Origin of the sequence: Herminiimonas glaciei (assembly GCF_042664955.1) — a bacterium.
Classification (GTDB): domain Bacteria; phylum Pseudomonadota; class Gammaproteobacteria; order Burkholderiales; family Burkholderiaceae_D; genus Oxalicibacterium; species Oxalicibacterium glaciei.
In genome coordinates, this window is the sequence record NZ_JBHTBU010000001.1 from 137958 (window position 1) to 368643 (window position 230686).

Here is a 230686-nt window from a genome sequence, read left to right on the forward strand (position 1 = left end):
CAGCCTGGGGCCATTACCTGGTGAGGCAAGTTTGGAGTCATCTGGAAGTCCGGTGTCATACGTGGTGGCCATAATTTGTCTCCAATCATGTTGATCAACGCGCTGACGCTGCCCCACACCACAAGTCCCTTACCCGTAGGGTGGGACAAAACGTCCAATCGGCAACGCGCGCTGTTTGTATTACATTAGCACGATCTCCCAACCTCCGTAATGCATTGAATGACTTCTTTGATAACTCGTCGCGGATTAATGCTATTACCACTCACATTGCTGGCCGGATGTGACTGGGTAGTATTGAATCCATCAGGTGACATTGCCGCCCAGCAGGGACAACTGATCGTTGTTTCCACGCTACTTATGTTGTTGATTATTGTTCCTGTCATCGCCCTGACGATCTTGTTCGCCTGGCGCTATCGCAAGGGCAACACCGAAGCCAAATACGACCCGGACTGGGATCACTCGACCCAACTCGAACTGGTGATCTGGGGCGCTCCGCTGCTCATCATTATCGCATTGGGCCTGATTACCTGGATCAGCACCCATAAGCTGGACCCATACCGTCCGCTCGACCGCCTGGATGCGAATCGTCCGATTTCGGCCGCTGCCGAGCCGTTGACGATTGAAGTTGTGGCGCTGGACTGGAAGTGGTTGTTCATCTATCCGGAACAAGGTATTGCGACTATCAATGAATTGGCGACACCTGTTGACGTGCCTATCCGCTTCAAGATCACGGCATCGACAGTCATGAACTCCTTCTACATCCCTGCACTGGCTGGCCAGATCTATGCAATGCCGGGTATGGAAACCCAGCTCAATGCAGTTATCAATGAGCCGGGCACTTTCGACGGTTTCTCCGCGAACTTCAGTGGTGCAGGCTTCTCGCACATGCGCTTCAAGTATCACGGCATGGATGTGGCTGACTTTGACCAATGGGTCAAGGATGCGAAGAAAAACGGCTCGACCCTGGACCGTGCGGTATATACCCAGCTGGAACAGCCTAGCGAACGTGAGCCGGTACGTCACTTCGGCAAAGTAGCGCCGGATCTGTATCACGCCGTGTTGAATCGCTGCGTGGCCGAAGGCACCGTCTGCATGAACAAAATCATGCACGAAGATGCGAATCGCATGAAGGTTCAGGCTGCAGCCCGGAATTTCCTCAGAGACGAAAAGACAGTACTGGCTGAAATCGATGCAGCGGTATGCACTCCGTCCACCAATTTATTGAAGAGTAACTAATGCAAGACCATACTGATCTGACGAAGCTTATCTTCGGCCGTCTGAGCTGGGACGCGATTCCATTCCATGAGCCTATCCTGCTGGTAACCTTTGCAATGGTTATCCTCGGTGGCATCGCTGTTCTCGGTGGCATCACTTACTTCCGCCTGTGGGGCACTTTGTGGCGTGACTGGATCACCAGCATTGACCACAAGAAAATCGGCATCATGTACATGATCCTCGGTTTGATCATGCTGATGCGCGGCTTTGCCGATGCATTGATGATGCGTGCCCAGCAAGCGATTGCTTTTGGCGACAATCCGGGCTTCCTGCCACCCCATCACTACGACCAGATTTTCACCGCGCACGGCGTGATCATGATTTTCTTCGTGGCGATGCCGCTGGTGACCGGTTTGATGAACTACGTAGTGCCACTGCAAATCGGTGCGCGTGACGTGGCTTTCCCATTCCTGAATAACTTCAGCTTCTGGATGACCACCTTCGGTGCCGTCCTGGTGATGGCTTCGCTGTTCGTTGGTGAATTCGCGAAAACCGGCTGGCTGGCATATCCGCCGCTGTCGGGTATTTTGGCGAGTCCGGATGTCGGGGTTGATTACTACATCTGGTCATTACAGATTGCCGGGGTCGGGACGCTGCTGTCGGGCGTCAACCTGATCGTCACCATCGTCAAGATGCGTGCGCCTGGCATGGACATGATGAAGATGCCGGTGTTCACCTGGACTGCCCTGTGCACCAACGTTTTGATCGTTGCAGCTTTCCCTGTGCTGACCGCAGTACTCGGTATGCTGACACTGGATCGCGTGCTCGACACCAACTTCTTCACGAACGATCTGGGCGGCAACGCGATGATGTATGTCAACCTGATCTGGATCTGGGGACATCCTGAAGTTTACATTCTGATCCTGCCATTGTTCGGCGTGTTCTCGGAAGTGGTATCGACCTTCTCGGCCAAGCGTCTGTTCGGTTACACCTCGATGGTGTACGCGACCGTGGTTATTACCATCCTGTCTTACCTGGTGTGGCTGCATCACTTCTTCACCATGGGTTCAGGGGCCAGCGTCAACTCCTTCTTCGGTATCACCACGATGATTATCTCGATCCCTACCGGCGCGAAGATTTTCAACTGGTTGTTCACGATGTATCGTGGCCGTATCCGTTTCGAACTGCCTATGATGTGGACCATCGGCTTCATGATCACCTTCGTGATCGGCGGTATGACCGGCGTCTTGCTGGCAGTACCACCAGCTGACTTTGTATTGCATAATAGCCTGTTCCTGATCGCCCACTTCCATAACGTGATTATCGGTGGTGTGTTGTTCGGCCTGTTTGCAGGTATCAACTACTGGTTCCCGAAAGCATTCGGCTACAAGCTCGACGTGTTCTGGGGTAAGTGCTCGTTCTGGTTCTGGATCGTCGGTTTCTGGATGGCCTTCATGCCGCTGTACATTTTGGGCCTGATGGGTGTCACCCGTCGTATGAGCCAATTCCAGGATCCATCGCTGCAAATCTGGTTCCAGGTTGCCGCGTTCGGTGCAGTCCTGATTGCACTGGGTATCGCTTCGATGCTGATCCAGTTCTACGTCAGCTTCCGCCGTCGTCATGAATTGCGCGATGTGACTGGTGATCCATGGGATGGACGTACGCTGGAATGGTCGACTTCGTCGCCACCACCAGACTACAACTTCGCGTTCACACCTAAGGTTCACGATAACGATACCTGGGCTGACATGAAGAAGAATGGTTACAAGCGTCCGCTGGAAGGCTTCACAGCGATCCATATGCCGAAGAACACCGGCGCAGGCTTCATCATTTCGGCGATCAGCGCAGCGATTGGTTTCTGCCTGATCTGGCAAATGTGGCTGTTGGCTGGCGTGACCTTTGTTGTCTTGCTGGCAGCGATCATCATCCATACCTTTAATTACAAACGCGATTATTACATCCCGGCGGAAGAAGTAGCCCGTACCGAAAATCTTCGCACTCGCTTGTTGGAAAGCCATGTCTGAAATTACCGCAAATTCGAGCGCTCTGAGCGCTGACCCGAGCGCGCGTTATTACGTGCAAGAGCATCATCCGGAAAACGGCACTTTGCTGGGTTTCTGGCTCTACCTGATGAGCGACTGCCTGATTTTCGCGTGTCTGTTCGCAACCTATGCAGTATTGGGTCGCAACTACGCAGGCGGTCCTACCGGTGCTGAACTGTTTGACTTGCCACTAGTCGCGGCGAATACAGCATTCCTGCTGTTGTCGTCGATCACCTACGGCTTCGCAATGCTGGAAGCACAACGCAAACGCCTGAAGGCCACCATGATCTGGCTGGCTGTCACCGGTTTGCTGGGCGCAGCCTTTCTGGCGCTGGAACTGTATGAATTCAGCCACCTGATCCATGAAGGTGCAGGCCCGCAACGCAGCGCGTTCCTGACTTCCTTCTTTGCGCTGGTTGCTACCCACGGTTTGCACGTGACCTTCGGTATCGTCTGGCTGATCACCCTGATGTTCCAGTTGAAACGCCACGGTTTGATTCCTGAAAACGGTCGTCGCCTGATGTGCCTGTCGATGTTCTGGCACTTCCTGGATGTGATCTGGATCGGTGTATTTACCTTTGTTTATCTGATGGGAGTGTTGCCATGAGCGATCATCACGCACACGGCGCACATGGCGCCGACCACGGCCATGGTCATGGCCACGACGACGGTCATGCCCACGGCAGCCTGAAAAGCTACACCATCGGTTTCATCCTGTCGGTCATTTTGACGGCGATTCCGTTCTGGCTGGTCATGGGCAAGGTATTTGACAGCTCCAGCACGACTGCATTCGTCATCCTCGGTTTTGCCGCAGTTCAGATCGTTGTGCACATGGTTTACTTCCTGCACATGAACACCAAGTCGGAAGGTGGCTGGTCGATGTTGGGCCTGATCTTCACGATCATGGTTGTCGTGATCATGCTGGCTGGTTCGATCTGGGTCATGTACCACATGAACCACAACATGATGCCGCACCTGAGCGATCCTACACATGAGTTGCACACCTCATCGACCACGATGCCGGAAGCAACCCATCAGATGAATCATCGGTAATGACTGATAAGTCTGTACAGACAAGCGGCTCGGTTTCGAAGGAAGCCGGGCCGCTTTTTCGTTCACGTACCTTCCTGGCAGTGCTGGCCGTGATCGCGCTCGTCCTGTTCACCGGGCTGGTCGCGTTGGGAACCTGGCAGGTGTATCGCCTGCAATGGAAGCTGGCGCTGATCGAGCGTGTCGAACAGCGGGTGCATGCTGCGGCCACACCGGCACCGGGACCTGAACAATGGCCGCAAATCAGTGCGGCCAATGATGAGTACCGGCATGTCAGCGTCAGTGGCAACTATCTGTATGAGCAGTCGGTCAAGGTGCAGGCCGTCACTGAATTGGGTGCCGGTTTTTGGGTGTTAACACCCTTGCGTACGAGCGATGGCAATATCGTCCTGATCAACCGCGGTTATATCCCCGAACGCGCTACGCCATCAGTCGGCACACCGGATGAGGTGCAGACGGTAAATGGCTTGTTGCGGATCAGCGAACCGGGTGGTGGCTTCCTGCGGCATAACGACCCAGCGGCCAATCGCTGGTATTCGCGTGACGTGCAAGCCATCGCAACGCAGCTCAAGCTGGCACCGGTCGCGCCGTATTTCATTGATGCGGAAGCGAGCAAGGCAGTTGTTGCCAAGCCTGCCACAGACCCGGCGCTAGCAGAGCCGGTTGGTGGTTTAACGGTCATCTCATTTCACAATAACCATCTCGTCTATGCACTTACTTGGTATGCTCTTGCCTTGATGGTGGCAGGCGCGGCTTTTTGGCTCCGGCGTGAAGAGCGCAAAGTGCGCGCCACCAGTGCCGACCGTATAGACCGAGAAACTGAAGATGTTGGGAAAAACCGAAGCTCCAGCGAGTAAAGATGCGTTAAAAGAACGCTGGGCGACCACGGATGGCGAAAACTCCGTCGGTCACAAGAATATGCAGCAGTTGATACAACTGCGCTGGATCGCCGTCGTCGGACAAATTACAACGATAGCGGTGGTCACCCTGGGCTTCGGCATCGAGTTGCCGGTACGGCATATGCTGGAAGTGCTGGTGTGCCTGGTGGCCTTCAATATTGCCAGCCACCTGCGCTGGCATGAGCGTCCCAGTGTTTCCAACAGTGAATTATTCCTCGCCTTGCTGGTTGACGTCGCCATCCTCACGGCTCAGCTTTACCTGAGCGGCGGTACTACCAATCCTTTCATCTTCCTGTACCTGTTGCAGGTCATCCTCAGCGCGGTGCTGCTGGAAGCATGGTCAACCTGGATCATCGTCGCGATTACCAGTGCCTGCCTGGTTGCATTGTCCATCCTGTCCAGTCCGTTGACACTGCCTTACGATCACGAATACCGTTTCTTCAGCATGTATGTGCAAGGCATGCTGATTTGCTTTGCGTTGAATGCGATCCTGCTGGCCTTCTTCATCACGCGGATCAACCGCAATCTGCGCGCCGGCGATGCGCAACTGGCGGACTTGCGCAAGCGTGCGGCGGAAGAGGAAAACATCGTCCGCATGGGTTTGCTGGCTTCCGGTGCTGCCCATGAACTGGGGACGCCGCTGGCGACCTTGTCGGTGATTCTCGGTGACTGGCGTCGCATGCCGGAGTTCAGTAATAATCCCGAATTACAGGATGAAATCATCGAGATGGAAACACAGCTGCAACGCTGCAAGGCCATCGTCAGCAGCATCCTGTTATCAGCTGGTGAAGCGCGTGGCGAGTCGTCGGTAAAAACCACGCTCAGCACCTTCCTCAATGATTTGGCCGAAGAGTGGCGCAGTAGTCGTGCGATTGCCAGCTTTGAATACAAGAACCGGATAGAGCAGGATATTCCGGTGGTGTTTGATTCCGTCCTCAAGCAAATGATTTGCAATGTATTGGATAATGCGGTCGAGGCATCGCCGCACTGGTTGAGCCTCGAGGTATCGCGCAAGGAGGATTTGCTGACCTTGCTGATTACGGATGCCGGCCCCGGCTTCGCGCCTGGCATGTTGTCGCAGATAGGCAAGCCTTATCAATCGACCAAGGGACGGCCCGGCAGCGGCCTCGGTTTATTCCTGGTCGTGAATGTCGCACGCAAATTGGGCGGCACCGTTGCCGCCCGTAACCGAGCAGAGGGCGGGGCGGTAGTAGAGCTGACCTTGCCACTCTCTGCTATCAGTCTCGACGAGGATGATGAAGATGTCGGCTGATAACCGTTTACTACTGATCATTGAAGATGACGCGGCTTTCGCCCGCACGCTGGGCCGTTCCTTTGAGCGGCGCGGCTATACCGTGCTGTTGGCCGCCAACCTGGAGGCCGCCAGCGCATTGCTGCGTGAGCATAATCCCGGTTATGCAGTGGTCGATCTCAAGCTGGAAGGTAATACCTCCGGCCTGGCTTGTGTACAGATGTTGCACAAGCATGATCCGGCGATGCTGATCGTGGTGCTGACCGGTTTTGCCAGCCTCAACACGGCGGTAGAAGCGATCAAACTGGGTGCTTGCCAGTACCTTGCCAAGCCTTCAAATACGGATGATATTGAAGCGGCGTTCGGTCACGTGGCAGGCGTCGTCGAGATTGAAGTAAGCAATCGTTCGACCTCAATTAAGACGCTGGAATGGGAACGCATACACGAAGTATTGGTTGAAACCGACTTCAATATTTCAGAAGCGGCACGGCGCCTCGGCATGCATAGACGGACGCTGGCGCGCAAGCTGGAAAAGCAGCGTATCAAATAGCATCCAGGCTATTGGGCGAATAACCTAGACCGTTGAGGTCGTACTCGCACGCAGATTGATCTCAGCTTGCAATCCAGTTATCTCGATTTTTTCAGATCTACATCATTAATTGCTTCTAATCCCCAGAATATGGGATATGGATAGGCTGGCGGGATGGTTAGAATGCGCGCTGAAGTAAAATTCTTACAAAAGAAGCCAGAAAAATAAAAAGACTACGCGTAGTCAGGGAACGTATTCGACAAGCGGCATAAGCAAGTTACATCATCTGTATTTGTAATAGGAGAGCACCACATGCATCACTCATTGACAGGCGCAGCCATGCTGCGCCTGCTTGCACTCGTCCTGTTCACAGGAAATGCCTTTGCCCAAACGGGGATGACGACCCTAGGTCAATTCAGCGTCAATGAGAGCGGTGCCGCGACCTACACCATCCCTATTACTATTCCGCCCGGTATTGGCGGTATCGAACCCAAATTAGCTTTGAGCTACAACAGCCAGGCAGGCAATGGCTTGCTGGGTGTGGGCTGGAGCTTGTCCGGCTTATCGGCGATAGGCCGTTGTCCACAAACGATGGCGCAGGACGGCAAGCGAGGTGGAGTCAAACTCGACAATGACGATCGTTACTGCCTGGATGCTCAAAGGCTGAGGGCATCACCACGGACCGTGGTTACACCAATCATGAGCATCTGGATGAGTTGGGCTTAATCCACATGAATGGTCGTATCTATTCCGGCGATCGGCCGCTTCATGAGTGCGGACCCGTACATCCGGGCACCGGACAATCTGCAGAGCTACAACCGCTATAGCTATGTGCTCAACAATCCGCTGATGTTCACGGATCCTAGTGGATATTTCAGCTTGAAGAAGTTGATTAGGGGAGTTGTGGCAATTGCGGTTGCTGTATATGCGCCTTAGATTAGTGCTTATCTTGGATGGACCGGGCCTGTTACTGCGGGTGGTCTTGCGGGAGCAGCTCAAGGTTCTTTGGCACATGGGATTACAAGTGGCTCTGTAGCGAGCGGCATGCTCGGTGGCGCTTTAGCCGGTGGCATTATGGGCGGAAGTTTCAAAAGTATGTTGGTCGGCGGCTTAACCGGTGCGATGTTCGGCGCGGTCGGTGATGCTTGGGGTGCAGGTACTTTTGGGAATATTGCTGGGCATGCTGCAGTTGGATGTGCATCTTCCTCATTGTCAGGCGGCGATTGTGGCAGTGGAGCATTGGCTGCTGGTGTTGCTGCATATGGATCTGCCAATATGCCTTCAGCATTAAAGGGAAATCTTGCATATGAAATTGCTTTTGCCTCTGCTTTTGGAGGAATTGCCTCTGTCGCTGGCGGTGGAAATTTTGCAAATGGTACTGTGACAGCAGCATTTGGGTATCTCTTTAATGAACTCCAACACCAAAATCCGGCCAAAGCCGCTGCGCAAAAAAGCTTTAGGCGACGGACGTTTGACGCTTTTCGAAGCTAATGAAATCTGGCCGGCCAACAATGATCCCAACTTCGAGTTGACGATTGATGCGAGCCAGTTAACGGCCAAGCAAACCGGGAAATTCGGAAAAAACGGAACAGCGTTAGGAGTAGTGCAAGGTAGTGATTGGCTTGCTCATGGTTCGGTTACTTTGGAACGGGCAAATGGAGTAATTTTTATCCGGCCCGGTCGGTACGACTTTGAACAACATGGTTCGTTTCTGGATCATCCGGTTCGAAATTTTGAGACTTATGGGGGGTTCTATGTCGGATCGCGTGCGGGGACATCAGTTGGAACCGATTATTTAATTCGATATTCAGGGCAACCCAATGTGGCCAAGTAAAGTTGTAAAATCCGTTTTTGTAGGCGTTGCATTGTTTGCGGCACTGTATTTTGTGGCCATGCAGTTTCTTGGCCCAGGTATTCGTGATTTCTCAAATCCAATCATTAACGGGTATGAATACAGCGACGCGGGTGGGTACGAAAAAACGATTATTTATACCGGGAATGAACGACCGCGACAAATCATCATCGATTCGAGAGTAGATGAGTATCGGGTGGATGGCAACAGGCTGCTGGTGGCGCGTAGGCCTGTCGAAAGTCATCTTGCGAAAGACAACGCCTTGAGTAGTCGACTACTGCCGCTCTGCGAATATTGGCTGATTAATGTCAAGACTCATCAGGTGCAAAGGACAGCTGATTCTGGTGGTTTGCGCTGCAATTAACTTATGCGCGCCACCGTTTATATGTTTAACCAGATGGCGCATGAGTCACGAGATCGACGCATTTATGCTGCTGAGGATGGATTGCTTCACCAGAGGTTTGAGAATGATGGTTTCATAGACGTCACCAGTCATTTTGGCTATGGCTTGAATACTGTTAAACATGTGCATCGAGGCTTATGAATATTCAAAATAAATATAAAAAATGGATATTGCTGGAGGCGATACTTTGTACATTGATACCGGTGGCTTTGCTTGTTTCTGCACTACCTTTTTTCGTTCTAACCTCCGTTCAAATATTTAATCCCCTAGATAGCCGTACCTTGTTGGAACGCATTTTATTGTTTCTTGGCTCCTGGGCCGGGATAGTTGGCCTGTTGGCTATCTGGTATTGCGTAATTAAATTATTACGCAGTGAGAGGTTTTCTGTTGCTTATCTTATAGTCGGAGCAATTGGCGGGGCGTGGGCGTCTTGGGATATAACTGTGTCAACCAATCCCTTGTCGTCTTTAATCATATGTTTACCTGTGTGGATACTGGTCCTACATGTTGTTTACATGCGATTAGGCTCTAAAAGAAAATTTGAAGATGGTGCTGTGATTTGGCCATCTGGTAGAGAGTGCATGAGTTACCTAAAACCGTCAGGCGATAGGATAGGTTTCACTATCTTTAGGACTAAAGAAGGGGGAAGAATGCAGAACATCCTGGTGACATCTTCGATCCAATATGTTGACGGAACACCGGTTTCCGGGGATTTAAAACGCGAAATCATCGCTAGGTGTAAGATCTACTTTGAAGAAGAAGACGAGGACGTTTACACCGAGTAATGTCGCGTCTCTAAGGTCATGACATCTCAAAATCCCCCTCCTATCAGAGAAGTAGCAGTTTCTGCACCCAAATATTTAAACACTTCGGCCTTGCTCCTGATGGCATTGGCTTCCGGCCTGTGCGCGGGTGGCAACTACTTCAATCAACCGCTATTGCATTCGATTGCACTCAGCCTTGATGTCAGTGAAACCACTGCAGCGCTGACCGTAACCATGGCGCAGGTTTCGTATGCGTTGGGACTGGTCCTGCTGGTTCCCCTCGGTGACAAGCTGGAGCGACGTGGCCTGGCGGTCACGCTGATGTTGCTGGCGGCGGCGGGTCAATTCATTAGCGGTTTTTCTTTTAATGTCACGATGCTGTCCACCGGCATCATCATGGCCGGCTTGTTCTCGGTGGCGGCGCAAATCATGGTGCCGATGGCGGCGACCTTGTCCGATCCGGCGCGTAGTGGTCGTGCGGTTGGCCTGGTGATGAGCGGTTTGCTGATTGGTATCCTGACTGCCCGCAGCGTAGCTGGATTATTGTCGGAACTCGGTGGTTGGACGACGGTGTATCGGGTGGCGGGTGTCGTCATGCTGCTGGTGGCGTTGGCGCTGTGGCATCTGTTACCGCCATCGCGCAATCCGGCGCAGGTCAGCTATCTGCAAGTCTTGCGTTCGATGACGGCATTGATAGGGTGTTACCCGCGCTTGCGCAGCCGTTCGCTGATGGGTGCTTTGACTTTCGCATCCGTGAGTGTGTTGTTTTCAACGATGGCTTTATTGCTATCCGGTCCGAATCACGGTTTGAGCGATGCCAGTATCGGCCTCGTTGGTTTGGTCGGGATTGCCGGTGCGTTGATGGCGAGTGTGGCCGGACGCCTGGCGGATAAAGGTTGGGGGCAAGTGACGAGTATCGCCTGCCTGTTCCTGTTATTGGTGGCGTGGGCTTGTTTCTGGTTTGGCAGCACCAGCCTGATGTGGTTCCTGGCCGGTATGCTGGTGATTGATCTTGCGTTGCAGGGATTGCACATCACGAATCAAAGCGTGGTCTTGCAACTGGAGCCGCAAGCGCGTTCACGACTGAATGCCGTGTATATGACGAGTTACTTTATCGGTGCTGCATCAGGTTCGGCGCTGGGTTCCCTGGCCTGGCGTTTGGGTGGCTGGCATGCGATTTGTATCGTCGGTGTGTTATTGACTTTATTGGCAGCGATGGTGTTCCTGTACGACAGGAAGCTGGCGCGCGCAAATCTGGCATGAACAAAAATATTTCAAAAGTTGATAGCAGCGAGTTCGTACTGCTGACCGAGATCTGGGAGCAGTCGGTACGAGCAACGCATGACTTCCTGGCTGAAGCAGATATCCAGGACCTCAAGCCCAAGGTGTTGAACGACTATTTACCCTTGATGGCCTTGCGCGCCTACCGTGATGAGCGCGGTACGATACTCGGATTCATAGGTGCATTAAACGGCAAGATTGAAATGCTGTTCATCGCACCCGACAGTCGGGGCAAGGGCGCAGGCAAGGCACTCATCAAGTATGCGGTCGATATCATGGCCGCGCATGAACTGGATGTGAATGAGCAAAACCCACAAGCGCTCGGTTTTTATCAACACATGGGATTCCAGGTCACAGGCCGTTCTGCCGTCGACGGGCAGGGCAATCCGTTTCCTTTGCTACATATGAAATTTGCCGGCACCGCCACTTAATGTTGTTGCCATGTCGTTGACTTGTGCAAACACTATATTTCAATTATCATTGAAATATGGAAAATAAAGACGTCGTTCTCGCTCTCGCCGCCCTGGCGCAAGAAACCAGGCTCGCCATATTTCGCGCTTTGGTGCAGGCCGGTCCTGCGGGTATGTCGGCAGGTGACATTGCAAAGCACCTGGATGTCGCGCCCTCATTACTCACTTTCCACCTCAAGGAATTGATCCATGCCCGCCTCATCAGGCAAGAGCGTTCGGGGCGTTCGCTTATCTCCTCCGCCAATTTTGACGTCATGAACGGTGTGCTTGCCTACCTGACAGAAAACTGTTGTGGCGGCAATCCTTGCACACCCGTTGGCAAATCCGTCTGCACCGAGCAAGGCAACTGTTAACTGTTTTTATTGAAAGGCTGGAGAGAGTTCCATGCTTGCGGCCGTACTGATTTTCCTCATCACGTTGACACTTGTTATATGGCAGCCGCGCGGGCTGGGTATAGGCTGGAGCGCGATGGGTGGCGCATTGGCAGCGCTATTGCTGGGCGTGATCCATCCCTCGGATATCCCGCTGGTATGGCATATCGTCTGGAACGCCAGTGCCACCTTCATCGCCGTCATCATCATTAGCCTGTTGCTCGACAAGGCAGGATTCTTTGCGTGGGCGGCACTACACGTTGCGCGTTGGGGCGGGGGTAGTGGTCGCAAGTTATTCATATTGCTGATCTTGCTCGGTGCAGTAGTCGCGGCCCTGTTTGCCAATGATGGCGCGGCATTGATACTGACGCCTATCGTGATCGCGATGCTGCTGGCATTGAAGTTTCCAGCCCGCGCCACACTGGCATTTGTGATGGCGGCAGGCTTTATTGCAGATACCGCCAGCCTGCCTTTGGTCGTTTCCAACCTGGTCAATATTGTTTCGGCCGATTATTTCAAACTCGGCTTTGCAGGGTATGCCGCCGTCATGTTGCCGGTGAACCTTGTGTCTGTCGGCATGAGTTTGCTGGTCTTGCTGTACTACTTCAAACGCGATATCCCGGCCAGCTATGCGCTGGATGATGTAGCTGAACCGCGCAGTGCCATTCACGATGCTGCGATCTTCACCGCAGGCTGGTGGGTCTTGGCTTTGTTGCTGGTCGGCTTCTTCTGGCTGGAGGGCAAGGGCGTGCCGATTAGTGTGGTGGCCGCGGCAGGTGCATTGATACTGCTGGTGGTGGCGGGCAGGGGGCATCTCATTTCGACGCGAGCAGTGGTCCGCGATGCACCATGGCAGATTGTCTTCTTTTCCCTGGGCATGTATCTGCTCGTCTACGGTTTGCGCAATGCCGGACTGACAGATTATCTGGTTGACGTACTCAATGTATTTGCGCGCTATGGCGTATGGGGTGCGGCCCTGGGTACCGGCTTCCTGAGTGCACTGCTTTCCTCGGTCATGAACAATATGCCGACGGTGCTGGTCGCAGCACTCTCCATCGATGCCAGCAATGCCGACGGCCTGGTGCGGGAAGCCATGATTTATGCCAACGTGATCGGCAGTGACCTCGGCCCCAAGTTCACGCCTATCGGTAGCCTCGCAACGCTGCTGTGGTTGCATGTGCTGGCCAGCAAGGATATCAAAATCAGCTGGGGCTATTACTTCCGTATCGGCGCAATCCTGACCTTGCCGGTATTGCTGGTAACACTGTGTGCCTTGGCTTTGCGACTGGGCATGTGATGAAGCTTGCAAAGCACGCCTACCCCTTACTTTCCCGACAGAGATATGAATATGCACGTCAAAATCTTTCATAACCCGGACTGCGGTACCTCACGCAACACACTCGCACTGATCAGACATCTTGATATTGAGCCGGAAATTGTCGAATACCTGCGCACACCGCTTGCGCGCGACGAGTTAAGCCGGATGATTAAAAGCGCCGGACTTACGGTGCGGGATGCGCTGCGCAAAAAAGGCACTCCATACGCGGAGCTCGGACTTGATGATCCGACACTGGATGACGATGCACTGCTGGATGCGATGATCGCGCATCCGATTTTGATAAACCGGCCATTCGTCATTACACCGGTAGGTACGCGCCTGTGCCGTCCTTCCGAACTGGTATTGGACCTGTTGCCACCGTCTCCAGCCAAAGCCTTTATCAAGGAAGACGGAGGGCTCGTGATTGATGAATACGGACAACGTGCTTCTTATCTGGCCGATGGCCTGCCTGGTATTGTCGAGGAATTGTTTCACCAGCCAAGCGCTGCCGACTTCGCAGTAGCAAGTCGTTTGCAACATCGCCCGCGCTTTTTGCTCTTGTATGGTTCGGTTCGTGAACGCTCGTATAGTCGCCTGGTGACGCTGGAAGCAGCACGCCTGCTCGAAACAATGGGCGGCGAGGTCAAGGTTTTTGATCCGCGTGGTTTGCCATTGCCGGACGGTGCTGACGAGTCGCATCCCAAGGTACGGGAGTTGCGCGAGCTGGCGCAATGGGCGGAAGGCATGGCCTGGTGTTCGCCTGAACGGCATGGTGCAATGTCCGCCATCCTCAAGGCGCAAATAGACTGGATCCCGCTCGCGATAGGTGCCGTCAGGCCGACGCAGGGCAAGACACTCGCAGTCATGCAAGTGTCCGGCGGATCGCAGTCCTTCAATGCGGTCAACCAGATGCGTATCCTGGGACGCTGGATGCGCATGATCACGATCCCCAATCAATCGTCGGTGGCCAAGGCCTTCCTGGAGTTTGATGATGCGGGCCGGATGAAGCCCTCGGCTTACTACGATCGCATCGTGGACGTGATGGAAGAGCTATTTAAATTCACTTTGATGACGCGTGATGTCGCCGGCTATCTGGTCGACCGTTACAGTGAACGTAAGGAAAGCGCGCAGGACTTAAGCAAGCGTGTTAATCAAAAGTCGATCTAGTCGCTCAAAAGCTTTGGCTCATCAATGTGCCTCTGCCCAGACACCGGTGCGCTCGGTGGTCGGGGCCATCTCGCGCAAGGTCCAGCGTAGCGGGATCGCATTGCTTTTGTACCAGCCATTTTCAATGTGAAAGCGCCATAGGCGTTCCGCGCCAGTCAATGCCATCGCTTCCCTTGATTGCCACAGGATTTCAGTGCGCCCTTGCAGGTGCAGCAGGTCGCCGCTGGCAAAGTCAATGAACAACAATGCTGCACGCGGTTCCTGCACCATATTGCCGAGGGTATTGAAATAGCGATTGCCATTGAAATCCGGAATCGTCAGCGTGTTGCCATCGATACGAACAAAACCCGGCATGCCGCCCCGGTGCGAAATATCCGGCCCGCCCCTGTCGCCTTCCTGCGCACCCGAAGTGGTCGCGACGAAGAGCGTATCTGCCCGTTTGATCAGGTCGCGCGCTGCAGCGTCCAGTGCCGTGAACTTGCGTGGGGCGGATAGTGCCGGGCTGTTGTCCACTTCATGCACATCACGCAGCTGTATATACCTCGGACAATTGCCGAACGACTGCGTCACACTGATGCGCAAACCTGCATCATCGATAGCCTGCACCACACCGTTGACCCGATTGCGGCGGCGGGTGCTGAAGTCTATGCCCAGCATGCCTATTTTTTTGCCGGGAATAAATTGCTGGCGGCCTTCGTTTTGCCAATAAGCGTCGGGCGCGAACTGCAAGTGTTCCGCATCCGGTGTGGAGAGAAAGCCGCGCGCTCCTGTCACGATCGTGGCGATCGGCCAGCCCTGCTCATCCGTGCTGGCCAGCAGCATATACGGCAATAGCGCAAAGAATTGCCGGTGCTGGTCCGGCATGAAGTTGCGTATCGCAGCAGCCGGCGTACCGGTGCCGGCCAGCGCATGCGCTTGCAACTCGCCTGCATGGAAGAGTTCGGGCTGGATGTTCATGCTGCTTCCGGTATCGCTGAGCGTGGCATCGCAACAAAGCCAGGCAATTGTTCTATCCGCGCCAACCATGCACGCACGGCTGGATATGCATCAAGCGAGATGCCGCCTTCCGGTGCATGTGCGACATACGAGTGACAAGCCAGGTCGGCAATAGTCGGATATGCGCTTGCGAGGTAATCATGGCTTGCCAGGTGCTGGTTCATGAAGCCCAGCAAATCACGCCCGATTTCGGCCGCACGGACCGGATCATCCTTGCCCATTTTCCATAAAGCATGGATGCGCGCATTGGCCGGACCGAAACGCAATTCTCCTGCAGCGATCGAGAGCCAGCGCTGGACCTGGGCGGCACCCACGGCGTCTTGTGGCAGCCATTTGCTGTCGGCGGCATAACGTTTGGCCAGGTAAACCAGGATTGCATTGCTGTCGGATAGCACCACATCGCCGTCGACCAGTACCGGGATTTGTCCGAGCGGATTGAGCTTGCGGAAATCGGCAGTGGCGCGGACGTCAGCACCGGCTTCAATTTGCTCGTACTGAATGTCGAGCAAGTGCAGGAAAAGTTTGACGCGATGGCAGTGACCGGAGAGGGCAACGCCATACAGTTTGATTTGCGGCTGGTTCATACGATGTTCCTTAGTCAGGGTAGAGACTAGATGGTATGTATTCCTTAAATTGATGTAAATTATGTGAAATTGAAATTTACTATTTCAAAATAAGGAATAATAAAAATGGACCGCCTGGATGAACTGGAAATTTTCATCGCGATACTCGACAGTGGCAGCCTGGTTGCCGCCAGCCGCAAACTCAGGCGTTCGCCGCCGGCTATTACGCGGGCTTTGGGGACGCTGGAAGAGCGTATAGGAACGCGCCTGATAGAACGTACTACGCGGCACCTGGTAGCAACCGAGGCGGGTTTGCGCCTGGCGCAGCAGGCGCGGCGTGTCTTGGCTGACTATGAACAGACGGTGCAGGAAGACAGCTCTGCACCGCTACGCGGCACATTGAGGGTGACGGCACCGGTGGTGTTTGGGCGACGCCATGTTGCGCCCATCGTGAATAGTTACCTCGACCAGTATCCGGAAATGCGTGTGGAGCTCTTTACCAATGACCGCAACCTGGATTTGATAGAAGAGGGGATAGATGTCGGGCTGCGCATAGGGACGCTGGCGGATACCAGCATGGTGGCGCGTCGGGTCGGACAGGTGCAAAGCCTGCTGGTAGCGAGTCCCGACTATATAGCGCGTCGCGGCGAGCCGATGTCGATTGCGGATATTGCGCGTCACGATGTGATTTTTACGGCGATCCGCGAGAAAGCACCGGAGTGGCGCTTCCGGCATAACGGCCGTGAACAAATCGTGACTTTGACGCCGCGCCTGATCGTGAATGAAATCGATGCGGTATTGCTGGCGGCCAAAGCCGGACGCGGCCTGGCACGTGTATTGTCTTACCAGGTGGCGGATGAATTAAAGGCCGGTACCTTGCTGCGGGTCTTGCCGAAACTGGATGCGCCTGATCTGCCGGTTCAATTGATTGTGCCGAGTGCACGCCTGATGGCACCGAAATCGCGTGCCTTCCTTGATCTTGCCATTCATAAACTCAGTACGCTGAATGTCTTGCATGCGCGCTGAGCAAAGCCTATTGCGAGAGTAAGTACTCCTGCGCGTGCTTGTTCCTCGTCCGTGCATCCCTCCCGACATGCGTACGGAATGTCTTGAATCCATTTATTTGCTTGCTGCGTATAAATTTTTGTAACGAATACGTTTCGATTTGGTCAACGCTTGTTACAGCGCAGACGTTTCAATAAATGCATTGATAAAGTTGACATATGTAAATTAATTGATATTTAATCTATAACTCATGTTATAAATATTGATATCAGGCCATACGTCTGAAAGTATCGTTTCCGCATGAAAACGGGGAACCGTACTGAGTCTCAAGCGCTGCAAATCTAAGAACCAATCAATAAATTGCTGTTAGCAAATGGCAATTTTTAGAAAGGATAGTTGCGCATGAAAGTACTCTCAATTTTCGGTACCCGCCCCGAAGCCATCAAAATGGCACCGCTGATGCGGGCACTCGAACAAGCCGCCGGTATCGATTCGGTTGTCTGCATTACCGGACAGCACAGGACCATGCTGGAACAGGTAATGAGCCTGTTCGATATCAAGGCTGATCACGACCTTGATGTGATGGTGCCAAACCAATCACTGAATTCATTGTGTTCGCGCATCTTTGCCAAGCTTGATCCCATCCTCGAAAGTGAACAGCCGGATCGTGTGCTGGTGCACGGTGATACGAGCACGGCCATGGTGGCCGCGACGGCTGCATTCCATCGTCGCATCCCGGTCGGGCATGTAGAAGCCGGCTTGCGCACCGGTGATTTGACCCAGCCCTGGCCGGAAGAGATGAACCGGCGTGTGATCGATGTCATGAGTGATTTCCTGTTCGCACCGACCCTCAGTTCCCGTGACAATCTCTTGCGTGAAAATCTGGCTGGTCGCATCGTCGTGACCGGTAACACCGTGATCGATGCCTTGCAGTTGACTGCGCAACGCCTGGAAAAGGACGCGCAGCTGCGTACCAGGCTGGATGCAAAATTCCCCTTCATTTCATCGCAGCGCCGTATCTTGCTGGTCACCGGCCACCGCCGCGAAAATTTCGGCGACGGTTTTGCACATATCTGCGAAGCACTGGCCGAGCTGGCGGAACGCCCTGATATCGACATTGTCTATCCGGTGCATCTCAATCCCAATGTACGCGGTCCGGTATTGCAATTGCTGTCGAACCTGCCGCGCGTACATTTGATTGAACCGCTGGATTACCTGGAGTTTGTGCGCTTGATGCAGTTGTCGCATGTCGTGTTGACGGATTCGGGCGGCGTGCAGGAAGAAGCACCTTCGCTCGGCAAGCCGGTATTGGTCATGCGTGATGTGACCGAGCGTCCGGAAGCGGTTGCAGCCGGTACCGTGCAACTGATAGGGACCAGCAAGAAGCGCATTGTCGATGCAGTCAATCTCTTGTTCGACGATGACAAAAAATACAATCAGTTTTCCAATGTCGTGAATCCTTATGGCGATGGGCATGCGTCCTCACGCATCGTGCGTGCCTTGTTGGGCCAGTCTTTTGAAGAATTTAATGCTGACGGTAATGCATCCCTAAGCGAATTTTTATCCCGAGGAAATTATGCGCGTACCTAATCGCATCTCTAATCAATCAAATATTCGGGCGACATCCATGTTCTTGCCCTTGCTGGCTGTGCTGGCCTTGTCTGCGCTGCCACACAAGGCGTGGTCGGCGGACGGCATAGGACGTTATTTTCAGCAGGCATCGGCCGACCAGTCAGTCACGCGCCATGTGACCCTGAGGGAGTTGGGCATTTCCGCACCGATCATTTTTGATGGCACTGATAGCCGACGCGAGTTATTTTTGCCGGTACCGGCCGGTGTACCGATTACGAATGCTGCCTTGCAATTCGACGGCAGTTATTTGCGCGCGGATGGTGGTCGGACATCGCTGGCTCTGTCGGTCGACGGTTACCCCGTCGTTGCGCGCAGATTAGCGGAAGAGCAAGGGGATGTGAGCCAGGCTATCGCCATTCCCGGTGTGCCGCGCGCTGACGGTTTCGTCCGCTTTGGTGTACGCTGGTCTTCGATTATTTCGGAAACGGTATGTAGCGATCAGCGTGCCCCCGGTAATGCCTTGCGGCTGGAACCCAGTTCGCGTTTCACCTACAGCTATGATCTGGGCGCGATCAAATCAATTTCGACCGCGTGGAGTGCCTTGCCGCCATACCCTGTTGTGCTGATGTCGAGCAAGGCATTGACGCCGGATGCGTACGATACAGCCTGGCGCATGGGCCTGACCCTGAAGCGGGCAGGTAAGCGTCCGCGCTGGCTGACCGTACCTGCCGTAGGTGATACGGTTGATGTGTCTTCCCTCAGTGTGCCACCGGAGTTGCGCGTGATTCCCGCCTTTGCTGCACTGGTGAATGGCGGTGGGCAATTCAAGATCAAGAGTAATGCAGAAGTAGCCGCCTTGTTTGTGCTCGGCGCCGATAGTGCTTTCCGTGCTGACCTGGTGGTAGCCGATCCGGCATTGACTACCGTCCTGCGCAATGCAATGAATGCATTGGGTGCAGAGATCCAGGCGAGTTCTCCCGAATCCGCGGGGATTTATCAGGCCTGGCTCAAGAGTGATATGAGCATACTGGATCAGGCAAATGGCCCGGACCAGGTGCGTCTGGTCACCTTTATGGGTAACCCTGTCATTACGACGCCGGTCGGTGCCGGTGCGGCGTCCAAGACTTCTGCCTTGTTTGATACCTTGTGGCGTCCGATTGCGGCTTCCAAGGAGCTGTCAGTCGAGACGGCCGAAGCCTTGCGCGCCAAAGCGTCTACCGTTTTGCTCAGCCAGTTTGGCAGCATCAATGGCGCGATAGATGTCGCTGATAAAAGCGAACGGGCAGTGACATTTGAAATCGGTGAATTGGTTGGGAGCGGTCGCCTGCCTAGCCAGGTCGTGTTCGATCTTTCGGCAGCACCGGGTACCAATGGTGAAGCACCGGTGGTATCGATTTTCATGAATGATTATTTGCTCGGTGCAAATGTGATGACGGCAGATGGCCAGCCACATCGGATTGCCGTGGATATCCCGTATTACACACTGGCGGCACGCAACACCATACGCATTTCTTTCATACGCCAGTCGTCCAAACTGCAGTGCCATGACGTTGCGCAATCCTTCCCTGTGTCGATTTTCCCCGGCAGTCACTTGAAACTGAAACAAATGGCACCGGGCAATAACTTTGTCGGCATGGCGGCACGCTATGCGAAAGACAGCACCCTGATTGTCAAGGATGCGTGGCTGAAGGATGCCGGTGCCATGCTGCCGATGACGGTACGGATCGCAGATGCCGCCGGTTTGTCGTCGATACATACCAAATTCTCCGTGTTGAAGGAAGGCGAAGTGCTGAAGCCTACCAGTTCCTTCCTCGCGCTGGATGTGCCGATGGAAGGCAAAGCCGGGGTAGAAGCCCGCGACGGCGTGCTGGTGCTGAATGGTGCGGAGAAGACGCCTATCCTGCAATTGAAAGGGCTGGACCGGGTCGGTGTCGCCGAAGTAACTGAAGTCAATGGGCAGACCGGTATACGCTATTACACCGTGGGCAAGAACATGCCCGCACTGACGGGTGCCTTCCGCCTGGCGCATGGCAACCTGGCGGTGATGACAGATGCCGGAACGGTGGTGCAGATCGACAAGAATGACCCGACCGATAGCCGCTTCGCCAAAGAAGACAATCCGCAATCCTTGTGGCAACGTCATATGGAATGGTGGCTGGCGGCGATAGCCGTCATTATCTTTATCCTGATCTCTGCGCGCGTGGCACAAGTTCGTCGCAACAAGCGTAAAGCAATGGAAGCTCAACAGGGTCTGTGATTTGAGTGCTGATTCTTTATTCTGGCCGATTTTCTTTGCGCAGTATTACAGCGCACTGGAGAGTATCGCCGTCGTAGTGGCGATACTCATCATGATCTCCAGCTTCGATGATTTGTTCATTGATAGCTGGTACTGGACCCGCGAGATCATACGCAAGTTCCGTTTCCGCAATAACAGCAGTTATCGTCCGTTGACGCCGGAGCAGATCAAGGAGCGCGAAGAACAACATCTGGCGATCATGGTGCCGGCCTGGCTCGAATACGATGTGATCGCGCAGATGATAGAAAGCATGGTGGCGACGCTCGACTATCGCAACTACACCGTGTTCGTCGGTACCTACGTCAATGACCACCGGACGATAGAAGAAGTGGAACGCATGCGGCGGCGCTACAAGCAATTGCGCCGGGTGGAAGTGCCACACGATGGCCCGACCTGCAAGGCTGATTGCCTGAACTGGGTGATACAGGCGATTTTCCTGCACGAGCAGCAAGCGGGCATCGAGTTCGCCGGTGTCATCCTGCACGATAGTGAAGACGTGTTGCATCCGCTGGAATTGAAATTCTTCAATTATCTGTTACCGCGTAAAGACATGATCCAGTTGCCGGTCGCTTCGCTGGAGCGGGAATGGTATGAGCTGGTGGCAGGTGTATACATGGATGAATTCGCTGAATGGCATGCGAAGGACCTGGTGGTGCGGGAGAGTGTCACCGGTACCGTGCCATCGGCCGGTGTCGGCACCTGCTTTTCGCGTCGTGCCTTGCTGGCACTGGCGGCCACTACCAATAACCAGCCCTTCAATACCGAGAGCCTGACTGAAGATTACGATGTTGGTAATCGCCTGGCGGCGATGGGCATGAAATCCATCTTTGCCGTGTTCCCGGTCGATTTCGTCACACGCGGGCGACGCTGGTTCGGCCTCGGCCCGGACCGGGAACGTATCATCCGCATGCCCTTGTGTGTACGTGAATTTTTCCCGGATACATTCCGCACGTCGTATCGGCAAAAAGCACGCTGGGTGTTGGGCATCAGTATGCAGAACTGGGAACAAATGGGTTGGCGCGGTTCCTTTGCGCATAAATACCTGTTGTTCCGTGACCGTAAAGGCATCGTGACGTCCATCGTCAGCGTGGTTGCTTATGTCTTGTTCTTCCAGTTCATCTTGTTTTACCTCGCGCATCTGGCCGGTATCTGGACGCTGGAATTTCCCAGCCGCTTTGTAGAAGGTAGCTGGTTGCAATGGGTCGCGCAGTTCATCCTGTTTGCGCTCACTTTACGTGTGATCCAGCGCTTCTATTTTGTCGCGCGACTGTACGGCTGGGAACATGGCTTGATGTCCATCCCGCGCATGGTGGTCGGCAACGTCATCAATTTCATGGCCGTGTGTCGTGCGTGGAAATTATTTTCCGGTCATATGCTGATGGGGAAAAAGATGGTGTGGGACAAAACCATGCACGATTTCCCGACGACTTCGCAATTGGTACAGAAGCGTCAATTGCTGGGTGAAGTGTTGACGGCATGGCAGGCGGTCGATGCCGACAAGATGAGCAATGCACTGGAAGAGCGCGCAAAAACGCACAGGCCGCTGGGCCGCATCCTGATTTCAAATGGCTGGCTGGATGAAGAGACGCTGGCCGAAGCGATTGCTTTCCAGTCCGACTTGCCGCGTGCGAATATAGATGCCGAGCTGATAGAGAAATATGCCGGTTATGTGCCGCTGGAACTGTGTGTACGCCTGCGTATGCTGTATATCGGCAATGATATGCACCAGCGTCCGCTGGTGGTGGTGGCGGCACCGCTCACACCGGAGGAAATGCAGGAAGTGTCCATCGTATTTGGCCAGGACCCGGCACAGCGTATCGCACGCGATAGCGAGATCGCCGCCGGCCTGCGTTACTTGCGTGGTGAAACGGATGCCTTCAAGCCCTTGCAGGAAGGCGCTACCGGTGTACCCCTGCTGGGTGATTTGCTGATCGAACATGGACTGGTACAAAAAGATGCATTCGATGCCGCGATGGATGCATACCGGCCGGAAGAACATGGACGCATCGGTGATTATCTGGTCGCCAGCGGTGTGATTGAACGTCATGTCATCGAACAGGTAGTGGAAGAACAACGTCGCCTGCGTGCAGCACAAGAGAGCCAACCATAATGAAAAAAACAAATCTTCTTTTATTGCTGCTGATAAACGCAGGCATGTTGACGCATGTCGCTGCGGAAGAAACCGATTTACCACTGAGCGGGCCTGCTTATGAAATGGCGGATGCTGCTTACAAGTCATATGCAAAGGGCGACTATGTGAAAGCGGCCGAACAGGCGAAGGAAGCCGTGCGCCTGCGTCCGGATGTGGCGCGCCTGAAGCAATTACAGGCGCAGGCGGAAGCAGCGCAAAAGAGCAAGCAACAAGCGGCCGCCGCGGCGCGGGCACCCAAGACAGCAGCACCCGCCAGTAATCCGGCATATGCAGCCGCTGATAAAGCCTATAAAGCGTATGACAAAAAGGATTACGCAACAGCAATCAGTCATGCACAAAATGCAGTGCGACTGGCACCGTCCAATGCTGCGTATTGGACCTTGCTGATTAATTCCCAATTGGCGGCGCAACGATTTAATGATGCAGACACGAGCGTGACGGAAGCCTTGCAACGCTTTGGTGCGAACTCTTCTTTTGCCCGCCAGCGACTAGTGGTGAATCAGAATCTCGCCGGTGAGGCAGGCGCGCAGATTTACCAGGCGCTGGATCAACGGGACTATGCGCAGGCAGTGATTGCAGCACAAGGCGCGGTGAAGTATGCGCCGGAACGGCGCGTCTATCGTTTATTGCTGGTGCAATCGCTATTGGGTGCCGATAGGCTGGATGAAGCATCGCAGGCACTGGAGCCTTTGCTGCAAAAGGGTAACGACCCCGTGGCCCTGGTCTGGCGCGGCTACATCAGGCAACGCCAGGGCCAGCGGCCGTCCGCGATAGCAGATTTTACGCAAGCCTTGTCATTGCGCGGCAATATGACAAGCGAGGATATGGTCAACCTGCGCCTCATCATTGCGGATGCGGGTTTGAGTGCGGGTGATCCGGATGCGACCTTACAGGTACTGGAGTCGCTGGATGGTAATTCAGCCGTTGCCGCCCGCAAACGCAGCGCCGCCGAGTTACGCTTGCGCCAGGCCGGCCGGCAAAATATCGCCAGCACCCAGCCCATGCCGCCACCTGCCTTGCGTTGCCGTGGTGACGCCAATGCCGAAGTGTGCGGCCTGGTACCGGGTAGCGCGCCGCCCGATCCGGCTTACGCCAGTGCTGATGCTGCGTATAAAGCATTGGCCGCCAATGATTATCCGCAAGCGCTGAGCAAGACACGTGAGGCTTTGCAAAAGTCACCGGGCAATCCTGCATATCAATTATTGCTGGTGAATATCCTGACCCGCGACAAGCAACTGGAAGCCGCCGAACGCGAGGCGACGCTGGCGATAGATAGTGGTAATCGTGACCCCGAGATGCTGGCGCAACGCGGTCGTGTGCGTGAAGCCCTGGGTAAAAAGGAACTGGCCGAGCAAGACTATAAGGATGTGCTGCAATTAGGTACTGCATCGGTGCCGCTACAAATCAATATGCTGTCCCGCCTGCATGAGCGCAAGGAAGCAAGTCGTCGCTTCAACGCCGCTGAAGAAGCCGGTGTGTTCGATGGCATGCCTAAGGTCGAACATGCTTATGTCGCGTCGTCAGCCGGTGAGAGTACGCGTGCTTATACCCTGTTTGACCAGGCTTACCAGGAAGGCAGCCTGCCGCCGGCAGCGATACCGGATACTGCTTATACCGCGCTGAATGCGCGCCGAGATCCGGATGCCTCGACTTATTTCAGGCGTACCGTGGATGCAGTGGATAAGGGTGACATCTCGCTGACGCCGCAGCAGTTGTTCGAAACCCGTCGCGCGATTGCCGATATTGAACGTACCTGGGGCGCGACGGTATCGCTGAACTATCGTGGTGCCAGCCTGCAACCCGGTTCCGGGATTGCGCCGAGCGGTACCAATAACAGTGCGCAGATTGGTGGTGAAGTGTATTGGCGTCCATTCGGTTATCGTAGCGGCCGCCCGATAGAGGTGTATGCCAGTGTGTTTGAGACGGTGTACAACAAGGATAATTCGATTACCGGTGCACCGACCGCACAAGGCGGTATCGGTGTGCGCTGGAAGCCGTTCAGCGAAACCAATTTGATTGTGGCCTTGCAACGCCAGATCAAGATCGGCTCGGCCTCGGGCGAGGGTGACTGGCTGGCACGCCTCGCATACTCGAATTCCTTCGGTACCGATTTGCGTGTCGACCAGCCGAGCTGGTGGACCGGGCAGATATTCGGCGAAGTCGGACGCTATATCGATCAACAGCAAACCTATTCAATTTTTGAAGGGCAGCTGGGACGTACTTATCGCCTCGATGACATCAATCCGAAACTGACCATCACACCGCATGTGGTTATTGGTTCGGATTTCAATTCGACCTTGAAGCAACCTGCCGAAAAAACTGCGATCGGCATGGGACCGGGGGTGAATATGCGTTACTGGTTCCGCGAAGACCACTACAAGGCACCGCAATCCTATGTCGATTTTTCCCTGCAGTATCGTTTCAAGCTATCGGGTGACGACAGAGCGGAAGGCGTAGTCTTCCGCACCACTTTCTCTTACTGATATCGCTCATCTATTGCCACGCGGATATGGATGGCGTGCGCATTTCCCCCTGACGCTTAAAGAGTGCACAATGGACTCCTTTATCGTCAGGGATAGCCATGTCGTCGGCAGCTGAATTTCGCTTACGTTTTTACGCGCGTACTTTCCTCGTTCGTGGCCTGCTGGCAGCGCTCTTGGCCGGGGCCGGAGTGGGGACAAGCTTTGCCGCTTCCATCAGTGGTGTCGTATGGCAACCGGAGAACGCCCTCATTGACCCGAAAGGGAAATGGGAAGAAATAGGTGCGCGTCAATTGTTGATCCAGTGGACAGCTGTCGACAATCTGGCATTTGTCAGTGGCGCGGGGATCCCGGAAGCGCCTAAATTGCCGGACTGGAAACGTATCGCCGGCGAACCGTGGGCAAAGGAAGTCATACTCGGCCTGGCCGGCTATTTCGATGAAACCAAGGCACGTACCAATCTGGAAGAGCTGGGTACTGTATCGGCGCGCCTGGCGAAGCTGCCGACTCCCTTGAATGTCGTCGGCTGGTATTTCCCGGTAGAGATAGATCCGACCTGGAATAATGCCGCGCAGCTGATTCCTGTACTGGCGAAGTTACCTAGACCGTTATGGATCAGCGTTTACGATAGCGCGAATGTCGGGCCGGATGACCTGGCGAAATGGCTGGCGTCCTGGTTACCGAAGGATGTCGGCGTGTTCTTCCAGGATGGTGTCGGTGTGCATGCGCGTGAAGCTGCGGTCGCGCAGGAATACCTGATGGCACTGGAAAACCGTTTGGGAAAAAATCGCGTACGCGTCATTGTCGAAGCTTTTCGGCCACAAGTCGGTGGCGGTTTCCGTGCCGCCACTGCGGCCGAGCTAATGCCGCAGCTCAATACCTATGGTACGCGCAAAGCATACTTATTTGATGGTCCGCATTATGTGCCGGACAGCCTGGTGAATGAACTCAAGGCCGGTTTAAGCAAGGATAAACCGCAACCCTGAGTATCAGGTCTTAGAAATTCATGAGTAGATCGATGGTGTTGGTACTTCGCCAGTCAGGACCCACTGACCGACATCCTTGAGTTTGTAGTCCAGCGAATCGTGCAAGGTGTGCACCCGCACGTTGCGCCAAAAGCGATCGAAACCGTATTTGGCCGCTGTCGCACGTGCTCCCATCACTTCAAAAATCTTCGCGGTAATGTCCAGCGCGGCACGTGCCGCGGCAATCTTGGTTTCATAGATTGCTACCGCCAGTTCACCGCGTTCCGCCGCAGTCAAGGCATCGCCACGCGCCCACGCTTGTTGCAATCTGGCGGCAGCATCTTCCGCCAGTGCGATGGCGCCACGCAAAGCAATGCGCAAATCGCCGTAATGTTGTTGCGCGAAAGGATCATCTATCGCGCGCGCTACGCCGGAGGTGAACCAGGGACGGCCTTGCTCATGCGTGTACTTCCAGGCATTCAACAAAGCACCTTGTGCATTGCCGATGTAGATTTCAATCAGGATCAATTGCGATACGAGGGTGCGCAAGGTTGCGCGCGGTGTGCCCGAGGTACCTGGTGGCCCGAGTACTTCATGCGCTTCCACCCGGACTTTGTCAAAAGTGACGGAACCGCTATCGGTCTGGCGCTGGCCGAGGTTATCCCAGTCATCGAGTACCTTGACACCGTTTCTGTCGGTTGGGATAGACAGGAAGACGCGATCAGCCGGATCGGCCGAGCGTGGCGCGGTGATGTTGAGCATATCGGAGCCGGTGGCACCGGAGCAAAACGATTTGATGCCATTCAATTCGTAATGGCCGTCACTACCGTCCTTGCCATCGCGCCAGACCAGGGTGGCGCGTGTATCGAGGCCATTGGTGGCATTGCCCCAAAACCAGTTTTCACTGACGGTCTTGCCGAGGTAGAAGGCCTTTTGCTCAGGATTAGCAAAGAGGGTAACGCTGGCAACCTGCAAATGCTGGAAGCCGAACAGATGCGCGAGCGAGCTGTCGACTTCGGCAAAGCGCCGGATGATTTTGTAAATAAGCGGCCATGGGGTTTCCGGTCCGCCAAAGGCGGCCGGCACTGCCAGCTTCAGCAAGCCGCTGTCGCGCAAGACCTGGCGCTCGGTCCAGGCGGTGCCGCCACTGCGATCACGTTCGGTCGCAGTGAGCGCCAAAGCCGCCGCAGTTTGTTCTACTGCTTCGGTCAACGCGCCAAAGTCACGTGCGACCAGGTGCTCCGGTGTATAGCTTGCTGCGGCTTGCTCATCGAGCTTCAGTAATTGACCCATGGTTTGTTATTCCAATACGTGTAATGCGTGGATGTAAATTAGAAGACCGGTACGGCGGTGGCATTGACCTTTTTCGGCAACAAGCCTTCGGCCAGGAATGCATCAGCGATCTTTTGCTGTTCGCCCAGGCGTTCCGGCAATACCGCACGGACTTCGTAGCTGCGGCGTGCATTTGCCTGTTCTACCGTAGGGACGTCCAGGCCCCATACCGGTGCCAGCAAGGTGGCTGCATCTTTTGGTGATTGCTTGACCCATTTACCGGTTTCCTGCAGCGCTTCAACGATCACTTTCACGACATCGGGACGTGCTTTGGCGAACGGGGTCGAAGACAGGTAGTAGCGCTGGTAGTCAGCCAGGCCGCGACCATCGGTCAGCACGCGTACTTGCGACTGGCGTTGTACGGCAGCGAGGAAGGGATCCCAGATGACCCATGCATCAATCGCTTCACGCTCGAAAGCGGCACGGCCATCGGCCGGTGCCAGGTAGGCGAGCTGGATATCCTTGAGTGAGAGGCCGGCTTTTTCCAGTGCTGCAATCAGCAGGTAGTGGGCGCCGGCAGCCTTGGCGAAACCGACGCGTTTGCCACGCAGGTCAGCCAGGGTTTTGATATTGGAATCCGCCTTGACCACGATTGCTTGTGCACTAGGTGATGGTGATTCCTGTGCGATGTAAGTCAGTTGCGCGCCGGCGGCCTGGGCAAACACCGGGACCGTATCGGCGACATCGGCGGAGACATCGATCGCGCCGACATTCAATGCTTCCAGCAAAGGCAGGCCGCTGGCAAATTCGTGCCATGTAACTTTTACGCCCAATGCACCGAGGCGCTGTTCCAGCGTACCGCGGGTTTTCAGTACCGTGATCAGTGTGGATGATTTTTGATAACCGATGCGTACCGTATCGCCGGCTTTTTGTGCGTGTGCCGGCAGTGCAAACAAAGGCGTGAATGCGAGCAGTGTCAGCAGCTTGCGGCGCAGGTTGGAATTGTTTTTCATTATTTACTCCCGATGTTGAATAGTGGTGCCGTTTAAATGGCGTGGATTTCTTCCAAAACTTTGAGGATGTCGTCGCGTGCAGTAGCCAGGTCCAACGAATGCCGGTTGCGCGGGCGCGGCAATTTGACTGTGGTGTCTTCGATGATGTCGCCTTGCCCCATCGTCAGTACGCGGTCGCTGAGGTAGGCCGCTTCATCAATATCGTGGGTTACCAGCAATACGGAAAAACCGTGCTCCGCCGCCAGTGCCAGTAACAGATCTTGCAGGCGCATGCGGGTGAATGCATCGACTGCAGAGAAAGGTTCATCCAGCAGCAAGAGGCGCGGCTGGTTGAACAAGCCGCGTGCAATCGCAGCGCGTTGCGCCATGCCACCGGATAATTGCTTGGGCAGATAATCGATGGCATCGCTCAGGCCGACTTCATGCAGCAAGGCTTGTACCTGTGGATTGGCATTGGCGCGCGATCGGTCTTGATCGGGCCGATTAAAACCAACGTTTTCCGCCACGCTGAGCCAGGGCAAGAGGCGTGGTTCCTGGAAGATCAGGCCGATATCCGGCGTCACGCCTTTGAGCTTGATGCCATCGAGGAAGATATCTCCGTTGTAGTGCTTGTCGAGACCGGCAATCAGGCGCAGCAGCGTACTTTTACCGCAGCCTGATTTGCCGACCAGGCTGACGATTTCACCTGCGGCCAGGGTCAGCGATACATTCTGCAAGACCTTGCGGTCGCCGAAATTCTTTTCGCGCACATCCAGCCTGAGTAAAGTGCTCATTAGTCCAACCTCAGGCCGTGCGGGTCGCGAGTGAGTCGGACCATGCGAGCTGGCGTGTTTCCAGCCATTTCAACAAACCATCAGTCAGCTTGCCGAGTATGGCCAGCAGGAAGATCGCGGCCAGTACGACATCCGGGCGACTGGTTTCACGACCGTCCGTCAGCAGATAACCTATGCCCTTGGTAGCGGCAATCAATTCGGCTGCAACCAGGAACATCCATGCCAGCGACAAGCCGTTACGCAAGCCGGTGAAGAGGCTGGGCAGGGCGGCCGGCAGCACGATGCGACGCGCCAGCGCCGGTGCCGACAAGCCATAAATTTCGCCGAGTTCGATCAGCTTGCGATCCACATTGCGGATGCCGGAGACCAGGCCGAGATAGATAGGGAAGAAAGCGCCGATGGCGATCAGCGTGATCTTCGGGGTTTCATCGATGCCGAACCAGAGCAGGAGCAGCGGCACCCAGGCCAGGCTGGGGATGGCGCGCAAGGCCTGGAAAGTCGGTTCGAAAAAGGCTTCCGCATGTTTGCTGAGGCCGACGAACAAACCAAACAGGACTGCCAGTGCCGCGCCTATCGCATAACCGGAAAAGACACGCGCGACGCTGGCGCTGATATGCACCAGCAAACCTTGCTCCAGCAATGCCGACAGGGTTTGTACGATTTCGGACGGCGGCGGCAGCAGGCGTGCCTGTATCCAGCCCAGCTGCGCCGCTACTTCGACAAAGCCGAGTACCGCCAGCGGCAAGATCCAGCCGAGCCAGCCCAGCTTGCGTGCTGCCGTCGCATCCTTGACGGCGGCTTGCTTGTTCACGGTCGCATGCGATGATCGTATGGGACTGGTGTTGACAGGTATAAAGCTGGCGCTGCGGCTGTTATCCATGATGCTTGCTTTCCCTTATGCGATCAGGCCACAGGTTTCTTCGGTGCCAGCGATTGCACGAAACTCGGGTCGATCAGGTCGTTGATGACTTTGTTCAGGTCTGTGCCTTTCTTGACCAGGTCTTCCTGCAGCAAGATAGGTGCGGCGGCCTGCAAGGCTTCACGATGTTCGCGGCCGATATAAGGATTGGAGAAGTCAGTACGGTTCAACTGCACCTTCGCCACCGCCAGCGAAATCTTCGCTTCGTCTGCCTGGATTTGTGATGCTTCACGCGGATTCGCAAGGATCCACAAACGTGCGCGTTCGTATGCTTGCAGCACTTGCTTGACTTGCTCCGGGTACTTCTTCGCAAAATCTTCCGTCACGTTCAGGAAACCGTAGGTATTGAATGCGACATTGCGATACAGCAGGCGCGAACCTGCCTGCAGTTCGCTGGAAGCCATATGCGGATCGAGGCCGGCCCATGCATCAATGCGACCGCTCTCGAGTGCGGCACGGCCATCGGCATGTTGCAAGTGGACGATTTCGACATCCGATTTTTTCAGGCCATTCGCTTTCAGGGTGCGCAACAGGAAGAGGTAAGGATCGGTGCCTTTGGTGGCGGCGATCTTTTTGCCTTTCAGGTCGGCCACGGTTTTGATAGGAGAATCTTTCGGTACCAACAAGGCGGTCCATTCCGGACGCGAGTAAACATAGACGCTCTTGATCGGGTTGCCATTGGCGCGCGACAGTACTGCGGCGAGGCCGGCGGTGCTGCCGAAGTCGATGCTGTTGGCACTCAGGTATTCGAGTGCACGGTTGCTGCCTTGCGATAAGGTCCATTTGACTTTGATGCCACTGGATTTGACTTGTTCTTCGAGCCAGCCAAAGTGCTTCAGTACCAGGCTGGTGGGCGAGTAGTAGGCATAGTCGAGGCGGATTTCTTCAGGTACTGCGGCGGCGTGTGCGGAGAGCGAAACACCCGTGCTCAGGCCGGCCAGGGTCAGTAATGCGGTATTTTTAATAAAAAATCTGCGATCCATGTTCTACCTTGAATAGTGAAGCAGGCACTTGATTGATGCCCGGTTTATCGAGTCGTATCGGATGTGAGATTGCCGGAAGGCTGCTGGATTGGGTGACTGCGTTTGTGCCGCAATCGGATTGCCAAATCAGTGTTCACTCAATCGTTATCGTTGTCAGGAATAAGATTAACGACAGCTGTAAATTAACGGAACGAATCTCTTCGTTGATGCATCATCGGTTTTCGCATAAGCCGTTTTTGGCATAAGGACATGCAAAAAATGCGCGGGATATTGATGCTGTTTTTGCCGGATTCGACAGGGCGATCAGTACTTAGGCGACCAGTACCGTGCTGCTTTCATTCAGCAAGAGCGTTTCAATCTGGTCTGACGGCAAGGGCTTGCAAAAGTAATAGCCTTGCATTTCATCGCAGCCCTGTGCGCGCAGGAGATCCATCTGGCTTGCAGTCTCTACGCCTTCGGCAATCACGTTCAGCTTCAGGTTATGCGCGAGCGAGATAATGGAGGAAACGATGGAAGCATCATCCTGGTTGATGGCGATATCGCGCACGAAGGAGCGATCTATCTTCAGGGTATCGATGGGGAAGCGTTTCAGATAGGCGAGGCTGGAGTGACCTGTGCCGAAATCATCCACCGACAATTGCACACCCAGCGACTTCAGGTCGCGCAAGGTCAGGATGTTGCGTTCTATATCGGCCATGACCGAGCTTTCGGTCAATTCGATTTCCAGGAAACGTGCTTCGAGCCCGGTTTCCTGCAAGGTATCTTTAATGGACTCGAGCAGGCTCGCTTGCGTGAATTGGCGCGCTGACAGATTGACCGCGATGCGCAACTGGGTAAAGCCCATCTCTTGCCAGGCCTTGGCCTGGCGGCAAGCGGTTTGCAAGACCCAGGCACCGATAGGAATGATGAGGCCGGTTTCTTCAGCCAGGCTGATGAAGCTGCCCGGTTGCACCATGCCGAGTATCGGGTGGTTCCAGCGTACCAGTGCTTCCAGTCCGACGATGGCACCGGTATGCAAGTCTACTTGCGGTTGATAGTGCAGTACCAGTTCATTGAGCTCGACCGCATGGCGCAGTTCGCCTTCTATGCGCAGGCGTTCCAGCGCCTGGTCGTTCATGGCCGGCGTGTAGAACTGGAAGTTATTGCGCCCCAGTTCTTTCGAGCGGTACATCGCGACGTCGGCATGTGCCAACAGCGTGGTCGGGTCTGCGCCGTCATTTGGATACACCGCGATACCCATGCTGCAACTGAGGAAGAATTCGCTGCCTTGTATGTTCAATGGCTTGACCACTGCTTCCATGATGCGCTGGATTACATCGGATGAGTAACCGGACGGACCATCGCCGCATTCCGGCAGGACCAATACGAATTCATCACCACCGAGGCGTGCCACGGTATCGGATTCACGTACCGACGCCTGTAAACGGTCCGAGATGATTTTCAGCAAGACGTCGCCGGCCTGGTGCCCCATCGTATCGTTGACGAACTTGAAGCGGTCGAGGTCGACCAGCACCACCCATACTGCATGACCGTTGCGCGCCGAATAGGCGATGGCGTTTTCCAGCCTGTCCTGCAGAAGTGCTCGATTCGGCAAGCCGGTCAGTACATCGTGGCTGGCCAGTCGGTGCAAGGTGGTTTCATATTGCTTCATCGGCGTGATATCACTCATCGCCGCGACGAAATGCGTGGTCTTGCCTTCGTCATCCTTGACCGGTGCGATGTAAAGGTCGTTCCAGAACAAGGAACCATTTTTGCGATAGTTGCGCAGCACCGCCTTGCCTTCACGTTTTTCTGTCAATGCGGCGCGTATTTCATACAGGCCGACTTGCTCATGGTCATTGCGCAGCAGGAAGCTGCTGCTGCGACCGACGGCTTCGGCGGCGGTATAGCCGGTGATGCGTTCAAATGCCGGATTCACATATTCGATGGCGAACTCCGGAGCTTTTGCACTGGAGATGATGACGGCATTGGCGCTGCATTCAATCGCACGCTCGCGCAAGCGCAGGGCTGCTTCCGCCGCTTGCCGGCCGTTGCGGTCGCGATGCGCGCGTATCTCTACCGTGACCCTTTGCGCCAGGCTGACCAGCAGCGCGACTTCCTGCGCATCGAAGGCGTCCGGCTCGGAAGCGTAGACGTTGAAAACGCCGATGACCGCTTTATCATCACCCATAGGCAGCACCAGCTTGGAATAAAAGCCGCGCCGCATTGCTTCTTCCCGCCATGGCGTGGGACTCACATCATTGGCGAAGTAATTCGCGACTGCCGGTCGCCGTGTTTGCAGCGCGGTATTGATCGCACGGGTGCCGACGCCGCCGGCCTGCAGCGGGACTTTCAGCGCGTCGAGGTAACCCTGGTGCTCCTGGGTCAGGCCGACCGGGATAATCGCACCATCTGTAGCCAGGATGCCGGCCCATGCCATGCGGTAACCGGTGGCGGTAACGACATCGCAGATACCTTGCAGCAGCGCGTTTTCATCTGCGGCTTCCGATATGATGTCTTCGCAATCATGGATCGCGCGCAAGGCACGATTGCTGCGCGCCAGTGCAATTTCCAGATGGTGGCGGGTCGTGATATCCGTGCCTATCAGTTTGATATGGCCGCTGCGACCATCGGTATCCGGAATAAAGCGGGCATGGTATTCAATCCAGCGCGGGCTGCCGTCGCTGCGATTGATGCGCAAGCGCAGGGTTTGTTCCGGTTCGTGCAGGATGCTGGTCAGGATGGTCCGCGCGGCTTCCCTGTCCGCCGGTGCAATGTTTTCCAGCCATAGTCGGGAGTTGGCATAGAAGCGCTCGGGCGAACTGCCGTACAGCGCTTCCACCGTTTTGCTGGCGTAGATCACTTGACCATCCGGTATGCGCAAGACCCACACTATTTTATCCGCCGCCAACAGGCTTTCCGTCGCCGGATCGGCCAAGTATCCATCCTGCCTGCGTATGGTATAGCGACGCCAGCCGTTCAGCAAAGGCGAGGCGAGCGCATGGATGCCGGCTTGCAGCAGGTTCAGGTTGGCGCCATGGGCTTTGCGGATAATACGTTCCATACTCAAGTCGTTTCGATCTATGCCGGAGGCGGGCAGGATGTGTTGCGTGTGTTTGCGGGACAGGTGGAAAGTTGATTTCCTGCAACACGATTCTAAGATAAGTAAAAATGAATTCAGTCTAATTTTTCTGAATATCAATATACGTTTGCTGACGTCTGCTATGGTATTGACTGGCTGGCAGAAGAGGTCTGTCCACAAGCATTTTCAAGAGGGGAATATGGGTTTTATCGATACTGACGTCATCGCCTTATGCGGCAGCGGAGTGCTATTGCTGGCTTACTATCTGTACCTTGCGCTGCGGGTCAGGCGCGATCCTGACTTCACCGTACATTCGGTCAATCATCGCGCGCGTGCGCTGTGGGTGAAAGATGTGATGGCCGCGCAGGGCAAGAAAGATGTGATGGCGGTACAGACCTTGCGCAACTTCGGCATGACCGCGACCTTCAAGGCTTCGTCATCGATCTTGCTGATCCTCGGCACGCTGACTTTATCGGGACAAGCCGAGAGCCTGGCGCGTACCTGGCATGTACTGGACTTCGCCGGCGGTTCGCGGGCGGCCGAGTGGTGGGTGATCAAAATCATTTGCCTGCTGACGGTATTGCTGGTGGCCTTCTTTGCCTTTGCGATGGCCTTGCGCCTGCTGAACCATGTGGTGTTTATGGTGAACCTGTCGCAAACCGATGCACAAGGTTCACTGTCGCCGGAACGAGTCGGGCAGCGCCTGAATAGTGCCGGTGTCTTTTACACGCTGGGTATGCGTGCCTTCTTTGTCGCGGTGCCGTTGACCTTTTGGTTGTTCGGTCCGCTCTTCCTGTTTTTGTCGACGGCGGGTTTGATCGTCGCCTTATATCATTTGGATCGCAGTCCCTTGGCAGAGAACTCCTAGCAGGCGGCCGCTGCAAGCGCATGCACTTTGCAGTAGTCTTTAGTTCTTTCCAGTTAAATCAGGATCAGCCCATGACGACACGTATAGAACGCGATACCTTCGGCCCGATAGAGGTGGATAGCCAACGCTTGTGGGGCGCGCAAACGCAGCGCTCGCTCGAGCATTTCAAGATATCCACTGAAAAGATGCCACAGGAATTGATCATTGCCCTGGCCGAGGTCAAACGTGCGGCGGCGATTGTGAACCTGGATTTGGGCAAGCTGGCCAAGGATAAGGCGCAGGCGATTGCGCAGGCGGCGGAAGAAGTCATCGATGGGCGTCATCCGCATGAATTCCCGCTGGCGGTATGGCAAACCGGCTCCGGTACGCAGAGCAATATGAATATGAATGAGGTACTGGCTAATCGCGCGTCTGAATTACTCGGTGGTGAACGCGGTGAGAAGCGCCTGGTGCATCCGAATGACGATGTGAACCTTGGCCAGTCTTCCAACGATATCTTTCCGACCGCGATGTATGTCGCAGCCGGCGTGGCGGTCGGAAAAACCTTATTGCCGGCAGTTGCAGCCTTGCAGGCTACTTTGCATGGCAAGGCGGAAGAATTCGCCGATATTGTCAAAATAGGGCGTACCCATTTGCAGGATGCGACGCCGCTGACGCTGGGGCAGGAGTTCTCCGGCTATGTCGCGCAACTCGCGCAGTCTGCCGCCACGATCGATGCCTTGCTGCCACCGCTGCAGGATTTGGCAGTCGGCGGTACCGCGGTCGGCACCGGCCTGAATACCCACCCGGAGTTTGGTGTGCGCGTAGCAGCTGAATTGACGCGACGTACCGGTGTGACTTTTAAAAGCGCGCCAAACAAATTCGCGGCATTGGCCGCGCATGATGCGATGGTCAGTGTGCATGGCGGCCTCAAGACGCTGGCGGCCAGCATGATGAAGATCGCCAACGATGTGCGCTGGCTGGCCTCCGGTCCGCGTTCCGGCCTCGGTGAAATCAGCATCCCGGAAAACGAGCCGGGCAGTTCCATCATGCCGGGCAAGGTTAATCCGACGCAGAGCGAAGCGGTGACCATGCTGTGTTGCCAGGTCTTTGGCAATGATGTGGCGCTCAATTTCGGTGGCGCATCAGGCAATTTCGAATTGAATGTATTCAAGCCGCTGATGGCGCATAACTTCCTACAGAGCGTACGCCTGCTGGCGGATGGTATCCATAGCTTTGATGAGCATTGTGCACATGGCATCGTCGCCAATCGTGAGCGTATCGCCGACCTGATGGAGCGTTCACTGATGCTGGTGACGGCATTGGCGCCGCATATCGGTTACGACAAGGCCGCCAAGATTGCGAAGCAGGCGCATCAGCAAGGAACAAATCTGAAGGAAACTGCGCTGGCGCTGGGCTATGTGACGAATGAAGAATTCGATTTGTGGGTCCAGCCGCAGGACATGATACGGCCGGGCTGAACACGCGCAGATGGCAGGAATATAAAAACGGCCCCGGTAGCAATACCGGGGCCGTTGTCTTGGCAGTGGTCGACAAGGCTATGCAGCCTTATCTGCCATCAGCGCTTATTTGCCAGCGTTGGCAGCAGCGATACAACGTGATTTTTCGTCACCAGCCAATGCATCACATTTCTCTTTTTTCACTGCAATGTTGGCGTCGGCTTTTTCGTCACGTGCATCTTTACGTGCATCTGTCACTTCTTTCGATGCCTTGGCATCGGCAATTGCCGAAGTGTGAACAGCTTTCGCTTCTTTTACGCAGACATCTTTTTTGTTGCCGCTAAAGTCATCGCATTTTTCTTTCGCGACTTTGTAGTTGGCATCAGCGATGTCGGTGCGTGCTTTCTTGTGGGCTGCAGGTGTGCCTTTATAGGCTGCTTCAGCTTCGGCTTTGGCTTTTACTTCACCAGCCTTGGCTTCTTCCTGGCAGACGTCTTTGGCATTGCCTTTCAGGTTGTCGCAACCTGCGCGTGCGACTTTGTAATCGGCTTCTGCGCGCGTTTTTGCCGCATCGTAGTTAGCCTTGGCTTCGTTTGGTGCTGCATGGGAAGCGCTCATGAATCCGAAGCTGGCTGCAGCCATGACTATCATAGAGAGGGATTTTTTCATTTTGTATCCTTATGTTTTATTTAGAAGGTCTTGCTGCTGGCGAGCTCTAAGCCCGCACTGCTCAGAAAGCGTTTACAGATAACGCTTGTCGTTGCGGTTGCGGTCTTCGAAAGCCTTGATCTGTTTCTCGGCTTCATCTTTATTGACGCCGTAGGCTTCCTGAATTTTGCCTGCCAGCTGGTCGCGCTTGCCGGCGATGGTATCGAGATGATCGTCGGTGAGCTTGCCCCATTGCTCTTTGATATTGCCTTTGAGTTGTTTCCAGTTACCTTCAATAACGTCCCAATTCATAGCATTCTCCTTTTACAAATTGCTTGCGAATAATTCGCTGAAAGGCAAAAGTGCCTGCCTTACATAACGCAAGTCGCAGGCCAGCTCGCAGGCCTATATGAATCAAGGACTTATGTTTATTTTTTGATATTTTTGTAAATCTTCCCGGGTAACTTGAAAACACTACATGTGGGAAAAGCGGAGTTTATTTTCCGTGTGGAAAGCCGGATGGCGATGATATGTTCCTTATAATTTGTTGGCTTTTTGGAACTATTTTCTTTGGGCAGTATCTGAACAGGCGATTTGCCGCCATGCACAAAATAAAGAACATGTTTTCAGATGTTTGCAGTGTCCGTGCTTGCTGCTATCCTGATTTGCATCACACATATACTCATGCAGGAACATTGATTGTTACTGTGGATATAGCTTCCAGCGACGGTGTCGCTGCGATCAGGGCAGGCTGGAACATCGGCCGCAAGCATTGCAAGCAGTTCTATTTATTCACACAGGAAACCTTATGCTGACCAGCCCGCGCGCTCGTACTATCTACACGCCCCTGTGGGCACCACTATTGGCAGCGTTGCTAATGGCAGGGGTAGGTACGCTTGCGATGGTCAATGTGCGGCAGGACCTGTGGGTATTGAATTACCGCCTGTTCGATCTGGTCCCTATCCTGGCGAATACCGCCATGGCTTTCGTCCTGGCCGGACTGGCACTGGCTTTGCGCTCCATCAAGGTATCAACACCGCGGGCGCAGACCGTATTTGCAGTACTGGCGGTGATTGTTTCGCTGTGCGTCGCCTTGCTCGGATTATCGACCTTGCTGCAGTTCATGTTCGGCGTCAATGTTGGTATAGAGCGTGTCATCCCCGCCCTTGCGACCAATGAGTACAAGGCGTACTTCGAGCGTATGGCACCCTTGCCGGCGCTGGGCTTCACCCTGGCCGGCCTGAGCCTGCTGTTGCTCGATTACCGTACTGCACGCGATCACTATCCATCCGAGTACGGCGCCTTTGTGCTGGCCGGCGTGATGGGTATCCCCTTGATTGGCCATCTGTATAACGTGATGTCGGTCGATGAATTGAATGCGGCGCATACCGTTACGCCGTTTATTTCCATCATCTTCTTTATCCTGGCGCTCGGCATACTCTCGGCACGTCCGGAACATCGCCTGATGAGCCTGTGGAACAGTACTTCGCCTGGCGGTCCTTTGCTGCGACGCCTGTTGCCGAATAGTTTGATCCTGCTGGTGATCCTTGATTTCGCGATTAAGTGGGGCGTGCAAAATCGCTTCTATGATGCCGACAAGGCTTCCCCTTTACTGATCCTGCTGAGTAGTTCGCTGCTCTTCATTATGTTTTGTCGTACCGCTGCCTTGCTCAACCGCGAGTACGAGGGGCGGCAACAGGGTGAAGCGGCACTGGCGGAAAGTAATGCATTGTTGCGTGCTGTGAGTGATAACACACCGGATGCTATTTTCGTCAAGGACACCACCGGTCGCATGGTGTTTGCGAACCCGGCCAAGTTGCGTTTGTTGGGCAAGCAAAGGGAAGAGGTAATCGGTTTCCGCAGCATCGATCTCTATCCGCTCAGGGAAGATGCAGAAAAGGTCAAGCTGGAAGACCAGAGTGTGCTCGATGGCGGTGTGCCGAAAGTGTTTGAAACGACGATACGTTTTGCCAGCGGCGTGCATACGATGCACTCGACCAAGGCGCCATGGCTGAATGCGCAAGGCCAGACCATGGGACTGGTTGGTATCAGTACCGATATTACCGAGCGCAAGCGGATGGAAGATTCGCTGAAGGCACATGAAACGCAATTGGAAGCATTGGTGGCAGCACGTACCTTCGAAGTCAGCGAATTGATCGGCCATCTGGAAACCACGCGTGAAGAAGAGAAGCGTTCAATCGCGCGGGAGTTGCACGATGACCTTGGCTCGGCGCTGACGGCATTGAATATGCATTTATCGCTGTTGTTCCAGCAAATGCCGCCGGAACCGAAATTTACTGAACGTTCGTTAAAGATCAAAGCCTTGCTGAGTTCGATTACCGATGCCACCAGGCGTATCCAGAACGGCTTGCGGCCCGACAAACTGGATGTCTTCGGTATCAAGATTGCGATTGCCGAGACGGCTGCCGAATTTGAAAAATACACTGGCGTAACTTGTAACGCAAACCTGCCGGACGACAGGTTGATTTACGCGCCGCGCGTGGATATCGCCTTGTTCCGCATGGTGCAGGAATCATTGAATAATATTGCCAAACATGCGCAGGCTACACATGTGGATGTGGTACTGGACGATACCGATGATGAAATCTTGCTGACCATACGTGATAACGGTGTCGGCATGCCGACTACCCAGTCTGGTGTAGTGACACATGGCTTGCGCGGCATGCGTGAAAGGGCCGGTTACCTCGGTGGATCGGTGCAGGTTAATAGCGTGGTAGGGCGGGGGACGACTATCGCTATTTCCATTCCTAAAACAGCGGTGAATATGCAGATTGAAGTCGACGAAGACAGCGAAGAAAATACCGTAGAAAATAACGAGACCGAGAAGTCGCGCTAGTGCCAGTCAGTGCGGTAAAGGAGCTGGCAGGGGTTTAGCCGGGGCCGTTGCATTCCAGCCTGGCGCAGCTCAGGTTTTTCACCAATTCAAACAATTGGGGAAATTCAGAAGTCTTGTCAAAGAAGTGGTTGACGCCGTATTGGCGACCAACGCGACGGAACACTTCAGTCGCGTTATTGCTGCAAATGATTTTCAGCGTATTCGATATTTTCGTTTTTTCGGAAATCTGGCGCAGCAAGTTGATGCCATTTCCTTTTTTGAGCTGTATATCAACGATCAGCACATCGCAGGGCGAGGCGTTCAATTGATTCAGTGCATCCCCTTCCGATTCCGACACGCCGGTCACGACGACGCCCGGGATCATCGCCAGGTTTTCTATCATCAGCTCACGTACATCCAGGGAATCTTCGACCAGGAAGATACGTAAAGGATGACCCACTGAGTTTTCAAAAGTCGTTGCTTGGCTCATATTTCAACCACGGTTAAGGATTACTGACTGCTGTATCGGGCACATCTTTACATTCTTTTTCACTATCCCGTTCGGCTCTTCAGTCGATCAGGTTTTGCTTGATTGCGTAGTAAATAATGCCGGCGTTATTTTCCATATTCATTTTTTGCAGGACACGGGCGCGGTAAGTGCTGACGGTTTTCACACTCAGGCAAAGTTCGTCAGCAATTTTCGTGACGCCATGGCCCTGGCACAGCTTGTAGAAAATCTCATACTCGCGTTTCGACAAGGTTTCATGCAAAGGCTTTTCGGTACTTGTATCGAGTTCTGTTGTCAGTAATTCCGCGACTGTATGGCTAATGTATTTGTGGCCGCGCAGGATGGTCTGGATCGCATTCACCAGTTCTTCTGCCAATGCTTCTTTTTGCACGTATCCACTGGCGCCACTACGCAGGATTTGCACTGCATAACGGCTCTCCGGATGCATGCTCAAAATCAGTACTGGCAGTTCAGGCTTTTCGCGTTTAATTTGTTTTAATACTTCGACGCCGCTTTTGTCCGGCATATTAATGTCGAGCAAAACGATGTCCCAATCCTGGGCGCGAACCAGACGGATGGCTTCTTGCGCAGTAGCGGCTTCGCCTTCAATTTTCATGTCCGGCACTTGTGCGATGAAATACTGCACACCGGCCCTGACTACTGCATGATCATCGACTACCAGAATTTTTATCATTATAAGTATGTGCGTTTAACTGATATCCAGCCGATTACTGATTCCTGCTTTGCGTACCATATGGCCGCGCATGCGGAATAACATCACCCAGGAACAACTTGGCCTGGTATTCATTCAGTCGATTGTAAAGCGTTTTCAGGCTCACACCTAACACCTCGGCGGTCAGAGTCTTATTGCCGCCACAGTGGCCTAGGGTGGCATAAATCAGGCGTTGTTCGGCATCGGCCAGCTTGCTGCCCAGCTGCACGGTGACGCAATCACCGATTTGCTCGCTGACCATGGATCGGTTCGGGTTCACTGCCGGCAACAGATCCAGCTCATGGTCGGCCATGATATAGGCGCGGTGCACGACGTTTTTCAGCTCACGCACGTTGCCGGGCCAATTGTATTCATTCAACAGGCGCCACGAAGCCTTCGAAAAGACCCGGTTGCGGCCATCTTCTTCATTTAACTGGTCGAGGAAGAGGCCGGCCAGCAGGCGTATATCTTCGCCGCGCTCGCGCAGCGGTGGCAAATCGAGTGGGAAAACCGAGAGGCGATAAAACAGGTCGCTACGCAGGATGCCGCTTTTCATCGCTTCCACCGGGTCGCGATTGGTGGCCGCGATGACGCGTACTTTGACTTCGGTTTCTTCTTCGGCACCGATACGGCAGAAGCGGCTGGTTTCGAGGACACGCAAGAGCTTGACTTGCATATCCAGCGACATTTCGGTTACTTCGTCGAGGAACAGGGTGCCGCCGTCGGCTCGTTCAAAACAGCCTTTTTGCATACGCACTGCACCGGTAAAGCTACCGCGTTCATGGCCGAACAATTCGGCTTCGATCAGTTGTGGTGATACGGCGCTGCAGTTGAGCGCGACGAAGGGTTGTTCCTGCTCGCGACTCAATTGATGGATGGCTTGTGCCACCAATTCCTTACCCGTGCCGCTTTCGCCGGCGATCAGGACGTTGGCGCTGGTAGGCGCTACCTTTCCTATCATTTGGAATAACTGCTGCATGGGTGCCGAAGCACCATACAAATCGCCGCAACGCGCAAGTTTATTGAGCGAAATAGTGTGGGAGCTATCCTGAGCTTGCAATACGGCCATGTGATGGGTATTTGAAATCGGCAAATCGACGACTTCACCACAACCATTCAATCCGTTCGACATTCACTTCTCCTCTGTTAGACGGCTACGACTTTTACAGGGTAGATTGTGAGGTAGTTGATAACATCGCAGAATCGGTGGTTTTCCGATTCTGTTGTGGGAAAGCGCTTACAAAACTGTGCAATGCAGCAGGGAGCTGCCGGCTTAGCGCGCCATCCAGACTGCACTTTGTTGACGTACGACATCACTCAGCGAGCCGGATTTTTCGTAGCTGGCACGTAACCAGTCAGCATCGGATTGCCCGGCCTGTATGCGCTGGCGCAATAACTCTATCGCTTCCGTGGTGCCGAGTTCCTGCGCAATATCCGCCAGCATGTCGAAGGTTTGCAGGATGTCTTCCTTGATCGAAGTCTGGGTGCCGTTGATCGGATTGATCAGTGCGCCATTGAGGCCGAAGCGACAAGCCTGGAAACGGTTATAGGAATAGGTCAGGTAAGTATCCTGCGCCGGTTTCAATTCTTGTTGTGCGAAGAAGAATTTGCTCAGGGTTTGCGCATAGCCGGCCAGTGCTACCGCGACTTCAATCGATAGTGGTGTGTCGCAGACGCGGATCTCGACCGTGCCGTATTCCGGTTTAGGGCGGATATCCCAATAAAAATCCTTCATGCTGGCGACAATGCCGAGGCTGGACATCTTGTCGAAGTAAGCGTTGAAGGAATCCCAGTCAGTAACGAAAGGCATATAGCCGCTCAAAGGGAATGCATTGATGCTGGTCAGGCGCGACGACTGGAAGGTGGTATCCACACCCTGGTAAAACGGCGACGAAGCCGACATCGTGATGAAGTGTGGAATGTAGCGCGCCAGCATGTGTGCGAGACGTATCGCTTCATCACCGGTGGCACAACCGATATGGATATGCTGGCCATACACGGTGAATTGCTTGGCCAGGTAACCGTACAGTTCGGAGACCAGGCGATAGCGATCGGTCGGGTAGATGCGCTGGTCTTCCCAGTGCTGGAAGGGATGCGCACCGCCGCCGGCCAGGCCGAGGTTGAGTTTGTCCGCAGCGCTGATGAGGAGGGTGCGCATGGCCGTCAGTTCGGCCAGCATTTCCTTGTGATCGGTATGTACCGAGGTCGCAATCTCGATCATGCTTTCGGTGATTTCCGGCTTGATATCGTAGCCGTGCTCGGTCTTGTCTATCACTACCAGCAAATCACTGGAACCGCGTGTGAGGTTGTAATCGCGTCGATTGACGATCTGCAGTTCCAGTTCCACGCCCATCGTCAGCGGGGTTGAATTATTGAATTCCAGCATAGGGTTTCCTTGTTCGCTTATTGCTTGGCTTCACCGGATGCCACGAGTGCATAACGGGTGCAGACCGGGCCTATGATTTCCAGGATGACGAGTATAGATACCACCAGTGCCGCGAGTTGTGAGCCAAACTGCGGGTAGTAGCCGACCGCATGCTGCACCATGATGATGTTGAAGCCGGATAAAGGCATCAGGCCGATCCCGAGCAAAGCGCCTTTGCGCAAGGTAACACCGTTGATGCGCGCCATCGCAGTGGTGGTGGTCATCGCGATGGCGAGGCGCAATGCAATGAAAGCCAATACTGCCGGCCATAATGTCAACAGGTGTGACAACTCCAGTTTGGCGCCGGCAAAGACAAACAATGCGACATAGAACAAACCGCTGAACTGGCTCAGGTCCGGTTCTACAATCGCGTGCCTTGCATCGTAGCTACGACTGGCAATACCAAACACCAGCAAGGCGATCAATGCTGAAAGATTGAACATGACGGAGATGCCGACGGTCGCGGCAATCAGTGCCAGCACCAGTATCAGCTGTGCCTGGCTATCGCGTCCCAGCCACTGGCCTATCCATACCAGCAGGCGGCTGATGATCCAGCCGAGTGCGGCCGAACCCAGCAACAGGTAGAGCGGGTGCAGGATATAGCTTTCCCAGCCGGCCGAGTATTCGACATGGACTGCTGCCAGTCCCATGGAAAAAATAATGAAGGCCAGCGCATTACCGATGACGACGATGTTGAGCATGCGCTCGGTTAGTTGCCCTTCCGCCTTGACTTCACGCACCACGTTCAGGATGACAGCAGGTGAAGTTGCCATGCCGAGCGCCGCCACCATGCTGGCGACCAGTTTGCTGACACCGAATTGCGTCAACAGCAGGAAGAGTGCGAAGAAGGTGACCAGGCTCAACAGGATACCGGTGATCAACAAGCCCCGTTCGCGCAGCAGCCATTTGTAATCGACGCGCCGGCCAAGCTCAAACAACACCAGGCCCAGCGCGAGGTCTACCATGATGCTGATTTCTTCAAGCATAGCCGCATCGATCAGGTTCAATACCGAAGGGCCGATCAGCAAGCCGGTCAGCACGTAACAGGTGATGGCCGGGATTTGCGGGAAAAAGCGGCGCAGGAAATGCGCGCCCAGTACACCGGCGATCAGGATCAGGCCGGTTGCAGTCAGCACATTTAAAGCGTGCGGCATGGTCGGAAAAAAACTATGTGATGTCATGTTGTTCCCGGCAATTTAAAGTAAGTGTTCCATGCAAAATGAAACTACTTGTGTAGCAGGACGCCTTGTCTATTCCGCAGACAGTACAGCGGCGACCATGTGTTTAGGTCGAGCAACTTTACTCACAGATTGTTTTCGGATGCTACTGCCTGCACTCATTGCAGGTGTCACCCGGTTTGTTGTGTCGTGATACTAACGACACATAAGCGAATAAGACTGTTAGGTTCTTAACGGAGATACCGTTTTATTAATTTGACTGCCGAAAGTGTAGCAGCAGTTTTAGCAAAAAGTCGTATACATTTTTTTGCGGGGCATATTACGAAAAATGCGCCGCATGCCTGATACACAGGCAGCGGCGCATTATAGAGCAATTTTTTTTACCCTACATCCATGCGAGTTTAAGATGTGTTTAGTGCAATTTTACGCGTGGTGATGTTTTGCGTCGCAACCAGTGGGCCACAGTATCGGCGCAAGTACGTATCACCCCGTGCAATGCGACCAGATGCATGCGATACAAAGAGATATAAAGCAGGCGTGCCAGCACACCTTCAATGAACATCGCACGACCGAGCAAAGGTCCCATCAGGTTACCCACCGCATCAAAACGGCCGAGTGATACCAATGAACCAAGATCACGATACTGGAACAGTGGCAGTTCCTGATTGCCCAGACGTTTCTTGATGGCATTGAACAGGAAGCTGGCTTGCTGATGTGCCGCTTGTGCCCGTGGCGGCACCGTACTGTTTTTCTCCGGCCATGGACAGGCAGCACAATCACCGAAGGCAAAAATATTCGGATCGATTTCAGTTTGCAGGCTTTGCGTCACCACCACCTGCCCGAGGCGATTGACCGGCAAGCCGAGTTCGCCGAGGATTTGCGGCGCGCGTATGCCTGCCGCCCATACCGTCAGATCGGCCGGCACACTGTCGCCGTTGGCAAGCAAGACCGCATGTTCCTGTACTTCGGAAACCTTGGCATTGATCAGCACATCGATTTCCATGTGATTGAGCAGTTCCGTCGTCTTACTCGACACACGTTCCGGCAACGCCGACAGGATGCGCGGTGCCGCTTCAATCACGCTGATGCGGATATCGCGGTGCGGATCAAGGTGATGCAAGCCATAGGCGCCCAGTATCTCTGCCGTATTGCGTAACTCGGCCGATAACTCGACGCCGGTTGCGCCACCACCGATGATTGCAATATTCAGTTTGCTTTGGGCCTGGTCGGCACGCACGCACAGTCCTATCATGCGACGCCGGAAGTGCTCTGCCTGGTGCATGGTGTCGATCGAGATCGCATTCTTTTCCGCACCCGGCACATTAAAGAAATTGGTCACGCTGCCTATCGACAAGACCAGGGTGTCGTAAGGAATGTCGCGACGTGGCAATAACTCGACGCCGTCATCGTCGTTCACGCTACCTATCGTAATGGTCCTGCGTGCACGATCCAGCCCTTGCAGTTCGCCCGGTTGATAGACGAAGCGGTGCCAGCGTGCTTGTGCCGCGTATTCGAGCTGGTGTGAATTTGCATCCATGCTGCCGGCTGCAACTTCATGCAGCAAGGGCTTCCAGATGTGGGTAGACGAGCGGTCGACCAGTACCACACTGATGCGTCCGCTCTTGACGAGCTTGTCACCGAGCGCGGTGGCCAATTCAAGGCCACCGGCACCGCCACCGACGATGACGATGCGGTGTACTGCCGCAGCGTTGTCGGTTAAGGTTTGTATTTCAGTGTTGGTCTGGCTACTCTGGTTTACTTCCCCATCAAGGTTGTTAGACATACCTACTCTCCAATTGTTGAAAATCGTGAGCGGCGGGACCATCAGCCCCGCGATGCATGCCTTTCCTGGAAACGGCGGGTATTCAGCACGGTTTCAACAAGAAAACATGCGCAATAGTGTTGTTATATCAGGTTCGGGCGGCTTATGCATAGTCAGTCGAACGCAAAGTTGTAGAACACAGATAACGCACTGCTGGTACCGGCTTCACCTTCCAGCGTGATACGTGGTGTCAGCGTGTAGCGCAGCAGCAGGACGCTGCCGACTGTATCCAGGCTTTGTTTGAAGCTGAGGTAGAGGCGCGATGAGATGCGTTTACCCAGCGTGATAATGCGATCCTGCAAATCAGTGCCGCCTTTGCCTATGCTGACGTCGTCAAAGCCGAAGGCACTGGCGATTTGCGACTGCAAACCTGCGCCCGCGGCACCGGACAGCAGTGACGTGGCGGCACTTTGCAGTGCATCGCGGTCGGCGTCACCGGTGCCGGACAGGCCGCGCCCCAGGACCAGCCACGATAGTTTTTCCGCATCGCTGACGGTCGGTTCCGACACCAGCGTGATGCGTGGTGCAAGGGCGGTGCCGCGTATCGAGACACCGGCTTCCACTTCCTGCCCGCGTCGCATCGCGCGGATATCCAGTGCCGGATTGTTGAGCGGACCGCTGAACAGGACCGAGCCTTGTTCGATTTTCAATTCACGTTGATAAGCCTTGAAGGTACCGGATGAAACGCGCAGTGTCCCTTGCGCGCGCAAGGTATCGCCGGCATTTGCTTGCAGCCGCACCTGGCCGACCAGCGTTGCATCCAGGCCGCGGCCTTGCAGTTTGATGCCGTCGCCGAGGCTGATGCTGACATCAAGTGCGATCGCTGTTTTCTTGCCGGTGTCTTCACCCTGGCCGACGATGATGACGTCATCCGATAGTTCCGGCGTGCCGGAGACGCCGATATCGACCAGGCCGGAGTTGACTTCGAATTGTCCATTCGCCTTGGCTACACCTGCTTGCCAACCGACCACGGCATCGCCGCTGATGACCAGTTTGCGGTCGCTGCGATCTATTAATTTATAACGCGTTACTTTGACTTTCAGTTCCAGTGCCAATTGTTCACGCAGCAAGCTGATCGGGCCGGAGATCAGCAGGTCACCATCGTTTTTGAAACTGAGCTGGGTAATCATCAGTTGGTCGGTCTGGAAGCTGCTGCGCAATACACCTTGCCTGAGGTCTATGCCGGTATCGGTAAACAACAGGCGTAAACCATCCGCATTGACCGGGCCCTGCAGGCGCGGTTTGGCGAAGCTGCCATCAAGTACCACATCGGCCTGCACATTGCCTTCCATTACCAGTGATGGCGAAATCAGGGGACCCAGCCAGGCGAGGGTGGGCGTATTCATCTTGAGGTTGCCCGACAGTGGCGCATTCGGTGCGATCGAGAAGCGTCCATTGCCGCCTATGGTGGTGGCCAGCCTGCCTTCGATGCGGCCGGTACGTTTGCCGTCAGCCAGCAGTTGCGCGGTGAGCTGGCCTTTATTGGCGGTCGCGTTCACTTCGAATGTGTTCAGGCCCAGTGCAGTGGAGGCGCTGCCGTGTATCGCGATATCGCCGCTTTCACGCCGTATGCTGAGATTGCCATCGAGTTTGTCCGCCATTACCAGGTTCCATTCACCGCCCAGTGTCAGATCACCGGTGGCGATAGGTGCCTGGTTAAGTGCATGCAAAATCTCGCCCGGCCGCACGCGTTTGAAATTACCGCGCGTGCTGATGCTGCGTTCGGTACGCAGGAATTGTTCGATCTGGATGCTGGCATTGTTGGCGCTTATTTTGAACTGATCCAATTGCACCTGCTTTTGCGAAATCAGCAAAGGTGCGGGTGCTTCCAGTTTGGCGTTGAAGCGACCGGTGGTGTCCAGGGCGTTGATGCTGCCTTCCCAGCGTGCGGCGCGTGCCAGGTTTTTCAATCCGCCTGTCGCGCTCAATTTCCATTTTTGTTCGCGTTCGTTGAGACTGCCGGTCAAGGTGTGTTGTCCTGTGCTGCCACTGACCTTGAGGTCGAAGGTGTCCGCACGCAGTTGTCCGCTCAGGTTTTCTGCATGCACGAGGATGGCGAGGGGCGCATTGTCCTGCGCGGCAAACTGCGCCTGCGCATCCAGTTTGGCGAATTGCTGGCCGCTGGACTGTACTGCCGTGGCATTGGTGTTCAGTGTGACATTGCTGAGCAGGAAAGCGTTGTCATTCAGGTTCAGGCTCAGGTCGGCTTTGCCCGTTACAGTGCCGATCCGGGTCTGGCCGGGTACACGTACCTGATTGCCTTTCCAGTCAGCGATGATGCGGGGTTGCTGCAACTTGCCGCGTACTTCACCGTTGACTTGCAGTTCACCTGCGAACTCGGATCCCAATTGCGCCAATGCTGGTGCCTGTACATCGAAACTCAGGCGCGAGTTGTTTTCATCCAGCCTGCCGTTGGCTGTCAGGCGGTTTTTACCCGCGATCAGCAGCAGTTTGGGAATGTCCAGTGTTTGCGCACGTAAATGCACTTCACCTTCGCCACTTAATGGATTGCCTGCGAGCTGGCTGTCATGGATGCGGAAGCTGAGATCACTTTCCAGGCGCGGTTGCCGCGCACCGCTGACGGAAAAATTACCGTTCAGATTCAGCGTTGGCAATTGCGCGAAGTCACCGAGTACGCGTGGATTGAATTGACGGATCACGCCTTTCGCGCTGAAGGCCTGTTTGCCACTGAAAGCGATATGTGCGCTGGCATCAATCGCACTGGCATCGGCACGCAGTTCCAGCTTGTCTACGGTCAGTGCTTCATCCGCAACGACGCCACGTGCGTTCAGGCTGAGCTTGGATTTCTTTAATGCTTCAGTGGCGGCCAGCGTGATGACTTGCTTGCCTTCGCTGTGTGCGACGTCCAGCTTGATCGCCAGTTTGGTGGCACGCATGCGCTGGTCCAGCTTCTTTAGGTCCAGCGCATCGGTCTTCAGTGTGATGTTCAATGCGCCATCGGCATATTTTCCCGTACCGCTGATGCTGCCGGCAGGACGCTGTGCGCTGCCGAGCTTGATGAGCAGCGGGTTCAGCAGGAAAGCTTCATCTTTTTGCGTAAAGCTGAGTGACAGGTCGGTCAACGGAATCCGGCCTGCATCATAGGTGCCGGCGGCAGCGTTGTTGACGTTCAGTGTGCCGGCACCGTTTTCAGTGGCATGTAGTTGCAGGTTGATATTGGTCTGCGGTAAATCCTTGCCCAGTTCACTCAGGTTGAGTGCGGTCGCAGACAGATCGGCCGCACCGAGCATGCTGTCGGAAAATGGTTTGACGACAACCTTGCCTTTGATGATGGCTTTGTTCACTTGTGCATCGATGGAACTCACGATTTCTGCCAGTGAACCATCCAGGTCTATGCGTGCGTTGGCACCCAGGTGTTGTTCGTCGAGCATGGCTTCGGTACTGCTGACCAGGCTCGCCTGCAGGGGGTAGGGCTTGGTGGTGGATAGCGAAGCATGGCCATTGATCTTGCCGCTGTAGCTATTGTTGCCGGATGACGAGCGTGCGGCCAGCTGATCGAGATCGAGCAGGTAGCGCTTGCCATCGAAATCCAGCTTGACGGCGAATGCACCCAGCGTCACGACATCAAGCGGGCCCCAGGCGACACTGCCACCATTGACTTGTAGCTGGTCTACCTTCAGTTTGACGGGCAAGCCTATGCTGTCCGGCAGTTTGGACGGTTCCTTGCTCTGGTCGATTTTGCTGATGATGCCCAGCTTGCCTACCTGCAGCAGCGGGATGTGCACTTGCCCGGCCAGCAAGGCTGAGAGCCGGGTTTCGATCAGTACATCATCCAGTGTGATGGTTTGATTTTCCAGCTTGATATTGAGTTGCCTGATTTGCAGGGGGCCACTCAGTCGTCCGCTGACTTCACGACTTTGCACCACGCCACCACTCAGCTTGTCGACCAGGCCGAGGGCAAACTGCGCACCGCTTTCGCTTTTCAGCAGCCAGCCACCAGCTACGAGTACGGCAGCGACGAGCGCAAGCAGGCAGAACAGCCAGATGCGCAATCTGTGCTTGCGTGGTGGAGCGGAAGTTTTTTGATCGTCAGAAGCCATAACCGATAGAGAAGTGTAGACGCAGGTCTTTCGTGTCGTGACCGTAAGCGAGATCGAGGTTGACCGGGCCGATAGGACTGCGCCAGCGTGCACCTACGCCACTACCTTGCGCGAGGCGGAAACCTTTCCATGAGTCGGCGGCGTTACCGGCATCGGTAAATACGGCGGCGCCCCATTCCGGAGTAACGCTGTAAATGACTTCTGCACTCACGACTGCCGTGACAGTGCCACCGACGATCGCGCCATCTTGCGCCACACCCAGCGTGTTGTAGCCATAGCCGCGTACCGTCTGGTCACCACCGGTGCGGAACAGCAAGTCACTAGGCACGGTGTCGGAATTGGCACCGAACACCTGGCCGACCTGGCCGCGCAGTACCGCCTGGAAGCGACCATAGCTGGGTGAGAGCCAGGTGGCACGGCCGACGGTACGCACCAGTCCTTTTTTGTTGACCACTCCGCCCGGACCCACGCCCAGCTCGAGCGAAGCGTAGTAACCACGCGTCGGTGAAATCAGATTGTTCACGCGGCGCATGGTGTAGGTGTACGAAGCAATCAGTGCTTCACGATTGTTGCTGTAGACATCGCCGATGCGCTGGCGATCAGTGAGGAAGGCGACACCGACTATGCTTTCATTGCGTTTGTCCGGACTGATCAGGCGCGCACCGGTACGGAATTTATCGTTCGCTTCGCCCGAGCTATTGGTGTATTCGTAGTTGGCACCGACGCTGGGACGCCAGTCATTTTCCAGTGTCGGCAGGTATACATCGCCACCCAGCAGGCGGTTGTCACGATCTGCACGCAGTTGTGATTCGAGACGCCAGTCCTTGCCAAGGAAGTGGCGATCGGTCCATTTCATTTGCGCACGTGCACCGTTGTCGGTGGAGAAGCCCAAGCCCAGTGACAGGCGGCGGCGTTCATTCTCGGTCAGGTCGAGTTTGATGGGGACGTTATGTGGATGTTCGGGATTGACTTCGATGGTGGCAAAGGCCGAGCGGAAATAGCCGGTGTCTTGTACGCGCGCCTGCAACTCGTTGAGTTTTTCCTGTGAGTAGCGCTCACCCGGCTTGATCGGATTGAGTTTCTCCACCATGGTGCGCGAGTAACGATTCAGGCCGACGATCTCAAGCTCACCGAAGGTAAAGGCCGGGCCGGAGTTGACTTGCACTACCAGCGCCGCGGTGTTGGTGGCCGGGTCTATGCGCGCTTCGCTGTGGGCCACGGTGGCGGCCGGGTAGTCGCGATTGAGCATAGCTTTGAGCAAATCGCCCTTGGCGCTGTCCCATGCACTTTGACGAAAGGTGGCGCCATTTTTCAGGCTCCAGTTTTCGCGCAACTGTTCGATGCGGCGCGGGTTTTTCTGCTCGATGTCACCGCTGAAGCTAATGTCGACCGACTCGATTTTGATGGGTGCGCCCAGTTCTATATTGAGGCGTGCTGTCCACGGTGTGCTTTGCTGGTCCAGCGTGGCATTCACGACAGGGGAGAAATAACCTTCGGTAGCCAGCAAGGAGCGCACCTGGGTCGGGGCGACGGCAACCAGCCTTTGCACTTCTTCTTCGCTGATGTCTTCGGACTTGCTGCGTTTGGCAAGGTCCAGGTGTTCATTAAGCAGTGAGGTGTAACTATCCGCACCGCTGATGGAGACAGTGTAGGAAGGGGCGGCTTCGCTAGTGAAAGGCAGGTACAGCGCAATCAGTAAGGAGCAAAGCAGGAAGCGCCACGCTGAATGTTTGTAAATGGTAACTCTTGGCACGTTGTTGGTAATGAAGGGTAATTGGAAAAGCGGCATGACAAGACAAGCATGTCGATTTTGCAAATTCGCTGACAGCCACGAGTTGACCAATCTTATCAGTATTATCAGTATTTGCTTGGTGTATGGTCGTTTTGACAGCGGAAAAGACATGGATCACCTGCATGTAGCCGGTCTGTGCTTGCCGCACAGGAGCAAAATCCCTATAGTGGGCGCACCCCAAGATCACGGAAATCCGCCAGATGAGCAACACGCATGAAATACGTCCCGGCCAGTCGATAGAGCTGCTCAAAGAGCTGCACATCCTGACACGTGACGGCAAGCTGAACCAGGATAGCCGTCGCAAGCTCAAGCAGGTCTATCACTTATATCAGTTTATCGAGCCATTGCTGCAGGAAATCCAGAATGAGCATCCTGATATTACGCTGGCCGACCATGGTGCCGGTAAATCCTATCTGGGCTTTATCCTCTACGATTTATTCTTCAAGGAGCGCAAGGATAATTCGCGCATCTACGGCATAGAAACACGTGACGAGCTGGTGCAAAAGTCCGAGGCACTGGCGCAGAAGCTGGGCTTCCCGGGCATGTCTTTCCTTAACCTGTCAGTCGCGGAATCGATTACTTCGGATTTGTTGCCGGAAAAAATTGATGTTGTCACCGCTCTGCATGCCTGCAATACGGCTACCGACGATGCGATACATTTTGCCTTGAAGAAGCAGGCGAAGTTCATCGTACTGGTACCGTGCTGCCAGGCGGAAGTCGCCTCGGTACTGAAGAAGAACAAGGGCAAGACGCTGGCGAAAAGCGCATTGACCGAGATCTGGCGCCATCCTTTGCATACGCGCGAATTCGGTAGCCAGGTGACGAATGTGCTGCGCTGTTTGCAGCTGGAAGCACACGGCTACCAGGTCAATGTGACGGAACTGGTGGGCTGGGAGCATTCAATGAAGAATGAATTGATCATCGCCAGCTACAAGGATTTGCCACGCCGCCGTCCGACCGAGCGTTTGCAGGAAGTCTTGCAGACCCTGGGACTGGAAGAAATGCAGCCGCGTTTCTTTACAGACGAGACGCCTGTCAATTAATCATTTCACTTCTGCAGTGCCATCTGGCGCAGGTAGGCCAGCAAATCATCCATCTGTGCTTCACTCATGACGCCGTCGGCAAAGCCCGGCATCGTCATGCCGGGCCAGCTGCGTACCGCTGCCGGATCGCGCAGGTATTTCCTTAAATATGTATCGTGAAAATACTCAGTCGGGTTGGCCGGACGATTCAGGTCAGGGCCGACCGCTGCATCACCACCGCCATTGATCCGATGGCAGCTCGCGCATTGCGTCGCATAGACTTGCATGCCGCGCCACGCAGCACTGTCGACAGCGGCATTCGGCTTGATTTGCGGATAACGGCTGTGCAATGGTGTGACATCGCTGATGACGGCGATTTGATATGGCCATTGCTCTTGCGTGATATGACTTTTTTCCGGCGCCAGCCACACCAGGTAAAACGGACCGGCACTGGGGCCGCCTTCTTTTAATGCCGGCCACGGTGTTTGCGGTACTTCGATTGCCAGCCATGCTTCTGCACCGCCACGGAAGGATAGTGCCGGGATGTTCGCCACGAAACCATCCGCCGCCTTGAATTGCAGGGTATCGACCTGGCTGATATCGCGCAGTATCGACAGTAAAGGCAGCGCGCGATATTGCATCGGCTTTTTGTAGCTGACGTCAGCCGGGATGGAAATGGTGCGCAGCGCCGGATGTTTCAGCAAATCGGTCAGGGCCAGGGTTTGCTGCTGTTTACCGACGCGTACTTCCAGTACTGCATCTGCCGCCTGTGCCAGATGCAGCTGCGTGCATAGCAGGACGACGACCAGGGTCATGAAGCGAGAGATGGAAATGGCTGGCATAGGGGTGTCAGATGCAGTGTCGGGTTTGTGTCAGTATAACCAGGCTGTGTCGCGCCGCCGCGCGGTGGGCATAAAAGCTCTCTATACTATCGCCCATGACTTGGTTTCTATATCTCCTCGAATGCAGGAACGGCAGTATCTATACCGGTATTGCGGTTGATGTGCAGGCGCGTTACAACGCACATGTGACAGGCAAGGGCGCGCGTTATACACGCTCGAATCCACCGCGGCGCTTGCTGGCGGTGCTGGAATATCCGGACCGTTCCAGTGCCTCGAAGGCAGAGTATGCAATGAAGCGTCTGAGTGCCGCCGAGAAGCGTGGATTCTGCCTGCAGCGTGACGCGCTGTGGAGTATCACGGTAGCAGGCCATGTATCACAGCTGGCTAATCCCTTTTCAGATTGAGATATGAGCAAACAATTTTCCAGTGCCAGTGAACGCAATCGTGAGCCTATCCTTGCGGTACTGCGGGAAGAACTGGTCAACAGCCGCACAGTGCTTGAGGTCGGTAGTGGTAGCGGCCAGCATGCGGTGTACTTTGCCGCACACATGCCGCATTTGATCTGGCAATGCAGCGACTTGCAAATGAACCATGCCAGCATTAATGCGTGGATGCAGGAAGCGGCTTTGCCGAATGTATTGCCACCGCTGGTGCTGGATATGGAGCAGCCGCACTGGCCGACGCAGACTTACGATGCTGTGTTTACGGCCAACACCTGTCACATCATGGCCTGGCACCAGGTACAGAATATGTTTTCCGGTGCGGCGCAACGCTTGAATGCGGGCGGCAAGCTGTGTGTCTATGGACCGTTCAATTACGACGGGAAATTTACCAGTGACGGCAATTTTCAGTTTGATGCCGCGTTGCGTGAAAAAGCAGCGCATATGGGTATACGCGATAGCGAGGCGGTAGATGCGCTGGCACAAGCGCAGGGTTTGCACTTGTTGGCGGATCACGCGATGCCGGCCAATAACCGGCTATTGGTCTGGCAACGCGTGTAAGGGCAGGGTTTATTTGCCTTTGGCTTGCGGCGAAGGTGCCGGAGCGGCTGGCGGTGCAGGTAGCGGATCTGTTTTGCAACCCTTGTAGCTGACGCCATTCATTTCGAACAGTGCTTCATTGCCTTTGTTCCAGAAGGTGGTGGAGCCGTCGGAATAGCGTGCGCCGGAACCGGAAATGACGTGCGGCAGGATGACAGTGCGTCCGGCCAGCATGATCTCTACCTTGTCATTGTTTGGAAACTTGGCGATGAATTCGATCTCGTCGCACTTGAAGGCGGCGATATTGCTTTTCGGCGCTTCGGCCGCGACCGGATTGGCGACACGTTGCAACATGATGTTGAACGGCTTGTCGGGCTCACTGAAATTGACCGGGTAGGATTCCGTCGACGTCCACATCAGCTCATCCCGATTGTCGAGGATTACCGCGCGCAAGCTGTAGCGATGGCGCAAGTCGATGGCGGACGGGATGTAACGCAAGTCAAACGGTATGGGGACCTGGCCGCTCGGGCGCAGTGTTTGTTGCGCGATGAAGATACTGCTGGCGTCGGCGCGGCTGACGTCTTCCAGGCTGACTATGATTTTGGCATCCGGCGGCAGTGCGATGCGTTCGCGATAGACGACTGTGCCGCTGACGCGTCCGGACAAGCTTGGTTTGCTTTCTGATTTGAACCATTTGGCACAGCCGCTGGCTGCCACCGTGAGGGCCAGCAGGGCGAGGATGGTGCGCAGGGTATGTAACTTTTTCATTTTGTCTATCCTGAAAATGACATGCGATGAAGCAGTGTAGCGTTTGCCATCGTAAAGTCCAGTGTTGCTGTTTGGCTTGCCTGTGGAGCGCCACAGCTTGACGCATGCAAGGGTGGCAAGTAGTCTTTGCTTTCCTGCCAGGCAGGTGGTGATGGACAGCATTATCCGATCTGCGTTCCCGCCGGCACGCGTTAAACATTTCTTTAACCTTTAATTTAATGCATATAGACCGTCACTCCCGTCCGCTTTGTTCCCGTATCGTTGTCGCCGCATTATTCGCTTTTTCTTCCGGTGCGGTATGGGCTGATGATGCCTTGGCCGACAATGAAGTGTGTACTTCCAAGCCCGGCGTCCGGGCTCTCAAAAATTATCCGGATGTGTACAACTTCTACTATGAAAACGATCTGTTCGCGGGGACGGATAATAATTACACCAGCGGTGCAAAGTTTTCATGGATCTCGGCCAACCTGGAAGATTACATCCACGATCCCTGCCTGCCTAAATGGGTGCGGCAGCTAAACCGGATTTCAGAAATGGTGCAGCCGGGTGTATTCGACTCACGCAATATGGTGGTCAGCATCGGACAGGAAATGTACACGCCCACCGATAAGACGCGCCGCGACTTGATCACCAATGACCGGCCGTATGCCGGCTGGCTCTATCTTGGCCTGGCCTACAACGCGCGTAACGATACCGATATGGAAGTGACCGAAATCGATATCGGTATGGTGGGGCCGGCCTCACTGGCGCGCCAGTCGCAAAACTTTATCCATCGCATACGCGGCATAGACCGTTTCCAGGGCTGGGACAATCAACTCAATAATGAGTTGGGCATCCAGTTCGTCAAGGAAAGAAAAACCAAAATTTTTAACTGGGCGAGTTCAGGTTGGCCGAAAGTGGATGCGATCAGCCATTACGGTTTTGCCCTCGGTAATGTGAATACGTATTTGAATGGTGGACTGGAAGTTCGCTTCGGCAGCTTCCTGCCCAACGATTTTGGTACCGCGCCTATCCGCCCGGCCAGTGACAGCAATGCCCCATTACCGGCGAATGCATCGCGTCGCATGGGCGATGGCGGCGTACATTTCTTCGCGTCGGTGGATGGCCGTGCGGTCGCACGCAATATCTTCCTCGATGGGAATACTTTCTCGGACAGCCATAGTGTATCCAAGCGTTACTTCGTTGGCGCGGTCGCAGCGGGTGTGGCCTGGCAATGGGTAGGTGGCAAGATCACGTATGCGCAATACCTGCGCAGCAAGGAATTCCGTGAGCAGGACAAGGCACAAAGCTATGGCTCGATTACGCTCAGCCTCGAATACTGACAGATGGTGTTGGAATCATGCGCAGGCCGGGATGACTATCCTGCACATGACTTGTCGCGACATTAGTCCTGGAAGTCAGGCGGGAGTCCGTCAAAGAATTCCACTTCGCCGGTTTCCAGCGAGTACTCGGCACCGACTACCAGCAAACCTTCATTTTGAATCAGGGTTTCCAATATTTCCGAACCGTGGCGCAAGTGGTTGACGGAGGCGCGGATGTTGGCGCGTACCGATTGGTGTACCAGCGCATCATGATCGTGCTTCAATTCGGTTTCCATCAGGGTTTCAATGGAAGGGCGAATGCGATCGACGATGGATTTCAGGTTGCGTGACTGGTTTTCGCTAGGACGCTTGAGCTCGTCCAGCGTCGCCAGGATGGCGCCGCATTGCGAGTGGCCGAGCACTACCACCAGCTTGGTGCGATAGCGATCAGCGGCGAATTCCACGCTGCCTACCTGTGATGGCGCCACGATATTGCCGGCGACGCGGATCACGAATAAATCACCCAGGCCCTGATCGAATACCAGTTCGGCCGGTACGCGCGAATCGGAGCAGCCAAGGATGATGGCGAACGGTTCCTGGCCGGCGGCGATTTCGCTGCGGCGGGCGTGGGAGGATGCATTGTCGGGGTTACGGACATCTGCGACGAAGCGGCGGTTACCGTCGCGCAGACGCTTTAGTGCGGCTTTTGCTGTATCCATAAATTCTTTCTTTCGATTGCTGTTCTGTCGCCTGCGTGAGGGATGCATTTGCTTGGGGAGGCACGCAGGCGCGCAGTGGCGCTGGCGTGTGCAAAGGCAGGCGTCCGCTACTTTAAAGCATTCTTAATCGGCTTGCTTAGCAAATTTTCCGAGCCGGGAGTCGGCGTAGTGGTCACTCTGCGCAGGTGTTGCCTATGCAAGATAAGCGCTTTTGGCAGTACTTGAAGGGAGAAGTGCGGGGAAGTGCGGCGGATGTCGCGAAGATAATACAAAATCGATGGCAGCTTTGCCATCGATCCATACAGATTATTCAAAAATCGAATAATTCGCCGATCAAGTCTTTTTTGCGTTTTTGTCCGTAACCTTCCTTGTTATAACCGTGCTGGACGGTACGCACAGGGCTGCTGCGTTCACCGCGATAGCGCGGCAGCGGTGGCGCTTCCGGCGGCAGCGCATTGGCGGAACGATCGATCAGTTTGTCGAGCTCGCCCCGATCCAGCCACACGCCGCGGCAGTTTGGGCAGTAATCAATTTCAATTCCGTGGCGATCTGATGTGATCAAATGCATTTCATTGCAGGCCGGACATTTCATCTTGATATCCTCGTCGTTAAGTCGTGCTGTACTTAGTCGCATTGCTAGCGATGAATTGCACTCTAGGCCGTCTTTAACCATTTGAAAATTCGAATATAATCAACTTTTCGTTCGAAAAAACAGAAGAGAGATCTTGCATGAGTGGAATAAATTACAAGCATTTGCACTATTTCTGGGTGGTCGCCAAGTCTGGCGGCATCGGACGCGCCAGTGAGCGCCTGCATTTGACGCCGCAAACCATCAGCGGCCAGATCAGCCAGTTTGAGGATGTACTTGGTTATAAATTATTCAACAGGGTCGGGCGTCGGCTGGAATTGAACGATGCCGGTCGCGTGGTGCTCGGCTACGCGGATGAGATTTTCACGCTGGGCGAAGAATTGCAGGAAGTGCTGCGTTTCCGCCCGGGTGGCTGGCCCTTGCAGTTCCGCGTCGGCGTGGCCGATGCGGTGCCGAAGGCAATTGCCTACCTGCTGCTGGAACCGGCGATGGAATTGCCGGAATCGCTACGTATCGTATGCCGCGAAGGCAAGCTGACGAATCTGCTGGCAGACCTGGCGGTACACCGGCTGGATATCGTGATTGCCGATAGCCCGATGCCGGCGAATATCGACGTGCGCGGCTATAACCATTTACTTGGTGAATGCGGGATGACTTTCTTTGCCACCGACGCGCTGGCGAAAACATATCAAAAGGATTTCCCGAAGAGCCTGGATGCAGCACCTTTCCTGATGCCGGGTGAAGATGCGGCGGTGCGTCCGCGCCTGATCCGCTGGTTCGAAAAAGAAAAAGTCCGGCCGCGCATCGTCGGCGAGTTTGACGATGGCGCATTGCTGCAAGCGTTTGGTGAGGCGGGTAAAGGTATTTTCGCCGCGCCGTCGGCGGTGGCAGAACAAATCAAAAAGCAATATGGCGTGACCGAGATCGGTCGTACCAATGCTGTGTCCGAACAGTTTTATGCGATTTCAGTAGAACGACAATTGTCGCACCCGGCAGTGGTCGCCATCAGTTCGGCGGCCCGTGAAAGCCTGATCCGCTAATCGACGGCAGTGCGGTCGGCTTGTCTGGCGGTGGCAGGGGAGTAGACATGTTCCGGTCGCACGCCGACGCCGACTGCATACGCGGGTATCCCGCGTAATAGCGGTATCAGGTTCAGCAGGCGTAAAGGCCAGGGCACGGACAGCGGCTTGTCTTGCGTGCGATTGACGACCGGTACCAGGATGCGATCCTGGATCGTGACCTGTGCTGCTTGCGTCACGCGGGTGGGGAACAGGCGGCGGGTTTGTACCTTGGCCAGGAAGGGCGTCAACGCGAGCGGATCTATCGCCGGATTGGCCAGTGACAGCGCGAGAATGTTGGCGGTTGCCACCGCATCCTGTATCGCCAGGTTGATGCCGATACCGCCGACCGGTGACATCGCATGTGCGGCATCACCTATGCAGAGCAAGCCCGGCTTCCACCACTGTTCGAGTCGGTCAACTGACACACTCAGCAATTTAATATCGTCCCAGCTTTGCAGGCTGCTGACGCGATCCGCAAACATCGGCGCAATCCTGCTTAATTCGGCGTGGAAGGCAGGCAAGCCGGCCGCATGGATTTTTTCTATCCCGCCTTTTGCAATCACATACGCGCATTGCCAGTACGTGCCCCTGTGCAGCATGACGAAGAATTGTCCGGCATCGAGACGCGCACCGGTACTGCTCGGATCACCCGCCGCAGTTGGCAGGCGTAACCACAGGACATCAATAGGCGCACCGAGATTATGTACCTGCAGTCCGGCTGCTTCACGCACGGTGGAGTGGCGGCCATCGGCACCTATCACCAGGTCGGCATGCACCAGCAATGTTCCGTCAGGCGTCGTCACATGGACGCCGGTGACGCGTTCGCTGTCTTCCAGCAGGGCATCCACTTTGGCATTCTGGATCAGGCGGAAATTCGGATACAGCACCGCTTCATCGCGCAGGAAATCGAGGAAGTCCCATTGCGGCATCATTGCGATGAATTTGCATTGCGTTTTCAGGCGGGAAAAGTTGGCCACCTTGACCACCCGATCTGAAATATTCACGCTCAGTTCACGCACTTCATCATGTGGTCTTTGCAGGAAGGATTCCAGCAAGCCGAGTTCATGCATGATTTCAAGTGTTGACGGATGGACGGTATCGCCGCGGAAGTCACGCAGGAAATCGCCATGCTTTTCCAGCACGATGACATTGACACCGGCACGGGCCAGCAGCAGTCCCAGCATCATGCCGGCCGGACCGCCACCGGCTATGCAACAGCGTGTATGGATTGCTTCCGGCATGGAAATACTCCTCGCTAGCGGCACATTGCAAATGCAGCGGCCTGAAATGATTATGGCGATTGTTATGCTAGCAGGCAAAGGGATTTACGATTGCCGCCATATACAAGCAGCGCACATGGCTACGCGCCTGCCGACAAATGTATCGTGGGCAAGGCGGGTAGCTTTAATCGGAGAAGTGTTGCTGGGCGATCAGCCGCGCGCAGCGCGAATCTGATCGAACGAGGAGGTCTTACTGGAACGAACCGGTTTGAGTCGTGTTGAACGGCACGACGATGGTCGTAGAGTTTTCCGACTTGTCTTGCAAGTCCGCCGATTGCTCATCAGCCTGATCCTGCTCTTTACCGACATGGCTATGATCCTTGTCGGAGATATGCTTGCCAGCGTGGATAGATTTAGCCGAATGGTTGGCGTTGTCGTAGTTTTTGTACATGGTCGATATCCTTATTGATCACAGCGATCAAATTTCGAAAGCTGCTGATTGTTGTGATGGCATGTCGCACTGCCCGCGCCGCTGTGTTGCCTCTGGCGCGACCTGAGTTGCGAGAATAAAGGAGCCGTCCGTAGATGGCGATCAGAGATCATCCTAAAGTTTTGTAGGAAGACGCTGACTTGATTGTGCAAATGGCATGCTTGCTTGCCATGTTGCCGACTATGGGTGGAAACAAGAGGCACAAAAAAATTTGTGCCGGCGAACGATACTGGATTGGATGCCTCCGCAAAACGAGGACGATTGCTGCGGGCAGATGAGCCGCAGCGACGTAATGATAGTTGATTTTGCCGCGGGATGGGAAATGATGCGGAGTGTTGCCTTGTTGCCTAGTTTTCCTGTCCCGCTGCTAAATGCTGCTTGCTGAAGGTGTGTGCGGGAATTAACCCATATGCACTTCTTCAGGTTCCGCTTCGCGTCTTTCCTGGCGCCACTCCATCAGGGTCTTCAAGACCAGCGTCAGCAATGCCATACACGCCAGCAATGCGGCTGCGGTGAAGGCGGCTGCAGTTTTGTAATCGTTATTCAATTGCTCAACGAGTAAAGGCAGCGTCAGGGTTTGATTCATGATGGTGCCGGATACGACGGCTACTGCACCGAACTCACCGACTGCGCGTGCATTGGTAATGACGGCACCGTAGAGCAGCGCCCATTTGATATTCGGCAGTGTCACGCGCCAGAAAATCTGCCAGCCGCTGGCACCCAGTGAGAGCGCGGCGATTTCTTCTTCGGTGCCTTGTTTTTGCATCAATGGCATCAGGATGCGTGCGATGTAAGGTGCAGTGACGAAGACCGTGACCATGATGATGCCGGGCCACGCGAACATCAATTGCACATCGTTGGCATACAACCATTTACCGATCGTGCCTTCGAGACCATACACCACCAGATAGCAGAAGCCGGCGACCACAGGCGAAGTCGCATAGGGGATCTCGACCAACGTCACCAGCAGGCGGCGGCCAAAGAAGTCGTAATGCGTGACGCACCATGCGAGCAGGATGCCGAACACCAGGTTGATCGGTACCGTCAACACGGCGGCCGTCAAGGTCAGGCCGAGCGCGTGTTTCATGAAATCTTCATTCAGGTTGGCCCACAGGAGTTCGAGGCCACCACTGAAGGCTTGCGTGAAAATCAGGACCAGTGGCAGGACCAGCAACAGTATCGTCATGATGATACCGAGGCCGATCAAAATCCATTGATGGGTTTCGTTGGGATGCTTGATTGCTTTTGCCATGTCGGTCCCCTTATGCTTTCTTGAAGAATCGTCCCTGCACAACCTGCAGCAGGAACAAGAGGATGAGCGAGGCCAGCAGCACGACCGACGCGATGGCGGCAGCGGCAGGGTAGTTGTACTCCTGCAGGCGCACGAACAGCATCAGCGAAGTCACTTCGGTTTCGAACGGGATATTGCCGGCGATCATAATGACCGCACCAAATTCACCGAGGCTGCGGATGAAAGCTTGTGAGGAACCGGTGATCAGTGCCGGGATCAGTGTCGGTAAAATCACGCGCCAGAAAATTTGCCACTTATTGGCACCCAGCATCAGTGCGGCTTCTTCCAGTTCCTTTTCCATATCTTCCAGTACTGGTTGTACCGAGCGTACGATGAAAGGCAGGCTGGTGAAGGTCATCGCGACGACGATGCCGGGGAAGGCATAGGAAATCTTGATGCCGAAAATTTCAAACCATTGCCCGAGCCAGCCGGTCGGGATGAACAATGCGGACAGGGTAATGCCTGCGACCGAGGTCGGCAGTGCAAACGGCAGGTCGACCAGTGAATCGATCAGGCGACGGCCGGGAAAATCGTAACGGGTAATGATCCACGCCAGCAGGAAACCGATGAAGGTCACGATGATGGTGGAGTAAAACGCGCCCTGTATCGTGATCTTGTAACTTTGCAGCACGCGCGCATCGGTGATCGCAAACCAGTATTGGTCCCAGCTCATGCCGCTGACGTACAGCAACAGCGCCGAAATCGGCAACAGGATCACCAGGCTGATATACAGCGTCGAAAAGCCAAAGCTCATCGAAAAGCCCGGCAGGATAGGCGTACTACGGAAAAAGCGAAGAGACAGGTTCACGGTATGTGCGGGTCAGGGCAGTGCGGCGTCACTGCAAAACGGTATCTGTAAAAACAAACGACCATCCAGTAACGGATGGTCGTGTGGATGGCGGCATTGTAAACCACCATCATCCTGTATGACAAAGGTGCTGCCGGCGTAGTGTCAAATTCACGTCGCCGGCCCTCTATCAACGACGTTGCGACAGCAACTGGTCGAGTACGGCACCACCGGCAAAATGCTTGGCCTGGATATCATCCCACGAACCGAGTACTTTGGTCGGATCGATCAGGCGGACTTTTGCGTAACGGTCAGCCACCACTTTGGCGACGTCCGGGTGATGGACGCGGTAGTTGAAGGTGGTCAGCAAGAGCTGGATTTCACGCGAGTATTCATAGTTCAGGTAAGCCGTTGCGACTTTACGAGTGCCTTTTTCATCGACAACTTTGTCAACGACAGCAACCGGGAACTCAGCCAGTACCGAGACTGGTGGTACGACGATTTCATATGCGCCGGACTTGAATTCATCACTCTTCGCGATGTTGATCACTTCCGATTCAAAGGTCAGCAATGCATCGCCCTGGTTATTCTGTGCGAACGCTACGGTTGCGCCACGGCCACCGGTAGGGAAGTTCACAACGTTGTGCAGCAGTTTGCCGACGAATTGCTTGGTTTGTGCTTCGTCACCCTTGAACTTCTCGTTCGCGTACAGCCATGCGCCGAGGTAGGTGTAGCGTGCGTTACCGGAAGTTTTCGGGTTAGGGAAAACGACTTTTACGTCATCACGTACCAGGTCATCCCAGGTTTTGATATTTTTCGGATTGCCTTTGCGCACCAGGAAAGCGATGGTGCTGTAGTAAGGCGAGCTATTGTTAGGGAAGGCTTTTTGCCAGTCCTTACGCACCAGGCCGCGTTGCGCCAGGATGTCGATGTCGGTGACCTGGTTGAAAGTAACGGTATCTACCTTTTTACCCTGGATGATGTCTTGTGCCTGACGTGAGGTACCGGCAAACGATTGATCGATCTTCAGGTCCTGGCCGGTTTCGGCTTTCCATTTAGCCTGGAATTTAGGATTGATCGCAGCGAACACTTCGCGAGCCACGTCATATGACGCGTTGAGCAAAGGTTTTTCCTGCGCCTGGGCGGCGCCGGACAGCAAAGTGGCGGTTGCCGCTGTCAGTAAAACAACTTTCTTAAACATGAACATTCTCCATATTTTGGTAAAAAGGGGTGGTAAGGGGATTGCCGACGATACGGTTTCCGCGGCGAAAACCGCCTGATCCCATCGATGCAATCGGGTAACTTACCGAATGGAAATGAATATAACAAATTTGCTTATTCGTTCAAACTATAGTTTTTGCATGTCTTCATGCTAAAAACGCATAAGGGAGCGGTTTTGTTATTTATTTAGGGTGGGATGCTGTTTTTTCTCCACGAAGAGGGAACAGCATCGTCTACACGCAAACTAAACAAACAATAAAAAACGCCCCGATTTCTCGAGGCGTTTTCTGCAATCCGGTTTAATGCATCGGCTAGCCAATGCATTTAAACATAATTAAGCCAGGTTCTTCGCAACGAAGTCCCAGTTAACCAATGCCCAGAACGATTCAACGTACTTAGGACGCGCATTGCGGTAGTCGATGTAGTAAGCGTGTTCCCAAACGTCGCAGGTCAGCAATGGTTTGTCAGCGCCTGTCAATGGGCAGCCGGCGTTCGAGGTGTTAGCCAGGTCGAGCGAGCCGTCAGCTTTTTTCACCAACCATGTCCAGCCGGAGCCGAAGTTGGTTACGCAAGACTTGGTGAACTCTTCCTTGAACTTGTCGAAGGAACCCCATTTTGCATTGATCGCATCAGCAACTGCACCAGTTGGAGCGCCGCCGCCGTTTGGCTTCAGGCCGTTCCAGTAGAAGGTGTGGTTCCATACTTGGGCTGCATTGTTGAAAACACCGCCGGAGGATTTCTTGATGATTTCTTCGAGCGATGCGTTTTCGAATTCGGTACCTTTGATCAGGTTATTCAAATTCGTTACGTATGTCTGGTGATGTTTACCGTAATGGAATTCGAGCGTCTCTTTCGAGATGTGTGGAGCAAGTGCATCCAACGCATAGGGCAGTGCCGGCAGGGTATGTTCCATGGTCGTCCTTCTATATGGGGTTGAAAATGAAGATGTTCTTTTTGAAAGGCGTTCATTGTAAAGCGGTTACGCCTTGCTTGCACACGACGCAGATCAATTTCCGGCAAGGTGAAAAATCACGCATGGAAAATGATAAAAAATTCAGTCGGAAAATTTTCTGTGATGCTGTGCAAAGCCAATAAACATAAGGCTTTGTACGATTTACAGTGCGTTAGTTTTCACTCATTAATTGAGAATAATTCTCGTTATTATTTGAGTTGAATTGGCTGTGATTTTTGTGTTTTGCGCTCGATTGCGATACTTGCGACGGGAATCATCATGCCTGGATTTTTTGTTTTAAGGTGTTCGCGCGTGCAAGCAGACAGGTTTTATTCCAAGGTTTCCTGCACGCTGGCGATACCCACCTGCGCCGTGCCATCGGCCAGTCGCACGGTCACATTTTGGCGCGCTTGCAGTTCTTTCGGAGCGCGTACTATCTTGCCTTTTTCATCGGTGATCATTGCGTAACCACGCTCCAGTGTGCGTTGCGGGTTCAGCATCTCCAGTTGCGCGGAAAGGGCGGCCAGGCTTTGTTTTTGGCTGGCGATATTGTTGCTGATCTGATTGCTCATGCGACGCGCGTGATTGATCACATGTAAACGTTGCGCTTGCGTATCCGGTAATTGCGAGAGCCAGCGATTGCGTAATTGCGCCAGCGCGAACTGCGCCTTGCTGAGCGGGATGCGGGTTGCATGGCCGAGGCGTGCCTGCAGGTTTTGCAGCTTCATTCTTTCATGCGCAATATACGCGGCCGGGCTGATCAGGCGGCGTGACAGCCAGTCCAGTGTTTGTGCGGTATCGGATAACTGTCTCTTCAACACGTAACGCATGTCATCAGCTTGTGCTTCCAGCCGGGCTAACCAGTCGGCGCGCGGAGTCGCTGCGAGTTCGGCCGCGGCGGTCGGGGTCGGTGCGCGCAAGTCGGCAGCAAAGTCGGCGATGGTGAAATCGGTTTCATGGCCGACGCCAACGATGACCGGGATGTCGCAACCGACGATGGTGCGTGCCACCAGTTCATGGTTGAACGACCACAGATCTTCAATACTGCCGCCACCACGACACACCAGCAGCACATCGCATTCGGCCCGGGCGGAAGCGGTCGCTATCGCTTGTGCGATCTTGTTGGCCGAGCCTTCGCCTTGTACCGGCGTCGGATACAGGATCACGCGTACATGCGGTGCGCGGCGTTGCAGTGTCGTCAGGATGTCGCGCAAGGCGGCAGCCTGGGGGCTGGTGACTATGCCTATGGTGCGGGCAAAGCTTGGGATAGCACGCTTGCGCGCCGGATCGAACAAGCCTTCGGCATTCAGCTTTTCCTTCAATTGCAGAAATGCTTCATACAAATTGCCGACTCCGGCACGTCGTATCGCTTCCACGCTCAATTGGTAATCGCCGCGCGGCGCATACAGGGTGACCAGTGCGCGCACTTCCACTTTGTCACCTTCGCGTGGCATGAAATCTGCATATTGAGCTCGACCACGGAACATCACGGCACGCACCTGGGCAGCACTGTCCTTGAGCGTGAAGTACCAGTGTCCGGAGGCGGCACAAGTGAAATTGGAAATCTCACCGGAAACCCAGGACAGCGGGAAATTACGCTCCAGCATGCGCGAGACGGCCTGGTTCAGCGCGGACACGCTGAGTACGGCCGGAGCGGAAGATGGCGGAGACGGGGAGCGGTCAGAAATCATAAATGTTCGTGCTTGGGGCAATTCGCGGACGCAATGCGCTGCTTCACGCACGAAATTAGTGCAATAGGGCAACTTTTGCGGGTGGCGATGCTGACAATAAAAACAGATGGTAATGGAATTTGATCCATGAAATGAGTTCTAGTACAGGGAAAATAAAAATGAATATCTTGAATGTAAGGATAGGCGCCCGGCTAGCCATGGGCTTCGGGGCGATATTCATCCTGATGGCGACGCTGATTGTATTGGCCTTGCTCCGTTTTAACAGCATAGGAGAGATCAACCATCAACTGGTCGACAGTGACTGGATCAAGGCCGAGGCGGCGGCAACCATAGACGTGACCACGCGTGCCAATGCCCGTCGCAATATGGAACTATTGATGGAAACCGAGCCGACCAGGGTCGCTGCGCTGTTTGCCGATATTGCGAAAAACAAAAAGACGATAGATGAAGCGGTCGTCGTGCTGGACAAGCTGATTTACACCGACAAGGGCAAGGCCTTGATGCAGGAATTCAAGGAAGCGCGTGGCAAGTATGTGGCTTCGTTTGGCAAGGTCGGCAAACTGGTGGCCGACAATCACAGGGATGAAGCCAGGCACTTGCTCCTGTCTGAAACCCTGCCTGCGCTGGACGTTGTGCAAGGCATCGTCGCGCAATTGGCCGCCATGCAAAAGATGATGGTAGAAGAACGCGGTGCAACTGCCGCCGGCCATATCGATGCAGCGATCCAGATGATGATGGTGCTGGGCGCGCTGGCAGCTGTTGGTGGTATTGCGCTGGCTTACTGGATCACGCATTCGATTACCAAGCCGCTGCATGAGGCGGTGAAGATTGCGCAAACCGTCGCGGCAGGTGACCTGACCAGCGTGATCGAAGCCAAGTACAAGGATGAAACCGGCCAGTTACTGCGGGCGCTGAAGGATATGAACACCAGCCTGATACGCATCGTCGGCGAAGTGCGTCACAGCACCGAAGCGATTGCAATTGCCTCGACCCAGATCGCCAGTGGCAATATGGATTTATCGTCGCGTACCGAAGAACAGGCGAGTTCACTGGAAGAAACCGCCTCGTCGATGGAAGAGCTGACCGGTACCGTGCGGCAAAATGCAGACAATGCGCGCCAGGCGAATCAACTGGCCTTGACTGCTTCGTCGGTGGCGAGCAAGGGTGGCGACGTGGTGTCGCAGGTGGTCGATACGATGGGTTCCATCAATGATTCGGCAAAAAAAATCGCCGACATCATAGGTGTTATCGACGGTATCGCTTTCCAGACCAATATCCTCGCCCTGAATGCTGCGGTGGAAGCGGCGCGAGCAGGTGAGCAAGGCCGCGGCTTTGCCGTGGTGGCGGGCGAGGTACGCAGCCTGGCGCAGCGTTCTGCAGCGGCGGCAAAGGAAATCAAAACCTTGATCGGTGACTCGGTACAGAAGGTAAATGCCGGTTCGCGCCTGGTCGACGATGCCGGCAGCACGATGCAGGAAGTGGTGGCCAGTGTGCGTCGTGTCACCGATATCATGGGTGAAATCACCGCTGCCAGCCAGGAACAAACCACGGGGATAGAACAGATCAACCAGGCCGTGATCCAGATGGATAGCGTGACCCAGCAAAATGCCGCGCTGGTTGAGCAGGCTGCCGCTGCAGCTGCATCACTGCAGCATCAAGCCGGTAGCCTGGCGCAGGTGGTGGGAGTCTTTAAACTGCATCACAGCGAAGCGCTGCATGTGTTGCCGGCAACGCCGAAAGCAACGGTATCGGTATTGCCGCAAAAGGCTGCTGCGGTGCAGATAGCGAACAAGGCTGCGCCGCCGCCAAAGGAAGACAAGCGTTCCGAACTGGCCGTGGTCGGTGATGAATGGGAGCAGTTTTAAGGGAGGAGGAAGGCCGGGAAGTCTCCGGCCTTTTTTAAATCTTCAGGTTGTGACGCGTGTAAACGTTCTTCACACCTTCGACAATCAGCAGCAGGACGGCAATCCAGATCGGGATATAAGTCAGCCATTCCGCACCATCTATGGTTTCACCCAGCAGCAGGGCGACTACCACCAACAAGACCGGTTCCACATAACCGAGCAAACCGAACAGGCTGAGGCTGAGGGTTTGGCTGGCGATCATGTAAAACAGCAGCGCAAACGCGCTGAGGACGCCGAGCACGGGGATCAGTACATACAGTCGCGGGAAATCACTCAGTGACGCTATGCCGACATCTCCGGTGTAGACAAACCACACACCAGCCGGGATCAGGAACACCATGTCAAACCACAGTCCGCCAATATTGTTTGAACCGAGGCGACGACGCAGCACGAAGTAAACCGGATAGCCGAGCGCGACCAGCATGGTTTCCCATGACAGACTGCCGATTTGCAGCAGCTCATTCGCAACGCCGACGGCGGCACACATGGCAGCCAGGTTTTGCAGGCGCGACAAGCGTTCCTTGTAAATAATGCGACCGGTCATCAGCATCGTCAGCGGCAGCAGGAAGTAACCGAGCGACACATTCAGCGCGCGGCCATGCAGAGGTGCCCACATGAAGAGCCACAGCTGCACACCGAGGAAGGCGGAAGTGGCCAGTGCGCCCAGGATAAGCGCCGGGTTTTGTCGCATCCGGTGCAGCAGGTTCAGGATCAGGCCTTGTTGCCGCCGCGACCAGATGAACAAGGTAAGGAAAGGGAAGGTCAGCAGCGTGCGCCAGCCAAAAATTTCCTCGCCATTCAACGGTGCCAGCAGGGTGGAGTAATAATAAAGGACCGCAAACAGGACGGAGCTGGTGACGGAAAACGTAATACCTTTGGACACTGAGACTCCGCGATGAATTGATACAATTTTGTGCGCTAGTATATGGTTTTTTTGTCTATTCAGCGTTGTCGTGTGTCCAAAATTAGAACGCTGGTTCGAATACCCCGGATCACTTTGATCCTTAAAATTTAACTTCTGTCAGGAATCATGAAAAAGCTACTTATCTGTTTGATAGCGATATTTGTCTCGGGCTGTGCGGCTAAAAAATTGAGTGAAACTGATGAACAAAGGATCAGGAACGTTGGAGTTGTATCCATCATTCCAGAAGATGCTACTTTCCAGAAAATCGGACTTACGGTGTTCAACAACGAGAAAACCGTTATCGACATGAATGGACAACTGACTGCAACGATTACTTCAACAGTCAATTCAAGGTTGGCGCAGTCACGACCACAATGGAAGGTGAAAGATATCGGCTTTGAGCAGAGCGCTCTATTGGAAAAATACAAGACCTCCGACGGGAAAATCCCGTCTGATCCGGGGAAAATCAAAAAAGATTTGGCCCAACTGGCAAAAAATAATGGTCTTGATGCAATCATCGTTTTTTTCCCTATGAGCTATGAGCACGCCATACCTGGAAAAGGTGTGGGCGTAATATTACGGACCATGAGTCTGTCATCGATAGGGAGAGGGTATGCGCATGCGGCTATTGGCATGACTTTCGTTGACCAGCAAGGTGAGACCATGGTGTATGAGCATATCGGTGCCGAAAAGTTTTCCAAGGCAATCGATGTCGATGGATACGGGATGAAGTACTCCCTGGAAGCCAATATGACACCTGAGATGACGGATAGGCTAAAGGCGGATATGAAGAACTTATTACAGCAAAACATTACCACTACCCTGATTTCAATTGGTATGTGAGGATGTGGTGTCGGCTACCTATGAATCGGAAAGCAGGACATCCCGTTTGCTGCGGATTACATAGGTGCCGATGGCTAATGGCCGGATATGCACGCTGTTTGGCTCGATATCGTCTATGCCCCGTCCGTTACCGGCCAGCCCCCGGCTTCACATGCCCAACTTAATGCTTTATGATGAGCGAGGCAATGCGGGAAGGATATGTTCCCAGAGACATACAGTAGCGCACTGAAGACGGGAAGACATGACAGAGGTGGGCTGCTGAATATCGTTTCCGGCAACCGGCATCACACATACAGAAGGCTTCCAGATATGGAAGCCGTTTTATTTTGTAATGTTGCATTGCACACTGAATATCTGTTTTCCAGGTTTCTGCCTTGATCACGCCCGAAGTTTTGGGCATTTACCTGTGCCGAGCACGAAATTAGCAGGGAGTTGTGATGGATTTTGAAATACCGGAATCGATGGTGAGTGTACTGTTGGAGATGATTGAGTCCGAATCTCCACTGGCCAAGCGTCTTTCCGAACATGGCGTCTGCCATGGCCGCATGATAGTCAATAGCAAGCTGTTCGACGCGAAAGCGATGAACACGCTATACAGCCTGTGCAAGGCACAGGATGACCGTGCGTTGATGTTCCAGATGCTGGCTCTGGATAACATCCTGGGCGCGCCACAGGCACGCAAGATTCCCGACCTCGACAAGCTGGTCCCCGGCCTCGCCGCGTATTTCTCCCGCGATGTGATCGACGGCTGGCTGTACAAACGCAATAAGGATGGCGTCCTCTTGCCATGGCTGATCCATCGCCTGCGCCATGTGGTGCCGGACCAGGGCGCGCCTTACGTCGTGATCGACCTGATCGCCAATACCATGCAGGCTGCCGGTCGCGAAGAGTCGTCCGACTTGCGCATGCGCCGCGCCGGCATGACGAATGCGATCGTCATCAATTCACACGACATCGCCAACCGCACGATTCCGGAATTGCTGACCGAGCTCGGCTATTTCAAGGAATGCCCGGAATTCAAGCAAGAGTACGAAGTACAGGCGAAACGCTTCCTCAAATACCAGCGCCAGTTCGGCAAGCAATTCATCGCGCGCAATGCCGCGTTCACGATGGATGAAAAATTCCGCATCGGCATGCTGCCTTTCAAGGCGGGCACGACGGCGAAATGCGTGAACGATGAAGAAATCCTGGATCGTCGCTTCGAAATGATGACGGACGCAGAATTCTGGCGCCAGAACGGTTTCGAGCAGGGCTTTGAAAAGATACCGCTGCATTGCTATGTACATTTGTTCCATCTGGAACTGCACCAGAATATCTGGGTACACGTACAGAATCTGACTTCCTACGAATACAAGCCGGAGTTGCGCGAAAAGCTGATCCTGCCAGTGCAGCACCGCGAGCTGATCGATATCCTGACTGCCGATATGAATGTCTTGATGGAAGATATCGTTGAAGGCAAATCGGGTGGTACGACTATCCTGTGTAAAGGTGCGCCTGGTCTCGGTAAAACCCTGACCGCCGAAGTGTATTCGGAAGTGGTTGGCAAGCCGCTGTACCGGGTGCACTCGGGCCAGTTGGGTATTACCGCCGCTTCGGTGGAGCAAAACCTGTCCGAGATCCTGCGTCGCGCCGCCCGTTGGGATGCGATCCTCTTGCTGGATGAAGCCGACGTTTACATCCGTTGCCGCGACAATGATTTGCAGCACAATGCCATCGTTGCCGAATTCCTGCGTACGCTGGAATACTTCAAGGGTTTGTTGTTCATGACCACCAACCGTGTTGGTGACGTTGATGATGCAATCCTGTCGCGCTGTATTGCAACGATCAAGTATGAAGTGCCGCCGAAGGAAGATGCGATGCGTTTGTGGAAATCGCTGGCGACACAATTCCATGCGGATCTGTCGGATGAGTTGATCGACTCGCTGAGCAATATTTACGCGAAGTGCAGCGGCCGTGATATCAAGGAATTGCTGAAACTGACTTCCAAGTATTGCAAGAGCAAGCAGATACCATACTCTGAAGACGCTTTCAGACAATGTGCGGTGTTCCGCGGTATTCAATAAATTACACGCTTTAAATAAAAAACGCCCGGCATCCATAACAGGTGCCGGGCGTTTTTATTTGTGCCTTGTTTCCATGCGCCGGTCCCGGTACGGAAACCCGGTGTCAGACACACAAGTCGCCGGATATGCACCGCCTCATTTCTATGCAGCAGAAATTTTTTCTTTTAAATCAAGGGCTTCGGCCGCTCGTGTACAGTTACACACAATGTTATCCACAGAAAATGTGCACAAGCTGAATAAGTGGTTCAATGCCTGATAAAAGAATTTCCTGTAGCGTCACGGATGCCGGTTAACATGGCGGTATCGGTCCTTATGCAATGTGGGCAAGCCCTTGCGGGAAACTTGCTCTCCCGGCGTCAAACCGTTACATTCTCCATCCATATTTAACAAATCCCACAAAAGGAGCTTATTTTGCTCGCCATTATTCATGCAGCAGGCTGGCCGATCTGGCTGTTGCTGATCGCTTCCGTTATTGCATTGACCCTGATTATCGAACGCAGCATGTATTTGCGCCGCCGCCGGATTTTGCCGCCGAGCTTGCTGGAAGAAGTGGTACGGGTTTATCGCAGCGGCCGGATTGATGACAATGTGGTCAATACGCTGGAACAGAATTCACCTTTGGGTCGTGTACTCGCCGCCGGCCTGCGCAACGTCGATGCGCCGCGCGACGTCATGAAGGAGTCGATTGAAGAAGCAGGGCGCGGCACCGCACATACGCTGGAACGTTTCCTCACGACCTTGGGTACGATTGCGACGCTGGCACCTTTGATGGGTTTGTTCGGGACCGTGGTCGGCATGATTGAAATCTTCGGTTCGCAAAATGCGACCGGCACCGGCGCCAATCCGGCGCAACTTGCACATGGTATTTCGATTGCCTTGTACAACACCGGTTTCGGCCTCGCGATTGCGATGCCTTCGCTGGTGTTCTACCGCCACTTCCGTGCGCTGGTCGATAGCTTCATCATCGATATGGAGCAGCAGGCGGTGAAGTTTGTCGACATCGTGCACGGCGCACGCAAGTAAGAGCCTGGAAAGAGACGCCTGATGAATTTCCGCAAAGGACAAGGCCGCGAAGATCCGGAAATCAATTTGATCGCCTTCATAGACGTATTGCTGGTGATATTGATTTTCCTGATGGTTTCGACCAGCTACAGTAAATTTACCGCCTTGCAGATTACACTGCCGACGGCCGATGCCGAGAAGGCGATGGACCGGCCGTTTGAAATCAATGTCGGCGTGGATACGCAAGGTCGCTATTCGATCAATAACACGCGCATCGCCGTGCAAAATCCGGAAGCGCTGGCGGCGGAACTGACTGCAGCGGTTGCCGCATCCGGCAAGACCAACACCGATCCTGTCATCATCATTGCAGCCGATGCGACCGCGACGCACCAGACCGTGATCAATGTACTGGAAGCCGCACGCATTGCCGGCTATCCTAAAGTCACGTTTGCCGCACAAACCAGCGGCAAGAAATAAGTTAGCTCACGCACTGGTGCCGACTGTGTCGGCACCAGTGCCTTCATATGGAATCCATCCTTGGCTCTTCAGCGCTCCAACCTTGAAGAATTCCTGACGCAGACCTGGTCCCAGCGTGGGCTGGCGGCCTGCATGCTGTTGCCGGTATCGGCCGTGTTCGGCGGGTTGTCGGCCTTGCGCCGCGCGGCGTATCGCCTTGGTTTGTCAAAAAGCGAACGCCTGCCGGTGCCGGTCGTAGTGGTCGGCAATATCTTTGTCGGTGGTACCGGCAAGACGCCACTGACGATCTGGCTGGTGCATGCCTTGCGCGCTGCCGGTTATACGCCTGCTGTGATTTCCCGTGGTTATGGTGTGCATAACGATGTGCCGCAGGCGGTAACGTCGCAATCGCTGGCGCAGGAAGTTGGCGATGAACCTTTATTGATTGCCTACCGTGCCGAGTGTCCGGTGATGGTCGGGCGTGACCGGGTGGCAGTGGCGACTGCCTTGCTCGCCGTGCATCCGGAAGTCGATGTGTTGATATCGGATGACGGCTTGCAGCATTACCGGATGGCACGCGATGTGGAAATCGTCCTGTTCGACGGGCGCGGTGCGGGGAATGGCTGGCTCTTGCCGGCCGGCCCTTTGCGGGAACCGGTTTCGCGTCGCCGCGATTTCACCGTGCTGAACGGGGCCGCAAATGCACCCGGGTTACCGCCTGATGCAATCCGTATGCAACTGGTCGGCATGACTGCGGAAAAACTGAATGATCGTTCTCAAATCAGTGCGCTGAGCTCCTTTGCCGCGAGCGGCGACAAGCATGCGCCGACTATCCTGGCGGCCGCCGGGATCGGCAATCCGGGACGTTTTTTCGGTTTGCTGCGTAGTGCCGGTTTGCAATTTGAAGAAATGGCTTTGCCCGACCATTACGATTTTGCCGACAATCCCTTTGTCCATGTCAAAGCGGATGTGATCCTGATTACCGAGAAGGATGCAGTAAAATGTCGGCAAAACGAAGGTTTGAGAAACGACACCCGTTTGTGGGTCGTGCCTGTAACAGCGCAGCTTGACGGCGCGCTTGCTGAAAAAATTGTGGAGAAACTCCGTGGACGCTCGATTGCTTGATATTTTGGTTTGCCCGATCTGCAAAGGTCCGCTTGAGCATGACAAAAAAGCGCAAGAACTGATTTGCAAGGCGGATAAGCTCGCCTACCCGATACGCGACGGTATTCCTATCATGTGGGCCGACCAGGCGCGCGACCTGCAAGTCGCACCTGGTACAAACTGAGCCGGCGCTTGCGTCGTCCTACCGGAAACCGCTGATGTCCTTTACCGTCATTATTCCTGCCCGCCTGGCTTCCACCCGCTTGCCGAACAAGCCGCTGGCTGATCTCGGCGGCAAGCCGATGATCGTCCGTGTCGCCGAACGTGCGATGCAATCCGGTGCGGCGCAAGTCATCGTCGCGACCGACCATGCCGATATCTTTGCCGCTTGCGCACAGCACAAGGTGGCAGTGCAAATGACGCGTGCCGATCATCCGTCAGGTACCGATCGGATTGCCGAAGTAGCGGCACTGATAGGTTTGCCGGATGATGCGGTGGTGGTGAACGTGCAGGGTGATGAACCCTTGATCGATCCTTCCTTGATTGCCGCGACCGCGACATTGATTTCGCGTGACGTGCCAATGGCGACTGCTGCGCATGCGATCAGCGAAATCGACGAAGTATTCAATCCGAATGTAGTGAAAGTGGTGCTGGATAAGTCCGGACGTGCACTGTACTTCTCGCGTGCGACCATACCCTGGCATCGCGACGGCTTTGCCATGAGCAAGGATGTGCTCCCGGCCGGCTATGCGCCTTTGCGCCATATCGGCCTGTACGCCTACCGCAATGCTTTTTTGCAGGAATACCCACAGCTCAGCGTTTCGCCGCTGGAGCAACTGGAAGCGCTGGAACAATTACGGGTGTTATGGCACGGTGTGCCGATCGCCGTGCACGTGACGCCACATGCTCCAGTGACAGGCGTGGACACGCCGGAAGACCTGGCACGCGTAAGGCAATTTTTCGCTCAATGATGCGCTGCAGCACGAGCAAAACTGCGCCAAAACAGCGGTTTGATATAATTTTGTGGTAAGTTTCGTGCAAAGTTCATAGGTCAAATCTATAAATCACGACTATCCTCCGGTGCCGCATTAGCGCCCTTCGGTAATAGAATTCAAAAACTCGTTTTAGGGAAATTTCATGCGCCTCATCCTTTTAGGAGCGCCTGGTGCCGGTAAGGGCACGCAAGCTGGTTTCATCAAAGATAAATTCAATATCCCGCAAATTTCGACCGGCGACATGTTGCGCGCTGCGGTCAAGGCCGGCACGCCGCTCGGTATCGCTGCGAAAAAAATCATGGACGAAGGCGGCCTGGTGTCGGATGACATCATCATCGGCCTGGTCAAGGATAGGCTGAAAGAAGCGGATTGCGCGAAAGGTTATTTGTTTGACGGTTTCCCACGCACCATCCCGCAAGCGGATGCAATGAAGGAAGCCGGCGTGGCCATCGATTACGTCTTGGAAATCGACGTCCCTGACGAAGCCATCGTCGAGCGCATGAGCGGTCGTCGTGTGCATCCGGCATCGGGTCGTACATACCACGTGAAATTCAATCCACCGAAAGTGCCAGGCAAGGATGACCTGACCGGTGAAGAATTGATCCAACGCGATGACGACAAGGAAGAAACGGTCAAAAAGCGTTTGTCCGTGTACCACGAGCAGACCGAAGTGTTGGTTGGTTACTACAACCAATGGGCAGCTTCCGGTCAGCCGGGCGCGCCGAAGTATCGCAAGATCGCCGGCGTCGGCCCGGTCGATCAAATACGTGACAGCGCGTTTGCAGCGTTGGCAGGTTAAACAAGGAAAGCGGACACTATGTCCGCTTTTTTCTTATTTGCTCAAATTGCCTTATCGCTATAGCATCGGTATTGTATTGATGCAGTACTAACAGAATCAGGGAAGCAATCCCGCAACAGACTCAGGTAACAAATTCAGCCAGCCCTGGCAGACCCTACCCAATAATAAAAAGGGCGACAGAAAGTTTTGCAGTACGCAGTTAGCACGGAACATCTTTATGTCTGTTGCATTGTCGTAGTGGTCAACTTAGTCGTGAAAAAACAGGAGGAGTCGATATGGCATTAAGTCTATGGTTCGCCATTGCGTGCGGCATTATTGCCGTCGTCTATGGCCTGATCTCACGTAGCTGGATCCTCAAGCAAGACGCCGGCAATGAACGCATGCAGGAAATTGCCGCCGCCATACAACAGGGTGCTGCCGCCTATCTGGCGCGCCAGTACCGCACGATTGCCATCGTCGGCGTCGTCTTGTTCATCATCATTGCATTGGTGCCGGGCCTCGGCCTGATAACCGCGATAGGCTTCCTGACCGGCGCGGTATTGTCCGGTGCCTGCGGTTTCATCGGCATGAATGTCTCGGTACGGGCCAATGTGCGTACCGCACAGGCGGCAACCAAGGGTATGAACGAAGCACTCGACGTAGCGTTCAAGGGTGGTGCGATTACCGGCATGCTGGTGGTCGGCCTGGGTTTGCTCGGCGTCGCGATTTTCTTCCTGATCCTGACCGCAATTGCGAGCGGCGCCGGGGCGTATCACCTGACCTTGCATGATGTGATTACACCGTTGATCGGCCTCGCGTTCGGCGCTTCGCTGATTTCGATTTTTGCCCGGCTCGGTGGCGGTATTTTCACCAAGGGTGCAGACGTCGGTGCCGATTTGGTCGGCAAGGTGGAAGCGGGCATTCCTGAAGACGATCCGCGTAATCCTGCGGTGATTGCAGATAATGTCGGCGACAACGTCGGTGATTGCGCCGGGATGGCCGCCGATCTGTTTGAAACGTATGTGGTGACGCTGATCGCAACCATGTTGCTGGGTACGCTGGTGATGCAGGGCATGGAATTACAGGCGGCGATTTATCCGCTCTTGCTAGGTGGTGTGTCCATCCTGGCTTCCATCGTCGGCTGTGCTATGGTCAAGGCCAAGCCGGGCAAGAAAATCATGTCGGCGCTGTACACCGGTTTATGGTGGGCCGCCGGTTTGTCGCTGATCGGTTTCGCTGTCGTGACCTGGCTGGTGATCCCGCCGGAATTCCAGCTTGCGATGATGGGTTCGGCAGTCGTTGGTATCGTCCTGACCGGTTTGATGGTCTACATCACCGAGTACTACACCGGCACCGATTTCAAGCCGGTACAACATGTGGCGCAAGCCTCGACCACCGGTCATGGTACTAACATCATCGCCGGTCTCGGTGTTTCGATGCGTTCCACCGCATGGCCGGTAGTATCGGTCTGCGCCGCCATCCTGGCTTCCTACTGGCTCGGTGGTTTGTACGGGATCGCGATTGCTGCGACCGCAATGCTGTCGATGGCAGGCATCATCGTGGCGCTCGATGCATATGGTCCGATTACCGATAACGCCGGCGGTATCGCCGAAATGTCCGGCATGCCGGAATCAGTGCGTGCGATTACCGATCCGCTGGATGCAGTCGGCAATACCACCAAGGCCGTGACCAAGGGTTACGCGATTGGCTCTGCCGGCCTGGCCGCATTGGTGCTGTTTGCCGACTACACGCATGCACTGGATTCGGTTGGCAAGAGTACTTCCTTTGATCTCTCCAATCCGATGGTGATTGTCGGCCTCTTCATCGGCGGCCTGATTCCTTATCTGTTTGGTGCGATGGCGATGGAAGCGGTGGGGCGCGCCGCCGGTGCGGTGGTGGTGGAAGTGCGACGCCAGTTCCGCGACATCAAGGGCATCATGGATGGCAGCGGCAAACCGGAATATGACAAGGCGGTCGATATGCTGACCACCGCCGCCATCAAGGAAATGATCATTCCATCGTTGCTGCCGGTGGTGGTGCCTATCCTGGTTGGCCTGATCCTCGGACCGGCCGCGCTTGGCGGTTTGCTGATGGGTGCGATCGTCACCGGTATCTTCGTTGCGATTTCGATGACCACCGGCGGTGGTGCATGGGATAACGCGAAGAAGTACATTGAAGACGGCAATCACGGCGGCAAAGGTTCGGAAGCGCACAAGGCTGCGGTGACCGGTGATACGGTTGGTGATCCCTACAAGGATACCGCCGGTCCTGCCGTCAATCCGCTGATCAAGATCATCAATATCGTCGCCTTGCTGATCGTGCCTTTGTTGCCTGCCACCGGTTTGCAAGTGGTCGACAGTGTGACGAATGTCACTATCGTGACGCCGGCTGCAACCATCGTGGTACCGGTTGATTCGGCACCGGTGACACCGACCCGGCCTTAAACGACTGGCGATATGTGTTGAGGAAAAGCAGCCCCGGCTGCTTTTTCTTTATCCATATGCATATATACATGCCTTATATTTTTGATCGGAAGTGCAAAACGCCTGTTTAACAAACTGACAGTCAGGCGCAAGCGGTTTACACTGGGAGCGCAGCTTTCGCCTTCCTCTTTGCTTCTCCGGGATTTTGCATGATTAAAACGACCGTTCTTGCCGCCGTATTGTCTGCCTTGCTTGCCGGGTGCGGCAGCGCCCCTGTAGTCAAGCCTTACATCCCGATTGAACCGGAAGGCAGCAGCGGTTACACCGAAAAGAGCGGTTGGGTTGCGAAGAAGTATATGGTGGCGGCTGCCAACCCATTGGCGGTGGATGCCGGCTACCAAATGTTGAAGGCGGGTGGTTCCGCAGTCGATGCCGCGATCGCCACACAAATGGTGCTGGGCCTGGTCGAGCCGCAATCATCGGGCTTGGGTGGTGGTGCTTTCATGTTGCATTTTGATGGCGCGCGCGTACTGGCTTTTGACGGTAGGGAAACTGCTCCGAAGAATGTGACCGGTAAATTATTCCAGGCCGCTGATGGCAAGGCCATGCCTTTCCATGAAGCGGTGGTAGGCGGGCGTGCGGTTGGTGTACCCGGCGTGTTACGCATGCTGGAAATGGCGCACAAGCAGTACGGCAAATTGCCATGGGCGACTTTATTCAATCCCGCGATCAAGCTGGCGACCGATGGCTTCGCCGTCAGTCCGCGCCTGGCCATCTTGCTGCAATCAGAAACCTATCTGAAACAAGATCCGGTAGCTGCCGCTTACTTTTACGACGCGCAGGGCAAGCCGCGGCCGGTCGGTTATTTGCTGAAGAATCCGGCACTGGCCGCCACTTTGAAAACAATTGCGCGCGACGGTGCCGATGCTTTTTACAAAGGTGAGATTGCGCGCGATATCGCAAGCAAGGTAGCGCTGCATCCGACTAATCCGGGTGACATGAGCCTGCACGATATTGCCCACTACAAAGCCAGGGTGCGCGAACCTATTTGCAGCGATTACAAAGCCTGGACGGTGTGTGGCATGCCGCCACCTTCTTCGGGTGGGATAGCGATTGCGCAAATACTCGGCATCCTGGAAAAGAAAAACATCGGAGCTTTCCCGCCGGTCAATGGCGAATGGAATGCGAATGCGGTGCATCTGTTTTCGGAAGCGGGACGCCTCGCTTATGCGGACCGGGATCGCTATATTGCCGACCCCGACTTCATCCCATTGCCCGGCGGTAGCGCCTTGCCCATGCTGGATAAAAAATACCTGGCGCGCCGCGCCGCCCTGATCAGCGATACTTCGATGGGCAAGGCGCAGCCGGGTGATCCTTTCAATACCCGCCTGGCCTGGGGTACGACCACTTCACCGGAACTGCCATCGACTTCGCATATCTCGGTAGTCGATGGCCAAGGCAATGCGGTATCGATGACCACTACGATAGAAAACGGTTTTGGTTCGCGCCAGATGGTCGACGGTTTCCTGTTGAATAATGAATTGACGGATTTTTCCTTTGACCCCAGCGATGCGAATGGTTTGATTGCGAACCGCGTGCAGCCGGGCAAGCGGCCACGCAGCTCGATGGCGCCGACCTTCGTGTTTGAAAAGGGCACGAAGAAACTGGTACTGGCCGTTGGTTCGCCGGGTGGTGCTTACATCATTAACTATGTCGGAAAAGTGTTGGTTGGCATGATGGATTGGGGCCTCACGGTGCAGCAGGCGATCGATTTGCCGAACGTCGGCAGTCGCAACGGTCCGACCGAACTGGAACGCGGTCGCGTGCCGCGGTCACTGTTCAATGCCCTGATCGAGAAAAAACATGAAATACAAGTGGTCGAGCAAACTTCCGGCTTGCAAGGCATTATGCGTTTGAATGTGCACGGTGAAGAAGTCTGGTTTGGCGGCGCAGATCCGCGTCGCGAAGGAATTGCAAAGGGAGACTGATGCTAAGTATCGCGCCTGCTTGTCCGACATCCGAAAGGCCTGAATAATTGGTGGCTATGCGAGATCAAAAGAAAATTGGCCTGGTATTGACCGGAGGCGGTGCGCGCGCGGCTTATCAGGTTGGCGTGCTGGAAGCGGTATCGACCATCTTGTGCGAAGCCGGTTGGGCACCGGAGAAAAATCCTTACGACATTATTTGCGGCACTTCTGCCGGTGCCATCAATGCGACCGCGCTGGCCTGCCATGCCGATGATTTTTTCCCCGGCCTGAAACGGGTCGTGCATGTGTGGGAAAACTTTACTGCGGAACAGGTCTATCGCGCTGACTCGCTGGGCGTCCTGCGTTCCGGCGCGAAGTGGTTGTCGCTGCTGTCCTTTGGCTGGTTGTTGCGCACCTGGAAAGCCAACCCGCCGAATTCCCTGCTCGACAATACCCCATTGGTCAGCCTGCTGAACCGCATGCTGAACCTGCCGCGCCTGGATGCGGCGCTGGCGGATGGAAAACTGCATGCACTGGCGGTGACAGCCTCTTCATATACCGCCGGCAAGCATATGACCTTTTATCAGAGTGAAGTCGATATTGAACCCTGGGTGCGAACGCAGCGCGTGGCGATACGCAGCCAGATCGGGGTCGAGCATTTGCTGGCTTCGTCAGCGATTCCATTGATCTTCCCGGCCACGCCGATTTTTTGTGAAGGGCGACGCGAGTATTTTGGCGATGGTTCGATGCGCCAACTGGCACCGATTTCACCGGCTATCCATCTGGGGGCCGACAAGGTACTGGTGATCGGAGCCGGACGTTTGATGGAGCCGGCGCTGGACCAGTCGCTGAATGCGCAATACCCGAGCCTGGCGCAAATTGCCGGTCATGCACTATCCAGCATTTTTCTCGATAGTATCGCCGGCGATATTGAGCGCATGAATCGCATCAATCAAACCTTGTCGGTATTGACCGATGAGCAAAGAAGCAAGACGCCCTTGCGGCCGATAGAGATGCTAACCATTGCCCCATCGGAAAGACTTGACACAATTGCAAGTCGTCACATCAGCAGCCTGCCACGTCCGGTGCGCATGCTCTTATCCGGTATAGGTGGTGCCGAAGTGCGCGGTGCGGCATTGGCTTCCTACCTGTTGTTTGAAAAAAGCTACACCTGCGAGCTGATCAATCTCGGGCGCAAGGATGCGCTCGCGCACAAGACCGAAATCCTGTCATTTTTCTCTACCCAGGACACTGGCCAGGCCGAAAACGCTGTCGTCTAGACTCTTGGGAATTCCCGGCTTGTCAAGCAATTACGTGTTGATTCGGACAACACAACACGTTACTCTCGGGTATTGGACGCCTCAATTTGATAGAGTGCGTCAATAGGATGCGTCAATTATTAAGTGAAGGAATTTCGGTGAAAGTTAAATTCATCACACGTTTTTTCCTGTTTTTCGCTACATTCTTACTTTCTTACAACGCTTTTGCTTTCGATTCCGGTGCGCTGGGTGTTGTTTCAGTTAATGATTTGCCGCGGGAAGCGCAGCAAACCATCGCCATGATTCGCCAGGGCGGGCCTTTCCCTTACGACAAGGATGGTTCGGTATTTGGCAATTATGAAAAGGTTTTGCCGCAGCAAAAGCGTGGTTATTACCGTGAATACACTGTAAAAACGCCGCGCGCCCGCAATCGCGGTGCGAGACGCATCATTACCGGGGGCGAGAAGAGCAAGCCGCGCGAATATTATTACACCGCCGATCACTATAGAAGCTTCAAAAGAGTCATAGAGTGAGCGGGGTGTGTTCTGTTAATAATAAATTGCTGGAGATGAGGGATAAATGAGTTTGTTTAAAACCGTGCCGCTCAATGTAGTGCAGTCGATCCGAGCGTTCCGTGTCGCCGATTTGCAGGCTGAAGCTGCGCATCTTGGACAGCACTTCCTGTATGCACATTGTGCGCATGCGACTACCAAGCAGCAGGTATTGGCCGCGATAGCGGAGGCATTCCAGTTTCCCAAGCATTTTGGCAAGAATTTCGATGCCTTGTCCGACTGCCTGACCAGCCTGGCGCATAAAGCCGGACCGCAGCCGGGTTTCCTGGTGGTGCTGGAACAATTGCCAAATACACCAAAGTTCGACAAGGAAGCACGCGAAACCCTGCTTGACGTGTTCCGCGATGCAGCCGATTTCTGGGCTGACAAAAAAATCGCCTTCCGCGTGTTTTATTCCTTCCAGTAAGCAAAATCTACGCAGCCGCTGGTGCCTGGCGGCTCGCTACTTCGCCTGAATTCAGGGCAAATTCGCTCCTTTTTCCCTAGTCGCAAGCGTTGTTTGGCCAGCAAATCCGGCATGTATAGTTGCGCACGCTGCTTTCCGGCTTCGGTCCGATAGGCCCGCGGTACGGTACAATGCGCGCCATGAGAAGAATCGTCATTTTGATTTCGGGGCGCGGCAGTAATATGCGGGCCATCATCCGCGCTGCGCAAAATGAAGAATGGCCGGCACGGATTGCGGCCGTCATCAGCAATAAGGCGGATGCATCGGGTTTGGCCTACGCCGCCGAACACGGGATTCCTACCCTGGTAGTCGCCAATAAAGACTATCCGAGCCGAGAGGCCTTTGATGCGGCCTTGCAAAGCAAGATCGACTCTTTTGCGCCGGATTTGGTGGTTTTGGCTGGCTTTATGCGGGTGTTGACGACACCTTTCGTCGCGCATTATGCCGATCGCATGCTGAATATCCACCCGTCGCTGTTACCAAGTTTTGTTGGTTTGGCAACGCACAGACAGGCGCTGGCGGCCGGGGTCAAATTGCATGGCGCGACCGTGCATTTTGTAACTGCAGAGCTGGACCATGGTCCTATCGTGGCGCAGGCGGCGGTGCCGGTGCTGGCCGACGATACCGAAGAAAGCCTGGCCGCACGTGTGCTGGAACAGGAACACATTATTTATCCCCGCGCGATACGCTGCTTCCTGGATGGACGTTTGTCCGTGCATGACGGTGTAGTGCGTATTGGTCCGGACGCAAGCGAAGCGCAAGCTGGCTAATCAATAGCTTGCCTGGTCGGCGTTTGCTGAATGTCCTGACAGACAAAATATTTTATGAAGGAAAGTGCATGAGATTGCCTCCCGCGATCATTAATAACACCGAAGAAGTATTACGCGAGATCCTGCGTTTTACCGGCCCGGCTGACGGTACCTTATCGCGTTATTTCCGCGACCATCCAAAACTGGGTTCACGCGAACGCGGCGTGGTGGCCGAAGCGGTTTACGGTTTGTTGCGTAATAAAGCTGTGTACACCAGCTTTGCCGAATCCGGAAACGGTCCGACCATGCGTCGAATGACCTTGCTCGGCCTGGCCGATGCAGTCGGCGTTGAAGCATTGGGTGGGCTGACCGAAGAAGAAACCGAATGGCTGAACCATGTGATGCAAATCGATCGCACCTTGTTGCCATCGCTCCTGCGTTCGAATATGCCGGAATGGCTGTTTGAAAAACTGGTTGCACGTGACGGTGAAGCCACTGCGCTTGAACTGGCGCATGCAGTGAACCAGCCGGCACCACTGGATTTGCGTGTGAATGCAATCAAGGCGACACGTGAAGACGTGATCACGGCTTTGGCTGAAGCGCCTATCCTGTGTGAGCCTACGCCATATGCTCCTTTGGGCATCCGCATTATCAAGAAACCGGCTTTGCAAAACCTGCCGCTGTTCAAGAACGGTTCCATTGAAGTGCAGGACGAAGGCAGCCAGTTGCTGTCGCAAATCGTCGGTGCGAAACGCGGTGAAATGGTGGTCGATTTCTGCGCCGGTGCCGGTGGCAAGACTTTGTCGCTGGGTGCGGCAATGCGCAATACCGGTCGCCTGTACGCTTTTGATATCTCGGAAAAACGCCTGGCCAAGCTGAAGCCGCGCCTGGCACGCAGTGGCCTGTCGAACGTACATCCGGTGCAAATCGCGCATGAAAACGATGCCAAGGTGAAACGCCTGGCCGGCAAAATTGATCGCGTACTGGTCGATGCGCCATGTAGCGGCCTCGGTACCTTGCGTCGTAATCCGGATGTGAAATGGCGTCAGACCCCGCAATCGCTGGTAGAGTTAAATGAAAAGCAGGCTTCCATCCTCGCCGGTGCGGCACGTCTGGTCAAAGCCGGTGGTCGCCTGGTGTATGCAACCTGCAGTATTCTGGATGAAGAAAACGAAGCGATCGTCGCCGGCTTCCTCGCATCACGCGACGATTTCGTTTTGATTCCTATGAGTGAAGTGCTGGCCGAGCAAAAGATAGATTTGAAGATGGATGATTATCTGAAGCTGTCGCCGGCCTTGCATCACACCGATGGTTTTTTTGCGGCGGTACTCGAACGTAAAAAATAAATGAAACAAAACCTGCTCTCTACGCTCTGGACTGATTTGTGGACCGACCTGGGTATCCCGGGTTTGCGCTGGCAACTGATTGCCATGGTGTTGTGTTTTGCACTGGCTTGGGGGATCGCCCGCATCGTACGTAATTTGCTGGCGACCAAGGAGCCGCAACAGAATGCACTGCGGCGTCTCGGAGTAGAAAGTTTTACGCGGGTTTTGTGGCCTTTGCTGACCTGGTTATTGCTGGCGATTGCGAAAGCCATCCTCGAACGCCTGGATGGTGTCGACGGGGTCGATGTCCTGCGCGTGGTGATGCCGCTGGTCGCCTCGTTTGCGCTGATACGGCTGGCTTTCTATGTCATGCGGCGCGTGTTTGCGCGTGGCGGCAAGACCAGTGCCTTCGTCCTGCTATTCGAAAGAAGCTTCGCGACACTGGTCTGGATCGTGGTGGCCTTGCACATCACCGGTGTGCTGCCGGACATCGTCGAATTCCTCGACGACACCTTTGTCCCGCTCGGTAAACATAAAGTCTCGATGATGACGATGCTGCAGGCCGTCGTCTCGGTCGGCGTGACGCTGATCATCGCCTTGTGGGCTTCCGCCATGATCGAAGAGCGCCTGATGCGCCTCGACGGCATGCATTCGTCGATGCGTGCTGTGCTGTCGCGCATGAGCCGTGCGGTACTGATCCTGATTGCCTTGCTGGTCAGCCTGTCGATGGTGGGTATCGACCTGACCGTGCTGTCGGTATTCGGCGGTGCGCTGGGCGTCGGTCTTGGTCTCGGCTTGCAAAAGATCGCCAGCAGCTATGTCTCCGGCTTCATCATCCTGCTCGAGCGCAGCATGACCATAGGCGATACCGTCACGATGGATAAATTCACCGGCCGTGTGGCCCAGATCAATACCCGCTATACCGTGCTGCGCGGCGGCGATGGCAGCGACACCATTTTGCCGAATGACTTGTTTGTCTCAAATGCGGTACAGAATCTGTCGCTGAGCGACACTGTGGTGCAATTGACAACCCGCATTTCAGTGGATTATCGGACTGATATCGATTTGGCATTGCGTTTGCTGGAAGAGGCCGCACTTGGCGTAGAGAAAGTGCGCAAGGGGCCGGACCGCGTACCGGGAGCCACCATGGTGGCCTTTGGTGCCGACGGGATCGACTTGCAACTGGGCTTTTGGGTAAATGAGCTGGACGGGCGAGGCACTGTCTTGTCTGATGTCAATCGTGCAATCTGGCGATCATTTCAGGCAAACGAGATCAATGTTCCGTTCCCGCAACGTGAAATAAGGTTGATTGACGAGCAATACGGACCGATAAAAGAACGTTTAAATACTGCGAAAAACCCCGCAAAATCGGATATAGGCTCTTAAAAAGGCTATAATTCGTCTCGAAAATTTGCCAGATAGCCCTAGCTTTTCCATAAAGCGCTACCATCTAGGGGAGACCATATATCTATGGCATTCATATTGGAGCCACAATGATTGACGCAGTACTCGATTTTTTAGCTAACGGCCTGACCCGCGCCAGCGGTTGGGAAGTGTTTTTCTACGCGCTTGCCGTGACTCACATCACGATTGCAGCCGTCACGATCTATTTGCATCGCAGCGCCACGCACCGTGGACTGGACTTGCATCCGATCCCTAGTCATTTCTTCCGTTTCTGGTTGTGGCTGACCACCGGTATGGTTACCAAAGAGTGGGTTGCGATCCATCGCAAGCACCACGCCAAATGCGAAACCGAAGAAGATCCGCACAGCCCGGTCACCCGCGGTATCAAGAAAGTATTTTTCGAAGGCGCCGAGTTGTACCGCGCCGAGTCGAAAAATATGGAAACCATGGAAAAGTATGGTTACGGTACGCCTGACGACTGGGTCGAACGTCATATTTACACTGGCCGCAGCGCGACCGGTATCGTGCTGATGTTGTTCATCAACGTCGCATTGTTTGGTGTGATCGGTGTGTCGGTATGGGCCTTGCAGATGGCATGGATTCCTATCACCGCAGCCGGCATCATCAACGGTATTGGCCACTACTGGGGTTACCGCAACTACGAATGCAATGATGCGGCAACCAACATCTTCCCGATCGGTATCCTGATCGGTGGTGAAGAGCTGCACAATAACCATCATACCTTTGGTACCTCGGCCAAGCTGTCGGCCAAATGGTATGAGTTCGATATCGGCTGGATGTATATCCGCATGCTGGAAACAGTCGGCCTGGCCAAGGTCAAGAAAGTTGCACCGCAACCGAAGTTCGATCCGGCCAAATTGCATCTGGATTTCGACACCCTGCAATCCGTCATCGCGAATCGTTATGATGTGACTGCAAAATATGCGAAATCGCTGAAGCAGACCTGGCACGATGAAGTCGAACACCTGAAAGAAAAAGCACAGCTGGAATCAGGTTTCCTGCGTTCGACGAAGAAGCTCTTGCATCGCGAACCAAATAAACTGGAAGCGCCGCATAAAGAACAATTGACGACATTGTTCGCACACAGCAAGCCACTCAAAACGATGCATGAAATGCGTGTTGAGTTGGGTGCGATCTGGGAGCGTTCACACGCCAGCCGTGATCAGTTGCTGCATCAGTTGCAAGACTGGTGTGCACGCGCTGAAGCGTCGGGCATTACTGCTTTGCGTGATTTCTCCTTGCGCCTGCGCAGCTACGCTTAAGTAAGTTGATGTATTGAATAAAAAAGCCCGCTTATGCGGGCTTTTTTATTGTCTGTTTTATTTAGTGATTTGTTGTTGATGTTGTTCTTTCTCCGTGGAGAGTTGGTATGCCGGGGGTAGCCCGGCGGCTACTCACTTTCTTTGCTTCGCCAAAGAAAGTAAGCAAAGAAAGGCGACCGCAGGAGTCGTTGCCCGCTGCGCGGGTCCCCAAGGCAAGCGATTGCCAGCCGGCGTCGCAAACCAACTCGCTACGCTAAAGCTTCGCTCAGACATGTTTGCGCCGTTGGACCCGTCTGACAACCGCTTGCCTTGGCAACGCCAGATGCGGGAACGTCAAAAGCAGCAGCCTTGTTGAAGGAAAGTATGTGCGTTGCTAGTAAAGAGGCTGTGGTTGTTAGTCCACTGTGACGATGCCGTTTGTGCGGGGCAGAAAATGGAAAAAGAAGTGGACGTTGTCTGAGCGCAGCGAGTTTCGTCCGCTTCCCATTTTTTGTCTTGCACAAACGGGGCCCCCGTAGGGGCAGCGGCGCCGTGGTCGCTTTCTTTTGCTTACTTTTCTTGGCGAGACAAGAAAAGTGAGTGGCCGCCGGGCCACCCCCGGCAACGCACTTCTCCACGGAGAGTGAACAGCATCAGCAGAACAAAAGTTACCAGCACGCTGTAATGTGCATAACTAATAAAGTTATCCCCGTTTTGTGTGCACATGCTTGTGGATAACCCCAGGGCAAGTGACCTATGTTATTGATAGGTAAGGAATTTCATTTCATGCTCAAATGTGGGCATGCACTGCTTTGAGCGGTGGTTTTATTTGTTGCCGGCTTGCGGCTTGACCCATTCAATGAGCCAGCCGCTGGGCGCGACCCAGTCCGGCAGGCGCGCATCCTTGCTGGCGATCATGCTGGCGCGCAGGACGATCTTCAGCGTGTACATATCGATGATCTCGCCTATTGCCGGATTGCTGAGCGAGGTCACGAAGGTTTGGAAAGTCTTTTGGCATTCATCGACAGAGCCCATCGTCAGCAGGTCACCTATGCCGCCTTTTTGTTGTCCTGTTTCCCATGCGAATAATGCGTACATAGTGTGCTTTCTGTTTTAGCGCTCTTCACCAAATTGCGTTTGCATGATGATGGCGTCCGCATCATGCGTTGCAATCGATGCGAAGAAATCCTTCAGGCGCGCGATTTCGGTGTAACCGCTGTCCTGGTAAATCTTGTGTGCGCCTGTCCATTCGGCACTGAGCAAGAGGATGGAACCGCGTACATGCGTCAATTGTGTGCGTAGCATATGCACCGATTGCTGGAAGAATTTCTTGCCCAGTCCGCTGCCACGATATTCGCGGGCGACAGTCATGGATGAAATGTAGAGCTGGCTGCCATCTGCCCTATGGGTGTCCTTGATGTCGTGGCCCAGTGCAAATGCTGCTTCATGCAAAGTACCATCGTTGTCCCAGAGTTCCGAACACAGATAGCCAGTAGCCATATCGCTGTCATTCGCCAATACAAGGAAGCCTGCAGGAAAATGGTACATGCGTTCCAGCATCACGCTTTTATCTTCCTGGATGCGCTGGTGGAAGCCGCCGTCTTCCAGGTCCATGATGCGCTCTATATCGTCAGCCCGGGCGCAGCGTATATTCAAGTTATGCATTGGTCGTTGCGTTGGCTTGCAGCATGGCGATCAGGTTTTCCGGCCATACCTGTTCGGTGGTTTGTTCCAGCTCGGCTTGTGACCACCAGTGATGCGCTGTCATGCATTCAACTTCTGCCGCAGTCCAGCCGCTACGCGATAACTGCGTGTCGCTGACGCGAATGCGGAAGTAACGTTCGTCTTCATTGACGTATTCGCCATTTGGTAATTGCAGTATCAACTGGCGCTGCGCAATCTCGGGACCGACTTCGGTGACCTGTATTCCTGTCTCTTCCCACAACTCGCGGATGGCCGCCTCTTCAAAGCTTTCATCACCTTCGACGCCACCACCGGGTGTGGCCCAGTAGCTTTGTCCGGCCAAAGCACCATTGCGATGTTCGAAATAAAACAGCAGGACCCGGTCTGCAGGGTCGGTAATCAGCAAGCGAGAGGCGGGGCGTAGGCGCACGGTTTCCCTGGTCCTTGAAATTTTGAAAGTGGAGATGCAGCAGGCAGCGTGTTGAACACTGATCCGGACGCATATTGTATATGCGCCCGGCGTAACGGGTATCAGGCTTCGCTGGCCAGCGCGGAGAGTGATGCAACCAGATCGCTGAAACGCTGGCCCTGGATCATGATGTGCTGGCGTAACAGTTCGGCTGCAAGATCGCCTTTGCCTTCAATGATGGCATCGACCACGGCACCATGTTCTTCAAACGATGCCGTGACGCGATTGCGTACCCGCAGTTGCAGGCGGCGGTAAGGACGCAGGCGGCGCTGCAGCGCACGTGCCTGTTCTTCGAGAAAGGTGTTTTTGCTACCAATATAGATTTGCTGGTGGAATTCTTCGTTCTTGTAAAAGTAGGCGTCTGAGTCAGCGTCATCACGTGCCTGTTTGCAAGCCAGGTGGGTCGCCATCAATACCGCGTGTTCCACCGGACTCATGCGGCGCGCCGCCAGTCGGGCGCACATGGCTTCCAGTTCCGCCATCACTTCAAACATTTCTATCAATTGCTGCGGACCAATCTCGGCCACGATGGCACCACGGCGCGGACGTATCACCACGATGCCCATCGACGCCAGCTGGATCAGCGCTTCCCGGATCGGTGTGCGCGAGACGCCGAAGCGTTCGGCCAATACCGTTTCATCGAGATGCTGCCCGGGTTTGAGTGTCCCAACGGCAATCATTTCTTCGATTTGCTCACGCAAGGTTTCTGATCGCGTTTGAGTGTTGTCCGTCATGTTTTCTGTGTATCTCACAATCTAATCTTGTGGTTTTGATTACGATTTTATGCTTGACAATGTATGCATATAATAAGATCTTGTATACAAGGATAAACCATAAAAACATTTAGTTGAAAAATATATCCATTGTAACTACGGGAAAGGCATGACATCACATCACAGACACGTAGAACTATTTTGAGTGCATTTGCTGGTACACCGTTGTTGGGCGTGACTCCGTCTTAATGGGCGCAAAAAGTAGAAATGGCTGCTGCTGCGATGATCCTGCTATGCCTGTTCCCTGAAGTAGCAACAGCGTTGCCTGATATGTTAATGGGAGAAAAGTAAATGCAAGGTAGTAAGCGCGAGTGGGATCATCGCCAGAAGAACCGCGATGCGCGACTGGTGCGGGCGGCTGGCAAACTGGGAGCCGCGCTCAGCGGCAAGCTGGTGCAGGCCGAACGTATGGTCGAGTTGTTGCATAGCGTGATCGAATCAGGTGACCGCGTCTGCCTCGAAGGCAATAACCAGAAGCAGGCCGATTTCCTTGCTGCCGCCTTGTGCCAGCTGGATCCGGCGCAGGTGCATGATCTGCACATGCTGCAGTCGGTGCTGGCTTTACCCGAACATCTGGACTTGTTCGAGAAGGGCATCGCCTCCAGGCTGGATTTTTCTTTTTCCGGTCCGCAAGGCGCGCAGCTCGCGCGCCTGGTGGCCGCCGGGAAAATCAATATAGGCGCGATCCATACTTATCTTGAATTATTCGGCCGTTATTTCATCGACCTGACACCACGCGTCGCCTTGATTGCAGCGCAGGCGGCAGACCGGCACGGCAATTTATACACCGGTCCGAATACCGAAGACACACCGGCCATTGTGGAAGCGACCGCCTTCAAGAACGGCATCGTGATTGCGCAAGTCAATGAAATCGTCGATGTGTTGCCACGTGTTGACGTACCTGCAGACTGGGTTGATTTCGTGGTGCAGGCACCGACCCCGCATTACATCGAACCTTTATTTACACGCGATCCTGCATTGATTTCCGAAGTACAGGTCTTGATGGCGATGATGGCGATCAAGGGCATCTATGCCGAGTACGGTGTGGAGCGTATCAATCACGGCATTGGTTTTGATACTGCGGCAATTGAATTGATCCTGCCGACCTATGCCGAGTCGCTGGGATTGCGCGGAAAGATAGGGCGGCACTGGGCGTTGAATCCGCATCCGGCGCTGATCCCTGCGATTGAAGCCGGCTTCGTTGAATCCGTGCATTCCTTTGGTTCCGAATTGGGCATGGAGCGCTACATCGAGTCACGCCCGGATGTATTTTTTGTCGGGCGTGATGGCTCTATGCGCAGCAACCGCGCGATGTGCCAGGTCGCCGGGCACTACGCTTGCGATATGTTTATCGGCTCGACCTTGCAAATCGATTTGCAGGGGAATTCTTCTACGGCGACCCTTGGACGCATTGCCGGTTTTGGTGGTGCGCCCAACATGGGTTCGGATGCGCGTGGCCGACGACACTCGAGCCCGGCTTGGCTCAAGGCCGGCCAGCAGGCGCAGCAAGGCAAGAAAAAAATTCCGCGCGGCCAGAAGCTGGTGGTGCAGATGGTCGAAACCTTCCGCGAGCATATGCAGCCGGCCTTCGTTGAAGAACTCGATGCATGGCAGTTGGCGGAGCAGGCCAAGCTGGATATCCCGCCGGTCATGATTTATGGCGACGACGTTACACATATCCTGACTGAAGAAGGGATTGCCAATCTGTTGCTGTGCCGTACCGAAGAAGAACGCGAGCAGGCGATACGCGGTGTCGCCGGTTATACCGCGGTCGGCATGGCGCGCGACCGCAAGATGGTGGAAAACCTGCGCGACCGCGGCATCATCCTGCGCGCCGAAGATATGGGCATAGACAAGCGCATGGCAACCCGCGATTTGCTGGCGGCCAAGAATATGAAGGACCTGGTACGTGCTTCCGGCGGTTTATATGCACCACCTAAACGTTTCAGGAATTGGTAGGACTGGATATGGAAACTTTGAATTTTCGTTTTGAAAAAGGCGACAGGCGCCTGGCCTCGCAAGCCAATATGGTCGGCGTAGTCAGTTCCGGCAACCTGGAAGTCTTGATCGAATCGATCGACCTGAACGGTGGCTGTGAAGTTGAAATCAAAACTGCAGCAGTCGGTTTCGGTGCGATCTGGCAAGCGGTGGTCGCGGACTTCCATGCGCGCTGGTCCTTGCAGGATGTACGCATCCTGATCAACGACGCAGGCGCAACGCCGGCGGTAGTCAGCCTGCGCCTGGATCAGGCGGTGGAATCAGTGATGGGAGCGACAGCATGATCAGCTATCTGGAAGCGAATGCACGCCAGCGCATCCATGCCTTGCTGGATGCCGGCTCGTTTGAAGAATTCCTGCCGCCCAGCCTGCAAATTGTCAGTCCGCACCTGGCGCAACTGGATACGCCGGCTTCATTTGATGATGGCATCGTGATCGGACGCGGCACCCTGCAAGGACGCACGGTGCTGGCAGCCGCGCAGGAAGGTGGCTTTATGGGCGGTGCGGTTGGCGAGGTGCATGGCGCGAAGCTGGTCGGCCTCTTGAAGCGCGCGGTCAGCGAGGGTGTGGATGGTGTGATCCTGCTGTTGGAAACCGGTGGCGTGCGTTTGCATGAAGCCAATGCCGGTTTGATCGCGGTGTCGGAAGTCATGCGCGCGGTACTCGATACACGTGCTGCAAACATTCCTGTGATCGTACTGGTCGGTGGTGCCAACGGTTGTTTCGGCGGCATGGGCATAGTCGCCTGCTGTGCGAACGACATCCTGATGTCGGAAGAGGGCAGGCTGGCGATGTCGGGACCGGAAGTAATCGAAACCACGCATGGCGTGGAAGAATTCGATTCGCGTGATCGTGCACTGGTATGGCGGACCACCGGTGGCAAACACCGTTATCTGCTGGGTGATTGCAGTGCGGTGTTGCCGGATGATATTGCCGCTTTCCGCCAGGCTGCATTCGATACGCTGATGCGCTATCAACAAAATTCGGCACAACTGACGCTGGAAGACTTGGAGTCAGAACACGCACTATTGAACCGACGCCTGCAGGATTTCGGCAATTACTCTGAACCGATGGATATCTGGTCGCGCCTGGGAGTGGCGAATCCTGAAATCCTGCCTATGCTGGAAGCAGAGGCTTTCATGCAAAAGGTTGCCGGCAAGCGGGCGGGAGAACAGCGATGAAATGGCAAACCCTTGCTACACAGTTATTTCCACAAGGACATGACATTGTGGAGCATGACTACTTCTTGCGTGGCAGCGCCAAGGTCGACCAGCAAACGGTGGCGGTTATCGGTACCACCGGCCACACGCCGATAGGCGTGGAAATCGCGCTGGCACAGGCGAATGCGATCATCGATACGATGCACAATTTCCCCGGCCGCCCATTGGTGATCCTGGTGGATACGCAAGGCCAGCGTTTGCGTTATCGCGACGAGATGCTCGGCATCAATCGCTATATGGCGCACCTCGGCAAGTGCATCGACGTCGCACGGCGTCGCGGCCACAAAGTGATAGGGCTGGTATATGACCAGGCCTTGTCCGGTGGCTTCATCACCAGCGGTTTGATGGCGGATGCCTGCTATGCATTACCGGAAGCGGAAATCCGCGTGATGGGCCTGGCCGCGATGGCACGTATTACCAAGGTGCCGCTGGAGCGACTGACCGAGTTGGCGCAGGCCAATCCGGTATTTGCGCCCGGTGCGGAAAATTACCTGAACATGGGCGGTGTCGAAGCAATCTGGCAGGGTGACCTGGAATCCTGCCTGGCGCGCGCCTTGCAGCAGGCAGACAGTATTGACCACCGTAGTGCGCGCGGCTTGGAACGGGGCGGGCGCAAGATGTCATTGCCGGTGACGCAGCTCGTACTGGGAACGCGTGATGTTGTACCGACATAACCGGATCTGGCTGAGCAAACGGGGCTGGCAGCGTGCATGTGCGTCGGCCGATAAAGCGCAGCTGCCGGAGATTGAACGCTGGGCGGCGCATGACTGGCCGCTGGTGGTACGTCGTAGTGATGTAGGTTTTGAGGTGGCAACTGTGGCTGTCGGCCTGGCGCTGCCGCCGGATGCGGATAGTGGTAGGAAGGTCAGGATTCCGCTCTCCGTGCATCCGGACGATATTGCCCGGCATGAGGCACCGCTGGCATGCGCGCACGCCGCAAGTGCATTGCCGCTCGCGTGGCAGCCGGCGTTTGCCGATTTGTTGCATGAACTGACTGCAGCGCAACTGGAGTGTCGTGTGTATGGCTCCGTTGCTTTACAGGCGATAACAGGTTTGCCTTATGTGAAGGCAACTTCCGATATTGATGTTTTGTTCTATCCGTCTACGCATGCACAACTGCAGCAAGGCCTGCATCTGCTGCAGCAATATGTGCAAAGTTTGCCGCTGGATGGAGAAATAGTTTTCCCCTCCGGGCATGCAGTGGCCTGGAAAGAGTGGGCGGAAGCCGTTAAAAGTCCGGACAAGGTAAAGGTCTTGGTGAAAAGCATGCGCACCGTGAACCTGATGGATGTCACTGATTTATTGTCTGAACTGGAAGAGCTATCGTGAAACGAGCAGACAGGGTGTTGAAAGCATCGTCCGGCGTTGTAAGGGAAACTGAGCCTGCCAGTTCATCCCTGCGCAGCGCCTGCCTGCATACCGCGGTATGCGCCATTCGCAGCTTGCATGCGGAACTGATGCTGTATCCGAAACCGGGTCTGGTTTCACCTGTCGACAATGGCAGTCATAGCGATATGGATGCGGACTTGTTCATGCGTAGCCTGTTCGCCTTGCGCCACTACTTTAAGCATATGGCGCAGGCCGGTACGCAAGCGCTGCCCTTTGATGTCCTGAAAGAGCTGGGGCTGCAGGCCGAGCGCCGCATGTTGGCAGCTACCGGCGGCATCAATACGCATCGCGGCGCTATCTTTTCGCTGGGTATATTGTGTGCGGCAGCCGGTTATTGCCATGCGCAGTCTTTACCCCTCACTCCGGATAATTTGCGTACAGTGATTCGCCGCCAGTGGGGAACGGCCTTAACTGATCATGCGCGTCCTTCCGTTGCCAAATTGTCGAATGGTATCCGTGTCTCCCACCTGTATGCAGTCCATGGTGCGCGGGCGGAAGGTGCACAGGCGTTTCCGGCCGTGTTCGAGATTGGTTTGCCGCGATTACTGCAATCGTTTGCTGCGGGCCGCGATACCAGTAGTGCGCAGATCGATACCTTATTCAGCCTGATGGCACAGATGAGTGATACGAATATTTATCATCGGGGTGGGGCGGATGGTGCAGCGCTGGTCAGGCTGGCCGCACAAGACTTCATGCAGATGGGCGGCAGTGCGTATCCAGACTGGCGTGCGACAGCGCTGGCTTGCCATCACTTATTTGTCAGCCGGGATTTGTCACCGGGCGGTGCAGCGGATATGCTGTCTGCCAGTTGGCTGGTGTATCAACTCGCACCCGCCATTGCATAAACCGTCCCGGCTTGCAGGTTGAATTTTGATGATGAATCGCGTTGCTATTTTGTGTTCCGGCCAGGCCGACCAGCATGCCGGCATGTTTGACCTGGCGCGCGAAGATGCGCGTGCTGCCCAGTTGTTGCAAGCGTGGCCGCTGGAAGAATTATGCGGTCACCCGCTGCAGGATATCCTGAGCGATGACAAACTCCTGTTTGCCAATCCGATTGCACAACCGCTGGTGGTCGCCTCCATCCTTGCTACCTGGGAAGCAGTCAAAACTATTATTCCCAAGCCTGTCGTCGTGGCCGGTTACAGCATAGGCGAATTGGCATCATGGGCGGTCGCGGGTGCCTTGACGGCGGAAGAGGCGATCAGGCTCGCAGCTTTGCGGGCCAGATTGCTGCAAGCATGTATCGCTGACGGTCAGCCGCAAGTGATGCTGGCCATTTCACTCTCACAATCCCTGGTCCGGATGTCAGAGATCCAGCCTTTGTTGCAGGCACATGGTTTTTACATGGCAATTGAAGTCGATGAAGACTCCATCATCGCCGGTGGTTTGCTGCAACAAGCTGACGCACTGGAGACAGCGATTGCGCATGCCGGCGGCAAGGTCACGCGCCTGCCGATAGAGATTGCTTCGCATACGCCATGGATGCAGGCAGCGGTCGTACCATTCGCAGAAGCACTGACATCCAGCGCGATCAAAGCGCCGGCCTTCCCGGTACTGGCAGGAATATCCGGTGCGCGTTTGCTGGACAAAGATGCAGCGGCAGGCCATCTGTCGCGCCAGTTGGCCGAGCCGATACGCTGGCAGGCAGTAATGGACAGCCTGGATGAAGCGGGCGTGACCATGGCGCTGGAGCTTGGGCCGGGTGCAGCCCTGGCGCGCATGCTCAAGACACGTCATCCACATATCCAGTGCCGTTCCATCGCAGAATTCCGCTCGTTGGCAGGGATAAGGAAATGGATAGCGCAGTATGTGGATGTGTGAAAAAGTGATGTGATTGCGCTGCGGCTTGATCAGTCAGTGCGAGGTGATGGCGTGTTCCAGGAATTCTCGTAAACGATTTCATCGAGCGCCTTACGCTTATCCCAGGCTTCCATTTCCAGCATCGGTGCCGGATAAAATTCCTGCACATGACCCAGGCATAGAATCGCAACCGGCCGGCTACCCTCGGGCATGCAGCACAGCTTGCGCAAGCTTTCGGGATCGAATAGGGAGACCCAGCCGAGACCGATGCCTTCGGCGCGCGCCGCCAGCCACATGTTCTGGATCGCACAGCTCACCGATGCGAGATCCATTTCCGGCATCGTGCGGCGACCAAAGATGTATTTTTCGCGCTGATTCGTTAAGCCGACCACCAGTACTTCGGCGCAAGAGAGTATGCCTTCCACTTTCAGGCGCATGAATTCATCCGAACGTTGTGCCAGTGCGTCGGCGGTGGCGATGCGCTCTTCTTCCACATGTTGCCGTATGGTCTTGCGCAGGCCGGTATCGGTGATGCGTATGAAACGCCACGGTTGCATCAGGCCGACGCTGGGTGCCATGTGTGCGGCACGGATGAAGCGCTCCAGCTGGCCGTCTGCCAACGGGGTGGGCAGGAAGTGACGCATATCGCGGCGCTCGCCGATGGTCTTGTAGACGGCGGCGATTTCTTCATCGGAGAATTTGTTTGGATTCATATTTCCTGCGGATGCCCGGTTTTTTGCTAGTGCCTAGTTTACAGGTTGGCGTGGCCAGGGCGCTTAAACATCAGGAATAAAAAAAGCCGCTTCAAGGAAGCGGCTTCTCTGCGAAACAAAAGATCGATTACTTGATCTTGGTTTCTTTGTATTCAACATGCTTACGGACTTTAGGATCGAATTTCATGATCGCCATTTTTTCCGGAGTCGTACGCTTGTTTTTAGTCGTGGTGTAGAAGTGACCCGTGCCTGCGGTCGATTCCAGCTTGATTTTGTCGCGGCCTGATTTCGCCATGATTATTCCTTTATTCTGCTAGTTAGACTTTTTCGCCACGAGCGCGCATATCAGCCAAAACAGCATCAATGCCGATTTTGTCGATTACACGCAAACCGGCGTTGGACAGACGCAGGGAAACCCAGCGATTCTCGGACTCAACGAAAATGCGGCGATTTTGCAAGTTAGGCAAAAAACGACGTTTCGTTTTGTTGTTTGCATGGGAAACATTGTTGCCGACCATCGGCCCCTTCCCAGTGACTTGGCAGACACGTGCCATATTTGTGCTCCTAAAGATTTCCGGAATTGGAAAAAAAGTGAGTATAGCCAAAAATTCGAGTTTATTCAATGACTTGCGTGAAATAATTGTGTCTTTGTGCGTTATCAATATTTAACAATTTGAGAGGCACTGTGTAACAAGTGAGCGATACCCCGGTAAGGGCGGTTTACAGAGCGGGCGCCAGGCCCGGCGCTGCTGCTGGCTCATCGGACCGGCAGGAATTCATAAATGTCCGTGTTCGGCAAAAGAATAGACATTTTTACCACCAACCACGAAATGATCGAGCACCCGCACATCAATCAGTGCCAGCGCCTGCTTCAGGGCTTGCGTCAGGCTGTGGTCGGCGGCGCTGGGCTCGGATGAGCCGGACGGGTGGTTGTGTGCGAGGATGACGCTGGCCGCATTGTGTGTCAGTGCTTCCTTGACGATTTCGCGCGGATAGACGCTGGTATGGGTGAGGGTGCTGCGGAATAATTCTTCGCAGGCGATCAGGCGATTCTTGACGTCCAGGAAGAGTACGGCAAAAGCTTCGTACTGCTTGCCGCCTAATAGTAATTGCAGGTACTTTTTTACCGCCTGTGGTGAATTCAGCGAAATGCCGATTTGCAATTCCTCGCCCAGGGAGCGTCGCGTCAACTCCAGTACCGCCTGCAATTGCGCGTATTTGGCCGGGCCAAGGCCATTCAGTTGGGAAAAGTCATCAAGGCTGGCGGAAAACAAGGCATGCAGTGAGCCAAAGTGATTCAGCATGTCGCGCGCCAGGTCGACCGCACTTTTACCCGCAACACCCAGTCGCAGGAATATCGCCAAGAGTTCTGCATCGGTCAAAACGGCCGGGCCATACTTGATTAGGCGTTCGCGCGGGCGGTCTTGCTCCGGCCAGTCTGTGATTGCCAAGATTACCTCCTGCCAGCAAAGAATTATCGGTTTGTTATGTCCTTTCAATTATGGGAGGGCTGGAATGCGCAAGGTGGCTTAAAATAGCGCTAGTCGTGCAACTCGGAATTTTCCCATGTCAAATGAACTACAGCCCGTCGTTACGGAAACCGCTTACCTGACGCTGCATTACCGCCTCGCATCCAGCGCAGGGGAAGATATCGTCAGCACCTTTGCGGAAAATCCGGCCACTTTACAATTGGGACAGGGGCAGTTGGCACCATTCCTTGAGGCTTGCCTGCTGGGTTTGCCGGAAGGGACACACCAGACATTTGATTTGCCGCCGGAACGGGCTTTCGGTCCGCGTAATCCGGAATTGTTGCAGCGCCTGTCGCGCAATGTGCTGGATAAGAATTCGGTGCCGGGCGACGATTATGTGATCGGCGACCTGGTTGAGTTTGCCGCGCCCAGCGGTGGCAAGTTTGCCGGCGTGCTGCGCGAGATCGATGAAGAAACCGCCTTGTTCGATTTCAATCATCCGCTGGCCGGTCAGTCGCTGCAGTTTGAAGTGAAGATCATTGGTATTTTGTAAGCAGTGCTGGTTTGCTTGCAGGTGTTTGCAACACAATATTTAGCCGGCCCTGGCGTCGCGAGGGCCGGGGCATCAAAGGATAAAGATGGACACTGAAATTTTACTGGCCCAGCCGCGTGGTTTTTGCGCCGGTGTGGATCGTGCGATTGAAATCGTGGAACGTGCACTGACCGAGTTCGGTGCGCCGATTTACGTTCGTCACGAGATCGTGCATAACGCCTATGTGGTGACCGATTTGCGCAACAAGGGCGCGATCTTTATTGAAGAGCTGGATGATGTGCCGGCCGGCAATACGGTCGTGTTTTCCGCGCATGGCGTGTCCAAGGCGGTGCAGGCCGAAGCCGAGAAGCGTGGCTTGCGTGTCTTCGACGCGACATGCCCGCTGGTTACCAAGGTCCATATCGAAGTGGAAAAAATGCGCCGCGACGGTCGCGAGATCATCATGATTGGTCACGATGGCCATCCTGAAGTCGAAGGCACGATGGGCCAGATTGAAGACGGCATGCATTTGGTCGAAACGGTCGACGATGTGGAAAAATTGCAGGTACGCAATCCGGACATGATTTCCTATGTCACGCAAACCACCTTGTCGATAGATGACACCGCGGACGTGATCGCCGCATTGAAGAGCCGCTTCCCGAATATCTCCGAGCCGAAAAAAGCCGACATTTGCTACGCCACCACCAATCGCCAGGAAGCCGTTAAATTCATGGCGCCGCAGGTGGACCTGGTGATCGTGGTCGGCAGCCCGAACAGCTCCAATTCCAACCGTTTGCGTGAAGTCGCCGAGAAGCGCGGCGTACCGGCCTATATGGTCGACAATGCATCGCAAATCAATCCTGACTGGTTGCGCGGCAAGCGTCGTATCGGCCTCACCGCCGGTGCTTCCGCCCCAGAGGTTTTGGTGCAGGCTGTGATTGACCGCCTGAAAGAGTGCGGCGCGCAAAGCGTGCGTACACTGGAAGGCGTGGAAGAAAACGTTATCTTCCCGTTGCCCAAGGGCCTGAAGCGTTAATTACTGCGGCGCTAATTACCGATTTGTCTTTAGCATCTACGGATAAATTGAATGGCGGCGGCGGTGCATTCGGTATAATCGCCGCCAGCTTCCAAGCTTATCTAGAGACGAACTGGAGACAATAATATGATGATTCCTTCCCGAATTTCCCCGATTCAGGCGACCGTTATTCGTCCTTCCGCCTGCGCACTCCCGACTGCAGATGTATATCGTGCGGCACCTTTGAATTGATCAGGGTGCCGTTTTTGTTTTATCTGGAATGATTTTTGCGACGTATTTGCATCAATCGGTCGGCTGCACTCGCGCCCTGCGACCAGGCACGACCGGATAGCATTCTTTAAGAGAGTAGCCAAAACATGGATATATTCATCCAGCAAATCATTAATGGCCTGGTGCTGGGCAGCATGTACGCACTGGTCGCACTCGGCTATACCATGGTGTACGGCGTGCTCAACCTGATTAATTTTGCGCATGGCGATGTGCTGATGATAGGTGCGATGGCCGGCCTCACCATCCTCAAAATGCTCAATACGGTGGCCCCCGATTTGCCCGGCATCGTGAAACTCATCATTGCCATCCTTGGTGCGATCCCGGTATGCGTTGCGGTGAACGTGCTGATCGAACGGGTTGCTTACAGGCGTCTGCGTAATGCGCCGCGCCTCGCACCCCTGATTACCGCCATCGGCGTTTCCATCCTGTTGCAGACTTTGGCGATGATGATCTGGGGTCGCAGCCCGATTCCATTCCCGCAAGAAATGCCGACCGAGCCTTTGCACATCATGGGCGCCTTGATTTCTCCGACGCAGGTGATGTTGCTGATCCTGGCTGCGGTAGCGATGGGCTTGCTGGTCTTGCTGATTGAAAAAACCAGGATGGGTCGTGCGATGCGCGCCACTTCCGAAAATCCGCGTGTCGCCGGTTTGATGGGAGTCGATTCGAATCGCGTGATTGTCATGACCTTTGCCATTGGTGCGATATTGGCGGCGATTGCCGGCGTGATGTGGGCAGCCAATTATTCATCGGCACAATTTGCGATGGGCTTTGTGCCCGGCCTGAAAGCTTTCTCCGCTGCCGTGCTGGGTGGTATCGGCAATATCTATGGTGCGATGCTGGGCGGTATTTTGCTCGGCCTGATCGAAAGCCTGGGGGCCGGTTATATCGGTGACCTGACCGGCGGTTTCCTCGGCAGCCACTATCAGGATATCTTTGCCTTCGTGGTCCTGATCATCGTGTTGACGCTGCGACCGTCCGGCATCATGGGCGAACGTGTGCCTGACCGCGCGTAAGGAGGACATATGGCAAATTATTTCGATACCAAAAATAATCCGCGCAAAGCCTATACCGGTTTGCTGGTGATATTGGCGATTGCGCTGGTCTTCCCCTTCATAGCGCAAAACTTTGGTAACTCATGGGTGCGCATCATGGACTTTGCGCTGCTCTACATCATGCTGGCGCTGGGTTTGAATGTGGTGGTCGGTTTTGCCGGTTTGCTTGATCTCGGTTACATCGCCTTTTACGCGATCGGTGCCTACCTGACGGCTTTGCTGGCGTCGCCGCAGTTCGCGGTGGTGCTGGAATCCTTCGTCAATCAATATCCGCCTATAGGTGAGGCCTTGCTGTGGGTGTTCGGGCCCGAGATCGCGCAGAACGGTATCCATCTGTCCTTGTGGGCCATCGTGCCGCTGGCCGCGCTGGTCGCCGGTTTCTTCGGTGCCTTGCTGGGTGCGCCTACGCTCAAGCTGCGTGGTGATTACCTGGCGATCGTAACGCTGGGCTTTGGTGAAATCATCCGTATCTTCATGAACAACCTGAACGGTCCGGTCAATATCACCAACGGGCCGCAAGGCATCAATATGATCGACCCGATCCGCATCTTCGGTGTTTCGCTCAACGGTGAAGCCGGTTCGCGCGCGACGGTGATGATAGGTGACTACGCGATGCCGTCGGTGAACGCCTATTATTTCCTGTTCCTGTTTTTGTGTATCGCGATTATCTTCATCTCGGTGCGTTTGCAGAATTCACGTCTCGGTCGTGCCTTTGTGGCGATCCGTGAAGATGAAATTGCCGCGAAGGCGATGGGCATCAACACGCGTAATGTCAAATTGCTGGCTTTCGCGATGGGTGCTTCCTTCGGTGGCATCGCCGGGGCGATGTTCGCTTCCTTCCAGGGTTTTGTTTCGCCTGAATCCTTCTCGTTGACGGAATCGATAGCGGTACTGGCGATGGTCGTGCTCGGTGGCATGGGGCATATTCCGGGCGTGGTGTTGGGCGGCATTATTCTCGCCGCCTTGCCGGAAGTGTTGCGGCATGTGGTGGAACCCTTGCAGCAGAGCCTGTTCGGCGAAGTGCTGATCGATGCCGAAGTCTTGCGTCAGTTGCTGTACGGGCTGGCGATGGTATTGATCATGTTGTACCGCCCGGCCGGTTTGTGGCCGTCGCCGAAGAGCGAAGACCGGCCGACCGCGGATAACGATACCGCGAAAAAATCCACTGATGTCGTGGCGGTGTAAGAGGATCCCATGAGCGAGCAAATCATTCTCAATATCGCGGGTGTCAGCAAGCGCTTCGGCGGCTTGCAGGCTTTGTCGGATGTCAACATCAAGATCATGCAAGGCCAGATCTATGGCCTGATCGGTCCCAACGGCGCCGGCAAAACCACTTTCTTCAATGTGATCACCGGCTTGTACCAGGCCGATACCGGTAGTTTCGAACTGGCCGGCAAACCTTATTCACCGTCGGCACCGCACAAGGTGGCGAAGGCCGGTATCGCACGGACATTCCAAAACATTCGTTTGTTCGGCGAAATGACGGCGCTGGAGAACGTCATGATAGGACGCCATGTGCGCACCCATCAGGGCTTGTTCGGCGCAGTATTCCATCACAAGGCGGCACGGCGTGAAGAAGCGGAAATCCGCCAGCGTGCGATGGAGTTGCTGGAGTTTGTCGGCATTGCGAAATTCGCCGAGCGCACCGCGCGCCATTTGTCATATGGCGACCAGCGTCGCCTCGAAATCGCACGCGCACTGGCTACTGATCCGCAATTGCTGGCGCTGGATGAACCGGCGGCCGGCATGAACGCAACGGAGAAGCTGGGTCTGCGCGAATTGCTGGTCAAGATCAAGGCGGAAGGTAAAACCATTTTGTTGATTGAACATGACGTCAAACTGATGATGGGTCTGTGCGACCGCATCACCGTGCTCGATTACGGCAAGCCGATTGCGGAAGGTGTGCCGGCCGATGTGCAAAAGGATCCGGCCGTGATTGAAGCCTATCTCGGAGGTTCGCACTGATGGCTGATACCGTGCTGAAAATTTCCGGACTGAAGGTCGCTTACGGCGGCATTGAAGCAGTCAAAGGGGTGGACCTGGAAGTCCATAAGGGTGAACTGATTACGCTGATCGGTGCGAATGGTGCAGGCAAGACCACGACCCTCAAGGCGATTACCGGCACCTTGCCGAATTGCCGGGTGGAAGGGCATATCGAATATGCGGGTCAGCCGATCAAGGGTTTGCATTCCTTTGAACTGGTGCGCAGGAAGCTGGCGATGGTACCGGAAGGGCGTGGCGTATTCACCCGCATGTCGATCCAGGAAAACCTGCTCATGGGTGCGTTCACACGTGACGACAAGGATGGGATCGCGGCTGATATCGATAAGTGGTTCGGCGTCTTCCCGCGCCTGAAAGAACGCGCGGCGCAGATGGCCGGCACCCTGTCCGGCGGCGAACAGCAAATGCTGGCGATGGCGCGGGCACTGATGAGTCATCCTGAGTTGCTATTGCTGGATGAACCTTCGATGGGTTTGTCACCGATCATGGTGGAGAAAATCTTTGAGGTGATACGCACCGTATCGGCACAGGGCATCACCATCCTGCTGGTCGAGCAAAACGCCAAACTGGCCTTGCAGGCCGCCAATCGTGCTTACGTGATGGAATCCGGCCTGGTAACCATGCACGGCGATGCACAGCAAATGTTGAGCGATCCCAAGGTCAGGGAAGCCTATCTCGGTGAAGGTTGATTCAGGCCTTTCGCTTTCCGTTTTTTCTCCGTAGTATTAGGCGCAGTCGGTTCGTGTTAACACGTGCCGACTGTGTTTGCGCAGTGGCTGTCCGGCTACAAAAATCACAATTGCTTAGAAATCGAAAATCATAAACATGTTTAAATTTCCTGCTGAGAAATCAATGATTTGATCAGGCGGAACAAGGCCGCACTGGTCTCATCGATCCCTTTACCAAGGAGTTGTCATGAAACAATACGGTGCGGAGTTCTTCGGAACCTTTTGGCTGGTGCTGGGCGGCTGTGGCAGTGCGGTACTGGCTGCTGCCTTTCCTCATGTTGGTATCGGTTTGCTGGGCGTGGCTGCCGCGTTTGGCCTGACGGTATTGACGATGGCATTTGCGATCGGGCACATTTCCGGTTGCCATCTTAATCCGGCAGTTTCAATCGGACTCTGGGCCGGCGGACGCTTCCCGGCAAAGCAATTACTTCCCTATATCGTGGCGCAAGTACTCGGCGGTATCGTCGCCGGTGGCGTGCTGTACGTCATTGCCAGCGGTGCGGCCGGCTTTGACGTGGCGCAGGGCTTTGCATCGAATGGTTACGGCGAGCATTCACCGGGCGGCTATTCCCTGCTGGCGGCGCTGGTCTGTGAAGTGGTGATGACCATGTTCTTCCTGCTGGTGATCCTCGGCGCAACCGACAAGCGCGCACCGGCCGGCTTTGCTCCTATTCCTATCGGCCTGGCGCTGACGCTGATTCACCTGATCTCGATCCCGGTTACCAATACATCCGTCAATCCGGCGCGCAGCACCGGCGTCGCGGTCTATGTTGGTGACTGGGCGATAGGCCAACTCTGGCTGTTCTGGCTGGCACCTATCGTCGGCGCTTTATTGGGAGCTGTGATTTATCGCTGGATAGGCGGACAGCAGGAAGCCTGAAGATTACCCGGCCGCCTGCGGCCTGAATTGAAGCCCCGCTTAAGGCCGGGCGGTACAGATTGCCATTTCGGAGCGCTTTGTCTAAGAGCGCTCTTTTTTTGTGCGTTCTACTGCCGCGCTGAATATTGCACGCACGGAAAAGATGCATATCGTGCCTGGTGCGATGGCCTGCTGCAAACGACGGCTTTTTGCCTGTTGCTCAATAAGTGACATGGCACTAATCGCTTACTGCTTCTTTTTCGATATTTTCCCGAACTGGCACCAAGATTGCTTAAAGAGGGTAGATCAGTATTTTATGCAGGTTTCAGCCGAAGCCGTTTGATCGCAATTTTTCAACCCTTGACAAATGTTTTTATGGGGCTTACCTTACGCCTGAATCTGACATGTCAGTGATAGACATGCATATTTGAAGGACAAGAAGTTCTATAACTACATCGGAGATATTTATGAATCGCATCAGCACAACCAGCTCGCGTTTGTCGAGCAGCACCAGGTGGTGGCAGCTTTGCTTTGGCGTGGTCGCCATGATGGCCATTTCGAGTCCGCAATATGTATGGGCTTTGTTTACGACTGAATTGACGACTTTGCTCAATGCGTCGCTGACTGAAGTGCAGGTCACTTTCGCGATCCTGATCGTGGCGCAGACATTCCTGTCGCCATTCCAGGGTTTTCTGATCGACAAGTTCGGTCCGCGCATGTTGCTGTCGGCTGGCGCGATTTTGACGGCTTTGAGTTGGGTGCTGGCTGCTTCGGCCACCAGCGTCTGGGGTTTGTACTTTAGTTATGGCCTGTTGGGCGGCGTCGGTACCGGCATTATTTATGTCGGCGTCATCGGCCTGATGGTGCAGTGGTTCCCTGAGAAACGGGGGTTTGCGGTTGGTATGGTGGCAGCGGGTTATGGCTTTGGCGCGATCATGACGACCTTTGCGATTTCCAGCAGCATCAAGAGTGCCGGTGTGTCCAGCACCCTGATGACCTTTGGCTTGATCATCGGTGTAGTGGGCTTCCTCGCAGCGCAAGGCATGCGTCGTCCGAAAGCGGATGAAGTTGTCGAGCTGGCTGTACGCCACAAGGCGAGCGATGCGAACAAGGAGTCGAAGTACAGCTATAAATCGAGCGAGATGCTGAAGAAGCCGGTGTTCTGGCTGATGTTCATCATGATGACCATGATGTCGACTTCGGGCCTGATGGTGATCTCGCAAATGGGTGCGTTTGCCAAAGACTTCGGCGTGCACGATGCGATGGTATTTGGCATGGCGGCCTTGCCGCTGGCATTGACGATCGACCGCTTTGCGAATGGTTTGACCCGTCCGTTTTTCGGTTGGGTATCGGATCGCATCGGTCGTGAAAATACCATGTTCATCGCCTTCGGTATGGAAGGTGTGGCGATGACCTTGTGGTTGATGACAACGGATAACCCGGTGTTGTTTGTCTTGCTGTCGGGTGTTGTATTTTTTGGCTGGGGTGAAATTTTCTCGCTCTTCCCATCTATCCTGACGGACACATTTGGTACCAAACATGCGACCACCAACTATGGTTTCCTGTACATGGCACAAGGCGTGGGTTCGGTGCTCGGTGGTCCGCTGGCTGCGATGATGCATGAAGCAACCGGTTCGTGGACACCTGTGTTCATGACGGTGATAGGTATGGATTTCATGACTGCGTTCCTGGCCTTGATTATCCTCAAGCCTATGCGTCGCAAATTCCTGGCGAATACGCCGCAGGAAATGGAAATGAAAATGAATAGCGCAGTTGCTCCTGCGGCCGCGCTTAAGTAATACCGTTGTTCCGGAACCGGTGCGGTATCGGTTCCGGAAAAGCGTTTAGGGATTGCCCGGAGTTCGCCGGGCAATGCTGTTTTTATTTATCGATCCAAAAGGTTTTTATGCTGAATACTACCAACGCAACACGTGGCATGGCAGTTGCGCCGCACTCACTGGCTGCACAGGCGGCTTTGTCGGTTCTGCAGGATGGCGGCAACGCCATTGAGGCGATGGTCGCCGCTGCATCGACAATTGCAGTTGTCTACCCCCATATGAACGGCATTGGTGGTGACGGTTTCTGGGTGGTGTCGGAACCGGGCAAGCCGGTAGTCGCGATTGAAGCCTGCGGCGTGGTTGGCGCCGGCGTCTCGCTTGATTACTATAAAGAACGCAAGCTGGACACGATTCCGATGCGTGGTCCGGTGGCCGCCAACACGATGGCAGGTACCGTCGGTGGCTGGCAGGAAGCATTGAACATCAGCGCCGGCTGGGGCGGACAATTGGCATTGAACCGTTTGCTGGGCGATGCGATTCATTATGCGGAACAAGGTATACCGGTAACGCCATCGCAGTATGCGAGCACATCCGCCAAGCTCGCCGAGCTGGTGAATCAGCCAGGCTTTGCCGATACCTTCCTGGTCGATGGCAAGGCACCTGCAGCAGGTAGCCGTTTCGTGCAAAAACGCATGGGCAAGACCTTGCGCACCCTGGCTGAACAAGGCCTGGATAGTTTCTATCGTGGTGATCTGGCGAAAGAAATCGCCGCAGACCTGGCTGAAGTCGGTTGCCCGATCACCTTGCAGGATTTGAATGATTACCACGCACGTACCGGCGTGCCTATGCACCTGAAGCACAGCCTGGGTGATGTGTACAACACGGCACCACCGACGCAAGGTGTGATTTCGCTGGCCATCATCGGCATCCTGGATCGCCTGAATATCGGCCAGTACAAGGAAGACAGCCTGGAATACATCCACCTGGTAGTGGAAGCGACCAAGCAGGCTTTCGCGATCCGCGATCGTTATGTGATCGATCCGGCGTATATGTCGATTGATCCGCAAAGCATCCTGACCGATGAATTCCTCGCACCTTACGTCGCCAAGATCCGTGTCGACAAGGCTTTGCCTTGGGGCCAGGGCAAAGGACCTGGCGACACCATCTGGATGGGCGTGATCGACGGCGAAGGACGTGCGGTTTCCTTCATCCAAAGTATTTATCACGAGTTCGGCAGCGGCGTGGTCTTGCCCCGCACGGGCATCAACTGGCAAAACCGTGGTTGCTCCTTCTCGCTGGATCCGCAGCACCTGAACGTGCTGGTGCCGGGCAAGAAGCCTTTCCATACGCTCAATCCTGCACTCGCACGTTTCAAGGATGGCCGCACCATGGTGTACGGCACCATGGGTGGCGACGGCCAGCCGCAAACGCAGGCGGCGGTGTTCACACGCTATGCGGTATTCGGGCAGCAAGTGCAGCAGGCGATTACCGCGCCGCGCTGGTTGCTGGGCCGCACCTGGGGCCAGAGTTCCGATTCACTCAAACTGGAAAGCCGCTTCGCACCGGAAATCATCGATGGCTTGCGCAAGCTCGGTCATGAAGTGGATGTGATCGGCGAGTTCGATGAAATGGTGGGTCATGCCGCTGCCATCGTGCGCGATGCGGATGGCATCTTCGCCGGTGGTTTCGATCCGCGTAGTAACGGTATCGCTGCCGGTTTCTAAGCCAGGCTGCAAATGTAAAAAAAGCGCAGGCTGATTGCTCAGCCTGCGCTTTTTTCATGTGTGCTGCCCTTACAGGCCGCCCATGAATTGCAGGGTTTTACGCGTGTACTCTTCCACGTAATCGATCAGCTTGTCCGATGCATCACGGGCGCCGGCTTCATCGTTGGCGGCAATCGCACGGGCGATACCGGCGTGCAGTTGCGATACGCGTTGCAAGTCGCCGAAGCGTTTGAAATGCAAATACCAGAAGCGGCGCGTCTGTGCTTCTATCGGTCCTATCGCATAGGACACGTATTTGTTTTGCGCAGTCTCTATGCACAGCGAGTTAAATTCCCGGTCTGTTTCGATAAAAATATTGCCATCGTTTTGCAACGCGGCCCTATCGAATTCGCTTGCCAGTTTCAGGAAGATCTCGCGCTGGTCTTCCATCGCCAGGCGTGCGGCACGACCCGCAATGATTTTTTCCAGTTCGCGACGGACTTCTATCATGTTCAACTGATCGGCCAGGTCGATATCGGAAACGATCACGCCGGAGCGCGGCAGGATCTTGACGTTGCCTTCGATCGCCAGCCGTTGCAAAGCTTCACGCAAAGGAGTGCGACCGAAACCGAGTGAGCGGTTCAGGGCTTTTTCGGAAATCTTGCTACCGGGTGGCAGCTTCAATGTAACGATCATTTCTTCCAGGATACGATAAGCCATCTGCGCCTGGTTTTCCCCGTTCCCCTCCATCTCGGACTGTAAGGCTTTTACTTGTTCTTCCGTGATCATTGCTCTACCTTTGAAATAGCGAATATTCGAAATCAGTCAGTATTCTAAAGCGCGCCGCAAAGGCTTATTCCATGCCGCTCGAACGGGGCAAAGGAAGCATTTTGCATGCCGGGTTGCGCAAATTATACGATTCGGCCTGCCTTGTCATCCAATTATCTTTATACCAGGCACCATCGACGAAGCAAAAATGCCACGTCCATGCAAAAAGCCCGCTTCATTTACATGAAACGGGCTTGGCGATGAGAAGAGGACTGCTTAGTAGCGATAAATCTGGTTGTTTTCGACACGGACACGTTCGCCGACTTGCAGGCCGTTCGGATTTTGCAGATTGAAGGATTGGAAACCGCCGTTATTGAGGCGGACATTCACCTGAAAGTACTGTTGCCCCGGCGAGGCGTTTCTTTCGATCTGGTTACCGAGCAGTGCGCCGCCGATCAAGCCGGCTGCGGTAGCGACTGCACGGCCGCCACCTTTACCGACCTGGTTGCCCAATACGCCGCCGACCACACCACCGGCCAATGCACCACCACCGCTGCCTTCGTTACGTATTTGCATAGGCTGGATCGAATCGACGATACCGTCGCCAGCGTAGTTGCCCTGGTTATAGCCCTGGTTATGTGTTGGGTATTGCTGTTGCGGGTAGCTGGCAGCCGGGTAACCCTGCGCCGGATAGGTTGCTTGCGGATAAGCGGGATATTGGCGCACGTTGTCGTTCGGGTAGTAGGTCGTACAGCCGCCCAATACGGCAGCGGCGAGAAGAACGACGACGATGGCTGTTTTATTTGTTTTCATGATGACTCCGAAGGTAATCCTGTACTAAAGGACAATATTAGTCGGTAATTTGATGTTGCGCTGATCCGGCGTGAGCGGTGCGACCGACTGGCAAATCCCGATTGCTTCAGTAGACATCATTACAGGGTGAAAGTGCTACTGAAACTGTGTAAATGGATACGCTCATTTGTAACAAATGATGAATATCTGCTGCCTGTAGACAGTTGTCATCCTTTTTCTTCAGCGCTGGATCCAGTCAAATCACTCCAGCGAAATTCTCATAATCAAGCGCGTTTTTATTCGTTTGTCGCGTATTTGCTTTCTTATATTCTGATTGCACGAATTCAGGCGCGGTCATCAATGATGGCTGTGAGCAGTCAAGCAAAGGAAAGCGAAATGAGTGCATCACTTCAGGCTGCAGTGGCAGCCGACACCTACGAAGCAGCGGCGGTATCTGTATCAGATTCCGGGCTGTTGCCTAAAGACGGCGTCACGCCGCAACTGGCATGGCAGCTTTTTTCCAGCGGCACGGCCGTGCTGGTGGATGTGCGTACGGCGGAAGAGCGTGCCTTTGTCGGTTACGTGCCGGACAGCATCCATGTGGCCTGGGCTACCGGTACCAGCCTGACACGCAATCCACGTTTTGTGCGCGAACTGGAAGCCAAGACCGGCAAGGATAAAACCATACTGCTCTTGTGCCGCAGCGGCAAGCGCTCGGCGCTGGCAGCAGAGGCTGCACTGAAAGCCGGCTTCACCCAGGTCTTCAATGTACTCGAAGGTTTTGAAGGTGAGCTGGATGAGCAGCAGCATCGTGGTGGCAGTGATGGCTGGCGCTATCACCAGCTGCCCTGGGTGCAAGCCTGAGCGCCTGATCGGATACGCGATGAGCAAGCTATGTGTTTCTTTGGGTTTGGCGGTGCGGCAATTGCGTGAAGCGCAGGGCTGGTCGCAGGAAGCCCTGGCGGAAAAGGCGCAATTGAATCGCTCCTATGTCGGCGAAGTCGAGCGCGGCAAGACGATCCCGTCGCTGATCACTTTGGACAAACTGGCCAGTGCCCTCGGCTTGAAAATCTCGGACTTGTTACTGCATTGCGAGCGGATCAGCGGCTTGCAGGCTGTCTACAAACTCAACTTGGCGGCTATAGCATGTTGAGGCCTGGACCGATCCCGCTGACACTCAGCTCCTGAAATATGCATTTGTTATCACCCGCTTTGTTCACTCACTAACACCCTCTCATTTACGGAAATTTTCATGGCAGATACTTCTTCATCGCAAGTGGCCTTGGGCGACAACGCAGCACGCCAGTTAGCCAATGCAACCAAAACCGTTCCACAGTTATCGATTATTTCGCCGCGCTGGCTGACGCATCTCTTGCAATGGGTGCCGGTTGAAGCAGGTATCTACCGTGTGAACCAGGTTAAAAATCCTGAATCCATCAAAGTTACATGCACATCGCGTGAAGAAGAAAACCAATTGCCGCGTACCTTCGTCGATTACGAAGAAAACCCGCGTGAACATTACCTGAATGCCGTCAGCACCATCCTCGACGTGCACACCCGTGTTTCCGATCTGTACAGCAGCCCGCATGACCAGATCAAGGAACAACTGCGCCTGACGATAGAAACCATCAAGGAAAACCAGGAAAGCGAACTCATCAACAATCCGGACTACGGCCTGCTGGCGCAAGTCACGGATGAGCAGCGCATTTTCCCGTTGACCGGTGCACCGACACCGGACGACCTCGATGAATTGCTGACCAAAGTCTGGAAAGAACCTGCCTTCTTCCTCGCGCACCCATTGACGATCGCCGCCTTCGGCCGGGAAGCGACACGTCGTGGTACACCGCCACCGACTGTCAGCCTGTTCGGTTCACAGTTCATCACATGGCGCGGCGTGCCATTGATCCCGTCGGATAAAGTGCCGGTCGCGGATGGCAAGAGCAAGATCATCCTGCTGCGCGTAGGCGATAAACGTCAGGGTGTGGTCGGTTTGTTCCAGCCTGGTTTGCCGGGGGAACAAAGTCCGGGCTTGTCGGTACGCTTCATGGGCATCAACGGCCAGGCCATCGCTTCTTATTTGATCTCGCTGTATTGCTCGCTGGCGGTGTTGACACCTGATGCACTGGCTGTACTGGACGATGTGGAAATTAATAAATACCACGACTATCCGGACACCTACCGCTAAGTCGCAACTATGAGTAACACATCCTATCCTGTGCAAGTTCCGCCGAGCGGCGAAGCGCCTATCGATCCGGCCGTGCTGGCACGCATGGCCAGTGCCTTTTTTTCGGCATTGCCGAATCAGGGCGCGCCGTCCTTACCCGGCATACAGGCGCCGGTCAATCTGGCGCCGCCGGGTTCGCCGCTGGCCAGTCCGGCCGGCTTCGGGCCATCAGTACCGGGTACACCTATCCCGCAAGGGCAAATCCCCGGTAGTAATTTATTGCCGGCTTCGCCTGCGCAATTGCCATCACTGGCAAATCGTGCACCTGCCCTGTTACCGCATGCGAGCGCACCCAACGGCGTGCCGGATACAGTGATCAGTACCTTGCCGGCATACGAGCCGCGTCTTGGTGGCACGGTACTCGGTGTGCCGCAAGCGACAGCTCCGTCACCTCAGCTTGCAAGTGAAAGCACTTCGCCTTATTACTTCCTTCAGCAAGGGCCAGCTTCGGCAACCGGGCGCGATACTGGTCCGGTGACGGCGAATATCCTGGATCAGCTGGCGCATCAACCATTTGCGCCTCAGGCAGACATACAGAAGCCACAAGCACCTGCGGCTGCACCGCAGCCATCGACGGAGCCGAAGTATTACTTCGTCGATTCAGTTGTATTGCCTAACGGTTATGTAACACCGGCCAAAGCGCATCCGCACGGCGATGCGCAAACCACTGATATCCCGCAAGCGGATCAAAGCCGTCATCCGGCCTTTGATGTGCATGCGGTGCGGCGTGACTTTCCTATCCTGCAGGAGCGGGTCAACGGCCGGCAACTGGTCTGGTTTGATAATGCGGCGACGACACACAAGCCGCAATCTGTCATAGACCGCATTGCTTACTTTTACGAACACGAAAATTCAAACATCCATCGCGCCGCGCATGAACTGGCGGCACGCGCAACCGATGCATATGAAGGTGCACGACAACGGGTAAAAAACTTCATCAATGCACCGGATGTGAATGAAGTCATTTTCGTGCGCGGAACGACGGAAGCGATCAACCTGGTGGCAAAGAGCTGGGGCGGCCAACACGTAGGCGAGGGCGATGAGATCATCGTCAGCAATCTCGAACACCACGCCAACATCGTGCCGTGGCAACAACTGGCAGCAGCCAAAGGTGCGAAGCTGCGCGTGATCCCGGTCGATGACAGCGGGCAGGTCATCCTGTCTGAATACCAGAAACTGCTGAATGACAAGACCAAGATAGTCGCCGTCACACAAGTCTCGAACGCATTGGGCACGGTAGTACCGGTCAAGGAAATTGTCGCGTTGGCACACCGGGCGGGAGCCAAGGCCCTGGTCGACGGTGCGCAATCGATCTCGCATATGCGGGTTGATGTGCAGGATATAGGCGCAGACTTTTTCGTCTTTTCCGGCCACAAGGTATTCGGTCCGACCGGTATCGGCGTGGTCTGGGGCAAGCGTGAAATCCTGGAAGACATGCCGCCATGGCAGGGCGGCGGCAATATGATTGCCGACGTGACGTTTGAAAAAACGGTATTCCAGCCTATCCCTAACAAGTTTGAAGCCGGTACCGGCAACATTGCGGATGCAGTTGGCCTGGGCGCGGCGATCGATTACGTCAACAAGATAGGCATAGAAAACATAGCGCGCTACGAACACGAGTTGCTGGTCTATGGCATGCAAAAACTGGGAGCGATTCCAGGTGTGCGCCTGATAGGTACGGCGGCAGATAAAGCCAGCGTCATGTCATTTGTGCTGCAAGGCTATACGACGGAAGAAGTCGGTCATGCACTTAACGATGAAGGCATCGCAGTACGCACCGGCCATCATTGTGCACAGCCTATCTTGCGTCGCTTCGGTGTGGAAACGACAGTGCGGCCGTCACTGGCTTTCTACAATACCTTCGACGAAATTGATCGTTTGGTCGCAGTAGTCACGCGACTGGCATCGCAGCGCAAATTGACATCCGGCTGAGTATTCCCTCCGGGTGGTAAATGGCAGGAAAGCGGCCGGCCGATAGATGCTTATCTCGCCGGTGCTTTACCTGCCATTTTTTATGCGTGCCTGCTTTACCGGCCCGGCATCACTATGTTTGCAGATTTTCGCTATCATTTGTCCATGGCTCGCGTCCCAAAGCGACGCAGCTTCAAGCCATTCTTCCTACTACAGCGAACTCTTCAGGAGCCTATCCTTGGACGGACTAAGCAAGCCTTATCAAATCTCCGACATCGAGGCGCTGGAGCGCATCTACGGCAAGCCCATGGCCGCTTCGATACGCAAGGAGATCAACTACATCCATCCGCACTACCGGGCCTTCATCGAAGCTGCGCCGTTTGCCGTGCTGGCGACCAGCGGACCGGATGGCCTGGATGCATCGCCTCGGGGTGATCCGGCCGGTTTCGTGCAGGTACAGGATGAGAAGACTTTATTGCTACCGGACCGCCGCGGCAACAATCGCATAGACAGCTTGCGCAACATCATCAGCGATCCACGTGTCGCACTGATCTTCCTGATTCCCGGCATAGGTGAAACGGTAAGGGTCAACGGCCGCGCCAGCATCCACAACGATCCTGCATTACTTGAACGCTTTGCGATAGATGGCAAATTGCCGCACACGGTATTGCAGATAGATGTGGAAGCAGTCTTTTTCCAATGCTCGCGCGCGATCCTGCGTTCGGGTTTGTGGCAGGCGGATCAACAGTTAGAGCGCAGTGCTTTGCCTAGTCTTGGAGCTATCTTGCAGGATTTGAGCGAGTCCGAGATTGATGGGGCCAAGTACGATGCAGACTTGCCGCAGCGCTTGAAGACATCTATCTATTAATTGTTAATGCGACTACAGAAAGCTTGGTCCGAGTATTTAGGTACTGGATCAGGGGAGGGTTATGGTCCCGCCGACAGGAATCGAACCTGTATCTAGCGCTTAGGAGGCACTCGTTCTATCCATTGAACTACGGCGAGACGCTTGAAAGCGGGCAACACTTTGCCACTTCCGACCGCGATTATAGCTGACGATATGGCAAAGAATAGCGGGAAAGCTGCCGCTATCGGTACAATGCGGTCTTCATTCTTTTAATTGGTCGTCCGCAATCGCGCACGAACCCTACACCTTCAGGCATTTATGGCAGTCATTTCCCTCTCGAACGCGCAGCTCGCGTTCGGTCACGTCCCTTTGCTCGATCACGCGGAATTCTCCCTGGAAACCACGGAGCGCGTAGGTTTAATCGGTCGCAACGGTACCGGCAAGTCCTCGCTGCTGAAAATCATCGCCGGGCGTTCCAAGCTGGATGATGGCTTGTTTGTCATGCAACAAGGCATCAAGATCGCCTACGTCGAGCAGGAGCCGCACTTTTCGCCCGAGATGTCGGTGTTCGATGCGGTGGCGTCCGGTATGGGCGATATGCAGGCTTTGCTGGCTGAATACGATGCCCTGACCGGCCAGTTCGGTGGCGACAATGACGATGCGCTGATGGAACGCATGCATGAGATCCAGCTGAAGCTGGATGCGGCGGATGCGTGGAACCTGACGAATAAGGTCGAAGCCACGCTGGATCGCCTGAATCTGGTGAAAGATGCCCTGATGGGCACGCTGTCCGGCGGTATGCAAAAGCGCGTGGCCCTGGCCTGTGCGCTGGTGAGTGCGCCTGATGTGCTGCTGCTGGATGAGCCGACCAACCATCTGGATTTCACTTCCATCCTGTGGCTCGAAGGTTTGTTGCGCGACTACAAGGGCAGTGTGCTCTTCATTACCCATGATCGTAGTTTCCTGGATAACGTTGCGACCCGCATCATTGAACTGGATCGCGGCCGCTTGCTGTCCTTCCCGGGCAACTTCAGCGCCTACCAGGTACGCAAGGCGGAGCAACTGGAAATTGAAGAAGTCGAGAATGCCAAATTCGATAAATTCCTGGCGCAGGAAGAAGTCTGGATCCGCAAGGGCGTGCAAGCCCGTCGTACCCGTGACGAAGGCCGTGTACGTCGCCTGGAAGCTTTGCGCCTGACGCGCAGCGCACGGCGCGAACAACAAGGCCAGGTCAAGCTGGACGTCTCCTCCGGTGACCGTTCGGGCAAGATTGTCGCCGAGCTGGAAAACATCAACAAGACATATGGGGACAAAGTCATCGTGCGCGATTTCAGCGCGACCCTGCTGCGCGGCGACAAGATTGGTTTGATCGGTTTGAACGGTGCCGGCAAGACCACCTTGCTGAAAATGATACTGGGCGAGGAAGAACCGGATTCGGGTACCGTCAAGCAAGGTACAAAATTGCAGATTGCATACTTCGACCAGATGCGTGCGCAGCTGAATGAAGAAGCCAGCCTGGCCGATACGATTGCACCGGGTAGCGATTGGGTTGAGATCAATGGTCAGCGTAAACATGTGATGACTTACCTGAACGACTTCCTGTTTGCACCGGAACGCGCGCGTTCGCCGGTCAAGTCTTTGTCCGGTGGTGAGCGTAACCGCTTGCTGCTGGCGCGTTTGTTCGCGAAACCGGCCAATGTGTTGGTGCTGGATGAACCGACCAACGATCTGGACATCGATACGCTGGAATTACTGGAGGAATTACTGGAAGACTACAAGGGCACCGTGTTCCTGGTCAGCCATGACCGGACCTTCCTCGATAATGTGGTGACGCAAGTCATCGTTGCCGAAGGCAATGGTCTGTGGCGTGAATATATCGGTGGTTACAGCGATTGGGAACGTGTGCGTCCGGCAGCGATTCCGGCCGGTTCACCGAAACCGGCAGCCAAGGCTGAAGTGAAAACGGAAGTTGCCACCGAAGCTGCAGCGCCTGTCGCCAAGCAAAAGAAGCTCAGCTACAAGGAACAGCGCGAGATGGATGCCTTGCCGGCTTTGATCGCGCAACTGGAAGATGAGCAAAAGGCGATCACCGAGAAATTGGCCGATGCCAGCCTGTACACCAAGCAACCGGATGAAGTGAAACGCCTGAACCAGCGCTTTACCGAAATCGATGGTTTATTGCTGGAAGCGCTGGAGAAGTGGGAAGAGATAGAAGCGCGCAAGGTTTAAGCGAGCTTGTCCGTCGTCCTCGTTGATGGGGACGACGGTTTGTTTAGTTCAGGCGACTGATGTCGTCACGCAGTTTCGGGAAATGCGCTCGCAGTTCTGCCGTATCCATCGCATAGGGCCTATACTTGACATAGGCTTCCAGGTCCAGCAACGCAGCTTGCGGACATTCCAGGTTCATATACGCAATGCCGCGATCACGTCGCTCGGCAATTTCATGCGGCAATAAAATCAATAGTCTTTCCTGCACTTCCAGCAAACGCTGCCAGCGTTCCTGTTGCATGAAGAGTGTCTTCAGGTTGCGCAGCATGCGTACCAGGATATCGCGCGGGCTGGCGGCGTCGAGGTAGGCGGTCAGCTGGAAGTCGTCCGGAAAATCCTGTTCCATGATGTAAGGCTCGACCCGTTCTTCGAGTTCTTCGCGGGACAGGCTGGCACCGTTGAATGGATCCAGTACCACCTGGCCGGATTGTACGGAGAGCTTCATCAGGAAATGGCCGGGGAAGGAAATACCCTGCACATCAAGATCAATCTGTTGCGCCAGCTCCATATACAGCACCGCGAGTGAAATCGGGATGCCGCGCCGCGTATCAATGACGCGGTGCAGGTAACTGTTTTCAGGGTTGTAGTAATCGTTGACGTTACCGCTGAAGCCCAGCTCATTATAAAAATAATGATTCAGCATCCGCAGTTTTTGCAGCGTGGACGCGTCGTCCGGCAAGCGTTGTTTGAGTTTGACAGCAAGCGTATCGACTTCCGCCTGCGATGCGGCCAAATCAAGATTCGGCTCGGCATCCTGTGCAATGGCAAGTGCGGCTTCGAACAATGGAATGCTGTCGTCCTGCTGCACCAGCGTGGAGAAATACTCTAGAGATTGGATCGTCATATGCCTCCATCATAGCGATGATGCCGTGATTTTGCAGACCTTCGTTCCGACTCTGGCGATGAGCTTGGATCAGCGCGCAATGCGTTTGAAATCCCGAAAGCGAAATCCCATGGCTAATAATGCGCCGAAATAACTGATTCCGCACGCCGCCATGACAATTAATAGTGCAATTACCCGCATAAATGGTGTTGCACGCAACGCCACCCAGTCGAATTGCCCGGCAGTCCACAATGCAACTGCCGCCATCAGGAAGAGTGCCCCGGCAAGGCGGATAAAGAAGGTGCGCCAACCCGGCAGTGCAGTATAGATACCGCGACGCTTCAGGCCCCAGTACAGGAAACCTGCATTCAGGCAGGCGCCGAGTCCGATCGATAGTGCCAGGCCGGCATGCGCGATCCAAGGCACGAAGACCAGGTTCATCAATTGCGTTGCGATCAGGACGCCGATGGCGATCTTGACCGGGGTCTTGATGTTTTGTTGTGCGTAAAAGCCGGGGGCCAGGATTTTTACCAGGATCAGGCCGATCAGGCCGACGCCGTAGGCGACCAGCGCGCGCGAAGTCATTTCCACTGACAGCTCATTGAATTTGCCGTAATGGAAGAGCGTCGCCGTCAGTGGTTCAGAGATGGTGGCGAGGCCGACTGCACAAGGCAGCGCCAGCAGGAAGGTCAGGCGCAAGCCCCAGTCCAGCAGCGATGAATATTCTTCGGTATTGCCTTCGAAATTGGCCTTCGACAGGCTGGGCAACAGGATGGTGCCGAGGGCGACGCCGAGCAGGGCAGTCGGGAATTCCATCAGGCGATCCGCATACGAGAGCCAGGACACGCTGCCGCTTTCGAGGCGGGATGCGATATTCGTATTGATCATCAGGCTGATTTGCGCCGCAGAAACGGCGAAGACCGCCGGTCCCATTTTACTCAGGACCTTGCGTACACCGGCGTCGCCGAGGCTGGCAAAAGGATTGCGCGAAACGCGCGGCAGCATGCCTATCTTCAGCAGGGCCGGTATCTGGATCGCCATTTGCAGTACGCCGCCGACTACGACTGCAATCGCCATCGCATAAATCGGCTGGTCCAGATAAGGCGCGAGGAAGAGCGTGGCGACGATGAAGGACAGGTTCAGTAAAACAGGTGTAAACGCCGGTATCTTGAATTCGCGCCAGGTATTCAGGATGCCGCCGCTGAGCGCGACGAAAGCCATGAAACCGATATAAGGGAACATGACCCGGGTCATCCAGACCGAAGCGTCGAATGCCTCGGACTTGGTTTTGAGGCCGGTCGCGATCAGGTAAACAATGAAGGGTGACCCGATTACCCCGAGCACGCAGGTCAGCAACATGGTCCACATCAATACTGTTGCTACATGGTCAACCAGGTTTTTGGTGGCTTCTTCGCCTTTTTGGCTTTTGTATTCGGCCAGGATAGGGACGAAAGCCTGCGAAAACGCCCCCTCGGCGAAGAGGCGGCGCAGCAGGTTGGGGATGCGGAATGCGATATTGAACGCATCGGTATAGGCGGATGCGCCAAATGCACGGGCAAACAGGATCTCGCGGATCAGTCCTGTCACACGAGAAACCATCGTCATGCCGGAGACCGCCGCAAGCGTTTTGTGCAAGTTCATGGAGCTGAATTATATCTGTTCAGGGTGAAACGATGGGTGCATAAGGGGCCTGCAAACGAGAGATAGCGCTTAGTACCCGCCGACATGAGATAATTCCGTCCGCGGTGATATTTATTCGCGTGGCGATGTGTGTTTCCTCCCTGTCCGGCCAGATCGTGATTCGCCGGGATTGATTGTCAAAAAGATATGCTTTTGCGATTGCGGACCGATTGCAACAATCTTGCACGAGAGTCAGCATCTATTTGCCTGATTGTGAAAATACGGCTATAATCTGCAGCTTCACAGAATTCTGTCTCACTAACATGCGTGTTTGCGAATGCGCGTAGACCTGTTTTTAGGAAATAATATTCATGGCAAATACCGCACAAGCACGCAAACGCGCTCGTCAAGCAGTTAAGCAAAACGCTCACAATTCCAGCCAGCGTTCCACGCTGCGTACAGCTGTTAAAGCTGTTCGTAAGGCAATTGAAGCGGGCGACAAAGCTGCTGCAGCGCAAGTTTTCCTGGCTTCCGTGTCGACGATCGATCGTATCGCTGACAAGAAAATCATCCACAAAAACAAAGCAGCACGTCATAAAAGCCGCCTCGCAGCTGCTTTGAAAGCGCTGGCTTAATAGTTTTTGTTGCTGCGCTACCGGCGCTGCACTGAGCAAGACATTAAAACCCCGCACGATTTTGGTCGTGCGGGGTTTTTGTTTGCCTGTACCTGATCAGTTCAGCTTGGGCAGGCCTTCGATGACACTGCCCGGTTTCAGGTTCTTGTGCTTGAACCAGCCTTCATTCATTTCCAGCGCATACGGTACCGGCCGCTTCGAGCAGTGCGAATCCAGGCTTTGCGGCTTCATGTCTTCGATATTCACGATCTTGCCATCGGCATCAATAAAAGCGACCGACAGCGGGATCAGGGTATTTTTCATCCACATGCAGACACCCGCCGGTGCGCCGAACAGGAACACCATGCCTTCGTTTGGTCCCATGCTGGGACGGAACATCAAGCCTTGCTGGCGCTCGGCTTCATTCGCCACCACTTCCGCCTTGATGATATTCATCCCGGCCGTCAATGAAATGACCGGGAATTTTTTGTCTTGCTGCGCATGGCTGGTGCCGGCGCTCAGGGTGCTTGCGAGCGCAATGGCTACCACGCAAGTGCTAAGGAATTTGTTCATGGAATGATATCGGTGAGGTAAGTATCAAGTGTGGTGGGCTGCAATAAGCGAAATCGGCGGAATGAGTGTAAATGAAAAGAATGAAATGCGCGTGAGCTCTTTGTGAAGCGAGCGCCGGTTGGATCGTTTAGCCCAAGCCCAGTTCCGCAACTGAAATTTCACGCCATTCCCCTGGCCACAAAGGGTGGCTTTGCAGTGATACCGGTCCGATCGCAATCCGTACCAGGCGCAGGGTCGGGTAACCTACCGCGCCGGTCATGCGTCGCACTTGCCGGTTCTTTCCTTCGGATAAGGTAATTGCGAGCCAACTGGTGGGGGCGTTGGCGCGTTCGCGTATCGGTGGATTGCGCGGCCATAACCAGTCGGGCTCAGCCACGCGTTTGACTTCGCATTCCTGAGTGACGAAATCGCCGAGGTCGAGCGGCGCGCGCAGGCGGGCCAGTGCCTCAGCATCCGGCACACCTTCGACTTGTACCAGATAAGTTTTCGTGTGTTTACGATCTGGATGGCTGATTGCGTGCTGCAGCTTGCCGTCGTCAGTGAGCAGTAACAAACCTTCGCTATCGGCATCCAGTCGCCCGGCCGGATAAATATTGGGTATATCGATATGGTCGGCCAGTGATTTGCGCGTCGGATGCGGCGAAAACTGGCACATGGTCTGGAAAGGCTTGTTGAACAGAATCAGGGGCATGTTGAAATTGCGTGGATGCGAGTTACGACCGACTTGTGATGGTAAAGAGATTTTGCCGGATGCGATATCAAAAGTAATTCAAAAAGTAATTTGTAAAAATAAATCGCAAAAATAAATAGCAAAAATAATTTTGGCGAGTGATGTTGGCACGCGACACTCGTGCTTTAAGCGATTCCCATAAATATGGGAGTTGCCAAGAAGCAGTGGTATTTTTTGCAGCAATAAAAAAACCCCGCCGAAGCGGGGTTTTTCGCAAGTCCTTAAAAATTAAGGAGCTTGAATGTTGGAAGCTTGCTTGCCTTTAGGGCCTTGCGTGACTTCGAACTGTACTTTCTGACCTTCTTTGAGGGTCTTGAAGCCGTTCATTTGGATTGCGGAAAAGTGTGCAAACAAATCCTCACCGCCGTCATCCGGGGTGATAAAGCCGAAGCCTTTGGAGTCGTTGAACCACTTGACGGTACCTGTTGCCATAAAAAGCGTCTTTCTAATATAGACTTAATCACACGAGCCGCAAAAGAAAGAAGCCTCGTTTACGTTGCCCCTCCTAAAACCTGCTCACTTCGTATTGACAAGCCATTGTTGTCAAGCATGTCAATAAGATTCATTCTTTACGCAAAAAATACAAAAGTCAAGACCTTTTCGTAGGGCGTCTAAAAGTTTATTTTCAGGGGGAAAAGAGGACGACTCTTGATTTTTTGCATTTGATCGTCATCTGCGTACTCAGAAGAAAACGCGTAATATTAAATTAATTTGTTTCTCTGTTCTTCTGGGCATTGTGCACACGGTCGAACGTATTAGAATAGACCTATGGCAATTAAGCATGACGATGGTACGGTCCTTATGCGGCAAGAGCAAAAACTCAAGCCGCCGTCTATGTATCAGGTGTTATTGCTGAATGATGATTACACGCCGATGGAATTCGTCGTCATGATTCTTCAGGAATACTTTAGTAAAGATCGTGAGACAGCAACGCAAATCATGCTCATGGTTCACCGCGACGGAAAAGGTATTTGTGGCGTTTATCCGAAGGATATTGCGTCTACGAAAGTTGAGCTGGTTTTGAACCACGCCCGGAAAGCGGGACATCCCCTGCAGTGCGTGATGGAGGAAGTATGATTGCGCAGGAATTAGAAGTCAGTTTGCATATGGCGTTTGTCGAAGCAAGACAGGCGCGCCATGAGTTCATCACCGTCGAGCACCTGCTCCTGGCGCTGCTGGATAACCCTTCAGCGGCCGAGGTTCTGCGTGCTTGCGCGGTCAATATCGAAGACCTGCGAAAAACACTGACGAATTTTATTGGTGACAATACGCCTACGGTGCCTGGCGCCGCAGAAGTCGATACCCAACCTACACTTGGTTTTCAACGTGTGATCCAGCGCGCGATCATGCATGTCCAGTCTGCTTCCAACGGCAAGAAGGAAGTTACAGGCGCAAACGTGCTGGTTGCAATCTTTGGTGAAAAAGATTCACACGCTGTTTACTACCTGCACCAACAAGGCGTGACCCGTCTTGATGTGGTGAACTTCATTTCGCACGGCGTGCGCAAAGACCAACAGAGCGATGCGCAAAAAGCGCCGGAAGGTGCCGAAGATGCGCCTTCAGCCGAAGGCCAGCAAAAAGAAAGCGCTCTCGATCAGTTCACACAAAACCTGAACAAGATGGCCAGCGAAGGCAAGATCGATCCATTGATCGGCCGCGAAGGCGAAGTCGAGCGCGTGATCCAGACCCTGTGCCGTCGCCGCAAAAACAATCCTTTGCTGGTGGGTGAAGCCGGTGTCGGTAAAACCGCAATCGCGGAAGGCCTGGCATGGCGCATTACGCAAGGCGATGTGCCTGAAGTCTTGCAAAACGCAGTGGTCTATTCGCTGGATATGGGCGCTTTGCTGGCCGGTACCAAATATCGCGGTGACTTTGAGCAACGCCTGAAAGCGGTACTCAAACAACTGAAAGATAATCCGAACGGCATCCTGTTCATCGATGAAATCCACACCATCATCGGTGCGGGTTCGGCTTCGGGCGGCACCTTGGATGCGTCCAACCTGCTGAAACCGGCATTGTCGAATGGCCAGTTGAAATGTATCGGTGCGACCACCTTTACCGAATTCCGCGGCGTCTTTGAAAAAGACCATGCGCTGTCACGTCGCTTCCAAAAGATTGATGTGAACGAGCCTACCGTTGAACAAACCATACAGATCCTGCGTGGCTTGAAATCGCGCTTTGAAGAACATCATGGCGTGAAGTATTCGGCATCGGCCCTGACGTCGGCAGCCGAGCTGGCGGCACGCTTTATTAATGACCGTCACTTGCCTGACAAGGCGATTGATGTGATCGATGAAGCGGGCGCGGCACAACGCATCCTGCCGAAATCGAAGCAAAAGAAAACCATCGGCAAATCCGAGATCGAGGACATCATTTCCAAGATCGCGCGTATTCCTGCGCAAACGGTCAATCAGGATGATCGATCGAAACTGCAGACTATCGACCGCGATCTGAAGAATGTCGTGTTCGGCCAGGATCCTGCGCTGGAAGCGCTTGGTTCGGCGATCAAGGTCGCACGTGCCGGCCTCGGTAAAACCGACAAACCTATCGGCTCCTTCCTGTTCTCCGGTCCTACTGGTGTCGGTAAAACCGAAGCGGCGAAGCAACTGGCCTTCATCATGGGCATAGACCTGATCCGCTTCGATATGTCCGAGTACATGGAACGTCATGCGGTCAGCCGCCTGATTGGCGCGCCGCCGGGTTATGTCGGTTTCGACCAGGGTGGTTTGCTGACTGAAGCGATTACCAAGAAGCCGCATGCTGTCTTGCTGCTGGATGAAATCGAAAAAGCGCATCCGGATATTTTCAATATCCTGTTGCAGGTGATGGATCACGGTACGCTGACTGATAACAATGGTCGCAAAGCGGATTTCCGCAATGTGATCATCATTATGACGACGAATGCCGGTGCGGAAAGCCTGCAGAAACGTACCATCGGTTTCACCGAGAAGAAAGAAACCGGCGACGAGATGGCAGACATCAAGCGTATGTTTACGCCTGAATTCCGCAATCGCCTGGATGCCATCATCAGCTTCCGTGCACTGGATGAAGAAATCATCCTGCGTGTGGTCGACAAGTTCCTGATGCAGTTGGAAGAACAACTGCACGAGAAGAAAGTAGAAGCCATCTTCACCGAGAAGCTGCGTACTTTCCTCGCGAAGAAAGGATTTGATCCGCTGATGGGTGCACGTCCGATGTCACGTCTGATCCAGGACATGATACGCAAGGCGCTGGCTGATGAATTGCTGTTCGGTCGTCTGGTCAGTGGTGGCAAAGTCACTGTGGACCTGGATGATAAAGACCAGATCAAGCTGGACTTCAGTGAAGGCGATACGGCTCCTCCAGCGGCAACGCCGGAGACAGTCGAAGTCGAATAAATACAGTCTGCACGCATTAAAAAAGCCCGGACCATGAAAGTGGCCCGGGCTTTTTATTTTGTGTGATTCGTTTTACTGCGAATGCAAGGCTCAGGCGTGCAGCGCTGCTGCGCATTCCTTTACCAAGGCCGGACCGCGATAAATCAGGCCGGTATAGAGTTGCACCAGCGATGCACCGGCAGCGATTTTCGCTTGCGCATCGGTGCCCGACAGGATGCCGCCTACGCCGATGATAGGCAGTGCATCACCCAACTCGCTCTTGAGCGCGCGGATCACGGTGTTCGATGCTTCAAATACTGGTGCACCTGACAAGCCACCGGTTTCTTCTGCGTACTTCAAACCTTTGACAGCCTCACGGCTGACGGTTGTGTTGGTTGCGATGACACCATCCATCTTGTGGCGCAACAGTGCTTGCGCGATGGTCTGGATTTGATCCAGCTCCATATCCGGTGCAATTTTCAATGCAATCGGTACATAGCGTTTGTGCTGGTCGGATAAACGTTGTTGTGCATCCTTGAGTTGCGACAACAGGGCATCCAGTTCGGAGGCACCTTGCAACTGGCGCAGGTTCTTGGTGTTGGGCGATGAAATGTTGACGGTCACATAGCTTGCGTATGGGTAAACTTTTTCCAGGCAGATCAGGTAGTCATCGACTGCGCGCTCTATCGGCGTATCGGCGTTTTTGCCGATATTCAGGCCGAGTATGCCTTCCTTGTTTTGATAAAACTTTGATGAGCGCACATTTGAAACAAAGGCATCGGCACCGCCGTTGTTGAAGCCCATGCGATTGATGATGGCGTTCGCCTTCGGCAGGCGGAACATGCGCGGCATGGCATTGCCCGGTTGTGCCCGTGGCGTGACGGTGCCGACTTCGATCGAGCCGAAGCCCAATGTCGCGAGTCCGTCGATATAAGCCCCATCCTTGTCCAGGCCGGCGGCGAGACCCACCGGATTCGGGAAGGTGAGGCCCATTACAGTGCGTGGATCATCGGCAGGTTTGACGATAGACGAGGTCAGGCCCAATGCCGCGGCACGGCGCAACGCAGGCAAAGTCAGGTTATGTGCGGCTTCCGGGTCGATCGCGAACAGGAACGGGCGGGCAAGGGAGTAGAGGAGTTTGTCGGACACGGTATGGAGTCAGGTTGGCGGATCAAAGGCGGCCCAGCCGGGAAACTGAATCCGGCCGGTTTTCAAGTCCGCTATTGTCCACTATTTTAAGGCTTGGAAGCCGGATCGGCGGCAGGAAGCGGTGTCCATTCACCTTGTTGCAAGGCTTCCAGTGGCTGGAAATTAGTTTTGTACGACATTTTCGGGCTTTCCTTGATCCAGTAGCCCAGATAGATATACGGCATTTGCAATGCCTTCGCCTGCTCAATTTGCCACAGGATATTGTAGGTGCCGTAAGAAGCGTTTTGTGGTTCGGGATCGTAGAAGGTGTAGACCGATGACAGGCCGTCGTCCAGCACGTCGATAATGCTGACCATACGCAAGGTACCGTCATCTTCGCGGAATTCCACCAGCCGTGTATTCACTTTGCTTTGCAGCAGGAATTGCGCGTACTGTTCGCGGCTATCCTGGTCCATGCCACCACCAGCATGGCGTGCAGTCTGGTAGCGCAAATACAGGTCGTAATGTTCTGCCAGGTAGGTCAGTTTGGTGACAGATGTTTGTAAATCACTGTGTTTGGTCAGCGCCCGGCGCTGACTGCGATTTGGTACGAATTCAGCTGTTTTGATGCGGACCGGGGTGCACGCCTGACAACCATCGCAATAGGGGCGATAGGTAAAGATACCGCTGCGACGGAAGCCGCTTTTGACCAGTTCCGAATAGACGTCCGCGTTGATCAGGTGCGATGGGGTGGCGACTTGCGAGCGCGCCTGCCGCCCATCCAGATAGCTGCACGGGTAGGGTGCAGTTGCGTAGAACTGGAGCGTGGAGAACGGTAGTTCCTTAGGGTGCGTCATGATTGCGTGCTTAACTGAGTGAATTCCGAGTCCGTGAATTCGGTGTTTAAATCATTATCAGGCAGCTGGTGTAACGATAATGCATTTCAGTCATGTGGAAACAATGCAATTGGCCGCCAGTCCTTGATTTGCGGGCCGCTGACCGCCTGGCGCAGGCGGGAAATAAATTCCGTGCGTGCAATCGGTGCTGCGCCCAATGAGGCCAAATGCGTAGTCTCTTGCTGGCAGTCTATCATCGAAACACCATGATTTCGCAAGAAGTGTACGAGGTAAGCCAGTGCAATTTTGGAAGCATCCGGTACCCGCGCGAACATCGATTCACCGTAAAACATCTGCCCTATGCTGACGCCGTAAGCACCACCCACCAGTTTTCCGTCCAGCCATAACTCGGATGAGTGGGCATAGCCGAGCTGGTGCAAGCCCGTATAGCCGGCAATGATCTCGTCGGAAATCCAGGTGCCGCCTTCGCCATTGCGAGGGGCGGCACAGGCGCGCATCACTTCTTCAAACGCATGGTCGAAACGGATTTCCCATTGCCCTTCCTGGCTGCTGATGCTGCGCTGGATTTTCTTGAGTTTCTTTTTCAGGCTGGCGGAAATCCGAAAATTCTCGATGAACAAAACCATGCGCGGGTCGGTACTCCACCACAGGATAGGCTGGCCCTCCGAAAACCACGGAAAAATTCCATTTTTATAAGCTTGCAGCAAACGCCCGGTTGACAGGTCGGCACCTGCCGCCAACAGGCCGGCCGCGCCGTCTGCTTCGGTGAGGGCGCTGGAAACATGCGGGAAAGGATCATCAGCTTCCAACCACGGGATCATGCGGCTTCCCTGTTTTGGCTCGTTGTTTCGTTCATTTTTGGTGCGTTATCCGGGCTTTTATCGGGTAGTGAAAATATATCTTTAAAAATCAGTAACTTACAAATATCACCAAAATGGAACGATTTTTGCTTTTCTGGTGCATACATTTTTCAGTCTTGCACACATATTGGGAGATTTTGCATGGATGCACTTAAACACGGCACAGACGCATTGTTCATTATGCTCGGTGCTGTCATGGTCTTGGCAATGCACGCCGGCTTTGCTTTTCTTGAGCTGGGTACGGTACGCAAGAAAAACCAAGTCAACGCCCTGGTCAAAATATTAGTCGATTTTGCGGTTTCGACAATTGCCTATTTTTTCGTCGGCTACAGCATCGCTTATGGCACGAGTTTTTTCAGTAGTGCAGAAGTGCTGACCCAACGTAATGGTTATGAGCTGGTTAAATTCTTTTTCCTGCTGACTTTTGCTGCCGCGATCCCGGCGATTATTTCGGGCGGGATTGCCGAGCGCGCACGCTTTCATCCGCAATTGCTGGCTACCGCCTTGATCGTCGGTGTGGTGTATCCCTTGTTTGAAGGCATTGCATGGAACCAGCACTTTGGTATTCAGGCATGGCTGAAAGAAAGTTTCGGTGCAAATTTCCATGACTTCGCCGGTTCCATTGTCGTGCATGCGGTAGGTGGCTGGATCGCCTTGCCGGCAGTTTTGTTGCTGGGTGCGCGACGCGGACGCTATACCAAGGAAGGCACGATCGCGGCGCATCCGCCTTCGAGCATTCCTTTCCTCGCACTGGGTGCGTGGATACTGACCGTAGGCTGGTTCGGTTTCAATGTGATGAGCGCACAAACCATGGAACAAATGAATGGCCTGGTTGCAGTGAATTCATTGATGGCGATGGTGGGCGGTACATTGGCAGCCTTCCTGGCAGGCAAGAACGATCCGGGCTATGTGCATAACGGACCATTGGCGGGCCTGGTGGCCGTGTGTGCCGGCTCGAATGTAATGCATCCATTAGGCGCCCTGATTACAGGCGCAATCGCCGGTTTCATTTTTGTCTGGGCCTTTGCGCTGACACAAAACAAATGGAAGATCGATGACGTGCTGGGTGTCTGGCCTTTGCATGGTTTGTGCGGCGCATGGGGGGGCTTGGCGGCCGGTATCTTCGGCTTGCAGGCATTCGGCGGTATGGGAGGTGTTTCCTTCATGTCGCAATTGATAGGAACCGGCCTGGGTATTTCGATTGCACTGGCGGGCGGCTTCCTGATTTATGGCGCATTGAAAGTGACAGTAGGCATACGCCTGGATCCCGAACAGGAATTCAATGGCGCTGATTTGTCTATCCATAATGTCAGTGCGACACCGGAGCGTGAGACTTACTGGTGACATTTGGCAGTACATAAAAAAATGGCGACCGCTGGGTCGCCATTTTTATTTGCATCAATGGAAACGGACGCTTTGTTATGGCAATGCCGTCAATTTTGATCGATGCCGCACGACATATTCCAGCAGTTCGGTGTGGAATAGTTCGGCGGCCGGTGAGAGCGAACGATTGCGTAGCTGGAAGGTGCATACGGTACGAATGAAATTGGACTTGCCAAAGTTACGCACGACGATGCCTTGCGTGCTGGTCAATTGATGCGCATTTGCTGGCAGGATAGTGATTCCCATGCCGTTGCGCACCATGGCAATGATGGTGCTTGGAAAGGATGCCTCATACGCGATGTTCAGCGTGATATCGAGTTTTTTCAGGTGTGCTTCCAGCACGGCGCGTATCGAACTGGACGGTGCCATTGCAATGACCGGATATTGCGAAATCGCTTGTAGCGGGATACGCGTCTGCTTGGTGAGCGGATGTCCTTTGGGCATGAGTAAAACAAAGTGGTCAGAGAATATGGGCAACTCACTGATCTCGGATTCGGGATTGAGCTGGGTGCCGACGCTGAAGTCGACGTCGCCGTTGAGCAAACGTTTCTTTATGCTTTCTTCGGCTACATCACGCAGTATCAATTTTATGCCGGGATGGCGTTGTGCGAACTCGCGCATAAATGGCGTCAGTAGTGTTACCGCCAATACGGTAGAACAGGCAACGGCGACACGCCCGCGCTTATAGTTGACCGATTCACGCGATTGCATCACTGCCACTTCCAGCTCGTTCAATACACGACGCGCAGTCAACAAAAACTCTTCACCATGTTCGGTCAAACGCACCATGCGGGTGTGTCGATCGAACAGTTTTAACTCCAACTCTTTTTCCAGTTCGCGTATCAGCATCGACAAAGCCGATTGCGTGATGTGCAGGCGTTCCGCTGCCAGCGTGAACTGCGATAACTCGGCTACCGCAACGAAGGCGCGCAACTGTCGCAAGGTGAGATTCATCTGATTGGCCTTTTATAAATTGGCGGGCACTTAACTAAGCAAATTAACTAATGAATTAATCAAATTAAGTTGATTGTATTGTAAAAGAATTGCGCCTTTAATGCGCACATATTGAAAGTAATCAGAAGTGCTGTTCAGACACTTCAATCGCACCAACTGATTGCGCTCAATAGACGACGTCATATTGCAATTTTGCAATAAAAGGAGTGGCGTCGATGCGGACGTAAATACAAGACGGCTTATGCAGGTGGGCACAGCATCAAAACTGGACTTTGACCGTTACCGGAGTCCGGCACTATCCCACGCCATCGCATACGGCCCTCATATCTCTTGAAGACATCCGCTGTTTGCGAAGTGCCAATTGGCCGCCGCTTATTCCGGCGCTCAAGGAAGGCAATATAAAAATGGAGATGTAAATGAACGATTATGCAAAGCCAGCCGCTAGCCTGCCATGCATTCCGGATGCAGATTTGTCAGCGCAAGCAGTACATCCGGTCAACGAACGCCTGCCTACCAGCAAACTTGCGGTCCTGGGTTTGCAACACGTACTGGTCATGTATGTGGGTGCAGTGGCGATCCCGCTGATTGTCGGACGGGCACTCAAACTCAGTCCGGAACAGGTGGTGTTGCTGATCTCGGCCGACCTGTTTTGTTGTGGTGTCGTCAGCATCATTCAATCTTTTGGCATGACACAGTGGTTTGGTTTGCGCTTGCCGACCATGATGGGTGTCAGCTTTGTTTCGGTGGGGCCGATGGTGGCCATTGCCAATTCCAATCCCGGGGAAACCGGCGCGCAACTGCTGTTTGGTTCCATTATTGCAGCCGGTTTGATAGGAATGCTGATTGCACCCTTGATCAGTCGCTTGCTGCGTTACTTCCCGCCGGTGGTGACCGGCACCATCATCCTGGTGGTGGGCATCACCCTGATGCGGGTCGGCATCAACTGGATTTTCGGTAATCCTTTTGGTCCGACCGCACCCAGCATCGTCAATCCTGAGCATGCGCAGTGGCTGGCCGAAGCCAGCGCGGTGCAAGGCGTGCCGGCCGTGCCCAAAGGCCTGGCGCTGGCACCCAGTGTGCCAAATCCCAATTACGCTGTGCTGAGTGGCATCGGGATCTCTGCGCTGGTGATGGTATCCATTTTGTTCATCGCCCGTTATGCCAAGGGTTTTCTCGGCAATATCGCGGTGCTGTTGGGCATCGTGGTTGGGGGCGTGGTTGCGACTGCCCTGGGCATGATGAATTTCGACAAGGTAGCCAAGGCACCGATGTTTGAACTGATTCAGCCTTTTGCCTTCGGCATGCCTATCTTTGATCCGATCCTGATTGTGACCTTCACGCTGGTGATGATCGTGATCATGGTCGAATCGGTCGGTATGTTCTTTGCGCTGGGTGAGATTTGCGGGGTCAAGCTGGAGCGCAAGGTGATGTCGGCCGGCTTGCGCACCGATGGCCTGGGTACTGTCATCGGCGGCATCTTCAATACCTTTCCCTATACCAGCTTCAGCCAGAACATCGGCCTGATCGGTGTCACCGGTGTGCGTAGCCGCTTTGTGTGCGTGGCAGGCGGTGTAATCCTGATCATCCTTGGTTTCCTGCCCAAGATTGCCGCACTGGTGGAATCGGTACCGACTTTCGTGCTTGGTGGTGCCGGCCTCGTCATGTTCGGCATGGTGATCGCAACCGGGATACGGATGCTGAGCGGCGTGGATTTCAAAACCAATCGCAACAATCTATTCGTCGTCGCAATCTCGGTGGGCATGGGGATGATTCCCTTGATGGCACCCAACTTCAAACAATGGATACCGCACAGCTTACATCTGCTGATCGAATCGGGCATCTTGCTGGCGGCAGTCAGTGCGTTGTTACTCAATATGTATTTCAACGGTAGCAAAGAGGATCTTGCAGCTTCGATCAATGCGGCCAAGCAGGCCGACACACATTAAAAAAACCTATAACGGTAGGGGAGAGATGATATGAAATATTTTCCAATAAAGGGCCTGGCGCTTGTCGCCATGCTGGCTTGGGGAACGGCAAGTCAGGCGCAGTCGAGTGTCCAGGTTTATGGCTTGATAGACGTGGCGCTGGCTTATGACAAGCAGCCGGGGAAGTCTGCGGTTACCGGCGTGGAAAACGGCAAGATGACGACCAGCTATTTTGGTTTGAAGGGAAGTGAGGATTTGGGCGGCGGGCTGGCTACCGTCTTTGCGCTTGAATCCTACTTCCGGGCCGACACCGGCAGTAACGGGCGTTTTGACGGCGACGGCTTTTGGACACGCAGTTCCTATGTCGGTTTGCAAGGTCGTTTCGGTAGCGTGAGGCTGGGGCGCAATTCCGTGCCTTTGTTTACTTCTACCTTGCTGTTCAATCCTTTTGGTGATTCTTTTGGATACTCGCCCAGCATACGTCACTACTTTGCTTCCGGCACCGTCACGGGGGATAGCGGCTGGAGTGATTCGATCGCCTATATCTCGCCGAATTTCAGTGGCTTGACGGTCAACCTGATTGCAGCTGCGGGTGAGGGTAATGGCGGCCCTAACGTTGGTGGCAGCCTGTTGTATGCGAAAGGCCCTTTGGGCTTGACTGCGGTTTACCAGCGCGTACGCAAAGGGGCGGCAATTGCGGACACGACGACATGGCAGTTGGGATCTTCTTATGATTTCGATGTCGTCAAGGTGTTTGCCCAGTACGGACAGGTAAAAAATGTCAGTGCCCAACCTGACATCGAGTACAAGCTGACCGATTTGGGCGTCGCTGTTCCCTTAGGCGGGGGCAAGGTGCTTGCAGCCTACGGCCTGCTTGATCCGGTGCTTGGTGCGAAGCGCGAAACTTTAAGCCTGGGCTACGATTACAACCTGTCCAAGCGTACCGATGTTTACCTGGTTTTGATGCGTGACGAACTTGATGCGCTATCGGCTGGTAAAAGTCTTGCTGTCGGTATACGCCATCGCTTCTAAAACGATTGCTTCCTTAAAGAGTAAGTCCTGCTTTTGCAGCACATCCACGGTCAGTGGTGTGCTGCTTTTTTTTGTAATTTTGGGTGTCATTAATTAATAAATATATCTAATCAATAAATAAAATTAAGTTGATTGTGTTGTTAAACATGACAAGGTTTAATGCTCGCATATCGTGTGACTCAAGAAATGACATGCAAGCATTTTTGAATATTGATCAAGTGGTGACACCATTTTTTCTGACGTCATGTCGTCGGATGCTAACAAGCAGAGGTGTTTATGAATGAGCAGGAGACAAGACAGGTTTGGGTGCGTGGAATACGCATAGAGGCTGAGCAGATACGTTCATTTGAATTGTGTCCATTGGCCGGTGAACAATTGCCGGCAGCTACCGCCGGTGCCCATATCGATGTGCATTTGCCTAATGGCCTGGTACGCCAGTATTCCTTGCTGCACCCGGGGGAGTCGAAGGCATACATGATCGGCGTCAATCGCGATACCGCGAGCAGGGGCGGTTCCAGCTATCTGCATGAAGCGGCGAAGCCTGGCGATGTGCTGACGATCAGTTTGCCGCGGAATAATTTTCCCTTGAATGAAGAGGCGGCGCATTCGGTGCTGATCGCTGGTGGTATCGGTATCACACCCATCTTCAGCATGGTGCAGCGCCTGAACCAACTCGGGCGTGCCTGGACCTTGTACTACTGCACGCGGACCGAAGAGCGGGCCGCTTTCCTGGATGCGTTGAAGGCACTGGCGGCGACTACGCAAACCGCACATCTGCATACGGTTTTTGATCAGGTTCCGGGTAATCAGATGCTCAACCTGGCTGAACTCGTACAAGGCAGTGAAGCAGAACATGCCGGCGCCGCGCATTTTTACTGCTGTGGTCCGGGGATGTTATTGCAGGGCTTCGAGCAAGCAACCGCAGCCATACCTGCGGAACGGGTGCATGTTGAATACTTCAGTGCACCGGCCATCGCATCGGATGCTGCGACGGAAACCTTCAGCGTCACGCTGGCACGATCCGGGCGGACCTTTCAGATACCAGCCGAGCTATCGATCCTCGAGGTCTTGCTCAGCAATGGCGTGAGCGTATTGAGTTCGTGCCGAGAAGGGGTATGTGGTTCATGCGAGACGGCAGTGCTGGCGGGCGAACCTGAGCACAGGGATGCGGTGTTGAGTGCCGCAGAGCGTGCCGGCAATCGAACCATGATGCTGTGTGTATCGCGTTGCAAAGGAACATCACTGACGCTGGATTTATAAAACCCATTTCTCACATTTACCAAAACATAAAAGGAGACAAGATGACGTATTCATTGAGAAATAAAACCATCATCATTACCGGTGCCGGCGGCAATATCGGACATGCCTATTGCGACGGCCTGGTGGCCGCCGGTGCCAATATCGTGATGGCGGACCTGCAGGATTTATCGACGCAGGCACAGGCTTATGGCAAGCAGGCGATCGCGATGAAGATAGACGTCAGCGATCCCGCCTCTATCGAGGCGATGGCAAAGCAGACGCATGCGCATTTCGGTCGCATCGACGGCATTATCAACAATGCCGGATTTTTCAAGGGCTGCAGCTTCGGTTCCTTCATGGATATTCCCATCGCTGAATGGGATCGCTGCTATGAAATCAATGTACGTGGTGTGTGGCTTTGCTGCCGCGCGGTATTCCCATATATGCGCCAGCAGGGCAGCGGCAAGATCATCAACGTCTCATCGAATACCCCATACAAGGGGGTGCCGAATTTCCTGCATTACGTTTCTTCCAAAGCGGCGATCATCGGTTTAACGCGCTCGCTGGCGCGTGAGGTCGGCGCACACAATATCCAGGCAAATACGCTCTGTCCGGACTTGATTCCTGATGCAGACATACTCGCCAAACAAGGTTCGGTTGCGGACGAACGCACGATCGCGGGTCGTTGCCTGCAACGTTCACAGACACCGCACGACATGGTGGGAGCGGCCTTGTTCCTGCTGAGTGACGGTTCCGATTTCATCACAGGGCAAAGCCTGCTGGTTAACGGCGGTGCTTATTTTAATTAAGTGGAGACATCAACATGACTGAATTATCGAATATCGGCGTCACCATGACAGGGCCGCACGACCCTGCAAATCATCCGCTGTATCGGGCATTGCGCCGTTTCTGGCATCCGGTGGCTTACGCTTCCGAGCTGGGCGATACCCCGCTGGCGGTGACCCTATTGGATCAAAACCTGGTGCTAGCCCGTTTGAATGGCGTCGTCACTGCATTGGATAGTCGTTGCCCGCATAAAGGAACATCGCTGGCGCTCGGGCAGATAGTCGACGGCACGATTGAGTGCCCTTACCACGGCTGGCGTTATGACGATGGCGGTAAATGTGTACGGGTGCCGGCACGGGAGGAATTGTGCGATGTATTGAAGGCATCGGTCGCGAAGTATCACGCCGCTGAACACGTCGGCATTATCTGGGTGGCGCTGGAAGAGCCCTTATATGCATTTCCCGAATTTCCGGAATTTGATGATTCTGAATACAACGTCCTGCAAGGTACCAGCTATGACTGGGCAACCAGTTCACCACGCCGACTGGAAAACTTTGTCGACTTCGCGCATTTCTCTTTTGTGCACGACGGCACCATAGGCAGTCGTTCCAATCCGCGGGTAGAGCCTGTTGATGTCTGGCGCGAAGGACCGGTATTGCGCTTCAATCGTAGCGGCGTCAAAGAACCGGGCGTGGGATTGAAGAAGGAATTGCTGGGAATTACAGATGCATTGATAGAACCGGTCAATGAGTACCACGTGACGATGCCGCATACGGTGCACCTGAAGCGCATCTTCCCGAATGGCAAACGCTACGTCTTGTTCATGTCGGCCAGTCCCGTTACTGCGACCCAGACACGCAGCTTTTGGTGGATCGCGCGGGATTTCGGTACCGATAGCAAACACGATGCCTTCTTCCGGGATTTCGAAGATGAAGTATTGGGACAGGACCAGCCGATTATCGAATCACAGCGACCGCTCTGGTTCAATCTTGCCGGTGGCGATCCGGCGCAAAGGGAAACGCCTATGCGTGGCGCCGACGTCGTGACGATAGAGTATCGACGTTGGCTCTTTGAATTGATGAATGCCAAACCGAAGGGCTGAAGATGGTATCGACTACCGTTGTTCGCCATCACTATTTGCCGTCGCGCTCCGGTTTACGCCTGCATGTGCTTGAATTTGTCGGCAAGGATGGCGCGAACAGGAGCGCGCCACCTTTATTGCTCTTGCACGGCGTGACCGGGCATGCCTGGCTATGGCATGACGTGGCCGATATGTTGTCTGGCGGGCGCGCTGTCTATGCCCTGGATATGCGTGGTCATGGGGATAGCCAGTGGTCTGCCAACGGTGCGTATAAAACCGCGCAACATGTTGAAGACCTGGAAGATGTCATCGCAGGCTTGGGCTTGCCGTCGCGGATTGATATCGCGGCCTTGTCCTGGGGCGCACTGGTGGCGATGGAGTATGCGGGACGGCATGCCGGGATGATACGTCGCCTTGCCGTGGTCGATGTCGAACCCAATTTTGCGCAAGGTGAAACTGAACTGTTCCCACGTCCAGACTGGTTTTCCTGTAGCACGGAGGTGCTGGAGTGGGAACGCAAGGCGAATGCCTACGCACCGCAGGCCTTGCTTGCATTGCACGCGGAGGCATCTGTCATGCCGGGGCGACACGGCGGCTTTGTGCGCAAGCATGATCCTTACTTCTTTACACGCTGGCCGTTTCGTTCTGATGACCTGTGGCCTTTATTGGCGACCCTGACCATGCCTATGCTCTTGCTGCATGGCGAGCACAGCTTTGTGCGGCAGGAAGTGATGAAGCTGATGGCGGCTCTCGCGCCGCAGGCCAGTTACGCGGAAATCGCGGATAGCGGCCATCTGGTGCCGCTAGACGCACCGCAGGCATCGGCGGCTCGTTTGCAGCACTTTTTGCATGAATGATTGTTGTATCAAATCGAGGCAAAGGAAGTAGGGCATCGCTGGATAAGAAATAAAAGAATTGCGAAATGTCCGCAGAGGCATGGCGCAAACAAGTTCCAATCAAAGGAGAAGACAATGGATGCAAGATCAGGCATGGACGAAATCAACGTGTGCCCACCCCTCGGTCGTACCGCCGCCCTGGGCCTTCAGCATTTACTTGTGATGTACGCAGGGGCGGTAACTGTGCCGCTGATAGTCGGCGGCGCGCTCAAATTGCCCGCTGAACAAATCGCAATGTTGATCAATGCTGATTTGCTGTGTTGCGGCCTCATTTCAATATTGCAGTCACTGGGCATAGGGAAATGGATAGGGATTAGATTGCCGGTGATGATGGGTGTGTCCTACGCCGGGATCGCGCCCATGATCGCGATTGCATACAGCCCGGGCTTGGGTTTGCCCGGACTATATGGCGCCATCATTGGAGCCGGCTTGTTGTGCCTGCTACTGGTGCCACTGATCATTCGCGCCTTGCCCTTGTTCCCACCTTTGGTGACCGGCTCAACCCTGCTGGCCCTGGGTACCAGCCTGCTCGGGGTGGCGATTACCTGGGCTGGCGGTGGTTACGGTGCGGCTGACTTTGGCCATCCGTTCTATATTAGTGTCGCGGCATTGGTGTTGGTCGTAACCTTGCTGGTTGCGCGATTTGGCCGTGGCTTCCTGGCGAATATTGCGATATTGATAGGGATAGCTGCCGGTACTTTGGTTGCCGTCCTGTTTGGCGACGTTCATTTTTCCGGTGTTGAAGCCACGCCCTGGGTGGCGATGGTGCGCCCCTTCCAGTTCGGCATGCCGACCTTCGATCCGGTCGCCATTATCACCATGGCATTGGTGGTGGTGATCACCATGGTTGAGTCCATTGGGCTGTTCTTTTCTCTTGGCGAAATACTGGGGCGCAAAATCAGCCGTGATGAATTCACACGTGGTTTGCGTGCCGATGCATTAGGTGCAACGATCGGCGGCGTTTTCAATACCTTTCCTTACACCTCCTACGCGCAAAATATCGGCTTGGTCGGCATTACCGGTGTCCGTAGTCGCTATGTGTGCGTTGCCGCCGGGATTTTCCTGATCATGTTGGGCTTGTTGCCCAAGCTGGCGCACCTGGTCGCGTCGATTCCGCATTACGTACTGGGTGGTGCGGCGATTGCAATGTTTGGCATGGTGGCCGGTTCAGGAGTACGCATCCTGCAGAGTGTTGATTTCCGACATAACCGGCATAACACGCTGATACTTGCGATTAGCCTGGGCGTCGGTATGATCCCTACGATGTCGCCCAAATTTTTCTCGGCCTTTCCGGATTTCATGACGCCGCTCTTGCATAGCGGTGTACTGCTGACAGTCATCACCGCGATGCTGCTGAATGTCCTGTTTAACGGAGCACGGCAGTTGCAGCAGGAAGACAGCGCGACGCCTTCAGCAAGGGGAGATGCACCGGCGGCACCGCTTGCGCCGCAGAGCCATCAATCTCATTAAGCACATTCCGCAGGAGAAATAGATTGAACAGCTGTGACGTTTTATTTGTACATGGGATCGTGGTCACCATGGATGACGGGCGCCGTATCCTTGAGGATGGTGCGGTGGCAGTCAGCGGCAACCGTATTGTGGCAGTTGACGAGACTGCGAAGCTTGAGCACTGGCAGGCAGCGCGGCGTGTTGACTGCCGCGGTCAGGCGATTATCCCGGGTCTGATCGACTGCCATAACCATTTGTTCCAGGCGGCGGGGCGGGGCCTGGGTGATGGTATGGCCTTGTGGCAATGGCTGGGTGAATTCATGCTGCCGCTGGCAGCGAATATTTCACCGCATGAAGCATTGACGGCAGTTCGCCTGGGTGCGCTGGAAGCCTTGTCCTGCGGTACTACTACGATCATCGACAATCACTATGCACCGGCTGATGTGGATACCACGCTGGCGGTGGCCGCGGCGTTGCGGGATATCGGCTTGCGTGGGGTAGTCGCACGTGGCATGTTCGGTCCCTTTACAGATGTCGCCAGGGATAACGGCCTTAGTCCGGCTTTGTTTCAGCACAGTACCGTCGATGAGATTGCAGCCATGCGTGCTTGCATGGAGCAATGGCAGGATGAACGCATCAGCATTTGGCCGGCGCCTATCAATGTGATTTACAACGACCAGGAACTGGTGCGGCAGTCCGTTGCGCTGGCCGGCGAGTATGGCGTCAAATGGCATACACATTGTTCCGAAGCAGCGATTGATCCGACCATCTACCAACAAGCTTATGGCTTGCGTCCTTTCACCTGGATGGAGCGCAACGGCTTGCTGGATCAGCATGCCACCTTTGCCCATGCGATCTGGCTGGATGATGAAGAAGTTGAAATCGTGGCACGTCGGCGTTGCGGCATTGCGCATAACCCGATGTCGAATGAATACCTGGCTTCCGGTGCCATGCGCCTCGGTCTCTTGAACGAGGCTGGCGCCAGCATAGGTATAGGGGCTGATGGCGCGGCCGGGCATTCCTTCGATATGTTTCAAATCATGAAGCAAGTGATTTATGTGCAACGCCTTGCCACCCTCGATCCGGTTGCCACGAATGCCTGGGATGCATTTGCCTTGGCTACGCGTGGCGGCGCGCAGATTGCGGGTGTTGACGCAGGTCAATTGGCAGTCGGCAAGCTGGCTGACGTGGTTGTGGTATCCCTGGCGCGTCCTGCACTGGCACCTTGTTTTGACATCATTGCCAGCCTGGTCTATGCCGGTTCCGGCCGTGATGTGAGCCTGACCATGGTGGATGGCAAGATTGTTTATGAAAACGGCCAATTGGCGACTGCGGATGGTGAAGAAATTATGGCGGAAGCCAGGACAGCTTGCCGGCAACTGGTCACGCGCCTGCAAATTCCTGTGCGTGGTAGCGGTGGTGCAAGTTATCCTCTGCCTGAAAACGGCGTCAATCCTTAGTCTCGTCGGGATGACGGAGGCCACCTTTTAAATGGCAACGCGTGGTATTAATAAAGGCTTATTCCCTTGCAATGGGAATAAGCCTTTTATATTAGAGCCATCAGTAACAGCAATTAACTGTTGGTAAATGATTCCGGGCTGAGCATCGGTTTGAGTATGTCCAGCGTATGGAAGCCATAGGAGCCGCCGTTTTTTACCTTCGCATGGTCTGCCAGGAAAAACTTCAGCGTGTGGTGGACCGTCGGAAAGGCGATGTCTTCCCATGGAATGTCTTCAGGTGCGAACAGTTTGACTTCCAGGCTTTCAACGCCTGCCGCATAGTTCAAGTCGAGCAGGGTGGCGCGGTAAAACATATGCACCTGGTGCACATGCGGCACATTCAATAAAGAAAACAATTCATGCAGGCGGATATTGGCGCCGGCTTCTTCGACGGTTTCGCGGATAGCTGCATTGCTGGTGGTTTCATTGTTTTCCATGAAGCCGGCCGGCAGCGTCCAGTAACCGAGGCGCGGTTCGATTGCGCGTTTGCACAGCAGGATGCGCATGTCGCCATCTTCATCCCAGACCGGGATGGAGCCTAATACCATCTTTGGATTCTGGTAATGAATCGCGCCGCAATTGCTGCACACATAACGCGGGCGGTTGTCGCCTTCAGGAATCGACAGCGAGACAGGGTGTGCGCACTCGGAACAAAATTTCATAAAAATGACAAATCGTTGAAAAGCCTGGTTATCCGGATCATTACCGACATGATTGCAAGTGCAGAAGTGTATCACCGCATAAAGAAGCTGCAATTAAGATTGCTTTGCGTAGCGATACCATATATACTTCATATCTTCAGACGCGGGGTGGAGCAGTCTGGCAGCTCGTCGGGCTCATAACCCGAAGGTCGTAGGTTCAAATCCTGCCCCCGCAACCAAAGTCTTACAAGTCTTATATAAATCCCGCCCACATTACATCTCCTCTAAACGGGCGTCGGATTGCAGTATCAACTGGTTCTCTAACCGGACAATCGATTCCAAAGATGGTTGTCGTTGAATATAATTTCTGCACATTGCAACTAAACAGTCGTAAATATCGTAAATGAATATTGCTGAGGCGAAGAAGGTCCTCGAAACAGCGCTACTTTGCGCTCACGAGCCCCTGTCCATAAACGACATGAAGAAGCTTTTTGTCGAAACGGGCGAGACTGACGGACAGATTGGTACTGACGAAATCAAGCAAATGCTTGAAGAGTTGCGTGACGACTGGATAGATAAAGGTATCGAGGTGGTCAGCCTGTCGACCGGCTGGCGTTTCCAGAGCCGTCCGGAGATGAAGATCTACCTGGAGCGCCTGAATCCGGAAAAGCCACCGAAATATTCGCGTGCGACACTAGAGACGCTTGCCATCATTACCTATCGCCAGCCGGTTACGCGCGGCGATATCGAAGAAATCCGTGGTGTCACGGTCAATTCGCAAACCATCAAGATGCTGGAAGATCGCGGCTGGATCGAATCCATCGGGCATCGTGATGTCCCTGGTCGACCAGCGTTATTCGCGACGACCAAGCATTTCCTCGACGATCTCGGCCTGACTTCGCTGGATCAATTGCCGCCTCTGCAGCAAGTAGAGAAGGGCGACATGCAGGGCAGTGCCTTGCTGGAGATGCAGGGCCTGGAAGCAGAATTGCAAGAACATCTGGATCAGACGGCGATTGATTTCGCCGGTACTGAAACCGCCGCCGAAGGCCCTGCAGAAGATGGGCAGGCTGACGCCACTCCTACCGAAGCTGTCGCGGAAACAATTGAGATTGAATCAGTTGACGCCGGGATAGTCGAAGCCGACGTAACTGTTGCTGAAGCAACTGATATTGAAGTGGTCGAAACCACCGTCGTTGCTGAAGAAGCCGAAGGCGTTGAGGATGCGGCAATACAAACAACTGAATTGAGTACTTCGGAATCCGAAGCGGCCATTCCTACCGACGCAGCAGCGCCTGACTTGACGGTTGTTGACGTCCCAAGTGAGCACAACCAAGAATTGAATAATGAATCGCCCAACGAAAAATAATACTTCCGATGCGCCAGGCAATGACGCATCCCCATCCGAGCATTCCGGCGAGCAGGCTCCTGCCGCGGCGCAAGAAGGTGCTGCTGCCAAGCCGGCCAAGCGCGGTTTGCGCGGTCCACGCACTTTGCGCCGTGCCCGTAATACGCCACGTGAGGCAACAGAGTCTGCTGTAGTGAAGGCTGATGGTGCCGAAGGCGCACAAGATCTCCCACAAGGTGAGGTACGCAGCGCCGCTGTTGATGGTGAAGTGCGCAAGGAACGTACTAATAATAATCGCCGCGGTGAACGTCAGCCGGGTGCGAAGGGCGCCAAGGGCGCGCCACGGCCGCAAGGTCGCGGCAAGCCAAATGGTGCCGGTACGCAGCGCGGCGGCAAACCACATGGCAAGGCAGACAATGCCGATGATGTGTTTTCCTTTGTTACTTCCGATGACTTTGACTCGCTGGCGGTAGAAGACAGCGCCGGTGGTAAACGTCGCCATGAACAAAAAACCGTACGCCGCGATTTGACGGCGGACGACGATGCGCCGAAATTGCATAAAGTACTGGCTGAAGCCGGTCTCGGTTCGCGTCGCGATATGGAAGAATTGATTATTGCCGGCCGCGTATCGGTCAACGGCGAGCCTGCCCATATCGGCCAGCGCATCTTGCCGACCGACCAGGTGCGTATCAACGGCAAGCTGATCCAACGCAAAGTAAGCAAGAAGCCGCCACGCGTGCTGGTGTATCACAAGCCGGCCGGTGAAATTGTCAGCACCAACGATCCGGAAGGCCGTCCATCGGTATTCGATCGTTTGCCGACGATGAAGGCTGCCAAGTGGCTGGCCGTCGGTCGCCTCGATTTCAATACTGAAGGTTTGTTGCTGTTTACCACTTCCGGTGATCTGGCCAACCGCCTGATGCACCCGCGCTACGGTATCGACCGCGAATACGCGGTGCGTACCCTGGGTGAGCTGGAAGAGGGCATGCGTCAGAAATTGCTGGCCGGTGTCGAACTGGAAGACGGTTTGGCGCAATTCTCCAAAATCGCCGATGGTGGTGGTGAAGGCGTCAACAAATGGTATCGCGTGACCATCGGCGAAGGCCGTAACCGCGAAGTGCGCCGTATGTTTGAAGCGATCGGCCTGACCGTATCGCGCCTGATCCGTACCCGTTACGGTTTGCTGACCCTGCCTAAAAACCTTAAGCGCGGTCGCTGGGAAGAAATGGAAGAGCACGCAGTGCGCGACTTACTGGCACTGAGTGGTCTGGACAAGAATACAGGTGAAGCCGGTCCTGCCAATAAAGGCCGTGCTGCAGGTGGTGATCGTGTTAACGGCAATCGCGCGCCGCGTGTCGATAATGGCCTCGGCCAGCCACGCAGCCCTAGCCAGTGGCAAAACACCGGTGCTGGCCAGGGACGTTCGCAAGGACAAAATCCGGGTAAGCCGAATCGCCAGGGGCAACAACGTAGCCGCCAACCGGATCCGCTGCAGACTTCGCTGGGTTTCCCGGGTATGGGCCAACCGCGTCGCAGCAACGGACCGAATCGTGGTCCCGGCGGTGGTAACGGTCCGCATCGTGGACCTGGTGGCGGAAATGGCCCGCAAGGCGGCCCGCGCCGTCGCTCCAAAGTTTAAAGCTTAATTTGTCTGTTCCATGGCACGTCGTTTGACGCGCCGGATTTGAAAAAGACGGATTTGTCAGCTGTCCGAATGGGTGCTGCAGGGATTCCAACATTGCGGTTGACCTGTTAATCAACTATAATTCGGCAGTTAACGAAGGTCGCCAGCCCAAAAATTATGTTTTTGGCATTGAATTCGGTGGTCAGAATGATAAAAAAGATGGGCAGATGCCCATTTTTTTTTTGTTAAACAGTTTGCATTGTTGTATTCAATTTCGACTTGGTCGTGATTGACGTTATTCGGAGAATTCTTTTGCAGTTGTCGGCGCTAATTGAAAAAACCGTGGTTGGCATGGGCTATGAACTGGTCAATTTTGAACAGGCAGCCCGCGGTCTGGTGCGCGTGTTTATCGACTTTACTCCGGAAGATGCGGATAAAGGTGCGATCACGGTAGAGGACTGCGAAAAGGTAACGCACCAGTTGTTGCATGTATTGACGGTTGAAAACGCCAATTACGAACGACTGGAAGTGTCGTCACCCGGTCTCGACAGGCCGCTGAAGAAGTTGTCGGATTATGTGCGTTTTGCCGGTGCCGAGGCACTGGTTAAATTGCGTATGCCGATGCCGAATGCGGCGAATCGCAAATCGTTCCAGGGCATTTTGCAGGAACCGGTAGGCGAGACACTCGCGTTGGAATTTGAAGGAAACGATGGGCCGGCGAAGCTCGAATTTACGCTCGCTGATGTAGACAAGGCACATTTAGTGCCACAAGTGAATTTTAGGAGTCGCAAAGCATGAGTCGCGAAATTTTATTGTTGGTTGATGCGCTAGCGCGCGAAAAAAACGTCGATAAGGATATCGTTTTCGGAGCCTTGGAACACGCGCTCGCGCAAGCGACCAAAAAGCGCTACGAAGGCGATGTCGACATCCGTGTATCCATCGATCGCGAAACTGGCGAATTTGAATCCTTCCGTCGCTGGCACGTAGTGCCTGACGAAGCGGGTCTGCAATTGCCGGATCAGGAAATCCTGCATTTCGAAGCCAAGGAACAAATCGGCGATATCGAAGTGGATGACTATATTGAAGAGCCGATTGAATCGGTTGAATTCGGTCGTCGCTTTGCGCAAGACACCAAACAGGTTGTACTGCAACGCATCCGTGATGCCGAGCGCGAACAAATTCTGGCTGACTTCCTGGAACGTGGCGATTCGCTGGTTACCGGCACCATCAAGCGTATGGAACGCGGCGATGCGATTGTCGAATCCGGCCGTATCGAAGCACGCTTGCCGCGCGACCAAACAATTCCTAAAGAGAACCTGCGTATCGGTGATCGCGTTCGTGCCTATATCCTGCGTATCGACCGCAATGCACGCGGCCCGCAAGTGATCCTGTCGCGTACCGCGCCGGAATTCATCATGAAATTGTTCGAGCTGGAAGTTCCGGAAATCGAACAAGGCTTGCTGGAAATTAAATCGGCTGCACGTGACGCCGGCGTCCGCGCCAAGATCGCTGTGTTTACCAGCGACAAGCGTATCGATCCTATCGGCACCTGCGTTGGTATGCGCGGTTCCCGTGTTCAGGCTGTTACCGGTGAACTCGGCGGCGAACGTGTAGATATCGTGTTGTGGTCGGAAGACCCGGCGCAGTTCGTGATTGGTGCTTTGGCTCCGGCCAACGTTTCTTCGATCGTGGTTGATGAAGAAAAGCATGCAATGGACGTTGTGGTCGACGAAGAAAACCTGGCGATCGCAATCGGTCGCGGCGGTCAAAACGTACGCCTGGCTTCGGAACTGACCGGCTGGCAAATCAACATCATGACGGCGGAAGAGTCTGCCGATAAATCGCAACTGGAAACAGCCGCGATTCGCACCCTGTTCATGGAAAAACTGGATGTCGACCAGGAAGTTGCCGACATTCTGGTGGATGAAGGGTTTGCGAGCCTGGAAGAGATTGCTTATGTGCCTATCAGCGAAATGCTGGACATCGAATCGTTTGACGAAGACACCGTCAACGAATTGCGCAACCGCGCACGCGATGCACTGGTAACAGAAGCGATTGCTTCCGAAGAAGGTCTGGAAGGCATGGAAGACGCGCTGGCGAATCTGGAAGGTATGGATCGTGTGATGGCAGGCAAACTTGGTTTGGCTGGTATCAAAACGCTGGCAGCATTCTCGGCCCTGGCCTATGACGAGTTTGGCGCGATTCTGGCATTGCCTGCAGACCGTGCGCGTCAACTGATTGAAGATGAATTTAAAGATGTGACAGACGAAGAGATGAAACTCATCGATGCTAAATACGATGACCACGCCAAGGCCTTGCAAGCCAAGGTATGGAGCCTCGCGGAAGCGAAGTAATTCCCGAAGCTTGTTTTTCATCTAACGCGTTACATAGAAAAGAGGACTGAATGGCGAGTAACAATGTAGCCCAATTTGCCACCGAGCTGAAGATGCCAGCAGACGTATTGCTCACGCAACTGCGGGATGCTGGCGTCGAAAAAAGCTCAACGTCCGACGAATTATCCAAGGCCGACAAGGACAAGCTCCTTGACCACCTGCGCCGTGCGCATGGTGTTGCACCAGACGGTGAAAAGAAAAAGATCACATTGACCCGTAAAGAAACGACTGAAATCAAGCAAGCGGATGCTACCGGCAAATCGCGCACGATCCAGGTCGAAGTGCGTAAAAAACGGACTTTCGTAAAACGCGACGAATCCACGCCTGAAGAAGCACCAGTCAAAGCCGCAGCACCTGTTATTGATGAAGCGGAGATCGAGCGTCGTGCGGAAGAAGCGCGTCGTCAGGCTGAGCTGATTGCACGTCAGGAAGCTGACCTGCGCGAAAAACAAGAACGCCTGGCCAAGCTGGAAGCGGAAAAAGAAGCACAAGCACAAGCATTGAAACAAGCAGAACAAGCTGAAGCAGAAGCACAAAAAGCGGATGCGGCAAAACCGGTAGAAGCGAAAGCAGACGAATCGGCGCAGGAAGAGAAAAAACGCGTAGCCGCAGAAGAAAGCAAAAAGAAAGCAGCGCAACTGGCTAAGGATGCCGCGAAGGAAGCGAGCGAAAAAGCGGTCGCGACTGAAGCCGCACGTAAAGCGGTAGCCGATGAAGTGGCGCAGATCAAAGCCATGATGAATGCGCCACGTCGCGCCATCAAGGCTCCTGAGCCTGTAGCACCGGTCGCAGCCAAACCTGCCGAAGGTACTTTGCACAAACCTGCTGATAAAAAGGCCGGCGAGAAAAAAGACGAGAAAAAACCAGTAGTAGCGGCAGACAAGAAGTCGATCAAATCGGCGAATGTCTCGTCCACCTGGCAAGACGACGCGAAAAAACGCGGTGCCGGCATCAAGACCCGCGGCAACACCGGCGGTGGTCGTGATGGCTGGCGCGCAGGTCCGAAGGGCCGTCGTCCATCGCACCATGATGATCGCGAAAGCAACTTCCAGGCACCAACCGAAGCTGTCGTAAAAGACGTGCACGTACCGGAAACGATTACCGTTGCCGAACTCGCGCACAAAATGTCGGTCAAGGCATCCGAAGTCATCAAGCATTTGATGAAACTGGGCCAGATGTGCACGATCAACCAGGTACTCGATCAAGAAACAGCAATGATTCTGGTCGAAGAAATGGGCCATACCGCACACGCGGCGAAACTGGACGATCCGGAAGCATTGCTGGAGCTGGGCGAAGAACACGCAGATATCGAAGCCTTGCCGCGCGCACCGGTTGTGACCGTCATGGGTCACGTCGATCACGGTAAAACTTCGTTGCTGGATTACATCCGTCGCGCCAAGGTTGCATCCGGCGAAGCAGGCGGTATTACACAGCATATCGGCGCATACCACGTGGAAACACCACGCGGCATGATCACCTTCCTCGATACACCGGGCCATGAAGCATTTACGGCCATGCGTGCACGCGGTGCGAAAGCAACCGATATCGTGATTCTGGTGGTGGCAGCTGACGACGGCGTGATGCCGCAAACAAAAGAAGCGATCGCGCATGCGAAAGCTGCGGGCGTACCTCTGGTGGTGGCGATCAACAAGATCGACAAACCGGGTGCCAATATGGATCGCGTCAAGCAGGAATTGATTGCGGAACAAGTCGTGCCGGAAGAATACGGTGGCGATTCGCCATTCGTGCCAGTGTCGGCTAAAACCGGTGAAGGCATTGATGCCTTGCTCGAACAAGTATTGCTGCAAGCCGAAGTGCTGGAATTGAAAGCACCGGTCGATGCACCTGCACGTGGTTTGGTGGTTGAAGCCAAGCTCGATAAAGGTCGCGGTCCGGTCGCTACGATCCTGGTGCAATCCGGTACCCTCAAGCGTGGCGATGTCGTGCTGGCGGGTTCGGCTTACGGTCGTGTCCGTGCGATGCTGGACGAAAACGGCAAGAGCATTACTGAAGCCGGTCCTTCGATTCCGGTAGAGATCCAGGGCCTGACCGAAGTACCGAATGCCGGTGAAGAAGTCATGGTCATGGCGGATGAACGCAAAGCGCGTGAAATCGGCCTGTTCCGTCAAGGTAAGTTCCGCGACGTGAAACTGGCGAAACAGCAGGCGGCGAAACTGGAAAACATGTTCGAGAACATGGGCGAAGGCGAAGTCAAAAACCTGCCTATGATCATCAAGACCGACGTGCAAGGTTCGCAAGAAGCGCTGGTTGGCTCCTTGCAGAAACTGTCGACCAGCGAAGTGCGTGTGCAGGTTGTGCATGCAGCGGTGGGTGGCATTTCCGAATCCGACGTCAACCTGGCAGTCGCATCGAAAGCGGTCATCATCGGCTTTAACACCCGTGCTGATGCTTCGGCCCGTAAATTGGCGGAAGCCAATGGCGTTGACATCCGTTACTACAACATCATTTACGATGCGGTAGACGAGATCAAGGCGGCGATGTCCGGCATGTTGGCTCCAGAGAAACGCGAACAGGCACTGGGCCTGGTCGAGATTCGCCAGGTTATCCTGGTCAGCAAAGTCGGCGCGATTGCCGGTTGCTACGTACTCGAAGGCGTTGCAAAACGCGGTTCTTCGGTACGCTTGCTGCGCGACAACGTGGTGGTCTGGACTGGCGAGCTGGATTCGCTGAAACGCTTCAAGGACGACGTGAAGGAAGTCAAAGCCGGCTTCGAATGCGGTCTGACCCTGAAAAACTTCAACGACATCAAAGAAGGCGATCAACTCGAAGTCTTCGAAGTGCAGGAAATCGCGCGTACACTGTAAGGTACCTGCCGGGAAGGGATGTTTCCCTTCCACGTATCACTTGATCGCATCGGCCGGCTTCGCTGCTAGCCGATGCGAAATTATTTTTGCTTCACCGTTTTATCGATAAAATAGTTTATGGCCAAACACAGTAAATCCATCCCCGGACGCGGCTTGCGCGTCGCAGACCAGATCCAGCGCGATCTGTCTGAAATCATCGCGTTCGAGTTGAAAGACCCGCGCGTAGGGATGATCACGATTACCGAAGTTCAGGTCACGCCGGATTACGCGCATGCGAAGGTGTTCTTCACCATGCTGAGCGACAAGAAGGATGACATCAAGAACACGGTATCGGGTTTGACTGCGGCTTCCGGTTATATCCGCGGCCAGCTTGGTCGTCGCCTGACCATCCATACTTTGCCGGAACTGCATTTCGTGCATGACACCTCGACCGCACGCGGGATAGAAATGTCCAAGCTGATCGACGAAGCCAATGCCAGCCGTGCCAAGGATGCGGAAGACTGATCTTCCGGTCCTGTCTGCCCGTGCGCATGCATAGGGCAGTACCTCTTTTCACTTTCTTTCGTCCGCTCCGGCATTGCGCCTGACCGACCCATAATGCGTACCTGCTGATCCATCATGGCGACAAATTACATCAAGAAAAAGCGTGTGCCCGTCCACGGCGTGCTGCTGCTCGATAAACAAGTTGGTGTCTCCAGCAATGATGCATTGATCAAGGCGAAGTGGCTGTTGAGCGCACTGAAAGCAGGGCATACCGGCACGCTGGATCCGTTTGCAACCGGTTTGCTGCCACTGTGTTTTGGCGAAGCCACCAAGTTCGCACAAGACTTGCTGGATGCCGACAAAACCTATGAAACCGTGGTCCATCTCGGCATCACCACCAACACCGGCGATACCGAAGGTGAGACCCTGGCCACCGCCGCGGTCGATGTCACACGTGAGCAAATCGACGCTGTACTGGCGCAATTCCGTGGCGACATCATGCAAGTGCCGCCTATGTATTCGGCGCTCAAGCGCGACGGCAAACCTTTGTACGAGTATGCGCGCGAAGGTATCACGCTGGAACGTGAAGCGCGTCCGGTCACTATCCATTTGCTGGAATTCGTTGATTACCAGGCGCCTTTCCTTACCTTGCGTGTTAGTTGCAGCAAGGGCACATATATTCGCGTACTGGGTGAAGACATCGGCGCGGCGCTGGGTTGTGGCGCACATCTGAATGCCTTGCGCCGGATCCAGGTTGGCGATTTGTTCATCGATAGCGCAATAACAATCGAACAATTGGCCGCAACGGAAGAGGCTGCGCGTGCTGCATTGTTAGCACCCGTCGATGCCTTGTTGACATCTTTTCCGGCCTTGTACCTGTCGGAAGAACTGGCCCGCCGCTTCCTGCACGGGCAACGCCTGGCGCTTGGCAAGGAAGACATTGTTGTACCTGCGGAACAAGGACGGGTACGCGTTTATCGCGATGTTGATAAAGCCTTGCTCGGCACCGGCCTGCTGCAGGAATTCTCTATCCTGGCACCTGAAAGATTGATCTCCACCAATCAAAACATGCCGTCCTGACGCGGATTTCCGGCTGCGTTTGAACTATCTGTTTCTATTTTCTTAACGTAACAGCGTCACCAATCTGTCACAAAAAACGCAGCAAGCCATTGAAATATCAAGGGTTTCCCGAAGGCGAAGGGGCTTGCTGTGCTATAATATGCGGCTTTCTAAATTCAGCACCACCCAACCGTAAAAAACGACTATGTCAAACTCAAAACGCGCTATTCGTAACATTGCCATCATCGCCCACGTTGATCACGGCAAAACCACGCTTGTTGACCAATTATTGCGTCAGTCAGGTACTTTCCGTGACAACCAGCAGGTTGATGCACGCGTGATGGACTCGAACGATATCGAAAAGGAACGTGGTATCACGATTCTGTCGAAGAACTGCGCGGTTGAGTACAAAGGCACCCACATCAACATCGTTGACACCCCAGGCCACGCTGACTTCGGTGGTGAAGTGGAACGTGTACTGTCGATGGTTGACAGCGTGTTGTTGCTGGTGGATGCACAAGAAGGCCCGATGCCACAAACGCGTTTCGTTACGCGCAAGGCACTGGCACTCGGCCTGAAACCTATCGTTGTCCTGAATAAAATTGATCGTCCGGGCGCACGCGCCGAATGGGCCATCAACGCAACGTTTGAATTGTTCGACAAGCTGGGCGCAACCGAAGAGCAACTCGATTTCCCTATCGTTTATGCATCCGGCCTGAACGGCTATGCCGGCCTGACCCCGGACGTTCGTGGCGGCAACATGGAACCATTGTTCGACGCGATCCTGGAACACGTTCCTGCGCGTGAAGATGATCCTGATGCACCGTTGCAATTGCAAATTACATCGCTGGAATACTCGTCCTACGTCGGTAAAATCGGCGTTGGCCGTATCCTGGCAGGTCGCATCAAAGGCGGTCAAGACGTCGTCTGGATGAATGGTCCGGAAGACAAGCCAACCAAGGCACGTATCAACCAGGTCCTGACCTTCAAAGGCCTGGATCGCGTACTGGTTGATGAAGCATTGGCCGGCGACATCGTCCTGATCAACGGTATCGAAGAAATCGGCATCGGCTCCACCATCTGTGCAGTGGATGCACCGAATGGCCTGCCTATGTTGAAAGTCGATGAGCCAACCCTGACCATGAACTTCATGGTTAACAGCTCGCCACTCGCAGGTCGCGAAGGCAAGTTCGTTACCACACGCCAGATCCGTGATCGCCTGGAAAAAGAATTGAAAGCCAACATGGCGCTGCGCGTCGTGCAATCGGAAAACGATGATTCTACCTACGAAGTATCGGGTCGTGGTGAGTTGCATCTGACCATCCTGATCGAAAACATGCGTCGCGAAGGTTTTGAGCTGGCCGTGTCGCGTCCACGCGTCGTGTTCAAAATGGTGGATGGCGTACGCCACGAGCCGTTTGAAAACCTGACCGTTGACGTGGAAGAAGTCAATCAGGGCGGCGTGATGGAAGAACTCGGTCGTCGTCGTGGTGACCTGCAAAACATGGAACCGGACGGCAAAGGTCGTGTGCGTCTGGAATACCATATTCCTGCACGTGGCCTGATCGGCTTCCAGGGCGAATTCATGACATTGACACGCGGTACCGGCTTGATGAGCCACGTGTTTGATGACTACGCACCGGTTGACGCTTCCAAAGGTGATTTGGGTGGCCGTCGCAACGGTGTACTGATCTCGCAGGATGATGGCGCAGCAGTAGCGTACGCAATCTGGAAACTGCAGGATCGCGGCCGTATGTTCGTCAGCCACAATGATCCAGTGTACGAAGGCATGATCATCGGTATCCACTCGCGTGATAACGACCTGGTCGTCAACCCGATCAAAGGTAAACAATTGACCAACGTTCGTTCGTCCGGTACGGATGAAGCGGTACGTTTGGTACCACCAATCGAAATGTCGCTCGAATATGCAGTTGAATTCATTGACGACGACGAATTGGTTGAAGTTACACCTAAGAGCATCCGTCTGCGCAAACGCTTCCTGAAGGAACATGAGCGTAAAAAAGCAGGCCGTGACGCTGCGTAATAACTGAGTACGCGTTTCTTAATTGAAGCGCTGCCTTAAAAAGCCCGTTGATTCCATGAATCAGCGGGCTTTTTCTTTATGGCTTGCCAGCTGGGGGAGGGCTGCTTGTTGTATGGAATCCATAAATTCGGAGGATTTTTGCAACTATCCTGATCGATCAAATATAATTGAGAATAATTCCCATTTATATTTGAGGTGCTGCACGGCAGCCCGTCCCTCATGCCAACAGCCGATAACCCAGTGCCGACGATTGAAATCCTCTACAACGATCATCACGGATGGTTGCAGGGTTGGCTGCGGCGCAAGCTGGGTGATTCCTTTGTCGCCGCCGACCTGGCGCAAGATACCTTTGTTAGCGTCATCACGGCAGGCACGGCGGCTGACATCCGTGAACCACGTCCTTTCCTGACTACCATCGCTCGACGCCTGATGGCACATCGTCATCGACGCCAATTGCTGGAAGAAAGTTATCTGCAGGCGCTGGCTGCAATGCCGGAAGAATTGTTGCCATCACCGGAAACGCAATTGCTGGCGCTGGAGGCGGTACAGCAGATCGACGATGCCCTTGAGGGTTTGGCGCCCCAGGTCAAGGAAGCTTTCCTGCTGGCGCATCTGGAAGAGCTGACTTATGCGCAGATCGCCGAGCGCCTGAAGGTGTCGGCCAGTTCCGTTAAGCAGTACCTGTCGCTGGCAAACCGACAATGCCTGTTTGCTTTGGCGGCCTGACGCGATGACAGCGATCAACGTTACAGCCAATCCGAAGAAGGCCGCGCCATTGGCCAGTGGGCGCGTGATCAGTGATGACACGGCGAATGTGGCTGCCGATTGGCTGACCTTGCTGATGTCCGGCGATGCGACTGATGCTGATCGCGAACGCTGGCAACAATGGCGCAAGGCGCAACCGGATAATGAATTGGCCTGGCAACATATAGAAGCAGTGACCGGGCGCTTCAGGTCTTTGCCGGCACAAGCTGCTTACCAGAGCCTGTCGCCGCTTGCGAATCCTGCGCTGGCAGCGCCGCAACGACGCAAGGCGATCCGGACCCTGTTGTGGTTCGGTGCTGTCGGTGTGGCAGGGACACTCGCTACCCGTACCCAAACCTGGCAGCAAACGGTGGCCGATTATCGTACCGCCACTGGTGAACAGCGCAGCCTGACCCTGGATGACGGCACGCGCATCACACTCAATACGGCTAGTGCGATTAACGTGCGCTTCGATCAGCAACGCCGCCTCGTGCGCCTGGTTGCCGGTGAGATGATGATAGTCACCGGTCATTCCGCCGCAGAGGAGCGACCATTCATTATTGAAACTGCGGAGGGTGCAGTACGCGCACTGGGTACTGAATTTACCGTACGCCAGCGCCAAGGCAGCACGACAGCCACCGTACTCGAAAGCAAGGTTGAAATTACACCTGCGCATGCAAGCAGCTATTTGCTGAACGCCGGTGAGGGCATCACTTTTACCCGTGACGGATTGGGCGAGCTTGTCAGCGTAGACCGGCAGTCGACGGCGTGGACCCGCCAGCAAATCATTGCCGATAATGTGCGGCTGGCCGACTTCGTGAGCGAGCTCAGCCGCTATCGCGTGGGTGTGATGCTCTGCGATCCGGCAGTGGCCGAGCTGCGTTTCTCCGGCGTGTTCCCCTTGGGCGATACCGACCGCATCCTTGCAATGTTGCCGAATACCTTGCCGATCCAGGTGCGTTTGCGCACGCGGTATTGGGTGACGCTGGAAGCGGCAACGTAGTTTTCAGCTGGAAGCAGCCTGGCGCAAGTGTCCTGCAAATATTTTTAATTATTTTCATCTTTGTTCTGCCCGATTTTGATTTTCAAGGCACCTACAAGTAAGGGCTACATTTTTAGCAAACCAACTTGAAGGAAAACGGCATGCCTGCCTATGGAAATCAAAACGGACACGTTCACATCGTGCCGCTCAAACGCACGACCACTCCAGTGCATCAGATATTTATATTGCGACCTTTGACGCGTGCCGTCGCGCTGGCCTTGTGCAGTTTCACCCTGTGCGCGGTTTTGCCGCAGCAGGTGATGGCGCAGGCAAGCGGGACGCAGGCTGCGAATGAACGCCAGGCCTACAATATTCCCGCCGGCCCGTTGGCGGCAGCATTGCGTAGTCTTGCCAGTACCGCCAATGTAGCGCTGACATTTACTGCGGAGCAGACGAACGGCAAGAGCGGCAATGCGGTGCGCGGACAATTCACGCCGCAAGGAGCATTTACTGTATTGCTGGCCAATAGCGGCTTGCAGGCAGTGCAATTGGATAATGGTGGGTATGTGTTGCGGACGGCGTCTGTCACAGGCTCTGATGCCGTCTTGCCGGCGGTAACTGTGCGCGATAACGCAGCGGCGGAGACCGCTACCGGTGAGGTGCATGGTTATCTTGCCAAGCGTGCTGCTACCGCTACCAAGACGGATACTCCACTGATCGAAACACCGCAATCCATTTCAGTGGTGACTGCAGATTTCATTGAAGCGAGCGGGGCGGTCCGTCTCCGGGATGCGCTGGCATATACACCCGGCATCAATGTTTCGCCATGGGGTTCCGATTCACGTTTTGACTGGACAATTATTCGCGGTTTCGATGCGCAGACACCGGGTTATTACCTGGATGGTTTGCAACTGCGGAATAACAATGGCTGGGCGATCTGGCAAACTGAAAATTACGCTACCGAGCGGGTTGAGGTTTTGCGCGGACCGACATCGGTGCTGTATGGGCAAACCGGTCCGGGTGGCATGATCAATGTAGTCAGCAAGCGTCCTACTGAAGAGCCCGTGCGTGAATTACAAGTCCAGCTTGGCGATAATTCACGGCGCCAGGTGGCAGGTGATTTTTCGGGGGCGCTGGATGAGCAGGGCAAGGTTTTGTATCGCATCACCGGCCTGGTACGGGATGCCAAACTGGAAGCCAGCGGTTTGCCAAATGACCGGGTTTTCATTGCGCCGTCTCTGACCTGGCGTCCGACCAGTGATACCTCACTGACGGTGATGGCGCATTATTTGCGCATTCGGGACGGTAGTTCTTACGGTAGCTTCCCTGAAGTCGGTACATTGCTGCCGAATCCAAATGGCCAATTTTCTCCCAAGACATATGTAGGTGAACCAGGCTTTGACCATTTCAACCATGATCAATGGATGCTGGGTTACATGCTTGAACACAAGCTCAACGATACCTGGACGGTGCGCCAAAATGCACGCTACGGCGTGATTGATCTTGATTACCGACAGGTATATAACAAGGCTGATTTTGAGGTCGTTAATCCAGCGGTGCCGAGCGATCCCGCCAATTTCCGCATGTTGCAAAGATTCCCTTTCGGCAGCAAGGAAAATGTCCGCTTGTTTACCATCGACAACCAGGTGCAAGCCAAGCTCAGGCTGGGTGACTGGCAACACACTTTCCTGTTCGGTGTGGATTACCAGAATTCACGCAATTATCAGCGTACCTATAATGACGGTAGCGTTTCGCCGATAGATGGTTACGCGCCGGTCTATACCAACGATGTCGTGCCTTACGCTCCATGGATGGATGCAAGGACCGATTTGAAACAAACCGGCTTGTACATGCAGGATCAAATCAAATGGGGTAATTGGGCGGCCACCCTGGGTGGGCGATATGACACCGCTACTGCTGCAGTGTATAGCCTGAGTGATGGCTCCAGCACGTCTATTTCAGAGCATAAGTTCACCAGCCGGGCCGGGCTGGTTTATCTCCATCCAAGCGGCGTCGCACCTTATTTCAGTTATTCCGAATCATTCAATCCGACAGCAACGATAGATCCGGTAACCAATACTCCGCTGAAACCCGAAACCGGACAGCAGTATGAAGTTGGTGTCCGCTATCAACCGCCTGGCAGCAAGAGCAGGTATAGCGCAGCGATCTTTGATTTACGTCGTCAAAACTACATTACCTATACGGCAGATTTTTCGCCCAAGCAGACCGGCGAAATCCTGGTGCGCGGCCTCGAGCTGGAAGCAACGTTCCAGCCGATTCCGCATATGAACATCGTGGCGGCTTATACCTACACACCGAAAGCGGATGTAACGGCGAGCTCTACACCTAGCGAAATCGGGAAGCAGATGCAGGCTGTATCAAGGGACCAGGTATCCGTGTGGTCGGACTACCGCTTTACTTCGGGCATCAAAGTGGGATTAGGCGCGCGCTTTACCGGTTCAAATTACGGCTATCAGGAATCCGCTGCTGCCAAGTTACCGTCATACACCATCCTTGATGGCTTGCTTGCCTATGATTTCCAGCGTTGGAGCCTTGCTCTCAATATGCGTAACCTGACCAACAAGACCTTCATCAGCAATTGCAGCTCCGGTAGTTGCCGCTATGGTGATATGCGCAAGGTAATTGCTACGGCTACTTACCGCTGGTAAGTGAGACACCCTGCCTATTCGTACGCGAGTACGGCAGGGTGCTTACTTCATGCCCTTCAGGATGTCGGCAATGCTGCCGAACATTTCATCAACCTGAGCCTTGTTGATGATCAGTGGTGGTGATAGTGCAAGGATGTCGGCGGTGACGCGTGTCAGCAAACCTTTTTCCCAGAAGGCCTTGGTGAATAATTCATAGGCACGGGCGCCGGGTTTGCCGGCTATGCCTTCGAGTTCCACTCCGGCCACCAGGCCGAGGTTGCGTACATCCTTGACGAAGGGCAGGCCCTTCAGGCTGTGCGCGGCATCTTCAAAATACGGTGCCATCCCTGCAGCACGCTGGAATAGCTGCTCTTCACGATAAACGTCCAGCGTAGCAATGGCTGCTGCTGCGGCCAGCGGATGGCCGGAGTAGGTGTAGCCGTGGAACAGTTCTATGCTGTCGGCGGGTGCCATTTGCATGAAAGTCTCATGGATTTTTTCGTGCACGATGACTGCACCCATCGGCACAGCGGCATTCGTCAATGCTTTGGCGCAGACGATCATATCCGGTTGGACACCAAAGAAATCAGCGCCGAAGGCAGTCCCCAAGCGGCCAAAGCCGGTGATGACTTCATCAAAAATCAGCAAGATGCCATGCTTGTCGCAGATCGCCCGGAGTTTTTCCAGATAACCCTGGGGTGGCAAGATGACGCCGGTTGAGCCTTGCAAGGGTTCGACGATGACGGCGGCGACAGTCGATGGATCGTGCAAGGCCAGCAGCCGTTGTTCGAGTTCATCAGCCATCTCCGCGCCGTGCAGCGGCAGGCCACGTGAGTAAGCGTTCTTCGCAATGTCCAGCGGATGACGCAAATGGTCGGCCGCCAGGCCGGGGCCGAATTGCTTGCGATTGCCGGCGATACCACCGACTGCGATGCCACCGAAGCCGACGCCGTGGTAAGCACGTTCGCGGCCTATCAGGCGGGTGCGGCCGGCGTCACCGCGTATGCGATGGTAGGCAAGGGCGATTTTCAGTGCGGTATCCACACCTTCCGAACCATCGTTGCAAAAGAAGACGCGGTTCAGTCCCGTCGGTGCGATGCCTGCCAGCGCGGTGGCGGCTTCAAATGCCAGCGGATGGCCGATCTGGAAGAGCGGTGCGTAGTCCATTGCCGCCGCCTGCTTCTGTATTGCTTCCGTAATCTTTGGGTGGCCATGCCCGGCATTGACGCACCACAAACCTGCTGTGCCATCTAGGATTTGCCGGCCGTCATCGCTGGTGTAATACATGCCGGAAGCGGCAACCAGCATGCGTGGCCTGGCCTTGAACTGGCGATTGGCGGTGAAAGGCATCCACAGATGGGAGGTATCCAGCGGCTGGCTCATATGCCGTGCTTTCGAAAAAGAGTTACAGCAATATTAGTACGTTTGCTGCGAGCACGGAAGATAGTGAAGCCTGGAACGGGATTTACTTGCGGGCGATACGTTTGAGCATGCGCATCAAGCTGCTGACGAACGGGATTTTTTCATACAGCTCTTCCGCTGCATCCCAGTAATCGCGGTGGAAATTGACGCGGCCATCCGGTGCGAAACGGAAGTGGGTGGCACCGCGTATGCATTGTTCGTCGCGCGCGTAGCGTCGCATGTGGAACAGGAATTCCCACGTCATGAAAGCGCTATCGCCCTGCAAGACAGTCGACGTCACGACAAAGCGCGGATTTTCGACTTGCGTAAACATATGGACGAAGAGTGGTTTGATATTTGCCAGGCCGCGTACTTCATTGAATGGATCCTTGAAGTAAGCATCAGGTGCATAGACGTGCTCGAGTTGTTCTTGCGCCGACTTGACTGTCAGCGTTTCGAAAAAATGCACGACCCGCTGCATATCGGCGGCATAACTCAATTCAGTTTTTATGCCATCGTTCATAGTCCGGTTCCTTTGTGGATGATCCAGAAGTACAGGCGGTAGGGCAGCAGGCGCAATACGCGCAGCACATTGCTCAGGCGTCGCGGGAAGTGTATATGAAACTCGCCGCGCTCCAGGCCATGCACGATTTCCTTCGCGGCATCAGGCGCTTGCATCAAGGCCGGCATCGGAAAATCGTTGCCGGCTGTTAGCGCGGTATCCACGAAGCCGGGATTGATCATATAAACGCCTATGCCACGCGGATGCAAATCGAGGTAGAGCGATTCGCACAGATTAATCAACGCTGCCTTGCTGGGGCCGTAGATCAATGCTTTTGGCAGGCCGCTGTAACCGGCAACAGAGGAAACGATGCCTATGCTGCCATGACCTTGTGCCAGCAATCCGGGTAGTACGACGTCCAGGCAGTTCAGCGGGCCATACAAGTTGAGGTCCAGCATGTGTCGGGCGACGCCTAGGTCAAAGTTATCGGCCCGCATTTCATTGTAGGCACCGGCGACGATCAGCACCATGTCCAGGCCTTGCCACTCTTCCATGATTTTCGCGTGGGCTGCTTTTACGCTGGCGGGATCGACTATATCCAGGCCTGCCACCAATGTCCGCGGATGGAAATTGGCAACGGTGTGCAGCAGTTCGACGCGACGTGCCGAGAGCGCAACGCGTGCACCTTTTTCCAATAGCAGCTTGGCGGTTTCGGCACCTATTCCGGTCGAGGCCCCTACGACCCAGACCCGTAAATTGGCCCAATTTTTAATGACGGGATTCATAGTCAGTCTCCGTAAATGCCTGTCTTTACCGTCTTAAGGGCGTTTGGTAAACGAAAGGGTAACCTGCCCCAGCGCGAAACCAAACTTGCTCATTGCAGCCCGGTTCAACATGACACGATCATCCATCTGGTACATCCAGTCGTCAAAATTGACTTCATATACTTTGCCATCTACCGGTAATGACAACACATAATTCCAGTGCAGGGTATTGCCGGCGGTGATGCCGATTGCCTCACCGACTACATCCGGCGCGGTGCCTATATAGCGGTTCGCTGCCACTTTGCGCAGGGTCCAGATACGTTTTTGTTTGCTGCCGTCCGAGTAAGTGAAATCTTCATCCAGCGTGCCGACATCACCTTCCCATTTGCAACGCATGACGACGGTAAAGCGTTTGACGACCTTGCCTGACCTGTCCTGGAACATACCCCATGCATCCAGTGTCCCGTTAAAGTAATGTTGCAGGTCCAGCGTTGGTTTTTCGTTCGCATAGTCGGTGATATTGCTATGGCTGGCACAGGCTGACAGCAGCATGAGGGCGAGCGTAGCGCAGAGTTTTTTCCAGCGTTTCATATCAGTATCCTTTAGCTATCCGCTTTCAAATGCCACGCAAAGGTGCGCGCCACAGGATGGCGGCCGCGGTGAGTTTCAGCAGGCAAGGCAGCAATGCATAGCCAACGGCCAGCGCATGTGCGCCATTGCTATTGATGACACCCGGCACATAGCCGAGTTGCTGCAATAAGGGCAGCGAGATGCCCGCCGCCAGAGCCAGGTTCATCTTGGTGGCCCAGCTCCAGGCGCCGAAGTAGGAGCCTTCGCGCTGGCCGCTATGTCCGGCCTGATTGATAACGGCTGCCAACAGCGCCGGTGGTAGTGCCAGGTCGGCACCCAGCGTCAGGCCGGACAGGACACAAATCAGGCCGAATGGCAGGGCGGCACCGGCTGGCAAACCATAGGCCCAGACAAATATTGCTGCCGACAGGAGCATGGCCAGCAACCATATCCTTGCTTCGCCATGGCGTTTGGCCAGAGCTACCCACGCTGGCATCGAGCAGGCTGCCGCCGCGAAGTAAAGCATCAGGAATATGCCCGCGTACTGCGGCAGTTGTAAGCGGTCTTTGGCGAAGAAGAGGAATAGCGTGGCAGGGATGGAAGCAGCAATGCCATTCACGAGCAGCACGGCAAACAACCAACGAAAACGTAGTGTATGGAAAGGCGTCAGCATCATCGCCCAATTGTGATTGAGCGACGGCAAGTGCACAGGCTCAGGAGCCAGCTTCAGCAAGACGATGCTGGATACCAACAGGCTGGCTATGAAAATAAAACTGAGCCAGCTTAGTCCGAGCCAGGCGGTGAGTGATGCCGCCAGTATGACACCAACCAGTCCACATGCTTCGCGGCTGGCAGTTAAGGATGAACGTTCATTCAATTTTTGTGTGAGGGCTGCGCCCCAGCTTTGATGCGCAATGCTGGCCAGGCTGAAGCCGATATACACCAGCAGCAAGCTCGCCATGAACCATATCAGTGCCGAGCCTTGGGTGAATTGCGGCGGATGGAACAGCGCCAGGAAGCCGCCGGCCAATAAGGGCAGCGCCAGCAATATGAAACGGCCATAGCCGTGGCTACTTTTACTGTGGTCTATCCACATGCCCAGCAGTGGATCGATGAAGGCATCAAAGACGCGTGCAATCAGCAAGGTCGCGCCGATCAGGCTTAATGACAGGCCGAAACGTTCTGCATAAAACTGCGGCACATAAACATAAATTGGCAAGGCGACCAGGGCCAGCGGCAAGCCGAACAAGCCGTAGGCAAGATAAGCATGGGCGGATAGCCTGTTCATTCGCGTGGCGCTGCGCCGGCCAGCAGTGCAGTCCGTAATTGTGGTGCGCTGGTCCTGGGATCCAGCCAGATGGCAAAGAAGGCCAGGGCGAACGCAGGATCCGCGATTTCACCTATGGCTTTACCATCCAGATAAAAGCGTGCACCGGCATGCGGCAGGTAAATCCCGGTCAGGTGGGTGCCGTCATGGACATCGGGGAAGATTTGCTCCATCTTGCTTTGCCATTCCGCACCTTGCTGTGTGGTGGCTATGCCCAGCTTTTGCATTTCATCACGACTGGCTTCGGCAATTTTGCGTCCTTGCAAGTTGCGCGCATAGCGCAGGTCCAGTGCAAACTTGTTGGCACCAGGCGCATCGCCGTTATAGCCCTTGTCACCTATCCAGAGTTGCGCATCGTAGATCTTCAAGCTTAACCAGCGAAAGCTGCCGCTACCCGCCGGATAGGCGGGCGACAATTCCTTTTGTATATGGACGGGTGCGGCAGGATCTGCCGCGTAGGCCGATACCAGCACGCAGGTCGCCAGCAGGCCTGCATAGGCATATCGGCGGAACTGCATGCTTGGCAGGTTCATGGTTTTTCCAGTGTGAACTGGGCCACGTCTATGCTCCCGGCCAGGAATCCGGCTTCGCAATACGCCAGGTAAAATTCCCAGGTACGCATAAAGCCTTCGTCGAAGCCAAGCGTACGTACCTGCTGCGCCTGTTGTTTGAAGGCGATACGCCATGCTTGCAGCGTGCGTGCATAGTCGAGCCCGAATTTGAATTCATTGACGACGCGCAGGCCATATTTTTCTGCCTGCTGGCGGAACACTGTCGGCGATGGCAGCATGCCGCCGGGGAAGATGTATTGCTGGATGAAATCCGTGCCTTTGCGATACCTTGCAAACAAGGCGTCATCGATGACGATGCTTTGTATGCAGGCGCGGCCACCGCTTTTCAAATTGCGTTTGATGCATTCAAAATAGCTGGGCCAGTATGCTTCGCCGACTGCTTCAAACATTTCTATCGAAGCAATCGCATCAAACTGGCCATCTGCATCACGATAATCCTGCAAGCGCAACTCGGCCCGATCCTGCAATTCTGCATCGCGCATGCGTTGTTGCGCATAGGCGAGTTGTTCGGTGGAGAGCGTGAGGCCGGTTACGTGCGCGGCTTTCTCGCGTGCCGCCAGTTCGGCAAAGCCACCCCAGCCGCAACCTATTTCCAATACTTTTTCCTGTGGCATCAATCGTAGCTCGTCGAGGATGCGGCGGTATTTGGCGTTTTGCGCATTGATCAGGCTATCCGCGTCAGTGCTTGCCTGATTCGCATACAAGGCGCTGGAATAAGTCATGGATGGGTCCAGCCACAAAGTGTAGAAGTCGTTGCCGATGTCGTAGTGCGCATGGATATTCTTGCGGCTGCCGGCACGCGAGTTGCGATTGAAAATATGTTTGAGGCGATAGAACAGATTGCCCAGCCAGCTGCCGTAGATGACGGATTCCACTGCGGCGCGATTGCGTACGAACAATTCGATCAGGCCGGGCAGGTTATCGCTCGTCCAGTCGCCATTGATGAAGGTTTCGGCGAACCCAATATCACCGGACTTCAAGGCCGCGCTGAACAGCTTGTAGTTCTTTAAAGTCAGGGTCACCGGATGCGTATGATCACCAAAATGCATGCACACGCCATTCGGGAATTCCATCCGCAATGCGCCATATTCAAGCTTGTGCAATAGCTGCAGGATGAATCTGACTTGCGAAGGAAGGCCATCGGTAGCACCGGCCTGGGCTTCGAACCGGAGCGATTCCGGATTGATTGATTTGCTGGTCATCTGCTCAACTCGCTGGAAGGTGGGGTGGGCTTGCTGAAAAACGGCGTGTGCTTGCGCCAGAGCTTGAGCGCTTGCCAATGGATCCTGACGATCACGCCCAGGGTCATGAACGGATACAGGAAGAAGGCGCGGGCGACGACGGCATTCGATAAGGAATGCGCAGCACCGGAAATGCTGGTCAGTAACAGGGGACCGTCGGCATCATCGTGGTCTATGCATGCAACATGGCGTTCGATAGGTGCACCATCTTCCTGCCGCGTGCTGCGCATGAAGTGGAAGCGATAGACGCCTTCGACGGCACAGAACGGCGAGACATGGAAGATTTTGCGCGCGCTCAGTTCGACGCCATAAGGCATCGCCGTGCCGGTATCCAGCAAATAACAATGTTTTTCGCCGAAGGTATTGCGTACCTCGGCCAGCACCGCACGCAGGCTTCCATCCTGCCGGTGGCAAAACCAGAATGAAACCGGATTGAATACATAGCCCAATACGCGCGGGAAGGCTTGCAACCATATTTCACCATCCGCATCCGTAATGCCTTCACGCCTGAGTAGTGACTCTATCCATGGCAGCAGTGCTTGCTGCCCATCGCCGTGGTCCTGGGCGTGGAAGGACAATAAATTGAAACGTCCGATAGAGAAGAAGCGCGGTGTTGTGTATGTTTGCTGCGCCATTTGCCGCAAGGGCAGGCGTATGAAATAGACGTCGTAGCCAAATGCATGCTGGCTGGGACGCAAACGCGTGTGCAGCACTTTGCCGAAGCAGAGTTGAGCGGGGAGTGTACGGGTATCCATGATGTGCTTATGCCACGCGGGAATTTGGTGTGGCCATGGCGCTGGCGCGCATGATGCCGTCAGCTACCGCGAGGCCGGATTTCAAACCGTCTTCATGGAAGCCATAGCCGGTCCAGGCACCGGCGAACCAGGTATTTTGCCGGCCCTGGATGTGGGGCAGCTGCTGTTGGGCCGCGATCGCGGCGGCGTCGAATACCGGATGCGCATAGTCGAAGCTGCCGAGTACGCTATCGGCACGTGGTTCATCGATGGGGTTGAGCGACACCAGTACCGATTGCCTGAAAGGTAAGGGCTGCAATTGATTGAGCAGGTAGTGCACGCAAACGCGTGTTTCATCGCCGGTGGCGCTTTGATAATTCCAGGCCGACCAGGTTTTACGGGTTTGCGGCAGGCAGCTGGTATCGAGGTGCAATACGGCACGATTGGCCTGGTAGCGCACGGCGGAAAGGATATCCCGCTCAGTGCCACGCGCATCTTGCAGCAGGCGCAACGATTGGTCGCTATGTCCGGCCAGCACCACGTGGTCAAACATATGGATGCCATTCCGCGCTTCAAGCCGGATCATGCCGTCCTTGCCCTGTGTATTACGCCGCACCGAAAACACCGGTGTGTGCAAATGCTTGTGCGGGATGTCGGCCAGCATCTTTTCCACGTAGTGACGTGCGCCGCCGACCACGGTATGCCACTGCGGCCGGTCATTGACTTGCAGCAAGCCATGGTTGTGGCAAAAACGTATGAAGGAGGCGACGGGGAAATCCAGCATTTGTCCGGTCGGGCACGACCAGATGCAACCGGCCATGGGCAAGAGGTACCAGTCGCGGAATTCCCGGCTGTAATGATGGCGGGCGAGATAGCTGCCGAGTGAGTCCGGGCTGTCCGTGCCGCCGGGGTTCAGTGCCAGTGTCGTAGCCTGTTGGTTGAAGCGCAGGATATCGCGCAGCATGTGCAGGAAGCGTGGGCTCAGCAGATTGCGCCTTTGCGCAAACACTGCATTGAGGTTGCCGCCGGCCCATTCCAGCGTGCGACCGGGCAGTGGCAATTTGACCGAAAACGACATGTCGGTTGCCGCCGTAGCCACATCCAGTTCGGCGAAGAGCTTGACCAGTTGCGGATAGGTTTTGTGGTTAAACACCAGGAAACCGGTATCCACGCCATGGGTGATGCCATCCAGCGTCACATCGACCGTATGCGTATGGCCGCCGAAATAGTCGTTGGCTTCGAAGAGCGTTACATCGTAGCCGCAGCGCGCAAGGCGCCAGGCACAAGACAGGCCGGCGATCCCTGATCCTATGATGGCGATTTTCATGTGAGCTCCTGTGCGCTGGGTGTTGGTATATGCCGTGTGCCTGGGGCAACCGGCTTGCACTTTTATGTGCCTTATCACTGATACGCAGGGCGCTGCGGAATGGATTCAGCTTGCTTGCTGTTTTTCAACTTTGCAGGTGCTAACAGCGGGCGGGATCAGCCAAGCCTGTGTCAGGGCTTCGCGGGACGAGGTTAGGCGGGCTCGATAGGGGCGCAACGTGTAAAATTGCGGCTACGCATGAGGGTAAGCATTAAAAATGAATTTCAATAAAGACAACACGGTAAACGGCAAGTACCAGGGGCGGCGTCTCAGCGTGGCCCCGATGATGGACTGGACCGACCGGCATTGCCGCATGTTCCACCGCCAGATCACGCGCCATACCTGGCTGTATACCGAAATGGTGACGACCGGTGCCTTGCTGCACGGTGACGTGCCGCGTCATCTGGACTTCAATGAAGAAGAACATCCGGTGGCCTTGCAGCTGGGCGGCAGCGAACCGGCCGACCTGGCCAAGAGCGCGAAGCTGGGCGAGCAATGGGGTTATGACGAGGTCAACCTGAATTGCGGTTGTCCTTCCGAGCGCGTGCAAAAGGGTGCGTTCGGTGCCTGCCTGATGAATGAGACATCATTGGTTGCCGATTGCGTCAAGGCGATGCGCGATGCGGTGTCCATCGATGTGACGGTAAAGCATCGCATCGGCATTGATGACATTACGTCTTATGATTTCGTGCGTGACTTTGTCGGCACGATTGCGGATGCCGGTTGCAATACCTTTATCGTGCATGCGCGGAATGCGATCCTGAAAGGCCTGAGCCCGAAAGAGAATCGTGAAATCCCGCCCCTGCGTTATGAGTTCGCTTATCAACTCAAGAAGGATTTCCCTGCGCTGGAAATCATCATTAATGGTGGTACCAAGACCCTGGCTGAAATTGACACCCATCTGCAACATGTCGATGGTGTGATGCTGGGACGCGAGGCCTATCACAATCCGTTTTTGATGAGCACCTTCGATGCGCGTTACTACGGTGATGACGCGACGGCCAAGACCCGCGCTGAAGTCGTGCAAGCGATGATCCCTTACATCCATGCACAATTGCAGTTACATGGCAAAAGTGAAAAGGGCGGCGGCCTGAAAGTGAATAGCATCACGCGTCACATGCTGGGCTTGATGGCTGGTTTGCCGAATGCACGTGCGTTCCGCCAGACTTTGTCGGACTCGAAGAAGCTGGCGCTGGGCGATCCTGATTTGCTGCTGCAGGCACTGGCGCGCATGCAACCGATGGCGGCATAAATCCTCCATTTCATCTGTGGCTAGAAGTAATCAAGAAGGGCTGTCGCATTTCCATGTGGCAGCCTTTTTGCATATTCCGGCGTGTAATTTTTTCAAAGCCGTGTAAATGTTGCCGATGTTTCGCACGAACTGCACATCATTTGGATTCTGCCGAACCTTCTCAATAAAGCATGGTCAAGAAGATAACTGGTTTGTTTTGGGCATATTGCATTGAAACAAGTCGGGGCTTCAATCCACGAGAATTCTTTGCTTCCGATTACACGATAGAAGTATTTGAATACTTATTCCATGAAAGGGAAAAATGATGAAGACACTGTCAAATAATTCTAAGGTAGCGATCGCAGCCTCGTTAATGGCCGTACTGTTTGCTGCCGGTTGTGAACGTCGTACACCGCCGGAAGGAAGTGCCGGATCGACGCCGACCCCGACGGCACCGAGTGAGTCGCCGGCCGCTGCCGGTGTGACTCCGCCAACCCCGGTTCCGGAAACCGCACCTGCAGCGCCGAGCGCACCTGCTGATGCGACCGCTGGCAAGAGTGCAGGACAGATAGTGGATGACACCGTGATTACCACCAAAGTGAAATCAGCCTTGCTGGCCGACTCTGACGTCAAAGGCCTGGACGTCGTGGTGGAAACCTCGAAAGGTGTCGTCAGCCTGAGCGGTGCCGTGAATAACCAGACCCAGATCGACCGCGCGGCAAAAATTGCCGGTGAGGTGGAAGGTGTGAATTCCGTATTGAATAATCTGACGATTAAAAAGCAATAAGGAAGACTGAAGGCGATTGAACAGGCGGGGCCTGTTCAATCGCCGGATAAGACTGACATAAAAAAAGAGCGTGAAGCAATTCACGCTCTTTTTGCATACAGCTGCTGTCAGGCGATTTATTTCCCTGTTGCTGCATCCTGAATTTTTTCACCACCGCGTTGTACATCCTGTCCTACGCCTTTGAATGTGTTGCAGGCGCTCAGGCCTATGCTCATCGCGAGAACACATACAATGGAAATAATTTTTTTCATGATGATCTTCCTTTCAGGTTGAACAGATATGCGTAGGAACGGCTCCTCGACTTCCCGGTAATGCAAGCTTGGGAACGTTCTGGCAGCTTCGCTATATTCGGCGACGCGGCTTACTTATTGGACACTAAATTGCTATAAAGTTCACTAAATAAATGCTGTGTAGTAATGAAACAACGCCTGTTAAATGCTGCAGACGAGGCGCATTTTTTAAGTTATGAAAAGCCGTCCGGGCCGGTTCAGGGCCAGGGCGCCGGCTTGCTATTGACATACTGCGGCCCGTTTTCTGACGGTTCAGGCACGGCGGCATTGCGTTTGCCGATATCCACACCTTCCCGCGCCAGGCGCGAAATTTGTTTCCAGATGTCATCAAAATCAGTCGGCTTCAGGCTGGCCCCGTTATAAGGCCGGTTTTTCACCGTCCACAGGATCAAGTCGTCAAAGCGTTGCTTTAACTCATTTTCGAAATGTGTCGTTTCATCCTGGTCGCTCATGGTTCGCTCCTCCTGGTCTGGTTCTGGTCAGACTGCGACAAGCACAAATGATTCGTGGGCCGGCAATAACAATTTTCGATTTTGTATATGCAGTTTTATTCGTGTTCAAGGGCGGGACGCGACTTCTATAATCAAAATCACCTTTCAGACTGCCTGCCATGTCCAAATTACGCCCTTCATTAGAACTCGTCGTTCCCGTTCCCGTCGGTACCTGGGGGCTGGATAGTGTCGTCAAGTCATTGCGCCAGTCGCGCGAAGAAACCCACAATATCCGTTACCGCGGCCAGATCCGTGAATTGCCGTCGCGCGAGGCTTTGCAAAAAATCCTCGATGGCTTGTCTGCAGCCTTATTCCCTACCCATTACGGCCAGCCGGTATTGACGGATGAAAGCATCGATTATTTTGTCGGTGACAAGCTCAATATTGCGCTGAATGATCTGGCGGAGCAGGTGCGGCGCGGTTTGCTCTTCGTATCCCGCCAGGGTGATGAAGACGATGCGCAGCCGGTGCTTAAAACCGGCAACGACGCCGCTGACCTGGATCGCGAAGCGATAGAGATAACCCGTAATTTTGCCAGTCAGCTGCGGCATATTCGTGACGTACTGGTGACTGACTTGCAGGCCGCGTATCACGGGGACCCGGCCGCCCACAGCGTGTCCGAGATCCTGGTTTGCTATCCCGGCATGACGGCTATTATTTATCATCGCTTTGCACATGCGCTGCATAACCTCGGTGCGCCTTTCCTGGCACGCCTGATCTCGCGTATTGCTCATTCCGGTACCGGCATCGACATCCATCCGGGTGCTGAAATCGGCCATAGCTTCTTTATCGATCATGGCACCGGTGTCGTGATCGGCGAGACTGCCGTGATCGGCAATCGTGTGCGGCTCTACCAGGCTGTGACACTTGGCGCCAAACGTTTCCCGGCCGATGAAAGTGGTTCGCTGATCAAAGGCAATCCGCGTCATCCTATCGTCGAAGACGACGTTGTGATCTATGCCGGTGCCACCGTGCTGGGTCGCATCACGATAGGCAAGGGCACCACCATAGGCGGTGGCGTCTGGCTCACACACAGCGTGGCGGCCGATAGCAATATCACCCAGGCGCAGAGCCGGAATATCTAGCGGTGCCGGCATGAGCATAGCGACTGATCAACTGGTGCACTGGTTGCTGGGCAGCCTGGAACTCGAAACCACGGTGTTCCATGTCGGTCAGTATTGTGGTCGCTGGCATGCGTCGACAGCGGGACGTGCGCTGGGTAGTTTCCATCTGGTGTTGCATGGCGATTGCTTCCTGCATGTAGAAGGCCAGCCGCCTATCGCTTTGCATCCGCGCGACGGCGTATTCCTGTTGCGCGATATTCCGCATTTCCTGAGTTCCGAGCCGAATCCGGCCAGCTTGCCGCCACGGGTCGCGATGCAGGCACTGAGCGCAGCACAGGTTGGCAGCACCGGTCTGGCCTGCGGCTTCTTCCATTTCCGCGATGCCTTGAGCGAGTTGATCGTTTCTTCATTCCCCGATTACCTGATCATACGAGCGGAAGACGCATCCTTGCGCGCCGCCAGTACCTTGTTTGATTTGATCCTGGCGGAGGCGGGCGGTGATCCGGATCATGCGTCACCGTTGATCGCACGCCTGACCGAAGTGCTGTTTTTCTATGTGATACGGCATGTGGCACAACAGGATGAAATTGCCAGCGGCCTGTTATCCATCGCACGCCGTGCCGAATTCGCGCCACTACTCGACAGCATGATGCGTGAGCCGGGGCAGGACTGGTCGACTGACAATATGGCGCGCCTGGCGCATATGTCGCGTGCCAGTTTCTATAAGCATTTCATCGATGCCAGCGGCCAGCCACCGGCACAATTCCTCTTGCAGTTACGGATGAAAATCGCCGCCCAGCGCCTGCATGCGGGTGATTCGGTAGAACGCACGGCCGAACATGTCGGTTACCGCTCGCATGCGGCCTTTTCGCGTGCCTTCAAGAAGATCATAGGTGAACAACCAGGAGCCTTTCGCCGCGCCAGTCGCCAGCGGGCAGCCACCCAGCGCCTGAATTAAGACGATTGAACATAAAACAGCGACGCCTGTAGTTGTTTGCAATTGAAATCAAATGTAATAATGGGTCATCAACATTGATGAAGGAAGATCATGGCCCGTCTCACTTTGCATACGCTGGACACAGCACCCGCCGATAGCCGCCCGTTTGTAGAGCGTGCGATTGCCAACAATGGCTTCCTACCTAACCTGATCGGTGTGCTGGCGAATGCGCCGGTGGCACTGGAGACTTACCTCACCGTATCCGGCATCAATGCGCGCAGCAGCCTGACCCTGGCTGAACGTGAAGTCGTACAAATTACCGCAGCGCGTATCCATCATTGCGATTTCTGTGTGGCCGGCCATACCGCCGTTGCGCTGAAGAAGGCGCAGTTGCCGGTGGAAACGGTACGTGCGCTGCAGCAGGGGGGCAAGACCGGTGATAGCAGGCTGGATGCCGTCGAAGCTTTTGCGGAAGCCGTCATTGCGACACGCGGTGCGGTGCAAGACGCTGATTACCAGGCCTTCCTGCAAGCCGGCTTCAATGAAGCGCAGGCGATCGAAGTCATACTTGGCATTAGCCTTGCCACTCTCTGCAATTTCACCAATAGCCTGGCCGGAACCTCGATTAACAAGGAATTGCAACCATACGCCAGCGGAGCCATCTGATGAGCGGCAATTTGCAGGAATGGTTGCGTGCGCATGCGGATGAGCTGGATCAGACCCAGGGTCTCGCGGCAGGAGTGATACCACGCCTTGCCGCGGACGGTTTGTTTGGTATCGGTGTGCCGCAGGAACTGGGTGGCAGCGGCGGTGATATCCGTGATGCAATCAAAGCCGTGGCCGGGATTGCCGAGTACTCATTGACCGCCGCCTTCGTCTTTTGGGGCCAGCGCACTTTTATCGAATACCTGCTGCATAGCCCCAACCATGGTTTGGCAGAACGCCTGACCGCAGCCTTGGTGCGTGGCGAGCGTGCCGGTGCGACCGGTTTGTCGAATGCGATGAAATTCCTGTCCGGGCTCGAGTCGTTGCAGATTATTGCGACGCCAAACGAAAAGGGTTGGCAGCTCGACGGTTCGCTGGCCTGGGTGACCAATTTGCGCAAGGAAGGCTTCATTGCCGCTGCTGCGGTTGCATCATCGGCCGATGCACCACCGGCCATTATTTCATTTGACAGCGCCTACAGCGGTGTACAACGTAGCGATGACCTCGACCTGATGGCTCTGCGCAGCAGTAATACCGCGGCAGTACGCTTGCAGAATGTAGGCATCAGTGAAGCCGATGTAATCCATGCCGATGCGAGACAGTACCTGCCGGCAGTGCGTCCTTGCTTCCTGGGTTTGCAGTGCGGGATGTCGATCGGCCTGGCACGTGCCAGCCTGCAGGCCGCACTGACCCTGTCGGCCGCGACACGCAATCAGTTGACGACGCGCATCGAAGAATTGCAGAGGCTGCTGGAAGAGACTGCCGCGCAATTGCTGGAAGGTGTGCATGACGGTCGCTTCAAGGCCAAGGCTGCGCCCTTGTTCCGTATCCGCATCCAATTGGCGGAGATCGTGCAGCAAGCGGTATTCCTTGAATTACAGGCCAGCGGTGGCCGTGCCTACCTGCAGGACGGCGACAAGAGTTTTGCGCGGCGCTGGCGCGAAGCCGCCTTCGTCCCTATCGTTACGCCTAGCCTGACGCAGTTGCAGATAGAGTTGCAAAAGCAGGCTGCAGCACAGGTCGCATGACGATGACGGTAACGGACGTGAAGGCCGCCACGCAAGACGATATTGCGCTGGAAGGAAGGAAGCTGCGCTTTGGCTATTCCGATAGCAAGGCGGTATTCGATGATGTATCGCTCACCGTCAACAAGCGTGAAATCGTTTGCCTGCTTGGTGGCAGCGGTTGTGGCAAGTCGACCTTGTTACGCGTATTGGCGGGTTTGGCGCAAGCCAATAGCGGCAGTGTGTCTTTCCTCGGCAAGCCGGTGCTGGAACCGCATCCACGTACTGCACTGATTTTCCAGCAGGCCAGTCTCTTGCCGTGGCTGGATGTGGTCGGCAACGCCGGTTTCGGCCTCGACTTCGCACGCCAGCCGGAGATAGACAAGACAACGCGCAAGCAGCGTATCGCACAAGCGGTGGATGCGGTCGGCCTGCGCGGCCATGAACATGTATTCCCGGCCCAGCTGTCGGGTGGCATGGCGCAGCGTGTCGCACTGGCACGAGCCCTGGCGCGTGAGCCGGAATTATTGTTTGCCGATGAGCCATTCTCTGCACTGGATGCAATCACGCGTTCAGAAATGCAAGCCTTGCTGGTAGACCTGGTGCATCGCTGGCATACCGCGGTTTTACTGGTCACGCATGATATCGATGAAGCGATCCTGGTCGCGGATCGTATTTTGTTGATGGGCGGCCAGCCGGGCCATATCGTGCATGAATGGCAGATGAACATTCCGCGTCCGCGCGAAGATTACGGCAACGATGTAAGCCAGCTGCGGCTGGAGATCCTTGCTGCGCTGAGAGATTTACGTGTTATTTCCGATTGATAGACCTTAAAGAGACCATCATGGAATTCAAGAAAACAGAACAAAAAATACATATTTGCGCTTCTTCCGATTGCGATTGCGGGATGACACGTCGCGACTTCCTGCGCATGTCGGCATTGGCCAGTGCCAGCGTCGCCGCGCCATTGTTATTCGCCGGTGATGCACAGGCACAAAACTTCAAGGGCGATGACCAGCCGGTGAAGATCGGTTATTTGCCGATTACCGATGCCACGCCCTTGCTGGTAGCACATGGCCGCAAGTTGTTTGAAGAGCAGGGCTTGCGCACCGAAGCGCCGCGCCTGTTCCGCAGCTGGGCACAAATCATCGAAGCGTTTGTTTCCGGCCAGGTGAATGTGATTCACTTACTTTCACCGGCCACGCTGTGGGTACGTTACGGTTCCAAGTTCCCGGCCAAGGTGGTCGCATGGAACCATACCAATGGTTCCGCGCTGACGGTGGCGAATGAAATCAATTCGATAGGCGACTTGGGCGGCAAGACATTTGCGATCCCATTCTGGTATTCGATCCACAACATCCTGCTGCAAAAAATCCTGCAAGCCAATAAATTGACGCCTGTCACGCGTGCACGGGGCGAAGCGATCAAGTCGAATGAAGTCAACCTGATCGTGCTGGCACCGTCGGAAATGGTGTCTGCACTGGCGACCAAATCGATAGCCGGTTATATCGTCGCCGAGCCATTCAATGCGAATGCGGAAATCAATGGCATCGGCAAGATCCTGCGTTTCTCCGGCGACGTCTGGAAAAACCACGCCTGCTGTGTGACCTTCCTCGCCGAACGCGACCTGGTCGAGCGTCCCGAGTGGTCGCAACGGGTGACGAATGCCATCGTCAATGCGCAATTGTGGAGCCGCTCCAACCAGGCCGAGACCGCCAAGCTGATGGCCTCGACCGGACCGAATCGCTATACCCCGCATTCCTTGCAGGCACTGACCAAGGTCTTGGTGGCGACCGATTACTCGAGCTACGAAAAGAACGGCATCATCGTGCACAAGGATTGGAACCAGCGCCGTATCGACTTCCAGCCCTTCCCGTTTGCTTCCTACACCGAAGAGCTGGTACGTGCGATCACGACGACCAAGGTCGAAGGCGACAGCAAATTCCTGGCGACGCTGGATCCGAAGTTTGCCGCCAAGGACCTGGTTGACGACCGTTTCGTGCGCAAGGCAATTACTGCTGCGGGCGGACCCGCGGCCTTCGGTTTGCCGGCCAACCTCTTGCGTACTGAAACGGTGGCCGTATAAACATGCTGATGCGCATATTCCTGCCACTGGCAGGGCTGGTCATTGCCATCTTTTTATGGGGACTGGGTGTGTCTGCGCTGGATGCGAAGACGCCGATTGCCGCGGCGTTTTCGCCCTTGAATACTGCTGTTGCATTCAGGGAGATGATAGTCGGGCCGGATATCTGGCTGCATGTCTTCCTGAGCCTGAAGCGGGTCGCGGTGGGTTTAATCATCGCCATCGCAGTCGGGGTGCCGCTGGGTATCCTGGTGGCGACGTCCCGCATATTTTCGCAAAGTACCTCACCGTTGTTCCAGTTGTTGCGCATGGTATCGCCGCTGTCGTGGATGCCGCTGGCGGTGATGGTATTGGGGGTAGGTGATGCACCGGTTTATTTCCTGCTGGCTTTCGCGGCGGTGTGGCCGGTCTTGCTCAATACCGTGGCTGGTGTGAAACAGCTGGATCCGAACTGGTTGTTGCTGGCACGCAGCTTGTCGGCGACGCGACGCGAGACCGTATGGCGCGTGATCCTGCCGGGTATTACCGCACACATCCTGACCGGTGTACGGCTGGCGATAGGGATCATCTGGATCGTATTGGTACCGGCCGAAATGCTGGGTGTATCGGCAGGCCTGGGTTACTTCATCCTCGACACGCGTGACCGCCTGGCTTATTCGGAATTAATGGCGGCGATCATCCTGATCGGCATACTGGGCTACTTACTGGACTACGCAGCGCGTACTGCGCATGCAAGATGGTTGCATGTAAAGAAGTCTGAACACATTAGTTAACACTTGTTTCACAGATATCAGCAGCGACAGGACGTGCATTAAAAACCGCATATAGTTAAGCGGAATGATTCGTTTGCGATGGCAGACCCGGCAGATAAACTTATTTCATTATCTGCTAAGTACATGGTTTTTAATTATGTCTGCCCTTCCTGTCTCTGCTGCAAGGTCGTCTTCCGCCACTTCCTTCAAGATCCAGTTATTTGATGCACCGCTGGGTGCCGAGTTAATCGGCCTGGATCTTACACGTCCGCTGGCTGATGCTGATTTTTCCCGTGTGCATCAGGCACATCTGGATCATCACTTGCTGGTGTTTCGCGATCAGCAAATCACACCCGCACAGCAAATTGATTTCAGTCGTCGCTTCGGTGCGTTGCAGATCCATGTGCTGCATCAATTCCAGTTGCCTGGTCATCCGGAAATCCTGATCATCTCGAATATCAAGGAAAACGGCCAGCCTATAGGCCTCGGCGATGCCGGTCATTTCTGGCATTCCGATTTGTCCTATGTGGAAGTGCCGAGCCTGGGTTCCATGCTGCATGCGCAGGAATTGCCGGCTGAAGGTGGCGATACGCTGTTTGCCAATATGCACCTGGCCTGGGATACGCTGGATGCGCATCTGCGCAACAAGGTCGCGAACCTGAAAGCAGAGCACAGTTACCTGGCGCAATACGCAGAACTGCAACGTCGCAATCCGTGGCGTCCGAATCTAACCGCAGAACAAATCGCCAAGGTCAAACCGGTCTTGCAACCAGTCGTGCGCACACATCCGGAAACCGGCCGTAAAGCCCTGTTCGTCAGTGAACATTTCACGACGCGCATAGATGGCTTGCCGGAAGATGAAAGTCGCGACCTGCTCAATCAATTATTTGAACACAGCGTCAAACCGGAACACGTCTATCGCCATCGCTGGCAAGCGCAGGACCTGATTTTTTGGGACAACCGCTCGCTGATGCACCTGGCAGCCGGCTGTCCGGAAGACCAGCGGCGCAAGTTGTACCGCACCACGATAGAAGGCGATGCGCCGTTCTAAACCGCATTTCATTATTTCCATTATTTTTTTCGGAGTTTCCATGCCTCATTTGAATCGCACTTATCCTGCTTCGCGCCGTCGCTGGTTGGGCGCCACTTTCAGCGTTATCGCCGTCGCCACGGCTTTGTTGTCGGCCTCGCCGGCACGCGCCGAAGGAAAAATCAGCATCGCCCAGCAATTCGGTATCGGTTACCTGATCCTCGACGTAGTGCGTGATCGTCAACTGATTGAGAAATACGGCAAACAACAAGGCATAGACATCCAGGTGGATTGGGCCAGCATTTCCGGCGCGACTGCGATGAACGAAGCCTTGCTGGCCGGTGCACTGGATGTGGTGTCGGCCGGCGTCCCGCCTATGCTGACGATGTGGGATCGTACACGCGGCAAGCAAAACGTGAAGGCAGTGGCCGCGCTGGGTTCCCTGCCCAACTATCTGTTGTCGAACAATCCGGCGGTGAAAACCTTGAAAGACTTGAGCGATAAAGATCGCATCGCAGTACCTGCCGCCGGTGTCGGCTTCCAGTCGCGTACCTTGCAGATAGAAACCGCGCGTCAGTTCGGTAAGGATAACTTCAAGAAGTTTGACAATATCTCGGTCAGCCTGCCACACCCGGATGCGACTGCAGCCCTGATTGCAGGCGGCTCGGAAATTAATACGCATTTCTCCAGCGCACCGTTCTATTACCAGGCGCTGGCAGCAAACAGCAATGTGCATAAAGTGATCAGCTCTTATGACATCCTCGGTGGCCCTGCGACTTTCAATGTGCTTTACACGACGCAGAAATTCCACGATGAAAATCCCAAGACTTACAAAGCCTTCTATGCCGCATTGGTCGAAGCTGCACAGTTGATCAAGGCCGACAAGGCGAAAGCGGCGGATACCTTTATCCGTATCCAAAAGTCGAAGTTGTCACCTGAGCTGGTGCGCAAGATCGTTGAAGACCCGGAAAACGATTTCACCGTTTCGCCACACCGTACTTTCGTCTACGCCGATGAATTGCAAAAACTGGGCGTGATCAAAAACAAGGCTGCATCATGGAAGGATTACTTCTTCGAAGAAGCCTACGCACAACCGGGTAGCTGATTATCATGATTTCACGTTTTTTGTTTCGTATCGTTGATGGATCGGTGGAGGTGGCGCTATGAATAACACGGCTATCCTGCGTGGCACTTCGGGCTTCATTCCTGTCGCACCCGCTGCACGCGATATCGGGAACGGAAAGCGTGACGTGGAAGTCTTGCCTGCTTTCGCCCCCTTGCTGCAGGTGGATGACGTCAGCCTTGAATACCGTACGCGCGAGCGTGTGGTGCGTGCCACGCACCGTGTAAGCTTCGATGTCCATCAGGCGGATAGGTTCGTCTTGCTGGGACCATCCGGTTGTGGCAAGTCGACGCTCTTGAAAGCCGTCGCCGGTTTCATTCCACCGGTCGAGGGTGAAATCCGCCTGGATGGCAAAGCCGTCACTGCGCCGGGGCCGGATCGCATCGTGGTATTCCAGGAATTCGATCAATTGTCGCCGTGGAAGACGGTCAAACAAAACGTCGTCTTCCCCTTGCTGGCGTCACGGACCCTGGGGCGCAAGGAAGCGGAAGAGCGTGCCTTGCACTATCTGGCTAAAGTCGGCCTGAGCAAATTCTCCGATGTACATCCGCATCAATTATCTGGCGGCATGAAGCAACGGGTGGCGATTGCCCGTGCACTGGCGATGCAGCCGCGCGTACTGTTGATGGATGAGCCGTTCGCGGCACTGGATGCACTCACGCGCCGCAAGATGCAGGAAGAATTGCTGCAACTGTGGGATGAAGTGCGTTTCACCTTGTTGTTCGTGACGCACTCGATCGAAGAAGCGCTGGTGGTCGGCAATCGCATCGCCTTGCTGTCACCGCATCCGGGGCGCATGCGGGCGGAAATCAATAGCCACGATTTTTCGCTGGCCAGCCTGGGCAGCACCGAATTCCAGAATACGGCACAACGCATCCATCACATGTTGTTTGAAGAAGAGCAGGAAGCGAGCGTGCAAGTATGAGTGCGAACATTACCGGCAGCCTGAATCCACCGGTCCGTCCGGAATATGAGCTTAAGCTGAAACCGTTTACCGAATTGCCGGTAGAGCGTGAATTACCGCTGGGCTCACGCTTGTGGGCGCAAGGCTGGTTGCGCAAGAGCGTGATCCTGGTGGTGCTGGCCATCATCTGGGAAGTGGTGGCGCGCTGGCAAAATAATGAATTGCTATTGCCTACCTTTAGTGCCACTGCACAAGCGCTGGTCGAAGGTATCAGCAGCGGCGAATTGTTAGCCAAGGTCGCGATTTCCTTGTCGGTATTGCTGCAAGGTTATGCAATAGGTGTGCTGGCCGCTTTCATCCTGACCACGCTGGCCGTCTCGACCCAACTCGGCCGTGATTTGCTGGATACGCTGACTTCCATGCTCAATCCATTACCGGCGATTGCCTTGTTACCGTTGGCTTTACTCTGGTTTGGCATAGGACGTGGCAGCCTGGTGTTTGTCTTGGTACATTCGGTGTTGTGGCCGATGGCTTTGAATACCTATGCCGGTTTCCAGGGTGTGCCGGATACCTTGCGCATGGCCGGACGTAATTATGGCTTGCGCGGTATTCCTTATGTCCTGCAGATATTAGTGCCGGCCGCCTTGCCTGCCATCCTGTCCGGTTTGAAGATAGGATGGGCTTTCGCCTGGCGTACTTTGATTGCCGCCGAGCTGGTATTCGGTGCCTCGTCGGGCAAGGGCGGCCTCGGTTGGTATATCTTCCAGAACCGCAACGAGCTGTATACGGACAAGGTATTTGCCGGGCTGGTAACCGTGATCCTGATTGGCCTGCTGGTAGAGAATATCGTGTTCCGCACTTTGGAAAAAGCGACGGTGCAGCGCTGGGGTATGCAGCGTTAGGAATTCAAATCATTGAAAATAAAAAAACCGCCTTTCGGCGGTTTTTTTATTTACCGGCGACTTCCTTGCCAAAGCCGGCATCCTGAGATATCTGCAAGGCGCGCGCCTTGAGTGTCTTGGCGGTGACACCCTGCAAATCATCATCGAGCACGCCCATGGGTCCCATCAGGGTAATGGCGGCGATCATTTCGCCAAGATGGTCGAAGACAGGGGCCGACAGCGAAGTGAAGTGCGGCAGCAAGGCGTCGCGGCAACGGCTCAAGCCATTTTCCTTGACGCTGGCCAGCATCTTTTCGATATCCGCTGCCGATTGCGGCAAATCGGAATGGCTGGGCGCATGCTTGTCGTCGAGTTTGATTTTCAATTCCTGCTTCAGCAATTCACCGGTAATCGTGCGCGGCAAATGGGAAAGGAAGTTGCGGCCCAAAGCCGAATTCAACAAAGGCAGGACGCTGCCGACGCGTAATTCGAGGATAGGGCGGCTGGCACCGCCTTCGATGCGGTAGACAATGGTCGGGCCGCGATTGCCCCAGACGCCGAGGAATACCGTATGGCCGACCGTCGCCGCCAGTTCGGCCATCACCGGACGTGCGGCGGTAAATACGTCGAACTGCTCCAGCGCCGCCATCCCCAACTTCAACGCATAGGGACCGAGGCCGTAATGGCCGCTGTCGGCTTCCTGCCGGATCACGCCCACTGCCTGGAAGCTGACCAGGTAGTAATGCACATTCGCCACCGCCATGCCGGCACTCTCGGCAATCTGGCGCAAAGGCAGCGGACGCCCTGCGGTACGCAGTACATCCAGGATGCGGAAACCTATTTCTATTGATTGAATGCCACGTCGCCTGGATTGCTCCGGTGCGTCTTTGTGGGGCGTACCGGCGCGCGCTTTTGGTGCTTTTGTCGCGACAGCTTTCTTGGCCGGTTTGGCGGCGGGCAGGGCTGTGGCGGGTTTTATTTTTGGCATTTTTCCAACATAAAAATGAAATATGGGCTCACGCAAGCATAGCAAATTAACGGCTCTTCCCTCTGGAGAAATAGCGCTGCAGGCGGGAATTAATGCTGGTTCACGGGACAGAAAATAAATTTGCACTTTTATTTGATAATGCTATATTCATTAAACAATATCAAATATGGCATGCATCTTGCTGAATTCCCAAGCCAAAATTTAACCCGGAGGAATCATGACTGCAGCATCTATAACCAGTACCGAGGCAGACGTATTTACTGCCAAGGAAGAGCGTCAGGTCGTACTCGCTTCAACCTTGGGCACCATCTTTGAGTGGTATGACTTTTTCATTTATGGCTCGCTCGCGATCTTCATGAGCTCGGTCTTGTTCCCGCCGGATAATCCGACCGCTGCCTTGCTGGCATCGCTGGGTGCACTGGCGGCGGGTTTCGTGATCCGGCCTATCGGTGCGGTGCTGTTCGGTTACCTGGGCGATCGCCTCGGCCGCAAACACACCTTCCTGCTGACCATCATCATGATGGGCGGCAGTACCGCCCTGATCGGTTTCCTGCCCAGCTATGCATCGGTCGGACATGCCGCGTGGATTTCGCTGGTGGTGCTGCGCCTGATCCAGGGCCTGGCAGTTGGTGGTGAATATGGTGGTGCGGTGATTTACGTGGCCGAACACTCGCGTCCGTCACGTCGTGGGTTGCTGACCGGCTGGATCCAGATTACTTCATCGATGGGTTTGATCCTCTCCATTGCCGTGATCCTCGGTACCCAGGCCACGATGGATATGGCTTCCTTCAAGGAATGGGGCTGGCGCGTTCCTTTCATCATCTCGATTGCGATGCTGATTTTCTCGGTCTATGTCCGTGCCAAACTGCATGAATCGCCGGTATTCACGCGCCTCAAAGCGCAAGGACGACTGTCGAAGAATCCGGTGCGCGATACCTTCTTCAAATGGCCCAGCCTGAAAATGATTTTGCTGGCTTTGTTTGGTGTGACTGCAGGCCAGGGCGCGACTTACTTTACCGGCCAGTTCTACGTCATGATCTTCCTGCAGCAAGCGGTGATGCTGGACCAGCGTACCGTGTACACGCTGATTTGCATCGGCTTCCTGATAGGTGCGCCGGCCTTTGTATTTTTCGGCTGGTTGTCCGATCGCCTCGGACGCAAGTGGATCATGATGGCGGGTTTGTTCATTGCGGCACTTTGCTATCGCCCGATGTTTGCTTCCTTGCTGGAAGCCGGTAATCCGGCTTTGGCTGCAGCAACCTTGTCGACGCCTGTTACGGTACATGCAAACGCCAAGGATGGCGCATGTAGTTTCAGCATAGGTGCATCCTTTGTCAGTGCACATCCTGACCATGCCAAGCCATGCGTACAGGCGAAGAAAATGCTGGTCGGTAACGGCATCAACTTTGAATATGCGGAACCGATAGCCGGACAAGCGGTGGCGATGACAGTCAAGGGACAAACCATCAATGGCTTCGATGCCAAAGCTTATCGCGCAGCACTGACCGAAGCAGGCTATCCGGCCAAGGCCGATCCCGAACAAGTCAATAAAGGCCGCATCCTGTTGCTGTTGGTCTTGATGACGGTGGTAGTGGCGATGGTGTACGGTCCGGTGGCTGCCTACCTGGTGGAATTGTTCCCGCCGAATATCCGCTACACCGCCTTGTCCTTCCCGTATCACATTGGTGCCGGTATCTTCGGCGGCTTCCTGCCATTCTGTGCAACTTATCTGGCACTGGCCGGTGGCAATATCTTTGCCGGACTCTGGTATCCGGTCGTGATTACGGCAGTGACCGGCGTGATTGGCAGCCTCTTGCTGCCAAATACAAAAACGGCAGTCAAAGACATTTAATCGAACAGGATTTGATATGACGATCTTCAAGGTAGCGGTGGCACAAGCCGCATCCCATCCTGATGATGCACAGGCATCCGCGGCGAAAGCCGTGGACCTGATCGGGCAGGCACAGCGGGCCGGTGCCGGCTTGCTGGTTTTTCCAGAAGCCTTCCTCGGTGGCTATCCGAAAGGCGCGTCTTTCGGTGCGCCGGTCGGCATGCGCAAACCGGAAGGGCGGCAGGCGTATCTGGATTACTTCAATCATGCGATAGACCTGCATGGCCCGGAAGTCGAAGCGATAGCCGAAGCGACGCGCAATACCGGCATGTTTGCGGTGATCGGTTGCATAGAACGGGAACTGGGTACTTTGTATTGCACGGTCTTGTTCTTCAACGGTGCACAGGGCCTGGTCGGCAAGCATCGCAAGTTGATGCCGACCGCCGGGGAACGTTTGATCTGGGGCTTCGGTGACGGTTCGACGATGCCGGTATTTGATACGCCGCTGGGAAAAATCGGTGCCGTCATTTGCTGGGAAAACTATATGCCCATGCTGCGCATGTATATGTACAGCCAGGGCATAGGTATCTACTGCGCACCAACAGCCGATGACCGGGATACCTGGGTGCCGAGCATGCAGCACATCGCTTTGGAAGGACGCTGCTTTGTGTTGACCGCGTGCCAGTACATCAAGCGTTCCGCTTATCCGGCGACACATGAATGTGCATTGGGTGATGATCCGGAGACCGTACTGATGCGTGGCGGCAGTGCAATTATCGATCCGCTGGGCAAGGTCCTGGCGGGGCCGAATTTCGAAGGTGAGGCCTTGCTTTACGCCGAGATAGATACTGAGCAGATAGTGCGTGGGAAATTTGATTTTGATGTGGCCGGACACTATGCACGTCCCGATGTGTTCCAGCTGGCGGTCGACACCCGCGCCAAATCTGCGGTCATCATTCAGCAAGACAATATGGAGCAGGGTAAATAATGCAATTCGATATGGAGCAATTGTCTGCTGATAAGCGCTACAAATTGCTGACGGCGACGGTCACGCCACGCCCGATTGCCTGGGTCACCAGCCAGTCGGCTGATGGCGTGGTGAACGCAGCACCGTTTAGTTTTTTTAACGTGATGGGACATGAACCGCCTACCGTGACGCTGGGTTTGTTGCGCAAGGCGGATGGCGGTTATAAGGATACGGCCGCAAACATCATGGCTACCGGCGAATTCGTGATCAACCTGGTATCGGAAGCGATGGCCGAGAGCATGAATGAAACCTGCACCAATGCGCCGCCCGAAGTCGACGAGCTGCAATTGGCGGGTTTAAGTGCAGTGCCATCACTGGCAGTGGCACCGCCGAGGATTGCCGGTTGTCCTGTGTCATTTGAATGCCGCAGCCTGTCATCCATCGTGACCGGCCCGTGCCAGGTGATAGTGGTGGCAACCGTATTACAGGCACATATCGAAGATGAGTTCTTGCTGGATACCGAACGTTGCCATGTCGACACGCCGGCATTGAAGCTGGTCAGTCGCATGCACGGCAGCGGCTGGTATGCCCGTTCGACTGATTTGTTCCAGCTTACGCGACCCAGTTACAAAGCCGGCTAAATAAAGCAATCCTAAGACGGTTCGCGAAATAGCCACGGTAGAGAAATCTATACGTGGCTTTTTTTTAAGTAATAGTCCGTGCTTCGACAAGCAACCAGTCGCGGAAGGCAGCCAGTCTTGGCAAGCTCGCACGCTCGGCACGGTAGACGATAAAGTAGGCGAGCGGTGACGTAAATTTGATATCAGGGAAGAGTCTCACCAACCGACCCGCCGCCACATCATCTCGTGCCATGACGCTGCGTGCCAATGCGATGCCTTGGCCGTCGATCGCCGCCTGCAATACCGCCGCTGAGTTATTGATGCGCATGCCGCGCATCGTCTCCGTATGATCCACGCCGGCGACTTTGAGCCACTGCTTCCACGATGGAAAATCCTTGTGGCTCTCTATCGACAAATCATGGATCAGGGTTTCTTTACCAAGGTCTGCAGGTTTGCGCAGGCGCTGCTTCTGGTGCAACAGTAGCGGCGAACAAACCGGATAAATTTCTTCATCCAGCAGTTTCTCCGCTATCAGTCCCGCCCAGTCTCCGTTGCCATAACGCACGCCTATATCTATACCGAGCGCGACAAAATCCACCGGTTTAAGGCTGGTGTCCAAGCGCACATCCGTGTCCGGCCATGCCGCCTGGAATGTATCGATACGGGGTAGTAACCATTTTGCGGCGAAGGCGGGGCTGACCGTTACCGTGAGTACGCCATTGATTGCCCCTTCTTTAAGTCGTTCCAGACCCAGGCTTAGTTTATCCAGGCCTGCGCGTATCTCGGGCAGGGCGCGCTGCGCGGCTTCCGTTGCGACGAGCCGGGCACGACCACTCGCGCTGCGATTAAACAGAGGAGTTCCCAGCCAATCTTCGAGGCTGCGCACGAGCTGGCCAACCGCTGCAGGTGTCACATTGAGTTCCGCTGCTGCCGCGGAAAAGCTGTGGTGCCGGGCGCTGGCTTCGAATGCGCGCAATGCATTCAGGTAGATAGGAGATTTCATGACGATAAAGATTTTCTTTTAATAAGAAACACTTTATCTCATTTGTGGCATTTGCGGCATGAGAGAAGAATAAGCGACTACAGGATAAGGAATTTATCCTTAAATCAAGATTAATTAACTTCTACAAAGAGGCATGATGATGAATAGTTTTTCTTCCAAAGTGGCAATAGTCACCGGCGGTGGTTCCGGTATAGGTAAAGAAGTCGCAGCTCGTCTGGTAAAAGCTGGCGCGAACGTGGTGATTGGCGGCCGGGATGCAGCCAAGCTGCAGCGCGTCGCTACGGAAATTGATCCAAGTGGTGACCATGTCCGCTTCCATGCGGGCGATATCGCACAGCCGGCCACTGCGGCAGCTTTGGTCGATTTGGCGAAACAGGCTTTTGGTGGGGTGGATATCCTGATAAACAACGCAGGCGTGTTCCGGCCGAAAGCTTTCCTCGACGTAGAGGAGGCAGAATACGACTGGTTCCTCGATACCATCCTCAAGGGGAAATTCTTTATGGCACAAGCTGCGGCCAAAGCAATGCAATTGCGCGGTGGTGGTGCGATTGTGCAAACCGGTTCCTTGTGGGCCTTGCAGGCAATCGGGGCGACGCCGTCGGCGGCTTATTCGGCTGCGAATGCAGGTGTGCATGCACTCACACGTAACCTGGCGATCGAACTGGCCGCTTCAAATATCCGTATTAATACTGTTGCGCCCGGTGTGGTGGAAACACCTGTCTACAATACCTTCATGAGTGAAGATCAGGTAAAGGCAACCCTACCAGCATTCAATGCATTTCATCCTTTGGGGCGGAATGGCCAACCGGCAGATGTGGCTGAAGCGATCCTGTTCCTGGCATCGACGAATGCTTCATGGATTACCGGCACGGTGTTGTCGGTAGATGGTGGTGTGATGGCCGGCCGTCAAGCATAGAGTCACAGGCAATAAGTCCGTAAAAAAGGCGAACAGTAGTTCGCCTTTTTGTTGTGTAAATGAATTGATCAGAACATCCACTTCGCCCGCACTGAAGCAGACTGGTTCAGATAATCGCTGCGGCTTTCCGCGTCGTAGCGCACGCTGACTTCGGTGCCATTAGCTGTAGTGTGGGTGTAGCCGATACCGCCACGTACCAGCCACGGCGATAGCTCTATGCCGCTGGTGACAAATGATAATCCTGCTGCACCCGCATAAGCTGCCACGATCGCACCGGGTTTATTGATGGTGTCGTAGCCTACGCCCAAATACGCATCCAGGCGCGAGGTGGGTGAGAATCGATGTTGTAGGTATGTATCCGCACCCAGCACTAAGGCATCAGTCTTTTGCGATGCGACATTCAGGTTCAAGGCATCGGCACCGGTTTCTTGGTAGCTTTGTGACTTGAGCCAGGTATAGTCGGCGCGCAGCGCGGGTGTCAGGCTCGTTGTGTCGCTCAAGGCAAACTGTTGCCTGAGGGCTGCACCGACATGCGCACTGTAAGTACGGTAGTCGGCACGGGCGCTACGGTTCAAGCCGCCGAAGTTGAGCTGGCGCTTGCTGTCGTTATCACTCACACCAAGGTCGGCCTGCCAGGAAAGACTACGTTCTTGCCCCAATTCCTTGCTGCCATATGCAGAGAACAAGTGGGAAGAAATATTGGAATCTTGTGCGGTGCCCGCCAGATCGGTATTGCCGTTGACGGATGTCTTTGCGTAACCATAGGCCAGGCCAACACGGGTTCCTGCTGCCACTTCCGCATCCGCACCGAAGCCCAATCCCCAGCTATCTGCACTGAAACCGGACGCTCCCTTGCGGTCATCCTGGTCGGCGCGTGAACCAAACACGCGGCCCCAGATTTGTTTGTCCTTCAGCGCATCACCGGAAGATAACCCCGTGTTGCCACCGATACGATTCTGGATCACATTCTGGAACGTACCCAGAGTTCCTAGTATGGCTTGATGACCGGACGCCAACGGCAAGGTTTGTGTCGCTGCGCGTGCCACTGCGCGATTGTCTGGTAGTTGACCGAAGGCATTGATGACATTGCCCATATCGCCTGTCACACCATTATTCAATTGGGTATCGAGCACGCCTGCGGCGTCCAGGGCTGACCATATACGCTGTTCGATGACGGTATCGCGTATACCGGTTCCCAAGCTGCTATTGGCGACGACGCGTAAATCAATATCGTTGCCATTGCGGACTTGCCGGAAGTTGAAGAGGGCGGAGTTGTCTCTGATATTAAAGGTCGAAGCATTCAACGTCCCGGCGCTGATCACACGGGCCAGTACCTGGTTGATGCCTAGTGTATTGACAGTGGCGACATCGACATTGATGCGGGCACCGGGCGCGAAGTTGGCTGTGCCTGTGACGAGCAGTTTGCCGTAGTTGCTATCGCTGCTCGCACCGATTTGCAACAAGCCGGTAGCGCTTTGCGTATAGTTGGCAGTCGTTAATGTCACGCCGGGTGTTGCCGCTGTGCCGATTACTACGCTGCCATTATTGCTAAAGGTATTGCTGCCACTCCAGTTTTGGTTGCTTACAAAATTGAGCGTAGCAGCATTGTTGACGGTGATGGTGCCGACATGGGCAGCGGCTTCGGCTGTAAAGTTGCCGTCTATCGTGATGGAAGAGGTGCCACCGCCGCTAATGTCGCCGCTAACGCGCGCCGTCGTACCGGTGATGCGCAAGCTGGCGGTATCGAGTGCGACTTTGCCATCCAGTATGCCGTTATTACTGATGCCACCAGTGATGGTGCCGCCGCGGTTGTCGATAGCATAGTCATCGGTGTTGCTGGATATCGTTCCACTGTTGAGTATGCCGGCCAGGTTACCGCTGATGGTACCGCTATTGACGATGCCCTGACTGATCAAGCCATTGTTTGTAATGCCGGCACCATTCGCATCGATAGCTTCTATCACGCCACCACTGGTATTGCGGATCCCACCGATGGAGTTTGTCGGGCGGCCATTTGTAATCCCTGAAGTTTTGCCACGGATGGTGCCGCTGTTGTCTATGCCGTTTGTAATCTGAAAAAAATTCAAAATTGCATGTGATGTATCGCCACTGACCGATTCGATTAAACCGGTGTTGGTGATCCGGTTGAGTACACCGATACCAAAGAGGGTGCCGATTGCCGCATTATTTTGTGTCGTCGCGTCGTTACGGATTGTTCCATGATTGATGATGTCTGCCGTGGTCGCACCTCCAATATACACGCTAACGGAATTGGGGAAGACGCCGGAAATAATTCCTTCATTCGTCACATTTCCTGCACCTGCATTCATATTAAGGGCATAGCTGGAAGAGAATGTGAGCGAGCCGATCGATGTAATGTTGACGCTTTCTCCTGAGTCCAGTGTGCATCTATCATTTATTGCTGAGTTGATAGTGGTGGCGGGCGAGGTACAACTATCCGCCCAGCTGCTGGCAGGTATGCCGGCCAGTGCCAGTGCACACGCGGAGGCAAATAGGCGGTAGTCGACATGACGTTTGCCAGCGACTGCTTCCGGTCGCAATGGATGGGAACCGAGGTTAAGGTAGGAGAGGCGATAATCAGTGCTCATGGCGGTGGTCCCGGAACGTATCGAAGGTGGCGTGATGTGTCGAGCATAGATAAATACGCATAGGGAAATCTTGTACGATGGTCTCAGTTTTGGATCATCGTTCTACTTGTTCCAGCCATCAAAAAGCCCACTTCGCTCGCACAGAAGCAGACTGGTGCAGATAATCGCTGCGGCTTTCCACGTCATAGCGCAAGCTGACTTCGGTGTCATTGTCTGTGCGATGGGTATAGTCGATACCGCCACGCAGCAGCCACGGGGTATGATCTATTCCATTGCTCACAAACGACAAGCCGGGCGCGCCGGCATAGGCCGCAACGATATTGCCGCTTTTGTTGATCGTGTCATATCCGACACCAAAATTGGCTTCGAAGCGGGAAGCGGGCGATAGGCTATGTAGCAAGTGCAGGTCTGCACCCAATACCAAGGCATCAGTCTTTTGCGATGCGACATTCAGGTTCAAGGCGTCGGCACCGGTTTCCTTATAGCTTTGTGACTTGAGCCAGGTATAGTCGGCACGCAGTGCTGGCGTCAGGGTCGTTGTTTCGCTCAAGGCAAACTGTTGCCTGAGGGCGGCACCGACATGGGCGCTGTAAGTACGGTAATCGGCACGGGCAGTGCGGTTCAAGCCGCCGAAGCTGAGCTGGCGTGTGCTGTCGTTATCACTCACACCAAGGTCGGCCTGCCAGGAAACACTACGCTCTTGGCCCAATTCCTTGCTGCCATACGCAGAGAACAGGTGGGAAGAAATATTGGAATCTTGTGCGGTGCCCGCCAGATCAGTATTGCCGTTGACGGATGTCTTTGCGTAACCATAGGCCAGGCCAACACGATTACCAGCTGCTACTTCCGCATCAACACCGAAGCCCAATCCCCAGCTATCTGCACTGAAACCGGCTGATCCTTTGCGGTCATCCTGGTCGGCGCGTGAACCAAAGATGCGGCCCCAGATTTGTTTGTCCTTCAAGTTATCACCGGAGGATAGTCCCGTATTGCCGCCGATACGATTCTGGATCACATTCTGGAAAGTACTCAAAGTCCCTTGTATGGCTTGATGACCGGAGGTCAGTGGCAGCGTTTGTGTGGCCGCACGCGCTACAGCGCGATTGTCCGGCAGTTGACCGAAGGCATTGATGACATTGCCCATATCGCCTGTGACACCATTGTTCAATTGGGTATCGAGTACACGTGCGGCATCCAACGCAGACCATGTACGCTGCTCGATGACGGCATCGCGTATGCCGGTCCCCTGGTTGCTATTGCCGACGATGCGCAAGTCGACATCGTTGCCATTCCGGATTGCCTGGAAGTTGAAGAGGGCGGAGTTGTCGCTGACGTTGAAGGTGGAAGCGTTCAATGTGCCGGCCGAAATAACGGCGTTGAGTGTTTGATTGACTGCGAGCGTGTTGACACTTGCCACATCGACGGCGATCCGTGCTCCGGCGGCAAAGGTCGCCGTGTTGTTGACGGCCAGCCGGCCGTAATTGCTTGTACTGGATGCGCCTATGCCGAGTATCTGGCCGACAGCCTGCGTATAGCTGTCGAAACGCAAGGTACCGGCAGCGACGGTGGTGTTGCCGCCATAGCTGTTATTGCCTGCAACGCTTAAGATTCCCGCACCGAGTTTGGTCAGGCCGCCGACGCCTTGCAGTAGCGAAGGTGTTGCGATGGCAATGTTGAAACCATTGCTGTCGATATAAGCGCCGCCGCCGAGCAAATTGATGCCGGCAGGGTTGAAATTGCGGAGGAAGTTTAGTTCGCTAGCACTGGCGCGCAGGATGCCGCCATCGAAGTTGATGACGCCTGCACCTCCCGCACCTACTTCGACATAGCTGGTTTCCAGTATCCCGCGTGCGACATTGTTGCCGTATAAATTGAGGGTGCCTGTGCCGGGTGTGGCTGCCGGGCTCCATCCCAAGGTCACCGACGGTGTAGTCACTTTGCCGCCGTCTTCAATACGTACCTCGCCGACATCCCCGTTGGAGCCTATGTACAGGGCTCCAGTCATGTTCCAGTGCGAGCCGGTTCCGCTCACGATGGCCGATAGATAGTCGCCGCCGTTACAGGGGTTAACAACGGCAGACGGACTATTGACAGTCACACCATTCCGGACCTCGAGATCATTGCCCCAACCCTGGCATGCCAGTGCGTACGGCGCGGCCAGGAATAAGAGCGCACCGGTGGCGGTGCGGATGCCGTGGATGACGGTAGTCCGGGCTGGGCGTTGCATGATGAATTCCCTGAATGAATTGGAAGGGGCGAACCGCGTTGCAGGCGTGGAGTTTTATTTTCTTTACCATTTTCCCCGATGGCAGAAATGTTAAAAATAGCGAGAGGAAAAGTAAATACTGCAAATGCAGTAGACCGGATGCAGGTTTGCCGGTGTTTTTATGCATCGGATTGTGTCTTTGTCGCTGTGGGCTGGTTAAATCGCGCATGTAGTTTGAATACAGGCATGCAAGCATGCGCGTGATTCCGTAAAATGCTTTAACTCAGCTATGTGCGACGCCGGCTACGAATAGTGACGGATAGTTTTTACAAGCTGATCGAGTGGCCCGTCACTTGCTTATGTTTAGCCAACTACAGTTTCAAATTGATTACCTGATATGACGACCGACGCCGGGCAGAACTTGTTGAATGAGCATGAGATGCAAATGGAAGTAACAAGCAGTCCTCCGAAAAGCGATTACGGCGATTTGATGCTGGATGCGATTTGTGCGGTAGGTGCAGACAGCAAATGCCTGTCGGTGAAAGGTGCATGCGAGCGTATCTTTGGCTATACGCCGGAAGAGATGGTAGGCAAGTACATGCTGGACCTGGTGCATCCCGATGACAGGGATAGAACCGAGCAATCGATAGATCGTGTCATGGGCGGATACCTGCAGCGCTATTTTGAGAACCGCTATATCCGCAAGGATGGCAGCGTGGTCTACATCAGCTGGTCCGCTTCCTGGTCCGAAGAACATCAGGTCAGGATAGGTGTGGCACGGGATATCACCGACCGCAAGTTCGACCACGGCGAAGTGGTCGCACCGCAACTCATACCCGAATACACAAAATACTGGCAATTGTCTGCATCACCACGTCGCCTGATTTCACCGAACGGCGTCAGTATTGCGCTCTCCGAACAGGATCACATCGTATTGCTGGCGCTGATGAGCGGCGGCGAATGTGTGACGCGCAGAAGCATAGTCGATGCACTGGGTGAGGATTACATCGAGTATGACCAGCGTCGCCTGGATACCCAGATGAATCGCCTGCGCCGCAAAGTCGAAGAGGCATCCGGTCAATCCCTGCCGGTCAGTACCTTGCGTGCCATCGGTTATCGCTTCCACGAGCAAAGCAAAATCTGCGCTTGAGTTGTACCCTGCAGCCGTCCGGCACGGCTCGCTCCCGTCATCTTCCCGTCATAAAACCACATCTGCCATCGGGTCTGCGCGACCCGGTATGGTGCAGTTCGCGCTCGTTTGTGTGCAACGCGAGAAGTCGCCGCATTTTGCTCAGGATTGCTTAGAGTTGCTCATGAAGTTTCTACCTGGAAATGTCTACACTCTTGCCATTCTTGGTGAACAGGGTAGTAAACATGGACTCTTCCGCAACTGCAGCGCGCTTTTCGGTTTCTCGCATCCTCAAAAAAACGTTCACTCTTGCCGGTTTCTTCCTGGTAGCCAGCCTGGCTGTCCAGCAATCTGCACACGCCAGTGATGCACCTAATATCAAACCAGCACTGAAAAAAATGCTGGGCGGCCTGGCGCTGGACGTCAAGGATGACTTGCAGAAAATGGTCAGTGACCTGAAGAAGACCAGCTGTGGTGGCGGCCTGAGTGGTTGCTACTCCACCAGCAAGGGTAAGGTCCAGCTGTATTTCTTCACCAGCAATAGTGCACAACAAACCTTCATCATCGTAGTCGACAAACAGATAGCGATGCCTAAGCTGTTTGGCAACAAGGTGCAGAATGTGATGGGGCAAACCTCGTTGCGCTCGCTGATGATTTCGATTTCTACTGCTGAATTCGACCTGACCACGGCACGCATGCCGGCCGATCTGAAGAAGGTCGTCGACGAAAGCTATTTTGGTGTGAGTTCGCTGAATTTCGCAGCTGGTGCACAGATGGCAGCGCGTGCGAACCTGGGTGGACCGATCAAACTGACGATGGAATCGCTGGGCGTACGCGCTGATCAGCTGACCATGCGTGCGGCGATCGTGATGCCTATCCCTATGGATATTTCCAGCGGCGCAGGTACCGGTATTGACGTCGCCAGCGAGATGGCGGATGGCGCAACCATGAAGCAAGCCGGTGCCAAGGCAGCCATGCCGGAAGCCTTCGTCGAGTTCCAGTTCGCCCCTGGCTCCAGGCTGCCTATGATGCTGCCGCCGGTCACGTTGACGGATGCAACCTTCTTCATCAATAACAGCCTGACTTTCGGTTACAAGGGTAATGCCCAGTTCCAGGGTGTAGGCGACAAGAAGATCCTGCTGCAATTCCAGACGCCGTTGACACCTGAAGGCGCGATGGACTTCCTGGACTTCAATTTCCGCATGGCGACCCCGGCTTCGTTCACGATGGAAGATGCGGCACGTGTCATCGTTGCGATGGCATCGCCTGATCCGCGCCTGGCCAAATATGGTGGTGGTTTCATCCGTGGTGTTGGTTCGTTCAAGGAGCCATTGCTGGCGATGGCCAAGCCTCTGGCCATGTTCAAGATGAAGAATCCGAACCCACCGCCTGAATACAAATTCGGCGATGCGACCAAACCATGGCCGGAGAATGACAAGTACTTCAATATCATCGTACTGGGTCCATTGGCAGACGGCGGGCCGTATTACGCCTCGGGTGGTCAGGTTGCGGCCTTTGGTCAGACCCTGGGCTGGACCGATGTGTCGGCAGGTGTTAATGGCTATTACAACGGTGCAGGTGCAGATGTATCGCTGCGACTGGGACCATTGGGCAAGGTGCCGTTCCGCCTGTCGCAGGAAACCCGCATCGACATGAAACACCAGGACATGGCTTTCAAAGGCAATCTGGCCGGACAAAAAATCGCGATTGTGATGGGTCCGACCAAGATGAGCATAGAAGTCAATGCCAGCTGTATCAATCCGTTTGAAATCAAAACATCACTTGAGATCAAACCGACTACCGATCTGGCGCAGATTTTTGATGCCGAAGGCGGCGTCAACGTCGATCCGTCGAAGATCACCGGTTGTATCGGCAAGGAACTGGAAGCCGCTTATCGCAAGATCGCCGGCGAGTACAAAAACCTGAGTGGTTACACGGCTGATATGGCCAATGCGGAATTGAAGAAAATTTCCGATGCAGCGCTGATGGTGACCAAAGCCGCCGAAGATGCAGCGAAGAAGGCCGCAGCAGAATCGCAGAAAGCAGCAGAAGACGCAGCCAGGGCATCGCAAAAGGCAGCTGAAGATGCCGCCAAGGCCGCACAGAAGGCAGCCGATGACGCTCGTAAGCAGTATGAAAAAACCAAGGACGCGGCACGCGACGTTGCCAATAAGACCGCAAATGCTGCGAGCAATGCGTTCAGGGATGCGGGTAATGCATTCAAGCGCATAGGCAAGAAAAAGAAACACAAGAAAGGCCCGGATCCTAAGTTTGCAGGTTCGGTATTCGATTGGGACTACTACTACGACAATAATCCCGATTTGCGTGGTGGCGATTTGCAATCACACTGGAAAGACTTTGGCTTCAAGGAAGGTCGTCGCGGCAGCCTGGAGTTCGATGCAAATTACTACTACGCACGCTATGCGGACGTAAGACAGAAGTGTCCGGGCAACCTGCAATGTGCATTGCAACACTGGCTGGACTACGGCATCGAGATGGGGCGCCAGGGTAGCCCCGACTTCAGCGTTGTCGATTACATGAACCGTTATGGCGATGTACCACGTACGCTGGCACCGGAGGATGATCCTGATGCGCTCGAGCATTGGCTGACGGTAGGTTCCGATGCGGGCCGTGACGGCAGGCCGGCTTCCAAGGCAACGGGCGCATTTTCACCTCCGACGCGTTTCGGTGGTGGCGGTGGCTCACCGTGGAATGACGCCGCGCAATGCCAGAACACGCATGTCAGGGGTTTCCGCCTGAGTGTAGGCAAGCGTGTGGATGGTATCCAGTTCCTTTACGCCACTGGGCAATGGGGCGCACCGCACGGAAAAATGAAGAGTAAGTCGGCTGATGTGGTGTTTGCACCTGACGAATACATAGTGCGTGTCGACGTACGTAACGGCGAAAGTATGGACGCAGTAGGATTTATCACCAACAAGCGCAGTTACGGTATGTATGGCGGTGGTGGTGGCACCTTCGGTTCGTACTCGGTGACGGCGGGTGAAAAACTGGCTTGCGTCACCGGGCGATCCGGTGGCGAGGTAGACCAGCTCATCTTCTCTTCGACTGGGCAGCGCTAAGACCTGATAGGAATGGCCTCGGAACTCCGGGGCCATTCGTCGTTTACAGCAGGCAAAAATATCGCCAGGTCGCATGCCTGATTTCAATTTTCAGCCGCTTACCAAAAACATGTTTATAACCACGGAGTCTCTCTTGATGATCGTTAGAAAATGCCTGTTCAAGGCCTGCTGTATGTTGCTGCTCGCGTTGGCGGTACAGGCCCCGGTGCACGCGAACGGCGTACCCGACATCAAGCCTGCGCTGAAAAAGATGCTCGGCAGCCTGGCGACGGAGACCAAGCAAGACTTGCAAAAACTGGTCGGTGCCTTGCGTGAGACGCAATGCGGTGGCGGCCTGAAAGGCTGCTATGCGGCCAAACTGGATGCGGTTCAGTTGTACTTCTATACCAGTAACAACTTGCAGCAAACCTTCATCGTCGTGATCGATAAAGATATCCCGATGCCGAAGCTGTTTAGCTCAAAGATACAGTCTGTGCTGGGGCAGAGCCGTTTGCGCTCGCCGATGATTTCTATCTCTACTTCTGACTTTGACCTGACGGCAGACAGAATGCCGAATGACCTGAAGAAGATCGTCAACGACAGCTACTTCGGTGTCACCTCGATCCCATTCTCGGTCGGTGTGCAGATGGCGGCACGCATCAATATCGGTGGTGAGTTCAAAAACACGATGGAGAGTTTTGGCATCAAGGCTGATCAAATGACCATGCGTTCTGCGGTCGTGCTGCCGATTCCGTCGGATATCACGGGTGGTGCAGGTGCCGCGGCTGGTATTGCCAGTGATATTGCAGACGGCGCGACCATGACCAAAGCGGGCGTCGATGCGATGAAGCTGGAAGCCTTTGTTGAATTCCAGTTTGCGCCGGGCTCCCGCATTCCTTTGTTGCTGCCGCCGGTGACGCTGACCGATGCGACTTTTTTTATTAACAACAATCTGACCATAGGCTACAAAGGTAATGCCTCGTTCCAGGGTTTGAATGACAAAAAGTTTTTGATTCAATTCCAGACCCCGGTGCAACCGACCGGCGCAATGGATTTGGCGGACTTTGGATACCGCATCGCGACCCCGGCACGCTTTACGATGGAAGATGCGGCCAAAATCATGATTGCGATGGCCACCACTGATCGTCGACTGACCAAATACGGTGGTGGTTTCATCGGCGGTATCGATAAATACAAAGCAGACTTGCTGGCGGCGGCTAAACCCTTGTCTATGTTCCAGCTGGATAACCCGCGCCCGGCACCGGAATATCGCTTCGGTGATAAGACCAAACCTTGGCCTGACGATAACAAGTACTACAACATCGTTTCGTATGGGCCACTGGCTACTGGCGGGCCATATATGTCGCAAGGCAGTGCGGTCGGCTTCCTCGGTCAAAAGATTTCATGGATGGACTATACCGCTGGTTACAACGGCCTGTCGGGTAGCACAGGCAATAACATCACGCTCAAGCTGGGGCCACTCGGCAAGGTCACCTTCCGTATGGAGACCTTTGCGAAGGTAAATCAAGGCACGCAAGAGATAGGCATGTCGGGCAATTTTGCCGGCCAAAAAGTAGAAGTCATGCTGGGTACCAGCAAAATGACGATCTCGGTCAATGCCAGCTGCGTGAATCCGTTTGAGATCAAGGCGTCGGCTGACATCACGCCTACCCTCAATATCGCGGATGTGTTTGAAGGCCACGGTGGCGTCAACGTCGACCCGGCCAGCATCACAGGTTGTGTCGGCAAGGAGCTGGAGGCGGCATATCGCAAGGTGGCGGGGGAATTCCAAAATCTCGGCGGCTACTCGGCTGCGATGGCAAATGCAGAATTGAAAAAGATCGATGATGCGGCGAATTTAGTCAAGAAACAGGCGGAAGAAGCCGCGAATAAAGTCGCTGCAGAAAGCAAAAAAGCAGCGGAAGACGCGGCCAGGGCGGCAGAAAAAGCAGCAGAGGATGCACGCAGACAATACGAGAATACCAAAAATGCTGCACGTGACGTCGCCAACAAATCGGTGAGCGCGGCCACCAATGCATTCAAGGATGCCGGCAACGCCTTCAAGCGCATCGGCAAGAAAAAGAAACACAAGAAAGGTCCCGATCCCAAGTTTGCCGGCTCGGTCTTCGATTGGGACTACTACTACGACCACTATCCCGAGTTCCGTGGGCAGGATCTGGCTGCGCACTGGAGGGATAAGGGCTTTTATGAAAATCGCCAGGGTAGCCTGGAATTCAACCCTATCTACTATTACCACCGTTATGCGGACGTGAGCGCACAGTGCCCGGGAAGTTTGCTATGCGCCACGCAACACTGGCTTGATTACGGTATCGAGATGGGACGCCAGGGTAGTGCGGACTTTAACGTGGTTGACTACATGAACCGCTATGCCGACGTGCCACGCACGCTGGCACCGGAAGATGATCCTGACGCGCTTGAGCATTGGCTGACTTTTGGTGCCGACAATGGCCGTGATGGTAGCCCTAATTCGAAAGCAAGCACACCGTTCTCGCCGCCTATGCGTTTTGGTGGCCGCGGTGGCTCACCGTGGAACGATGCCGCGCAATGCCAGAGTTCGTATGTGGTTGGCTTCCGCATACGCGCCAACGGTCGCGTGGATGGCATACAGTTCTTGTACGCCAGCGGGCAGTGGGGTGCTCCGCATGGCAATCTGGGCAATCCACCTTACACCTATGAAATTGTGTTGCCGGCGGGGCAATACTTTACGGTCGCGCATATTCGCAGTGGTGACTCGGTAGATGCACTTGGCCTGATCAGCAACACAGGCGTAGGTTATGGCATGTTTGGTGGCAATGGCGGCACTTTCGCCGTGTATGGCGTCACCGCCGGTGAAAAACTGGCCTGCGTCACAGGGCGGTCCGCGCGGAACCTTGATCAGTTCATCTTCTCATCGACCGGACAACGTTAAGACCTGACTTTGATGGCCTCGGAACTTCGAAGCCATTCGTTGTTTACAACACATTCATTATTTTGTTTTTCCAGACTGTTTGATTGCATATGAAAAAAATCCATCATAAATCAGGCTTGCGCAAAATCTGTGCAGCCGTGGCTCTCGCACTTTCGGTAATGCCGGCCGTTGCCGCTACCGCACCGGCAAAATCTTTCGTGGATATGGTGCGCGAATTACCATTGGTTCCGGCAGGTATGCAGGACACTGAAGTATTGGCCAAGGTCACTGCCACCGTTGATGCGATCAAGCAACTGGAACTCGGCAAGGCCAATCAAATCATCAATGAAGCCTTGCAACTGGACCCGCGCAATTCCTATCTGCACTTCCTGAATGGTTTTGTGTATCACTTGCAGGCAAGGCAGGGCGATACGCAAAAGGGCGAGATGGCACTGGAAGGCTACCAGCAAGCGTTGCGCATAGACCCTAGCAACTGGATCGCGCAGGAATTCCTCGGGCTTGCTTACATGGACCTCAAACAATTTGACCGGGCCAAGCTGGCGTTCTCGGATGTCTTGCTGATGACGCCTGAGAGCTCGGTGTCTATCTACGGTTTGATGGTGGCGTCTTACCTGACTGGCGATGCGAAGACGGCTTGTGCGATGGCTGACCAGTTCCAGAAAACATCGACGGAAAGTAATCGCCTGTTCGTGCGTTCCAGCATTTCGGTCTATGCATCATGCGGCAACTTTGCCCAGGCGGAGCAGATGCGCGATGCCTTGAGCAAGATAGACGGCGGTAGCCTGGAAGCGGAGCGCGCGGACAGACGTTTATCGCAATGGAAAGCCTTTTACCTCAAGCAGGAACAAACCGCTACGGCTGCCAAGGGTCAAGCCGCCGAAGGCATGATCAAAGCGGGTTGGACGCAAAGCGCAGCAGGCGAACGTCCGCAACAATTGGCACAAGCGTTCAACATACCGTCGCGACCTGCGCCGCGTCCGCCCAGTGACAATCCGACCGATGCGAATCCGGCAGGACCTGCAACACCGGGTGCGACACCTGTCGGCGACGGCACCCCGGCTGACGTCCCTGCAAATGCTGCCGCTGTGAGTGGTGGCAGCGGAGCCAGTGGTGGCCCGCGCATGTTGTTGATCGACGTAGTGCTCCTGTCCACGCAAGAGCTGATCACGACATCGAAGGGTGTCAACCTGCTGAGTGCATTGACCTTGCAACTGGGTTCTGCGACCAACAATGCGCCGGCGTATTCACGTGTTATCACTTCGAGTAGCACGAGCGGTGGTGCCTCAACAGTCATTACTCCCCCAACAGTCAGCACCGCCATCACGCGTGCGATCAGCATACCTGCATTGACTTATTCGTTGAATATCGCCAATGCAAACAGCTCGGTCAACGAAGTGCTGGCACGTCCTACTTTGGCTGCAATCGAAGGCTTGCCATCGGAATTCTTTTCCGGCACCAACCTGAGTGCGGGTGTGGTCTCGACCAGCTTCAATGGCGGCACCACCATCGTGCCCCTGGATAAGCGTTTTGGCATCAAGCTGGCGATTACACCGGTGTTCCTGCAACAGGGGCGGGTACAGATGAAGGTCGAGGCGCAACGCACCGCGCTGAATGCAAGCTCGGATAATCCGCGTGTGGCTTATCAAATCGAAATTGGCGAGATTACCGCCAATGCCAATGTCGTCATGAATATGGGCGATACCCTGATCTTGAGCGGCTTGAGTGAAAAATCCAGTTCCAATACACGCGATGGTGTGCCGGGATTGCAAGATATACCCGGTGTGCAGTATTTGTTTTCCAACAAGAAGACCAATGATTTAATGCGTTCGGCTCTCATCCTGGTTACACCAAGATCACCGGTGCAAGTCTCGGAATCGCCACAAGAGGCGGGTGATTCGATGGCCAGCCGCATGAAGGCATTACGTGACAGGTTTGGTTTCGCCAACAGCACGTCGACCAATGTCGATGCTGTGATGAATCAATTGCAAACGAATGATTACTTCCGCGAATTCAGGCAGGGGGATGTATCGATAGAGCGCTGGGATCGCATGCGTAGCACTGGCGACCGTTTGCGTGAAGCTTTGGGCTTTCTCTACTATTGATGTCGGGTGTGGCGGGTATTAACTAGTGCTGGATCCATGTAAGGCACCGCGGTGCCTTACATATGATCAGTGCTGGTGTTACGGGTTCACGTACAAGGAAATCGCCGTTACGCCGATGACGAATATCGTCACTATGATTCTCCACTTGGTATTCATACATTCTCCATAGGCATCCTGGCGTGCCTCTTCGCCTTCGATAATTGAGGCGCCAGTATACATGAGGGATGTATACAACTGCATTTGTCGCTATGCATCTGGTTTAAAGCAGCTGGCGATCATTGGTCGCCAGGTAGTAAGCCGTCATTCCTATCGCTTAATTTTGTCATATGGATATCGTAAAACATTCGTTGGTTTTTCCTCCGCAATTCGTAAGATGAGACATCCGGCGCAATGTATGAACCTGCCGCCGCACTTGTCCACGAAAGGAAAAATATGGCGACGCATGACCTGGCTCTTCTTCCCCGCATCGCACCTTCCGCAGAACGCAAGATATTCCGTCGCCGCGCCATCCTCAATCTCGGCCAGGATCACTACTCGCATGCACGGACGATCGACATTTCGCCACATGACTTGAGCATTATGGTGGAGTCGCCGCTTTCGATAGGTCATAGCGCCAGCCTGGCGTTCAATATCACGGTCGATCAGAGGACCATGCCGCTGGAGTTCAAGGGTAAGGTGAGTTATTGCGTGTTGGTCGGCAGGGAGGGATTCAGGGTGGGGTTTGAGTTGGCATCACGCGATGATGTATCGCACAAGCAGCGTATTGCGCAAATCATGCAGACATTGCCTTGTTAGGTAGGACGGTCTGCCAGGTAGTTTGATGGGTGCCTAGCAGTTATACTTAGTCGTCTCCTTGAGAAGCAGGCTATTTATAAATGCACAGAGCAGCATTGCTGCTGTCACCCACATTGCAATGGAGCAGGTATGAAAGTAACAGAAACGAAATCACCATCACATTACGAAACGTATAAAGGCTGGAGTGTTGCGGTGCAGGTTTCCGCACATATGTCGCGTATCGATACCGAACGCAAAGAGGGCGCTTACATTCCACGCATCATCGTGACCGAGCATATCGGTACTGACTTCAAGGACAAGGAAGTCCCGGATGGCCATTCCTACCCAACGCCGGAAGAGTGCATCGCGCAAGGCATCCTGACTGCGCGTGAGTATATAGATCGTAAAACAGAGAAGGTCGCAGCCTGATATCTATTGATATCGGCTTGATATAAAAATCGCAAATAGTCAGTTGCTGTAGAAATTGGCTAAATGATTATTTGCGAAGCAGATCGACAGCTGTAAAGCTGTCGTGAAGAATATGGAGATGTTTTCAGATTCCAGAAACACGAAAGGGTCTAGATTTTCATCTAGACCCTTGTGAATTCGTGGTAGGCCGTGCGGGATTCGAACCTGCGACCAACGGATTAAAAGTCCGCTGCTCTACCAGCTGAGCTAACGACCCGAAAGACAGCTATTATAGGAACGTTTATGACCCCTGTCAATCACATCTCTGCTTTTTATCTAAGGTTTTTTCCATCCCCTGATTTGGCCCCGGTATAGCCTGCACTTTCCCTCTGCATTCCCGCTGTCTGTAGCTACGCGTTACTGGTCTTGTACTAGTGGCAAAGGACTTATCGCGGGCAAAAAAATCGCCCGACTGGCGGGCGAGGGGACAAGCGTTGCAACATATTTACGGGCGACCATAAGATGACCAGCCGCTGTATGTATGTGCGTTGATTATTTGAAATTCACCAAACGCTCTTTTGCTATTTGGGCAGCCGGGCTATTCGGATATTTTGCGATCAGGGACTCCAATGTTTTCTTGGTGCCCGGACGGTCCTTCAATTCCAATTGCGAACTGGCGATATTTAATAAGGCATCAGCTGCTTTTGGACTATCCGGATATTTTTTCAACAGCGTTTGCTGTGCTGTGATTGCATTCTTATAGTCGCGTTGTGCGTAGTAGCCATTGCCTATCCAATATTGTGCGGACGGTGCGTAAGCGGAATCAGGATAGCGTTGGACGAAGTCGCTGAATGCAGCACCGGCTTTTTTGTAATCGCCAGCCTTGAAGGCAGCATAGGCAGCATCGTAAGCACTTTGCTCAGATTGCCCAACCATCGCATCCTTGCCGTCCACTGCCACGACTTGCGGTTCCAGTTTGCGCAGGCGGTTATCGAGATCGACGTAAAAATCCTTTTGCCTCTGCTGCAGGTTGGAAACTTCATTCGACAGCACTTCGATCTGGCCATTGAGGCGGGAGATTTCCTGCTTCAATGCTTCGTTCTGATTGGAGAGCGAAAGGACTGCGGATGTTTCCGCCTTGCTTTGCTGGATGCCGTCGACTTTGCCACGCAATTCGATGATCGCCTTGCGCGCCTCATCGTCGCCGAACAGCGCGGCATGCGCTGACAGCGACGCACAAGAAAATGCGGCCATCAAGGCCGCAATAAGGGTTTTTTTAATCATTGGCTAGCAGATTAATAAACGATGTCGGCACGGCGGTTTTCTGCCCATGCTGCTTCGTCGCTACCCAGTGCTTTTGGTTTTTCCTTGCCCAGGGAGACGGCTTCCATTTGCGACTCAGGTACGCCTAACAGGGACAGCGATTTACGCACTGCTTCTGCACGTTTTTGACCGAGTGCCAGGTTGTATTCTGCGCCGCCGCGATCATCGGTATTACCTTGGATGATGATTTTGCGACCCTGGTTGCTCTTCAGGTATTTGGCGTGGTTTTCAACGACTTGCTGGAATTCCGGTTTGACGATGTAGCTGTCGAAGTCGAAGTAGATGCTGCGTTTAGCCAGCACGCCTTGTGGATCGTTCAATGGATCGCTGGATGCATTGACGGTGCCAACCGAGCGTGGATCAGCTGCTGCGCTTGAGCCGGTACGGTCTTCAACCGGTGCTTTGTCGTCCAGTTTGGTCGACGAGCAGGCTGCCATCAGCAAAGCACTGGATAAGATAAAAACGGATGTTAAGGCGCGCATGTTATTCCCCTGTTTGTGTAAGTAAAGCGTTCAGTGTTAAAAATAAATATGGAGTGCATTATTTCATAAACGGACCCCATGTGGGCTCACGTATATCGCCTGCCTGCGTTGTCAGGCGCTGTTTTACCTGACCATCAACCGAAACCACTGCCAGGGTGCCGCGGCGGCCGGATTCGGTGGCGTACATCAAATATTTGCCATTCGGCGAAAAACTCGGTGATTCGTCTTTGACGGTATCGGAGAGACGTTGTTCCTGACCATTGCTTAAATCCAGCAGAAATAGCTGAAATTTCCCTTCGCGGCGCGAAATATAGGCCAAATACTTACCATCCGGCGAAATCCGCGGGCTGATGTTGTAGCTGCCGGAGAAGGTGACGCGGCGCGCATCGCCGCCATTTGCGCCCATTTTGTAGATTTGCGGGCCGCCGCTGCGGTCGCTGGTGAAGAAGATACTCTGGCCGTCAGCCGAGAATTGCGGTTCGGTATCGATGCCGTTGGAGTTGCTCAGGCGACGCAGGCCGGTACCGTCGGCATTGACAACATAGACCTGGGTCAGGCCGTCACGCGACAGTGCCACTGCCAGGCGGTTGCCGTCCGGGGCCCATGATGGTGCAGAGTTGCTGCCCTTGAAGTTGGCGGCGACGGTGCGCTTGCGGCTTACCAGGTCCTGGATATAGACGACAGGTTTTTTGTTTTCAAATGAAACATAGGCGACTTTGGTGCCATCCGGCGACCATGAAGGCGAGATGATAGGTTCGTTCGAGCGCAGTGCTACCTGGGTGCCTTCACCGTCGGAATCGGCGATTTCGAGGCGGAATTCCTTGGGCGATTTGGTGACGTAGGCGATGCGGGTGGCAAAAGCTCCCTTGATGCCGGTCAGCTTTTCATAGACATCGTCCGCCACCTTGTGCGCCGAGACGCGCAGAAACTGTGCTTGCGAAGCCAGTGCGAGTGAGGACAACTGGGTGCCCTTGACGGTATCAAACAGGCGATAACGCACTTCATAACGGCCATCTGCCAGTTTCAACACACTGCCGACCACGATGGCATCAGCGCCGCGTGATTTCCAGTCAGCAAGGTTGAGCGGCGAATTTTCGGTCAGGACGCCACCGGTATCGATGATTTTGAAGAAGCCGCTGCGTAGCAGGTCGGCCTTGATGATGGCACTGACTTGCTGCGGGGCAAGCGTTTCATCGCCGAAGGCGGCAATCGCGACCGGGATCTGGTTGGCACCAACACCGGCGATTTCAACCCGCAGTTGCGCGTGGGCGAGGGTGGTAATGAAGAGTGCCATTACCGCGAATGAGCGTAAGAAAGTAGTCTTTATCATGGCTTACTGATCTTTCGGTTTGTGAACGACGATAAAGCGGCTTGGTACCGTACCGGATTTATCGGGTGGAAAGGGTTGCGAACGTTCGATCGCGCGTTTGACGGCTTCATCGAAGCCAGGCACGCCGGAAGGCTTACGCAGGCGGGGTTCGCCACGCAGCGAACCGTCGGGCAGCAGTTCGACATCAAATTCGGCTGCAGGATTCCCGCTTAAGTTGTCAGGTACGATAAATGTCGTGTTTTGGCGGATTTTGGCGCGGATTTTATCTGCATAGCCACTGTCAGCACGGCCGCTGCCTTGTGATTTGGCTGCTTCGCCAGTACCGCCGCTACCCACTGCACCGGTCAGGCGACGCATTTCTTCAGCACGTATCTTGTCGCGCACGGCGGCATCGGCTGCTTCCTGCTTGCGCTTTTTCTCGAGCTCGGCTTTTTGCTGTTGTTCAGCGGCCTTCTTGTCGGCCGCCTGCTTATCCAGCTTTTGCTGTTTGTCCTGTTCCGCCTGCTGCTTCAGTTTCTTCTCTTTTTCTTCTTCAGCCAGCTTGTCCTTGCGTTCCTGCTCTTTGCGTTTCTTTTCGCGTTCGAGTGCGATATCGACTTTAGGCGCAGGCGGCTCTATCGGCTCCGCTTTCGGCGTTTCCTTGACGATAGGTTTGGGTTCGGGCTTCGGCTGCGGCGTTGGTTCCGGTTCCGGCGGCAGTGGCGCGGCTTCCTTCGCCTGCATATCCCAGATTTCGGCTTGTACCGCGACCGGGGTTTCGCTTTGCCAGTCGATACCGATCCAGAAAAATACCAGCAGCGCGGCATGCACCGCTGCTGCCAGCGTGATGGCGCGCCAGCGACCTGGTTCCTTCGGTACGGTGTACGGGGTGGTGTCTGTCATAAAACTGCGGTCATAAAACTGGCATCACTTGGTTGCCAGCCCAACTCGCTCTATCCCAAGTTTTTTGGCTTCCGAGATGGCTTGTATCACCTCGTCGTATTTGATGTTTTTGTCGGCTGAAATCATGACCGGCAATTCCGGACGATCAGCGTGTATGGCCTGCAGCTTTTGCGCCAGTGCCGCACGGTTGGCTGCGGTCTCGGTCGGCGCTTTGCCGCCTTTGCTGCCGGCGATAGTCAGCGTTGCTGACGTATCCGGACGCAAATCTATGCGTATGTATTCAGTCGGCGGCAGCGTCGATTTGGCGGCGTTCGGCAAATTGATGACGCCGGGATTGGTCAGCGGCGCGGCCACCATGAAGATCACCAGCAGTACCAGCATGACGTCGATATACGGTACGACGTTGATTTCAGACTTGAACTTGCGGGTACGACCGCCGCGCATGCTACCGGATGAGAATGACATTGCTGGCGCCCTTATCGAATCTGGCGTTGCAGGATATTCGAGAACTCTTCGACGAAGCTCTCGAAACGAATCGCGAGGCGATCGATATCGTGCGAGTAACGGTTGTAGGCAACCACGGCAGGAATCGCGGCAAACAGGCCGATTGCAGTCGCGATCAGCGCTTCGGCAATACCCGGCGCGACGGCGGCCAGCGTTGCTTGCTGTACGTTGGCCAGGCCACGGAAGGCGTTCATGATGCCCCATACGGTACCGAACAAACCGACATACGGTGATACCGATCCGACCGACGCGAGGAAGGCAAGGTGGGATTCCAGCGCATCCATTTCACGCTGGTAGGCGGCGCGCATCGCACGGCGTGCACCGTCGAGGCGGGCATTGACATGGAATGCGTCGTTGGAACCCTTGGCTTTATTGAATTCACTCATGCCGGCTTCGAAGATGCGTTCCAGCGCACCGGTCGAACCATTGTTCTTGCGACGGTTGGAGCTGGCTTCGAGGTAGAGGGTGTTGAGGTCGCCACCGGACCAGAAGGCGCGTTCGAATTCCTCGGTTTGTGCGCGGGCATTCTTGATCGCGAACATCTTGCGGAAGATGTAAGTCCAGCTCATGACGGACACGGCCAGCAAAAGCGCCATGACGAGCTGTACAAGAACCGAAGCGTTGGTGATGAGGTGGACGAAGGAAAGGTCTTGGGTGACGGTCATGGAAGTGTGATTTAGTCGAATTTGGTCAATTGTATGCGTAACTTGCTTGAGACGGTGCGATTTAGCCCTGCATATGCCTTATTCGGCCGGGCGTACTTCCAGGGTTTTGATGCAATCCAATACCTGGCTGGGAATCTGGCTGGGTTTGAAGCGCTGCGTATCGACGCAGCCGACCTTGATACGTCCGGTGGCCAGCAATTCCTTGTGCTCGCCATCAGCGTCAACAGTCACGCGCCATGCTTCCTGTATGAACTGCACCGAAGCGCGGCCCATCCTTTCGACTACGACTGTCAATTTCAGTTCATTATCGAGTTTGGCCGGGGCGTGATAATCGACGGCGGTGCTTTTGACGACGAACATGACGCCGTGCGTTTCGGTCATCAATTGCTGGTTGATGCCGGCGCTGCGCAGCCACTCGGTGCGGGCGCGCTCAAAGAATTTCAGGTAGTTGGCATAGAAGACGACGCCACCGGCATCGGTATCTTCATAGTAGACGCGAACGGTCCACGTAAAATTTGACAGCATCTCGGATCTTTACCTTGGAGTGGCAGCGCTGTGGCATTGCCCTGAAGTGTGCTGATGGTTGTTACGAACGAATACAGCGTATGGCTGAATTATCAATGATATTGATTCAGTGTGACAAGTTTGTTGCCGGTATTTACAGTTTTGGCCGCCAGCAGCAAGGCTTTGCGGCCAAAACCGGTGTTTCGGCTCAGGTATTGCGTTTGATGAATAGCGGTCCGAAGCCCTGGCAGGTTGGCATCAATTCAATGTGGTTGATATTGACGTGGGCCGGCAGGGTGGCGATCCAGTAAGCGGTTTCGGCAATATCCGCCGGACTCAGCGGGATCGTGCCTTCGTAGACTTTGGCCGCCGCTGCATCATCCTTCAGGCGTACATTCGAGAATTCGGTGCCGCCAGCCAGGCCGGGAGCGATATTCGATGCACGCACGCCGGTGCCGACCAGGTCGGCGCGCAAATTACGCGTGAATTGATCGACAAAGGCCTTGGTCGCGCCGTACACGTTGGCACCCGGATAGGCATAGGCACCGGCACTGGAGCTGATGTTGATAATTGTGCCGCGATTGCGCTTGAGCATTTCCGGCAGCAGCAGGCGGGTGACGGTGACCAAGCCTTTGCAGTTGGTCTCTATCATGGTTTCCCACTGCTCGAGCGATGCGGATTGGGCCGGAGCCACGCCGAGCGCGAGGCCGGCGTTATTGATCAGCACGTCGATTTCCTGCCATTCCGGCGGCAGGCTTGCCAGTGCCGCAGCAATCGATTCCTTGTCGGTGACATCCATCGCGACCGTCAGTACGGATGGTCCGATTTCGGCGGCAAGCGCATCCAGCCTGTCCTGGCGGCGACCGGTAGCGATCACTTTATGGCCATGTTGCGCGAATTTTCGTGCCATTTCAGCGCCGAAGCCTGAAGTTGCACCTGTGATCAAGACGATCATAGGGTTTCCTTTATGGAAAGAGTGGGTGCGTAAGTAAGCGGTATTCTGGGAGTTGCCGGAGTGAAGGCGCACATCCGGTTCAGTCACCGGATGCGCGTGTCTCCACGGTCTTACTTGCCTGCAGCTTGTGCGCGTGCGATCAGGAAGGTGGTCAGCAAAGGCACCGGACGTCCGGTTGAACCCTTGGCTGCGCCGCTTTTCCATGCGGTACCGGCGATATCCAGATGCGCCCACGTGTATTTCTTCGTATAGCGTTCGAGGAAGCAGGCGGCGGTTACTGCACCACCGGCCGGGCCACCGATATTTGCCATATCGGCAAAATTCGATTTCAGCTGTTCCTGGTAGCTGTCTTCGATAGGCATGCGCCATGCAGTGTCGCCTGCCGCCTTGCCGGCGCTGAGCAATTCATTTGCCAATGCGTCATGCGCATCGTCGCTACGGGTAAACAGACCCGAATTGTGATGGCCGAGCGCGGTAATGCAGGCACCGGTCAGGGTCGCGACGTCGACCACGGCAGCCGGTTTGAAGCGTTCGACGTACGTCAGCGCATCGCACAGTACCAGGCGGCCTTCGGCATCCGTATTCAGGATTTCGATGGTCTGGCCCGACATCGAGGTGACGATATCACCCGGCTTGGTAGCGCTGCCGGATGGCATGTTTTCACAGGTCGGGATGACGACGATGACATTGAGCTTGAGCTTGAGTTCGGCAATCGCACGCATGGTGCCGAGTACCGAAGCCGCACCGCCCATGTCGTACTTCATTTCATCCATCGCCGCGCCCGGTTTCAGCGAGATCCCGCCGGAATCGAAGGTGATGCCTTTGCCGACCAGTACCGTCGGCGCATCCTTGGCTTTGCCGCCGTTGTGCTTGAGGACGATGAATTTAGGTGGTTCGACGCTGCCGTTGGTCACGGACAGGAAGCTGCCCATTTTCAAGGCCTGCAATTGCTTGCGGTCGAGTACTTCGACTTCCAGTTTGAATTCTTTCGCCATTTTCTTGGCGGTATTGGCCAGATAGGTCGGCGTGCAGACGTTGGCCGGGAAGTTGCCGAGGTCCTTGGTCAGGTCGATGCCATTGGCGACCGCGACCGCCTGGGTGACGGCTTCCCTGGCGCTGTTGACAGCTGCTGCAGGTACCGCAAAGGCGATTTTCTTGACGCCGCTGGCGGCCGGCTCTTTTTTGCTTTTCAGGCTGTCGAAGCGGTAAGCGGCTTCGCGTGCATTCTGGATGGTGCAACGGATGGCCCAGGCGCTGTCGCGACTGGCGACGGCGTCAAATGGCAGCGCGATCACGGCTTCGCCGCTGCCGAGGGTGGCAAACGCACGGACGACGGCCTGGGCCGCCGCGTTGAAATCTTTTTCTGTCACCGCATCCTGCTTGCCGAGGCCGACCAGCAATACGCGCTCGGCGGTGCCGCCATTGACACTACGCAAGAGCAGGGTGGAACCGGCTTTGCCGCTGATGTCGCCGGACTTCAGGGCCGCACTGATTTCACCCTTGCGATCCAGCGCCTGTGCGCCTGAGGACAGTTTCTTGTCTTCAAATACGGCAACTGCGATACAGCCCGTCTTGATACTGCCGATAGTGCTTTTTGCGTCCAATGGTTTTATGCTAAAGTCCATGCGTTACTCTCCTTGTCGATTCACGATTATAGCCTCCCAATGATTTTTCAGCGCGCGCTCCGACGCGATTTGCTTAGTACCGCTGGCGCCGTCTTCACTACCCTGTTTACTATTACGATCACGGTGACCTTGATTCGTATCCTGGGGCAGGCTGCGGGAGGCAAGATCGCGTCTGCGGATGTCGTTGCGTTGCTTGGTTTCTCCGCCCTCAATTACCTGCCTATCCTGTTGAACCTGACCGGCTTCGTCGCCGTTCTGCTGGTGGTGACGCGCAGCTACCAGGATTCCGAAATGGTGGTGTGGTTTGCTTCCGGCCTGAGTTTGTCCAAGTGGATCCGGCCGGTCCTGATGTTCGGCCTGCCTATCGTGACCCTGACGGCGGTACTCAGCCTGTTCCTGACGCCATGGTCGAACGAACAAAGTGCCGTCTATAAAGAACGTTATGCGAACCGCGAAGATATTGCGCGCGTATCGCCGGGTAAATTCCAGGAATCTTCATCGTCAGATCGCGTCTTTTTTGTCGAAGGCGTGTCCGGTGACTCAACCAAGGTCAAGAATATTTTCGTCAGCAGCGTACTGAATGGCAAGACCAGTGTCGTCGTTGCGAAAGAGGGCACGGTTGAGATTGATCCTGAGGGGGATAAATTTCTTGTCTTGCATCAGGGGCGTCGCTATGACGGTGTACCGACGCAATCGGATTTTGAATTAATGGAATTTGACCGTTACGGTGTGTTGGTCGGTAGTCAATCCAAGGCACTGGTTGGCGATACTTCGGCGCGTGCGACTTCGACCAAGGAGCTGCTGAGCAATCGGAATAATTTTAACGACGGCGAAATACTGTGGCGTGTTTCGTTGCCGCTGATGGGCATCTTGCTGATGTTATTGGCGATCCCCTTGGGCTTTGTGAATCCGCGCGGCGGGCGCTCGGCCAATCTGTTGATCGCACTGTTCCTGTTTGTCTTCTATAGCAATATGCTGAGTTTCGCGCAGGCGACCGTGGTGCAGAACCGTTCCACGCTGATGCTGGCCTGGTGGCCGGTACATCTGGTCGCCCTGATCGTGGTCGTCGTGTTCTTTGCCTGGCGCCTGAAAGTGAACAGCCGTTATCACCCATTGGTTGCATGGTCGCTGCTCAAGCGCACCTGCCTGGGACGAAAGGCGGCGGCATGAAGATCCTGCAAAAATACTTTTCGCTGGAAATCGGCCGTTCAGTCCTGTTCGTACTGATTGCCTTCCTTGCCCTGTTTGCCTTCTTCGATTTGGTCGGCGAACTGAAATCGGTCGGGCATGGCGGTTACAAGATCCAGCATGCCTTCCTATACGTGCTGCTGGAAATGCCGGGTTATGTGTATGAGTTGATGCCGATCGCCGCTTTGATTGGTACGATCTGGGCGCTGTCGCAATTCGCCGCGCGTTCGGAATTCACCATCATGCGTGCCTCCAGCATGTCGACCGCGATGGTTGGCGGGATGTTGCTCAAGATTGGCGTGGTGTTCGCCCTGATTACCTTTGTATTCGGTGAGTTTGTGGTGCCGATGACATCGAATATGGCGGAAAGAATCCGCGTCAACAGCCAGGGTGGCGCATTGTCGCAGGAGTTCCGTTCCGGATTGTGGACCAAGGATGTAATCCGTTCGAATGGGCAAGAGGGTGAGGTACTTGGCTCGCGTTTCGTCAACGTGCGTGAACTGAAACCGGATGGCAAGTTATTGAATCTCCGTATCTATGAATTCAATCGCAACTTCCACCTGACCACACTGATTACTGCATCCTCGGCCGATTATGCGGGCGCGAATACCTGGACGCTGAATGACGGCACGGTAGCCAATTTCGGTGAAAGCAAATTGCAGGGAGCCATTACTGCAACGGATATCACGACGGCGATTTCGACCAGCAAGTTCAAGACCCAATCACTGATATCGGAAATGACACCGGAAATCCTGTCGGTAGGTTTCACCGACCCGGCCACCATGTCCGCGATCGCGCTGGTAAATTACACGCAATACCTGTCGGAAAACAATCGCGATACGGTGCGTTATGAAATCGCCCTGTGGAAAAAAGTGGTTTATCCATTTGCGGTATTTGTCATGATGGCGCTGGCTTTGCCATTTGCTTACCTGCATTTCCGTTCCGGCGGCGTCAGCCTGAAAATCTTTACCGGCATCATGATAGGCGTCAGCTTCCAGCTGATTAACAGCCTGTTCTCGCACCTTGGCTTACTCAATACCTGGCCACCGTTTGCGACGGCTATCCTGCCTAGTCTCTTGTTCCTGACAGTGGCGGTCGGTGCCTTGATGTGGGTCGAGCGGCACTAATGAAGAAGCGTGCGCTAGTCCTGTTTGCGCACGGCGCCCGCGATCCACGCTGGGCCGAGCCGTTCCAGCGCCTGCAGGCGCTGGTCAAAGCGCAATCGCCCGAGCTGCTGGTGGAACTGGCTTTCCTCGAATTGATGACGCCGCGTTTGCCGGAACTAACGGCGGAACTGGCACAGGCCGGCGTGACCGAGGTCACGGTGGTGCCGGTCTTCCTCGGGCAGGGCGGCCATGTACGGGCGGATTTGCCACGCATTGTTGATGAACTGAAGCTGCAGTATCCTGCAATCAGTTTCAATATTGTTGAAGCGGTCGGGGAAAATGAACAGGTACTTCAGGCAATGGCGAGTTATTGCCTGGGCACGCTGAACTGAAGTCAGTTATTACCGCGTGCGGCGAGCGCCTCACCTATCATCACCAGTACCGGTCCCTGCGTATCCTGCAAACCGCGTTCCAATTCGCGCAAATTCATGCGCACTATCTTTTGATTTTGCAGGCTGCAGTTTTCCACGATGACGACCGGCAAGTCCGGCGAGCGGCCCTGTTCCAGTAGCTTTTGCGCGGTGACCATGGCTTCGCGGCCCCCCATGTATTGGATCAGGGTGTCGCAATCCGGCAGCGTGAGCTGGTCGGGCTGGTTCGGTGCGGTAGCGGAAGTAAAGAAGGCGATGCTGCGTGCGATGCCGCGCTTGGTCAGTGGCAGTTGCGCCGCCGCCGCCGCGGCAAAGGCGGTGGTGATGCCGGGCACGATTTCGATTTCTATGCCGTGTGCTTCCAGCGCATGCAGTTCTTCATCGGCGCGACCGAACAACATCGGATCGCCGCCTTTCAGGCGTACTACCAATTTGTATTTAGCGGCGCAATCGATCAGTAGCTGGTTGATGGCCAGTTGTGCAGTGGAACGCTGGCCGCTGCGCTTGCCGACAGAAATTTTCTCTGCCTGCGGGCACAGCTCCAGCATTTCAGGTGTCACCAGCGCGTCGTGCAGCACGACATCGGCTTGTGCCAGGATGCGCGCACCGCGTACGGTAATCAGGTCGACGGCACCGGGCCCGGCACCGATCAGATACACCTTGCCGTACGCTTTTTTTTCTTCTGTCATGCTGCTATGGCTGATGCCTCTTAGTCGAGGCGGATCATGCCGGCGGCCACGGTTTGATGCGTGACTTCATCGATCAGGATGAAGGAGCCGGTGGAACGGATTTCATCGTAGGCATCTGCCGCCAATGGTTGCGCAACATTCAGTGTGACGCGTGCGATACCGTTGAGTTTGACTTCATCGGCAGGACGTTTTTCCTGCGTGTTGATGTCGAGCAGGGTATCGATTTTGGTCACGCGTGCAGCGACCTGACGGGTGGTGTGCTTGAGCCAGTATTTGCGACGGGTATCCAGCGGTTCTTCCGACAGCCAGCACAAGTCTGCATTCACGGTCTTGAGCAATTCAGCCGGACGGTTTGCAGCCGACAACATATCGCCACGCGAAATGTCGACGTATTCTTCCAGCAGCAGGGTAATCGATTGACCGACCACTGCTTGTTCCAGTGAGCCATCCAGGGTCTGGATATCCTTGACGGTGGCAGTCTGGCCGCTCGGCTGGATCACCAGCTTGTCGCCCTTGCTGACTTTACCGGCTTCGATACGACCCATGTAACCGCGGAAGTCATCGGCTTCATGGCCGTTGTGACGCGCAACCAGTTGTACCGGGAAGCGGAACGGCTCATCGTGCGATTCATCATAGACGCTCAGCGATTCCAGCAATTCGATCAGGGTCGGGCCTTTGTACCAGGGCATATTGCCGCCACTCGCAACCACGTTGTCGCCGGTGAGGGCGGACAATGGGATAGGACGGATGTCTTTCAAGCCCAGGGTTTTTGCAAACTCTGCGTAAGCAGCCACGATGCGGTCGTAGACGGTCTGGTCGTAATTCACCAGATCCATTTTGTTGACAGCCACGATCACGTGTTCGATTTGCAGCAGGTGGGCAATGGTCGAGTGACGTTTGGTCTGGATCAGCAATTCCACGCTGCCGTCGTCGCCCAGTTTTACCTTGGACACGTCGATCAGGATGATGACGGCGTCTGCAGTCGACGCACCGGTCACCATGTTGCGGGTGTATTGCTCGTGGCCCGGGGTATCGGCGATGATGAATTTGCGTTTAGGTGTAGCGAAGTAGCGATATGCCACGTCGATGGTGATGCCTTGTTCGCGTTCTGCTTCCAGGCCATCGGTCAGCAGGGACAAGTCGATGGTGTCGCCGACGGTGCGTTTGTGCTTGGCACGCGACATCGCATCCAGCTGATCAGCGAAGATGCCTTTGCTGTCGAACAGCAGGCGACCGATCAGTGTGCTTTTGCCGTCATCGACGGAACCAGCGGTAATGAAGCGCAGCAGGCCGCGTTCAGCCGATGGGGTAGCGGCATTCTTGCCCGACAATTGATCTGCAACTACAGCGTTCATTAGAAATATCCTTCTTTTTTACGTTTTTCCATCGATGCTTCGGACGTCTGGTCGTCCATGCGGGTCGCGCCGCGCTCGGTGATCTGGGTGACGGCTGTTTCCGCGATGATGGCTTCAACGCTGTCCGCATCCGACGAGACCGGGCAGGTGCAGGAAATATCGCCGACGGTACGGAAGCGTACGGTCTGGGTTTCGACGGTTTCGCCTTCCTTGGCCGGGGTCAATGGTGTCAGCGGTACCAGCAAGCCGTTGCGCGGGATGACTTCGCGCTGGTGTGCAAAGTAAATCGATGGCAGTTCCAGTTTTTCGCGGGCGATGTATTGCCAGACGTCGAGTTCGGTCCAGTTCGAGATCGGGAACACGCGCATGTTTTCGCCCGGATGGACGCGGGTGTTGTACAGGTCCCAGAGTTCAGGGCGCTGTGCTTTTGGATTCCATTGGCCGAATTCATCACGGAAGGAAAAGATGCGTTCCTTGGCGCGGGCTTTTTCTTCATCGCGACGGGCGCCGCCGATGCAGGCGTCGAATTTGTGTTCAGCGATGGTTTCCAGCAAGGTCACCGCTTGCGCCGCATTGCGCGAATCGGTCAGGGGATTGCGCAGGCGCACGGTGCCGCGCTTGATCGAATCTTCCACCGAGCCGACGATCAGGCGTTCGCCGAGTTCGGCGGCGCGCTTATCGCGGAAGGTGATGACTTCATCAAAGTTGTGGCCGGTATCGATGTGTACCAGCGGGAATGGGAATTTGCCGGGACGGAAGGCTTTTTCCGCCAGGCGCAACATCACGACCGAGTCCTTGCCGCCGGAAAACAGCAGTGCCGGGTTGGCGCATTCAGCCGCCACTTCACGCATGATGTGGATGGCTTCCGATTCCAGCCAATCGAGGTGCTTGTTGCTGGCGCTATCGAGAAATAATTTATCAACTACTGTGTTCATAGGATCTCAGGCGTTAGTTGCTACGGGTTTGATTCTGATCAGCTTGCCGTCGACGACGTGCAAGCCGCATTCCTTGGATTCCGGGTTTTCCCACCACCAGCGTCCGGCGCGTACATCTTCGCCCGGCTGGATCGCGCGGGTGCAGGGTTCGCAACCAATCGACGGATAACCTTTATCGTGCAGCGGGTTGTACGGCACATTGTTGCTCCGGATGTAGTGCCAGACATCTTCTTCCGACCAGTCCGCGAGCGGATTGAACTTGATCATGTCGTGCGCTTCGTCCTGCTCCTGTACATCGAGCGCGGCGCGGGTGGTCGATTGCGCCCGGCGCTGGCCGGTGACCCAGGCATGCTTGCCTGCCAGTGCGCGGTTCAGCGGCTCAACCTTGCGGATGCGGCAGCATTCCTTGCGCATGTCGACGCTTTCATAGAAAGCGTTCAAGCCGTTTTGCTTGACGTAAGCGTCTACCGCTTCCGGCTGTGGACGATACAGTTCAACCTCGTAGCCGTAAGTTTCCTTGATGCGGTCGAGCACGCTCAGCGTTTCTGCATGCAGGCGGCCGGTTTCCAGCGTAAAGATACCGATGGACAGTTTGTCGCGCAGGATCATGTCGGTCAGCACCATATCTTCCGCCGCCAGGCTGGAAGCGAACACTGCAGGTGCGAACTGATCCGCTACGCGCTGCAGTGTTTCCCTGGTGGCCGCTACCAGCGCGGCAAAGTCTGCATCATTCATTTTGGTGCAACTGCCTGACGGTCTACACGACGGAACAATGGCGTCTTTTTGTCCCACGATTGCTGATAGCTTTCGGAGAAATCACTCAAGCCTTTCAGTGCATCGTTGACGTCGCGATCAGCACGTACGGCAAACGAATTGAAGCCGACACGCTGCATATAGAACAACTGGTCACGCAAGACATCGCCGACCGCGCGCAATTCACCTGTGTAGTCGAAACGCATGCGCAGGTTGTAAGCGATCGAGTAACCACGACCGTCACCAAATTTAGGGAAGTCGACCGCGATCATTTGCAGCGTGGCGGTATCGTCTTTCAATGCTTCCGGACGTTCGTCGCTGGCGAGCCAGACGCCGACATCGCCGCGTGCTTTCAAGCTGGCAGCTTGCGCCTGCCATACGGTCAGCGGCACGATGACTTTGCCGGCCGGGACTGCAACGGCTTCAGCGCTTTCACCTTCTGCCAGGCGCAGCAGGTTCCAGTCGTCGGTGCCGACTACGGCTTTATCTTTGATGATGTTAAGCATATGCATCTTCTCCTGCGGCGTGCGCAGCCTTGATAGGCGTTGCGTACACATGTTCCTTGAATGGCGTAACGCCAATACGACGGGTGGTATCGATGAAGCGTTCATCTTCGATACGGTCGCGTACATACACTTCGAGCAAGCGTTCGATTACGATCGGCATCTGGTGCGCCGAGAACGATGGGCCGATGATTTTGCCGATCGAGCTGGTATTGCCTTGGGCACCGCCGATAGACACCTGATACCACTCGGCACCGTCTTTATCGACACCGAGGATGCCGATGTTGCCGACGTGATGGTGGCCGCAGGCATTGATACAGCCGGAGATATTCAGTTCGATGTCACCGATGTCGTGCTGGAAGTCGAGGTTGTCGAAACGCTCGGCAATCGCTTCCGCGATAGGGATCGATTTGGCATTCGCCAGCGAGCAAAAGTCACCACCAGGGCAGCAGATGATGTCGGTCAGCAAGCCGATATTCGGTGTTGCCAGGCCTTGCGATTTGGCGGCTTCCCACACTGCATACAGGTCGGCAATCCTGACGTCCGACAGCACTACGTTTTGTTCATGCGTGACGCGCAATTCGCCAAAGCTGTAGCGGTCCGCCAGTTCAGCCATGAAGTCCAGCTGTTCTGCGGTTGCATCGCCCGGTGGCACGCCGGTTTTTTTCATCGACAGGACGACAGCAGCGTAGCCGCTTACCTTGTGCGGCTTGACGTTGCGGCTCAGCCAGCTGTTGAAGGCCTTGTTTTCTGCCTTGTGCTGTTCAAACGCTGCATCCGTTGCAGGCAAGGTGTCGTAGGCAGGCATGGTGAAGAATGCGGCAACGCGCTGCAGCTCTTCGTCGGTCAGGGTACCCGGACCGTCCTTGATGTCTTGCCATTCCGCTTCAACCTGGCGACGGTATTCATCGATGCCGATTGCTTTGACCAGGATCTTGATACGCGCTTTGTAAATATTGTCGCGACGACCGTATTGGTTGTAGACGCGCAGGATCGCTTCCAGGTAGGTCATGACGTGACGCCATGGCAGGAATTCGCAAATCACGCTGCCAAGGATAGGGGTACGGCCCATGCCGCCACCGACCAGTACGCGGAAGCCGACTTCGCCTTCTTCATTCTTGATGACGTGCAAACCGATGTCATGCACGGCAGTCGCCGCACGGTCTTCGACCGCGCCGTTGATTGCGATCTTGAATTTGCGCGGCAGGTAAGCGAATTCCGGATGGAAGGTGCTCCACTCGCGGATGATTTCTGCGTATGGACGCGGATCGACGATTTCGTCCGCTGCCACGCCGGCCAGTTCGTCCGAAGTAGTGTTGCGGATGCAGTTGCCGGAAGTCTGGATCGCGTGCATTTCGACCGAAGCCAGTTCGGTCAGGATGTCCGGTGTTTCTTCCAGCTTGATCCAGTTGAACTGGATGTTCTGGCGCGTCGTGAAGTGGCCATAGCCGCGGTCATACTTGCGGGCGATATGGCCGAACATGCGCATCTGTGCCGACGACAGCAGGCCGTAAGGGACGGCGATACGCAGCATGTAGGCATGGCGCTGCATATACAGGCCGTTTTGCAGGCGCAGGATACGGAATTCGTCCTCTGCCAATTCGTCGGACAGGCGACGACGGACCTGATCGCGGTATTGCGCGATGCGTTCTTTGACGATTTGATGGTCGTATTGATCGTAGCGATACATCTCAATTCCTTAATAAACTAACTTGAAGGCAACGGTTGTCAGCGTGGTGGCCAACAGAACGCGCAATACTTTTTCCGGTATGGCTCGTGACGCCAGCGATCCCAGGGTGATGCCCGGCACGGAGCCCAGCAACAGCATGGCCAGTAATTCCCAATGGATCGATCCGAGCCACCAGTGGCCGAGGGCCGCAATCGCGGTCAAAGGCACTGCATAGGCAATGTCGGTACCGGCAATTTCAGCCGGTGTCAGGCGTGGATAAAGCAGAACCAGTATGGTGGCGCCGATTGCTCCGGCGCCAATAGACGAGATTGTAACCAATGTACCGAGAATTGCACCCGAAACTATGGTCGCTGTGACCAGTTTTTTGCCATGGAACTGACGGTTCGGATGGGCGCTCATCCAGTTTTGCAGGCGGGTACGGAAAATCAGTGCGATCACGGTCAGCATGACGGAACCGGCGATCGAATAACGGATGACCTGGCCGATTTCCTTGTCGAGGCCGCCCAGGTACTTCAAGACGAGTGTGGTCAGCACGGCAGCCGGCAAGGCGCCTATGCACAGTTGTTTGACGATATTCCAGTGCACATTGCCCTTGTAACGATGGGCAAAGGTACCGGCGATTTTGGTGGTGGAGGCGAAGGCGAGGTCGGTCCCGACCGCTACCGTCGGCGAGACGCCAAACAGCAGGGTCAGCAGCGGTGTCATCAGGGAGCCGCCGCCGACACCGGTCAAACCGACCAGTAAACCGACAGCAAAACCTGAAACAATATAAGTAACCGACATAAGACCTCGCGCAAAGTAGGGCGAATAGTAATAAACTTGAGCCTTATTCCAAACTACTTACTAATTATTTGCTTATATGCTTTTTTGGTATAAGCAATAATGAAAAATGACGGGGACGCGCAAATGCGTGTTTTCAGTCGAAAACATGAGGGGAAGACATGAATCTTCATCAACTTCGCTTCGTTCGGGAAGCAGTGCGGCAGAACTTTAATTTGACCGAAGCTGCCAAGGCACTGTTTACCTCTCAACCGGGTGTCTCCAAAGCAATTATTGAGTTGGAAGAAGAGCTGGGCGTGGATATTTTTTCCCGTCACGGCAAGCGGATCCGCGGCCTGACCGAGCCGGGACGGGCGGTTTTGAAGTCGGTTGAGCTGATCATGCAGGAAATTGACGGCCTCAAACGCATAGGCAATGAATTTGCCGCACACGACAGCGGCAGCTTTACGATAGCGACCACCCACACGCAGGCGCGTTATTCGCTGCCGAAGGTGGTGCAGGCGTTTACGCAGAAATTCCCGAAGGTAAGATTGTCTTTATTGCAAGGCAATCCGAAGCAGGTCGCCGATATGGTGCTGATGGACCAGGCCGACCTGGCGATTGCGACGGAATCGATCGCCAGCATCGACGGCCTGATTTCCTTGCCCTGTTACCAGTGGGAGCATCAGGTGGTGGTGCCGGTCGACCATCCCTTGCTCAAATCGAAGTCGATTACGCTGGAAGAGTTGACCGCCTACCCGCTGATTACCTATGACAGCGCGTTTGCCGGTCGCAACAAGATAGACCATGCCTTTGCGCTACGTAACCTGAAGCCGGATATCCTGCTGGAAGCGATTGATGCCGATGTGATCAAAACTTATGTCGAACTCGGCATGGGCATAGGTATCATCGCCGGCATGGCCTTTGATGCGGAGCGCGACAAGAACCTGCGCGCGATTCCGGCCGGACACTTGTTCGGTACCAATGTGTCACGCGTGGCGCTGAAGCAGGGCGCATACTTGCGTAGCTATGTATTTACATTTATCGAATTGCTGACGCCTACCCTCAACCGCAAACTGGTCGAGCAGGTATTGAACGGCGAAAAAGATATGTATGAACTTTGAATGAGTATTCACTATTTTGAACTGGAAGCAGAAGCAGCATGATTAAACCGGTAAACACCGATATGGCCGAGTACTACGCGGTCCGCAATAACTTCGATGAAGAAGATATTGAAAACCCGGATGGCGCTGATGCGCTGGACGACATCATGGACAATTTGCGTACCCTGATGACAGACCAGCACGTGCTGGAACTCGCTTGTGGCGATGGTTACTGGACCGATGAGCTGGCCGAATACGCGGCTTCGGTACTGGCGACCGACATCAACCCGAGTTTGCTGGAACAGGCTAAAACCCGCGAGTTGCCGGAAGATGTCGTGCAGTTTGCAGTTGCTGACGCGATGGATCCCAAGGTCGAAGGCGAGTTCACAGCCTGCTTCGCCGGTTTTTGGTGGTCGCACGTACGACGCCAGGACCAGGCCGAAGTCATAGCGCGTATCCGCAAGATCATAGGCGAGAACGGTTTGCTGGTATTGGTCGACAATGCACAAGTCGATACCGAAAAAACCGTGATTGCGCGTACCGACCTGGAAGGCAATACCTACCAGATCCATGCTGCACCGAATGGTGAGCGTTACGAAATCCTGAAGAATTACTATACCAACAGCACCTTGCGCAAACGTCTGGGCCCCTTGTTGAAAGATATGCGGGTTCACCATTCTGAACATTACTGGATGCTGACCGCGCGCCTGCGCTAAGTCGTCCGTTGTCATTGCCGAGGAGTGTATGAGATCAACCAGAGCCACTGCCGCAGTTGAACGACTGAAAGAACGGAGCGGAAATGAGCACTATGCGATGGTGCGTACTTCCGAAGAATTGTTTTACCTGGTCGATAACGCCGGCGATAAACCGGTGACCGTCAGCGAACGCTTACCGCTCGATGAATTTGTTACCTTCGTCAAGGCCTACGGCCCGCAAAAACCGCGGCGCCAGACCAAATCCGATATCGCGTTTGAAAAGCAATTGGTCAAACGCTGAGGCTTTAACGCGCGATGACGGTAGAGCAAAGCGAACTGATAGATACGGTCAGCCTGGATCTGGCGACCGCTACCTGCACCCTTGGCATCCTTGACGACCTGGTGTGGGACGATGCGCATTTGCAGCTGTTACAAGCCAAGCTGAACAGCTATTTACGCTTTATTGAAAGCGGCGAAATCTACGTGCAATATCCGGCGGCGCAAGGGCTGGATTTTGCAATTGAGATACTCTGCATCTATGCACCCGGCATCACAGCGAATTTGTTTCTCGCGAGGGCAGAGAATATCGTCAATGAAGCGGGTTACCTGTTGCGCGTGGGGCCGCTGGGTTCCGACTATGCGGATGATGCCGTTTCAAATTCACTGTAAGTTTCGGGTAAGTATTTTCAGCGATAAAGAGCGGGATATTAGTCGCATATACACTGCGTAAAAATCGTTATGAGGATTCCGAATGAGGTATCCTTCCTTCCCTGGGCGCAATATCCGTCGCCTTTGCCCTTAGCGATTCCGGTTCTGTGTGCTTGTCGGTGTTTCGGCAAGATCGCAATCCCTGAAGCGTGATTTACTTTTCTATAAGGATTGAATGATGAGACAACTATCCCGCGGCAGCAAAATACTCCTGTGCGCATTTGCCGCAGCAGCGAGTTTTTCTGTTAACGCCCTGGCCCAAAGCTGGCCAAACTCGACGGTAACGGTCGTGGTGCCTTGGCCACCAGGCGGTCCATCTGACATCGCTGCACGTCCTGTTGCGAAACGCCTGACCGAAGACCTCGGCCATCCGTTCGTGATCGACAACCGTGGCGGTGGCGGCGGCAACATCGGTAGTGCAGCGGTGGCACGTGCGCCGGCAGACGGCAACACACTGTTGATTACCTCCAGCGCTCCGATTGTTATCAATCCTAGCCTGTACAAAAAAATGACCTTCGATCCGAGCAAGGATCTGGTGCCTATCACCAACCTGCTGCGCGTACCGCTGGTGCTGGTGGCTAACCCATCCGTACCTGCCAACAATTTGAAAGAATTGATGGCTTACATCAAGGCGCAAAAAGGCCAGTTCTCCTACGCTTCGGCTGGTTCGGGCACACCACAGCACATGACCGGTGAATTGTTCAAGAGCGTCACCAAGCTGGAAATGACGCACGTTCCTTACAAAGGTTCGGCTCCTGCCATTTCCGATTTGCTCGGTGGCCACGTTCCTGTGATGTTCGACAGCATGATCGCGATCATGCCGCACATTAAGAGCGGTAAGGTAAAAGCGATTGCAGTTTCCGGCGCACAACGTTCGCCGCAATTGCCTGACGTGCCAACCTTCGCTGAAGCAGGTTTGCCTGCTGTGGTTTCCTACGCATGGTACGGTTTCTTCGCACCAGCCGGCACACCAAAAGCAATCGTCAACAAGATCAATGCTGAAACCCAGAAGATCATGAAAGAGCCAGCATTCCAAAAAATCCTGGCAGATACCGGCTCTGATTACGTTGGCGACAGCCCTGAAAACTTCGCTGCCTTCGTAAAAGAAGAATCGGTTAAATGGGCGAAAGTCGTGAAAGAAAGCGGCGCAACCGTAGACTGATGATGGTCTGCAATCCGGCCTGAGCCGGATTGCATGACTGCCTTGCCGCCCTGTGATGGACGGCAAAAAATAAAAAGCCTCGTCCGATGACGGGGCTTTTTTTATGGACTCTGCCTGCGTGCATTGAAGCTTGTTGCCGCTACTTTGGTTACACTACAAATATCTTATTTTCCGAAGCCCACCATGCCTGAAGCCATACGCCTGGCGACCGTCAACGATGCCGCAGCCATCTGTCATATCTATAACCATTACGTGCTTAATACCGTCATCAGTTTTGAGATGGAAGCGGTCAGTGCGGATGAAATGGCCTTGCGTATAGAAGAAACGCTGCAGCAATTTCCTTGGCTGGTATATGAAGAGGATGGACGTATCCTCGGTTATGCCTACGCCAGCAAATGGAAGGTGAGGAAGGCCTATCAACACTCGGTCGAAGGTTCGGTCTACCTGGGACAGGATAGCGGCGGCAAAGGCCTGGGCACGCTCTTATACAAAGCACTGATTGCCGAACTGGCCAAGCAGTCGGTGCATGCGGTATTGGGTGGCATTGTCTTGCCCAATCCGGGTAGCGTGGCGCTGCATGAAAAACTGGGCTTTGTAAAAGTGGCGCACTTGCCGCAGATAGGCAAAAAGTTTGATCAGTGGCTGGATGTCGGTTACTGGCAACTCATACTCCAGGCAGACGAGACTTTAACTCCATCTGCCTGAAGCGGTAGTGATCCTTAGTCCAGCGTTGCAATCACCGGGGTGTGGTCGGATGGTTGTTCCCATTTGCGCGGTACCTTGTCGATCACGCAGGCGGTGCAGCGTTTGGCCAGGGACGGCGACAACAGGATGTGATCAATGCGCAAGCCGCGATTGAGGCGGAAGCCCATCTGGCGGTAATCCCACCAGCTATAAAGTTTTTCCGGTTGCTCGAACATGCGGAAAGCATCGGTGAAGCCCATTTCCTGCATGCGCACGAAAGCGGCACGCTCCGGTTCCGATACCAGCACCTGGCCTTGCCATGCGACCGGATCATGCACATCGCGGTCTTCCGGGGCGATGTTGTAGTCGCCGAGCAGCGCGACGTTTTCATGCTGCTTCAATTCATGCGCGAGCAATTCATGCAAGCCTGCCAGCCAACGCAATTTGTATTGGTATTTATCCGATTCCAATGACTGCCCATTCGGGATATAAGCGCAGATGATGCGCACGCCCTGGATCGTGCCGATGATGATGCGTTGATGTTCATCGTCAAACAGTGGATTGTTTTTCACCACATCATCAATCGGGTGGCGCGACAGGATGGCGACGCCGTTATAGGTTTTTTGCCCGGTGTACACGACGTGGTAACCGGCGGCTTCAATTTCCGCCAGTGGGAATTTTTCATCGACGGTTTTGGTTTCCTGCAGGCACAGCACATCGACCGGATTGTCTGTCAGCCATTGCAAGACTTGCGGCAGGCGGACTTTGAGTGAGTTGACGTTCCAGGTGGCGATTTTCATATTGTGCGGCAATCCATTCGTGATGCGGGTGGGTGGCATGGCTGGGGAAGAGGGACATTCCTTCCTGCCAGACTTTGCGGATGCAGAATTGTATCAGTGCCGTCATGGGTGGCGGGGAGGGCCTGGATATTGTCATTTGTTTATCGTCTGTGAACAAGTGTGCTGCTTGCCGAAAACAGGCGCTTGTCGTAGAATCCTTGCACCATTTCGTCTCACGTGACTGGCGAATCCGACTGGTTTTCCTGCTGTTTATAGGTAAATTACGTCGTAAGGTGGGCTTACCCACCGTGAAGCGTGAGATTTCATTGCCGTGCGCCTGGGTAGCCCGAATGGAGAGTACGACTGAGGCTGCCTGTCAATTCCGTTTCCGGCCTCCTCATTCGATCCCAGGTAGTGTTGTATTGGCAAGTCGTGACTTTGTCGCGGTTTGTGTTCGATATTAGCTTCCTGCCCATTTTTTTGAACGATTGGAGTGATTCATGTTTTCAAAAGACCAGACCCTCGCAAAAACAGACGCAGAACTGTGGTCGGCCATCCAGAAGGAAAATACCCGTCAGCAAGAGCACATCGAGCTGATCGCATCCGAGAACTACACGTCGCCGGCGGTAATGGAAGCGCAAGGCACGCAACTGACCAATAAATACGCCGAAGGTTATCCGGGCAAGCGTTACTACGGTGGTTGCGAATATGTAGATATCGTCGAGCAACTGGCGATCGACCGCCTCAAGCAGCTGTACGGCGCCGATGCGGCCAACGTACAACCTAACTCCGGTTCGCAAGCCAACCAGGGCGTGTTTCTGGCAGTCCTGAAACCAGGCGACACTATCATGGGTATGTCGCTGGCCGAAGGCGGTCACCTGACGCACGGCATGGCATTGAATATGTCGGGCAAATGGTTCAACGTTGTTTCCTACGGCCTGAACGACAAGGAAGAAATCGATTACGACGCGATGGAACGCCTGGCACGTGAACACAAGCCGAAGCTGATCATCGCCGGTGCATCCGCTTACGCATTGCGCATCGACTTCGAACGCTTCGCCAAAATCGCCAAGGAAATCGGCGCTTACTTCATGGTCGACATGGCGCACTACGCCGGTTTGATCGCAGCAGGCGAATACCCGAATCCGGTGCCATTCGCAGACTTCGTTACTTCGACTACGCATAAATCGTTGCGCGGTCCACGTGGCGGCTTCATCCTGATGAAAGCCGAACACGAAAAAATCATCAACTCGGCGATCTTCCCGGGCTTGCAAGGCGGTCCTTTGATGCACGTGATTGCCGGTAAAGCGGTGGCGTTCAAGGAAGCACTGGCACCTGAGTTCAAAACCTACCAGCAACAAGTCGTGAAAAACGCCGACGCATTGGCGAAGGCATTGATCGCACGTGGTTTGCGTATCGTTTCCAACCGTACCGAATCGCATGTGATGCTGGTTGATTTGCGCGCGAAGAAGATTACCGGTAAAGACGCAGAAAACCTGCTCGGTTCCGCGCACATTACCTGCAACAAGAATGCGATCCCTAACGATCCGGAAAAACCATTCGTCACCTCGGGCATCCGTCTCGGCAGCCCGGCCATGACGACCCGTGGTTTCAAGGAAGCGGAAGCGACCAAAGTCGGTAACCTGATCGCCGATGTATTGGAAAATCCTAACGATGCCGCGACCATCGAACGCGTCAAGGCTGAAGTGAAAAAGCTGACGGATGCATTCCCGGTCTACGGTTGAGTATTTTGATTTAAAGTTTGTGTAGTGGTACAGCGCCCTTCGGCAGCATGAAGGGCGCTACAAAATGGCCTTGTCGGGATAATTGTTCCGGACAAGGCCATTTTGGGATGTTGGCTTAAGTAGTATAGCTATTTGTCCGGCATAATTTGCCGACGAACAATTTTTGCTGACGTAATGACCTTGAAGGCCAGGCACCGCGATGAAATGTCCTTTTTGCCAGCACGACGATACCCAGGTCCTCGACACACGTGTCTCCGAGGAAGGCGATAGCATTCGCCGGCGCCGCCGTTGCACCAGCTGCGACAAGCGCTTCACGACCTACGAACGCATCGAACTGACGATGCCGGTGGTGGTAAAGAAGAATGGCAGCCGTACCGATTTTGATCCAAAGAAATTGCAGGGCAGCTTGCAACTGGCCTTGCGCAAGCGTCCGGTTTCCGCAGAAGCGGTCGATGCCGCCATCCATCGTATAGAACAAAAGCTGCTGTCCAGCGGCGAGCGCGAAGTCATCTCCGGCCAGATCGGTGAACTGGTCATGCGTGAATTGCAGCGCCTCGACAAGATTGCCTATATCCGCTTCGCTTCGGTTTACAAGAGCTTTGAAGACGTCGCCGAATTCCAGGATGCAATTGCCGAAGTAGGGCGCGAGCGCAAACCGGCGAAATGACGGACGCAAGGGTCGAACAGCTGCTCAATGATATTCGCCTGGTTAATCCCGAGCGTCATGAACTGGTAGCGGCAGCACGGCGCGTCATCTATACAGAAGTGAAACAGGCTTCCGAACGTGTGATGTACGGCGGCTTCATGTTTGCCGCGCCGAAAGACTTTTGCGGCGTATTTGCCTACGCCGAACACATCTCAATTGAATTCGGCCGCGGTTGTGATTTGCATGATGAGTGGCAGGTCCTTGAAGGCAAGGGCAAGCTGCGCCGTCATATCAAGATACACAGCCTGGCTGAGATCAAGAGCAAACATCTCGCGGCTTACATCAAACAGGCTTTTGAAAATGTGAATGCCTGATCGCCAGGCTTAGTCATTGCAGCAAATTTCCCATGTCTTTTTCCGCCCTCGCTCTACTCATCACTGCCGGTTTTATCCATGCCGGCTGGAATATTGTCGCCAAGCGTGCCGGTGGTGATGCGCGCTTTGCCTTATTCACCAGTCTCTTCCTTGCCCTGGTCTGGACCCCGCTTGGCGTAAGCCTGGCATGGAATGTAGTGCCGGGTTGGGGCTGGGACGAATGGATAGTGATCCTTGTCAGCGGTATCCTGCATGTCATTTATTACGTGGTGTTGCTACGCGGGTATCGCAAGGCAGACTTGACGGTTGTTTACCCACTGGCACGCGGTTCAGGTCCTTTGCTGTCATCGATGGCGGCACTGATGTTGCTGGGGGAGCATATATCGACACTCGGCATCGCGGGTATAGCTGGGGTTGTGCTGGGGGTATTCCTGATTGCCGGTGGTCCCAAACTTTTCCTTGCGGCCAGGGATCCGGTACAACGTAAACGGGTGCATGTCGGCATCTTCTACGGCTTGCTGACGGGGGCCTTCATTGCCAGTTATACCGTGGTGGATGGCTATGCGGTCAAGTTCATGCTGATGTCGCCGATCCTGATCGATTACATGGGGAATTTTATTCGTATCGTCATACTGGCTCCGACTTATTTTCAGGATCGCGCGACGGCAGCCAGCTTGTGGAAGAAGCAGTGGAAGTATGCATTGATCGTCGGTGCCATCAGTCCCGTATCCTATGTACTCGTGCTGTACGCGGTGAAGCTGGCTCCCTTGTCGCATGTGGCGCCAGCGCGTGAAGTATCCATGCTCTTTGCTGCCATTATCGGCGGTCACCTGTTGAAAGAAGGTGATCGCATTCAAAGGCTGATAGGCGCCATCTTTATTGCAGTCGGCGTGATCGCGCTGGCGATAGGCTGATTCCTTTTAAAACATTCCAGATTAAAAACGATTCCCCTGCTTTCGGGATGAATCCGGCCGCCTGAACGCTGTAATTCCCATATTGATGGGATACGAAGAAACCCATCGCCTTCACAGAATATCCGCTCGCATTCGAACGTTTCGACGGAGGGAAGGCATGACGACTTCTGCAGAAAACGGATTTTCATTGATGGAAGTCCTGGTTTCCATATTCGTACTGGCAGTTGGCGTAGTCGGTGCCGTCGGTATGCAATTGACTGCATTGCGCACGTCACAGCACTCCGCTTTGCAGACCAAGGCTTTGCACCTGGCTGTTGAAATGGCCGATGCGATGTCGGCGCATAGCGCAGCGACGCAAAGCAATCCTTACCTTGGCATTGATTATCCAGCGTCTGTTACCCATGTCGGTGAACCGGCCGGTTTCGACATCCAGTATTTTCTGCACCGCGTCGCGCAGGATTTTCCTGATGCGCGTCTTCGCATTTGCCGGGATGCACAGCCATGGGATAGCGCGCGGCGGCAGTACCGCTGGGATTGCATGCATGCTCCGAATGCCGCCATCGCAATCAAGATAGCGTGGGCGGGGAAAGAAGCAGATGCCGTGGCCCCTGCTCCTGTAGTCGTGCTGATGCTGGCATTGGGATCGACATGAAATCCGCCACCTGCCGGGAATACGAAACAGGTTTGACGATGATTGAACTCATGATCGCGCTGAGCCTGGGTTTGTTTGTCATCCTGAGTGCTACCGGTTTGCTCTTATCTGGGAAAGCCGCTTATCTGGCGCAGGATCAAAACGCACAGGTGCAGGAGACCGGGCCTTATGCGATTGAAATGTTGTCGCGCTCCATTCGCCAGGCCGGCTATGAAAACCGGGATGGCGACGGTACTCCGATCCGTCGCACGGCGGACTTCAGCCCCGACATCATGGGCATGGATGCGCGCAGCCTGAAACGGACTGGTCCGGCATTGGCGGAGGCGGCATCTTCGGCTACCGTGCATGGCAGCGATGTGTTGGCCCTGCGTTTCTTTGGTGATGGTGAAGTGATCGTCAATTGTGCCGGCTTGATTGTGCCTGCGCCCGCTTCGCAGCAACATGCGGATGAAGCACGCGGCTGGAGTATTTTCTATGTGGCGCGGGACAGTGGCGGTGAACCCGAATTGCGCTGCAAATATCGCTCGCAGAAGGGATGGAGCGCTGATGCGATTGCCCGTGGTGTTGAATCGTTCCAGGTTTTGTATGGTGTAGATGTTGATGGCGACGGGCTCGCAGATCGCTTTATCAATGCCAATGATCTCGATGCCCTCGATGATGCCATGCCGCTGACAGGTGAAAATGCGCTAGCCCGTGCAGCCGATAAAAATCGCAGGACATATTGGAAAAGGATACGTTCCATCAGGGTATCGCTGTTGATACGCAGCGAACAGACAGCCCGGACAGATGTGCCACGCGAGGTCCATTATTTATTCGGCAGGGCCTATGGGCGCTCCGATGATAAAGGTACGCGCATCGACGAGAAAAACCTGCCGCCTGCCGTGCAAAAGCGCATCAGGAAAGTGTTTACGCAAACCATATTGCTGCGTAACGATATTGGCGGCTCGGCACCATGAAGACATATCCACACCGATGCAGCAGGCTGCAAGTCGGCGCGACCTTGTTCACTACGCTCATCATGTT

Annotated in this window: 218 protein-coding genes, 3 tRNA genes, 1 pseudogene and 1 riboswitch (2 of these 223 only partly in view); of the genes and pseudogenes, 137 read left to right on the forward strand and 85 right to left on the reverse strand. The window is 54.7% G+C overall.

The features are described from left to right. Positions 1-72 carry the 5' end (the start) of an MFS transporter gene (locus ACFQPC_RS00630; RefSeq protein WP_382269735.1) on the reverse strand. The gene continues 1272 nt to the left of window position 1, outside the view, so 72 of the gene's 1344 nt are visible here — the first part of the coding sequence; it begins with the start codon at positions 70-72; the stop codon falls past the left edge of the window. 147 nt (positions 73-219) lie between these two features. Between ACFQPC_RS00630 and cyoA the strand changes: the two genes are divergently transcribed. The 19 genes and pseudogenes from cyoA (at position 220) to arsH (ending at position 14613) form a co-directional block, all read left to right on the forward strand. Then, a complete protein-coding gene (gene cyoA / locus ACFQPC_RS00635) occupies positions 220-1236 on the forward strand; it encodes a ubiquinol oxidase subunit II (protein ID WP_382269736.1) in 1017 nt (338 codons plus the stop codon). Next, positions 1236-3239, forward strand: a complete 2004-nt coding sequence (gene cyoB / locus ACFQPC_RS00640; protein WP_382269737.1) for a cytochrome o ubiquinol oxidase subunit I — start codon at positions 1236-1238, stop codon at positions 3237-3239. Before cyoA ends, cyoB begins: the two co-directional genes overlap by 1 nt. After that, entirely contained in the window at positions 3232-3864 is a 633-nt protein-coding gene (cyoC, locus tag ACFQPC_RS00645; RefSeq protein WP_382269738.1) for a cytochrome o ubiquinol oxidase subunit III, read from the forward strand. The genes cyoB and cyoC overlap by 8 nt, the downstream gene beginning before the upstream one ends. Beyond that, complete coding sequence (gene cyoD, locus ACFQPC_RS00650) at positions 3861-4310, forward strand: cytochrome o ubiquinol oxidase subunit IV (RefSeq protein WP_012080489.1); 450 nt, start codon at positions 3861-3863, stop codon at positions 4308-4310. Before cyoC ends, cyoD begins: the two co-directional genes overlap by 4 nt. Continuing rightward, positions 4310-5164, forward strand: coding sequence for an SURF1 family protein (locus tag ACFQPC_RS00655; RefSeq protein ID WP_382269739.1), 855 nt, complete (start codon positions 4310-4312; stop codon positions 5162-5164). Before cyoD ends, ACFQPC_RS00655 begins: the two co-directional genes overlap by 1 nt. Continuing rightward, a complete protein-coding gene (locus ACFQPC_RS00660; RefSeq protein ID WP_382269740.1) occupies positions 5133-6479 on the forward strand; it encodes an ATP-binding protein in 1347 nt (448 codons plus the stop codon). Before ACFQPC_RS00655 ends, ACFQPC_RS00660 begins: the two co-directional genes overlap by 32 nt. Then, positions 6469-7008 carry a response regulator transcription factor gene (locus tag ACFQPC_RS00665; protein ID WP_012080486.1) on the forward strand — a complete coding sequence of 180 codons (540 nt, stop codon included), beginning with the start codon at positions 6469-6471 and terminating at the stop codon, positions 7006-7008. Before ACFQPC_RS00660 ends, ACFQPC_RS00665 begins: the two co-directional genes overlap by 11 nt. Positions 7009-7299: 291 nt before the next feature. After that, on the forward strand, positions 7300-7713 hold the full coding sequence (locus ACFQPC_RS00670; protein ID WP_382269741.1) for a SpvB/TcaC N-terminal domain-containing protein: 414 nt from the start codon (positions 7300-7302) through the stop codon (positions 7711-7713). A gap of 9 nt (positions 7714-7722) precedes the next feature. Continuing rightward, on the forward strand, positions 7723-7923 hold the full coding sequence (locus ACFQPC_RS00675; protein WP_382269742.1) for an RHS repeat domain-containing protein: 201 nt from the start codon (positions 7723-7725) through the stop codon (positions 7921-7923). A 108-nt stretch (positions 7924-8031) separates the two neighbouring features. After that, positions 8032-8478: a hypothetical protein gene (locus ACFQPC_RS00680; protein WP_382269743.1), complete on the forward strand. Its 447-nt coding sequence runs from the start codon at positions 8032-8034 to the stop codon at positions 8476-8478. Continuing rightward, positions 8459-8821 carry a hypothetical protein gene (locus ACFQPC_RS00685; RefSeq protein WP_382269744.1) on the forward strand — a complete coding sequence of 121 codons (363 nt, stop codon included), beginning with the start codon at positions 8459-8461 and terminating at the stop codon, positions 8819-8821. The genes ACFQPC_RS00680 and ACFQPC_RS00685 overlap by 20 nt, the downstream gene beginning before the upstream one ends. Then, positions 8808-9203: a hypothetical protein gene (locus ACFQPC_RS00690; RefSeq protein WP_382269745.1), complete on the forward strand. Its 396-nt coding sequence runs from the start codon at positions 8808-8810 to the stop codon at positions 9201-9203. Before ACFQPC_RS00685 ends, ACFQPC_RS00690 begins: the two co-directional genes overlap by 14 nt. Positions 9204-9379: 176 nt before the next feature. Continuing rightward, positions 9380-10027: a hypothetical protein gene (locus tag ACFQPC_RS00695; RefSeq protein WP_382269746.1), complete on the forward strand. Its 648-nt coding sequence runs from the start codon at positions 9380-9382 to the stop codon at positions 10025-10027. An 18-nt stretch (positions 10028-10045) separates the two neighbouring features. Further along, a complete protein-coding gene (locus ACFQPC_RS00700; protein ID WP_382269747.1) occupies positions 10046-11269 on the forward strand; it encodes an MFS transporter in 1224 nt (407 codons plus the stop codon). Then, the gene (locus tag ACFQPC_RS00705; protein WP_382269748.1) at positions 11266-11718 is read left to right on the forward strand and encodes an acetyltransferase; all 453 of its coding nucleotides are present in this window, start codon (positions 11266-11268) and stop codon (positions 11716-11718) included. The genes ACFQPC_RS00700 and ACFQPC_RS00705 overlap by 4 nt, the downstream gene beginning before the upstream one ends. Before the next feature lie 56 nt (positions 11719-11774). Further along, positions 11775-12110 carry an ArsR/SmtB family transcription factor gene (locus tag ACFQPC_RS00710; RefSeq protein ID WP_382269749.1) on the forward strand — a complete coding sequence of 112 codons (336 nt, stop codon included), beginning with the start codon at positions 11775-11777 and terminating at the stop codon, positions 12108-12110. A 31-nt stretch (positions 12111-12141) separates the two neighbouring features. Further along, positions 12142-13425, forward strand: a complete 1284-nt coding sequence (locus tag ACFQPC_RS00715) for an arsenic transporter (protein ID WP_382269750.1) — start codon at positions 12142-12144, stop codon at positions 13423-13425. A 51-nt stretch (positions 13426-13476) separates the two neighbouring features. Further along, positions 13477-13809: pseudogene (gene arsC / locus ACFQPC_RS00720) on the forward strand (arsenate reductase (glutaredoxin)); the annotation flags it as partial. 111 nt (positions 13810-13920) lie between these two features. Beyond that, positions 13921-14613: an arsenical resistance protein ArsH gene (arsH, locus tag ACFQPC_RS00725; protein WP_382271849.1), complete on the forward strand. Its 693-nt coding sequence runs from the start codon at positions 13921-13923 to the stop codon at positions 14611-14613. Positions 14614-14634: 21 nt separating this feature from the next. Here arsH and ACFQPC_RS00730 read toward each other — a convergent pair whose 3' ends face one another. Together ACFQPC_RS00730 and ACFQPC_RS00735 are read right to left on the reverse strand one after the other, a co-directional pair. After that, entirely contained in the window at positions 14635-15570 is a 936-nt protein-coding gene (locus ACFQPC_RS00730; protein WP_382269751.1) for a pyridoxamine 5'-phosphate oxidase family protein, read from the reverse strand. Continuing rightward, complete coding sequence (locus tag ACFQPC_RS00735) at positions 15567-16193, reverse strand: glutathione S-transferase family protein (protein WP_382269752.1); 627 nt, start codon at positions 16191-16193, stop codon at positions 15567-15569. Before ACFQPC_RS00735 ends, ACFQPC_RS00730 begins: the two co-directional genes overlap by 4 nt. Before the next feature lie 105 nt (positions 16194-16298). Between ACFQPC_RS00735 and ACFQPC_RS00740 the strand changes: the two genes are divergently transcribed. From ACFQPC_RS00740 to ACFQPC_RS00765, 6 genes are all read left to right on the forward strand, one after another. Further along, positions 16299-17198 carry a LysR family transcriptional regulator gene (locus tag ACFQPC_RS00740; protein WP_382269753.1) on the forward strand — a complete coding sequence of 300 codons (900 nt, stop codon included), beginning with the start codon at positions 16299-16301 and terminating at the stop codon, positions 17196-17198. Positions 17199-17579: 381 nt separating this feature from the next. Then, a complete protein-coding gene (gene wecB / locus ACFQPC_RS00745; RefSeq protein ID WP_382269754.1) occupies positions 17580-18767 on the forward strand; it encodes a non-hydrolyzing UDP-N-acetylglucosamine 2-epimerase in 1188 nt (395 codons plus the stop codon). Between the two features lie 37 nt (positions 18768-18804). Further along, positions 18805-21006 (forward strand): hypothetical protein, encoded by a 2202-nt coding sequence (locus tag ACFQPC_RS00750; RefSeq protein ID WP_382269755.1) that lies wholly within the window; start codon positions 18805-18807, stop codon positions 21004-21006. Between the two features lies 1 nt (position 21007). Further along, on the forward strand, positions 21008-23155 hold the full coding sequence (locus ACFQPC_RS00755) for a glycosyl transferase family protein (RefSeq protein ID WP_382269756.1): 2148 nt from the start codon (positions 21008-21010) through the stop codon (positions 23153-23155). Between the two features lie 44 nt (positions 23156-23199). Then, a complete protein-coding gene (locus tag ACFQPC_RS00760) occupies positions 23200-25680 on the forward strand; it encodes an NfrA family protein (RefSeq protein WP_382269757.1) in 2481 nt (826 codons plus the stop codon). A gap of 98 nt (positions 25681-25778) precedes the next feature. After that, positions 25779-26663 carry a DUF4434 domain-containing protein gene (locus ACFQPC_RS00765; RefSeq protein WP_382269758.1) on the forward strand — a complete coding sequence of 295 codons (885 nt, stop codon included), beginning with the start codon at positions 25779-25781 and terminating at the stop codon, positions 26661-26663. An 18-nt stretch (positions 26664-26681) separates the two neighbouring features. On the opposite strand, the gene ACFQPC_RS00770 is transcribed toward ACFQPC_RS00765, so the two are convergent. The 6 genes from ACFQPC_RS00770 to ACFQPC_RS00795 form a co-directional block, all read right to left on the reverse strand. Next, entirely contained in the window at positions 26682-27935 is a 1254-nt protein-coding gene (locus ACFQPC_RS00770; protein ID WP_382269759.1) for an acyl-CoA dehydrogenase family protein, read from the reverse strand. A 38-nt stretch (positions 27936-27973) separates the two neighbouring features. After that, positions 27974-28927 (reverse strand): aliphatic sulfonate ABC transporter substrate-binding protein, encoded by a 954-nt coding sequence (locus ACFQPC_RS00775; RefSeq protein WP_382269760.1) that lies wholly within the window; start codon positions 28925-28927, stop codon positions 27974-27976. Between the two features lie 32 nt (positions 28928-28959). Next, positions 28960-29700, reverse strand: coding sequence for an ABC transporter ATP-binding protein (locus tag ACFQPC_RS00780; RefSeq protein ID WP_382269761.1), 741 nt, complete (start codon positions 29698-29700; stop codon positions 28960-28962). 10 nt (positions 29701-29710) lie between these two features. Beyond that, positions 29711-30580, reverse strand: a complete 870-nt coding sequence (locus ACFQPC_RS00785) for an ABC transporter permease (RefSeq protein WP_382269762.1) — start codon at positions 30578-30580, stop codon at positions 29711-29713. A 23-nt stretch (positions 30581-30603) separates the two neighbouring features. Beyond that, the gene (locus ACFQPC_RS00790; protein ID WP_382269763.1) at positions 30604-31602 is read right to left on the reverse strand and encodes an aliphatic sulfonate ABC transporter substrate-binding protein; all 999 of its coding nucleotides are present in this window, start codon (positions 31600-31602) and stop codon (positions 30604-30606) included. A 310-nt stretch (positions 31603-31912) separates the two neighbouring features. Further along, complete coding sequence (locus ACFQPC_RS00795; protein WP_382269764.1) at positions 31913-34645, reverse strand: EAL domain-containing protein; 2733 nt, start codon at positions 34643-34645, stop codon at positions 31913-31915. Positions 34646-34862: 217 nt separating this feature from the next. On the opposite strand from ACFQPC_RS00795, the gene ACFQPC_RS00800 reads away from it, so the two are divergent. Both ACFQPC_RS00800 and fumC read left to right on the forward strand, forming a co-directional pair. Further along, entirely contained in the window at positions 34863-35531 is a 669-nt protein-coding gene (locus ACFQPC_RS00800) for a DUF599 domain-containing protein (RefSeq protein ID WP_382269765.1), read from the forward strand. Between the two features lie 71 nt (positions 35532-35602). Further along, the gene (fumC, locus tag ACFQPC_RS00805; protein WP_382269766.1) at positions 35603-36991 is read left to right on the forward strand and encodes a class II fumarate hydratase; all 1389 of its coding nucleotides are present in this window, start codon (positions 35603-35605) and stop codon (positions 36989-36991) included. Positions 36992-37096: 105 nt separating this feature from the next. On the opposite strand, the gene ACFQPC_RS00810 is transcribed toward fumC, so the two are convergent. Beyond that, complete coding sequence (locus tag ACFQPC_RS00810; protein WP_382269767.1) at positions 37097-37639, reverse strand: hypothetical protein; 543 nt, start codon at positions 37637-37639, stop codon at positions 37097-37099. Positions 37640-37711: 72 nt separating this feature from the next. Beyond that, on the reverse strand, positions 37712-37930 hold the full coding sequence (locus ACFQPC_RS00815; protein WP_124574913.1) for a CsbD family protein: 219 nt from the start codon (positions 37928-37930) through the stop codon (positions 37712-37714). Positions 37931-38426: 496 nt separating this feature from the next. Here ACFQPC_RS00815 and ACFQPC_RS00820 point away from each other — a divergent pair, with 496 nt between their 5' ends. Beyond that, positions 38427-40475 carry a PAS domain-containing sensor histidine kinase gene (locus tag ACFQPC_RS00820; protein ID WP_382269768.1) on the forward strand — a complete coding sequence of 683 codons (2049 nt, stop codon included), beginning with the start codon at positions 38427-38429 and terminating at the stop codon, positions 40473-40475. Positions 40476-40509: 34 nt separating this feature from the next. Here the strand turns inward: ACFQPC_RS00820 and ACFQPC_RS00825 are convergent, their stop codons facing one another. The 8 genes from ACFQPC_RS00825 to ACFQPC_RS00860 all read right to left on the reverse strand — a co-directional run bounded on the left by ACFQPC_RS00825 (position 40510) and on the right by ACFQPC_RS00860 (position 52949). Beyond that, positions 40510-40944 (reverse strand): response regulator, encoded by a 435-nt coding sequence (locus tag ACFQPC_RS00825; RefSeq protein WP_382269769.1) that lies wholly within the window; start codon positions 40942-40944, stop codon positions 40510-40512. A gap of 79 nt (positions 40945-41023) precedes the next feature. Next, positions 41024-41656: a response regulator gene (locus ACFQPC_RS00830; protein ID WP_012080461.1), complete on the reverse strand. Its 633-nt coding sequence runs from the start codon at positions 41654-41656 to the stop codon at positions 41024-41026. A gap of 34 nt (positions 41657-41690) precedes the next feature. Beyond that, the gene (locus ACFQPC_RS00835; RefSeq protein WP_382269770.1) at positions 41691-42806 is read right to left on the reverse strand and encodes a sigma-54 interaction domain-containing protein; all 1116 of its coding nucleotides are present in this window, start codon (positions 42804-42806) and stop codon (positions 41691-41693) included. A 141-nt stretch (positions 42807-42947) separates the two neighbouring features. Then, entirely contained in the window at positions 42948-44060 is a 1113-nt protein-coding gene (locus ACFQPC_RS00840; RefSeq protein WP_382269771.1) for a YbdK family carboxylate-amine ligase, read from the reverse strand. 17 nt (positions 44061-44077) lie between these two features. Further along, entirely contained in the window at positions 44078-45280 is a 1203-nt protein-coding gene (locus ACFQPC_RS00845) for a cation:proton antiporter (RefSeq protein ID WP_382269772.1), read from the reverse strand. A 409-nt stretch (positions 45281-45689) separates the two neighbouring features. Next, positions 45690-47060, reverse strand: a complete 1371-nt coding sequence (locus ACFQPC_RS00850) for an NAD(P)/FAD-dependent oxidoreductase (RefSeq protein WP_382269773.1) — start codon at positions 47058-47060, stop codon at positions 45690-45692. 152 nt (positions 47061-47212) lie between these two features. Continuing rightward, positions 47213-51160, reverse strand: coding sequence for a translocation/assembly module TamB domain-containing protein (locus tag ACFQPC_RS00855; RefSeq protein WP_382269774.1), 3948 nt, complete (start codon positions 51158-51160; stop codon positions 47213-47215). Further along, positions 51150-52949 carry an autotransporter assembly complex protein TamA gene (locus ACFQPC_RS00860; RefSeq protein ID WP_382269775.1) on the reverse strand — a complete coding sequence of 600 codons (1800 nt, stop codon included), beginning with the start codon at positions 52947-52949 and terminating at the stop codon, positions 51150-51152. The genes ACFQPC_RS00855 and ACFQPC_RS00860 overlap by 11 nt, the downstream gene beginning before the upstream one ends. A 203-nt stretch (positions 52950-53152) precedes the next feature. Here ACFQPC_RS00860 and ACFQPC_RS00865 point away from each other — a divergent pair, with 203 nt between their 5' ends. Further along, on the forward strand, positions 53153-53995 hold the full coding sequence (locus ACFQPC_RS00865; protein WP_382269776.1) for a class I SAM-dependent methyltransferase: 843 nt from the start codon (positions 53153-53155) through the stop codon (positions 53993-53995). A 5-nt stretch (positions 53996-54000) separates the two neighbouring features. On the opposite strand, the gene ACFQPC_RS00870 is transcribed toward ACFQPC_RS00865, so the two are convergent. Continuing rightward, positions 54001-54816 (reverse strand): c-type cytochrome, encoded by an 816-nt coding sequence (locus ACFQPC_RS00870; RefSeq protein WP_382269777.1) that lies wholly within the window; start codon positions 54814-54816, stop codon positions 54001-54003. A gap of 95 nt (positions 54817-54911) precedes the next feature. Between ACFQPC_RS00870 and ACFQPC_RS00875 the strand changes: the two genes are divergently transcribed. Beyond that, complete coding sequence (locus ACFQPC_RS00875) at positions 54912-55220, forward strand: GIY-YIG nuclease family protein (protein ID WP_382269778.1); 309 nt, start codon at positions 54912-54914, stop codon at positions 55218-55220. Positions 55221-55223: 3 nt separating this feature from the next. Beyond that, positions 55224-55817 (forward strand): DUF938 domain-containing protein, encoded by a 594-nt coding sequence (locus ACFQPC_RS00880; RefSeq protein WP_382269779.1) that lies wholly within the window; start codon positions 55224-55226, stop codon positions 55815-55817. Between the two features lie 9 nt (positions 55818-55826). Here ACFQPC_RS00880 and ACFQPC_RS00885 read toward each other — a convergent pair whose 3' ends face one another. After that, entirely contained in the window at positions 55827-56564 is a 738-nt protein-coding gene (locus ACFQPC_RS00885; RefSeq protein WP_382269780.1) for a YbaY family lipoprotein, read from the reverse strand. A 218-nt stretch (positions 56565-56782) separates the two neighbouring features. Here ACFQPC_RS00885 and ACFQPC_RS00890 point away from each other — a divergent pair, with 218 nt between their 5' ends. Then, a complete protein-coding gene (locus ACFQPC_RS00890) occupies positions 56783-57886 on the forward strand; it encodes a lipid A deacylase LpxR family protein (protein WP_382269781.1) in 1104 nt (367 codons plus the stop codon). Positions 57887-57948: 62 nt separating this feature from the next. Here ACFQPC_RS00890 and ACFQPC_RS00895 read toward each other — a convergent pair whose 3' ends face one another. Further along, positions 57949-58584 carry a carbonic anhydrase gene (locus ACFQPC_RS00895; protein WP_382269782.1) on the reverse strand — a complete coding sequence of 212 codons (636 nt, stop codon included), beginning with the start codon at positions 58582-58584 and terminating at the stop codon, positions 57949-57951. Positions 58585-58894: 310 nt separating this feature from the next. Then, on the reverse strand, positions 58895-59176 hold the full coding sequence (locus ACFQPC_RS00900; protein WP_382269783.1) for a TFIIB-type zinc ribbon-containing protein: 282 nt from the start codon (positions 59174-59176) through the stop codon (positions 58895-58897). 137 nt (positions 59177-59313) lie between these two features. Here ACFQPC_RS00900 and nhaR point away from each other — a divergent pair, with 137 nt between their 5' ends. Continuing rightward, complete coding sequence (gene nhaR / locus ACFQPC_RS00905; RefSeq protein WP_382269784.1) at positions 59314-60213, forward strand: transcriptional activator NhaR; 900 nt, start codon at positions 59314-59316, stop codon at positions 60211-60213. On the opposite strand, the gene ACFQPC_RS00910 is transcribed toward nhaR, so the two are convergent. Further along, positions 60210-61475 (reverse strand): FAD-dependent oxidoreductase, encoded by a 1266-nt coding sequence (locus ACFQPC_RS00910; RefSeq protein WP_382269785.1) that lies wholly within the window; start codon positions 61473-61475, stop codon positions 60210-60212. The genes nhaR and ACFQPC_RS00910 overlap by 4 nt on opposite strands. Between ACFQPC_RS00910 and ACFQPC_RS00915 the strand changes: the two genes are divergently transcribed. Further along, positions 61474-61689 (forward strand): hypothetical protein, encoded by a 216-nt coding sequence (locus ACFQPC_RS00915; RefSeq protein WP_382269786.1) that lies wholly within the window; start codon positions 61474-61476, stop codon positions 61687-61689. The genes ACFQPC_RS00910 and ACFQPC_RS00915 overlap by 2 nt on opposite strands. Before the next feature lie 15 nt (positions 61690-61704). On the opposite strand, the gene ACFQPC_RS00920 is transcribed toward ACFQPC_RS00915, so the two are convergent. From ACFQPC_RS00920 to xseA, 6 genes are all read right to left on the reverse strand, one after another. Next, positions 61705-61905, reverse strand: coding sequence for a hypothetical protein (locus ACFQPC_RS00920; RefSeq protein ID WP_382269787.1), 201 nt, complete (start codon positions 61903-61905; stop codon positions 61705-61707). Positions 61906-62344: 439 nt separating this feature from the next. Next, positions 62345-63196 (reverse strand): sulfate ABC transporter permease subunit CysW, encoded by an 852-nt coding sequence (gene cysW / locus ACFQPC_RS00925; RefSeq protein WP_382269788.1) that lies wholly within the window; start codon positions 63194-63196, stop codon positions 62345-62347. A gap of 10 nt (positions 63197-63206) precedes the next feature. Continuing rightward, positions 63207-64043, reverse strand: a complete 837-nt coding sequence (cysT, locus tag ACFQPC_RS00930) for a sulfate ABC transporter permease subunit CysT (protein ID WP_041296596.1) — start codon at positions 64041-64043, stop codon at positions 63207-63209. 169 nt (positions 64044-64212) lie between these two features. Beyond that, on the reverse strand, positions 64213-65223 hold the full coding sequence (gene cysP / locus ACFQPC_RS00935; protein ID WP_012080442.1) for a thiosulfate ABC transporter substrate-binding protein CysP: 1011 nt from the start codon (positions 65221-65223) through the stop codon (positions 64213-64215). Between the two features lie 354 nt (positions 65224-65577). Continuing rightward, positions 65578-66156, reverse strand: coding sequence for a superoxide dismutase [Fe] (sodB, locus tag ACFQPC_RS00940; RefSeq protein WP_012080441.1), 579 nt, complete (start codon positions 66154-66156; stop codon positions 65578-65580). Between the two features lie 368 nt (positions 66157-66524). After that, complete coding sequence (gene xseA, locus ACFQPC_RS00945) at positions 66525-67886, reverse strand: exodeoxyribonuclease VII large subunit (protein WP_382269789.1); 1362 nt, start codon at positions 67884-67886, stop codon at positions 66525-66527. A 158-nt stretch (positions 67887-68044) separates the two neighbouring features. Between xseA and ACFQPC_RS00950 the strand changes: the two genes are divergently transcribed. After that, positions 68045-69751 carry a methyl-accepting chemotaxis protein gene (locus ACFQPC_RS00950; RefSeq protein ID WP_382269790.1) on the forward strand — a complete coding sequence of 569 codons (1707 nt, stop codon included), beginning with the start codon at positions 68045-68047 and terminating at the stop codon, positions 69749-69751. A gap of 34 nt (positions 69752-69785) precedes the next feature. Here the strand turns inward: ACFQPC_RS00950 and rarD are convergent, their stop codons facing one another. Then, entirely contained in the window at positions 69786-70673 is an 888-nt protein-coding gene (rarD, locus tag ACFQPC_RS00955; protein WP_382269791.1) for an EamA family transporter RarD, read from the reverse strand. Positions 70674-70820: 147 nt separating this feature from the next. Between rarD and ACFQPC_RS00960 the strand changes: the two genes are divergently transcribed. The 17 genes from ACFQPC_RS00960 to ACFQPC_RS01040 all read left to right on the forward strand — a co-directional run bounded on the left by ACFQPC_RS00960 (position 70821) and on the right by ACFQPC_RS01040 (position 89362). Next, on the forward strand, positions 70821-71537 hold the full coding sequence (locus ACFQPC_RS00960; protein WP_382269792.1) for a hypothetical protein: 717 nt from the start codon (positions 70821-70823) through the stop codon (positions 71535-71537). Positions 71538-71974: 437 nt separating this feature from the next. Further along, positions 71975-73600 (forward strand): AAA family ATPase, encoded by a 1626-nt coding sequence (locus tag ACFQPC_RS00965; protein ID WP_382269793.1) that lies wholly within the window; start codon positions 71975-71977, stop codon positions 73598-73600. A gap of 411 nt (positions 73601-74011) precedes the next feature. After that, positions 74012-74623: a MotA/TolQ/ExbB proton channel family protein gene (locus ACFQPC_RS00970; protein WP_012080433.1), complete on the forward strand. Its 612-nt coding sequence runs from the start codon at positions 74012-74014 to the stop codon at positions 74621-74623. A 21-nt stretch (positions 74624-74644) separates the two neighbouring features. Next, entirely contained in the window at positions 74645-75079 is a 435-nt protein-coding gene (locus tag ACFQPC_RS00975) for an ExbD/TolR family protein (RefSeq protein ID WP_012080432.1), read from the forward strand. Positions 75080-75139: 60 nt separating this feature from the next. Beyond that, entirely contained in the window at positions 75140-76183 is a 1044-nt protein-coding gene (gene lpxK / locus ACFQPC_RS00980; protein ID WP_382269794.1) for a tetraacyldisaccharide 4'-kinase, read from the forward strand. Beyond that, positions 76164-76346 carry a Trm112 family protein gene (locus ACFQPC_RS00985; RefSeq protein ID WP_382269795.1) on the forward strand — a complete coding sequence of 61 codons (183 nt, stop codon included), beginning with the start codon at positions 76164-76166 and terminating at the stop codon, positions 76344-76346. The genes lpxK and ACFQPC_RS00985 overlap by 20 nt, the downstream gene beginning before the upstream one ends. Before the next feature lie 34 nt (positions 76347-76380). Beyond that, the gene (gene kdsB, locus ACFQPC_RS00990; RefSeq protein ID WP_382269796.1) at positions 76381-77133 is read left to right on the forward strand and encodes a 3-deoxy-manno-octulosonate cytidylyltransferase; all 753 of its coding nucleotides are present in this window, start codon (positions 76381-76383) and stop codon (positions 77131-77133) included. 166 nt (positions 77134-77299) lie between these two features. Beyond that, complete coding sequence (gene adk / locus ACFQPC_RS00995; RefSeq protein ID WP_382269797.1) at positions 77300-77956, forward strand: adenylate kinase; 657 nt, start codon at positions 77300-77302, stop codon at positions 77954-77956. A gap of 275 nt (positions 77957-78231) precedes the next feature. After that, positions 78232-80379 (forward strand): sodium-translocating pyrophosphatase, encoded by a 2148-nt coding sequence (locus ACFQPC_RS01000; protein ID WP_382269798.1) that lies wholly within the window; start codon positions 78232-78234, stop codon positions 80377-80379. Between the two features lie 188 nt (positions 80380-80567). After that, positions 80568-82346 carry a gamma-glutamyltransferase gene (ggt, locus tag ACFQPC_RS01005; protein ID WP_382269799.1) on the forward strand — a complete coding sequence of 593 codons (1779 nt, stop codon included), beginning with the start codon at positions 80568-80570 and terminating at the stop codon, positions 82344-82346. Between the two features lie 56 nt (positions 82347-82402). Next, complete coding sequence (locus ACFQPC_RS01010; protein ID WP_382269800.1) at positions 82403-83605, forward strand: patatin-like phospholipase family protein; 1203 nt, start codon at positions 82403-82405, stop codon at positions 83603-83605. Positions 83606-83742: 137 nt separating this feature from the next. After that, positions 83743-84117: a guanyl-specific ribonuclease gene (locus ACFQPC_RS01015; RefSeq protein ID WP_382269801.1), complete on the forward strand. Its 375-nt coding sequence runs from the start codon at positions 83743-83745 to the stop codon at positions 84115-84117. Positions 84118-84163: 46 nt separating this feature from the next. Beyond that, complete coding sequence (locus tag ACFQPC_RS01020) at positions 84164-84562, forward strand: barstar family protein (protein WP_012080423.1); 399 nt, start codon at positions 84164-84166, stop codon at positions 84560-84562. Positions 84563-84741: 179 nt separating this feature from the next. Beyond that, positions 84742-85371, forward strand: a complete 630-nt coding sequence (gene purN / locus ACFQPC_RS01025) for a phosphoribosylglycinamide formyltransferase (RefSeq protein ID WP_382269802.1) — start codon at positions 84742-84744, stop codon at positions 85369-85371. Between the two features lie 68 nt (positions 85372-85439). After that, positions 85440-86696 (forward strand): RsmB/NOP family class I SAM-dependent RNA methyltransferase, encoded by a 1257-nt coding sequence (locus ACFQPC_RS01030; RefSeq protein WP_382269803.1) that lies wholly within the window; start codon positions 85440-85442, stop codon positions 86694-86696. Beyond that, positions 86697-88061: a mechanosensitive ion channel family protein gene (locus ACFQPC_RS01035; protein WP_382269804.1), complete on the forward strand. Its 1365-nt coding sequence runs from the start codon at positions 86697-86699 to the stop codon at positions 88059-88061. Between the two features lie 107 nt (positions 88062-88168). Then, positions 88169-89362, forward strand: coding sequence for a DesA family fatty acid desaturase (locus tag ACFQPC_RS01040; RefSeq protein WP_382269805.1), 1194 nt, complete (start codon positions 88169-88171; stop codon positions 89360-89362). 804 nt (positions 89363-90166) lie between these two features. Here ACFQPC_RS01040 and ACFQPC_RS01045 read toward each other — a convergent pair. The 4 genes from ACFQPC_RS01045 to ACFQPC_RS01060 all read right to left on the reverse strand — a co-directional run bounded on the left by ACFQPC_RS01045 (position 90167) and on the right by ACFQPC_RS01060 (position 92227). Then, positions 90167-90439: a hypothetical protein gene (locus ACFQPC_RS01045; RefSeq protein ID WP_382269806.1), complete on the reverse strand. Its 273-nt coding sequence runs from the start codon at positions 90437-90439 to the stop codon at positions 90167-90169. A gap of 15 nt (positions 90440-90454) precedes the next feature. Beyond that, positions 90455-91006 carry a GNAT family N-acetyltransferase gene (locus tag ACFQPC_RS01050; RefSeq protein WP_382269807.1) on the reverse strand — a complete coding sequence of 184 codons (552 nt, stop codon included), beginning with the start codon at positions 91004-91006 and terminating at the stop codon, positions 90455-90457. After that, positions 90999-91454, reverse strand: coding sequence for an NUDIX hydrolase (locus ACFQPC_RS01055; RefSeq protein ID WP_382269808.1), 456 nt, complete (start codon positions 91452-91454; stop codon positions 90999-91001). Before ACFQPC_RS01055 ends, ACFQPC_RS01050 begins: the two co-directional genes overlap by 8 nt. A gap of 101 nt (positions 91455-91555) precedes the next feature. Further along, positions 91556-92227 (reverse strand): GntR family transcriptional regulator, encoded by a 672-nt coding sequence (locus tag ACFQPC_RS01060; RefSeq protein WP_382269809.1) that lies wholly within the window; start codon positions 92225-92227, stop codon positions 91556-91558. A 330-nt stretch (positions 92228-92557) separates the two neighbouring features. Here ACFQPC_RS01060 and mdcA point away from each other — a divergent pair, with 330 nt between their 5' ends. Genes mdcA through ACFQPC_RS01095 form a run of 7 tightly spaced genes read left to right on the forward strand, consistent with a single transcriptional unit; the run spans position 92558 to position 98693 of the window. Further along, positions 92558-94225 carry a malonate decarboxylase subunit alpha gene (gene mdcA / locus ACFQPC_RS01065; protein ID WP_382269810.1) on the forward strand — a complete coding sequence of 556 codons (1668 nt, stop codon included), beginning with the start codon at positions 92558-92560 and terminating at the stop codon, positions 94223-94225. An 8-nt stretch (positions 94226-94233) separates the two neighbouring features. Then, the gene (gene mdcC, locus ACFQPC_RS01070; RefSeq protein ID WP_382269811.1) at positions 94234-94548 is read left to right on the forward strand and encodes a malonate decarboxylase acyl carrier protein; all 315 of its coding nucleotides are present in this window, start codon (positions 94234-94236) and stop codon (positions 94546-94548) included. Then, positions 94545-95444, forward strand: coding sequence for a biotin-independent malonate decarboxylase subunit beta (locus tag ACFQPC_RS01075; RefSeq protein WP_382269812.1), 900 nt, complete (start codon positions 94545-94547; stop codon positions 95442-95444). The genes mdcC and ACFQPC_RS01075 overlap by 4 nt, the downstream gene beginning before the upstream one ends. Beyond that, positions 95441-96157 (forward strand): biotin-independent malonate decarboxylase subunit gamma, encoded by a 717-nt coding sequence (locus ACFQPC_RS01080; RefSeq protein WP_382269813.1) that lies wholly within the window; start codon positions 95441-95443, stop codon positions 96155-96157. The genes ACFQPC_RS01075 and ACFQPC_RS01080 overlap by 4 nt, the downstream gene beginning before the upstream one ends. Further along, positions 96141-96812, forward strand: coding sequence for a malonate decarboxylase holo-[acyl-carrier-protein] synthase (gene mdcG, locus ACFQPC_RS01085; protein ID WP_382269814.1), 672 nt, complete (start codon positions 96141-96143; stop codon positions 96810-96812). The genes ACFQPC_RS01080 and mdcG overlap by 17 nt, the downstream gene beginning before the upstream one ends. Continuing rightward, complete coding sequence (gene mdcB / locus ACFQPC_RS01090; RefSeq protein WP_382269815.1) at positions 96809-97717, forward strand: triphosphoribosyl-dephospho-CoA synthase MdcB; 909 nt, start codon at positions 96809-96811, stop codon at positions 97715-97717. The genes mdcG and mdcB overlap by 4 nt, the downstream gene beginning before the upstream one ends. A 28-nt stretch (positions 97718-97745) precedes the next feature. After that, a complete protein-coding gene (locus tag ACFQPC_RS01095; protein WP_382269816.1) occupies positions 97746-98693 on the forward strand; it encodes an ACP S-malonyltransferase in 948 nt (315 codons plus the stop codon). A 29-nt stretch (positions 98694-98722) separates the two neighbouring features. Here the strand turns inward: ACFQPC_RS01095 and bluB are convergent, their stop codons facing one another. The 4 genes from bluB to radC form a co-directional block, all read right to left on the reverse strand. Next, entirely contained in the window at positions 98723-99385 is a 663-nt protein-coding gene (gene bluB, locus ACFQPC_RS01100) for a 5,6-dimethylbenzimidazole synthase (RefSeq protein ID WP_382269817.1), read from the reverse strand. Between the two features lie 127 nt (positions 99386-99512). Further along, the gene (rpmG, locus tag ACFQPC_RS01105; RefSeq protein ID WP_012080405.1) at positions 99513-99680 is read right to left on the reverse strand and encodes a 50S ribosomal protein L33; all 168 of its coding nucleotides are present in this window, start codon (positions 99678-99680) and stop codon (positions 99513-99515) included. Between the two features lie 22 nt (positions 99681-99702). After that, positions 99703-99939 carry a 50S ribosomal protein L28 gene (rpmB, locus tag ACFQPC_RS01110; protein WP_041296590.1) on the reverse strand — a complete coding sequence of 79 codons (237 nt, stop codon included), beginning with the start codon at positions 99937-99939 and terminating at the stop codon, positions 99703-99705. A gap of 222 nt (positions 99940-100161) precedes the next feature. After that, on the reverse strand, positions 100162-100836 hold the full coding sequence (gene radC, locus ACFQPC_RS01115; RefSeq protein WP_382269818.1) for a RadC family protein: 675 nt from the start codon (positions 100834-100836) through the stop codon (positions 100162-100164). 115 nt (positions 100837-100951) lie between these two features. Here radC and ACFQPC_RS01120 point away from each other — a divergent pair, with 115 nt between their 5' ends. From ACFQPC_RS01120 to ACFQPC_RS01160, 9 genes are all read left to right on the forward strand, one after another. Beyond that, on the forward strand, positions 100952-101407 hold the full coding sequence (locus ACFQPC_RS01120; protein ID WP_382269819.1) for an FKBP-type peptidyl-prolyl cis-trans isomerase: 456 nt from the start codon (positions 100952-100954) through the stop codon (positions 101405-101407). A gap of 85 nt (positions 101408-101492) precedes the next feature. Continuing rightward, positions 101493-102422, forward strand: a complete 930-nt coding sequence (gene ispH / locus ACFQPC_RS01125) for a 4-hydroxy-3-methylbut-2-enyl diphosphate reductase (protein ID WP_382269820.1) — start codon at positions 101493-101495, stop codon at positions 102420-102422. 356 nt (positions 102423-102778) lie between these two features. Then, entirely contained in the window at positions 102779-103708 is a 930-nt protein-coding gene (locus ACFQPC_RS01130; RefSeq protein WP_012080400.1) for a branched-chain amino acid ABC transporter permease, read from the forward strand. A gap of 9 nt (positions 103709-103717) precedes the next feature. Continuing rightward, positions 103718-104932 (forward strand): ABC transporter permease subunit, encoded by a 1215-nt coding sequence (locus ACFQPC_RS01135; protein ID WP_382269821.1) that lies wholly within the window; start codon positions 103718-103720, stop codon positions 104930-104932. A gap of 9 nt (positions 104933-104941) precedes the next feature. After that, entirely contained in the window at positions 104942-105712 is a 771-nt protein-coding gene (locus tag ACFQPC_RS01140; protein WP_012080398.1) for an ABC transporter ATP-binding protein, read from the forward strand. Continuing rightward, positions 105712-106437 (forward strand): ABC transporter ATP-binding protein, encoded by a 726-nt coding sequence (locus ACFQPC_RS01145; protein ID WP_382269822.1) that lies wholly within the window; start codon positions 105712-105714, stop codon positions 106435-106437. Before ACFQPC_RS01140 ends, ACFQPC_RS01145 begins: the two co-directional genes overlap by 1 nt. A gap of 226 nt (positions 106438-106663) precedes the next feature. Continuing rightward, complete coding sequence (gene aqpZ / locus ACFQPC_RS01150; RefSeq protein WP_382269823.1) at positions 106664-107356, forward strand: aquaporin Z; 693 nt, start codon at positions 106664-106666, stop codon at positions 107354-107356. A 446-nt stretch (positions 107357-107802) separates the two neighbouring features. Then, positions 107803-109134, forward strand: a complete 1332-nt coding sequence (gene oxlT, locus ACFQPC_RS01155) for an oxalate/formate MFS antiporter (RefSeq protein WP_382269824.1) — start codon at positions 107803-107805, stop codon at positions 109132-109134. Between the two features lie 107 nt (positions 109135-109241). Continuing rightward, positions 109242-110837 (forward strand): gamma-glutamyltransferase family protein, encoded by a 1596-nt coding sequence (locus tag ACFQPC_RS01160; RefSeq protein WP_382269825.1) that lies wholly within the window; start codon positions 109242-109244, stop codon positions 110835-110837. 69 nt (positions 110838-110906) lie between these two features. On the opposite strand, the gene ACFQPC_RS01165 is transcribed toward ACFQPC_RS01160, so the two are convergent. Beyond that, positions 110907-111605 (reverse strand): GntR family transcriptional regulator, encoded by a 699-nt coding sequence (locus ACFQPC_RS01165; protein WP_382269826.1) that lies wholly within the window; start codon positions 111603-111605, stop codon positions 110907-110909. Between the two features lie 255 nt (positions 111606-111860). Continuing rightward, positions 111861-112397 carry a glycine zipper 2TM domain-containing protein gene (locus ACFQPC_RS01170; protein ID WP_382269827.1) on the reverse strand — a complete coding sequence of 179 codons (537 nt, stop codon included), beginning with the start codon at positions 112395-112397 and terminating at the stop codon, positions 111861-111863. A 375-nt stretch (positions 112398-112772) separates the two neighbouring features. On the opposite strand from ACFQPC_RS01170, the gene ACFQPC_RS01175 reads away from it, so the two are divergent. The 5 genes from ACFQPC_RS01175 to ACFQPC_RS01195 all read left to right on the forward strand — a co-directional run bounded on the left by ACFQPC_RS01175 (position 112773) and on the right by ACFQPC_RS01195 (position 117379). After that, the gene (locus ACFQPC_RS01175; protein WP_382269828.1) at positions 112773-113240 is read left to right on the forward strand and encodes a rhodanese-like domain-containing protein; all 468 of its coding nucleotides are present in this window, start codon (positions 112773-112775) and stop codon (positions 113238-113240) included. Positions 113241-113259: 19 nt separating this feature from the next. Beyond that, positions 113260-113529, forward strand: coding sequence for a helix-turn-helix domain-containing protein (locus tag ACFQPC_RS01180; protein WP_382269829.1), 270 nt, complete (start codon positions 113260-113262; stop codon positions 113527-113529). Between the two features lie 99 nt (positions 113530-113628). Further along, positions 113629-114561 (forward strand): family 2A encapsulin nanocompartment shell protein, encoded by a 933-nt coding sequence (locus tag ACFQPC_RS01185; protein WP_382269830.1) that lies wholly within the window; start codon positions 113629-113631, stop codon positions 114559-114561. Between the two features lie 9 nt (positions 114562-114570). Then, the gene (locus tag ACFQPC_RS01190) at positions 114571-116532 is read left to right on the forward strand and encodes a family 2A encapsulin nanocompartment cargo protein cysteine desulfurase (RefSeq protein WP_382269831.1); all 1962 of its coding nucleotides are present in this window, start codon (positions 114571-114573) and stop codon (positions 116530-116532) included. A gap of 217 nt (positions 116533-116749) precedes the next feature. After that, positions 116750-117379 (forward strand): pyridoxamine 5'-phosphate oxidase family protein, encoded by a 630-nt coding sequence (locus tag ACFQPC_RS01195; protein ID WP_382269832.1) that lies wholly within the window; start codon positions 116750-116752, stop codon positions 117377-117379. Between the two features lie 62 nt (positions 117380-117441). Here the strand turns inward: ACFQPC_RS01195 and ACFQPC_RS01200 are convergent. Continuing rightward, positions 117442-117516, reverse strand: a tRNA-Arg gene (locus tag ACFQPC_RS01200). Positions 117517-117676: 160 nt separating this feature from the next. On the opposite strand from ACFQPC_RS01200, the gene ACFQPC_RS01205 reads away from it, so the two are divergent. Then, on the forward strand, positions 117677-119587 hold the full coding sequence (locus ACFQPC_RS01205) for an ATP-binding cassette domain-containing protein (RefSeq protein WP_382269833.1): 1911 nt from the start codon (positions 117677-117679) through the stop codon (positions 119585-119587). A gap of 43 nt (positions 119588-119630) precedes the next feature. Here ACFQPC_RS01205 and ACFQPC_RS01210 read toward each other — a convergent pair whose 3' ends face one another. Together ACFQPC_RS01210 and murJ are read right to left on the reverse strand one after the other, a co-directional pair. Next, positions 119631-120470 carry a SirB1 family protein gene (locus ACFQPC_RS01210; protein ID WP_382269834.1) on the reverse strand — a complete coding sequence of 280 codons (840 nt, stop codon included), beginning with the start codon at positions 120468-120470 and terminating at the stop codon, positions 119631-119633. A gap of 69 nt (positions 120471-120539) precedes the next feature. Then, the gene (murJ, locus tag ACFQPC_RS01215; RefSeq protein WP_382269835.1) at positions 120540-122090 is read right to left on the reverse strand and encodes a murein biosynthesis integral membrane protein MurJ; all 1551 of its coding nucleotides are present in this window, start codon (positions 122088-122090) and stop codon (positions 120540-120542) included. Positions 122091-122440: 350 nt separating this feature from the next. On the opposite strand from murJ, the gene rpsT reads away from it, so the two are divergent. Then, positions 122441-122704: a 30S ribosomal protein S20 gene (gene rpsT, locus ACFQPC_RS01220; RefSeq protein ID WP_012080371.1), complete on the forward strand. Its 264-nt coding sequence runs from the start codon at positions 122441-122443 to the stop codon at positions 122702-122704. A 96-nt stretch (positions 122705-122800) separates the two neighbouring features. On the opposite strand, the gene ACFQPC_RS01225 is transcribed toward rpsT, so the two are convergent. The 3 genes from ACFQPC_RS01225 to cspE form a co-directional block, all read right to left on the reverse strand. Then, entirely contained in the window at positions 122801-123256 is a 456-nt protein-coding gene (locus ACFQPC_RS01225; RefSeq protein WP_382269836.1) for a DUF192 domain-containing protein, read from the reverse strand. A gap of 127 nt (positions 123257-123383) precedes the next feature. Beyond that, positions 123384-123947 carry a pseudouridine synthase gene (locus ACFQPC_RS01230; protein WP_382269837.1) on the reverse strand — a complete coding sequence of 188 codons (564 nt, stop codon included), beginning with the start codon at positions 123945-123947 and terminating at the stop codon, positions 123384-123386. Between the two features lie 267 nt (positions 123948-124214). Next, entirely contained in the window at positions 124215-124418 is a 204-nt protein-coding gene (cspE, locus tag ACFQPC_RS01235; protein ID WP_009665919.1) for a transcription antiterminator/RNA stability regulator CspE, read from the reverse strand. A gap of 336 nt (positions 124419-124754) precedes the next feature. On the opposite strand from cspE, the gene clpS reads away from it, so the two are divergent. Then, entirely contained in the window at positions 124755-125063 is a 309-nt protein-coding gene (gene clpS, locus ACFQPC_RS01240) for an ATP-dependent Clp protease adapter ClpS (protein ID WP_011871837.1), read from the forward strand. Then, positions 125060-127363 carry an ATP-dependent Clp protease ATP-binding subunit ClpA gene (gene clpA / locus ACFQPC_RS01245; RefSeq protein ID WP_382269838.1) on the forward strand — a complete coding sequence of 768 codons (2304 nt, stop codon included), beginning with the start codon at positions 125060-125062 and terminating at the stop codon, positions 127361-127363. Before clpS ends, clpA begins: the two co-directional genes overlap by 4 nt. Positions 127364-127453: 90 nt before the next feature. On the opposite strand, the gene ACFQPC_RS01250 is transcribed toward clpA, so the two are convergent. The 3 genes from ACFQPC_RS01250 to aat form a co-directional block, all read right to left on the reverse strand. Beyond that, on the reverse strand, positions 127454-128491 hold the full coding sequence (locus tag ACFQPC_RS01250) for a quinone-dependent dihydroorotate dehydrogenase (RefSeq protein ID WP_382269839.1): 1038 nt from the start codon (positions 128489-128491) through the stop codon (positions 127454-127456). 86 nt (positions 128492-128577) lie between these two features. Next, complete coding sequence (locus ACFQPC_RS01255; RefSeq protein ID WP_382269840.1) at positions 128578-129327, reverse strand: arginyltransferase; 750 nt, start codon at positions 129325-129327, stop codon at positions 128578-128580. Between the two features lie 86 nt (positions 129328-129413). After that, positions 129414-130148, reverse strand: coding sequence for a leucyl/phenylalanyl-tRNA--protein transferase (aat, locus tag ACFQPC_RS01260; RefSeq protein WP_382269841.1), 735 nt, complete (start codon positions 130146-130148; stop codon positions 129414-129416). A 180-nt stretch (positions 130149-130328) separates the two neighbouring features. Here aat and ACFQPC_RS01265 point away from each other — a divergent pair, with 180 nt between their 5' ends. Continuing rightward, complete coding sequence (locus tag ACFQPC_RS01265; RefSeq protein ID WP_012080363.1) at positions 130329-131531, forward strand: ammonium transporter; 1203 nt, start codon at positions 130329-130331, stop codon at positions 131529-131531. Between the two features lie 75 nt (positions 131532-131606). Here the strand turns inward: ACFQPC_RS01265 and ACFQPC_RS01270 are convergent, their stop codons facing one another. Continuing rightward, the gene (locus ACFQPC_RS01270; RefSeq protein ID WP_382269842.1) at positions 131607-132524 is read right to left on the reverse strand and encodes a LysR family transcriptional regulator; all 918 of its coding nucleotides are present in this window, start codon (positions 132522-132524) and stop codon (positions 131607-131609) included. A 416-nt stretch (positions 132525-132940) separates the two neighbouring features. Between ACFQPC_RS01270 and ACFQPC_RS01275 the strand changes: the two genes are divergently transcribed. From ACFQPC_RS01275 to ACFQPC_RS01310, 8 genes are all read left to right on the forward strand, one after another. Then, positions 132941-134470, forward strand: coding sequence for a nucleobase:cation symporter-2 family protein (locus ACFQPC_RS01275; protein ID WP_382269843.1), 1530 nt, complete (start codon positions 132941-132943; stop codon positions 134468-134470). Between the two features lie 30 nt (positions 134471-134500). After that, the gene (locus ACFQPC_RS01280) at positions 134501-135481 is read left to right on the forward strand and encodes a porin (RefSeq protein ID WP_382269844.1); all 981 of its coding nucleotides are present in this window, start codon (positions 134501-134503) and stop codon (positions 135479-135481) included. A gap of 276 nt (positions 135482-135757) precedes the next feature. Further along, positions 135758-136741 carry a PDR/VanB family oxidoreductase gene (locus tag ACFQPC_RS01285; protein WP_382269845.1) on the forward strand — a complete coding sequence of 328 codons (984 nt, stop codon included), beginning with the start codon at positions 135758-135760 and terminating at the stop codon, positions 136739-136741. Between the two features lie 41 nt (positions 136742-136782). Then, on the forward strand, positions 136783-137529 hold the full coding sequence (locus ACFQPC_RS01290) for an SDR family NAD(P)-dependent oxidoreductase (protein ID WP_382269846.1): 747 nt from the start codon (positions 136783-136785) through the stop codon (positions 137527-137529). Positions 137530-137543: 14 nt separating this feature from the next. Further along, positions 137544-138608, forward strand: coding sequence for a Rieske 2Fe-2S domain-containing protein (locus tag ACFQPC_RS01295; protein WP_382269847.1), 1065 nt, complete (start codon positions 137544-137546; stop codon positions 138606-138608). Between the two features lie 2 nt (positions 138609-138610). Continuing rightward, a complete protein-coding gene (locus tag ACFQPC_RS01300) occupies positions 138611-139444 on the forward strand; it encodes an alpha/beta fold hydrolase (RefSeq protein WP_382269848.1) in 834 nt (277 codons plus the stop codon). A 114-nt stretch (positions 139445-139558) separates the two neighbouring features. Then, positions 139559-140953, forward strand: coding sequence for a nucleobase:cation symporter-2 family protein (locus tag ACFQPC_RS01305; protein WP_382269849.1), 1395 nt, complete (start codon positions 139559-139561; stop codon positions 140951-140953). A gap of 23 nt (positions 140954-140976) precedes the next feature. After that, positions 140977-142392 carry an amidohydrolase family protein gene (locus ACFQPC_RS01310; RefSeq protein WP_382269850.1) on the forward strand — a complete coding sequence of 472 codons (1416 nt, stop codon included), beginning with the start codon at positions 140977-140979 and terminating at the stop codon, positions 142390-142392. A gap of 113 nt (positions 142393-142505) precedes the next feature. Here the strand turns inward: ACFQPC_RS01310 and ACFQPC_RS01315 are convergent, their stop codons facing one another. Continuing rightward, positions 142506-143093 (reverse strand): NUDIX hydrolase, encoded by a 588-nt coding sequence (locus ACFQPC_RS01315; protein WP_382269851.1) that lies wholly within the window; start codon positions 143091-143093, stop codon positions 142506-142508. 141 nt (positions 143094-143234) lie between these two features. On the opposite strand from ACFQPC_RS01315, the gene ACFQPC_RS01320 reads away from it, so the two are divergent. From ACFQPC_RS01320 to ACFQPC_RS01375, 12 genes are all read left to right on the forward strand, one after another. Next, positions 143235-143311 (forward strand) — tRNA-Met (locus ACFQPC_RS01320). A gap of 164 nt (positions 143312-143475) precedes the next feature. After that, complete coding sequence (gene scpB / locus ACFQPC_RS01325; protein ID WP_382269852.1) at positions 143476-144441, forward strand: SMC-Scp complex subunit ScpB; 966 nt, start codon at positions 143476-143478, stop codon at positions 144439-144441. Continuing rightward, positions 144419-146059: a 23S rRNA pseudouridine(2605) synthase RluB gene (gene rluB / locus ACFQPC_RS01330; protein WP_382269853.1), complete on the forward strand. Its 1641-nt coding sequence runs from the start codon at positions 144419-144421 to the stop codon at positions 146057-146059. The genes scpB and rluB overlap by 23 nt, the downstream gene beginning before the upstream one ends. Positions 146060-146356: 297 nt before the next feature. Then, positions 146357-146842, forward strand: a complete 486-nt coding sequence (gene rimP, locus ACFQPC_RS01335; protein WP_041296583.1) for a ribosome maturation factor RimP — start codon at positions 146357-146359, stop codon at positions 146840-146842. Continuing rightward, positions 146839-148398, forward strand: coding sequence for a transcription termination factor NusA (gene nusA, locus ACFQPC_RS01340; RefSeq protein ID WP_382269854.1), 1560 nt, complete (start codon positions 146839-146841; stop codon positions 148396-148398). The genes rimP and nusA overlap by 4 nt, the downstream gene beginning before the upstream one ends. A gap of 50 nt (positions 148399-148448) precedes the next feature. Further along, the gene (gene infB, locus ACFQPC_RS01345) at positions 148449-151262 is read left to right on the forward strand and encodes a translation initiation factor IF-2 (protein ID WP_382269855.1); all 2814 of its coding nucleotides are present in this window, start codon (positions 148449-148451) and stop codon (positions 151260-151262) included. Between the two features lie 117 nt (positions 151263-151379). Continuing rightward, positions 151380-151766 carry a 30S ribosome-binding factor RbfA gene (gene rbfA, locus ACFQPC_RS01350; protein ID WP_012080347.1) on the forward strand — a complete coding sequence of 129 codons (387 nt, stop codon included), beginning with the start codon at positions 151380-151382 and terminating at the stop codon, positions 151764-151766. Between the two features lie 114 nt (positions 151767-151880). Then, positions 151881-152825 carry a tRNA pseudouridine(55) synthase TruB gene (gene truB / locus ACFQPC_RS01355; RefSeq protein WP_382269856.1) on the forward strand — a complete coding sequence of 315 codons (945 nt, stop codon included), beginning with the start codon at positions 151881-151883 and terminating at the stop codon, positions 152823-152825. A 184-nt stretch (positions 152826-153009) separates the two neighbouring features. Beyond that, complete coding sequence (gene typA, locus ACFQPC_RS01360) at positions 153010-154848, forward strand: translational GTPase TypA (protein ID WP_382269857.1); 1839 nt, start codon at positions 153010-153012, stop codon at positions 154846-154848. Between the two features lie 219 nt (positions 154849-155067). Then, positions 155068-155574, forward strand: a complete 507-nt coding sequence (locus tag ACFQPC_RS01365; protein ID WP_382269858.1) for a sigma-70 family RNA polymerase sigma factor — start codon at positions 155068-155070, stop codon at positions 155572-155574. Between the two features lie 4 nt (positions 155575-155578). Next, positions 155579-156595 (forward strand): FecR domain-containing protein, encoded by a 1017-nt coding sequence (locus tag ACFQPC_RS01370; RefSeq protein ID WP_382269859.1) that lies wholly within the window; start codon positions 155579-155581, stop codon positions 156593-156595. A gap of 140 nt (positions 156596-156735) precedes the next feature. Continuing rightward, positions 156736-159243 (forward strand): TonB-dependent siderophore receptor, encoded by a 2508-nt coding sequence (locus tag ACFQPC_RS01375; RefSeq protein WP_382269860.1) that lies wholly within the window; start codon positions 156736-156738, stop codon positions 159241-159243. A gap of 42 nt (positions 159244-159285) precedes the next feature. Here the strand turns inward: ACFQPC_RS01375 and aptA are convergent, their stop codons facing one another. From aptA to ACFQPC_RS01420, 9 genes are all read right to left on the reverse strand, one after another. Then, positions 159286-160605 carry an omega-aminotransferase AptA gene (gene aptA / locus ACFQPC_RS01380; protein ID WP_382269861.1) on the reverse strand — a complete coding sequence of 440 codons (1320 nt, stop codon included), beginning with the start codon at positions 160603-160605 and terminating at the stop codon, positions 159286-159288. A gap of 82 nt (positions 160606-160687) precedes the next feature. Then, on the reverse strand, positions 160688-161146 hold the full coding sequence (locus tag ACFQPC_RS01385; protein ID WP_382269862.1) for a nuclear transport factor 2 family protein: 459 nt from the start codon (positions 161144-161146) through the stop codon (positions 160688-160690). Beyond that, positions 161143-161910 carry an SDR family NAD(P)-dependent oxidoreductase gene (locus ACFQPC_RS01390; protein WP_382269863.1) on the reverse strand — a complete coding sequence of 256 codons (768 nt, stop codon included), beginning with the start codon at positions 161908-161910 and terminating at the stop codon, positions 161143-161145. The genes ACFQPC_RS01385 and ACFQPC_RS01390 overlap by 4 nt, the downstream gene beginning before the upstream one ends. 33 nt (positions 161911-161943) lie before the next feature. After that, positions 161944-162480 carry a DUF3833 domain-containing protein gene (locus ACFQPC_RS01395; protein WP_382269864.1) on the reverse strand — a complete coding sequence of 179 codons (537 nt, stop codon included), beginning with the start codon at positions 162478-162480 and terminating at the stop codon, positions 161944-161946. A 25-nt stretch (positions 162481-162505) separates the two neighbouring features. After that, positions 162506-163747, reverse strand: coding sequence for an MFS transporter (locus ACFQPC_RS01400; RefSeq protein WP_382269865.1), 1242 nt, complete (start codon positions 163745-163747; stop codon positions 162506-162508). Further along, positions 163744-164319, reverse strand: a complete 576-nt coding sequence (locus ACFQPC_RS01405) for a chalcone isomerase family protein (RefSeq protein ID WP_382269866.1) — start codon at positions 164317-164319, stop codon at positions 163744-163746. Before ACFQPC_RS01405 ends, ACFQPC_RS01400 begins: the two co-directional genes overlap by 4 nt. Next, positions 164316-165560 carry a class I SAM-dependent methyltransferase gene (locus ACFQPC_RS01410; protein WP_382269867.1) on the reverse strand — a complete coding sequence of 415 codons (1245 nt, stop codon included), beginning with the start codon at positions 165558-165560 and terminating at the stop codon, positions 164316-164318. The genes ACFQPC_RS01405 and ACFQPC_RS01410 overlap by 4 nt, the downstream gene beginning before the upstream one ends. Next, a complete protein-coding gene (locus ACFQPC_RS01415) occupies positions 165557-166354 on the reverse strand; it encodes a DUF1365 domain-containing protein (protein ID WP_382269868.1) in 798 nt (265 codons plus the stop codon). Before ACFQPC_RS01415 ends, ACFQPC_RS01410 begins: the two co-directional genes overlap by 4 nt. 7 nt (positions 166355-166361) lie before the next feature. Further along, positions 166362-167660 (reverse strand): NAD(P)/FAD-dependent oxidoreductase, encoded by a 1299-nt coding sequence (locus tag ACFQPC_RS01420; protein WP_382269869.1) that lies wholly within the window; start codon positions 167658-167660, stop codon positions 166362-166364. Between the two features lie 322 nt (positions 167661-167982). Between ACFQPC_RS01420 and dusA the strand changes: the two genes are divergently transcribed. Both dusA and ACFQPC_RS01430 read left to right on the forward strand, forming a co-directional pair. Next, the gene (gene dusA, locus ACFQPC_RS01425) at positions 167983-168951 is read left to right on the forward strand and encodes a tRNA dihydrouridine(20/20a) synthase DusA (RefSeq protein ID WP_382271850.1); all 969 of its coding nucleotides are present in this window, start codon (positions 167983-167985) and stop codon (positions 168949-168951) included. A gap of 352 nt (positions 168952-169303) precedes the next feature. Next, entirely contained in the window at positions 169304-169717 is a 414-nt protein-coding gene (locus tag ACFQPC_RS01430) for a BON domain-containing protein (RefSeq protein WP_382269870.1), read from the forward strand. 116 nt (positions 169718-169833) lie between these two features. Here the strand turns inward: ACFQPC_RS01430 and ACFQPC_RS01435 are convergent, their stop codons facing one another. Both ACFQPC_RS01435 and ACFQPC_RS01440 read right to left on the reverse strand, forming a co-directional pair. Beyond that, a complete protein-coding gene (locus tag ACFQPC_RS01435; protein WP_382269871.1) occupies positions 169834-169968 on the reverse strand; it encodes an entericidin A/B family lipoprotein in 135 nt (44 codons plus the stop codon). 236 nt (positions 169969-170204) lie between these two features. Continuing rightward, on the reverse strand, positions 170205-170459 hold the full coding sequence (locus ACFQPC_RS01440; RefSeq protein ID WP_382269872.1) for a hypothetical protein: 255 nt from the start codon (positions 170457-170459) through the stop codon (positions 170205-170207). Between the two features lie 158 nt (positions 170460-170617). Here ACFQPC_RS01440 and epsC point away from each other — a divergent pair, with 158 nt between their 5' ends. The 11 genes from epsC (at position 170618) to ACFQPC_RS01495 (ending at position 181002) form a co-directional block, all read left to right on the forward strand. Beyond that, entirely contained in the window at positions 170618-171583 is a 966-nt protein-coding gene (gene epsC, locus ACFQPC_RS01445; RefSeq protein ID WP_382269873.1) for a serine O-acetyltransferase EpsC, read from the forward strand. 10 nt (positions 171584-171593) lie between these two features. After that, positions 171594-172520: an AraC family transcriptional regulator gene (locus ACFQPC_RS01450; protein WP_382269874.1), complete on the forward strand. Its 927-nt coding sequence runs from the start codon at positions 171594-171596 to the stop codon at positions 172518-172520. Positions 172521-172610: 90 nt separating this feature from the next. Then, entirely contained in the window at positions 172611-173165 is a 555-nt protein-coding gene (locus tag ACFQPC_RS01455; RefSeq protein ID WP_382269875.1) for a carboxymuconolactone decarboxylase family protein, read from the forward strand. Next, positions 173165-174232, forward strand: coding sequence for an acyl-CoA dehydrogenase family protein (locus tag ACFQPC_RS01460; RefSeq protein WP_382269876.1), 1068 nt, complete (start codon positions 173165-173167; stop codon positions 174230-174232). Before ACFQPC_RS01455 ends, ACFQPC_RS01460 begins: the two co-directional genes overlap by 1 nt. A 2-nt stretch (positions 174233-174234) precedes the next feature. Next, a complete protein-coding gene (locus tag ACFQPC_RS01465) occupies positions 174235-175032 on the forward strand; it encodes an ABC transporter ATP-binding protein (RefSeq protein ID WP_382271851.1) in 798 nt (265 codons plus the stop codon). Between the two features lie 20 nt (positions 175033-175052). Then, complete coding sequence (locus ACFQPC_RS01470; RefSeq protein WP_382269877.1) at positions 175053-176294, forward strand: ABC transporter substrate-binding protein; 1242 nt, start codon at positions 175053-175055, stop codon at positions 176292-176294. A 2-nt stretch (positions 176295-176296) separates the two neighbouring features. Continuing rightward, on the forward strand, positions 176297-177064 hold the full coding sequence (locus ACFQPC_RS01475) for an ABC transporter permease (protein ID WP_382269878.1): 768 nt from the start codon (positions 176297-176299) through the stop codon (positions 177062-177064). Positions 177065-177200: 136 nt separating this feature from the next. Then, positions 177201-178094, forward strand: coding sequence for a TauD/TfdA dioxygenase family protein (locus tag ACFQPC_RS01480; protein ID WP_382269879.1), 894 nt, complete (start codon positions 177201-177203; stop codon positions 178092-178094). A gap of 40 nt (positions 178095-178134) precedes the next feature. Continuing rightward, positions 178135-179178: an ABC transporter substrate-binding protein gene (locus tag ACFQPC_RS01485; protein ID WP_382269880.1), complete on the forward strand. Its 1044-nt coding sequence runs from the start codon at positions 178135-178137 to the stop codon at positions 179176-179178. A 58-nt stretch (positions 179179-179236) separates the two neighbouring features. After that, complete coding sequence (locus ACFQPC_RS01490) at positions 179237-180121, forward strand: ABC transporter ATP-binding protein (RefSeq protein WP_382269881.1); 885 nt, start codon at positions 179237-179239, stop codon at positions 180119-180121. Continuing rightward, positions 180118-181002, forward strand: a complete 885-nt coding sequence (locus tag ACFQPC_RS01495) for an ABC transporter permease (RefSeq protein WP_382269882.1) — start codon at positions 180118-180120, stop codon at positions 181000-181002. The genes ACFQPC_RS01490 and ACFQPC_RS01495 overlap by 4 nt, the downstream gene beginning before the upstream one ends. Positions 181003-181048: 46 nt before the next feature. Here ACFQPC_RS01495 and ACFQPC_RS01500 read toward each other — a convergent pair whose 3' ends face one another. Further along, positions 181049-181969: an IclR family transcriptional regulator gene (locus tag ACFQPC_RS01500; protein ID WP_382269883.1), complete on the reverse strand. Its 921-nt coding sequence runs from the start codon at positions 181967-181969 to the stop codon at positions 181049-181051. Between the two features lie 217 nt (positions 181970-182186). On the opposite strand from ACFQPC_RS01500, the gene ACFQPC_RS01505 reads away from it, so the two are divergent. Genes ACFQPC_RS01505 through ACFQPC_RS01515 form a run of 3 tightly spaced genes read left to right on the forward strand, consistent with a single transcriptional unit; the run spans position 182187 to position 185408 of the window. After that, on the forward strand, positions 182187-183821 hold the full coding sequence (locus ACFQPC_RS01505) for an MFS transporter (RefSeq protein ID WP_382269884.1): 1635 nt from the start codon (positions 182187-182189) through the stop codon (positions 183819-183821). A gap of 16 nt (positions 183822-183837) precedes the next feature. Then, positions 183838-184788 carry a carbon-nitrogen hydrolase family protein gene (locus ACFQPC_RS01510; protein WP_382269885.1) on the forward strand — a complete coding sequence of 317 codons (951 nt, stop codon included), beginning with the start codon at positions 183838-183840 and terminating at the stop codon, positions 184786-184788. Continuing rightward, the gene (locus ACFQPC_RS01515; protein WP_382269886.1) at positions 184788-185408 is read left to right on the forward strand and encodes a flavin reductase family protein; all 621 of its coding nucleotides are present in this window, start codon (positions 184788-184790) and stop codon (positions 185406-185408) included. The genes ACFQPC_RS01510 and ACFQPC_RS01515 overlap by 1 nt, the downstream gene beginning before the upstream one ends. Before the next feature lie 64 nt (positions 185409-185472). On the opposite strand, the gene gcvA is transcribed toward ACFQPC_RS01515, so the two are convergent. Further along, positions 185473-186390, reverse strand: a complete 918-nt coding sequence (gcvA, locus tag ACFQPC_RS01520) for a transcriptional regulator GcvA (protein ID WP_382269887.1) — start codon at positions 186388-186390, stop codon at positions 185473-185475. Between the two features lie 139 nt (positions 186391-186529). On the opposite strand from gcvA, the gene ACFQPC_RS01525 reads away from it, so the two are divergent. Further along, positions 186530-187306 carry an SDR family NAD(P)-dependent oxidoreductase gene (locus ACFQPC_RS01525; protein WP_382271852.1) on the forward strand — a complete coding sequence of 259 codons (777 nt, stop codon included), beginning with the start codon at positions 186530-186532 and terminating at the stop codon, positions 187304-187306. A 68-nt stretch (positions 187307-187374) separates the two neighbouring features. Here the strand turns inward: ACFQPC_RS01525 and ACFQPC_RS01530 are convergent, their stop codons facing one another. Both ACFQPC_RS01530 and ACFQPC_RS01535 read right to left on the reverse strand, forming a co-directional pair. Then, complete coding sequence (locus ACFQPC_RS01530; protein WP_382269888.1) at positions 187375-189915, reverse strand: autotransporter outer membrane beta-barrel domain-containing protein; 2541 nt, start codon at positions 189913-189915, stop codon at positions 187375-187377. 118 nt (positions 189916-190033) lie between these two features. Beyond that, the gene (locus ACFQPC_RS01535; protein WP_382269889.1) at positions 190034-192142 is read right to left on the reverse strand and encodes an autotransporter family protein; all 2109 of its coding nucleotides are present in this window, start codon (positions 192140-192142) and stop codon (positions 190034-190036) included. Between the two features lie 376 nt (positions 192143-192518). Here ACFQPC_RS01535 and ACFQPC_RS01540 point away from each other — a divergent pair, with 376 nt between their 5' ends. From ACFQPC_RS01540 to ACFQPC_RS01565, 6 genes are all read left to right on the forward strand, one after another. Continuing rightward, complete coding sequence (locus tag ACFQPC_RS01540; protein WP_382269890.1) at positions 192519-193271, forward strand: PAS domain S-box protein; 753 nt, start codon at positions 192519-192521, stop codon at positions 193269-193271. 224 nt (positions 193272-193495) lie between these two features. After that, complete coding sequence (locus ACFQPC_RS01545) at positions 193496-196330, forward strand: jacalin-like lectin (protein ID WP_382269891.1); 2835 nt, start codon at positions 193496-193498, stop codon at positions 196328-196330. Between the two features lie 136 nt (positions 196331-196466). Further along, on the forward strand, positions 196467-199238 hold the full coding sequence (locus tag ACFQPC_RS01550; protein ID WP_382269892.1) for a jacalin-like lectin: 2772 nt from the start codon (positions 196467-196469) through the stop codon (positions 199236-199238). Positions 199239-199327: 89 nt separating this feature from the next. Continuing rightward, positions 199328-201340 carry a secretion protein gene (locus ACFQPC_RS01555; protein ID WP_382269893.1) on the forward strand — a complete coding sequence of 671 codons (2013 nt, stop codon included), beginning with the start codon at positions 199328-199330 and terminating at the stop codon, positions 201338-201340. A gap of 432 nt (positions 201341-201772) precedes the next feature. After that, positions 201773-202135, forward strand: a complete 363-nt coding sequence (locus ACFQPC_RS01560) for a hypothetical protein (RefSeq protein ID WP_382269894.1) — start codon at positions 201773-201775, stop codon at positions 202133-202135. 129 nt (positions 202136-202264) lie between these two features. Beyond that, positions 202265-202543 carry a hypothetical protein gene (locus ACFQPC_RS01565; RefSeq protein ID WP_382269895.1) on the forward strand — a complete coding sequence of 93 codons (279 nt, stop codon included), beginning with the start codon at positions 202265-202267 and terminating at the stop codon, positions 202541-202543. 180 nt (positions 202544-202723) lie between these two features. Here ACFQPC_RS01565 and ACFQPC_RS01570 read toward each other — a convergent pair. From ACFQPC_RS01570 to ACFQPC_RS01615, 10 genes are all read right to left on the reverse strand, one after another. Continuing rightward, positions 202724-202799, reverse strand: a tRNA-Lys gene (locus ACFQPC_RS01570). A gap of 275 nt (positions 202800-203074) precedes the next feature. Then, positions 203075-203806: a tol-pal system protein YbgF gene (ybgF, locus tag ACFQPC_RS01575; RefSeq protein WP_382269896.1), complete on the reverse strand. Its 732-nt coding sequence runs from the start codon at positions 203804-203806 to the stop codon at positions 203075-203077. A gap of 11 nt (positions 203807-203817) precedes the next feature. Then, positions 203818-204327: a peptidoglycan-associated lipoprotein Pal gene (gene pal / locus ACFQPC_RS01580; RefSeq protein ID WP_382269897.1), complete on the reverse strand. Its 510-nt coding sequence runs from the start codon at positions 204325-204327 to the stop codon at positions 203818-203820. A gap of 58 nt (positions 204328-204385) precedes the next feature. Beyond that, on the reverse strand, positions 204386-205657 hold the full coding sequence (tolB, locus tag ACFQPC_RS01585; RefSeq protein WP_382269898.1) for a Tol-Pal system beta propeller repeat protein TolB: 1272 nt from the start codon (positions 205655-205657) through the stop codon (positions 204386-204388). A gap of 3 nt (positions 205658-205660) precedes the next feature. After that, complete coding sequence (gene tolA / locus ACFQPC_RS01590) at positions 205661-206539, reverse strand: cell envelope integrity protein TolA (RefSeq protein ID WP_382269899.1); 879 nt, start codon at positions 206537-206539, stop codon at positions 205661-205663. A gap of 24 nt (positions 206540-206563) precedes the next feature. Then, positions 206564-207004, reverse strand: coding sequence for an ExbD/TolR family protein (locus ACFQPC_RS01595; protein WP_012080318.1), 441 nt, complete (start codon positions 207002-207004; stop codon positions 206564-206566). 11 nt (positions 207005-207015) lie between these two features. Next, the gene (gene tolQ / locus ACFQPC_RS01600) at positions 207016-207708 is read right to left on the reverse strand and encodes a protein TolQ (RefSeq protein WP_382269900.1); all 693 of its coding nucleotides are present in this window, start codon (positions 207706-207708) and stop codon (positions 207016-207018) included. A gap of 78 nt (positions 207709-207786) precedes the next feature. Continuing rightward, positions 207787-208233: a tol-pal system-associated acyl-CoA thioesterase gene (gene ybgC / locus ACFQPC_RS01605; RefSeq protein ID WP_012080316.1), complete on the reverse strand. Its 447-nt coding sequence runs from the start codon at positions 208231-208233 to the stop codon at positions 207787-207789. A 187-nt stretch (positions 208234-208420) separates the two neighbouring features. Next, on the reverse strand, positions 208421-209167 hold the full coding sequence (locus tag ACFQPC_RS01610; RefSeq protein ID WP_382269901.1) for an SDR family NAD(P)-dependent oxidoreductase: 747 nt from the start codon (positions 209165-209167) through the stop codon (positions 208421-208423). Between the two features lie 110 nt (positions 209168-209277). Then, positions 209278-210792: a leucyl aminopeptidase gene (locus ACFQPC_RS01615; RefSeq protein ID WP_382269902.1), complete on the reverse strand. Its 1515-nt coding sequence runs from the start codon at positions 210790-210792 to the stop codon at positions 209278-209280. A 39-nt stretch (positions 210793-210831) separates the two neighbouring features. On the opposite strand from ACFQPC_RS01615, the gene lptF reads away from it, so the two are divergent. Genes lptF through ACFQPC_RS01630 form a run of 3 tightly spaced genes read left to right on the forward strand, consistent with a single transcriptional unit; the run spans position 210832 to position 213478 of the window. After that, entirely contained in the window at positions 210832-211962 is a 1131-nt protein-coding gene (gene lptF, locus ACFQPC_RS01620; RefSeq protein ID WP_382269903.1) for an LPS export ABC transporter permease LptF, read from the forward strand. Then, positions 211959-213107, forward strand: coding sequence for an LPS export ABC transporter permease LptG (gene lptG / locus ACFQPC_RS01625; RefSeq protein WP_382269904.1), 1149 nt, complete (start codon positions 211959-211961; stop codon positions 213105-213107). Before lptF ends, lptG begins: the two co-directional genes overlap by 4 nt. Next, entirely contained in the window at positions 213107-213478 is a 372-nt protein-coding gene (locus ACFQPC_RS01630; protein WP_382269905.1) for a sirohydrochlorin chelatase, read from the forward strand. The genes lptG and ACFQPC_RS01630 overlap by 1 nt, the downstream gene beginning before the upstream one ends. Before the next feature lie 2 nt (positions 213479-213480). Here the strand turns inward: ACFQPC_RS01630 and cobA are convergent, their stop codons facing one another. From cobA to ACFQPC_RS01665, 7 genes are read right to left on the reverse strand one after another with little or no spacing between them, the layout of a single operon-like run. After that, the gene (gene cobA / locus ACFQPC_RS01635; protein WP_382269906.1) at positions 213481-214206 is read right to left on the reverse strand and encodes a uroporphyrinogen-III C-methyltransferase; all 726 of its coding nucleotides are present in this window, start codon (positions 214204-214206) and stop codon (positions 213481-213483) included. A gap of 20 nt (positions 214207-214226) precedes the next feature. Further along, positions 214227-215561: a sulfate adenylyltransferase subunit 1 gene (locus ACFQPC_RS01640; protein ID WP_382269907.1), complete on the reverse strand. Its 1335-nt coding sequence runs from the start codon at positions 215559-215561 to the stop codon at positions 214227-214229. After that, entirely contained in the window at positions 215561-216496 is a 936-nt protein-coding gene (gene cysD / locus ACFQPC_RS01645) for a sulfate adenylyltransferase subunit CysD (protein ID WP_012080308.1), read from the reverse strand. The genes ACFQPC_RS01640 and cysD overlap by 1 nt, the downstream gene beginning before the upstream one ends. Before the next feature lie 6 nt (positions 216497-216502). Further along, entirely contained in the window at positions 216503-217231 is a 729-nt protein-coding gene (locus ACFQPC_RS01650) for a phosphoadenylyl-sulfate reductase (protein WP_382269908.1), read from the reverse strand. Then, on the reverse strand, positions 217228-217755 hold the full coding sequence (locus tag ACFQPC_RS01655; protein WP_382269909.1) for a DUF934 domain-containing protein: 528 nt from the start codon (positions 217753-217755) through the stop codon (positions 217228-217230). Before ACFQPC_RS01655 ends, ACFQPC_RS01650 begins: the two co-directional genes overlap by 4 nt. Then, positions 217748-219442, reverse strand: coding sequence for a nitrite/sulfite reductase (locus ACFQPC_RS01660; RefSeq protein WP_382269910.1), 1695 nt, complete (start codon positions 219440-219442; stop codon positions 217748-217750). Before ACFQPC_RS01660 ends, ACFQPC_RS01655 begins: the two co-directional genes overlap by 8 nt. A gap of 9 nt (positions 219443-219451) precedes the next feature. Continuing rightward, a complete protein-coding gene (locus ACFQPC_RS01665) occupies positions 219452-220225 on the reverse strand; it encodes a sulfite exporter TauE/SafE family protein (protein ID WP_012080304.1) in 774 nt (257 codons plus the stop codon). A gap of 158 nt (positions 220226-220383) precedes the next feature. Between ACFQPC_RS01665 and ACFQPC_RS01670 the strand changes: the two genes are divergently transcribed. From ACFQPC_RS01670 to ACFQPC_RS01695, 6 genes are all read left to right on the forward strand, one after another. Continuing rightward, entirely contained in the window at positions 220384-221325 is a 942-nt protein-coding gene (locus tag ACFQPC_RS01670; RefSeq protein ID WP_382269911.1) for a CysB family HTH-type transcriptional regulator, read from the forward strand. Positions 221326-221363: 38 nt separating this feature from the next. After that, the gene (locus tag ACFQPC_RS01675; RefSeq protein WP_382269912.1) at positions 221364-222020 is read left to right on the forward strand and encodes a class I SAM-dependent methyltransferase; all 657 of its coding nucleotides are present in this window, start codon (positions 221364-221366) and stop codon (positions 222018-222020) included. 28 nt (positions 222021-222048) lie between these two features. After that, positions 222049-222300, forward strand: coding sequence for a hypothetical protein (locus ACFQPC_RS01680; RefSeq protein ID WP_382269913.1), 252 nt, complete (start codon positions 222049-222051; stop codon positions 222298-222300). Between the two features lie 14 nt (positions 222301-222314). After that, positions 222315-222668, forward strand: coding sequence for a DUF6572 domain-containing protein (locus tag ACFQPC_RS01685; protein ID WP_382269914.1), 354 nt, complete (start codon positions 222315-222317; stop codon positions 222666-222668). 217 nt (positions 222669-222885) lie between these two features. Beyond that, positions 222886-223869: a Bug family tripartite tricarboxylate transporter substrate binding protein gene (locus ACFQPC_RS01690; RefSeq protein WP_382269915.1), complete on the forward strand. Its 984-nt coding sequence runs from the start codon at positions 222886-222888 to the stop codon at positions 223867-223869. A 183-nt stretch (positions 223870-224052) separates the two neighbouring features. Further along, positions 224053-224574, forward strand: coding sequence for an arsinothricin resistance N-acetyltransferase ArsN1 family B (locus ACFQPC_RS01695; protein ID WP_382269916.1), 522 nt, complete (start codon positions 224053-224055; stop codon positions 224572-224574). Positions 224575-224588: 14 nt separating this feature from the next. Here ACFQPC_RS01695 and xth read toward each other — a convergent pair whose 3' ends face one another. Then, a complete protein-coding gene (gene xth / locus ACFQPC_RS01700) occupies positions 224589-225353 on the reverse strand; it encodes an exodeoxyribonuclease III (RefSeq protein ID WP_382269917.1) in 765 nt (254 codons plus the stop codon). Between the two features lie 206 nt (positions 225354-225559). Beyond that, positions 225560-225682, forward strand: a riboswitch (ZMP/ZTP riboswitch). 150 nt (positions 225683-225832) lie between these two features. Here xth and glyA point away from each other — a divergent pair. The 7 genes from glyA to ACFQPC_RS01735 all read left to right on the forward strand — a co-directional run. Next, the gene (gene glyA, locus ACFQPC_RS01705) at positions 225833-227077 is read left to right on the forward strand and encodes a serine hydroxymethyltransferase (protein ID WP_012080296.1); all 1245 of its coding nucleotides are present in this window, start codon (positions 225833-225835) and stop codon (positions 227075-227077) included. Between the two features lie 199 nt (positions 227078-227276). Beyond that, positions 227277-227744 (forward strand): transcriptional regulator NrdR, encoded by a 468-nt coding sequence (nrdR, locus tag ACFQPC_RS01710; RefSeq protein WP_012080295.1) that lies wholly within the window; start codon positions 227277-227279, stop codon positions 227742-227744. Beyond that, on the forward strand, positions 227741-228097 hold the full coding sequence (locus ACFQPC_RS01715) for a DUF1801 domain-containing protein (protein WP_382269918.1): 357 nt from the start codon (positions 227741-227743) through the stop codon (positions 228095-228097). The genes nrdR and ACFQPC_RS01715 overlap by 4 nt, the downstream gene beginning before the upstream one ends. A 32-nt stretch (positions 228098-228129) precedes the next feature. Continuing rightward, entirely contained in the window at positions 228130-229011 is an 882-nt protein-coding gene (locus ACFQPC_RS01720; protein WP_382269919.1) for an EamA family transporter, read from the forward strand. Between the two features lie 157 nt (positions 229012-229168). Then, on the forward strand, positions 229169-229663 hold the full coding sequence (gene pilV, locus ACFQPC_RS01725) for a type IV pilus modification protein PilV (protein WP_382269920.1): 495 nt from the start codon (positions 229169-229171) through the stop codon (positions 229661-229663). Beyond that, entirely contained in the window at positions 229660-230619 is a 960-nt protein-coding gene (locus ACFQPC_RS01730) for a PilW family protein (protein ID WP_382269921.1), read from the forward strand. The genes pilV and ACFQPC_RS01730 overlap by 4 nt, the downstream gene beginning before the upstream one ends. Then, positions 230616-230686: the 5' portion of a pilus assembly PilX family protein gene (locus tag ACFQPC_RS01735; RefSeq protein WP_382269922.1), read on the forward strand. The gene runs 676 nt beyond the window's last position; only the first 71 of its 747 coding nucleotides appear in the window; the start codon lies at positions 230616-230618; its stop codon lies off the right edge, out of view. Before ACFQPC_RS01730 ends, ACFQPC_RS01735 begins: the two co-directional genes overlap by 4 nt.

What these genes read in the sequence shown, in the direction of transcription:
- cyoA (WP_382269736.1), top strand. Translation starts at nt 220, where the DNA reads ATGACTTCTTTGATAACTCGTCGCGGATTAATGCTATTACCACTCACA.
- cyoB (WP_382269737.1), top strand. Translation starts at nt 1,236, where the DNA reads ATGCAAGACCATACTGATCTGACGAAGCTTATCTTCGGCCGTCTGAGC.
- cyoC (WP_382269738.1), top strand. Translation starts at nt 3,232, where the DNA reads ATGTCTGAAATTACCGCAAATTCGAGCGCTCTGAGCGCTGACCCGAGC.
- cyoD (WP_012080489.1), top strand. Translation starts at nt 3,861, where the DNA reads ATGAGCGATCATCACGCACACGGCGCACATGGCGCCGACCACGGCCAT.
- ACFQPC_RS00655 (WP_382269739.1), top strand. Translation starts at nt 4,310, where the DNA reads ATGACTGATAAGTCTGTACAGACAAGCGGCTCGGTTTCGAAGGAAGCC.
- ACFQPC_RS00660 (WP_382269740.1), top strand. Translation starts at nt 5,133, where the DNA reads ATGTTGGGAAAAACCGAAGCTCCAGCGAGTAAAGATGCGTTAAAAGAA.
- ACFQPC_RS00665 (WP_012080486.1), top strand. Translation starts at nt 6,469, where the DNA reads ATGTCGGCTGATAACCGTTTACTACTGATCATTGAAGATGACGCGGCT.
- ACFQPC_RS00670 (WP_382269741.1), top strand. Translation starts at nt 7,300, where the DNA reads ATGCATCACTCATTGACAGGCGCAGCCATGCTGCGCCTGCTTGCACTC.
- ACFQPC_RS00675 (WP_382269742.1), top strand. Translation starts at nt 7,723, where the DNA reads ATGGTCGTATCTATTCCGGCGATCGGCCGCTTCATGAGTGCGGACCCG.
- ACFQPC_RS00680 (WP_382269743.1), top strand. Translation starts at nt 8,032, where the DNA reads ATGCTCGGTGGCGCTTTAGCCGGTGGCATTATGGGCGGAAGTTTCAAA.
- ACFQPC_RS00690 (WP_382269745.1), top strand. Translation starts at nt 8,808, where the DNA reads ATGTGGCCAAGTAAAGTTGTAAAATCCGTTTTTGTAGGCGTTGCATTG.
- ACFQPC_RS00695 (WP_382269746.1), top strand. Translation starts at nt 9,380, where the DNA reads ATGAATATTCAAAATAAATATAAAAAATGGATATTGCTGGAGGCGATA.
- ACFQPC_RS00700 (WP_382269747.1), top strand. Translation starts at nt 10,046, where the DNA reads ATGACATCTCAAAATCCCCCTCCTATCAGAGAAGTAGCAGTTTCTGCA.
- ACFQPC_RS00705 (WP_382269748.1), top strand. Translation starts at nt 11,266, where the DNA reads ATGAACAAAAATATTTCAAAAGTTGATAGCAGCGAGTTCGTACTGCTG.
- ACFQPC_RS00710 (WP_382269749.1), top strand. Translation starts at nt 11,775, where the DNA reads ATGGAAAATAAAGACGTCGTTCTCGCTCTCGCCGCCCTGGCGCAAGAA.
- ACFQPC_RS00715 (WP_382269750.1), top strand. Translation starts at nt 12,142, where the DNA reads ATGCTTGCGGCCGTACTGATTTTCCTCATCACGTTGACACTTGTTATA.
- ACFQPC_RS00730 (WP_382269751.1), bottom strand. Translation starts at nt 15,570, where the DNA reads ATGAACATCCAGCCCGAACTCTTCCATGCAGGCGAGTTGCAAGCGCAT.
- ACFQPC_RS00735 (WP_382269752.1), bottom strand. Translation starts at nt 16,193, where the DNA reads ATGAACCAGCCGCAAATCAAACTGTATGGCGTTGCCCTCTCCGGTCAC.
- ACFQPC_RS00740 (WP_382269753.1), top strand. Translation starts at nt 16,299, where the DNA reads ATGGACCGCCTGGATGAACTGGAAATTTTCATCGCGATACTCGACAGT.
- wecB (WP_382269754.1), top strand. Translation starts at nt 17,580, where the DNA reads ATGAAAGTACTCTCAATTTTCGGTACCCGCCCCGAAGCCATCAAAATG.
- ACFQPC_RS00750 (WP_382269755.1), top strand. Translation starts at nt 18,805, where the DNA reads ATGTTCTTGCCCTTGCTGGCTGTGCTGGCCTTGTCTGCGCTGCCACAC.
- ACFQPC_RS00760 (WP_382269757.1), top strand. Translation starts at nt 23,200, where the DNA reads ATGTTGACGCATGTCGCTGCGGAAGAAACCGATTTACCACTGAGCGGG.
- ACFQPC_RS00765 (WP_382269758.1), top strand. Translation starts at nt 25,779, where the DNA reads ATGTCGTCGGCAGCTGAATTTCGCTTACGTTTTTACGCGCGTACTTTC.
- ACFQPC_RS00770 (WP_382269759.1), bottom strand. Translation starts at nt 27,935, where the DNA reads ATGGGTCAATTACTGAAGCTCGATGAGCAAGCCGCAGCAAGCTATACA.
- ACFQPC_RS00775 (WP_382269760.1), bottom strand. Translation starts at nt 28,927, where the DNA reads ATGAAAAACAATTCCAACCTGCGCCGCAAGCTGCTGACACTGCTCGCA.
- ACFQPC_RS00780 (WP_382269761.1), bottom strand. Translation starts at nt 29,700, where the DNA reads ATGAGCACTTTACTCAGGCTGGATGTGCGCGAAAAGAATTTCGGCGAC.
- ACFQPC_RS00785 (WP_382269762.1), bottom strand. Translation starts at nt 30,580, where the DNA reads ATGGATAACAGCCGCAGCGCCAGCTTTATACCTGTCAACACCAGTCCC.
- ACFQPC_RS00790 (WP_382269763.1), bottom strand. Translation starts at nt 31,602, where the DNA reads ATGGATCGCAGATTTTTTATTAAAAATACCGCATTACTGACCCTGGCC.
- ACFQPC_RS00795 (WP_382269764.1), bottom strand. Translation starts at nt 34,645, where the DNA reads ATGGAACGTATTATCCGCAAAGCCCATGGCGCCAACCTGAACCTGCTG.
- ACFQPC_RS00800 (WP_382269765.1), top strand. Translation starts at nt 34,863, where the DNA reads ATGGGTTTTATCGATACTGACGTCATCGCCTTATGCGGCAGCGGAGTG.
- fumC (WP_382269766.1), top strand. Translation starts at nt 35,603, where the DNA reads ATGACGACACGTATAGAACGCGATACCTTCGGCCCGATAGAGGTGGAT.
- ACFQPC_RS00810 (WP_382269767.1), bottom strand. Translation starts at nt 37,639, where the DNA reads ATGAAAAAATCCCTCTCTATGATAGTCATGGCTGCAGCCAGCTTCGGA.
- ACFQPC_RS00815 (WP_124574913.1), bottom strand. Translation starts at nt 37,930, where the DNA reads ATGAATTGGGACGTTATTGAAGGTAACTGGAAACAACTCAAAGGCAAT.
- ACFQPC_RS00820 (WP_382269768.1), top strand. Translation starts at nt 38,427, where the DNA reads ATGCTGACCAGCCCGCGCGCTCGTACTATCTACACGCCCCTGTGGGCA.
- ACFQPC_RS00825 (WP_382269769.1), bottom strand. Translation starts at nt 40,944, where the DNA reads ATGAGCCAAGCAACGACTTTTGAAAACTCAGTGGGTCATCCTTTACGT.
- ACFQPC_RS00830 (WP_012080461.1), bottom strand. Translation starts at nt 41,656, where the DNA reads ATGATAAAAATTCTGGTAGTCGATGATCATGCAGTAGTCAGGGCCGGT.
- ACFQPC_RS00835 (WP_382269770.1), bottom strand. Translation starts at nt 42,806, where the DNA reads ATGTCGAACGGATTGAATGGTTGTGGTGAAGTCGTCGATTTGCCGATT.
- ACFQPC_RS00840 (WP_382269771.1), bottom strand. Translation starts at nt 44,060, where the DNA reads ATGCTGGAATTCAATAATTCAACCCCGCTGACGATGGGCGTGGAACTG.
- ACFQPC_RS00845 (WP_382269772.1), bottom strand. Translation starts at nt 45,280, where the DNA reads ATGACATCACATAGTTTTTTTCCGACCATGCCGCACGCTTTAAATGTG.
- ACFQPC_RS00850 (WP_382269773.1), bottom strand. Translation starts at nt 47,060, where the DNA reads ATGTCTAACAACCTTGATGGGGAAGTAAACCAGAGTAGCCAGACCAAC.
- ACFQPC_RS00855 (WP_382269774.1), bottom strand. Translation starts at nt 51,160, where the DNA reads ATGGCTTCTGACGATCAAAAAACTTCCGCTCCACCACGCAAGCACAGA.
- ACFQPC_RS00860 (WP_382269775.1), bottom strand. Translation starts at nt 52,949, where the DNA reads ATGCCGCTTTTCCAATTACCCTTCATTACCAACAACGTGCCAAGAGTT.
- ACFQPC_RS00865 (WP_382269776.1), top strand. Translation starts at nt 53,153, where the DNA reads ATGAGCAACACGCATGAAATACGTCCCGGCCAGTCGATAGAGCTGCTC.
- ACFQPC_RS00870 (WP_382269777.1), bottom strand. Translation starts at nt 54,816, where the DNA reads ATGCCAGCCATTTCCATCTCTCGCTTCATGACCCTGGTCGTCGTCCTG.
- ACFQPC_RS00875 (WP_382269778.1), top strand. Translation starts at nt 54,912, where the DNA reads ATGACTTGGTTTCTATATCTCCTCGAATGCAGGAACGGCAGTATCTAT.
- ACFQPC_RS00880 (WP_382269779.1), top strand. Translation starts at nt 55,224, where the DNA reads ATGAGCAAACAATTTTCCAGTGCCAGTGAACGCAATCGTGAGCCTATC.
- ACFQPC_RS00885 (WP_382269780.1), bottom strand. Translation starts at nt 56,564, where the DNA reads ATGAAAAAGTTACATACCCTGCGCACCATCCTCGCCCTGCTGGCCCTC.
- ACFQPC_RS00890 (WP_382269781.1), top strand. Translation starts at nt 56,783, where the DNA reads ATGCATATAGACCGTCACTCCCGTCCGCTTTGTTCCCGTATCGTTGTC.
- ACFQPC_RS00895 (WP_382269782.1), bottom strand. Translation starts at nt 58,584, where the DNA reads ATGGATACAGCAAAAGCCGCACTAAAGCGTCTGCGCGACGGTAACCGC.
- ACFQPC_RS00900 (WP_382269783.1), bottom strand. Translation starts at nt 59,176, where the DNA reads ATGAAATGTCCGGCCTGCAATGAAATGCATTTGATCACATCAGATCGC.
- nhaR (WP_382269784.1), top strand. Translation starts at nt 59,314, where the DNA reads ATGAGTGGAATAAATTACAAGCATTTGCACTATTTCTGGGTGGTCGCC.
- ACFQPC_RS00915 (WP_382269786.1), top strand. Translation starts at nt 61,474, where the DNA reads ATGGAAATACTCCTCGCTAGCGGCACATTGCAAATGCAGCGGCCTGAA.
- ACFQPC_RS00910 (WP_382269785.1), bottom strand. Translation starts at nt 61,475, where the DNA reads ATGCCGGAAGCAATCCATACACGCTGTTGCATAGCCGGTGGCGGTCCG.
- ACFQPC_RS00920 (WP_382269787.1), bottom strand. Translation starts at nt 61,905, where the DNA reads ATGTACAAAAACTACGACAACGCCAACCATTCGGCTAAATCTATCCAC.
- cysW (WP_382269788.1), bottom strand. Translation starts at nt 63,196, where the DNA reads ATGGCAAAAGCAATCAAGCATCCCAACGAAACCCATCAATGGATTTTG.
- cysP (WP_012080442.1), bottom strand. Translation starts at nt 65,223, where the DNA reads ATGTTTAAGAAAGTTGTTTTACTGACAGCGGCAACCGCCACTTTGCTG.
- sodB (WP_012080441.1), bottom strand. Translation starts at nt 66,156, where the DNA reads ATGGAACATACCCTGCCGGCACTGCCCTATGCGTTGGATGCACTTGCT.
- xseA (WP_382269789.1), bottom strand. Translation starts at nt 67,886, where the DNA reads ATGATTTCTGACCGCTCCCCGTCTCCGCCATCTTCCGCTCCGGCCGTA.
- ACFQPC_RS00950 (WP_382269790.1), top strand. Translation starts at nt 68,045, where the DNA reads ATGAATATCTTGAATGTAAGGATAGGCGCCCGGCTAGCCATGGGCTTC.
- ACFQPC_RS00960 (WP_382269792.1), top strand. Translation starts at nt 70,821, where the DNA reads ATGAAAAAGCTACTTATCTGTTTGATAGCGATATTTGTCTCGGGCTGT.
- ACFQPC_RS00965 (WP_382269793.1), top strand. Translation starts at nt 71,975, where the DNA reads ATGGATTTTGAAATACCGGAATCGATGGTGAGTGTACTGTTGGAGATG.
- ACFQPC_RS00975 (WP_012080432.1), top strand. Translation starts at nt 74,645, where the DNA reads ATGAATTTCCGCAAAGGACAAGGCCGCGAAGATCCGGAAATCAATTTG.
- kdsB (WP_382269796.1), top strand. Translation starts at nt 76,381, where the DNA reads ATGTCCTTTACCGTCATTATTCCTGCCCGCCTGGCTTCCACCCGCTTG.
- adk (WP_382269797.1), top strand. Translation starts at nt 77,300, where the DNA reads ATGCGCCTCATCCTTTTAGGAGCGCCTGGTGCCGGTAAGGGCACGCAA.
- ACFQPC_RS01000 (WP_382269798.1), top strand. Translation starts at nt 78,232, where the DNA reads ATGGCATTAAGTCTATGGTTCGCCATTGCGTGCGGCATTATTGCCGTC.
- ggt (WP_382269799.1), top strand. Translation starts at nt 80,568, where the DNA reads ATGATTAAAACGACCGTTCTTGCCGCCGTATTGTCTGCCTTGCTTGCC.
- ACFQPC_RS01010 (WP_382269800.1), top strand. Translation starts at nt 82,403, where the DNA reads ATGCGAGATCAAAAGAAAATTGGCCTGGTATTGACCGGAGGCGGTGCG.
- ACFQPC_RS01020 (WP_012080423.1), top strand. Translation starts at nt 84,164, where the DNA reads ATGAGTTTGTTTAAAACCGTGCCGCTCAATGTAGTGCAGTCGATCCGA.
- purN (WP_382269802.1), top strand. Translation starts at nt 84,742, where the DNA reads ATGAGAAGAATCGTCATTTTGATTTCGGGGCGCGGCAGTAATATGCGG.
- ACFQPC_RS01030 (WP_382269803.1), top strand. Translation starts at nt 85,440, where the DNA reads ATGAGATTGCCTCCCGCGATCATTAATAACACCGAAGAAGTATTACGC.
- ACFQPC_RS01035 (WP_382269804.1), top strand. Translation starts at nt 86,697, where the DNA reads ATGAAACAAAACCTGCTCTCTACGCTCTGGACTGATTTGTGGACCGAC.
- ACFQPC_RS01040 (WP_382269805.1), top strand. Translation starts at nt 88,169, where the DNA reads ATGATTGACGCAGTACTCGATTTTTTAGCTAACGGCCTGACCCGCGCC.
- ACFQPC_RS01045 (WP_382269806.1), bottom strand. Translation starts at nt 90,439, where the DNA reads ATGTACGCATTATTCGCATGGGAAACAGGACAACAAAAAGGCGGCATA.
- ACFQPC_RS01050 (WP_382269807.1), bottom strand. Translation starts at nt 91,006, where the DNA reads ATGCATAACTTGAATATACGCTGCGCCCGGGCTGACGATATAGAGCGC.
- ACFQPC_RS01060 (WP_382269809.1), bottom strand. Translation starts at nt 92,227, where the DNA reads ATGACGGACAACACTCAAACGCGATCAGAAACCTTGCGTGAGCAAATC.
- mdcA (WP_382269810.1), top strand. Translation starts at nt 92,558, where the DNA reads ATGCAAGGTAGTAAGCGCGAGTGGGATCATCGCCAGAAGAACCGCGAT.
- mdcC (WP_382269811.1), top strand. Translation starts at nt 94,234, where the DNA reads ATGGAAACTTTGAATTTTCGTTTTGAAAAAGGCGACAGGCGCCTGGCC.
- ACFQPC_RS01075 (WP_382269812.1), top strand. Translation starts at nt 94,545, where the DNA reads ATGATCAGCTATCTGGAAGCGAATGCACGCCAGCGCATCCATGCCTTG.
- ACFQPC_RS01080 (WP_382269813.1), top strand. Translation starts at nt 95,441, where the DNA reads ATGAAATGGCAAACCCTTGCTACACAGTTATTTCCACAAGGACATGAC.
- mdcG (WP_382269814.1), top strand. Translation starts at nt 96,141, where the DNA reads ATGTTGTACCGACATAACCGGATCTGGCTGAGCAAACGGGGCTGGCAG.
- ACFQPC_RS01095 (WP_382269816.1), top strand. Translation starts at nt 97,746, where the DNA reads ATGATGAATCGCGTTGCTATTTTGTGTTCCGGCCAGGCCGACCAGCAT.
- bluB (WP_382269817.1), bottom strand. Translation starts at nt 99,385, where the DNA reads ATGAATCCAAACAAATTCTCCGATGAAGAAATCGCCGCCGTCTACAAG.
- rpmG (WP_012080405.1), bottom strand. Translation starts at nt 99,680, where the DNA reads ATGGCGAAATCAGGCCGCGACAAAATCAAGCTGGAATCGACCGCAGGC.
- rpmB (WP_041296590.1), bottom strand. Translation starts at nt 99,939, where the DNA reads ATGGCACGTGTCTGCCAAGTCACTGGGAAGGGGCCGATGGTCGGCAAC.
- ACFQPC_RS01120 (WP_382269819.1), top strand. Translation starts at nt 100,952, where the DNA reads ATGTCAAATGAACTACAGCCCGTCGTTACGGAAACCGCTTACCTGACG.
- ispH (WP_382269820.1), top strand. Translation starts at nt 101,493, where the DNA reads ATGGACACTGAAATTTTACTGGCCCAGCCGCGTGGTTTTTGCGCCGGT.
- ACFQPC_RS01130 (WP_012080400.1), top strand. Translation starts at nt 102,779, where the DNA reads ATGGATATATTCATCCAGCAAATCATTAATGGCCTGGTGCTGGGCAGC.
- ACFQPC_RS01135 (WP_382269821.1), top strand. Translation starts at nt 103,718, where the DNA reads ATGGCAAATTATTTCGATACCAAAAATAATCCGCGCAAAGCCTATACC.
- ACFQPC_RS01140 (WP_012080398.1), top strand. Translation starts at nt 104,942, where the DNA reads ATGAGCGAGCAAATCATTCTCAATATCGCGGGTGTCAGCAAGCGCTTC.
- ACFQPC_RS01145 (WP_382269822.1), top strand. Translation starts at nt 105,712, where the DNA reads ATGGCTGATACCGTGCTGAAAATTTCCGGACTGAAGGTCGCTTACGGC.
- aqpZ (WP_382269823.1), top strand. Translation starts at nt 106,664, where the DNA reads ATGAAACAATACGGTGCGGAGTTCTTCGGAACCTTTTGGCTGGTGCTG.
- oxlT (WP_382269824.1), top strand. Translation starts at nt 107,803, where the DNA reads ATGAATCGCATCAGCACAACCAGCTCGCGTTTGTCGAGCAGCACCAGG.
- ACFQPC_RS01160 (WP_382269825.1), top strand. Translation starts at nt 109,242, where the DNA reads ATGCTGAATACTACCAACGCAACACGTGGCATGGCAGTTGCGCCGCAC.
- ACFQPC_RS01165 (WP_382269826.1), bottom strand. Translation starts at nt 111,605, where the DNA reads ATGATCACGGAAGAACAAGTAAAAGCCTTACAGTCCGAGATGGAGGGG.
- ACFQPC_RS01170 (WP_382269827.1), bottom strand. Translation starts at nt 112,397, where the DNA reads ATGAAAACAAATAAAACAGCCATCGTCGTCGTTCTTCTCGCCGCTGCC.
- ACFQPC_RS01175 (WP_382269828.1), top strand. Translation starts at nt 112,773, where the DNA reads ATGAGTGCATCACTTCAGGCTGCAGTGGCAGCCGACACCTACGAAGCA.
- ACFQPC_RS01180 (WP_382269829.1), top strand. Translation starts at nt 113,260, where the DNA reads ATGAGCAAGCTATGTGTTTCTTTGGGTTTGGCGGTGCGGCAATTGCGT.
- ACFQPC_RS01185 (WP_382269830.1), top strand. Translation starts at nt 113,629, where the DNA reads ATGGCAGATACTTCTTCATCGCAAGTGGCCTTGGGCGACAACGCAGCA.
- ACFQPC_RS01190 (WP_382269831.1), top strand. Translation starts at nt 114,571, where the DNA reads ATGAGTAACACATCCTATCCTGTGCAAGTTCCGCCGAGCGGCGAAGCG.
- ACFQPC_RS01205 (WP_382269833.1), top strand. Translation starts at nt 117,677, where the DNA reads ATGGCAGTCATTTCCCTCTCGAACGCGCAGCTCGCGTTCGGTCACGTC.
- ACFQPC_RS01210 (WP_382269834.1), bottom strand. Translation starts at nt 120,470, where the DNA reads ATGACGATCCAATCTCTAGAGTATTTCTCCACGCTGGTGCAGCAGGAC.
- murJ (WP_382269835.1), bottom strand. Translation starts at nt 122,090, where the DNA reads ATGAACTTGCACAAAACGCTTGCGGCGGTCTCCGGCATGACGATGGTT.
- rpsT (WP_012080371.1), top strand. Translation starts at nt 122,441, where the DNA reads ATGGCAAATACCGCACAAGCACGCAAACGCGCTCGTCAAGCAGTTAAG.
- ACFQPC_RS01225 (WP_382269836.1), bottom strand. Translation starts at nt 123,256, where the DNA reads ATGAACAAATTCCTTAGCACTTGCGTGGTAGCCATTGCGCTCGCAAGC.
- ACFQPC_RS01230 (WP_382269837.1), bottom strand. Translation starts at nt 123,947, where the DNA reads ATGCCCCTGATTCTGTTCAACAAGCCTTTCCAGACCATGTGCCAGTTT.
- cspE (WP_009665919.1), bottom strand. Translation starts at nt 124,418, where the DNA reads ATGGCAACAGGTACCGTCAAGTGGTTCAACGACTCCAAAGGCTTCGGC.
- clpS (WP_011871837.1), top strand. Translation starts at nt 124,755, where the DNA reads ATGGCAATTAAGCATGACGATGGTACGGTCCTTATGCGGCAAGAGCAA.
- clpA (WP_382269838.1), top strand. Translation starts at nt 125,060, where the DNA reads ATGATTGCGCAGGAATTAGAAGTCAGTTTGCATATGGCGTTTGTCGAA.
- ACFQPC_RS01255 (WP_382269840.1), bottom strand. Translation starts at nt 129,327, where the DNA reads ATGACGCACCCTAAGGAACTACCGTTCTCCACGCTCCAGTTCTACGCA.
- aat (WP_382269841.1), bottom strand. Translation starts at nt 130,148, where the DNA reads ATGATCCCGTGGTTGGAAGCTGATGATCCTTTCCCGCATGTTTCCAGC.
- ACFQPC_RS01265 (WP_012080363.1), top strand. Translation starts at nt 130,329, where the DNA reads ATGGATGCACTTAAACACGGCACAGACGCATTGTTCATTATGCTCGGT.
- ACFQPC_RS01270 (WP_382269842.1), bottom strand. Translation starts at nt 132,524, where the DNA reads ATGAATCTCACCTTGCGACAGTTGCGCGCCTTCGTTGCGGTAGCCGAG.
- ACFQPC_RS01275 (WP_382269843.1), top strand. Translation starts at nt 132,941, where the DNA reads ATGAACGATTATGCAAAGCCAGCCGCTAGCCTGCCATGCATTCCGGAT.
- ACFQPC_RS01280 (WP_382269844.1), top strand. Translation starts at nt 134,501, where the DNA reads ATGAAATATTTTCCAATAAAGGGCCTGGCGCTTGTCGCCATGCTGGCT.
- ACFQPC_RS01285 (WP_382269845.1), top strand. Translation starts at nt 135,758, where the DNA reads ATGAATGAGCAGGAGACAAGACAGGTTTGGGTGCGTGGAATACGCATA.
- ACFQPC_RS01290 (WP_382269846.1), top strand. Translation starts at nt 136,783, where the DNA reads ATGACGTATTCATTGAGAAATAAAACCATCATCATTACCGGTGCCGGC.
- ACFQPC_RS01295 (WP_382269847.1), top strand. Translation starts at nt 137,544, where the DNA reads ATGACTGAATTATCGAATATCGGCGTCACCATGACAGGGCCGCACGAC.
- ACFQPC_RS01300 (WP_382269848.1), top strand. Translation starts at nt 138,611, where the DNA reads ATGGTATCGACTACCGTTGTTCGCCATCACTATTTGCCGTCGCGCTCC.
- ACFQPC_RS01305 (WP_382269849.1), top strand. Translation starts at nt 139,559, where the DNA reads ATGGATGCAAGATCAGGCATGGACGAAATCAACGTGTGCCCACCCCTC.
- ACFQPC_RS01315 (WP_382269851.1), bottom strand. Translation starts at nt 143,093, where the DNA reads ATGAAATTTTGTTCCGAGTGCGCACACCCTGTCTCGCTGTCGATTCCT.
- scpB (WP_382269852.1), top strand. Translation starts at nt 143,476, where the DNA reads ATGAATATTGCTGAGGCGAAGAAGGTCCTCGAAACAGCGCTACTTTGC.
- rluB (WP_382269853.1), top strand. Translation starts at nt 144,419, where the DNA reads ATGAATCGCCCAACGAAAAATAATACTTCCGATGCGCCAGGCAATGAC.
- nusA (WP_382269854.1), top strand. Translation starts at nt 146,839, where the DNA reads ATGAGTCGCGAAATTTTATTGTTGGTTGATGCGCTAGCGCGCGAAAAA.
- infB (WP_382269855.1), top strand. Translation starts at nt 148,449, where the DNA reads ATGGCGAGTAACAATGTAGCCCAATTTGCCACCGAGCTGAAGATGCCA.
- rbfA (WP_012080347.1), top strand. Translation starts at nt 151,380, where the DNA reads ATGGCCAAACACAGTAAATCCATCCCCGGACGCGGCTTGCGCGTCGCA.
- truB (WP_382269856.1), top strand. Translation starts at nt 151,881, where the DNA reads ATGGCGACAAATTACATCAAGAAAAAGCGTGTGCCCGTCCACGGCGTG.
- typA (WP_382269857.1), top strand. Translation starts at nt 153,010, where the DNA reads ATGTCAAACTCAAAACGCGCTATTCGTAACATTGCCATCATCGCCCAC.
- ACFQPC_RS01365 (WP_382269858.1), top strand. Translation starts at nt 155,068, where the DNA reads ATGCCAACAGCCGATAACCCAGTGCCGACGATTGAAATCCTCTACAAC.
- ACFQPC_RS01370 (WP_382269859.1), top strand. Translation starts at nt 155,579, where the DNA reads ATGACAGCGATCAACGTTACAGCCAATCCGAAGAAGGCCGCGCCATTG.
- ACFQPC_RS01375 (WP_382269860.1), top strand. Translation starts at nt 156,736, where the DNA reads ATGCCTGCCTATGGAAATCAAAACGGACACGTTCACATCGTGCCGCTC.
- aptA (WP_382269861.1), bottom strand. Translation starts at nt 160,605, where the DNA reads ATGAGCCAGCCGCTGGATACCTCCCATCTGTGGATGCCTTTCACCGCC.
- ACFQPC_RS01385 (WP_382269862.1), bottom strand. Translation starts at nt 161,146, where the DNA reads ATGAACGATGGCATAAAAACTGAATTGAGTTATGCCGCCGATATGCAG.
- ACFQPC_RS01390 (WP_382269863.1), bottom strand. Translation starts at nt 161,910, where the DNA reads ATGAATCCCGTCATTAAAAATTGGGCCAATTTACGGGTCTGGGTCGTA.
- ACFQPC_RS01395 (WP_382269864.1), bottom strand. Translation starts at nt 162,480, where the DNA reads ATGAAACGCTGGAAAAAACTCTGCGCTACGCTCGCCCTCATGCTGCTG.
- ACFQPC_RS01400 (WP_382269865.1), bottom strand. Translation starts at nt 163,747, where the DNA reads ATGAACAGGCTATCCGCCCATGCTTATCTTGCCTACGGCTTGTTCGGC.
- ACFQPC_RS01405 (WP_382269866.1), bottom strand. Translation starts at nt 164,319, where the DNA reads ATGAACCTGCCAAGCATGCAGTTCCGCCGATATGCCTATGCAGGCCTG.
- ACFQPC_RS01410 (WP_382269867.1), bottom strand. Translation starts at nt 165,560, where the DNA reads ATGACCAGCAAATCAATCAATCCGGAATCGCTCCGGTTCGAAGCCCAG.
- ACFQPC_RS01415 (WP_382269868.1), bottom strand. Translation starts at nt 166,354, where the DNA reads ATGGATACCCGTACACTCCCCGCTCAACTCTGCTTCGGCAAAGTGCTG.
- ACFQPC_RS01420 (WP_382269869.1), bottom strand. Translation starts at nt 167,660, where the DNA reads ATGAAAATCGCCATCATAGGATCAGGGATCGCCGGCCTGTCTTGTGCC.
- dusA (WP_382271850.1), top strand. Translation starts at nt 167,983, where the DNA reads ATGATGGACTGGACCGACCGGCATTGCCGCATGTTCCACCGCCAGATC.
- ACFQPC_RS01430 (WP_382269870.1), top strand. Translation starts at nt 169,304, where the DNA reads ATGGCCGTACTGTTTGCTGCCGGTTGTGAACGTCGTACACCGCCGGAA.
- ACFQPC_RS01435 (WP_382269871.1), bottom strand. Translation starts at nt 169,968, where the DNA reads ATGAAAAAAATTATTTCCATTGTATGTGTTCTCGCGATGAGCATAGGC.
- ACFQPC_RS01440 (WP_382269872.1), bottom strand. Translation starts at nt 170,459, where the DNA reads ATGAGCGACCAGGATGAAACGACACATTTCGAAAATGAGTTAAAGCAA.
- epsC (WP_382269873.1), top strand. Translation starts at nt 170,618, where the DNA reads ATGTCCAAATTACGCCCTTCATTAGAACTCGTCGTTCCCGTTCCCGTC.
- ACFQPC_RS01450 (WP_382269874.1), top strand. Translation starts at nt 171,594, where the DNA reads ATGAGCATAGCGACTGATCAACTGGTGCACTGGTTGCTGGGCAGCCTG.
- ACFQPC_RS01455 (WP_382269875.1), top strand. Translation starts at nt 172,611, where the DNA reads ATGGCCCGTCTCACTTTGCATACGCTGGACACAGCACCCGCCGATAGC.
- ACFQPC_RS01460 (WP_382269876.1), top strand. Translation starts at nt 173,165, where the DNA reads ATGAGCGGCAATTTGCAGGAATGGTTGCGTGCGCATGCGGATGAGCTG.
- ACFQPC_RS01465 (WP_382271851.1), top strand. Translation starts at nt 174,235, where the DNA reads ATGACGGTAACGGACGTGAAGGCCGCCACGCAAGACGATATTGCGCTG.
- ACFQPC_RS01470 (WP_382269877.1), top strand. Translation starts at nt 175,053, where the DNA reads ATGGAATTCAAGAAAACAGAACAAAAAATACATATTTGCGCTTCTTCC.
- ACFQPC_RS01475 (WP_382269878.1), top strand. Translation starts at nt 176,297, where the DNA reads ATGCTGATGCGCATATTCCTGCCACTGGCAGGGCTGGTCATTGCCATC.
- ACFQPC_RS01480 (WP_382269879.1), top strand. Translation starts at nt 177,201, where the DNA reads ATGTCTGCCCTTCCTGTCTCTGCTGCAAGGTCGTCTTCCGCCACTTCC.
- ACFQPC_RS01485 (WP_382269880.1), top strand. Translation starts at nt 178,135, where the DNA reads ATGCCTCATTTGAATCGCACTTATCCTGCTTCGCGCCGTCGCTGGTTG.
- ACFQPC_RS01490 (WP_382269881.1), top strand. Translation starts at nt 179,237, where the DNA reads ATGAATAACACGGCTATCCTGCGTGGCACTTCGGGCTTCATTCCTGTC.
- ACFQPC_RS01495 (WP_382269882.1), top strand. Translation starts at nt 180,118, where the DNA reads ATGAGTGCGAACATTACCGGCAGCCTGAATCCACCGGTCCGTCCGGAA.
- ACFQPC_RS01500 (WP_382269883.1), bottom strand. Translation starts at nt 181,969, where the DNA reads ATGCCAAAAATAAAACCCGCCACAGCCCTGCCCGCCGCCAAACCGGCC.
- ACFQPC_RS01505 (WP_382269884.1), top strand. Translation starts at nt 182,187, where the DNA reads ATGACTGCAGCATCTATAACCAGTACCGAGGCAGACGTATTTACTGCC.
- ACFQPC_RS01510 (WP_382269885.1), top strand. Translation starts at nt 183,838, where the DNA reads ATGACGATCTTCAAGGTAGCGGTGGCACAAGCCGCATCCCATCCTGAT.
- ACFQPC_RS01515 (WP_382269886.1), top strand. Translation starts at nt 184,788, where the DNA reads ATGCAATTCGATATGGAGCAATTGTCTGCTGATAAGCGCTACAAATTG.
- gcvA (WP_382269887.1), bottom strand. Translation starts at nt 186,390, where the DNA reads ATGAAATCTCCTATCTACCTGAATGCATTGCGCGCATTCGAAGCCAGC.
- ACFQPC_RS01525 (WP_382271852.1), top strand. Translation starts at nt 186,530, where the DNA reads ATGAATAGTTTTTCTTCCAAAGTGGCAATAGTCACCGGCGGTGGTTCC.
- ACFQPC_RS01530 (WP_382269888.1), bottom strand. Translation starts at nt 189,915, where the DNA reads ATGAGCACTGATTATCGCCTCTCCTACCTTAACCTCGGTTCCCATCCA.
- ACFQPC_RS01535 (WP_382269889.1), bottom strand. Translation starts at nt 192,142, where the DNA reads ATGCAACGCCCAGCCCGGACTACCGTCATCCACGGCATCCGCACCGCC.
- ACFQPC_RS01540 (WP_382269890.1), top strand. Translation starts at nt 192,519, where the DNA reads ATGACGACCGACGCCGGGCAGAACTTGTTGAATGAGCATGAGATGCAA.
- ACFQPC_RS01545 (WP_382269891.1), top strand. Translation starts at nt 193,496, where the DNA reads ATGGACTCTTCCGCAACTGCAGCGCGCTTTTCGGTTTCTCGCATCCTC.
- ACFQPC_RS01550 (WP_382269892.1), top strand. Translation starts at nt 196,467, where the DNA reads ATGATCGTTAGAAAATGCCTGTTCAAGGCCTGCTGTATGTTGCTGCTC.
- ACFQPC_RS01555 (WP_382269893.1), top strand. Translation starts at nt 199,328, where the DNA reads ATGAAAAAAATCCATCATAAATCAGGCTTGCGCAAAATCTGTGCAGCC.
- ACFQPC_RS01560 (WP_382269894.1), top strand. Translation starts at nt 201,773, where the DNA reads ATGGCGACGCATGACCTGGCTCTTCTTCCCCGCATCGCACCTTCCGCA.
- ACFQPC_RS01565 (WP_382269895.1), top strand. Translation starts at nt 202,265, where the DNA reads ATGAAAGTAACAGAAACGAAATCACCATCACATTACGAAACGTATAAA.
- ybgF (WP_382269896.1), bottom strand. Translation starts at nt 203,806, where the DNA reads ATGATTAAAAAAACCCTTATTGCGGCCTTGATGGCCGCATTTTCTTGT.
- pal (WP_382269897.1), bottom strand. Translation starts at nt 204,327, where the DNA reads ATGCGCGCCTTAACATCCGTTTTTATCTTATCCAGTGCTTTGCTGATG.
- tolB (WP_382269898.1), bottom strand. Translation starts at nt 205,657, where the DNA reads ATGATAAAGACTACTTTCTTACGCTCATTCGCGGTAATGGCACTCTTC.
- tolA (WP_382269899.1), bottom strand. Translation starts at nt 206,539, where the DNA reads ATGACAGACACCACCCCGTACACCGTACCGAAGGAACCAGGTCGCTGG.
- ACFQPC_RS01595 (WP_012080318.1), bottom strand. Translation starts at nt 207,004, where the DNA reads ATGTCATTCTCATCCGGTAGCATGCGCGGCGGTCGTACCCGCAAGTTC.
- tolQ (WP_382269900.1), bottom strand. Translation starts at nt 207,708, where the DNA reads ATGACCGTCACCCAAGACCTTTCCTTCGTCCACCTCATCACCAACGCT.
- ybgC (WP_012080316.1), bottom strand. Translation starts at nt 208,233, where the DNA reads ATGCTGTCAAATTTTACGTGGACCGTTCGCGTCTACTATGAAGATACC.
- ACFQPC_RS01610 (WP_382269901.1), bottom strand. Translation starts at nt 209,167, where the DNA reads ATGATCGTCTTGATCACAGGTGCAACTTCAGGCTTCGGCGCTGAAATG.
- ACFQPC_RS01615 (WP_382269902.1), bottom strand. Translation starts at nt 210,792, where the DNA reads ATGGACTTTAGCATAAAACCATTGGACGCAAAAAGCACTATCGGCAGT.
- lptF (WP_382269903.1), top strand. Translation starts at nt 210,832, where the DNA reads ATGATTTTTCAGCGCGCGCTCCGACGCGATTTGCTTAGTACCGCTGGC.
- lptG (WP_382269904.1), top strand. Translation starts at nt 211,959, where the DNA reads ATGAAGATCCTGCAAAAATACTTTTCGCTGGAAATCGGCCGTTCAGTC.
- ACFQPC_RS01630 (WP_382269905.1), top strand. Translation starts at nt 213,107, where the DNA reads ATGAAGAAGCGTGCGCTAGTCCTGTTTGCGCACGGCGCCCGCGATCCA.
- cobA (WP_382269906.1), bottom strand. Translation starts at nt 214,206, where the DNA reads ATGACAGAAGAAAAAAAAGCGTACGGCAAGGTGTATCTGATCGGTGCC.
- ACFQPC_RS01640 (WP_382269907.1), bottom strand. Translation starts at nt 215,561, where the DNA reads ATGAACGCTGTAGTTGCAGATCAATTGTCGGGCAAGAATGCCGCTACC.
- cysD (WP_012080308.1), bottom strand. Translation starts at nt 216,496, where the DNA reads ATGAACACAGTAGTTGATAAATTATTTCTCGATAGCGCCAGCAACAAG.
- ACFQPC_RS01650 (WP_382269908.1), bottom strand. Translation starts at nt 217,231, where the DNA reads ATGAATGATGCAGACTTTGCCGCGCTGGTAGCGGCCACCAGGGAAACA.
- ACFQPC_RS01655 (WP_382269909.1), bottom strand. Translation starts at nt 217,755, where the DNA reads ATGCTTAACATCATCAAAGATAAAGCCGTAGTCGGCACCGACGACTGG.
- ACFQPC_RS01660 (WP_382269910.1), bottom strand. Translation starts at nt 219,442, where the DNA reads ATGTATCGCTACGATCAATACGACCATCAAATCGTCAAAGAACGCATC.
- ACFQPC_RS01665 (WP_012080304.1), bottom strand. Translation starts at nt 220,225, where the DNA reads ATGTCGGTTACTTATATTGTTTCAGGTTTTGCTGTCGGTTTACTGGTC.
- ACFQPC_RS01670 (WP_382269911.1), top strand. Translation starts at nt 220,384, where the DNA reads ATGAATCTTCATCAACTTCGCTTCGTTCGGGAAGCAGTGCGGCAGAAC.
- ACFQPC_RS01675 (WP_382269912.1), top strand. Translation starts at nt 221,364, where the DNA reads ATGATTAAACCGGTAAACACCGATATGGCCGAGTACTACGCGGTCCGC.
- ACFQPC_RS01680 (WP_382269913.1), top strand. Translation starts at nt 222,049, where the DNA reads ATGAGATCAACCAGAGCCACTGCCGCAGTTGAACGACTGAAAGAACGG.
- ACFQPC_RS01685 (WP_382269914.1), top strand. Translation starts at nt 222,315, where the DNA reads ATGACGGTAGAGCAAAGCGAACTGATAGATACGGTCAGCCTGGATCTG.
- ACFQPC_RS01690 (WP_382269915.1), top strand. Translation starts at nt 222,886, where the DNA reads ATGAGACAACTATCCCGCGGCAGCAAAATACTCCTGTGCGCATTTGCC.
- ACFQPC_RS01695 (WP_382269916.1), top strand. Translation starts at nt 224,053, where the DNA reads ATGCCTGAAGCCATACGCCTGGCGACCGTCAACGATGCCGCAGCCATC.
- xth (WP_382269917.1), bottom strand. Translation starts at nt 225,353, where the DNA reads ATGAAAATCGCCACCTGGAACGTCAACTCACTCAAAGTCCGCCTGCCG.
- glyA (WP_012080296.1), top strand. Translation starts at nt 225,833, where the DNA reads ATGTTTTCAAAAGACCAGACCCTCGCAAAAACAGACGCAGAACTGTGG.
- nrdR (WP_012080295.1), top strand. Translation starts at nt 227,277, where the DNA reads ATGAAATGTCCTTTTTGCCAGCACGACGATACCCAGGTCCTCGACACA.
- ACFQPC_RS01715 (WP_382269918.1), top strand. Translation starts at nt 227,741, where the DNA reads ATGACGGACGCAAGGGTCGAACAGCTGCTCAATGATATTCGCCTGGTT.
- ACFQPC_RS01720 (WP_382269919.1), top strand. Translation starts at nt 228,130, where the DNA reads ATGTCTTTTTCCGCCCTCGCTCTACTCATCACTGCCGGTTTTATCCAT.
- pilV (WP_382269920.1), top strand. Translation starts at nt 229,169, where the DNA reads ATGACGACTTCTGCAGAAAACGGATTTTCATTGATGGAAGTCCTGGTT.
- ACFQPC_RS01730 (WP_382269921.1), top strand. Translation starts at nt 229,660, where the DNA reads ATGAAATCCGCCACCTGCCGGGAATACGAAACAGGTTTGACGATGATT.